Source organism: Clostridium massiliamazoniense, from assembly GCF_001403635.1.
GTDB lineage: Bacteria > Bacillota > Clostridia > Clostridiales > Clostridiaceae > Sarcina > Sarcina massiliamazoniense.
The window spans coordinates 173,015-403,700 of sequence record NZ_LN879467.1; the positions used below are offsets into that span (position 1 = coordinate 173,015).

212 protein-coding genes and 2 pseudogenes (2 of these 214 cut by a window edge) are annotated in these 230,686 nt (G+C 26.3%); 59 read left to right on the forward strand and 155 right to left on the reverse strand.

Going from position 1 to position 230,686, the window contains the following annotated elements:
• Positions 1–907, forward strand: the 3' portion of a protein-coding gene (locus ARA19_RS04780; RefSeq protein ID WP_055069827.1) for a GH3 auxin-responsive promoter family protein. The gene continues 758 nt to the left of window position 1, outside the view; only the last 907 of its 1,665 coding nucleotides appear in the window; its start codon lies beyond the left edge, outside the window; the stop codon is at positions 905–907.
• A 6-nt stretch (positions 908–913) separates the two neighbouring features.
• On the opposite strand, the gene ARA19_RS04785 is transcribed toward ARA19_RS04780, so the two are convergent.
• The 5 genes from ARA19_RS04785 to ARA19_RS04805 form a co-directional block, all read right to left on the reverse strand.
• Complete coding sequence (locus ARA19_RS04785) at positions 914–1,930, reverse strand: ABC transporter substrate-binding protein (protein WP_055069828.1); 1,017 nt, start codon at positions 1,928–1,930, stop codon at positions 914–916.
• Positions 1,931–2,068: 138 nt separating this feature from the next.
• Positions 2,069–2,845: an ABC transporter ATP-binding protein gene (locus ARA19_RS04790; protein WP_084764248.1), complete on the reverse strand. Its 777-nt coding sequence runs from the start codon at positions 2,843–2,845 to the stop codon at positions 2,069–2,071.
• Positions 2,845–3,903, reverse strand: a complete 1,059-nt coding sequence (locus tag ARA19_RS04795; RefSeq protein ID WP_055069829.1) for a FecCD family ABC transporter permease — start codon at positions 3,901–3,903, stop codon at positions 2,845–2,847. The genes ARA19_RS04790 and ARA19_RS04795 overlap by 1 nt, the downstream gene beginning before the upstream one ends.
• A gap of 291 nt (positions 3,904–4,194) precedes the next feature.
• Positions 4,195–4,383, reverse strand: a complete 189-nt coding sequence (locus ARA19_RS04800; RefSeq protein WP_055069830.1) for a hypothetical protein — start codon at positions 4,381–4,383, stop codon at positions 4,195–4,197.
• Between the two features lie 242 nt (positions 4,384–4,625).
• Complete coding sequence (locus ARA19_RS04805; protein WP_055069831.1) at positions 4,626–5,588, reverse strand: alpha/beta hydrolase; 963 nt, start codon at positions 5,586–5,588, stop codon at positions 4,626–4,628.
• A gap of 236 nt (positions 5,589–5,824) precedes the next feature.
• On the opposite strand from ARA19_RS04805, the gene ARA19_RS04810 reads away from it, so the two are divergent.
• The 3 genes from ARA19_RS04810 (at position 5,825) to pnuC (ARA19_RS04820) (ending at position 7,900) form a co-directional block, all read left to right on the forward strand.
• The gene (locus ARA19_RS04810) at positions 5,825–6,154 is read left to right on the forward strand and encodes a hypothetical protein (protein ID WP_055069832.1); all 330 of its coding nucleotides are present in this window, start codon (positions 5,825–5,827) and stop codon (positions 6,152–6,154) included.
• A gap of 241 nt (positions 6,155–6,395) precedes the next feature.
• The gene (locus tag ARA19_RS04815) at positions 6,396–6,770 is read left to right on the forward strand and encodes a hypothetical protein (RefSeq protein WP_055069833.1); all 375 of its coding nucleotides are present in this window, start codon (positions 6,396–6,398) and stop codon (positions 6,768–6,770) included.
• Positions 6,771–7,096: 326 nt separating this feature from the next.
• Positions 7,097–7,900: a nicotinamide riboside transporter PnuC gene (gene pnuC / locus ARA19_RS04820; RefSeq protein ID WP_055069834.1), complete on the forward strand. Its 804-nt coding sequence runs from the start codon at positions 7,097–7,099 to the stop codon at positions 7,898–7,900.
• Positions 7,901–7,990: 90 nt separating this feature from the next.
• On the opposite strand, the gene ARA19_RS04825 is transcribed toward pnuC (ARA19_RS04820), so the two are convergent.
• The 11 genes from ARA19_RS04825 to ARA19_RS04875 form a co-directional block, all read right to left on the reverse strand.
• Positions 7,991–16,063: a hypothetical protein gene (locus tag ARA19_RS04825; protein ID WP_055069835.1), complete on the reverse strand. Its 8,073-nt coding sequence runs from the start codon at positions 16,061–16,063 to the stop codon at positions 7,991–7,993.
• Between the two features lie 895 nt (positions 16,064–16,958).
• Complete coding sequence (locus ARA19_RS04830; RefSeq protein WP_055069836.1) at positions 16,959–19,622, reverse strand: calcium-translocating P-type ATPase, PMCA-type; 2,664 nt, start codon at positions 19,620–19,622, stop codon at positions 16,959–16,961.
• 175 nt (positions 19,623–19,797) lie between these two features.
• Positions 19,798–20,448, reverse strand: a complete 651-nt coding sequence (locus tag ARA19_RS04835) for a TerD family protein (protein WP_055069837.1) — start codon at positions 20,446–20,448, stop codon at positions 19,798–19,800.
• A 14-nt stretch (positions 20,449–20,462) separates the two neighbouring features.
• Positions 20,463–21,035: a TerD family protein gene (locus ARA19_RS04840; RefSeq protein ID WP_055069838.1), complete on the reverse strand. Its 573-nt coding sequence runs from the start codon at positions 21,033–21,035 to the stop codon at positions 20,463–20,465.
• A gap of 93 nt (positions 21,036–21,128) precedes the next feature.
• A complete protein-coding gene (locus ARA19_RS04845) occupies positions 21,129–21,623 on the reverse strand; it encodes a TerD family protein (protein ID WP_242862405.1) in 495 nt (164 codons plus the stop codon).
• A 227-nt stretch (positions 21,624–21,850) separates the two neighbouring features.
• Complete coding sequence (locus ARA19_RS17960) at positions 21,851–23,515, reverse strand: toxic anion resistance protein (RefSeq protein ID WP_055069839.1); 1,665 nt, start codon at positions 23,513–23,515, stop codon at positions 21,851–21,853.
• 19 nt (positions 23,516–23,534) lie between these two features.
• A complete protein-coding gene (locus ARA19_RS04855) occupies positions 23,535–25,073 on the reverse strand; it encodes a YceG family protein (protein ID WP_055069840.1) in 1,539 nt (512 codons plus the stop codon).
• 227 nt (positions 25,074–25,300) lie between these two features.
• The gene (locus tag ARA19_RS04860; protein ID WP_055069841.1) at positions 25,301–26,050 is read right to left on the reverse strand and encodes an HAD family hydrolase; all 750 of its coding nucleotides are present in this window, start codon (positions 26,048–26,050) and stop codon (positions 25,301–25,303) included.
• Complete coding sequence (locus ARA19_RS04865; protein WP_055069842.1) at positions 26,050–27,120, reverse strand: cysteine protease StiP domain-containing protein; 1,071 nt, start codon at positions 27,118–27,120, stop codon at positions 26,050–26,052. The genes ARA19_RS04860 and ARA19_RS04865 overlap by 1 nt, the downstream gene beginning before the upstream one ends.
• A 29-nt stretch (positions 27,121–27,149) precedes the next feature.
• On the reverse strand, positions 27,150–28,358 hold the full coding sequence (locus ARA19_RS04870; RefSeq protein ID WP_055069843.1) for a phosphoribosyltransferase domain-containing protein: 1,209 nt from the start codon (positions 28,356–28,358) through the stop codon (positions 27,150–27,152).
• A gap of 15 nt (positions 28,359–28,373) precedes the next feature.
• Positions 28,374–29,480 carry an HpcH/HpaI aldolase/citrate lyase family protein gene (locus tag ARA19_RS04875; protein WP_055069844.1) on the reverse strand — a complete coding sequence of 369 codons (1,107 nt, stop codon included), beginning with the start codon at positions 29,478–29,480 and terminating at the stop codon, positions 28,374–28,376.
• Between the two features lie 301 nt (positions 29,481–29,781).
• Here ARA19_RS04875 and ARA19_RS04880 point away from each other — a divergent pair, with 301 nt between their 5' ends.
• Together ARA19_RS04880 and ARA19_RS04885 are read left to right on the forward strand one after the other, a co-directional pair.
• Positions 29,782–30,120 (forward strand): hypothetical protein, encoded by a 339-nt coding sequence (locus tag ARA19_RS04880; protein WP_055069845.1) that lies wholly within the window; start codon positions 29,782–29,784, stop codon positions 30,118–30,120.
• A 280-nt stretch (positions 30,121–30,400) separates the two neighbouring features.
• A complete protein-coding gene (locus tag ARA19_RS04885; protein WP_055069846.1) occupies positions 30,401–30,661 on the forward strand; it encodes a hypothetical protein in 261 nt (86 codons plus the stop codon).
• Between the two features lie 208 nt (positions 30,662–30,869).
• Here ARA19_RS04885 and ARA19_RS04890 read toward each other — a convergent pair whose 3' ends face one another.
• From ARA19_RS04890 to ARA19_RS04930, 11 genes are all read right to left on the reverse strand, one after another.
• Positions 30,870–32,012, reverse strand: a complete 1,143-nt coding sequence (locus ARA19_RS04890; RefSeq protein WP_055069847.1) for an ABC transporter permease — start codon at positions 32,010–32,012, stop codon at positions 30,870–30,872.
• 3 nt (positions 32,013–32,015) lie between these two features.
• On the reverse strand, positions 32,016–33,137 hold the full coding sequence (locus tag ARA19_RS04895) for an ABC transporter permease (RefSeq protein ID WP_055069848.1): 1,122 nt from the start codon (positions 33,135–33,137) through the stop codon (positions 32,016–32,018).
• A 10-nt stretch (positions 33,138–33,147) separates the two neighbouring features.
• Complete coding sequence (locus ARA19_RS04900) at positions 33,148–34,080, reverse strand: ABC transporter ATP-binding protein (RefSeq protein ID WP_055069849.1); 933 nt, start codon at positions 34,078–34,080, stop codon at positions 33,148–33,150.
• A 189-nt stretch (positions 34,081–34,269) separates the two neighbouring features.
• A complete protein-coding gene (locus ARA19_RS18290; RefSeq protein ID WP_084764328.1) occupies positions 34,270–34,674 on the reverse strand; it encodes a transposase in 405 nt (134 codons plus the stop codon).
• 830 nt (positions 34,675–35,504) lie between these two features.
• Positions 35,505–35,678, reverse strand: a complete 174-nt coding sequence (locus tag ARA19_RS17465) for a hypothetical protein (RefSeq protein ID WP_197276568.1) — start codon at positions 35,676–35,678, stop codon at positions 35,505–35,507.
• A gap of 138 nt (positions 35,679–35,816) precedes the next feature.
• The gene (locus ARA19_RS17470; RefSeq protein ID WP_157452227.1) at positions 35,817–35,972 is read right to left on the reverse strand and encodes a hypothetical protein; all 156 of its coding nucleotides are present in this window, start codon (positions 35,970–35,972) and stop codon (positions 35,817–35,819) included.
• Positions 35,973–36,064: 92 nt separating this feature from the next.
• Entirely contained in the window at positions 36,065–36,571 is a 507-nt protein-coding gene (locus ARA19_RS04910; protein WP_055069851.1) for a flavin reductase, read from the reverse strand.
• A 20-nt stretch (positions 36,572–36,591) separates the two neighbouring features.
• A complete protein-coding gene (locus tag ARA19_RS04915; protein ID WP_055069852.1) occupies positions 36,592–37,572 on the reverse strand; it encodes a dipeptidase in 981 nt (326 codons plus the stop codon).
• A gap of 172 nt (positions 37,573–37,744) precedes the next feature.
• Entirely contained in the window at positions 37,745–39,241 is a 1,497-nt protein-coding gene (locus tag ARA19_RS04920; protein ID WP_055069853.1) for an alkaline phosphatase, read from the reverse strand.
• Between the two features lie 346 nt (positions 39,242–39,587).
• Positions 39,588–40,163, reverse strand: a complete 576-nt coding sequence (locus tag ARA19_RS04925; RefSeq protein WP_055069854.1) for a hypothetical protein — start codon at positions 40,161–40,163, stop codon at positions 39,588–39,590.
• Between the two features lie 12 nt (positions 40,164–40,175).
• Positions 40,176–41,105, reverse strand: coding sequence for a hypothetical protein (locus tag ARA19_RS04930; protein WP_207643334.1), 930 nt, complete (start codon positions 41,103–41,105; stop codon positions 40,176–40,178).
• Positions 41,106–41,485: 380 nt separating this feature from the next.
• Between ARA19_RS04930 and ARA19_RS17755 the strand changes: the two genes are divergently transcribed.
• Positions 41,486–42,628, forward strand: coding sequence for a DUF6688 domain-containing protein (locus ARA19_RS17755; RefSeq protein ID WP_055069856.1), 1,143 nt, complete (start codon positions 41,486–41,488; stop codon positions 42,626–42,628).
• A 73-nt stretch (positions 42,629–42,701) separates the two neighbouring features.
• Here ARA19_RS17755 and ARA19_RS04940 read toward each other — a convergent pair whose 3' ends face one another.
• The 3 genes from ARA19_RS04940 to ARA19_RS17480 form a co-directional block, all read right to left on the reverse strand.
• A complete protein-coding gene (locus ARA19_RS04940) occupies positions 42,702–43,058 on the reverse strand; it encodes a hypothetical protein (protein ID WP_055069857.1) in 357 nt (118 codons plus the stop codon).
• Between the two features lie 293 nt (positions 43,059–43,351).
• Entirely contained in the window at positions 43,352–44,515 is a 1,164-nt protein-coding gene (locus tag ARA19_RS04945) for a class I SAM-dependent methyltransferase (protein ID WP_055069858.1), read from the reverse strand.
• 524 nt (positions 44,516–45,039) lie between these two features.
• On the reverse strand, positions 45,040–46,347 hold the full coding sequence (locus ARA19_RS17480) for a hypothetical protein (RefSeq protein WP_055069859.1): 1,308 nt from the start codon (positions 46,345–46,347) through the stop codon (positions 45,040–45,042).
• Between the two features lie 541 nt (positions 46,348–46,888).
• On the opposite strand from ARA19_RS17480, the gene ARA19_RS04955 reads away from it, so the two are divergent.
• Positions 46,889–48,016, forward strand: coding sequence for an SLC13 family permease (locus ARA19_RS04955; RefSeq protein ID WP_055069860.1), 1,128 nt, complete (start codon positions 46,889–46,891; stop codon positions 48,014–48,016).
• 159 nt (positions 48,017–48,175) lie between these two features.
• On the opposite strand, the gene ARA19_RS04960 is transcribed toward ARA19_RS04955, so the two are convergent.
• Both ARA19_RS04960 and ARA19_RS04965 read right to left on the reverse strand, forming a co-directional pair.
• On the reverse strand, positions 48,176–48,484 hold the full coding sequence (locus tag ARA19_RS04960; RefSeq protein WP_055069861.1) for a hypothetical protein: 309 nt from the start codon (positions 48,482–48,484) through the stop codon (positions 48,176–48,178).
• A 64-nt stretch (positions 48,485–48,548) separates the two neighbouring features.
• Positions 48,549–49,103: a hypothetical protein gene (locus tag ARA19_RS04965; protein ID WP_055069862.1), complete on the reverse strand. Its 555-nt coding sequence runs from the start codon at positions 49,101–49,103 to the stop codon at positions 48,549–48,551.
• A 364-nt stretch (positions 49,104–49,467) separates the two neighbouring features.
• Between ARA19_RS04965 and ARA19_RS18295 the strand changes: the two genes are divergently transcribed.
• The 8 genes from ARA19_RS18295 to ARA19_RS05005 all read left to right on the forward strand — a co-directional run bounded on the left by ARA19_RS18295 (position 49,468) and on the right by ARA19_RS05005 (position 56,652).
• Positions 49,468–49,974, forward strand: coding sequence for a DUF6512 family protein (locus ARA19_RS18295; protein ID WP_055069863.1), 507 nt, complete (start codon positions 49,468–49,470; stop codon positions 49,972–49,974).
• Positions 49,975–50,308: 334 nt separating this feature from the next.
• Entirely contained in the window at positions 50,309–50,548 is a 240-nt protein-coding gene (locus ARA19_RS04975; protein WP_055069864.1) for a glutaredoxin domain-containing protein, read from the forward strand.
• Between the two features lie 456 nt (positions 50,549–51,004).
• Positions 51,005–51,241 carry a glutaredoxin domain-containing protein gene (locus ARA19_RS04980; protein ID WP_055069865.1) on the forward strand — a complete coding sequence of 79 codons (237 nt, stop codon included), beginning with the start codon at positions 51,005–51,007 and terminating at the stop codon, positions 51,239–51,241.
• A 217-nt stretch (positions 51,242–51,458) separates the two neighbouring features.
• Positions 51,459–51,833 (forward strand): hypothetical protein, encoded by a 375-nt coding sequence (locus ARA19_RS04985; protein ID WP_055069866.1) that lies wholly within the window; start codon positions 51,459–51,461, stop codon positions 51,831–51,833.
• A 284-nt stretch (positions 51,834–52,117) separates the two neighbouring features.
• Positions 52,118–52,792, forward strand: coding sequence for a response regulator transcription factor (locus ARA19_RS04990; RefSeq protein ID WP_055069867.1), 675 nt, complete (start codon positions 52,118–52,120; stop codon positions 52,790–52,792).
• On the forward strand, positions 52,789–53,799 hold the full coding sequence (locus ARA19_RS04995) for a sensor histidine kinase (protein WP_055069868.1): 1,011 nt from the start codon (positions 52,789–52,791) through the stop codon (positions 53,797–53,799). Before ARA19_RS04990 ends, ARA19_RS04995 begins: the two co-directional genes overlap by 4 nt.
• Before the next feature lie 101 nt (positions 53,800–53,900).
• The gene (locus tag ARA19_RS05000) at positions 53,901–54,671 is read left to right on the forward strand and encodes an ABC transporter ATP-binding protein (RefSeq protein WP_055069869.1); all 771 of its coding nucleotides are present in this window, start codon (positions 53,901–53,903) and stop codon (positions 54,669–54,671) included.
• Complete coding sequence (locus tag ARA19_RS05005) at positions 54,661–56,652, forward strand: FtsX-like permease family protein (RefSeq protein WP_055069870.1); 1,992 nt, start codon at positions 54,661–54,663, stop codon at positions 56,650–56,652. The genes ARA19_RS05000 and ARA19_RS05005 overlap by 11 nt, the downstream gene beginning before the upstream one ends.
• A 65-nt stretch (positions 56,653–56,717) precedes the next feature.
• Here the strand turns inward: ARA19_RS05005 and ARA19_RS05010 are convergent, their stop codons facing one another.
• Positions 56,718–57,635, reverse strand: coding sequence for an aldo/keto reductase (locus tag ARA19_RS05010; protein ID WP_055069871.1), 918 nt, complete (start codon positions 57,633–57,635; stop codon positions 56,718–56,720).
• 600 nt (positions 57,636–58,235) lie between these two features.
• Between ARA19_RS05010 and ARA19_RS05015 the strand changes: the two genes are divergently transcribed.
• The 3 genes from ARA19_RS05015 to pnuC (ARA19_RS05025) all read left to right on the forward strand — a co-directional run bounded on the left by ARA19_RS05015 (position 58,236) and on the right by pnuC (ARA19_RS05025) (position 60,752).
• On the forward strand, positions 58,236–58,907 hold the full coding sequence (locus ARA19_RS05015; RefSeq protein WP_341381755.1) for an aquaporin: 672 nt from the start codon (positions 58,236–58,238) through the stop codon (positions 58,905–58,907).
• 275 nt (positions 58,908–59,182) lie between these two features.
• Positions 59,183–59,749, forward strand: coding sequence for a CYTH domain-containing protein (locus ARA19_RS05020; RefSeq protein WP_055069872.1), 567 nt, complete (start codon positions 59,183–59,185; stop codon positions 59,747–59,749).
• Positions 59,750–59,951: 202 nt separating this feature from the next.
• A complete protein-coding gene (gene pnuC, locus ARA19_RS05025) occupies positions 59,952–60,752 on the forward strand; it encodes a nicotinamide riboside transporter PnuC (RefSeq protein WP_055069873.1) in 801 nt (266 codons plus the stop codon).
• 246 nt (positions 60,753–60,998) lie between these two features.
• Here pnuC (ARA19_RS05025) and ARA19_RS05030 read toward each other — a convergent pair whose 3' ends face one another.
• The 5 genes from ARA19_RS05030 to ARA19_RS05050 all read right to left on the reverse strand — a co-directional run bounded on the left by ARA19_RS05030 (position 60,999) and on the right by ARA19_RS05050 (position 65,848).
• Positions 60,999–61,877 (reverse strand): sulfite exporter TauE/SafE family protein, encoded by an 879-nt coding sequence (locus ARA19_RS05030; RefSeq protein WP_055069874.1) that lies wholly within the window; start codon positions 61,875–61,877, stop codon positions 60,999–61,001.
• Positions 61,878–61,991: 114 nt separating this feature from the next.
• Complete coding sequence (gene htpG, locus ARA19_RS05035; RefSeq protein WP_055069875.1) at positions 61,992–63,866, reverse strand: molecular chaperone HtpG; 1,875 nt, start codon at positions 63,864–63,866, stop codon at positions 61,992–61,994.
• A gap of 251 nt (positions 63,867–64,117) precedes the next feature.
• A complete protein-coding gene (locus tag ARA19_RS05040; protein WP_055069876.1) occupies positions 64,118–64,399 on the reverse strand; it encodes a hypothetical protein in 282 nt (93 codons plus the stop codon).
• A 421-nt stretch (positions 64,400–64,820) separates the two neighbouring features.
• Positions 64,821–65,492: a metallophosphoesterase gene (locus ARA19_RS05045; RefSeq protein WP_055069877.1), complete on the reverse strand. Its 672-nt coding sequence runs from the start codon at positions 65,490–65,492 to the stop codon at positions 64,821–64,823.
• Between the two features lie 29 nt (positions 65,493–65,521).
• A complete protein-coding gene (locus ARA19_RS05050) occupies positions 65,522–65,848 on the reverse strand; it encodes a thioredoxin family protein (protein ID WP_055069878.1) in 327 nt (108 codons plus the stop codon).
• Between the two features lie 325 nt (positions 65,849–66,173).
• Between ARA19_RS05050 and ARA19_RS05055 the strand changes: the two genes are divergently transcribed.
• The gene (locus ARA19_RS05055) at positions 66,174–66,308 is read left to right on the forward strand and encodes a zinc ribbon-containing protein (RefSeq protein ID WP_055069879.1); all 135 of its coding nucleotides are present in this window, start codon (positions 66,174–66,176) and stop codon (positions 66,306–66,308) included.
• 59 nt (positions 66,309–66,367) lie between these two features.
• Here ARA19_RS05055 and ARA19_RS05060 read toward each other — a convergent pair whose 3' ends face one another.
• From ARA19_RS05060 to ARA19_RS05140, 17 genes are all read right to left on the reverse strand, one after another.
• A complete protein-coding gene (locus ARA19_RS05060) occupies positions 66,368–67,147 on the reverse strand; it encodes a histidinol-phosphatase (protein ID WP_055069880.1) in 780 nt (259 codons plus the stop codon).
• A 305-nt stretch (positions 67,148–67,452) separates the two neighbouring features.
• Positions 67,453–67,788 carry a DUF6054 family protein gene (locus ARA19_RS05065; protein WP_055069881.1) on the reverse strand — a complete coding sequence of 112 codons (336 nt, stop codon included), beginning with the start codon at positions 67,786–67,788 and terminating at the stop codon, positions 67,453–67,455.
• A 179-nt stretch (positions 67,789–67,967) separates the two neighbouring features.
• The gene (locus ARA19_RS05070; protein ID WP_055069882.1) at positions 67,968–68,216 is read right to left on the reverse strand and encodes a hypothetical protein; all 249 of its coding nucleotides are present in this window, start codon (positions 68,214–68,216) and stop codon (positions 67,968–67,970) included.
• A gap of 14 nt (positions 68,217–68,230) precedes the next feature.
• Entirely contained in the window at positions 68,231–68,650 is a 420-nt protein-coding gene (atpC, locus tag ARA19_RS05075; protein WP_055069883.1) for an ATP synthase F1 subunit epsilon, read from the reverse strand.
• Positions 68,651–68,660: 10 nt separating this feature from the next.
• A complete protein-coding gene (gene atpD / locus ARA19_RS05080) occupies positions 68,661–70,055 on the reverse strand; it encodes a F0F1 ATP synthase subunit beta (protein ID WP_055069884.1) in 1,395 nt (464 codons plus the stop codon).
• Positions 70,056–70,070: 15 nt separating this feature from the next.
• Positions 70,071–70,964 carry an ATP synthase F1 subunit gamma gene (atpG, locus tag ARA19_RS05085; protein ID WP_055069885.1) on the reverse strand — a complete coding sequence of 298 codons (894 nt, stop codon included), beginning with the start codon at positions 70,962–70,964 and terminating at the stop codon, positions 70,071–70,073.
• Positions 70,965–71,047: 83 nt separating this feature from the next.
• A complete protein-coding gene (gene atpA / locus ARA19_RS05090; protein ID WP_055069886.1) occupies positions 71,048–72,562 on the reverse strand; it encodes a F0F1 ATP synthase subunit alpha in 1,515 nt (504 codons plus the stop codon).
• 13 nt (positions 72,563–72,575) lie between these two features.
• The gene (locus tag ARA19_RS05095; protein WP_055069887.1) at positions 72,576–73,115 is read right to left on the reverse strand and encodes a F0F1 ATP synthase subunit delta; all 540 of its coding nucleotides are present in this window, start codon (positions 73,113–73,115) and stop codon (positions 72,576–72,578) included.
• A gap of 2 nt (positions 73,116–73,117) precedes the next feature.
• Positions 73,118–73,597, reverse strand: a complete 480-nt coding sequence (locus ARA19_RS05100; RefSeq protein WP_055069888.1) for a F0F1 ATP synthase subunit B — start codon at positions 73,595–73,597, stop codon at positions 73,118–73,120.
• 40 nt (positions 73,598–73,637) lie between these two features.
• On the reverse strand, positions 73,638–73,856 hold the full coding sequence (gene atpE / locus ARA19_RS05105; RefSeq protein WP_055069889.1) for an ATP synthase F0 subunit C: 219 nt from the start codon (positions 73,854–73,856) through the stop codon (positions 73,638–73,640).
• Positions 73,857–73,934: 78 nt separating this feature from the next.
• Positions 73,935–74,153: an ATP F0F1 synthase subunit C gene (locus ARA19_RS05110; RefSeq protein ID WP_055069890.1), complete on the reverse strand. Its 219-nt coding sequence runs from the start codon at positions 74,151–74,153 to the stop codon at positions 73,935–73,937.
• A gap of 15 nt (positions 74,154–74,168) precedes the next feature.
• Entirely contained in the window at positions 74,169–74,393 is a 225-nt protein-coding gene (gene atpE, locus ARA19_RS05115; RefSeq protein WP_055069891.1) for an ATP synthase F0 subunit C, read from the reverse strand.
• Positions 74,394–74,421: 28 nt separating this feature from the next.
• The gene (locus ARA19_RS05120) at positions 74,422–75,099 is read right to left on the reverse strand and encodes a F0F1 ATP synthase subunit A (protein WP_055069892.1); all 678 of its coding nucleotides are present in this window, start codon (positions 75,097–75,099) and stop codon (positions 74,422–74,424) included.
• Positions 75,100–76,430: 1,331 nt separating this feature from the next.
• Complete coding sequence (locus ARA19_RS05125) at positions 76,431–77,714, reverse strand: permease prefix domain 1-containing protein (RefSeq protein ID WP_055069893.1); 1,284 nt, start codon at positions 77,712–77,714, stop codon at positions 76,431–76,433.
• A complete protein-coding gene (locus ARA19_RS05130) occupies positions 77,705–78,127 on the reverse strand; it encodes a PadR family transcriptional regulator (protein ID WP_055069894.1) in 423 nt (140 codons plus the stop codon). Before ARA19_RS05130 ends, ARA19_RS05125 begins: the two co-directional genes overlap by 10 nt.
• A gap of 11 nt (positions 78,128–78,138) precedes the next feature.
• Positions 78,139–78,654: an RNA polymerase sigma factor gene (locus tag ARA19_RS05135; RefSeq protein ID WP_055069895.1), complete on the reverse strand. Its 516-nt coding sequence runs from the start codon at positions 78,652–78,654 to the stop codon at positions 78,139–78,141.
• Between the two features lie 371 nt (positions 78,655–79,025).
• On the reverse strand, positions 79,026–80,237 hold the full coding sequence (locus tag ARA19_RS05140) for a permease prefix domain 1-containing protein (protein WP_055069896.1): 1,212 nt from the start codon (positions 80,235–80,237) through the stop codon (positions 79,026–79,028).
• Between the two features lie 174 nt (positions 80,238–80,411).
• Between ARA19_RS05140 and ARA19_RS05145 the strand changes: the two genes are divergently transcribed.
• Entirely contained in the window at positions 80,412–81,389 is a 978-nt protein-coding gene (locus ARA19_RS05145) for an HD domain-containing protein (RefSeq protein ID WP_055069897.1), read from the forward strand.
• A gap of 132 nt (positions 81,390–81,521) precedes the next feature.
• On the opposite strand, the gene ARA19_RS05150 is transcribed toward ARA19_RS05145, so the two are convergent.
• The 7 genes from ARA19_RS05150 to ARA19_RS05180 all read right to left on the reverse strand — a co-directional run bounded on the left by ARA19_RS05150 (position 81,522) and on the right by ARA19_RS05180 (position 88,965).
• A complete protein-coding gene (locus ARA19_RS05150; protein ID WP_055069898.1) occupies positions 81,522–83,933 on the reverse strand; it encodes a sialidase family protein in 2,412 nt (803 codons plus the stop codon).
• Between the two features lie 208 nt (positions 83,934–84,141).
• Positions 84,142–84,933, reverse strand: coding sequence for a YhfC family intramembrane metalloprotease (locus ARA19_RS05155; protein WP_055069899.1), 792 nt, complete (start codon positions 84,931–84,933; stop codon positions 84,142–84,144).
• A 364-nt stretch (positions 84,934–85,297) separates the two neighbouring features.
• Positions 85,298–85,663, reverse strand: coding sequence for a hypothetical protein (locus ARA19_RS05160; protein ID WP_055069900.1), 366 nt, complete (start codon positions 85,661–85,663; stop codon positions 85,298–85,300).
• A gap of 217 nt (positions 85,664–85,880) precedes the next feature.
• Entirely contained in the window at positions 85,881–86,273 is a 393-nt protein-coding gene (locus ARA19_RS05165; protein ID WP_055069901.1) for a DUF3887 domain-containing protein, read from the reverse strand.
• A gap of 30 nt (positions 86,274–86,303) precedes the next feature.
• Positions 86,304–87,617 (reverse strand): sensor histidine kinase, encoded by a 1,314-nt coding sequence (locus ARA19_RS05170; protein WP_055069902.1) that lies wholly within the window; start codon positions 87,615–87,617, stop codon positions 86,304–86,306.
• A gap of 17 nt (positions 87,618–87,634) precedes the next feature.
• On the reverse strand, positions 87,635–88,339 hold the full coding sequence (locus ARA19_RS05175; protein WP_055069903.1) for a LytR/AlgR family response regulator transcription factor: 705 nt from the start codon (positions 88,337–88,339) through the stop codon (positions 87,635–87,637).
• A 134-nt stretch (positions 88,340–88,473) separates the two neighbouring features.
• Positions 88,474–88,965 carry a hypothetical protein gene (locus ARA19_RS05180; protein ID WP_055069904.1) on the reverse strand — a complete coding sequence of 164 codons (492 nt, stop codon included), beginning with the start codon at positions 88,963–88,965 and terminating at the stop codon, positions 88,474–88,476.
• Between the two features lie 237 nt (positions 88,966–89,202).
• On the opposite strand from ARA19_RS05180, the gene ARA19_RS05185 reads away from it, so the two are divergent.
• The gene (locus ARA19_RS05185; RefSeq protein ID WP_055069905.1) at positions 89,203–89,538 is read left to right on the forward strand and encodes a DUF1622 domain-containing protein; all 336 of its coding nucleotides are present in this window, start codon (positions 89,203–89,205) and stop codon (positions 89,536–89,538) included.
• A 99-nt stretch (positions 89,539–89,637) separates the two neighbouring features.
• Here ARA19_RS05185 and ARA19_RS05190 read toward each other — a convergent pair whose 3' ends face one another.
• The 10 genes from ARA19_RS05190 to ARA19_RS05230 all read right to left on the reverse strand — a co-directional run bounded on the left by ARA19_RS05190 (position 89,638) and on the right by ARA19_RS05230 (position 98,133).
• On the reverse strand, positions 89,638–90,486 hold the full coding sequence (locus ARA19_RS05190; RefSeq protein ID WP_055069906.1) for a MurR/RpiR family transcriptional regulator: 849 nt from the start codon (positions 90,484–90,486) through the stop codon (positions 89,638–89,640).
• A 113-nt stretch (positions 90,487–90,599) separates the two neighbouring features.
• Positions 90,600–91,481 carry an ROK family protein gene (locus ARA19_RS05195; protein ID WP_055069907.1) on the reverse strand — a complete coding sequence of 294 codons (882 nt, stop codon included), beginning with the start codon at positions 91,479–91,481 and terminating at the stop codon, positions 90,600–90,602.
• Positions 91,482–91,596: 115 nt separating this feature from the next.
• Complete coding sequence (locus ARA19_RS17485) at positions 91,597–91,830, reverse strand: sialate O-acetylesterase (RefSeq protein WP_147574360.1); 234 nt, start codon at positions 91,828–91,830, stop codon at positions 91,597–91,599.
• A gap of 224 nt (positions 91,831–92,054) precedes the next feature.
• The gene (locus ARA19_RS05200) at positions 92,055–92,510 is read right to left on the reverse strand and encodes a NanQ anomerase/TabA/YiaL family protein (RefSeq protein WP_055069908.1); all 456 of its coding nucleotides are present in this window, start codon (positions 92,508–92,510) and stop codon (positions 92,055–92,057) included.
• Positions 92,511–92,590: 80 nt separating this feature from the next.
• Positions 92,591–94,081, reverse strand: a complete 1,491-nt coding sequence (locus ARA19_RS05205; RefSeq protein WP_055069909.1) for a sodium:solute symporter family protein — start codon at positions 94,079–94,081, stop codon at positions 92,591–92,593.
• A gap of 263 nt (positions 94,082–94,344) precedes the next feature.
• On the reverse strand, positions 94,345–95,214 hold the full coding sequence (locus tag ARA19_RS05210; protein ID WP_055069910.1) for an N-acetylneuraminate lyase: 870 nt from the start codon (positions 95,212–95,214) through the stop codon (positions 94,345–94,347).
• Positions 95,215–95,268: 54 nt separating this feature from the next.
• On the reverse strand, positions 95,269–95,940 hold the full coding sequence (locus tag ARA19_RS05215) for an N-acetylmannosamine-6-phosphate 2-epimerase (protein ID WP_055069911.1): 672 nt from the start codon (positions 95,938–95,940) through the stop codon (positions 95,269–95,271).
• 244 nt (positions 95,941–96,184) lie between these two features.
• Positions 96,185–96,397, reverse strand: coding sequence for a DUF6483 family protein (locus ARA19_RS05220; protein WP_055069912.1), 213 nt, complete (start codon positions 96,395–96,397; stop codon positions 96,185–96,187).
• Positions 96,398–96,613: 216 nt separating this feature from the next.
• A complete protein-coding gene (locus tag ARA19_RS05225) occupies positions 96,614–97,210 on the reverse strand; it encodes an FMN-dependent NADH-azoreductase (protein ID WP_055069913.1) in 597 nt (198 codons plus the stop codon).
• A 41-nt stretch (positions 97,211–97,251) separates the two neighbouring features.
• Positions 97,252–98,133: a pirin family protein gene (locus tag ARA19_RS05230; RefSeq protein WP_055069914.1), complete on the reverse strand. Its 882-nt coding sequence runs from the start codon at positions 98,131–98,133 to the stop codon at positions 97,252–97,254.
• Positions 98,134–98,482: 349 nt separating this feature from the next.
• On the opposite strand from ARA19_RS05230, the gene ARA19_RS05235 reads away from it, so the two are divergent.
• Positions 98,483–99,727, forward strand: coding sequence for an HlyC/CorC family transporter (locus tag ARA19_RS05235; RefSeq protein ID WP_055069915.1), 1,245 nt, complete (start codon positions 98,483–98,485; stop codon positions 99,725–99,727).
• 271 nt (positions 99,728–99,998) lie between these two features.
• On the opposite strand, the gene ARA19_RS05240 is transcribed toward ARA19_RS05235, so the two are convergent.
• The 3 genes from ARA19_RS05240 to ARA19_RS05250 all read right to left on the reverse strand — a co-directional run bounded on the left by ARA19_RS05240 (position 99,999) and on the right by ARA19_RS05250 (position 101,124).
• Positions 99,999–100,220 (reverse strand): hypothetical protein, encoded by a 222-nt coding sequence (locus ARA19_RS05240; protein WP_055069916.1) that lies wholly within the window; start codon positions 100,218–100,220, stop codon positions 99,999–100,001.
• Positions 100,221–100,319: 99 nt separating this feature from the next.
• Positions 100,320–100,571 carry a hypothetical protein gene (locus ARA19_RS05245; RefSeq protein ID WP_055069917.1) on the reverse strand — a complete coding sequence of 84 codons (252 nt, stop codon included), beginning with the start codon at positions 100,569–100,571 and terminating at the stop codon, positions 100,320–100,322.
• 40 nt (positions 100,572–100,611) lie between these two features.
• The gene (locus ARA19_RS05250) at positions 100,612–101,124 is read right to left on the reverse strand and encodes a GNAT family N-acetyltransferase (RefSeq protein WP_055069918.1); all 513 of its coding nucleotides are present in this window, start codon (positions 101,122–101,124) and stop codon (positions 100,612–100,614) included.
• Between the two features lie 250 nt (positions 101,125–101,374).
• On the opposite strand from ARA19_RS05250, the gene ARA19_RS05255 reads away from it, so the two are divergent.
• Both ARA19_RS05255 and ARA19_RS05260 read left to right on the forward strand, forming a co-directional pair.
• Entirely contained in the window at positions 101,375–101,836 is a 462-nt protein-coding gene (locus tag ARA19_RS05255) for a GtrA family protein (protein WP_055069919.1), read from the forward strand.
• Between the two features lie 594 nt (positions 101,837–102,430).
• Positions 102,431–103,006 (forward strand): hypothetical protein, encoded by a 576-nt coding sequence (locus ARA19_RS05260; RefSeq protein WP_055069920.1) that lies wholly within the window; start codon positions 102,431–102,433, stop codon positions 103,004–103,006.
• 59 nt (positions 103,007–103,065) lie between these two features.
• Here ARA19_RS05260 and ARA19_RS05265 read toward each other — a convergent pair whose 3' ends face one another.
• From ARA19_RS05265 to ARA19_RS05275, 3 genes are all read right to left on the reverse strand, one after another.
• On the reverse strand, positions 103,066–104,820 hold the full coding sequence (locus ARA19_RS05265; protein WP_055069921.1) for a sensor domain-containing diguanylate cyclase/phosphohydrolase: 1,755 nt from the start codon (positions 104,818–104,820) through the stop codon (positions 103,066–103,068).
• Between the two features lie 575 nt (positions 104,821–105,395).
• Complete coding sequence (locus ARA19_RS05270; protein WP_055069922.1) at positions 105,396–107,171, reverse strand: sensor domain-containing diguanylate cyclase/phosphohydrolase; 1,776 nt, start codon at positions 107,169–107,171, stop codon at positions 105,396–105,398.
• Positions 107,172–107,489: 318 nt separating this feature from the next.
• Positions 107,490–110,009, reverse strand: coding sequence for an SH3 domain-containing protein (locus ARA19_RS05275; protein WP_055069923.1), 2,520 nt, complete (start codon positions 110,007–110,009; stop codon positions 107,490–107,492).
• Positions 110,010–110,607: 598 nt separating this feature from the next.
• Here ARA19_RS05275 and ARA19_RS05280 point away from each other — a divergent pair.
• The 3 genes from ARA19_RS05280 (at position 110,608) to ARA19_RS05290 (ending at position 112,912) form a co-directional block, all read left to right on the forward strand.
• Positions 110,608–111,288, forward strand: a complete 681-nt coding sequence (locus ARA19_RS05280; protein ID WP_055069924.1) for a DUF975 family protein — start codon at positions 110,608–110,610, stop codon at positions 111,286–111,288.
• Positions 111,289–111,401: 113 nt separating this feature from the next.
• Positions 111,402–111,791: a GntR family transcriptional regulator gene (locus tag ARA19_RS05285; RefSeq protein ID WP_242862394.1), complete on the forward strand. Its 390-nt coding sequence runs from the start codon at positions 111,402–111,404 to the stop codon at positions 111,789–111,791.
• Positions 111,792–111,796: 5 nt separating this feature from the next.
• Positions 111,797–112,912: a DUF5808 domain-containing protein gene (locus tag ARA19_RS05290; protein WP_055069925.1), complete on the forward strand. Its 1,116-nt coding sequence runs from the start codon at positions 111,797–111,799 to the stop codon at positions 112,910–112,912.
• A gap of 140 nt (positions 112,913–113,052) precedes the next feature.
• Here the strand turns inward: ARA19_RS05290 and ARA19_RS05295 are convergent, their stop codons facing one another.
• The 5 genes from ARA19_RS05295 to ARA19_RS05315 form a co-directional block, all read right to left on the reverse strand.
• The gene (locus tag ARA19_RS05295) at positions 113,053–114,141 is read right to left on the reverse strand and encodes an acyltransferase family protein (protein WP_055069926.1); all 1,089 of its coding nucleotides are present in this window, start codon (positions 114,139–114,141) and stop codon (positions 113,053–113,055) included.
• 367 nt (positions 114,142–114,508) lie between these two features.
• On the reverse strand, positions 114,509–115,915 hold the full coding sequence (locus ARA19_RS05300; protein WP_055069927.1) for an AAA family ATPase: 1,407 nt from the start codon (positions 115,913–115,915) through the stop codon (positions 114,509–114,511).
• Positions 115,916–116,090: 175 nt separating this feature from the next.
• The gene (locus tag ARA19_RS05305; protein ID WP_055069928.1) at positions 116,091–116,825 is read right to left on the reverse strand and encodes a lysophospholipid acyltransferase family protein; all 735 of its coding nucleotides are present in this window, start codon (positions 116,823–116,825) and stop codon (positions 116,091–116,093) included.
• 280 nt (positions 116,826–117,105) lie between these two features.
• Positions 117,106–118,497, reverse strand: coding sequence for a dihydrolipoyl dehydrogenase family protein (locus tag ARA19_RS05310; protein ID WP_084764264.1), 1,392 nt, complete (start codon positions 118,495–118,497; stop codon positions 117,106–117,108).
• A gap of 229 nt (positions 118,498–118,726) precedes the next feature.
• On the reverse strand, positions 118,727–119,059 hold the full coding sequence (locus ARA19_RS05315; RefSeq protein ID WP_055069929.1) for a winged helix-turn-helix transcriptional regulator: 333 nt from the start codon (positions 119,057–119,059) through the stop codon (positions 118,727–118,729).
• Between the two features lie 225 nt (positions 119,060–119,284).
• On the opposite strand from ARA19_RS05315, the gene ARA19_RS05320 reads away from it, so the two are divergent.
• The gene (locus tag ARA19_RS05320) at positions 119,285–119,749 is read left to right on the forward strand and encodes a GreA/GreB family elongation factor (RefSeq protein WP_055069930.1); all 465 of its coding nucleotides are present in this window, start codon (positions 119,285–119,287) and stop codon (positions 119,747–119,749) included.
• 110 nt (positions 119,750–119,859) lie between these two features.
• Here ARA19_RS05320 and ARA19_RS05325 read toward each other — a convergent pair whose 3' ends face one another.
• From ARA19_RS05325 to ARA19_RS05375, 11 genes are all read right to left on the reverse strand, one after another.
• Complete coding sequence (locus ARA19_RS05325; RefSeq protein WP_055069931.1) at positions 119,860–121,077, reverse strand: cytochrome c biogenesis protein/redoxin; 1,218 nt, start codon at positions 121,075–121,077, stop codon at positions 119,860–119,862.
• A 211-nt stretch (positions 121,078–121,288) separates the two neighbouring features.
• Positions 121,289–122,632: an MATE family efflux transporter gene (locus tag ARA19_RS05330; protein WP_055069932.1), complete on the reverse strand. Its 1,344-nt coding sequence runs from the start codon at positions 122,630–122,632 to the stop codon at positions 121,289–121,291.
• 122 nt (positions 122,633–122,754) lie between these two features.
• Entirely contained in the window at positions 122,755–123,360 is a 606-nt protein-coding gene (locus ARA19_RS05335) for a hypothetical protein (RefSeq protein WP_055069933.1), read from the reverse strand.
• 165 nt (positions 123,361–123,525) lie between these two features.
• A complete protein-coding gene (locus ARA19_RS05340; protein WP_055069934.1) occupies positions 123,526–124,167 on the reverse strand; it encodes a cohesin domain-containing protein in 642 nt (213 codons plus the stop codon).
• Positions 124,148–125,365 carry a YibE/F family protein gene (locus ARA19_RS05345; RefSeq protein WP_055069935.1) on the reverse strand — a complete coding sequence of 406 codons (1,218 nt, stop codon included), beginning with the start codon at positions 125,363–125,365 and terminating at the stop codon, positions 124,148–124,150. Before ARA19_RS05345 ends, ARA19_RS05340 begins: the two co-directional genes overlap by 20 nt.
• Positions 125,366–125,500: 135 nt before the next feature.
• Positions 125,501–127,828: a metallophosphoesterase gene (locus tag ARA19_RS05350; protein WP_055069936.1), complete on the reverse strand. Its 2,328-nt coding sequence runs from the start codon at positions 127,826–127,828 to the stop codon at positions 125,501–125,503.
• Between the two features lie 215 nt (positions 127,829–128,043).
• Complete coding sequence (locus ARA19_RS05355) at positions 128,044–128,508, reverse strand: hypothetical protein (RefSeq protein WP_055069937.1); 465 nt, start codon at positions 128,506–128,508, stop codon at positions 128,044–128,046.
• Between the two features lie 20 nt (positions 128,509–128,528).
• Entirely contained in the window at positions 128,529–129,830 is a 1,302-nt protein-coding gene (locus ARA19_RS05360) for a sensor histidine kinase (protein WP_055069938.1), read from the reverse strand.
• Positions 129,820–130,515 carry a response regulator transcription factor gene (locus ARA19_RS05365; RefSeq protein WP_055069939.1) on the reverse strand — a complete coding sequence of 232 codons (696 nt, stop codon included), beginning with the start codon at positions 130,513–130,515 and terminating at the stop codon, positions 129,820–129,822. The genes ARA19_RS05360 and ARA19_RS05365 overlap by 11 nt, the downstream gene beginning before the upstream one ends.
• A 102-nt stretch (positions 130,516–130,617) precedes the next feature.
• Positions 130,618–132,168 carry a methyl-accepting chemotaxis protein gene (locus ARA19_RS05370; protein ID WP_055069940.1) on the reverse strand — a complete coding sequence of 517 codons (1,551 nt, stop codon included), beginning with the start codon at positions 132,166–132,168 and terminating at the stop codon, positions 130,618–130,620.
• 3 nt (positions 132,169–132,171) lie between these two features.
• A complete protein-coding gene (locus ARA19_RS05375; protein WP_055069941.1) occupies positions 132,172–134,235 on the reverse strand; it encodes an efflux RND transporter permease subunit in 2,064 nt (687 codons plus the stop codon).
• Between the two features lie 488 nt (positions 134,236–134,723).
• On the opposite strand from ARA19_RS05375, the gene ARA19_RS05380 reads away from it, so the two are divergent.
• Positions 134,724–135,734 (forward strand): SH3 domain-containing protein, encoded by a 1,011-nt coding sequence (locus ARA19_RS05380; protein ID WP_055069942.1) that lies wholly within the window; start codon positions 134,724–134,726, stop codon positions 135,732–135,734.
• A 113-nt stretch (positions 135,735–135,847) separates the two neighbouring features.
• On the opposite strand, the gene deoC is transcribed toward ARA19_RS05380, so the two are convergent.
• The gene (gene deoC, locus ARA19_RS05385) at positions 135,848–136,582 is read right to left on the reverse strand and encodes a deoxyribose-phosphate aldolase (protein ID WP_055069943.1); all 735 of its coding nucleotides are present in this window, start codon (positions 136,580–136,582) and stop codon (positions 135,848–135,850) included.
• A gap of 146 nt (positions 136,583–136,728) precedes the next feature.
• Between deoC and ARA19_RS17965 the strand changes: the two genes are divergently transcribed.
• The 6 genes and pseudogenes from ARA19_RS17965 (at position 136,729) to ARA19_RS18355 (ending at position 140,325) form a co-directional block, all read left to right on the forward strand.
• Entirely contained in the window at positions 136,729–136,869 is a 141-nt protein-coding gene (locus ARA19_RS17965; protein ID WP_242862396.1) for a hypothetical protein, read from the forward strand.
• A 543-nt stretch (positions 136,870–137,412) separates the two neighbouring features.
• Positions 137,413–137,601, forward strand: coding sequence for a hypothetical protein (locus ARA19_RS18180; protein ID WP_055069945.1), 189 nt, complete (start codon positions 137,413–137,415; stop codon positions 137,599–137,601).
• A 265-nt stretch (positions 137,602–137,866) separates the two neighbouring features.
• A complete protein-coding gene (locus tag ARA19_RS05400) occupies positions 137,867–138,751 on the forward strand; it encodes a MurR/RpiR family transcriptional regulator (RefSeq protein ID WP_242862397.1) in 885 nt (294 codons plus the stop codon).
• Positions 138,752–139,019: 268 nt separating this feature from the next.
• A pseudogene (locus ARA19_RS18300) lies at positions 139,020–139,157 on the forward strand (transposase); the annotation flags it as partial.
• A 446-nt stretch (positions 139,158–139,603) separates the two neighbouring features.
• Complete coding sequence (locus ARA19_RS05405) at positions 139,604–140,158, forward strand: transposase (RefSeq protein ID WP_341382004.1); 555 nt, start codon at positions 139,604–139,606, stop codon at positions 140,156–140,158.
• 17 nt (positions 140,159–140,175) lie between these two features.
• A complete protein-coding gene (locus tag ARA19_RS18355) occupies positions 140,176–140,325 on the forward strand; it encodes a transposase (RefSeq protein WP_084764269.1) in 150 nt (49 codons plus the stop codon).
• A 436-nt stretch (positions 140,326–140,761) separates the two neighbouring features.
• On the opposite strand, the gene ARA19_RS17860 is transcribed toward ARA19_RS18355, so the two are convergent.
• Positions 140,762–140,938, reverse strand: a complete 177-nt coding sequence (locus tag ARA19_RS17860) for a hypothetical protein (protein ID WP_157452228.1) — start codon at positions 140,936–140,938, stop codon at positions 140,762–140,764.
• Between the two features lie 184 nt (positions 140,939–141,122).
• On the opposite strand from ARA19_RS17860, the gene ARA19_RS05415 reads away from it, so the two are divergent.
• Positions 141,123–142,751, forward strand: coding sequence for a GxGYxYP domain-containing protein (locus ARA19_RS05415; RefSeq protein ID WP_055069949.1), 1,629 nt, complete (start codon positions 141,123–141,125; stop codon positions 142,749–142,751).
• Positions 142,752–143,070: 319 nt separating this feature from the next.
• On the opposite strand, the gene ARA19_RS05420 is transcribed toward ARA19_RS05415, so the two are convergent.
• From ARA19_RS05420 to ARA19_RS05440, 5 genes are all read right to left on the reverse strand, one after another.
• Positions 143,071–143,640, reverse strand: coding sequence for a histidine phosphatase family protein (locus ARA19_RS05420; protein WP_055069950.1), 570 nt, complete (start codon positions 143,638–143,640; stop codon positions 143,071–143,073).
• Between the two features lie 279 nt (positions 143,641–143,919).
• Positions 143,920–144,663: an acyl-[acyl-carrier-protein] thioesterase gene (locus tag ARA19_RS05425; protein WP_055069951.1), complete on the reverse strand. Its 744-nt coding sequence runs from the start codon at positions 144,661–144,663 to the stop codon at positions 143,920–143,922.
• 184 nt (positions 144,664–144,847) lie between these two features.
• Positions 144,848–145,858, reverse strand: coding sequence for an inorganic phosphate transporter (locus ARA19_RS05430; protein ID WP_055069952.1), 1,011 nt, complete (start codon positions 145,856–145,858; stop codon positions 144,848–144,850).
• 426 nt (positions 145,859–146,284) lie between these two features.
• On the reverse strand, positions 146,285–147,154 hold the full coding sequence (locus ARA19_RS05435) for a DMT family transporter (protein ID WP_055069953.1): 870 nt from the start codon (positions 147,152–147,154) through the stop codon (positions 146,285–146,287).
• 86 nt (positions 147,155–147,240) lie between these two features.
• On the reverse strand, positions 147,241–147,912 hold the full coding sequence (locus tag ARA19_RS05440; RefSeq protein WP_055069954.1) for an HD domain-containing protein: 672 nt from the start codon (positions 147,910–147,912) through the stop codon (positions 147,241–147,243).
• 358 nt (positions 147,913–148,270) lie between these two features.
• Between ARA19_RS05440 and ARA19_RS05445 the strand changes: the two genes are divergently transcribed.
• On the forward strand, positions 148,271–149,692 hold the full coding sequence (locus tag ARA19_RS05445) for a restriction endonuclease (RefSeq protein WP_055069955.1): 1,422 nt from the start codon (positions 148,271–148,273) through the stop codon (positions 149,690–149,692).
• 165 nt (positions 149,693–149,857) lie between these two features.
• On the opposite strand, the gene ARA19_RS05450 is transcribed toward ARA19_RS05445, so the two are convergent.
• The 3 genes from ARA19_RS05450 to ARA19_RS05460 form a co-directional block, all read right to left on the reverse strand.
• Positions 149,858–150,274: a flavodoxin gene (locus ARA19_RS05450; RefSeq protein WP_055069956.1), complete on the reverse strand. Its 417-nt coding sequence runs from the start codon at positions 150,272–150,274 to the stop codon at positions 149,858–149,860.
• A 129-nt stretch (positions 150,275–150,403) separates the two neighbouring features.
• A complete protein-coding gene (locus ARA19_RS05455) occupies positions 150,404–151,477 on the reverse strand; it encodes a DUF4179 domain-containing protein (RefSeq protein WP_055069957.1) in 1,074 nt (357 codons plus the stop codon).
• Entirely contained in the window at positions 151,478–152,038 is a 561-nt protein-coding gene (locus ARA19_RS05460) for a sigma-70 family RNA polymerase sigma factor (RefSeq protein ID WP_055069958.1), read from the reverse strand.
• Positions 152,039–152,592: 554 nt separating this feature from the next.
• On the opposite strand from ARA19_RS05460, the gene ARA19_RS05465 reads away from it, so the two are divergent.
• Entirely contained in the window at positions 152,593–153,507 is a 915-nt protein-coding gene (locus tag ARA19_RS05465; protein ID WP_055069959.1) for a hypothetical protein, read from the forward strand.
• A gap of 217 nt (positions 153,508–153,724) precedes the next feature.
• Here the strand turns inward: ARA19_RS05465 and ARA19_RS05470 are convergent, their stop codons facing one another.
• The 3 genes from ARA19_RS05470 to ARA19_RS05480 form a co-directional block, all read right to left on the reverse strand.
• Positions 153,725–159,106, reverse strand: a complete 5,382-nt coding sequence (locus ARA19_RS05470) for an FIVAR domain-containing protein (RefSeq protein WP_055069960.1) — start codon at positions 159,104–159,106, stop codon at positions 153,725–153,727.
• 205 nt (positions 159,107–159,311) lie between these two features.
• Positions 159,312–159,695 (reverse strand): hypothetical protein, encoded by a 384-nt coding sequence (locus ARA19_RS05475; RefSeq protein WP_055069961.1) that lies wholly within the window; start codon positions 159,693–159,695, stop codon positions 159,312–159,314.
• Positions 159,696–160,035: 340 nt separating this feature from the next.
• Positions 160,036–160,530, reverse strand: a complete 495-nt coding sequence (locus ARA19_RS05480; protein ID WP_055069962.1) for a hypothetical protein — start codon at positions 160,528–160,530, stop codon at positions 160,036–160,038.
• A 194-nt stretch (positions 160,531–160,724) separates the two neighbouring features.
• On the opposite strand from ARA19_RS05480, the gene ARA19_RS05485 reads away from it, so the two are divergent.
• Complete coding sequence (locus ARA19_RS05485) at positions 160,725–161,819, forward strand: VanZ family protein (RefSeq protein ID WP_055069963.1); 1,095 nt, start codon at positions 160,725–160,727, stop codon at positions 161,817–161,819.
• Between the two features lie 298 nt (positions 161,820–162,117).
• On the opposite strand, the gene ARA19_RS05495 is transcribed toward ARA19_RS05485, so the two are convergent.
• The gene (locus ARA19_RS05495) at positions 162,118–162,639 is read right to left on the reverse strand and encodes a GNAT family N-acetyltransferase (protein WP_055069965.1); all 522 of its coding nucleotides are present in this window, start codon (positions 162,637–162,639) and stop codon (positions 162,118–162,120) included.
• A gap of 379 nt (positions 162,640–163,018) precedes the next feature.
• On the opposite strand from ARA19_RS05495, the gene ARA19_RS05500 reads away from it, so the two are divergent.
• Positions 163,019–163,396, forward strand: a complete 378-nt coding sequence (locus tag ARA19_RS05500) for a DUF5412 family protein (protein WP_055069966.1) — start codon at positions 163,019–163,021, stop codon at positions 163,394–163,396.
• 202 nt (positions 163,397–163,598) lie between these two features.
• Here the strand turns inward: ARA19_RS05500 and ARA19_RS05505 are convergent, their stop codons facing one another.
• Both ARA19_RS05505 and ARA19_RS17495 read right to left on the reverse strand, forming a co-directional pair.
• On the reverse strand, positions 163,599–165,209 hold the full coding sequence (locus tag ARA19_RS05505) for a MutS-related protein (protein WP_055069967.1): 1,611 nt from the start codon (positions 165,207–165,209) through the stop codon (positions 163,599–163,601).
• Positions 165,210–165,548: 339 nt separating this feature from the next.
• Positions 165,549–165,713: a DUF1648 domain-containing protein gene (locus ARA19_RS17495; protein WP_157452229.1), complete on the reverse strand. Its 165-nt coding sequence runs from the start codon at positions 165,711–165,713 to the stop codon at positions 165,549–165,551.
• A 253-nt stretch (positions 165,714–165,966) separates the two neighbouring features.
• Between ARA19_RS17495 and ARA19_RS05510 the strand changes: the two genes are divergently transcribed.
• From ARA19_RS05510 to ARA19_RS05520, 3 genes are all read left to right on the forward strand, one after another.
• Entirely contained in the window at positions 165,967–166,692 is a 726-nt protein-coding gene (locus ARA19_RS05510; RefSeq protein ID WP_055069968.1) for an ABC transporter ATP-binding protein, read from the forward strand.
• Positions 166,693–167,338: 646 nt separating this feature from the next.
• Positions 167,339–168,193 carry a hypothetical protein gene (locus ARA19_RS17865; protein ID WP_147574363.1) on the forward strand — a complete coding sequence of 285 codons (855 nt, stop codon included), beginning with the start codon at positions 167,339–167,341 and terminating at the stop codon, positions 168,191–168,193.
• A gap of 430 nt (positions 168,194–168,623) precedes the next feature.
• Positions 168,624–168,992 carry a PH domain-containing protein gene (locus ARA19_RS05520; RefSeq protein ID WP_055069970.1) on the forward strand — a complete coding sequence of 123 codons (369 nt, stop codon included), beginning with the start codon at positions 168,624–168,626 and terminating at the stop codon, positions 168,990–168,992.
• Positions 168,993–168,999: 7 nt separating this feature from the next.
• On the opposite strand, the gene ARA19_RS05525 is transcribed toward ARA19_RS05520, so the two are convergent.
• The 3 genes from ARA19_RS05525 to ARA19_RS05530 form a co-directional block, all read right to left on the reverse strand.
• Positions 169,000–169,263 carry a hypothetical protein gene (locus ARA19_RS05525; protein WP_055069971.1) on the reverse strand — a complete coding sequence of 88 codons (264 nt, stop codon included), beginning with the start codon at positions 169,261–169,263 and terminating at the stop codon, positions 169,000–169,002.
• Positions 169,264–169,306: 43 nt separating this feature from the next.
• Complete coding sequence (locus tag ARA19_RS17505; RefSeq protein ID WP_157452230.1) at positions 169,307–169,447, reverse strand: hypothetical protein; 141 nt, start codon at positions 169,445–169,447, stop codon at positions 169,307–169,309.
• 189 nt (positions 169,448–169,636) lie between these two features.
• Positions 169,637–169,978 carry an SdpI family protein gene (locus ARA19_RS05530; protein WP_055069972.1) on the reverse strand — a complete coding sequence of 114 codons (342 nt, stop codon included), beginning with the start codon at positions 169,976–169,978 and terminating at the stop codon, positions 169,637–169,639.
• Between the two features lie 286 nt (positions 169,979–170,264).
• Here ARA19_RS05530 and ARA19_RS05535 point away from each other — a divergent pair, with 286 nt between their 5' ends.
• The 3 genes from ARA19_RS05535 to ARA19_RS05545 all read left to right on the forward strand — a co-directional run bounded on the left by ARA19_RS05535 (position 170,265) and on the right by ARA19_RS05545 (position 173,824).
• The gene (locus ARA19_RS05535) at positions 170,265–170,810 is read left to right on the forward strand and encodes a TetR-like C-terminal domain-containing protein (protein ID WP_055069973.1); all 546 of its coding nucleotides are present in this window, start codon (positions 170,265–170,267) and stop codon (positions 170,808–170,810) included.
• 255 nt (positions 170,811–171,065) lie between these two features.
• The gene (locus ARA19_RS05540) at positions 171,066–172,658 is read left to right on the forward strand and encodes an oleate hydratase (RefSeq protein ID WP_242862398.1); all 1,593 of its coding nucleotides are present in this window, start codon (positions 171,066–171,068) and stop codon (positions 172,656–172,658) included.
• A 296-nt stretch (positions 172,659–172,954) separates the two neighbouring features.
• Positions 172,955–173,824 carry a Cof-type HAD-IIB family hydrolase gene (locus ARA19_RS05545; RefSeq protein ID WP_055069975.1) on the forward strand — a complete coding sequence of 290 codons (870 nt, stop codon included), beginning with the start codon at positions 172,955–172,957 and terminating at the stop codon, positions 173,822–173,824.
• A 93-nt stretch (positions 173,825–173,917) separates the two neighbouring features.
• On the opposite strand, the gene ARA19_RS05550 is transcribed toward ARA19_RS05545, so the two are convergent.
• The 8 genes and pseudogenes from ARA19_RS05550 to ARA19_RS05580 form a co-directional block, all read right to left on the reverse strand.
• Complete coding sequence (locus ARA19_RS05550) at positions 173,918–174,391, reverse strand: glutathione peroxidase (protein ID WP_055069976.1); 474 nt, start codon at positions 174,389–174,391, stop codon at positions 173,918–173,920.
• Between the two features lie 90 nt (positions 174,392–174,481).
• On the reverse strand, positions 174,482–174,913 hold the full coding sequence (locus ARA19_RS05555) for a MarR family winged helix-turn-helix transcriptional regulator (protein ID WP_055069977.1): 432 nt from the start codon (positions 174,911–174,913) through the stop codon (positions 174,482–174,484).
• 318 nt (positions 174,914–175,231) lie between these two features.
• Positions 175,232–175,840 carry a hypothetical protein gene (locus ARA19_RS05560; RefSeq protein ID WP_055069978.1) on the reverse strand — a complete coding sequence of 203 codons (609 nt, stop codon included), beginning with the start codon at positions 175,838–175,840 and terminating at the stop codon, positions 175,232–175,234.
• Between the two features lie 9 nt (positions 175,841–175,849).
• Positions 175,850–176,266, reverse strand: a complete 417-nt coding sequence (locus ARA19_RS05565; protein WP_055069979.1) for a hypothetical protein — start codon at positions 176,264–176,266, stop codon at positions 175,850–175,852.
• 136 nt (positions 176,267–176,402) lie between these two features.
• Positions 176,403–176,630 (reverse strand): annotated as a pseudogene (locus ARA19_RS18185) (hypothetical protein); the annotation flags it as partial.
• A 489-nt stretch (positions 176,631–177,119) separates the two neighbouring features.
• Positions 177,120–177,578, reverse strand: coding sequence for a hypothetical protein (locus ARA19_RS05570; protein ID WP_055069980.1), 459 nt, complete (start codon positions 177,576–177,578; stop codon positions 177,120–177,122).
• Positions 177,579–177,749: 171 nt separating this feature from the next.
• Complete coding sequence (locus tag ARA19_RS05575) at positions 177,750–178,250, reverse strand: SMI1/KNR4 family protein (protein WP_055069981.1); 501 nt, start codon at positions 178,248–178,250, stop codon at positions 177,750–177,752.
• Between the two features lie 473 nt (positions 178,251–178,723).
• Entirely contained in the window at positions 178,724–179,338 is a 615-nt protein-coding gene (locus ARA19_RS05580; protein WP_055069982.1) for a TetR/AcrR family transcriptional regulator, read from the reverse strand.
• A 245-nt stretch (positions 179,339–179,583) separates the two neighbouring features.
• Between ARA19_RS05580 and ARA19_RS05585 the strand changes: the two genes are divergently transcribed.
• The 3 genes from ARA19_RS05585 to ARA19_RS17870 all read left to right on the forward strand — a co-directional run bounded on the left by ARA19_RS05585 (position 179,584) and on the right by ARA19_RS17870 (position 182,468).
• A complete protein-coding gene (locus ARA19_RS05585; protein WP_055069983.1) occupies positions 179,584–180,228 on the forward strand; it encodes a nitroreductase family protein in 645 nt (214 codons plus the stop codon).
• Between the two features lie 123 nt (positions 180,229–180,351).
• Positions 180,352–181,011 (forward strand): nitroreductase family protein, encoded by a 660-nt coding sequence (locus tag ARA19_RS05590; RefSeq protein ID WP_055069984.1) that lies wholly within the window; start codon positions 180,352–180,354, stop codon positions 181,009–181,011.
• Between the two features lie 1,313 nt (positions 181,012–182,324).
• Positions 182,325–182,468 carry a hypothetical protein gene (locus ARA19_RS17870; RefSeq protein ID WP_157452231.1) on the forward strand — a complete coding sequence of 48 codons (144 nt, stop codon included), beginning with the start codon at positions 182,325–182,327 and terminating at the stop codon, positions 182,466–182,468.
• A 338-nt stretch (positions 182,469–182,806) separates the two neighbouring features.
• Here ARA19_RS17870 and ARA19_RS05605 read toward each other — a convergent pair whose 3' ends face one another.
• Entirely contained in the window at positions 182,807–183,799 is a 993-nt protein-coding gene (locus ARA19_RS05605) for an amidohydrolase family protein (protein WP_055069987.1), read from the reverse strand.
• Between the two features lie 186 nt (positions 183,800–183,985).
• Here ARA19_RS05605 and ARA19_RS05610 point away from each other — a divergent pair, with 186 nt between their 5' ends.
• Positions 183,986–184,591, forward strand: coding sequence for a TetR-like C-terminal domain-containing protein (locus tag ARA19_RS05610; RefSeq protein ID WP_055069988.1), 606 nt, complete (start codon positions 183,986–183,988; stop codon positions 184,589–184,591).
• Between the two features lie 392 nt (positions 184,592–184,983).
• Entirely contained in the window at positions 184,984–185,427 is a 444-nt protein-coding gene (locus ARA19_RS05615) for a hypothetical protein (RefSeq protein ID WP_055069989.1), read from the forward strand.
• A gap of 359 nt (positions 185,428–185,786) precedes the next feature.
• On the opposite strand, the gene ARA19_RS05620 is transcribed toward ARA19_RS05615, so the two are convergent.
• The 10 genes from ARA19_RS05620 to ARA19_RS05665 all read right to left on the reverse strand — a co-directional run bounded on the left by ARA19_RS05620 (position 185,787) and on the right by ARA19_RS05665 (position 195,570).
• A complete protein-coding gene (locus tag ARA19_RS05620) occupies positions 185,787–186,659 on the reverse strand; it encodes a hypothetical protein (protein ID WP_055069990.1) in 873 nt (290 codons plus the stop codon).
• Positions 186,660–186,952: 293 nt separating this feature from the next.
• The gene (locus ARA19_RS05625) at positions 186,953–187,519 is read right to left on the reverse strand and encodes a hypothetical protein (RefSeq protein WP_055069991.1); all 567 of its coding nucleotides are present in this window, start codon (positions 187,517–187,519) and stop codon (positions 186,953–186,955) included.
• Positions 187,520–187,674: 155 nt separating this feature from the next.
• Complete coding sequence (locus tag ARA19_RS17515; RefSeq protein ID WP_157452232.1) at positions 187,675–187,815, reverse strand: hypothetical protein; 141 nt, start codon at positions 187,813–187,815, stop codon at positions 187,675–187,677.
• A 1,146-nt stretch (positions 187,816–188,961) separates the two neighbouring features.
• The gene (locus ARA19_RS05635; RefSeq protein WP_055069993.1) at positions 188,962–189,402 is read right to left on the reverse strand and encodes an acyl-CoA thioesterase; all 441 of its coding nucleotides are present in this window, start codon (positions 189,400–189,402) and stop codon (positions 188,962–188,964) included.
• Between the two features lie 330 nt (positions 189,403–189,732).
• Positions 189,733–189,972, reverse strand: a complete 240-nt coding sequence (locus ARA19_RS05640) for a hypothetical protein (RefSeq protein WP_055069994.1) — start codon at positions 189,970–189,972, stop codon at positions 189,733–189,735.
• A 141-nt stretch (positions 189,973–190,113) separates the two neighbouring features.
• Entirely contained in the window at positions 190,114–191,079 is a 966-nt protein-coding gene (locus tag ARA19_RS05645) for an alpha/beta hydrolase (RefSeq protein WP_242862399.1), read from the reverse strand.
• The gene (locus ARA19_RS05650) at positions 191,069–191,662 is read right to left on the reverse strand and encodes a Crp/Fnr family transcriptional regulator (protein ID WP_055069995.1); all 594 of its coding nucleotides are present in this window, start codon (positions 191,660–191,662) and stop codon (positions 191,069–191,071) included. Before ARA19_RS05650 ends, ARA19_RS05645 begins: the two co-directional genes overlap by 11 nt.
• Before the next feature lie 207 nt (positions 191,663–191,869).
• On the reverse strand, positions 191,870–193,240 hold the full coding sequence (locus ARA19_RS05655) for an MATE family efflux transporter (RefSeq protein WP_055069996.1): 1,371 nt from the start codon (positions 193,238–193,240) through the stop codon (positions 191,870–191,872).
• A gap of 319 nt (positions 193,241–193,559) precedes the next feature.
• Complete coding sequence (locus tag ARA19_RS05660) at positions 193,560–194,357, reverse strand: lysozyme inhibitor LprI family protein (RefSeq protein ID WP_055069997.1); 798 nt, start codon at positions 194,355–194,357, stop codon at positions 193,560–193,562.
• A 295-nt stretch (positions 194,358–194,652) separates the two neighbouring features.
• Positions 194,653–195,570, reverse strand: coding sequence for an alpha/beta hydrolase (locus tag ARA19_RS05665; protein ID WP_055069998.1), 918 nt, complete (start codon positions 195,568–195,570; stop codon positions 194,653–194,655).
• Between the two features lie 240 nt (positions 195,571–195,810).
• On the opposite strand from ARA19_RS05665, the gene ARA19_RS05670 reads away from it, so the two are divergent.
• A complete protein-coding gene (locus ARA19_RS05670; protein ID WP_055069999.1) occupies positions 195,811–196,365 on the forward strand; it encodes a TetR/AcrR family transcriptional regulator in 555 nt (184 codons plus the stop codon).
• Between the two features lie 99 nt (positions 196,366–196,464).
• On the opposite strand, the gene ARA19_RS05675 is transcribed toward ARA19_RS05670, so the two are convergent.
• The 4 genes from ARA19_RS05675 to ARA19_RS05690 all read right to left on the reverse strand — a co-directional run bounded on the left by ARA19_RS05675 (position 196,465) and on the right by ARA19_RS05690 (position 202,454).
• Positions 196,465–197,400, reverse strand: coding sequence for a hypothetical protein (locus ARA19_RS05675; RefSeq protein ID WP_055070000.1), 936 nt, complete (start codon positions 197,398–197,400; stop codon positions 196,465–196,467).
• A gap of 218 nt (positions 197,401–197,618) precedes the next feature.
• Entirely contained in the window at positions 197,619–198,647 is a 1,029-nt protein-coding gene (namA, locus tag ARA19_RS05680; protein WP_055070001.1) for an NADPH dehydrogenase NamA, read from the reverse strand.
• 105 nt (positions 198,648–198,752) lie between these two features.
• The gene (locus ARA19_RS05685) at positions 198,753–199,262 is read right to left on the reverse strand and encodes a CarD family transcriptional regulator (RefSeq protein ID WP_055070002.1); all 510 of its coding nucleotides are present in this window, start codon (positions 199,260–199,262) and stop codon (positions 198,753–198,755) included.
• Positions 199,263–199,535: 273 nt separating this feature from the next.
• Positions 199,536–202,454, reverse strand: coding sequence for a DEAD/DEAH box helicase (locus tag ARA19_RS05690; RefSeq protein ID WP_055070003.1), 2,919 nt, complete (start codon positions 202,452–202,454; stop codon positions 199,536–199,538).
• Between the two features lie 524 nt (positions 202,455–202,978).
• On the opposite strand from ARA19_RS05690, the gene ARA19_RS05695 reads away from it, so the two are divergent.
• From ARA19_RS05695 to ARA19_RS05705, 3 genes are all read left to right on the forward strand, one after another.
• On the forward strand, positions 202,979–204,478 hold the full coding sequence (locus ARA19_RS05695) for a catalase (RefSeq protein ID WP_055070004.1): 1,500 nt from the start codon (positions 202,979–202,981) through the stop codon (positions 204,476–204,478).
• Between the two features lie 153 nt (positions 204,479–204,631).
• Positions 204,632–205,219 carry a rubrerythrin gene (gene rbr / locus ARA19_RS05700; protein ID WP_055070005.1) on the forward strand — a complete coding sequence of 196 codons (588 nt, stop codon included), beginning with the start codon at positions 204,632–204,634 and terminating at the stop codon, positions 205,217–205,219.
• 607 nt (positions 205,220–205,826) lie between these two features.
• The gene (locus ARA19_RS05705) at positions 205,827–206,561 is read left to right on the forward strand and encodes an SH3 domain-containing protein (RefSeq protein WP_055070006.1); all 735 of its coding nucleotides are present in this window, start codon (positions 205,827–205,829) and stop codon (positions 206,559–206,561) included.
• A gap of 118 nt (positions 206,562–206,679) precedes the next feature.
• Here the strand turns inward: ARA19_RS05705 and ARA19_RS05710 are convergent, their stop codons facing one another.
• The 4 genes from ARA19_RS05710 to ARA19_RS05725 all read right to left on the reverse strand — a co-directional run bounded on the left by ARA19_RS05710 (position 206,680) and on the right by ARA19_RS05725 (position 210,188).
• Positions 206,680–207,801: a hypothetical protein gene (locus ARA19_RS05710; protein ID WP_055070007.1), complete on the reverse strand. Its 1,122-nt coding sequence runs from the start codon at positions 207,799–207,801 to the stop codon at positions 206,680–206,682.
• Between the two features lie 212 nt (positions 207,802–208,013).
• The gene (locus tag ARA19_RS05715; RefSeq protein ID WP_055070008.1) at positions 208,014–208,685 is read right to left on the reverse strand and encodes a nitroreductase family protein; all 672 of its coding nucleotides are present in this window, start codon (positions 208,683–208,685) and stop codon (positions 208,014–208,016) included.
• Between the two features lie 46 nt (positions 208,686–208,731).
• Positions 208,732–209,115, reverse strand: a complete 384-nt coding sequence (locus tag ARA19_RS05720) for an ArsR/SmtB family transcription factor (RefSeq protein ID WP_055070009.1) — start codon at positions 209,113–209,115, stop codon at positions 208,732–208,734.
• 404 nt (positions 209,116–209,519) lie between these two features.
• Positions 209,520–210,188, reverse strand: coding sequence for a DUF3592 domain-containing protein (locus ARA19_RS05725; RefSeq protein WP_055070010.1), 669 nt, complete (start codon positions 210,186–210,188; stop codon positions 209,520–209,522).
• Positions 210,189–210,377: 189 nt separating this feature from the next.
• On the opposite strand from ARA19_RS05725, the gene ARA19_RS05730 reads away from it, so the two are divergent.
• A complete protein-coding gene (locus tag ARA19_RS05730; protein WP_055070011.1) occupies positions 210,378–210,593 on the forward strand; it encodes a hypothetical protein in 216 nt (71 codons plus the stop codon).
• Positions 210,594–210,946: 353 nt separating this feature from the next.
• Here ARA19_RS05730 and rbr (ARA19_RS05735) read toward each other — a convergent pair whose 3' ends face one another.
• From rbr (ARA19_RS05735) to ARA19_RS05750, 5 genes are all read right to left on the reverse strand, one after another.
• Positions 210,947–211,534 carry a rubrerythrin gene (gene rbr / locus ARA19_RS05735; protein ID WP_055070012.1) on the reverse strand — a complete coding sequence of 196 codons (588 nt, stop codon included), beginning with the start codon at positions 211,532–211,534 and terminating at the stop codon, positions 210,947–210,949.
• 278 nt (positions 211,535–211,812) lie between these two features.
• Complete coding sequence (locus ARA19_RS05740; protein WP_055070013.1) at positions 211,813–212,184, reverse strand: hypothetical protein; 372 nt, start codon at positions 212,182–212,184, stop codon at positions 211,813–211,815.
• A gap of 485 nt (positions 212,185–212,669) precedes the next feature.
• Positions 212,670–214,568 (reverse strand): endonuclease MutS2, encoded by a 1,899-nt coding sequence (locus tag ARA19_RS05745; protein ID WP_055070014.1) that lies wholly within the window; start codon positions 214,566–214,568, stop codon positions 212,670–212,672.
• 803 nt (positions 214,569–215,371) lie between these two features.
• Positions 215,372–215,524, reverse strand: coding sequence for a hypothetical protein (locus ARA19_RS17520; RefSeq protein ID WP_242862400.1), 153 nt, complete (start codon positions 215,522–215,524; stop codon positions 215,372–215,374).
• A gap of 418 nt (positions 215,525–215,942) precedes the next feature.
• Positions 215,943–218,891, reverse strand: a complete 2,949-nt coding sequence (locus tag ARA19_RS05750; RefSeq protein WP_055070015.1) for a DEAD/DEAH box helicase — start codon at positions 218,889–218,891, stop codon at positions 215,943–215,945.
• 446 nt (positions 218,892–219,337) lie between these two features.
• Between ARA19_RS05750 and ARA19_RS05755 the strand changes: the two genes are divergently transcribed.
• Complete coding sequence (locus tag ARA19_RS05755; protein WP_055070016.1) at positions 219,338–219,688, forward strand: DUF6568 family protein; 351 nt, start codon at positions 219,338–219,340, stop codon at positions 219,686–219,688.
• 108 nt (positions 219,689–219,796) lie between these two features.
• Here ARA19_RS05755 and ARA19_RS05760 read toward each other — a convergent pair whose 3' ends face one another.
• Positions 219,797–220,318 (reverse strand): HAD family hydrolase, encoded by a 522-nt coding sequence (locus ARA19_RS05760; protein ID WP_084764281.1) that lies wholly within the window; start codon positions 220,316–220,318, stop codon positions 219,797–219,799.
• 98 nt (positions 220,319–220,416) lie between these two features.
• Positions 220,417–221,310, reverse strand: coding sequence for a hypothetical protein (locus tag ARA19_RS05765; protein ID WP_055070018.1), 894 nt, complete (start codon positions 221,308–221,310; stop codon positions 220,417–220,419).
• A 445-nt stretch (positions 221,311–221,755) separates the two neighbouring features.
• Between ARA19_RS05765 and ARA19_RS05770 the strand changes: the two genes are divergently transcribed.
• Complete coding sequence (locus tag ARA19_RS05770; RefSeq protein ID WP_055070019.1) at positions 221,756–221,965, forward strand: hypothetical protein; 210 nt, start codon at positions 221,756–221,758, stop codon at positions 221,963–221,965.
• Between the two features lie 135 nt (positions 221,966–222,100).
• On the opposite strand, the gene ARA19_RS05775 is transcribed toward ARA19_RS05770, so the two are convergent.
• The 8 genes from ARA19_RS05775 to ARA19_RS05805 form a co-directional block, all read right to left on the reverse strand.
• A complete protein-coding gene (locus ARA19_RS05775; RefSeq protein WP_055070020.1) occupies positions 222,101–223,324 on the reverse strand; it encodes a P-loop NTPase family protein in 1,224 nt (407 codons plus the stop codon).
• Between the two features lie 708 nt (positions 223,325–224,032).
• Positions 224,033–224,227: a hypothetical protein gene (locus ARA19_RS05780; protein ID WP_055070021.1), complete on the reverse strand. Its 195-nt coding sequence runs from the start codon at positions 224,225–224,227 to the stop codon at positions 224,033–224,035.
• Between the two features lie 214 nt (positions 224,228–224,441).
• Positions 224,442–224,582 (reverse strand): hypothetical protein, encoded by a 141-nt coding sequence (locus tag ARA19_RS17875; protein WP_157452233.1) that lies wholly within the window; start codon positions 224,580–224,582, stop codon positions 224,442–224,444.
• Between the two features lie 41 nt (positions 224,583–224,623).
• The gene (locus tag ARA19_RS05785) at positions 224,624–225,676 is read right to left on the reverse strand and encodes an ATP-binding protein (RefSeq protein ID WP_055070022.1); all 1,053 of its coding nucleotides are present in this window, start codon (positions 225,674–225,676) and stop codon (positions 224,624–224,626) included.
• A gap of 13 nt (positions 225,677–225,689) precedes the next feature.
• Positions 225,690–226,268 (reverse strand): metal-dependent hydrolase, encoded by a 579-nt coding sequence (locus ARA19_RS05790; RefSeq protein WP_055070023.1) that lies wholly within the window; start codon positions 226,266–226,268, stop codon positions 225,690–225,692.
• Between the two features lie 235 nt (positions 226,269–226,503).
• Positions 226,504–228,546 (reverse strand): DUF262 domain-containing protein, encoded by a 2,043-nt coding sequence (locus ARA19_RS05795; protein ID WP_055070024.1) that lies wholly within the window; start codon positions 228,544–228,546, stop codon positions 226,504–226,506.
• A 19-nt stretch (positions 228,547–228,565) separates the two neighbouring features.
• The gene (locus tag ARA19_RS05800) at positions 228,566–229,189 is read right to left on the reverse strand and encodes a GreA/GreB family elongation factor (protein ID WP_055070025.1); all 624 of its coding nucleotides are present in this window, start codon (positions 229,187–229,189) and stop codon (positions 228,566–228,568) included.
• 1,097 nt (positions 229,190–230,286) lie between these two features.
• Positions 230,287–230,686, reverse strand: the 3' portion of a protein-coding gene (locus tag ARA19_RS05805) for a ferric reductase-like transmembrane domain-containing protein (protein ID WP_147574366.1). Its footprint extends 302 nt past the window's final position; 400 of the gene's 702 nt are visible here — the last part of the coding sequence; its start codon lies beyond the right edge, outside the window; the stop codon is at positions 230,287–230,289.

The following is a 230,686-nucleotide window of genomic DNA, read 5'->3' on the forward strand; positions in this document are numbered from 1 at the left end:
TTCAAATGAACTAAAAAAAGCTATCATGAAAAAACTAAAACCTAACCCTGAAAGATCTAACTATTTGCAAAAAGAATTTAAAAAAGGATTTAAAAATATAGCAAAACGAATATGGCCTAATCTTAATGTTATTATAACTGTAACTGGTGGTAATTTTTCAATTTATGATAATAAAGTCAAATACTACATCGCTTCAATCCCAATATACTCCAGTGCCTATGGAGCTTCTGAGTCCTCTATAGCTATAAATCCATACCTCAATAAGGTCTCTTACGTTTTGCTACCTGATGCTGCCTTTTTTGAATTTATTAAAGAAAATGATATATTTCTGAAAAATCCTAAAACCTATAACTTAAATGAACTAGAAATAAATCAAAACTATGAAATTGTTGTAACAAGCTTCAATGGATTATATAGATATAGACTAGGTGATGTAATTAAAGTTATAGATTTTTATAATAAAAGTCCTGAACTTATATTTTTATATAGAAAAAATCAACTTCTTAATATGGTATCTGAAAAAATGACTGAAGAGCAAGTTAAGAATGCTTTGAGTTCTCTTGAAAATAAATTATCACTTAAAATAATAGACTATTGTACTAGTCCAAATAATTCAACTACTCCCGGAAATTATCTTTTTTTCATTGAATTAAATAAAGACTTTCCTCATAAAAAGAAACTTGAAGAAATGTTAGATTTAGAACTTTGTAATTCTAATAAAGCCTACCATCGGTTCAGAGAAAAAAATGCTCTTAGTAGGGTTCAAATAATATTATTAGAAAAAGGCTCCTTTGAAAAATTTAAAGAATTTTTAATAAAAAAAGGAGCCTCAAAAAACCAACTTAAAATTCCAAGAGTGATTACATCTAAAGAATTATTAAATATATTTAATTATCATTCTATATAATTATTATTATTTATAGAACATGTTATTCATCGCCTCTATAGCTGATGCATTTCTTATTCCTGGTGAAAGATCTGCTAATCCTATTACATGTATATTATTATTTTTTATAGCAGTTACATCTTTTAGTGCTGGATTATTTTTAAGAAAATCTATTTTCTCCTTAACAGGTTTCCCAGCTAAATAATCAGTTACTATAATTACATCAGGATTTTTCTTAACTATGCTTTCAAAAGATACTGTTTCATATGGTTTACTCAAATCTCCAAAGACATTTTTTCCACCTGCTAAAGTTATTAAGTTATTTGGTAAGCCACCACCTACAACCATAGCATCTTTTTCTCCTGAATCATAAATTAAAACTTTAGCCTTTTCTTCTTCTGTCTTTTTACTAACTTCTTTTTCAACTTGTGCTATTCTATTCTTCATTTCTGTAATTACAGAATTTGCATTATCTTCAACATTAAATATTCTTCCAAGCATTGCAAAATCCTCATATACTGTATCAACTGTAGCATCTGGTCCTGCTGATTTTGCCATAAATGGTGCTATCCCTTCATTTACAAGCTCCTGAGCAGTTCCTGTTGTATCTGCTGATATAGAAGCTTCCCATCCACTTACAAAATCAGGTTTTGTAGCCATAAATGCTTCTTTTGATATTGAATGACCTTCTGCAACCTTTAATACAGGTATTTTATCATAAGCGGCCTTAAATTGTGGTAATATAGGATTATCTAAAAGAGCAGTTCCAACCATTCTATCCCCTAAATTTAAAGCTAATAACATTTCTGTCATGAATTGAGAAAGAGTTACTGCCCTTGTAGGTGCTTTTTTAATTACTACATCAGCTTTTTCCTTTCCATTATCAAAAACATAACTTACTTCTTTGTAACTTTCATCATTTTTTTCTGTTTTTATCTCATTATCCTTAGATCCTTTTTCTACTTTTGCTCCACATCCTACAAAAACTCCTGAAATAACAACTATTGATAATCCCATTAACATTAATTTTATTTTTTTATTCATAACTTAACACTCCCTTACTTATCTGTTGTTTCTTAATAATTAATAAACAATTCTCATTATTTTTTTATATGATAATAATAATGCTTTATCATTTAAATCCTTTACTTTTCATAAAAAATAAATTGCATCAAGTAATAATTAATTATTACTCATATAAAATATATGTTTCTTATTTGTTATTGGATTAACTCCTATATAACAATTCACACCAAATAAATATTTTAACAATTCTTCTGTTATAATCTCTTCACATTTGCCATTAGCTACTACTTCTCCATCCTTCATTGCAATAATATAATCACAATACATAAGAGCTATATTCATATCATGAATAGCTGATAAAGTGGTAATATTAAGAGTTTTAACAATATCCATTACTTGAATTTGATAGCCTATATCTAAATGATTAGTTGGCTCATCCAAAATTAAAAATTCTGCATTTTGAACTAATATTCTTGCAATTAAGGTTCTTTGTTTTTCTCCACCTGAAAGGGTATTAAAATTTCTATACTTATGTTCACTAAGCCCAACTCTTTCTATCATTTTAGAAGTTATATCTAAGTCTTCTTTAGAATAATCCTCAAATATTGATTTATAAGGATATCGCCCCATTTTTACTATATCCTCAACAGTAAAATCAAATTGTGTACTACTTTCCTGAGCTAAGACTCCAATTTCCCTTGCACATTGTTTAGAGGACATTGTAAGAAGCTCTTTATTATCAACATATATTTTCCCACTAGTAGGCTTGTATACCCTATATATATTTTTTAATAATGTTGATTTTCCTGAACCATTAGGACCAATTATTCCAACAAAGCTTCCCCTTGGAATTTCCATAGATATATTATTTAAAATTCTTTTATTTTCTATAAAAAATTCTAAATTCTCAACTTTAATTTTAATATCTTCCATTAGTTTCTCCCTCCAAATGAATATTCATTTTTAGAAATTAACCATAAGAAAAATGGTCCACCTATTAAAGATGTTATAATCCCAATTGGAATTTCTCTAGGTGAAAATGCAGACCTTGCTATAGCATCAGCCCAAATTAAAAATATAGCACCTGTTATTGATGAAAGTATTATTAATTTTCTATGACTACTTCCTGATATATATCTACAAATATGAGGAATAACAAGTCCTATAAAACCAATAGCACCTGTTATAGCTACTAAAGATGCTGTTAGAATTGTAGCTAAAAGTATTATCACAGATTTTACAACCTTTACATTCATTCCTAAAATAATAGCACTATCATCACCAAATAATAATAAATCCATAGATTTCGAAAGAAATATTGATGAAATCATAACAATTAATAAGATAATAATCGGTAGATATAATTTCTCGTATGTTCCTCCACCTAAGCTTCCCATTATCCAAAACATAGCTGATTTAGCTTGATTAGAATTTTTAGCAGAATAAATGATTATATTTGTTATAGCTGAAAAAATTGTTGAAATTGCTAATCCAGATAAAACTAATCTTGTTGTAGATGTACTTCGTCCCCATTGTGTTCCTATAACAAAAACCATTATTCCACATAATACAGCCCCTATAAAAGCTCCAAATGCAACAGATAATCCAGTGCTTACTGCTATTGTTGAACCAAATACTATAATAAATACAGCCCCTGCTGAAGCACCTGATGATATCCCTAAAATATAAGGATCCGCTATTGGATTTCTAGTAACGCATTGCATTAAAACTCCACAGGTAGCTAATCCTGCTCCTGTAACTAAGCCTAAAATTACTCTTGGTACTCTTATTTCCCATATAATTGTTTCTATGCTTTCACTAAAATTATGAGAGCCTGTTAATTTACTGCCTAAAACATTGTATACAACTTTTGGCTCTATATAGGTACTCCCTATTGCAATACATATAATCACTGATATTATAAGTAATGCCAATAAAGCTATTACCCAAAAAGCAAATCTTTTGTTACTCTTTTCTTTAATTTTTTCCATCGTCCCTCCATTCTTTCTACAACAAATTACTTAAAATTAGCTCTCCCACATATTATAAACTAAAAAATATAGATTATTAATAGATTTTAAAGAATATTTTACAATTAAATATCTTTTTTTTTATTTATTTTATTTTTATCTTCTTTTTATAAGTCTTTTTTAAAAATTTCATTAATACAATAAAAGAAATTACAAATATTTATTTATCAACTTATTCCTTCCAAATATCTTTTTAAATAAAAAAAACTATTATTTAATATTTTAAATAATAGTTTTTTCTTTTATATTCAATTATAATTTACTTCCTAAAAACAATAAAACTGATAATATTATTAACATTATAAAAATCAACAAAGTACTTTTATCTTCTTTACTTTGAGCTAATACACAATTATTATTATTTTCTAAGTTTCCATCTTTTAAATTTTTTATTAGATATAGTATAAAGCCAATAATAATTATTATTATTAAAAAATACATCTTTAGCCCTTCTCTCCAAATAACTATATTAGAGTTATAAACACTTAGATATTACACTGCACAATATTTATTTAATAATTAGTAGCTTTTATATTTTTCTTTACTTAATATTCTATATTACATAATATGATAGTTCCTTATATTATGTTTATACATAATTGTATTTTTAGGGATTTATCCCATTTCTCTCGAACTTTTTACCTCAATACCAATAAATCTTACTCTCTGTACTATTATGCCCCTTATTTCTTACTATATGATACTTTTTCTTCATCAGCTATAATTTGAATATCCTTAAACCATTTATAAATAAACTCCATAACTTCATCTTTACTTATCTCATTAAGTAATTCATGTCTACATTCCTTAAATAACTTAATATCTATATTTTCTATTTCAAGATCTTTATATTGTTTATATAGTCTCTTTACAGATTCTCCATTTTTTCCAACAGGATCTTTTTCTCCTGACAAAACTAAAATCGGAAGTTTTTTATTTATATTTTCTAATCTATCAACTTTATATAGCTCATGTATTCCTAAAAATAAATTTCTATAAAAATTTATAGTTGGGACAAAAGCACAAAGCTTATCATTTATGTACTTACTTTGCTCTTCTTCATCTCTTGTTAACCATGCAACTTTTGTTTTAGGGTTGTCTATATTTTTATTAAAGCCGCCAAAAGCAAAATTATCTATAAACTTAGCAGCTTTTCTATCACTTATAAATTTACTTTGCATGGTTGATACAAAAATTCCTGTTTTTACATCTACTCCATCGTTTTTTGCTGATCCAGATAAGATTATTCCATCGATTTCACTTGAATATCGTATAATATACTCTTGTCCAATAAAAGATCCAAAACTATGTGCAAATATATACACAGGAATCTCCTTATATATTTCTTTTATATAGTTTGTTATTATATACTCATCTTCTACAATACTATTAAACCCATCATCACCTAAATATCCTAATTGACCATTTTTAATTGCTGTTTTACCATGCCCTCTATGATCATCAGCAAAAACAATTATATCCCTATTATTTAAAAACTTTGCAAAATTTTCATATCTTCCACTATGTTCAGCCATTCCATGAAATATTTGCACAACTCCTCTTGGATTTATAACATCATCCCATATTCTTAAAAATATTTCTTGTCCATCTTTTCCTTTTATGAATGTTTCCTTACTACTCATCATACTCATCACCCTCATTTTATAATTTAATTAAAAGAAATTTACATAGTTATATTCTAAAATAATTATAACATTTTTTATACTTTTTTCTACCTTCTCTAATTTAACTATCCTCTTAACTTCTAACACTTTCAACTATTCAAAAAAGATTATTATTAAAAATTAAAAATTATTTACAGAAAAATTTTATATAATATGGTAAAATTAAACTAAATAAATTTATTTTAGGAGGATTTTCTATGTCAAAGTACAAAGTTGGAGATGAATTAATAATAGTAAATGATCCAACTAAGGAACAAAAAGAATTAAAAAATATAAGTAAACTAACTATTGAAGATAATCTAGCAACTTTAAGTTTAGGAATAAAAATAATTGATATTCAATATGATGAACCTAATGTAACTTTAACGTACAAAAATGTAAACAATGATGTAAATAAAGTTTTTGCAGTTTGTACTGATATAAAAAATTTCGATCATCAAAAAGTATTGGAAAAAGCATTGTTAAAAGCATTTCAACAAGAAGTAAATCATATAACAGTATTAAAAAACTCTAAACTTAGCAAGTAAAGAAAGAGAATGTATTTTTTGTACATTCTCTTTCGCTTCCTTTTGATAAAACTTTTGAATAAATTTAACTTTTTTTATTATTTTGTAATTATTGTATTTTATAATAAACATATAATTAATTAATTATTTACTAACTAGCATCTATAATACTTCAAGGTTCTATAAACTAAAGATAAACAAACACAAGCCACAGTTTAGTTTTAACAAAAAATATATAATGATCTTTACCTAGGAGAATATAATGAAAAAAGAAATTATTTTTATTGTAATTACATTTTTAATAATAGGATTTATTTTACAAAAGACTAATATTTACGAATTTACATTAAATATAATCGCTAATAAAGAGCTTAAAAATAAAATGAGGAAAAAACCTAGTAAAAAATTATATAGAGGTTTTTACGCTTTTGGAATTTCAATCTTTTTTGTGCATTGGCTTAATAATAAGTACTCATTCCCTTTATTTTTAGAATCTCTTGTAATATTTGCTCCAATAATCTATGCAATTTTTATTATAAGAAAATTAAATAAAGATAGTTCTTTAGAATCTATTATAGATATAATATTTGCTGGAATAATTTCAATTTTATCCACTATTGCTTTAATATTTATATAAAGAGGCATGAATTAAAGAAAATTCTTTAATTCATGTTTTTTATTTATATAAAACTTTAACTCTATTTAAAATTAAAGCTTAATTTATTACTTTTAAAATCCTAATATATAGATTATATTATTTATCATATCAACTACTCTAATTATCTACCTCTCTTTTAAAAACATAAAAACTCAATAAAATATTCAAATATATTTCGTATTTTTTTCTTATTATTAACTTTCACTTGACATTTCAATATATATAATCTAATATTAACATTATAAGAACGAACTTTATGTTTTATATTTATAAAATTATTCGTATAACAAAGGATGTGTAATTAAATGAACTTCTATAAAAGTTTTAGTAAATTCCAAAAAGTATTTTTTATATTCTTCACAGCTGCTAGTATTATAACTTTTCTACTTCCTTTATTCTTAGGAAAAGACTCTCTTTCTAGCGTTTTTTCTCCTTTAGGAATAACAGGTCTAATTTGTACTATTTCTGGAATATTAGTTTCCATCTATACTGCTAAAGCTAATATCTATGGTTATGTTTGGTGGATTATAAATACTATAACGTTATCAATAATTGCTTTAGTAAGCAGCTTATACGGACAATTTATTGAAAACTTCTTTATAGTATTACCACTTATAATCTATGGTTTTATAGCGTGGAAATCTCATATGTCAAAAGAATCAACAAATAAAATTTCAATAAATACACTTACAAAAAAACAATGGTTATACGCTATTATAGTTTCAATAGCTTGTTTTATTGCTTATGCTATATTTTTAGATAAATTACCTTTAATTTTCTATAAATTATTTGACTTTAGAATTTCTGCTGATCCACAAGTATTCTTAGACTCCATAACTGCAACCTTAACAATAATGGCCGTACTTTTAACTGCTAAGAGATATGTAGCTCAATGGAACTTTTGGATTGTATCTAATTCTTTAGGAGTTATAATGTTCCTAATACAAACTATACATGTTGGAGTTGCTAATCCTTCTATTTTTGTAGGTGACTTATCAAATACCTTATCACTTCTTCAATATTTAATCGGTTCAATTTATGGTTATATTATGTGGAGAAGAATGTACAATGAAGGAAAAAAATCTAAACTTCACTTAGTAACTCAATAAAATATAAAAAGATCCTCTATGAAAAAATCTTATCTTCATAGAGGATCTTTTTTATATTATTTATGACAACTTTCACTATTTAGTCATTTACTATTTTTTTCTTCTAAATAAGAATAGTCCACTAATCATTGCCATTATACCTGCAATTACTCCAGCTTCTTTTGCTGTATGCTCAGTACCTTGTATATTTAATCCAGTATGTGGTAATACAGTTTGTACTGTACTGTTATCTTCATTAGGTCCATTTACTAAATTGTTATCAGTATAAGTTGAACCTGTTGAGTCATTAACACTTGAGCTATTAAATGGAGTTTCAGTGCTTCCATTTGTGCTTGTAGTATTATTTGCTGTTCTAGCACTTGATGTGTTTCCAGTTACTATATTTCCTTGTCCATTATTATTAACTACTGGAATATTGTGATTTACATTTGAAGTTGCTGAAGTTTTAACTTCTCCACCATTTGCGCTTGCATGTGCTGTAGCTGAACTATGAGCTTCTCCATTTCCACTTACAGTAGCATGAGTACTTGTTGAAGTATGAGCCTCATTTCCTGTAGTTCCTTTATTATCATTATGATTTACATCAGTTTTCTTATTTGTATCTTTTCCTGTTGATGGTTTAACATCTGGTGTTTTGTCCTTACCAGTATTATCTCCAGTTGAAGGTCTTGCTGTATTATCCTTGTGTTCTGGTGTTACCGGCTTCACAGCTGTTGTTTTGTCTGTATCTTTTCCTGTTGACGGCTTAACATCTGATGTTTTGTCCTTACCATTATTATCTCCAGTTGAAGGTTTTGTTGTATTATCCTTATGTTCTGGTGTTACTGGCTTCACAGGTGTTGTTTTATCCGTATCTTTTCTTGTTGATGGCTTAACATCTGATGTTTTGTCCTTACCAGTATTGTCTCCAGTTGAAGGTTTTGCTGTATTATCCTTGTGTTCTGGTGTTACCGGCTTCACAGGTGTTGTTTTATCTGTATCTTTTCCTGTTGATGGCTTAACATCTGATGTTTTATCCTTTCCAGTATTATCCCCAGTTGAAGGTTTTATTATATTATCTTTATGCTCTGGTGTTACTGGTTTAACTTCTGGTGTCTTATCAGTTGACACCTTAGTTATGTGATACACTATATGAATATCTTTCTTTCCAAATACCTTTGGCAAATCTTTTTCTGAAACTGTATGTCCATTAACAGTTATATTTTTTACCTTATAACCTTTTGGTATTGTTGGTGTATCTTTTGTTATAGGCGTTCCTACATCTCCAATTACTTTAATTATTGGCTCTTTTGCCCCCCCAACAACATTTACTGTTACAGTTGTTTTATCCTTATGTTCTGGTGATACTGGTTTCACAGGTGTTGTTTTGTCTGTATCTTTTCCTGTTGATGGCTTAACATCTGATGTTTTGTCTTTACCAGTATTGTCTCCAGTTGAAGGTTTTGCTGTATTATCCTTGTGTTCTGGTGTTACTGGCTTCACAGATGTTGTTTTATCTCTATCTTTTCCTGTTGATGTTTTGTCCTTTCCAGTATTATCTCCAATTGTAGTTTTTGTTGTACTACTTGATGTAGAGCTTCCAGCTCCTGTAGTATTTGATGTGCTACTTCCACTTGGTGTAATTACTGTTTTATAGTTGTAAATTATAGTAACTCCATTTGGTTCAAATTTTCCATGATAATTCTCAAAGTTTTGTACATCACTTGGAGTAGTTATTGTCTTACCATTTACAGTTATACTTTCTAATTTTAAATACTTATTATGAGGTAAATCATAACTAGCTGTTTTTCCAGGTATACCCTGTAATTCTCCACTTCCATATGGTGCACCATTAATCTTTATTTCATATTTTAATGATCCTTTTTTTTCTACATTTTTTCCTATAACATATTTAACAGTTTGTATCTTATCTGTTATTATGCTTGGTAAATTGTGTATTAAATCTTTGTCTTCTTTTGTTGTTAATGTCTTTCCGTCTACTATAACTTTAACTATATGATATCCTTTTGGAGGTGTATAAGGTTTTAAGTTTGTATCTGCTCCAACTTCACCATTTGCAACTACAGTAGGTTCTTCTATAATTGTACCTTTTGTTGTTACTACTTCTTGTTTTACTTCTCCTGTAGGTATCTTAGTTATGTGATACACTATTTTGCTTGGAATATTTCCATATACCTTAGGTAAATCTTTTTTTGAAATTGTCTGTCCGTTAACAGTTATATTTATTATCTTGTATCCTTTTGGTATTACTGGAGTGTCTCCTGTTATTTTACTTCCCACATTTCCTGTTGTTGTAGTACTTGAGAATATTTTTGTTCCATCTGTAACTGTTACTGTAGCTGATGATTTATCAGGTGATACTACATAAGTAAGTTGACCTTCCTTATCGCTAGGTATTGTATCTGGTAACATATAAATTACCTTACCTCCAGTTACTGTTGATATAACCTTTCCATTATATAATACCTTATCTAAATGATATCCATTTGGAATAGCTGTTTTATCACATGTTACTTCACTACCTTCTGGACCTTTAGCAACTATTGTATCTTTTACTAATGTCTTTCCATCTTCTGTAACTACTTTAGCTTTTATATCATTAGGTTGATTTTCAACTAAATGATAAACTATAGTCTGATCTTTATCACCATAAGTTGTTGGAACTTTATCTACTATTTTACCATCTACAGTTATGTTTCCTATATGATAACCTGCTGGAACATTCGGAGTAGTTATACCATTATCCTCACCAGGCATACCAGGTTTAGTAGTTGTAGTTGATATAGTTTTATTCCCTTCTACAACTTTCACTGTATCCTGTACAGGAACATGTTTTACAGTTATGACAATGTTATTGTCACTTTCTTTATTCGTATCACTATTATAAGTTACTTCATATTTACCATCTTTATTAGGTGTAACTTCTTTACCATTAATTGTTACCTTAACTATTTTATATCCTTCTGGAACATTAGGAGTTATTACATCCTCTTTTGAATCAGGTTTTCCACTTCCTACTTCCTTTGAAGGAACTAATGTAACAACTTTTCCATTGATATCTGTTACTACTTTTGCATAAGTTTTGTCTTTTACATTCTTAGCTATTGTATAAGTAGTTGTATTATCTGTGTTACCAAAAGCTTTTGGTACACCATCCACCCCTTTAGTAGTATTAGTTACGTTAACTATATGATATCCTTCTGGTATTTTGGGTACATTTAATCCAGTTTTACTTCCTGTATTTCCTGTAACTGATACTGAAGGCTCTGCTGGTTTACCATTTTCATATACTACTTTAACTGTATCTGTAGGTTGTTTACCTATTGTATAAACAATTGTTTGATTGTCTTTCCCTTGTGTAGTTGGTACTTCACCTTGTGGTACTTCCTTTCCATTTACAGTTATTTTAGTAACTTGATATCCTTTTGGTAATTCTGGTAATCCTGTATTTACCTTTGCTCCTTGAAGATTTGTTGTTGTCTTACTTGGAACAACATTAGTACCATTTTCATAATGTTCTTCTACTGTAGTAGTTGGATTTTTAGCAATGTTATAAACAATATTTTGATCATTTCCTGTAAATTTACTTGGTACTCCAGTAGTTATTACTTTACCGTTGTCTGTAATATTTACTATATGATAACCTTCTGGTATTTTGGGAGTTTTAAATCCTGTATCTGTTCCTTCAACTCCTGTAGCTGTAGTAGTTTTACCTACTTGAGTTATTACTTCCTTACCATTGCTATCTGTTGAATGTTCCATAACTTTTACAGTATCTGTTGAAACTTTACCAATTGTATAAACAATTGTTTGATTATCTTTGCTTTGCGTTGTTGGTACCTCATTTTGTGGTACTTCTTTTCCATTTACAGTTACTTTAATTACTTTATAACCACTTGGAAGTTCTGGTAATCCTGTGCTTACCTTTGCTCCTTGAAGATTTGTTGTTGTCTTATTTGGAACAACATTTGTACCATTTTCATAATGCTCTTCTACAGTTGTTGTTGGATTTTTAGCAACAATAACTTCTATCTTATCATCTTTCTCTACATTTTTATTATCTGAAAAAGTCTTTGGTAAGTTATATAATCCATTTGCATTTGGAGTTATAACTTGGTTATTAACTGTTACTTTTACTATATGATAATCCTTTGGTATTTCAGGCATATTAACATTAGTATCACTTCCCGGTGCTCCACTTGAAACTACATGACTAGGAGTTAATATATTTCCTGTTGTTGTTTTTACATCAACATATACCTTATCAGTAACATTTTTAGCTATTTTATAAACAGTTGTATTATCACTGTTTCCAAATGTATCAGGTACACCTGTAACTTTATCTCCATTTCCATTAGTTATACTTACTATATGATAACCTTTTGGTATTTCTGGAGTGTTTAATCCTGTTTTATCACCAGTGTTTCCTGTAACTGATTTACTACTTATAACCTTAGGAGTGCTACTTCCTGGAATAAATTCTTCTACTTTAACTGTATCTGTAGGTTGCTTTCCTATAGTATAAACAATTGTTTGATTGTCTTTTCCTTGTATTATTGGTACCTCATTTTGTGGTACTTCTTTTCCATTTACAGTTACTTTAGTAACTTGATATCCCTTTGGTAACTCTGGTAACCCTGTATTTACCTTTGTTCCTTGAAGATTTGCTGTTATCTTACTTGGAACAACATTAGTACCATTTTCATAATGCTCTTCTACTGTAGTAGTTGGAGTTTTAGCAATGTTATAAACAATATTTTGATCATTTCCTGTAAATTTACTTGGTACTCCATTAGTTATTACTTTACCGTTGTCCGTAATATTTACTATATGATAGCCTTCTGGTATTTTTGGAGTATTAAGTCTTGTGTTTGCTCCTTCAACTCCTGTAACTGTAGTTGTTTTACCTACTTGAGTTGTTACTTCCTTACCATTACTATCTGTTGAATGTTCCATAACTTTTACAGTATCTGTTGAAATTTTTGATATTACAAACTTAATATGAGTCAAAGTACTATTATTTAGTATTCCTACAGTATTAAACCACTCTTTAGATACTTTTTGTCCATTAACATAAATACCATCTAACTTATAGCCTAGTTCTTTCATAGCTTCTTTATTAGTTGCTAAATTAATTTTTTCTTGCAATTCTTTTGGTGTTAAATCAGATTTACCATCATTATCTGGACCATGACCTATAAGATTATTTAAGGAAATCTTTTCACCATTATAATTAATAATATTACTTAAAGCACCACTTGATATTGCTTGTCCATTTAAATCAACTACTTTCGAAATCCAATCATATGATAAATTTTCTCCCGGTGGAGTTAAATTAACAATATTACTTGTTGAGCCTAAATTACTATCAGGAGTATAATACTTAAAAGCTGAATTAACTATTTGATAAGTATTTCTATTTATTCCTGTCAAATGAACATTATAATTTATATAAAAATCTTTTCCAGGTTCTATTGTAGGAGCAACAAAATAAGCAACCATCCTTGATAAATTTGTTTTTCCCGGTATATATCTAACCCATCCACTTCCTGGACTTTCAATATATTTAAGTTTTCCCTTTAAATCAAGTGCATTTGTATTATCCAGTATATCTTGATTAACAGAATTTAATGCTGATTTAGGTAATACCCATGTTGGTGCACCACTTGTATCTAATGATAAAAGTTCACTTCCAAGCCCTCCAACGCTTGTTGCTCCTTCATTACCCGGTAAATTATTTGAACCTACTGTTGGGATTTGACCAACAACAAAATATTTTTTAGTTTCATATTTTCCATTATGAATGACATCCGTAAGAGTTACATTACCACTAGAATCTACTCCATTAGAGTAATGCATACATTCATTTGAAGTTTCTCCAGTTAAAACTTGGCTATTAAATAATACTATTTGACTAGTAGCTCCTCCCTCAAGCTCACTTGAATTCGGATTATTATTATAATTATAAACTATTCCTTGATGTCCCATTTTACCTTCTAAGTGAGCTGAAACAGTTATTGTTTGTGGTCCAAATGTAATATAATGAGCTTCAAATTCAACTCTTGGTTGAGGACTCATATTAAATCTTTGAGGAAATCTTATTAATATCCTATTTCCCTCTATTTTATAATCTTCCTTTGGAACTGTTACTCCATTTATAGTCACTGGTGAAGTTAAAACAAAAGGAGCATCCATATTAACATTTAAAACTGTATTTTTAGTATATTGTTCTGTAATTCCTGAGCCATAACCATATATATAAAAATAGAACTTATGGGAATTATCTAACCAACTTACTGGATGATTCTGAACTATATTACCAGCACCTTTAGGACTATCTATGGTAGTAGTGACTTTTTCATAAGCATATGTAATTGCACTTGATATATCATGTGATATGCTACCATATCTACTTTCAGTAGTATAATAAGTACCATTTCCCACTGGTCCTTCTACTGGCTTTTGATCATATATATCTTGGTTAGTAATATTATCAGGTGGACTTAATAAAAATCCAGAAAATTCTCCATTATTTTTAATTATAGTATCACTAGATAAAGCCCCTTTTTCAATAGCATGTCCCATATTTTCTTTTTCTTCTTTACTATAATTTCCTTGCAAAATTCCAAGAGTAAAAACTCTATTAATCATAGGAGTCCATGCACCATGTATAGGTATTTCATGATAATAGCCTACCATATTTAATGGATTCCCATTATACTCTTCAGATTTATAGGTAAAATTTATTTGTGGAAGTTCTTCACCACTTTTATACATTTGAAGTATTTTATCATAGGAAAAAGCTTGGCCAATTCCGCTCATATCTCCATTAACTATCCTTTGAAAAATAGCAGCTTTTTCACTAGGAGTTCCTGTTAAAAGTATATTTTCTGCATTTTTATTTAAGCTAACATAAGTTTGATCTTTAATTGCTATAAGATTCTTTCCATCTATAACTACCATATTTCCATCTGAAAGTAGGGAACCAGAATAAATTTTATATTTCCCAGGAACTCCAGCACTAAGCTTTGAAGAAAAGGTATCATAAATATTATACCAACCACTAGCCTGTGTCCCTTGTGACATAGTAAAACTATCTCCTATAGCATTTTGAGTTAAAGTAGCTGATGCTGAATCATAATTAAATGTTGTTGTTTTATTTAAATCTATATTAGTATTATATTTTTCATTTAGTGGAACAACAGTAATTTCCTTATTAAGAACTCCATTGGTTTTTGTAACCACCTTAAATAATCTATTTACCTGACCTATTAACCTAGAATCAACTGTATAAGTACCATCTGGATTTACAGTAAATCCTGGAACCTTTAAAGGAATTATATCAATATCCTTTGAATCTGGATTATCTATTTTAAAAGTTATAGACTGAGGCTTGTAATTGGCTGGATTATATATGCCAGGATTATTTGGAGCACTATTCCCATTATTTAAGTCAATGTCTAAATAACTTTCATGTTTGTTATTTTCTGAATGTGTTATTTTAAGTCCAGCATATACATTATCAGTATAATGATTTGTAAGTAATATATCAGGAACTTTTATAGGTACTACTTTCTCCTTATTCCCTACCATTGCATGTATTTGAAAATTAGGATTTACTTTTACGTCCCAATCAGCATTTCCTACTCCTACTATAGCTGTTATAACAAAGGTAGAAGTGGTATTTAAATCTTTTAATTCACTTAATTGTACATTAATAGATTTTAATAACTTGGCTGCTGCTTCTTTTTCTTTTGGGTCATTAGAGTTTTTCCCCATGTATTGTGCAAAAGGATTAGCTGTTAAATACAATTTAGGTATCTTATAAAACTTTCCTGTTTTACTACTTAAGGATACTGCTATTTTATAAACTACTTCTGTATTACTAGTAGCTATATTTGTAGTTTTAGGAATATTATTTTCTGGTATATAATTACTATTATTAGTAAATCCAGCAGCTGATTCTTTAGTAATATTAATATTACTAATTTCTATATTTAAGTCATTTGGATTTATATTATTAGTTGAATCCTTAGAAGCAACCTTCTTTGCCATTAATAATTTTTTATTTACTCTATTACTTTGATGTATTGTAGATGTCATTGAAATAACGCCAGCCATAGTAGCCATAGCTACTAGTGACTTTAACTTGTCACTTTTCAACTTCTTTTCCTCCTTAGTTAAATTATTTATTACTTTTATATCTAAAATAATAAATCTCTAATAATTTATTTTACTAAAATAATTCAGCGAAATAAATGACTATTTTCTTACAACTTCATTATTTAAAAATATCCTTGAAAGTTATATGCTCCAATGATATTTTCTTATTTTTATATTATCTTTTTATTATATCTACCCTTAAATATAACATCAAGACTTATTTAACTTATGGTGATTTACAACTATTTTACCCATATATTTTAATTACTTGATAATTAATTCATTCCTTGATTCATTTTTATATTCTTCAATAAACCTTAAATTTAACTTTTCTAACGCTTTTCCATTTTTCAATAGTTTAATTGTAAAACTATTGATACAATACTCTGTATAAATTAAATACTTAAAGCCACTATTACCATTTGTTTTTGACATCAATTTTCTAATTGTAACTATACACCATTGCAGAAAACAAGTATATAAGAATAATATTTAAACTTACCCGTGTATAGTTCCATGTATTATCATAACCATCCCTAACATAGCTATGTCCAATATAATAAACTATTTATAATAAAAACTATTATCTTTGCTTTAATAATATTTTCTCTCACTATAGACCTTATTAATAAATTCTTTAAAATTCCATTGAATATTTCTTATTTCTTCTAAGTATAGCTTACACTCTAACCGTAAATTCAACTAAAAAAGGAGGTTGTTATATAATCATCTGCTCCAAAACCAATGCCTAAAACTTTATCAGAATTAAATCTTAGTTTATTCTTTTTTGCATGTAAAACAAAATCCTTAATAAATTATTTTACTAAAATAACTCAACGAATTCTTTCCAACAAAAAAGACACTCTTACGAGTGCCTCTTTAATCAACTTTTAATTTATGCTACAGTTTTTTCTTGAACTACTTCTTCATGTTCTTTTTTACTTGAAAACATAAGTTTTCTAAGCATATCTACAGGTATTATTGTAGCTGCTAATAATATTATAATTGGCCAGTGTTCTATAGCAATTGGTGTACAATTAAATATTGAACCACCAACATAAGTTAATACTATTTGTACAACTACTATAATAGCCATTACTTTTATGAACTTCATATTCTCTTTGATGTTTTCAAAAATATTTAAGCTTTCACTTCTTACATTGAATCCATTAAATACTGCTGCAAAAACGAATATTGAAAAATACGCTGTCATTTGTTCTCCAGTCATTTTATTAGCTGTACTTCCAAACATATTCATGAAATATGGTGATTTTAAGAATACAAAACTTAATATAGTTACCCAAGCACCTGCAAATAATACTTGTCCCATCATTTTCTTTGAAACAATACTTTGAGTTCTTGACTTTGGTTTTTCTTGCATGTACTTTCTAAGTGCTGGCTCTGAACCTAAAGCTAAAGCTCCTAGACCATCCATTATAAGATTTATCCAAAGTATATGTGTTATGCTAAGAGGTTCTTCTATACCGAAGAAAGGTGCTATGGCAGAAACTGCTACAGCAGCAACATTTATAGTTAATTGGAACTTTATAAACTTAAGAATGTTATTATATATTGTTCTTCCATATAAAATAGCATTTTCTATAGATTTAAAGTTATCATCTAATATAACTATATCTCCAACTTCCTTTGCAACATCAGTACCTGATCCCATTGCAAAACCAACATCGGCTCTCTTTAAAGCTGGTGCATCATTAACTCCATCACCAGTCATACCACAAACAAGATTTAACTCTTGTGATAATTTAACCATTCTTGATTTATCAGTTGGAAGTGCTCTAGCTATAACTCTTAAATTTGGTATTAACTTTTTAACTTCATCATCTGAAAGCTTATTAAGCTCCTCTGATGTAAGAGCTACATCTGTATCTCTCTTTATAAGCCCACAATCCTTGGCAATAGCCACAGCTGTTTCTTTTCTATCTCCTGTTATCATAACAACTTGAATACCAGCATTTTGTACTTCTTCTATAGCCATTTTAGCTTCTGGTCTTACATCATCTCTTATACCAACAAAACCTACGATTACTAAATCATCTGGTAATGTATTCTCTACTAAATTACTTTCACTATAAGCAAAAGCTAAAACTCTCATAGCCTTTACTGCTAAAGCATCTATTTTTGCATTTATTTTTTCTTTATCAATTTCAACGACTTCACCCTTAGTATTTAAATACTTAGTAGCCTTTAATAATAATCTTTCTGGAGCTCCCTTATAGAATGTTTTACCATGCATTTCAGAAGCTGAATATTTATTAGTTGAATTAAATTGTTGGAATTTATCAACCTCAATATGTTTATACTTGTTTACTTGTGCTTCTGTTAAGAAATTAAGAAGTGCTTTATCAGTAGCATTTCCTCCAATAACCTCACCCTTAGCATCAAACATTGCATCTGTATTTTTTCCTATACATAATGAAATTACTTCTTTTATTTCTTCGCTGGTTTTATAAGAATCTTCTATTTCACCATCAAAGAATTCTACAACTTCAAGTTTCCCCTTAGTTATAGTACCTGTCTTATCACTAAATAATATATTTAATGAACCAGCTGTTTCTATACCTATTGGTTTTCTAACTAAAACATTTCTCTTAAGCATTTTAGATGTATTATTCATAAGAACTATAGCTATCATAAGTGGTAATCCTTCTGGAACTGCCATAACAACTATAACTACTGCAAGCATAAGAGCATTTAAAACATCTTTTAGCATTTCAATTCCACCAATAGACATATAAGCTGAAACTCCACCTGCAAGTAATACCTTATGAATCATAAATGATCCGCCAATAACAATAGCTCCAATATATCCAAACTTTGATATTTTATCGGCAAGTTCTGTAAGCTTTAATTTTAGTGGACTTTCAACATTGTCCTCAGCCATATCTTCTGCCATTGAGCCCATAACTGTTTTCATACCAACTTTAGTTACTGTCATAAGACCAGAACCATTAACAACTACTGCCCCTCTAAATAAAGAAGATTTATCCACAAAAATTTCACCTGTTATTGCAACTTCTCTTTCAATATCACCTTCTGAGTAATCTACTACAGGTTGCTTTTTACACTCTTCAGCCTCTCCATTTAAGGCAGAGTTATCAATACTAATCCCTCCATCTACTAAAAAACCATCTGCTGGTATTTTATCACCAGATTGAAGAATCACAAGATCTCCTACTACAATTTCATCCATAAGAATTTCTATTGCTTTACCATCTCGATAGACCTTACACTTATCTTTCTCTGCATTTTCCTTTAGCTTTCTATACTCATTATCTGAAGCTATTTCTGTTTTTGCTGAAATAATAGTAACTAATAATACAGCTATAATTATTCCTACAATTTCTCCTATTTGAGCATAACCAAAAGCAGCCATCACAGCCATAATCATGGCAATTGCAATTAAGAGCTTTATCATAGGATCTCCAAAGGCATCCTTAAATTTATCCCAAAAAGTTTCTGGTGCAGCTTCATGGATTATATTATCCCCATACTTTTTTCTGCTCTTTTCTACTTCCTCTTGATTTAATGACTTAAACATATATCTACCCCTAACTTTATTTAATTTTTCATGCACTATAGAGGGCTAATGAAAATATTAAAAACTAGAGATTATAATAGAAATCAGCCTTTGAGTTTATATAAACTCTTAGCTGATTTCTCAATATATCAATAATTATTAATACTTATTTAGCCCTCAAAGGACTTAAAGCTAATTATTGATATAAAGCTAAAATATCATTTAAATCACCTATTTTACCTTCACCAATAGCTTTAAATTGCCATTCCATTCCCTCTCTATATAATTCAGCAAATATAACTGATGTAGCTGTTGATCCATTTTCTTTCAAGTTAAATCTACATAATTCTTTTTCACCTTGTAATTCATCCATAAGTCTTACATATGAATTGTTTATCATGCCAAAAGTTTGTCTCTTTTCCTTTGCATTATGAATAGTTACTACAAATACTATTTTTTGAATGCTCATGTCAATTTGAGATAAGTCTATATTTATTCTCTCATCATCACCATCTCCAGCACCTGTTCTATTATCTGCTCCAAGTACTATACCTTGGCCTTGCTTATTATTAAAGAAAATAACATTTGATACAGTATTAAATCTATTATTTACATCTAGTAAGAAAGCTGCTATATCAACATCAAAATCAGCTCCTCCTGTTGCAATATCCCAACCTGCTCCAACTACAACCTTTTTAAGTCCTGGATTTCTCTTTGTTAAATCTAATATATCATTTTTTTGAAGATTTAAAGTAATACCACCATTTGAAATATTATTGGTATTATTCCTTGAATTCCCAAGATTACTTCCTAGATTTCCAAAATTCCCACCTAAATTAATCGCCATAAAAAACACTCCTCTTATTTATATCTTTCAAATAAAGTTGATACACTTGCTTTCATTAGCTCTCCAACGGCTTTAAACTTCCAGTCATCATTATCTCTGCTTAATTCTGCAAATACAATAGCTGTATTGTCTCCACCATCATCAGTAAGATTATATCTACATAACTCTGAATTTCTAGAATCCTCATCTAGAAGTCTTACATAAGCATTTTTAACCTTTGAGAAACTTTGTTTTCTTCTATCAGCTTGATAAATAGTAACTGCAAAAACTATTTTTTCACAACTTGAAGGAATTCTATCTAAAGATACAGAAATCTTTTCATCATCTCCATCTCCCTCACCAGTTCTATTATCACCATGAAGGAAAATACCAGTTCCTCTTTGATTACCAAAATAAATTAAGGAATTTTTTCCACTTACTCTTCCATCCTTATCAAGTAACAATGCTACTAAATCTAAATCATAGTCCTCTTGAAAACTAAAAAAACCTTTTTTAACAACATCCCAACCAACTGCAAGAACCACATTTTTAAGTCCTGGATTCTTTTTTGTTAAGTCAAGCACATCATTTTTTTGAAGATTTAACATATAAAACACTCCTCTTTCATTCACCGATATAAAAAATTAAATATATAATGTTGTGAAGAGTTTATCCTCTTCACCTTTAATTATTAATTAATGCTACATATATAATGAAAGTATTCCATTAAGATCAGCTATTCTACCTTCTCCAATAGCTTTAAATTGCCATTCCATTCCGTCTCTATATATTTCAGCAAATATAACTGATGTTGCAGTTGAGCTATTTTCCTTTAAGTTAAATTTACAAACTTCTTTTTCATTATTTTTTGAATCTAATAATCTTATAAATGAATTTTCAACCATTCCAAAAGTTTGTCTTTTACTTTGTGCTTCATGAATTGTAATAACAAATACTATTTTTTGAATATCACTTCTTATTTGTGTTAAATCCATCTTTATTCTTTCGTCATCACCTTCGCCAGCGCCTGTTCTATTATCTCCTAAAAGTTCTATTCCTTGCCCTTTCATATTGTTAAAAAATATTACATCATCTGGAATATGAGCTACCTTGCCATTTTCATTTAACAAAAATGCTGCTATGTCAAGGTCAAAGTCGAATCCATTATTGGCAACATCCCATCCAGCACCAAGTATTACTTCTGTAAGTCCTGGATTTTTTTAGTTAAATTTAAAACATCATTCTTTTTAAGATTTAATGCATTTACATTATTTCCACCTAATCCTGTAATTCCACCTAAATTGATACCCATATTAACTCCTCCTCAGAATATATTTAATTAATTGTTTATATTATAACTCTATTAAAGGTAAAAATAAACTCTTTTTAAGATAATTATAATCATATTTACAAAAATTAATTTTTAAACCCCAGATATATGTTTTTTCATGTCAGCCTTTATAGTTTCAAGTTTATAAGAATTTTCTTTTCTTTGTTGTCTATTTGTTTCTTGAATTGCTTTAGTATCTTCTATTCCTTTCATTATAGTTTCAAAGGATTTTTGTAAAGTTTCTATAGATACTGAGCTTCCTGAAGATAGCTTAGCAATTTCAACTGATTGTCTAGCAGTATTAGCTGCATTTCTCATAATTAATTCATTAGTCTTATCATCAAGTTGCTTCATTGATTTTGCTTGAATTTCTTGTCTCTTTAATATTACAGCTTGTGCTAAGCATTGTTTAAATATAGGTAATGTCACTATAAATGATGAATTTATTTTTCTCATTAAATTGAAGTTTGACATTTGAATTGTTTGAATCATTGGTGCTGCTTGTATAGCAACATTTTCTGCTATTTGTAAGTCATAAACCCTCTGTGCCATCATATCCTTACTTACTTCTAATTTTTGAATAAGCATTTGCTTCTCTTCTTGGTTTAATGAATTATCATATGGTATTTGATTTAAATAATTGTCTATTTCTTCTATAGCCATTTCTCCAGCCACAATATATTTTTCTAATTGTCTATAAAATTCTAAATTTCCATCATATAATCTTTTTAAATGTGAATTGGCTTCTCTTATATCACTCTCATACTTTTTAAGAAGAACATATACTTTTTGAACCTCATAACCCATAGTGTCATATTTTTGGAATAACTTAGCTACAGTATTACCAACACTTTTGAACATCTTTGAAAACATTGAATCAGGTTTTGCATTTTCAAGCTCTTTAACATCAAATTTATCCATTATTTTTGTAAGATTATTAAGCATCTCACTTGCTTCTTCTGCTTTTACTGATTTCATAGAATTTAAAAGCTCATCTGATATTTTAGATATATTATCACTTGCTTGTTGTCCAAAATTTATAATTGAGTTTGTATTTTGTATGTCAACTTCACTAGTTAAAGCTTGAACTTCTTTCATTCCTCTTAATCTTTGTTTATATTCATTTATTTCTGCATCAACAGAAGGCATTGCATTACCCTCTATATTCATAGGAGCTTGACCATTAAAATTCATATTCATCCCTTGAGCCATAGAATTATCCATAGGATTCATATTTTGATATCCCATATTCATTTGTCCATTTCCATAACCTTGGTTCATGTTATTTTGATATTGCATTTGTCCTTGATTTTGATAACCCATTCCTTGGTTTTGATAATTCATATTTTGTTGTCCCATAGGTTGACCTTGTTGAAAATTCATGCCTTGTCCATAATTCCCCATGTTTTGGTTTTGTTGTCCATTATATCCTTGGTTATATGAACCCATATTCATATTTTGCCCTTGATTTCCATAGCCCATATTCATTGATGTATCACCATAACCATTATTCATATGTTGTCCATACTGATTATTCATTTGTTGATCATAGTGCCCATTGATTTGTTGCCCATATGGATTGTTCATATGTTGACCATATTGATTATTCATGTAATTTCCTTGGTTTCCCATTGAGTTATTCATATTAAAACCATTATTCATATTTTGATTTATTTCACTAGTTCTTCCATTTGGATTTTCGCCTTCAAATTCTACATCTATAGCTTTATTCATGTTTAATTCTTCATTATTATTCATAAAAAAGTCCTCCTAAAATTTACTTATTTAGAATCCTTGAAAAGAATCCTTGTTTGGAAATTAATATCTTTTTATAATGTGAGTCATAACTCATGTTTTCTAATCTAACCTTACTTACAATACTAGAATTTAATACATTATCTATATTAAGTAATCCTGATGGATTAAATATAACAATATCAATTCCTATAGTATGAAGATAACCTAATAACATAAGCATTGAATTACTTATTCCTTCTTCATTATTAAGATAAATACTTATCTTAGGTATGGATGAAGTAAAATCAAAATTATCAACTAACCTAACTATTTGTTCATTCATAGAAAGTATTAAAACTAAAAGCTTTAGTTTTTCTTCCTTACTTAACTCTCTAGCAAATATATCTTTTCTAGTAACAGTTTCATTAAATTTATTTAAAAGTAAATTTTGAACCTCTTCACTATACTTAGTAAATCTGTAACTAGGCATTTTTTTAATTTCTTCTATATCAAAACTACCGTCACTAAGCTGACAAAACATAAGTTGATACATATCATCATTTACTCTTCCTTCATCTGAAATAGCTCCTGTATTAAAGAATAAAGTATTTTCTGATTTTGTACATAATAAAACTAATTTTTGATATTCTACTATGTCCTTATATTGTCCATCTATTTTATAAAAAAAGCAAGGTACACTTACTGTATCTCCCTCTACCTTGAATCCTTGTCTAACTTTTGCTGGTTCATTCCAATAACTTTTTATATCTTCAACAATTCCATCTATAAGAATGCTTTTAGTATATCCTGATCTAAATTGCCATGGCATAAACATACCAGTTCCAGTAAATAGTTCTGTTCTTATCTCTCTTTCTATCTGTTTTGTTATACTCTCAACATTCTCTATTACTTTTCCTTGAGCCGTTCTCTCCTTGAAGCTATCTATACTTAGTATCCCCATATACTTTTCACAAATACTAAGCTTATCCTTATCTATATCTTGGAAAAATTCTTCCTTAAGTGGATTTATATAAATAACATCAAATCCCATTTTATAAAGCAATAAAAGAAAATATATGGCATGTTTTTCTATATTCCCATAGTATATACATTTCGGAATGTAATCACTATCATATTTTATACTTTTTAAATAACTATATCCCCACACAATAAGTTTGGTTATAAAATTATTTCTTACACTATCATTAAAGAAATTTTCATTAGCTATAGCTAAATTGACCACATATTCTAATGCACTTAAAAACTTCATATTAGCTTCTTGATTATCTAATATGGTTATATCTTCTTTAGAGAGATTGAATATGTTCATATTTCCTAGTTCATTATAAATGTATTGTATAAGCTCCATTTCACCTTTAAGCTCTAATTCATTATCAAAGACAAGTGAAACTTCCTTATTTTCTAAACATTTATTTTCTAAAGTTTTTAAAACATCATTATAATTATTTGGATTTTTAACTCCTATAAATCTATAAAAATAGGGTTTTATTTCTGAAAAATTATTTTCCCTTTCAAAATTCTTTCTAAACATAGAGTGAGCTATATTTATAAGTTCCAAATCATTCCCTCCCTCTCATTTATTTATCTAATGGCTCCTATAATTTTCTGCAAAGTTAAAATAAGCACAAGCCCCTAGATAAACTTCCACTAAAATTCAATTAAAGTTAAAACTCTATTTGAATTAAGTCTCTATTTTATAAATACTAAGCTAATTAAATCCCTTGTATTCCTTATATTATAACATTTTTAGAGTATATTTTTACTTTAATATTTGTTAAATTCTTTTTAACAGAATTTTCTTAAGTAGCTAATTATATCTTCTGTTGAAAAAATTCCTTCTTTTTCTGTAATATAAGAATTTTCATGTTTAAAGCTACTATGTTTTGGAATTATAGATATTCCCCTCTTAGTAAATTCTCTATCAACCTCACTATCTCCCGCTGTAAAAAGTTTTTTTATGTCATATTTTTCAATAATATAATCCACTGCATTAATTTTATTTATTCTTTCATCTATTATAAATATTTTTACTCCTATATGAATTACTTTGATTTTCCTATGAAATTTATCAACAAGCTTTAAATAATTTGTTTTTGCTTCTTCTTCTGAATCGCATTTTATTGTCACATAAAAGCCCTCTATGTTTCTTATTTCTCCATAAGTTAAATTTAAAGATTCTATATAAACAATTTCTTTTTGCACCTCTTCATTACTTTTTATCTTCCTCATTTCCTCTTCCCAAGAATTATCTAATTCTCCATCTACATATATTTGTGCTCCATTACTACATATAATTATTTTAGGATTATATTCTCTAATAAAATCAACCCTTAGAGTTTGATTTATGTTTCTCATGGTACAAGGAATAAACTTAAAATGTTCAAGTTCTAAAAGATTTAGAAAATCACTATAACTTTTTTCAGTCATATAAGTTATTTCCTTTTCTCCAATACTCTCTACACATTTATACCCTTTATTCTTTGAATGTATTAAAGTTCTATCTAAATCTGTTATGAAATATAATTCCTTTTCCATTACTCCTTCTCCTCTATTATTGCTACTGCCTTATAATCACTAAATTGAAGCTTGTCTATCTTAATGTTTCTTTCCTTAGCTAATATTATTAATTGCTGTAGGTTCTTATCCTCATAATCCTTAATAAGCAATAGCTTTGGTTTTCTTCTTAATAAAACTCTAGATGCTTCACCTATACTTAACTTTATGTTATTTATATTCTTAACTCCATAAAGGTCCTTTACTTTATTAACTACATCCTTAGAATAGTTTTTATCAATTTCTTCCATTTTACCCTTCTCATTTATAGTAATATTTTTAAACTCTTCTACTATGGCATCCACATATATTTGTGAAAAGTCCTCTTTTTCTAAGTAATTAATATTTATAGCACCATGGAAATCCTCTTCCATAATAAACTCTTTATTTAATATAGTTCTACTAATAAGACCACTTACAGTAGAATTTAAAATTGAATTTGGAACAGAGATATCCTTCCTTGTTCCATAAATAGGACATAATTTAGCAGGATCTGCTATAACTGCTAAAGATGAATCTACTTTACTTTTATTTATAATATTAAACTCATTTATAGACTTTTCTAATTCATTTATTATGGAACCTTTTCCAGTCCATCCATCTACAAATTGTATATTTCCATCTTTCTCTCTTTCTAAAATGTACTTTATTGCGTTAAAATCTATTCCCTTTCCTCTTATTATGGAAACACTGTAATGTTTTATATTAATATCATATTTATATTTTAAATACTTGCTTATAAGTATTCCATAAGGTGTTCCAGCTCTAGCAAGTGATACTAAAACTAGGTCATTACCTTTTTTCTTATATATACTTTCTGAAACTCTCCCTATATATCTAGCTATATTTGACTTTTCACTTTCTAAAAGTTTTAAAAATAAAGATTTTAACTCATCACTTGGACTACTTTCCTTTGAAATAAAATTAGAATAACTTATTCCCTTTCCTATAAGCTCTTCCTTTTCCTCTATAGTTATTTCTTTTAATACTCCTGTTAAATCCTTTAAAAGAAAAATACAATCATCTTTATAACTTCCTTTAACTAAGTTCATCTAATCATCTCCCATAAATCATCTCTAAATTATAATTTGAATATGACTAAATTATTTGTAAGCTTTAAATTTATATCATCTTCAGTTAATAAAATTACCCTATCATAATTGCTTTCACAATAACTCTTGTTATAAAAATAATATTTAACACCTTCAAAATCAAAACAATGCTTTTCCCTTATAGGATATCCTTCTATGTCTTTACAATAAATTGGACTTCTTGTAGTAGATTTAAAATAAACATCTCCCTTTAAACAAGCAGCCACTCTTGATGGTATATATATGTTTTCTCCATGCCCTAATACTAAGGTTTTAGATGAAATACCAACTTCTTCTTCAATAGCTCTAGCAATGTCCTTAGCCCTATGTTCTATATTTCTTATTTCCTCATGACTAACTCCAAATCTTCCAGTACTTCTTATATATGACTTAACACCATTTATAATTTTATAATTACAACGCTCTAGCTTATTTAAATTTACTACATCTAAACTCTGTCTAATTGCACAACCATCACTATCCTTAAAAACTTCCTTATTATTACTTTCAATAGTACCAGAAATCAATGATAATACATTTATTTTAATATTTTCTTCTTTCATAAACTTTTCACATAACTCTTTATAGTCAGAATTTCTCCAATCTAATAAACTTAAAATAATATATTCTTTTACATCTGATATAGCTTTTAACTCTCTTATTATATTTAACATTGACTTTCCCGTAGTTATTTCATCATCCACTAAAATAATTCTATTAGCATTTTTAAGCTTATCCAAATCACCTAAAAAGCACTTATGAGTAGTAGCATGAGAATGTTCTTCTTCAAATTTTAAAATTGACTTAAGTTCTGTTATGTCCTCTCTCGTTGTTGTAATATAATAAGAATTTTCTATTGCTGAAGCAACTGCCATCCCTAAGCCTGTTGCTGTTTCTGCAAAGCCAATTACTATATCTTTATTAGAATTTTTATAAATATCATAAAAGTCCTCTTTTATTAAGACATTGTCCCCTTTTATTAAATCTATATACTTTTTAGTACTATTATTTTTTCCATATAACCTTGAAACAAGTAAATACCCTGCTACTCTACATATATCTGGCTTTACCTCTATATGCTTTCCTAAAACTTTACTAACAAAAAGAAAATTCCTCTTTTTATTATTTGCTCTACTTGCCATAACTACTAAGTCTTTAATATCCAATCCATAAACATCGTTCTCTATAGTGATTTTCATAAGTCCTCCCTCTAATTAACTCAAAACTTCCTTAGGTCCAATATTTAATAATTCTTTATTCTCTTCGAAGTTCTCTTTCATCACCCCAAAAACTTCTGCTCTTTCTACAATCTTCTTAGCCCAATTTAGATGTGGTGATATTTCATTCATTTTATTATCTCCATGGCCCTTAAATACTCCCCCTCCAGTTTTACTTTTTAATATATAAATAGCATCCTTATAATCTTCATAACTTACTATATAACTTAAATTAACATAGTCAACCTGATATGGGTGTATTACTGTTTTTCCTATAAAACCATTTTCTATATCCATTTTTACTTCTTTTTTCAATCCTATTACCTCTTTAGAGTTAGGATTGTCAGAAAAATATTCCCATACAGGTCCAGAAAGAACATATCCCTCATGAGCCCTTACAAATATATTTATTATATCTATAAGGCAATCTGATACTACTTTTATGTCATATATAGTTGAATTAACCGACCTTCTTAATCCAAACTTAGAAGAAAAATCTGTTCCACCTACTCTCACATTAAGGACAATATCTTTATATTTATCTAACAACTCCTTAATTTCAAGTAAAACCTTCATTCTACTTTCTTTGTAAATTATATTTTCACTTTCCAATATAGGCATTATATAAAACTTTTCATCTAATCTCTGAGTTGTACTTATTGTTTGCCCTATATATTCTTCTCCATTTTCCACTGTAAATTTAGGAAATACAAAACCTGTTATTAAATTAGCCGTAGCTTTCTTCATTTTTGAAGTAATACTCTTAAATTGATTTACATTTCTAACCCTTATAAAAATTAATGGTATATCCTCATACTTTAACTCTCCACTTTTTAATTGGAGAGAAATCTTATGTAAATTATTTATAAATTCATATTCTGCCTCTAATACATCATCTTCATTTATAGCATCTTCAAAACATACTGTTACTGTTGTGCAATTCCCAAGAAACCCATCTTTTACTTTACTGTAAATATCCATTAATCCATTCATATAAAGATTTGCTCCAACAGCATATTTTAAAAATTTCTTATCACTATATTTATTAAAACTTTTAGGCACTTTAAAAAATAAATCCTTATCTACATTTTTAAAATTTATCAAAGTTAATCATCTCTCCATCCCAAAATAGTAATATTCTAATCACTAATCATCTGCAATAATAGTTTTAAGAAACTCTAATATGACATGATTATTTTTCTAAAACTATATACTTTTTCATAATTTTATTGTAAAAACATTCTTTTCTTTAATCCATTTAAAGATTCTTTTACTCTTTTATTCATTATACACCAATTTTTTACTACAATATTTAATTTTATAATTTATTAAATTCCTATTTATATCTTTATAACAATTAAGTAATATAATTAATTTAATGATTATAATTTTTAGGAGGATTTTAATGAGAAATTTAGATTTTACAATAGCTCTTTTTTCTTTAGTATTATATCTTTTTACCAATAGATCTCATTATATCTGTGCTATGAAAAGTTATGACGATGATGAAAAAAGTCATTTATATAGTAAATTTAGTCTCATTTCAAGAATATACGGTAAAATTTCATTAATATTTTTTGCTTATGGCATGATAGGACTTACATTAAAGCTTAGTGATACCACTATAATTTCTTATATGATAGCAATACTTACAATTCTACTAACTTACTTAGCTGGAACAAAGGCTAATGAAAAATTATTAAACCAAGCTTATGAAAAAATAACAAAAATAAGAGATAATTAAATATTTTAGAGGATGTATCAAATTACAGATACATCCTTTCTTTCTTTTATCTAGCTATCTCGGCAGATGAAAAAATGCATTTTTAATACAGCCTCTTTAAATTTCTTATGAACTTTTCTTTTTAAAAGTTATTTAATTTAATAATATACTTTTCTTATTCTTTTTTAACTTTTACTATAAAATAGGAAAATATATATTTATTTCTATTTAATAAAGGAATTTAAACATTTTCATAGAATATATATATTATAATATTATAAATCTTATGGAGGTGCCTTTTATGGACTTATTATTAAAGGAATTAGACGAAAGATATTACTACGGAGAATGCCTTAACAATGGTTCTCTATGTGCAATAGAAAAAGTAAAAGAATTAATGAATTATAAAAATAATTTAAATGAACTCCTTGAAGCAATAAATATTGAAGAGGAAAAGTTTAGAAACTTAAATACTAACAAAGCTAGTGATATTTATGTAAAAGGATATCTCTTTGAACTTAATTACATTAAAATTAGGATTACTGAACTTAATGTAGCTTAATTTCTTTTTGAACTTTGTGAAAACGATTATATATTAATATATTTTTATTATTAACTAATAAAATGGAGCTTTACAGACATTAGTCATCATATAAAAAAGGAGGATATATCAAATACAGATATATTCTCCTACTTTTATCTAACTATATGACCTTCTTTAAGAATTAAAAACAACTCAACTTTAAAATTTAATTTAATTCTTCCTACTTTTAAATATCTCTAAATGTAATATTTTCTCTTAAAGCAATCACTGCTGCTCCTATAAATAATAAGAATGAACTTATTAATATTAGAATTATATATTTAAAGACACTACTAAAAGGATCTCCCTGTTGTAAATTATAAATATATTGCATTGCCCATCTAGTTGGAAGAAACATAGATATCTCATTTATAGAATTAGGAAATAATTCTATAGGTACAAATAATCCTCCTAGCATTGTTAATAACCAAACTATTATATTACTAAGCATTGCTGAATCATCCTTACTTAATAACATTGAAATTAATTCTAATGATATTGCAAATGCTCCTATTGAAAGTAGCACTATAGCTAAATCTATTATAGATATGCCTAAGTTAATCTTCACACAATATTTTATTACAATAAGGGATATAGCTACTTGAATAGCTAAAACAGTAAGACTGCTTAATATATTTGCAAAGAAATATTGCCACTTACTAACTGGAGCCATAAATACTCTAGAATACACATTGTTCTTTCTTGCATCACCTATTATTTTAGTTCCTCCTATTGCCATAGAGAATATAAAAAATATTAAAATTCCTAAAAATTCTCTTATACCTTCATAATTACTTTTTACATCACTAAGATTATTTTCTTTTATATTTACACCTTTATTGAGATAATTACTAACAGCATCTACATATTTATCATTATTCCCATTTGAAGCCTTTGCCATATAACTTAAATTAATTAATGTATTATTTATTATAGGCTCTATAGATTTATAATCACTGTTATTTCCAATAGTTTTTATTTCTATTCCACTATTCTTATTGTCTAAAAGATTTTGTTGAATATTGTTGGGTATAGTTATTACTAAATCTACAACTTTATCTTTTAAATCTGAATTTACATCACTTGACTTAATTTCAGTTAAACTTATAGAGCTATTTCCCTTTAGGCTATCTAATATAACTTTAGAAGAAATATTATTACTTTCATTGATCACTCCTACTTTTATAAGAGATGATGAACCTGAACTAAAGACATAAGAAAAAATAACTAACATTATAATAGGTGCAAACAGTATTAATGCAAAATATTTTCTTCTTTTTGTTATCATTCTATTTATATTATCTAAATAAAGAACTTTTAATATATTCATATACTATCTCTCCCTTCTCTTGCTAATTATCACTAGCATGAAAATAAATAGTATTATGAAGGCTACATCTAAGCCTGTACTTATTAGCAAGTTTCTATAAGTTCCTTGATAAATATAATCCATTATCCCTTTATTTATCCATCTTAATGGTGATATTTCAGTAAGATAATTAAAAATCTTTGATATTGAGTTCACACCACTATAAATAGGTGTATATGCTCCACCTAAAAATGCTAGTATAGGGAATATAACTGCTTTCAACAATCCTATAGCTTTTCCTGAATTTCTAGCAAATGAACATATGACTTGTCCTAAAAGTATGCTAGCAGTACTTAAAATTAATATTGACCCATAGGTTATAATAGGATTTCCCCAATTCACCTTAAGCACGTACATTGAATATAAATATGCTGGTATTGTCACAACTATACTAACGAAAAAGTAACCTATTGTATTTCCCAATTGATACTCTAACTCTCCTATTCCAGCAAGTTTTATTCTATTTTTTATTCCTTTTCTTTCATCATAGTCTATAGCTGCTAATGGAGTTATTGCCATATATAATACAAATAAAGTTATATCTGTTATTGCATAATAATCAAATGAACTCGGAGCCTTTGCAGCTGGAAGTTTTTCTATTTTTACAGATTGTTTTATATCATTACTTTTTAAATTTTCCATAGTAATCACTGGATTAACTTTCATAGCTTCATCTATTGCATTAAATCTTTTCACTACAAAATTAACTACACCATCTACTATAGCCTTTTCTATAGGTTTCTCTATGCTATTAAATATTTCTATGTCATTTCCATTTATATATATAAATGAATCTTTATTATTTTTAACCATAGCTTTACCTGAATCTAAACTATTTGTAGCTTTAAATTCTATATTAGAATTTCCTTTAAAATTATCTAATACTTTTAAAATCTCTGAGTTTTCCTTTGATGGATTATTAGCATAATAGTAAACAATTGATTTTTTAATATTTTGATTACTAAAATCTCCTTTAAGTATTCCTCCTAAAACAGTCATAAGAATTATTGGGAAAAATATCATAATAATTAAATTTCTCTTATTCCTAATGTAGTTTTTAAAGGCTCTTTTTCCTATGTTTATCATAAAAAACCCTCTAATCTCTAAGCTTTCTTCCTGTTAAATTTAAAAATACAGTTTCTAAATTTACAGTTTCAAAGCTTATATCTAATATATTACTATCTTTTCCAATAATTCTAATAATATTATCTAATTTTTTACTATGTTTTTCTATCTTTATAGATAATAGATTTCCTTCTATTTCTACATCAATTACTTCTTCTATAACTTTTAATTGTTCCATATTAATATTATCATTATTTTCTACTATTATATTTAGAACCTTATAATCTCTTAAACCTTCCTTTAATTCTTTTGGAGAACCTTTTGCTATTATTTCACCATGGTCTATAATAGCTATATTATTACAAAGTGCTTCAACCTCTTCCATATAGTGCGTTGTATAAATAATTGTTGCTCCACCTTCATTTAACTTTTTTACAAATTCTAAAATATGATTTCTAGATTGAGGATCTATCCCTACAGTAGGTTCATCCATAATAATAAGCTTTGGACTATGAGCAATAGCACAGGCAATATTTAACCTTCTCATCATTCCACCAGAAAATTCACCTGCTCTTTTATCTTTAAACTCTAAAAGTCCAGTGAACTCCAATGACCTAGTTATAGCTTCCTCTAATTTTTTTCCTTTAAGTCCATAAAGACTTGCAAAAAATTTAACATTTTCATAAGCACTATAATTCTCATATAAAGCTATGCTTTGAGGAACCAATCCAATTTCTTTACTTATTAACTTTTTATTTTTGTTTAAATCCTTATTGAAAATTTCAACTACTCCAGAAGTAGCCTTTAAAATACCACATATAATACTTATAGTTGTACTTTTCCCAGCTCCATTGGGTCCTAACAGTCCAAAAATATCTCCTTCATTAATTGATAGTGATAAATCCTTAACAGCTAAAAAATTTCCATATTCTTTTCTAAGATTACTTATTTTAATAGCATCCATAAATCTCCCTCCTTTTCTTTTGTTTACTATGTAATGAATTATACAAATTTACTTAACTAAATAATAGTTACTAAAGTAATACTTTTAGTAATATTTTTAAAAATCAAAAAAGTATAATCATTTATACAAAAAGCTCTATATAGAATTGTTTTTACACAAATCTATACAGAAAAGTCTTATCTTCCATAACTAAAGGGCGTGGAACGCCCTATTATTAATTATCACAAGTATTGATTGTCTATTTATAGGAATCATAATTCTTTCTGTAAATGTTTTTTTCAATATTAAGGATATTAAAATTAGTAACTCACCATTGATATTTACATTCAGAAATTTTCTAAGAAATGTATCAAAACTTAATCTCGAAAACCTAATATTTTCAATGGTTTCATTGTGAAGAAATTTTAGTAAAACATAAGCTGCTAGAGCAATAAATATCTGATTATAAACAGCGTTTTCCGTGGTTCCGAATAAATTTGTAACATTTAGATTCTGTTTTATAAATCTGAAAAAACACTCTACATTCCATCTCGTTTTATAGATTTCAGCTATTCTATCTGGGTCAATATTCCTAATGTTAGTACAAACCTGTATTAGCTTACCTTTATAATCAGAGAACGTAACAACTCTAAATCTATTTTCAGTTTTGAAAAATTGAGTGTTTTAATTATAACAATACAAATTAATTGCTTATTATTACATTAAATTACATAGCTATGATAATTGTAGTATTAAACTTCAGTTTTATGATGTATAATATTATATGGAGTAAAATGGAAGGACGAAAGATGAATAATCTAAAAAAAGAATTAGTATAGACTTTGAAAAACACCCATACATCAAATAAAAATGTAATGATATAACAGTTTGTATAACTCACCTTCATATAATTTAAATTTTATTTTTATATTTAATTACTAAAGACAGCAAGGAGAATAACATGAGTAAAAAAATTAACCAACAAAAATTAAAAAAAGTTTTAATACTTGATATAGTGCTATATATAATGGCACACTTTTTTGACAAACCTAAGACGGCTTTTTTAGATTTAATCATATATATACTTTTATTCATAATGGGAATATATTCAATATATTTATGCTTTAGCACCCAAAAAAAATGATGAGTCTTTCATTCAAATATAACTTTTTGACTAAATCTTCTTGTGAAATCAAAGGAGGATTATCCTCTCTTGATTTTCTATCTCCTCTATGTTTGTTAATTCCTTTAATCCTCACCAATTCAACTATACATTTAGCCATCTTTATAGGATTTATAAATATAAATTTAACTCATCTTCTCTATCTTCAATCCATTTTTTATTATATCATTAATATTATTATCTTTAAAAATGTCAATTGAATTTATCTTATTTAAAATATCATTATCTATCAATACTGGAAAGTTAAATATATTTATATCTTTTATTTTTTTCTCTTTCTTATATATATATCGCCTAATATACTATCAATTTTATTTTCATCAATATGAGAAATTATTTTTTTCTTTGAAATCTGAACCATACTATATGAATTTACTCCATCAATACTATTAACATTAACATATTTTAATCCGTTCAATTTTTGTAATTCATCCATTACTTTCTTCTTGATTATAATTAAAATTTCTGTATGCAATTTTTTTCTACACTCTATTGAAAAGTCATATTTATTGCCTTTCTAATTATTCTTCTCTTCTATTGCTATACTCCTATTCATATCATTTTGATGAGTATCCTATTTCTTTTTAATCTTATTATTTTCACTATCATCTATAATAACAAAAGGATATATTCCAACAGCCCTATTCTCTTTCACAGGTATTTGTTTGGTTTCCTTACTATCTATTCCTCCAGAAAAACATGAATCAATTAATAAATCATTTTTAATCAAAAAAGACTGTGTATCTCCTAAGTCTTGAATATATTTTTCATCATATCCAACTTTGGGTTTACACAGTCTATTATAAATACTTATACCTATATTTACTTAACTAAAATCTCTTCTACTTCTGCAATATACATTTCATGATAATCTTTTTCTGGATACCAATGATTACATAAATCAGCATCAACAAAATTCTCTGGTTTTAAATATTGTGAATAAAGCTTTTTGCACACTATTACTATTTTTCCTTCTTCAAAGTAAGGTTTTCCCTTAATATTATTAAGAGTTAAACCACTCTTACTTATTTTATCTTCATCTCTTCCTGATACACTACCTAAATACCCAAGTTCTTTTTTAAAGCTTTTATCAAAAAAGGTTAATGTAAATCTACCTTCATGATCTATAAATTCTTTAGTATAACGTTGTGGTCTAACAACAATATATGCTACGTTTTTTCCCCACATAACACCAAGTCCACCCCAAGAAGCTGTCATTGTATTAACTTGTCCCTCTTTTTCTGCAGTTATAAGCATCCAATCTTTCCCTATTAGTTTAAAAGCACTTTCCTTTAAATCATCAACATTTATTTCTTTGAAATTTTCCATTAGTATCTCCTCCTAAAATTTTAATCTCTAAAACATTCCTTCATTACTCTATAGAAATTTTTATAACTTATTTTTTCTATATATTCCTTAGAATATCCTCTTTTTTCTAGTAGTTCTATTAAGTTTTTAACTTTTGTAGCATTTTCTAATCCTCTAGTATTAGAATTATCTCCAATTTCCATATGATTTCCGATTTCTTCTTCTTCAATAAAATCTAAAAAGTCAAATCCAAATCCTACATGATCTATTCCCATTACTTCTATCATATGATCTAAATGATTAATTAAATGCTCTAAATCTTGCTTGTCCACATTTTCATCAATGAACTCTCTATATGAATTTAATCCAACTAATCCACCTGTTTTAGCAACAGCTCTAAGCTGATCATCTGTTAAGTTTCTTTTTACATCACAAAGTGCTCTACAATTTGAGTGTGAAGCAATAATTGGTTTTGTAACTACTTCACATATATCCCAAAAAGTTTTTTCATTTGAATGAGAAACATCCACTACTATTCCTAGTTCCTCCATTCTTTTAACAACTTTAGCCCCTTCCTCAGTTAAGCCATAATCATTGCTTTGAGGTGCTCCAGCTCCAAGTTTATTTTTTTCATTCCATGTTACTGAAGCATGTCTAACTCCAAAATTATATAAAGCATCAATAAGTTCTATATCATCTTCTATAGGACTTAAACCTTCCATACCTAAAACAATAGCTAATTTTCCATCCTTCTTAGCTTTTTCAAAATCATCAAATTCTCTAATATGTTTTATTATATCTCTATTTTCATTAAATTCATTTGAAACTGTTTTTATAAGTTCCATAATTCTTTTCTTTGGATTATCTGTATATGGAGGATCTACCCACATAACAAAAATACTTCCTGTTATTCCACCCTTGTTGAATTTATCTAAATGTCTTCTTTTTATTATATCCTTCTCACCTTTTAATCTTCTTTGTACTATGTCTGTACATATATCTGAATGTCCATCAAATATCATAGTAAGTTCCTCCAATCTTGTCTATGGTTTATTGAATATATTATATATTAATTTAATTACAACCTAATTACAACTTTTTAACTTATTAAGAATTAGATGTATTAATATTAGTAAAAATCCAATAAACCATAATTTTTCCCAACCTTAATAATTATAATTTTAAAACTCTTTATTATACAAATAATAAATTTACTAACTTCTTAAATATATCCGTATTATCATAATACCCTATAAAATTTTCAGAACCATTTCCCATTGCATAAATCATAACTGGCATTCCTGTATGGTAATATGAAGTCCACCCTAATCCAGCTTTATTATTTAAAATATGCGTAACTGTTACTGAAAATGGATCATAAGAGCCATAAAGTATTTTTTCCTTTTCACTTTTGCTTTTCTTATTACTTTTATCTTTTATACTTTCATTAAATGCTTTTTCAAGCTTATTATACTCATAATCACTTAAAACTAAATCCTTATATTCATTATTATTTGAGCTTGAATCATTCTTTGTTATTAAACCAAAGTTCTCCTTTACAAAAGGCATTACATCATTTATATTTTCCTTTCCTTTATGTAGTTTTTTATATTCTTCTATGTATTGATTTAATACAACTTGTGATACTTTTTGTTTCTCTAATAATTTAAAATTTGTGTTATATTTATTCTTTGCATTACCTATGGATAATCCCCCTGTTTCATGATCTGCTGTAACAAGTATTAAAGTTTCTTTTGGATGTTTATTGTAAAATTCTATAGCTTCATTTACTGCTTTATCTAAAGCAATAACTTCTCCTATGGCTGTCATAGCATCATTAGAGTGGCAAGCCCAATCTATTTTTCCACTCTCCACCATAAGGAAAAATCCCTTATCATTTTCAAGAACATCTATAGCCTTTTTTACAAAATCCTTTAATTCTAAGTCCCCTTTTTTACTATCTATTCTATAAGGCATAGATTTAGAATCTTCAATTGTAGGACTAATTGCATAAACAGGTCCAGAGCTACTATTTAAATTTAAAATATCATTTTTATCTTTTATAATTTTATATCCATTTTTCTCTAAAGAATCAAAAACTTCTTTTTCCTCCATACCATCTTTTAAAGCTAAAGAACCACCTCCAAAATAATCAACCTTACTACTTGCCATTTGCATAGCTATATCATTAACATTTCCTCTTGAGCTACTATGAGCATAAAAAGCAGCTGGTGTTGCATGATTTAATGAAACTGAAGTAACTATGCCAACCTTATAATCATTCTTTTTAAACTTCTCTACAAGATTTTCAGGGTGACTCTTTAAATCTCCTTTTAAACCTATAACACCACTATAGGTTTTATAGCCATTTCCAATTGCTGTAGCAGTAGAGGCTGAATCGGGACAATAGGAAGTTAAATCATGAGTAGTTACATTTCCCACCACTGGAAACTTAGTAAAACCTAATCTTTCTAACTTTATTTCCTTATTACTTTTACTCCCCAAATATACCTGTGTAGTATTAACTTGTACTTGAGACATTCCATCTCCTATAAATAAAAACACATATTTAGGTTTAGCTATAGAAGTGCTTCCATTCTCCCCCTTTGCTATTACACCAAAGTTTGTAAAAAATATAGATATAATTAATATTAAAGATAAAATTGCTGAAACTTTTTTTGTCCTTTTCATAAAATCATCTCCTAGAAGTTTATTTCCCTGATCTCAAGGCTAAGTATTCCCATTTTATCTATATATTATTTAATAAAATTCGAGGGCTCTTCTCTTTATATCCAGCATCTAAAACATTAAAGTGTTACAAGCTCCTAGTCATCAAATAAAATACTCATAATATCATAGTAATTTTATATTTTTTATCTTCTAAAATAACTAATTAAAAATCAAAAGGGACATACATATAATTTTGGTATCCCCCTAATATCTTATAAACTAAAGCATAATTCAGCTAAAGTTAAACTCCACTTTTAAATCTGCCTCCACTTGTCTTTAATTTGTAGAAGATTGGAGTATTACAATACTAGTCCTCAGATAAGTTTAGGCAATAGTTTTTTAATTTGTTAATAGCTCTTAAAAAAGAAATTTCTGTTCCTAATGCTACTAAAGTTACAGTAATAGCAAAGATAAATAGCCATACACTATTATTAACATTAAGAGCTAATGAAACTACTATAATTTGTCCACTCCCCACAATTAAAAATAAGTTTAATATTCTTCTAAACTTTTCATTTAACTCCGAATTGTAATCAGTAACTATATAAGTTACTATCCCTTTTATCAAATTATAATAAATCATAATGTTTATTGATATTGTAACAACAGCAAAAATCAAGTTAAATACTGGATAGTCTTCGGAAAAATCCACGTAATTATTGAGAATTATTATATTAAGAATACATACTATAAGAAAATTCCAAGTTCTACTTTTGGCTTTTGAAAAATACTTCTTTTCATCATCTAAATACTTTAATGAATTTAATCCAACTATAATAAATATGGCACCAATAAAATTGGGCATTATATCTATATTATTCATATTTAAATCTATAACTATAAATAATAATCCAATAAAAATTTTATTAATTGCATTTCTCATACACTTCCTCCTTTACTGTTGTATTTTTTCAATCTCCTTTATATCCTTAAGGGTCAATTTATTAAAATCATTTAAGTCTGTAAATCTACTACTTACAACCCTATCCTTTTTTCCATCATTGATTATTAAATTAATTCTTTGATTTTTTATTCTTTCAAAATTTTTTTCTTTTGATTTTATGCTTATTTCTACACTTTCTTTGTCTTCTACTTTTAATGGGAACTTTACGTCATCTATTTCTTTTCCATTTATATAGACAAAATAATTCTTCCTTAAAACTCCCATAGACTTCATCTCAATAGCTTTTAGTTCTTCTCCCTTTCCTAAATAAAAACTAGAATTCCAACATTCACTATTTAAACCACTCATGGCATATTCATTTATAAACTGCTCTTCACCATCTTTAGTTGCATATACTTCACCTATATCAATAAGTTCTTCTTTCAAATTTCCTGTTCTCTTACTGCTTAAAACAAGCTTAATCTTTGTTATTGGTTTTAACAAGAGTTCATCCTTTATCTTTTCATCTTCTAACGGCATTTCCAAAATGAATTTTGTTCTTTCTATATATTTATTACCTTTTATGAATTCTTTTCCCTCTATACCTCCCCTATACATAAGGGTTTCATCATCAATAAAATTATAATCTCCATCAAATTCACCATAGTCTCCTACTTTTAATCCTAAATTATTGAACTCTGGTAACTCTCCTCTAAGTATTTGATACTCATTATCACTAGAATTTTTTACAGAAATCACTTCAATAGGTTCCATTCTATAAACTAATTTATTTTTTTCCTCACTATTATTCAACACCTCTTCATCTCCAGTATAAGTACCACTCTCTTCATCAAAAGCATTCTTATATAACTTTACTTCTGAATAAGTTTTTAAATATAACGGCTTTTCTAGCTTATTACTAAAATAAAAAATTAAATTCACTAGTAGTATAGTTACTGCCAGTGAATACGCAATAAAAATCCCTTTCTTATTCACCATATTCCCCTTTCTCTAAACCCTATTTATCTTTAATATAAAATATTTTGTAATTATTTTCAATATAAAATAATATTTTCCATATAGTGTTAATATTTAAGATCTTATTATCTCTTCTATATCATCCTTTAAAATCCCTACCTTTTCTAGAAATATAGGCTGTTTCTCTCTTACTTATTGAATATTCCCTTAATATAAATAAAATCTTAACTTTTCTAAAAACAATGTTAATTTATCGTAAAACAATAAAAATAGATTGATTTATTTAAAAATAAATAGTACAATCAAAATAAAATATAACTTTAATATGATTAAGGAGAATAACATTGTATATTATTTTTTACATTTTAATTTTTTTAATCCTTTTTACTACACCTATTTATTGGTTCTATAAATTAATACGCTGTTTTTGCAATAAAAGTGAAGTCAATGGAGTAAGCTTAAAAATAGAATATGTTTTTACAGTAATAACATTTATAATTTGTTTTTCTTTGTTTTCCTTTATAAATTCTATGGTCAAAACTGGACTTCCTTTAACCAAATATGAGTTTGACAGTGCTCCTTTAGATATGTATACCCCTTTATCATTTGACCACAGCTTAACTTTATTAGTCTTTTTTACTTTAGGAGTAATTGCTTATTATCTATTAAAATCAAGTAAAATTGACTTTGCTCCTATTCCTTATGTGATTCTTTGTAGTATAGTAATAATTAATATTATTTTTTCATTGTTAATCTTCACACAATTATTAAGTGTGAAAGACTCTAATGATATTGTCCTTTCTCCTATATTGATTATTATAGGTCTTAATTACTTAGCTTTAAGCTTTATGTATATATCGCTTCTTAAAAGTAAAATGGACAATGTAAGAGTAATAGAAGAACATCTTAATAAAAAATTTAAGAATAAATGGTTTAATAAAATTTATGTTTTTTTTATAAAATATAATAATAAGCCTATACTTTGGATAATTACATTATTTCCTGTTTTTATCATCATTCAATTAATTCTTGTTCTATTTGGTCAACAACCAGATAGTTTCATTAAGGTATTTTTTGATACAAGCAACTACACATATTCACAAGTAATACCACCAGATCCTATAATAATTCCTGGTGATTCTCATTACTTATGCACCGTATCTGCTAGAGGACATAAAAAAATAGTTAAACCTTTAAGAGCTGGAATAAGAGGAAATAAAAGAATCTTAGTTAATAGACAACTTCTAATAGCAAATGCTTTTGAAAATATTTTAGAGCAATATACACCTAAAACTCATAAAATTATTAGATATATTTATGATAAATATGGATATCCACTAAGTAAACATATAAACACTAAATTTTCTGCTGATTTAACTTACTTTCTCATGAAACCTTTAGAATGGATTTTTTTAATTGTGTTATATTCAGTTGATAAAAACCCAGAAAATAGAATTCATATACAATATAGTGAATTAAGAAAATAAAATTTAAAAAGACTCCATAAGAGACTTTCATCTCTATGAAGTCTTTCTATTTAATTTTTATTATGTCTCTATCTTAATCTACAATTTTATCAATACTAAGATCTAGCTTTCCTTCATCACTTATATTATTTATCTTAATCTTAAATCTATCTTGGCAATCTCTACATATAGATTCACTCACTCTATAGATTTTTCCATTAATAATCATCTTTAGTTCATTATCCCTAGCACTTATAGTAGAAATACCTATTTGCTTCGCCTTTCCACCTTTTACAGATTTAATATTAGTAGTAATTCTCCCACTACTATTTTCATAAAAAAATTCAATATCCTTTACTTCTTTTTTGCTATTATTAATTACATTAAGAATAAATATGCTACCTCCAAAAAAACTAAAAGACCGATATATCAATTTCTCCTCTAACAACATAAATATCCCTCGCTTTTATACCTTTATTTATCTTTTATCACTTAAGAAGTTCTATATAATCATATTAAACAATATTTTTTACCATGTAAATATATTCCATAATTTGTTCTATAAATATTATAAACTCCTTAACTTATTTAACATAAATTTTGTAAAATTCATCTTATCACTTTATTTTTATTAATATTTCCTATATTTTTTTCTTCTTCTTCAAATTATTGAATAATATATTAGCTATTTTACACTAGAAATGCAGGTAGAATTTTAAATCTCCACCTGCATTTAATCTTATATTATATTAAATTATCTTCTTGTAATAATTTGAATAAAGTTGGCTCTAAATTAAATTTATTCATCAATGACTTAACTTCATTTAATGCCTTTTCTCTTTTTTCCTTAGACACTTTTCCCTTTGATGCTCTTATAAGTATGTTTTTTGGTGAATGGGCTATATCTATAAATTCTAAAAGTTGAGTTTTATAACCTATGGCTTCCAGAAGATTTGCTCTTACAGCATCTGTCATAAGTGCTGCTACTCTTTCTTGAACTATCCCATATTTAGTTAATATAGATAATTCATCACTTTCTATTTGTTTATTAAATTCATGTTGACAGCAAGGAACAGAGAATATCATGTTTGTATTCCACTTTATTGCATTATATAATGCAAAGTCTGTTGCTGTATCGCAAGCATGAAGTGTTATTACCATATCTACTTTATTATTATATTTAAATCCATTAATATCACCAAGTTCAAAATGTAAGTTTTCATACTTATATCTTTTTGCTATATCATTACATTTTTTAATTACATCAGCTTTTAAATCTAAGCCTATTATTTTAACATCTATGTTTTTAATTTTTGCAAAGTAATAGTACACTACAAATGTTAAATATGATTTACCACAACCAAAATCTAATATTGTAAGCTCTTTAAGGTCTTTATTTTTCACCTCATCATCTATAAGTTCTATAAATCTATTTATTTGTTTGTATTTATCATATTTAGCTTTAACAACTTTTCCTTCCTTAGTGAAAACTCCTAAATCTATAAGAGGTTCTATAATCATTCCTTCTTTAAGTATGTAATTTTTTTCTTTGTTATGTGATTTCTTAACTAAAGCTTTATTATCTGATTTTCTCTTATTTAAAAGAACTTTACCCTTTTTAGATATTTTAACATCAAAAGTATATTCATCAGTCCAAGCGCCTAATTGTTTATAATTATCTTCTATATACTCATTAACCTTTTCTTCTAAATCTTCAAAATCTATATTTTCATGGAAAACTTGCTTATCAGTATATTTTTCAATTTGATAAAACTCTCCATTCTTATTTTCCTTTAATGAAAAAACTATTTTATTAAAATCATAGTCCTTATTTTTCTTATTACTCAATACTATTTTTATAACCTTTGAAGCTGTTATTTCACCTATTATTTTCTTTAATTCTTCCATATTTAATGCACCTTATCTCTCAAAATTTCTTTAATATTTTATCTCATAACTAGTGCCTACACTCTTTTTTTATTGAACAAAAAACTAATGTTAAGCCCTAGATAACTTCCTCTAAAATTCAGATAGATTTAAAACTCTGTCTAAATTAAATCTCAGCTTATATGATACACTAAAAAAACCATCTATATCAACTTAAGTTTATCTATTAACCTTATATAATATTTTTTTAATTATTAATATGAATTACATAATTTTATATTATAATTTCCTTTTAATTTAATTTTTATAATAATTTTGCAACCTTTTAAGTACATTTTTAGTCTATTACTATGAAACGTTTCTAATAAGACAATTAAGGGGAGGTCTTACTTTGATAGATGAACTAGAATTAAAAAAAGCTAAAAAAGAAGATTCTGAAAGCTTTTATTTAAAGAAATTTTAGAATAGCTTTAAGGGGGCTGTCCACAAACAGTCCCCTTATTTTACATCTTTAATTATAAATATAAAAATAATAACTTACTGAACTACCAGCTTAAAGATACTTTATCTTCGCTTACTTCTATTTTATAACCTTTATCTCCTAGTATTTTTATAACTTCATCTAAAGGTGTGAAGTCTAAGATTATAGCTTCGTCTATTTCTACTGCTTTAAGTACTTCTCCAATTTTTTTAAGTTGTTCTATAATTTCTTTCTCTTTTTTAGCTTTCATTTTTCTTATTATATCCTTAGCAGGAATAAGCTCGTCTATAACTTGATGAAGTTCTACACTTTCTTCTAAATCTTCTTTAAGTTCTTTAGCACTTTTTATGCTTTCAACTAATATTTCTAACTTTTCATTAGATTGAGTTGTTTCTTCTTCTTTAACTTCAGCTTCTTCTATTTCAAATCTACTTGCACTGAAATTTGGAAGTTTAGATTTTTCGTCTTTTTTTGTTTTTACTTCTTTTGTTTCCTTTACTTCTTTTGTTTCTTTTTCTTCTTTACTCATATTTTCTTTCTCCTTATCATTTGCTATTATAAGAGATTCAAATTTTTCTATACATTGAGAAAAACTGTAACCATTTTTATTAGTATTTTTAAATTTATCTGAAAAATAATTATAAATATCATCTATAGAATTTATTACATCCATTATTTTAGCTTCATCAACTAAATTTTCATCGTAATAAACTCTGGCCAATTCTCTTAAATCTTGTCCTACTATTTCTCTACACTTCTCATCACCTATAGATCCAAAAAAGATAGAATATTTAGCAAGTTTCTTTTCCACTTCATCTAAACTATCAAAATTATTTGAATCTAAAATAAGTTCTACAGCTGTAGATTTGAATAGTAGTTTTCTTAATTCACTATAATTATTTTCATTTACAATTCCTTTTTGAATTATATTCATATCTAAAAATTCTTCTGTAATTGTCTCATTTTCTATATAATAATCATATAAATCCTTTAATAATAAAGCTATAGGCTCTTCACTATCCTTACCCATCACATCTTTAAATTTCTCTAGATGCTTGTCTATGTTTATATTTTTTTCTGCTAAAGCTAATAACACGTTATTTATTATTAAAACACTTGGAACATTAAAATTATTTGTTATTGGTTCTAATTGATTTAAATCACTATATTTCTTTAAAGCATATGAATATATTAATACTTTAAGAAAATCACTTTCTTCGTTACTATTAAATTCTATATTTTTAATTTCACCATTTTCATTATATAAATCAAAATCTTTCTTTAATTTCCCATCTATATATAACATTTTAATTTCATAATATTTATTTTCTAATTTTTTTATTTCCTTGATGAAACCATTATAAAAAATCATCCTTAATCCCGTCCTTCATAGTTAATTGCCAATTTTACATAAGAAGATTTATTTAACCCTCTATTTTAATTTTTATTACTTAACATATTATCCCCATATATTTCAATTTCAAAATAAGAATTTTTAATATCATCATATACATTAATAGTCTATAAAAACTTCATTTCTATTAATTGTAATTTTATTTGTATATAATATGTTAATTATATTTTAAAATTAATATCTATAATTGTCTACTATATTGTTTAAATATAGTATATTTTTTATAATTACTATATTTAATCCCATATTTATCCTTTTGTTTAGTAGTTCTAATTTGAATTGTGAAATACTTTTTTTAATAATCATTAACTATGTAAATCTTTAAATGAACTTATTTTAAATGTCTTTAATTGTATTTTTGTTAAAATATAGTACATATCATACTTATTTTATTAACATTTTTAATATTTTGTTTTTTTATTTATTGATATATGAATTTAGTTGCGTTAAAATTATATTGTTGGACTTAATTTATATTCTACATTTAGAGGGAGAAACAATGGATTCAAAAAGTTTGAATAAAAAAAAGCTTAAGGAATTTTGTAAAAAGGAAGCAATATTAATAATTGCAGTAATATTAGCTATTATTACCTCTTTTATATCTCCTCCAAAGCTAAGTTATATTAATTTTGAAGTATTAATTTTACTATTTAATCTTATGGTTGTTATTACAGCCTTAAAAGAATTTAAATTCTTAGATTATATTGGGACAAGACTTCTTCATAAAGATAAAAGTTCTAGAAGAATTTATTTTATAATGATAATGCTAACATTTTTTAGTTCTATGCTAATAACTGATGATGTTGCATTAATAACATTTGTTCCTCTTAGCTTAATCTTATCGAAGAAAGCTAATTTTAACCCTGTTAAATTAATAGTTTTCCAAACAATTGCTGCTATATTAGGATGTGCTTTAACACCTATGGGAAGTTCACAAAACTTGTACATTTTCACACATTTCAATCTTACAAATGGACAATTTTTCAGTGCAACTTTACCTATGACTATAATAGCATTCTTATTTTTATTAGTATTAATATTTTTCCAAAAGGACCGTACATTAGATGTTGTTATTGAAGAGGTTCATGTTACTAGTCAAAAATTGATTTTTTCATATCTAGTACTATTTTTAATAGTTGTAGGTTCTGTATTTCATGTGATTAATTTTCAACTAGCTTTTTGTTTAATAATTATAATAACATTTTTTGTTGACAAGAAACTATTTTTAAAAGTAGATTATTCTTTATTAATCACATTTACTGGCTTTTTTATATTTATAGGTAATATCTCAGCAATACCAGCTGTAAAAACTCTTATATCTAGTTTATTAGTTAATAAAGTCCATACTTACTTTATCGCACTTGGACTTAGTCAGGTAATTAGTAATGTACCTACTACTTTACTATTAGCATCATTTACCCATAACTATAAAGCCTTATTACTCGGAGTAAATGCCGGAGGACTTTTTTCATTAATAGGGTCTATGGCTAGTATAATTTCTTATAAATTTGTAATAGCCCAAACAAACACTAGTAGTCTGACCTATGTAAAGACATTTGCTTTATATAGTATATTAGGCCTTATAATATTAATTCCATCTGCTTATGTTTTAATAACTTGTTTTTAGTATTTAGGTATTTATTTAAGATTTTATTATTTATATAATAAAACATATTAATTCTAAAGCAAAAAAATAAAATATTGCAGAACTATTAATATAACTAAAGAACAAAAGGAGTATCTTCAAAGATGGTAAAATTCCACTTTGAGACACTCCAATTTTATTTTAAGTAAATAAAAAATATAAATTCATTAGTATTGCTAAATTCATTAATACTCTAGATACAATATAACATTTCACTTTTATAAAATTTGCCACAACAGCTAAAAGAGCTAAAAATAATATCATTGCCTTTTTTGAATATAATTCCGTTCCTGTCATAGTATAATTTATATAAGTCATAGCAAATACATAACAGGTCATAAAAGCAAATATAAAATTACTTTTCTCAATATCCTCTTCTTTATAAAATAATAAAAATATAGATAATCCCCCTAAAATTAATGTAGCTATTTTCACCACTAAAATTCCCATATATTCCTCCAAAAAATAAGTTGTATCAACTTATATTGATACAACTCTAATATACTTAATTAAATTACATAGCTTCACTTATTCTAATACATCTGTCTAATATTAAATACTTATTATTAAGCGTATCTAAAAGCTTTATTTCTTCCCTAATTAAATCCTCATTATAATTAAAGACATTTAGCATAGCTTCAATAAAATCATCACTTAAACCTAAATTCTCACTTAATGCTAACATATATAATATATAATCATAATATCCTGATTTATTCATTAAATACTTAATAGTCTTATTGCTTGCTTTGCTTCCTACTAATATATTATCTTTAATTAGTTCTTTTCCTACTTCAGACTTAAGCACCTTATAATATATTGATAAAATAGTAATAGCGGAGAAGCTCTCTTTATCAACAGTTAATAGTCTATTTAAAGCCTTTTTAGTTATTATATCATCATCACTATATTCATAAAAATATTTCATAGTTGAATCATAAACTTGAGCAGCTAAAAACTTATTCATATTTTCTATATTTGTACCATCTGAATAATTGCATAAAAACTCATATATTATTAAGTCACTTTCAGTTGTTGCACATTTTTTTATATCTAATATATTCATCATAATTGGCCACTCCTTTTTCTCTCATGTTTTGCAATATATTTCATCTATTAAAAGATTTACTTTATTCCTCTGTTTTCTATGATTTAAATTATACATTGAATATTTTTATAAAGTGTATACAATAAATGAACCTTTTATTAAGTTACAAGAATTTAACCTAAACTTTAAAATTTATCAATATCTATTGATTTTTTTGTAAGTTTTATAAAATAAAATCCTCTTTAATATTAAATCAAAAATGAATAGGTAATTTTAGATATATCTTATTTTGATCCTAAATCACACTTATTTTTACATAATTATATAAAATTTGAATATACTATTTTTACATAAACTATAAAATTAATTTATAAGGAGATTTCAAATGAAATTAAAAAATATTATTGTACCTTTCATATTTTGCCTTTTTGTAGGGACTTTACTTCACTTTTCCTATAACTTATTTGATAATATAAAATTTATAGGTTATTTTTCAGCAGTAAACGAAAGTATTTGGGAACATACAAAATTAGCCTCTTTCTCAATTTTATTTTATAGTTTAATTTTTTATATTAAGAATAAAGGAAATTTAAACAACTTTTTCTTAGGAATCTTTTTAGCTATGTTATTTAGTATTTTAATAGTTCCTATACTTTTTTATCTTTACTATTATTTCACTAAGAAATCTATTTTTATATTAGATATATCTATATTTGTAGCAGCTTGTTTAATTGCTTCTTCTACTTTTATTTATATAGTTAATTTAAAAAATAATTTTACAATTTTAAATGTTATTTCCTTTATTTTTATATTAATTATTATCTTTTATATAGCTAAATGGACTTTTAATCCACCCGACATATTTATTTTTAAAAGTCTACCTACTAACTAGCTTCTGTAAATTTCACCTTTTTATAGAATAGAAATATATAAACACATATGCTTCCTTAAGGATTACTAAAATTAAGATAGAGCTAAAGCTCTATCTTAATTAAGACTTAATTCATTTGTAAGCTTTAAAATATATTAACTTTACAATGAAATTAATTATTTTCATTGTAAAGTTAATTTAAAAAGCTTATTATTTTAACGCTTTTTTATTGATTTCTATTTTTATCTTTTCATATCGCTAACCTATATCTAAAATTGATAATGACTAACTATTGATTATTAATTCTCACTTATATAAAATAAAATCACAAATTAATTTTAAGAGGTGATTGCAAATGATAAAATTATATACAATGAATGATTGTCATTGGTGTACTAAAGAAGAAGAATATTTAAAATCTACCGGAAAAAAATTTGATATTATTAATGTTGAGAAAGATTCAAAAGCTAAAAAAGAAATGATTAATAAAAGCCATCAAAATCAAGTTCCTGTATTAGATGTAGATGGTAAAATAATTGTTGGATTTAATAAAATTGCTATATCTGAAGCTATTTATGGATATACTTGGTCTTAAATAAATAAAATTAAAGTAACTGCATAAAAAACATCATAATCTGTTTATCATTTTTTATGCAGTTACTTTTTATCTAATTACTAGTATCAATAATACTTTAAAGTTTTATAATCCAAATAGAGAAATACAAAGCTCTAAATAACTTTTTCTAAAATATAATATCAGAGTAAAATTTTACGTAAATTAAGTCTTAATCTATAATTTCTTTCATACTAACTCAAAAACTTCCTATTATACTTCTAATTCTATTCTCCTTTAATAAATCATCAAAACTTAATTTTCTCTTATTTTTTTCTATACTATACTAATTATAAATATAAAATCAAATATAATCTATTGATTATTAAAACATAGTTATATACAATTAACTTAGAAGTGTGGCAATATTTATCCCTTATGCTAAAAAGAATAGAACTATCTTGTTGCTACATAATTACAAATACGAGGTGATTACAAATGATAAAATTATATAGAATTGAAGGATGCCATTGGTGTGATAAAACTGAAGAATACTTAAGAGGCACTAATAAGGAACTAGTAGTTATTGATGTGGAGAAAGATCCTGAAGGAAAAAAAGAAATGCTTTCTAAAACTAATGAAAATTCTGTTCCTGTTGTAGATATAGATGGAACTATATTTGTTGGATATAATAGAAGACTTATGTCTGAAGCTATTTATGGTTATTTTTGGTAATATATAAAATTTATTTTTTATTTTTTAAAATTATATTTGTATATATGCATTTTTAGGATATAATTATATATAGATAGAAAAATTTAAAACAAATTATCTAAACAGAGATAATTTGTTTCCCTTATATAGCTAAGTTAATCGTTTGCATTAATTATTGATTTGGACGAGCTTCTTGGTATATATTAAATCTAAAGAAAAAGTAAAGGTGGTCTTCAATATGAACGAAACTATAAAAGAATTAAGAAAAGAAATTGAACATGTAAGAAAAGAATTAGAAGAATTAAATAGTTGTAAAGAATCACTAACAAACACATATAAAAAGTTAGAGCAAATAGAAACATCAATAAAAACAAGAGCTATAATTCTTGATGAATTTCTTGTAAAACTTGATTCTACTGACTTAAGCAAAGGTGTTAATTTAGATGAATTAAAACCTAGTAAAAGTAAAAAAGCCTTAGAAAGTTATTTAGATTATTTAAATACAAACCAACAATTTAAAGAAGAAAACTCTGAAATAGTATTCCAACATTATGTTCAAGACTTAATGAAGGATGAAACTTTTATAAACAAAATGAATGAAGATAAAAAGTAATACTATTATTTTAGAGTATTATGAAAGAAGCCTTAAGGTATTATGGGGAGAAATTTCTTCCCTAATATAACTTTAAGGTTTTTTATTTGTTAATTTCTATCTTTCCATTTTTACTATATAATATAAATTAAATGGATTTTATCTCATGACTTGTGTCTGTACTCCTCTACTGTTCTATAAACTAAAAATAAAGAAACACAAGTTCCTAGATAGCATCCACCTAAACTTAGGTAGAATCAAAATTCTATCTGAATCAACTCTCAAATTATCTTGGAGGTATCTTTATGTCTAAAAATAAAATTTTTATAGTTGAAGATGAAGAAAAAATGGTAAAAGAACTTATTCTAACATTAAATAAATATGGTTATTCAACTTCCTTTAGCTTTGACTTTGAACATATTGTAGATTGCATAATCAATGATAACCCTCATTTAGTTTTATTAGATATTAATTTACCATATTACGATGGGTTTTATATTTGCCGAGAACTTAGAAAATCTAGTAATATCCCAATAATAGTTGTTACTAGCAGAGATAGTGATATGGACGAACTTATGAGTATAAATCTAGGAGCAGATGATTTTATAACCAAACCTTACAATACTCAAATACTCCTTGCTAGAATTGGTGCTCTTTTAAAAAGAACCTATAATGATAATACTATTGAAACATTCAAGCTTAGGGATCTCATCTATAATTTATCCACTAGTGAAGCAATTTTTTCTACTAATAAAGTTGAGTTAACAAAAAATGAAAGTAAAATTCTTTATATTTTATTCCAAAATAAAGGGAAAATAGTATCTAGAGATAAGATAATAAAAGCTCTTTGGCAGGCTGAAGAATTTGTTGATGATAACACTTTAACTGTTAATATAAATAGACTTAGAAAAAAACTTGAAGAAATAGGAGCTAAAGATTATTTACAAACTAAGAGAGGTCAAGGTTATATACTCCTATGAAAACACTAGAATATTTAAAGGATAAAATTATATTTGTAATTATCACTATATTAACCTTAATATTTACTGCTTTTCTTTTAAATTCCTTGGGTATAGGTTATTATGCTATTTTTTTTGTAACATCTATAAATTTTATAGCATCTATATTATTTTATATTGTTGATTTTCTAAAGAAAAAAAAATACTATAATGAAATTTTATTTAACTTAAATGCCCTAGATAAAAAGTTCCTTATTTCTGAAGTAATTGATAAGGGAAATTTTCCAGAAGGAAAATTATTATATGAAATTCTATCCATTACTGATAAATCAATGAATGATGAAGTTTCTAAACTTAAAATATCCTCAAATGAATATAAAGAATATATTGAAACATGGGTTCATGAAATTAAAACTCCTATATCTGTTTCAAAACTTATTATAGAAAACAATGAATCTGAAATCACCAATAGTATTGATGAAGAGCTAGATAAAATCGAAAATTATATAGAACAAGCACTTTTTTATGCTAGAAGCAATAACTTAGAAAAAGATTATATTATAAATAGACTCAATTTAAAATCTACTATTAATAAAGTAATAAAAAGAAATATGAATACTTTAATAGAAAAAAATATAAAAATTAATTTATTTGATTTAGATTATGAAGTTTACTCGGATACTAAATGGCTTGAATTCATTATAAACCAACTCATAATAAACTCAATAAAGTATATGGATAAAAACAATAAAATTCTAAAAATATATGGAACTAAAAATAAAAATTCCATATCATTAAATATTGAAGATAATGGAATTGGTATAAAGAAAAAAGATATAATCAAGGTGTTTGAAAAGGGCTATACTGGTACTAATGGTCGTATTTTTGGAAAATCTACTGGCATAGGACTTTATCTTTGTAAAACTTTATCTGAAAAATTAGGTATATCAATTAATATAAAATCAAAGGAATTTGAAAACACTATAGTAACCCTAAACTTTCCTATTAATGATATGGTAACATTCTAATATAACAAAATTGTAAGGTTTTTGTTATGCTCTTCTATGGTTGAACCTTCCTATAATCATTAAAATTAAACTATAGAAGTTCTTAGGAGGTTATATTTAAAATGAACAAAGAAATTTTAAAAGTCTGTAATATTGAGAAATATTATGGCAAAAAAGGTAATGTAGTCAAAGCTATTAATAATATTAGCTTTTCTGTAGATAAAGGTGAATTTATTGCCATTATGGGCGCTTCTGGAAGCGGGAAAACTACTCTTTTAAATTGCATTTCAACTATAGATAAAGTTAGTAGTGGTTATATCTATTTAAATGAAAAAGAAATAATAAAACTTAGTGAAAAAGCCCTTGCTAGATTCAGAAGAGTTTCTCTTGGTTTCATTTTTCAAGACTTTAATCTTTTAGATACATTAACTAATTATGAAAATATTGCTCTAGCCTTATCTATATTAAAGATAAATCATAAAGAAATTGACGCTAGAGTTCAAGCAATTTCTAAAACACTTAATATATCTGATATATTAAATAAATTTCCTTATGAAGTATCTGGAGGACAAAAACAAAGAATAGCTGCTGCTAGAGCTATTATAACTAATCCATCTTTAATTCTAGCAGATGAACCTACTGGTGCTCTTGATTCTAAATCTGCAAAAGATTTATTAGAATCAATGGAGAAACTTAATAAAGATTTAAATGCCACTATAATGATGGTTACCCATGATGCATTTACTGCTAGCTATGCTAATAGGATATTATTTATAAAAGATGGACAAATATTTAATGAGTTAATTAAAGGAAATGATTCAAGAAAGGAATTCTTTAATAGAATAATTGAAGTTATCGCCTTACTTGGAGGTGATAATAAAAATGTATTTTAATTTATCATTAAAAAATATCAAAAGAAGCTTAAAGGATTATACAATTTACTTTCTAACACTTATTTTTGGAGTTTGTATTTTTTACACCTTTAATTCAATAAACTCACAATCTATAATGATGAAATTAAGCGAGTTACAGAAGGTTCTTTTTCAAAATATAAATATGGTTATGGGAATTGCTTCTGTTTTTGTTTCCTTTATTCTAGGCTTTCTTATTCTTTACGCTAATAGTTACTTAATAAAAAGAAGAAAAAAAGAATTTGGAATATATATGACCTTAGGCATGGAAAGGGGGCATCTTTCAAAAATAATATTTATTGAAACCTTACTTATTGGATTTTTATCTCTATCTATAGGGCTTTTCCTAGGAGTTATACTTTCTCAAGGTTTATCAATATTTACAGCTAAACTTTTTCAAGTGCAATTAACTAATTTTACATTTACATTTTCACCTTCAGCAGCTATGAAAACTATAGGTTGTTTTATAATTATATACTTAATAATTTTAATATTTAATAACTTTTCTCTTAGAAAAATAAAACTTATTGACTTACTTAATGCTAAAAAGAAAAATGAGAAATTATTAATCAAAAATATTTGGATATCTGTTATATTGTTCTTTATAAGTATTTTTATGATTGGAAGTGCTTATTATATGATGCTCAAAAATGGAATAGCCATAATTTCTCCTCAAATTATTTTTCCAGCTGTTTTTCTTGGTTCCTTTGGAACTTTACTTTTATTCTTTTCATTTGCTGGCTTTATACTAAAATTAGTACAAACGAGAAAAAAATATTACTTAAAAGAACTTAATATGTTTATTATAAGACAACTAAATAGTAAAATAAATACAACATTTATTTCAATGACCTTTATTTCATTGATGCTATTTATTTCTATTTGTACACTTTCTGGAGGTCTTGGCATAAATAAAGCTATAAATAGCAACCTTAAAGATCTATCACAATTTGATATGACACTTTGGAATTTTAATGGTAATAATATAAGTAACATCTTAAAGAATAATGGATTAAATCTAAATGATTACACAAAAGATTATTCTGATATTGAGTATTATACAAGCAATATCCATTTCAATAGTCTTTTAACTCCTTCTGAAGAATCAACTTTAAGTAATTATTATCCTATAAAAACTAATGAGGCTGTTCAAGTTATTAAACTATCTCAATTAAATCAAACCTTAGAAATGTTAAATAAAAAGCCTATATCCTTAAAAAACAATCAATACGGAATAGTTACGGATATAGATGATATGGTTAAACCACTTACCAATGTTCTAAGCAAAAATACAACATTAACTATTAATAATAAAACTTTAACCCCTGGGATTCTTACTCCAGTTAATGAAGTATTATACGATAGTACTATGAAAGCTAATATAGCTGTAATAGTTGTTAATGATTCAGTTCTTAATGGTCTTATAGCAGTTAATAGTTATTTAAATATTAATTCAGATAATAATATTTCAATTATAAGTGAAAAAATTAGAACTATTCAAAAAAAATATGCTAAAACTAAGAATCCTATTTACGGTATGACAAAAACAGAAATGATAGAAAATTCTTTAGGTCTTTCTGCTATGGTATCATATCTAGCTATTTATCTAGGACTTATCTTCACCATTGCTTCTGCTGCTTTATTAGCAATTCAACAACTAACTGAATCAACAGATAATGCAGAAAGATATAAACTTCTTCAAAAGGTCGGTGTTGATAATTCAATGATAAATAAATCACTTTTTATTCAAATAGGAATTTATTTTTTAATCCCTCTTGTAGTAGCTTTAATACATTCTATAGTTGGTTTAAAAATAGCCTCAACAGTAGTAGAAGTATTTGGTGCTATTAATATAACTAAGAATATTATAATAACCTTACTTTCAGTATTTCTTATTTATGGTTCTTACTTTTTTGCAACCTACATGGGTGCCAAAAATAATATAAATAGAAATTTAAAATAAAAATAAAAGACCCCAATGGGAAATACTCTGTTTCCATTGAGGTCTTTTTGTATTTTAAACAATGATTAAGGAAGTACTTTTCCTGCTGAGCGATAAATTTCATACCACTCTTCTCTTGTTATTTTAATATCTGAAGCTTTACATATTTCCTTAAGTCTTTCTATATTAGTTGTTCCTGTAACTGGCTGTATTTTAGCAGGATGTCTTAAAAGCCATGCATATGCCATAGTATTATTATTCACTCCATATCTTGCACCAATTTCAGTTAATTTCTCATTGAGCTCTTTAAATTTAGGATTATTTAAAAATGTTCCTTCAAAAAATCCATATTGAACTGGTGACCACGCTTGGATTGTTATATCATTCAGTCTACAGAACTCTAAAACACTATCATCTCTATTTATAGATCCATCTATTTCCATATTAACATTCAATCCACAATCAATCATAGAACTATTAGTTATACTTAATTGAAGTTGATTAACTATAATTTTATCTTCTAAATACTTATTTAAAAGTTGTATTTGCATTGGATTGTGATTGCTAACTCCAAATTTCCTAACTTTACCTGAATTAACCAAAAGTGAAAATGCTTCTGCTACCTCCTCTGGTTCCATTAATGTATCAGGTCTATGAAGTAATAATATATCTAAATAATCTGTATTTAATCTTTTTAGTATATTATCTACAGATTCCATAATATATTCCTTTGAAAAATCAAAAAAACCTGCTCTTATTCCACACTTGCTCTGTATTACAATTTCATCTCTTTTAGATGATTTCAAATCTAAAACCTTTCCAAAATTTATTTCTGATTGTCCTTTTCCATATATATCAGCATGGTCAAATAAAGTAATCCCTTCATCTAAAGCTGTCTTTATTAATTTATCTACAGAATCCTTTTCCATATTAGCTATTCGCATACAACCTAAAGCTATATTTGATGTTTCTACATTACTATTACCTATATTTATACTCTTCATAAAATCCCCCACTTAAATTAATATATATTATTGATAATTGATAAAAACAAGAAAATATTATAATTCAACCCTGTTATATTTTCTCATTTTAATTTGTAATTCTAATTATATCCCTTTTATCCTTTTTCTTCTACTATATTCGTAAATCTTTTTAATTCTTAAAAAACTCATTCTAAAAAATTAATTAATACATATTTTCATCTCTTTCTCACTTTTTATAATATAATTTACTTTTTGAAAACCTTTTTTTCTATTAAAAGTATTTTTTCTAAACTATAGTTGAATTTAAATTTAATTTGTTGTATTATAGGTAATTGTGGAAGAAAAAGCTATAAATTTAGTATTGTACTTACTGTAATACCAAATTAAGCATTTATAAATATTTTATTATAAATATAATGTACTAGCTTTGGATACACTAAACATAGGATAATTTAAGACTTAATTCTAACTTATTAAATTAATATGAACTTATATTCCTAATTCTTTATAAATTGATAATAGATTTTTAGTCTAAATTATCTAGAATTATGTCACTCTTTATTATTATCAAAATATCATAGTGACTAAAATTAAATAAAAACATAGGAGGAAACAAAAATGGCAATGAAAAAAGCTCTTGCAGAATTTATCGGAACATTTGTACTTGTCTTTATAGGTACTGGTGCAGCTGTTCTTGGTGGTGGAATTCACGGCAGTATTGCAATATTAGGAATAGCTATGGCTTTCGGTTTAGCACTTATGATAATGTGCTATAGCATAGGTACTATTTCTGGATGTCACATAAACCCAGCTGTTTCTGTGGCAATGTTTATAAACAAAAGAATAACTTTAACAGAACTTATTTATTATATAATTTCTCAAGTACTTGGTGCTATATTAGGTTCTGCTATACTTTTTGCTATATTAAAATCAGGTCATATGCCTGTATCTAATATGGGACAAAATAGTTTTGGACATTTTGCTACATGGGGAGTATTCTTAACTGAATTTGTACTAACATTCATTTTCGTATTAGTAATTTTAGTTGTAACAGGAAAAAAAGGAAATACAGTTGTCGCTGGAATAGCTATTGGTTTAGCTTTAACTACTGTACACCTTGTTGGAATCCCTATAGATGGAACTTCAGTTAACCCAGCTCGTAGTATAGGGCCTGCTATATTTGCTGGTGGAGTTGCATTATCTCAATTATGGGTATTTATAGTTACACCTATATGTGGAGCTATATTATCTTCAATAGTAAGTATATTTGTACTAGATAGTGAAAAATAATATGTAGCATAGCTATATTAAAGCTTATAATTAATTATTTGCTTTTAATATAGCTTTTTTATTTGCTAACTAATATCCATAATACTCTAATTTTCTATAAATTGAAGGCAAACAAAGATAGTTTCATAGATAATACTCTCTAAAATTCAAATAGAGACTTACTATCTTGATTAAATCTCAATTTCTGTAAGTTCTATTATTATGGTATACTTTTTATGTAATAAAACTTAAATTACTGCTAAATAATATAAATTTTGTTAAGGAGAATCCATACTATGTTAGAAAATGAAATTAAGTTATGTCTAACACAAGAAAATTACCATGAAATCAAAAATATCTTTTTTAATAATAATGATTTTAAAAAAATTCTACAAATCAACTATTACTACGATAATGATAATAATGAATTATATAAAAACAATATAACTCTGCGTATACGTCAAATAAATGATACCCTCACTCTAGAGGCTAAATATCCACTTGAAAACAACGGCATAATAAAAAGAAAAGAAGAGCGCTCTGTAACTTTACATAACTTCACTAATAGCATAGATTTAAATAATTCCTATATAAAAGAATATATAGGGGATGTAAGTCAATATGGACGGGTAAAACTTTTAGGTTCATTAGTCACTGAAAGATATAGTACTCATCCTTATCCTTGGCTTAAGTTAGATTTAGATTATAGCATGTATCTTGGTAAAGTTGATTATGAATTAGAAATAGAAGTATTGTCTGGATATGAAAATGAAGCTAAGGAATTTTATAAGGATTTATTGAGTAAATATCCATTAAGTACTTCTGGTAAAATTAAACGTTTTAGAAAAGCCTTATCCCCATAATAAGGAATCTTAGGTTCCTTATTATAAGGTTTTCTCTTTTAGGATATTGCTTTAATTATTATATATTTCATACTTTTAAACAAAAAACCTTTGACATCTTATTTACTTTTTATTAATATTATTAATGGCTTAAAAGAGAAATTGTTATAAGATGTATTCTATCATCTGTAATAAATATTTTTCACAAAGGATGGACATTAAAATGAAGTTTTATAAAAATTTCACTGCTTTTCAAAAAGCATTTTTCTTATTTTTTACAATAGCAAGTATAATAGTATTCCTATTACCTGCTTTTATTCCAGGTGGGCATATTGAAGAAGTATTTTCAGTGCTTGGAATTATTGGAATCATCTCTACTTTATCAGGAATACTAGTATCTATTTATACTGCAAAAGCAAGTATTTCTGGCTACATATGGTGGTGGATTAATACTGGTACCTTTGCAATTATAGCTTTAGCTGGTAATCTATATGGACAATTTATAAAGAACTTTTTAATTCTATTACCATTACAAATTTATGGATTCATAGCTTGGAGAAGAAATATGAATGGAAATAACTCTGAAGAGATTGCCATAAGAAAATTCACAACCAAAAATTGGATATGTGCTATTATAGGAGTTATTATTTGTTGGGGACTATATGCTATATTCTTAACTGAATTGCCAAATATACTTAATTCACTATTTAGCATAAAAATATCTAAAGATCCACAAGTTATATTAGATTCCTTTACTTCTATATTAACAATAACTGCAGTTTTCTTAACAGGAAAAAGATTTATTGAACAATGGTATTTTTGGCTTGTGTCAAATACTTTAGGAGTAATAATGTTTATTATACAAACTGCACATGCTGGTATATCAAATCCATCTATGTTTGTTGGTGATTTATCTAATACCATATCAATTCTTCAATATGGAGCTGGTGCTGTATATGGCTTTATATTATGGAGAATAATGTACAAAGAAAGAATGATTAATAACTCAGTACTAAAAAAATAAAAAAGAGATATGCATTTATAAGAATAAATTAAAAGAGAGGTTCATTTGATAGAACTTCTCTTTTAATTTATTTTATTAATATTATTCACAATGCTAAAGTTTTATCTGATAGCTAGAGGCTATAATACTCCTATCTTCTATAAGTAGGAAATAAGCAGCCTCACTGTTCTAGATAAGGATCATTAAGCATTCAGATAGAATCAAAACTCCACCTGAATTAAGTCTACATTCATGTACTATTAAACCTTATTTGTTATTTAAGTATGATTTAAACATTGAAAAAGATGTATAAAAAACAACTCCAATGACTAGCCATATTAATATGTATAATGGTAAACTTTTAACCACTAATCCAGCTATAAGTACTCCTATGGAACCAAAAAAAGCAATTATTAAAGATGCTTTTTTGTCATAGGCCTCTTCTTTTATAAATTTAATTGATGCTACTGGCATTAAAAATGCACAAGACCCCATCATTATAGGAAATGCTACCCTTGGACTCATTCCTAAAGCAAATATAAGTGCCATACATGGTGCATATAAACCTATTCCAACCATCATTAATGCTCCTAATATAAAGTTAACAATAATAGCTATAATTAATTTATATCCTACTAATCCTACTGAATCTCCGCCAACTGGGAATAATCCTATTTGTGATAAAAGCATGATTATTGCAACTATAAACAAGGCAATACCCATAATTATTTGGATTCTTCTTTCATTAAATTTAGAAACAAATGTAGCTCCTATAGTAGCTCCTAATATTGCTGCTATAATCATAGAAACTAATGTAATTGGCGATACTTTAACAGACTTTACAAAAATAAAAGCCTCAAAAATTGTAGGTATTGTACAAGCAACATTTAAGGTTCCTGGCAAAACCCTATCATTAGTAAGCTTAAAAGTTTTTATAAATGCCGTTAATGTAGCAAAAGAACCAATTCCTAAGGCATCAAAGAAATTAGAAATAAATCCTGATACAGCTGTTACACTATTTTTCTTTTCCCTTAATTTGATACTTTTTATCTCTCTAGATGAATCCTTTAAGAGCACAAATAAAAAATAAAATCCAGCTAATGCAAGTAAAATTAATATTATTTTAGTTAAAAAGTCCCGTTCCATTATTCCTCCTAAGTTTATCTTTTGTTTTCTTATTTTTTTATAAGATTATACCATTTATTATAACTAAAAAAAATAAGAATGTACCAAAATTTTTAGTACATTCTTATATGTTTTTTATTTCATTAATTTACAAATGTTATTTGTAAATTCAACAGGGTCCTCTATACTAAGCCCTTCTACTAATAGTGCTTGATTGTATAAAATATTAGCATATAAGTTAAATTTATCTTTATCATTTTCAAATACTGATTTTAATGAATTAAACACTTCATGATTAGTATTTATTTCAAGGATTTTCTCTGATTCAATTTCTTGATTATTAGGCATTGTTTTTAATATTTTTTCCATTTCTATTGAAATGTCACCACCACTTGCTAAGCAAACTGGTGAATTCTTTAATCTATTTGAAGCTTTTACATCTTTAACTTTGCCAGATAAAGCTTCTTTTAAACTTGCAAATAAATCTTTATTTTCTTCAGTTACTTTTTCTTCCTCTTTTTTATCTGACTCTATTCCTAAATCTCCGCTAGATACTGATTTAAATTCTTTTTCTTTATAATTCATAAGTATTTTTATAGCGAATTCATCTATATCTTCTGTGAAGTATAATATCTCATAACCTTTATCAAGAACCATTTCAGTTTGAGGCATTTTTTCAATTCTTTCTCTTGTTTCACCAGAAGCATAATAAATATACTTTTGATCCTCTGCCATTCTTGAAACATATTCATCTAAAGTTACCATTTTCTTTTCTTTTGATGAATAGAACATTACAAGATCCTTTAATTCATCTTTATGAGCACCGAAGTCATCATAAATTCCATATTTTAATTGTCTTCCAAATGAATCAAAGAATTTCTCATATTTTTCTCTATCATTTTTTAACATTGATTCAAGCTCATTTTTAATTTTAGTTTTTATGTTCTTAGCTATACGATTCAACTGTCTATCATGTTGTAATAATTCTCTTGAAATATTTAATGATAAATCTTGTGAATCAACTATCCCTTTAACAAATCCAAAATAATCTGGTAAAAGAGCTTCACATTTTTCCATTATTAATACACCATTTGAATATAGTTCTAAACCTTTTTTATATTCTTTACTATAATAATCATATGGTATATTCTCTGGAATATATAATATAGAATTATAACTTATCATACCATCAACACTTATATGCATATGTTTTAGCGGTTTGTCAAAGCCAAATCTTTTTTCAAAGTAGAAATTATTATAATCCTCTTCTGTTAACTCTTGCTTATTTTTTCTCCATATTGGAACCATACTATTTAATGTATCTTCCTCTATATATTCCTCACGTTCTGAATCACTATTTTCTTTTAATTTATATTTAGTAACATCCATTTTTATTGGGTATCTAATAAAATCTGAATATTTCTTTATTAATGCTTTTAATTTATGTTCTTCTAAATAATCATCGAAGTTTTCATCTTCATTATTTTCTTGTAACTCTAATATTATCTCTGTTCCGAAATCATCTTTAGATGCTTCACTTACAGTATAGCCGTCAACCCCTTCAGACTCCCATTTATAAGCCTTATCACTTCCAAAAGCCTTAGTTATAACAGTTACTTTCTTTGCAACTAGAAAAGCTGAATAGAATCCAACTCCAAATTGCCCTATTATATCATAACCTTCCTTTGCTTCATTTTCAGTTTTAAATTGAAGAGAACCACTTTTTGCAATAACACCAAGGTTTTCATTAAGTTCTTCTTCAGTCATACCAATACCTTTATCTACTATAGTTAAAGTTCTATTCTCTTTATTTGGTATTAACTTTATAAAATAATCACCTTTATTAAATGTTAATGAACTATCTGATAAAGTTTTATAATAAACCTTATCTATAGCATCACTAGCATTAGAAATCAATTCTCTTAAAAAAATCTCCTTATTTGTGTAAATTGAATTAATAACAATATCTAATAGTCTTTTAGACTCAGCTTTAAATTGCTTTTTTTCCAATTTAATCCTCTCCTCTCAAAGCAAAACCTTCTTATTAGCACTTATCCTTGCCGAGTGCTAATTCCTAATTCTGTTATATCACTCTTTCAAATCCATGTCAATATTTTCTACAATTAGTTTACATTTAAACTTAAATTAATAATTAAAAATATAATAAAAGATGTATCAAAAATCACTTTTTTATTTGATACATCCATATTTTAAATGTTTATTTTAATGAAGTCATTTCACCCCAAATAACTTTTATTAACTCAGAATTTTGTTCTATTTTCCATTGACCTTCTTTTTTTAATTAAGCTTATTTTGCCCTCTCTCTCATCTATCTCCATTTTTTCCATAGCTTCAACTAACATCTTATTTATCATTTCCTCAGTTTTCTCTATTGTTATTTCTTCTCCACTAAATACACCCTTAAGCCCCTCTTCTAAAGCTTTAGATATATAACTTTCTAAAACTTTCATCATATTAGGTCCTTTTACTTTTACATCTACAGTTGCCTTATCCCCCTCAATTTTTCCTCTCCTGTTGTCCAAGTAATTTTCTTAAAATTATCTACAATTATTTTTTGTGCTTTCTTAATATTTTCATCTGAACCTTCCACAAGCCCTTGATTGAAATCTACAGGAGCCTCTGATAAAAGTTCTGTTACCTTTTTATCATCACCTTTTGAAATCCCCTTAAAATAATCATTAACAGCAGTCTTAGGAGAAGATGTTTCACCAGCACAACCATATAATATTACTCCTGCTGTAAGTACTGCTACTGAAACAGCAATTACCTTCTTAACACACTTATTAATTATTTTTTTCCCCTTTAAAAATTAAATCAATATAATGTTAACATGTAAATATGGAAGAATTCCTCTCATAAGGTTAAATTTTAATTAACCTTATAGCTTTAGTTTTATTTAAGTTTTTAAGTAATTTTACTAAGATAACTAATTCTCACTTTATTTTATATATAATACTCCATCTCATTATCTAAATCTAAGCATCCTAAATAGCCACCATATTCTCTAAAAGAACAACCACAATCTATATAAATATAAGATTTTCGCCTCAGTATTTTCCCATCTTCCTCTATACTTATAGTAGGTGTATGTCCACATATTATTTTATATTTACAATGGTATTTCTCATTACCTATATGATTTCTATACCATAATAAGTTTTCACTTGGATTATAATCTAATATTTCCTTTAGTGTTGATTTTTCATCTGGTATAGTCAAGCCTCCATGAACTAATATAAAGTTATTAACAGCCTTATAAACCGGTAATTCTTTTAAATATTCATATAAATTCTTCTGATATTCGATTCCTTTAAAAATCAATTTAGCTCTTATATCATCTATTCCATATTTAAGTTCTATACCATTTAAATCCTTAATAGACTTAAAGCCTTCTTCTTTAAAATAATTCTCTACTAATTGTTCATGATTTCCCTTTATGAGATGTATATTTTCATTAGCAACTATATGCTCATAAATTTCTAAAGCCTTACTACCTCTGTCAAATATATCTCCTAATATATACAATTCATCTTCCTTTGAAAACTCAATTAAATTGAGCATTTCAATATAGTCATCATAACACCCATGCAAATCAGACATTACATATCTAGACAAAGCTAATCACCCACCTACACCATTTAAATTTAAAGTTCCATCATATCATAATATCTATCTAAAACTTCCATAAATTCTAAAACACTAAAATTTCTCCCTACTCTAAAGCTTTCCTTTCCATCAACATATAAAATAAGTAATGGTAATGAAAAAACACTGTAATCAGCAGCTAATTTTACTTGTTCTTCTCCATTAATAACACCCATTTTAACCTTTGGATATTCTTTTATTATTTCACTAAGCTTTCCCTTAATAACATCACATGCCATACAGGTGTTTCCAGTAAAATAAATTAATGAAATGGATTCATTATTTATTAAATTTTCTATTTCTTTATTTGTTTTTATTTTATTCATCCTTCTTTATTCCTTCTTTTACTTTTTATAATTTTTTCTCTGATCTTAGTCTATAAGCTAAATATAAGCAGATATAACCCACTAAATATAGAGTTAAAACTCTACCTAAATTAAGTCTACGTTTATAAACTTATGTTTTTATTCTCTATATTAATTCTTAGTCTATACTTAATAATATACCTCAATAAATATCTGCAATTCTTCCTATTCCAATAACTCTTCAACATAAATTTCTCAATAATGCTAATAATATAATTATATAATATAGAATTAATTTACTTTAATTTTGTATTATATAAATAAATTTATTGAAAGGACGATTTATATGAGTAAAACAGGTACTGAACCAGGTGTAGGCACTTACATATGTACAAATTGTGGACAAAAAGTACATTTAGATGATGCTACAGATAATCTTCCTCCATGTCCTAAGTGTAGCGGAACTTCATTTAGACCTTAACATACAAAAAGGTGTTATTTTAAAGAAGGAAAAATCTATCTTTAAATAACACCTTAAAATTAAAATTCTAATTTATCAATTACTTCTATATGGAGTTCTTTAGCAAAATTAAGTCCCTTTTCTAAGTCTTTTAAGTGTTTTGGATCATGAGCATCAACACCTAAAATTCTAGTAACATTATATTCCTTTGATAGTTCCCAAAAATCCTTTATAGGATATTGATACCTTGTCCCATTATTATATTTAATAGTACCTCTATTAAATCCATTTATATTTATTTCAATTGGTAAATTCATTTCTTCTGCTGTTTCTAATATTCTTCTAGCTTGTTTTATAGCTTCCTCATCCCAATCTCTATAGGACACTCCAAAAAGGTCTGGGTGAGCAATATACTTAAACAATCCAGATTTCATTGATTTTACAACATGGTCAACATAAGCTTCTAGCATTTCTTTATCTAAAGAAACACCACCTACATAAAGCCATTGCCCTTTATATGGGAAAAAGTGAACTCCTAATAATAAATAATCAACTTCATATTTTTCTTTCAACTCATTATAAAGCCACTGAAAATCTTCAAAATACTCACATTCTATTGCTTTTCTTATAGATATTTTATGTCCATACTTTTCTTTTACTTTATCAATTTCCTTGAAATATTCAGGTAATTCTTCATATTTCATTCTAAAAGCATTATCTATATCCTTCCCTGGGTGAGGTAAATGGTCTGAAAGCCCTATTTCATCATAATTTTCTTCTATTGCTGCTATTACATAATCCTCTATAACTCCAATTGCATGATTACATCTTTGATTATGTGTATGATAATTAGTTTTCATATATTCTTCCCCCGTTTCTTTCTACATTAATCTTTAGATTTATCTAATTATTAGCATCTACAACACTTCAATATTCTATAAACTGAAGATAAACAAACACAGTTCCTTAGATAAGACTACTGTCATTTAGTTAGAGTCAAAGCTCTATCTAAGTGCTCTCTTAAATTTCTATTATTACTTTAAAAAACTAAGCAATATTCCCGCATCTATATAATAAAACTTTATATTATAATTAGCACTTCCTTAAAAATTATATCACATTTATACATATATAATTAACAACTCTTTCACTACCAAATTATAGCTTACTTAATAATGTACTTTTTTAAAGCAATTCTAACTGAATCTGCAAAACTTTCTGAAGCGCCCCAATCAAATTTAAATAAGCCTTCTCCACCACCACTTCCAAAAGAATAAACTCTAACTACTCCTTCAAAATTATCTATAGTAACAGTTAAGGATACATGATTAGCTGCTCTCCAATAATGCTTTACAAAAATTAGATTCACAACTTTTTTTCCATCACTCTCTATTATTCTTTCATTTACAAGATCTCCTGTAAGACTTCTTCTAACAAGCTCCTTTTTTAAAAAGGAAACTGTTTCTTCTAAGCTTAAACTTACCTTAAATTCATTTTTCACTATAATTCCCCCTAAAACCAATTCTTCTTGTTCCTTTTCTTTCTTTAATATATTCTATTTTAAAATTAAAAACCCTTTTACTATATATAATTATTAACTTAATACCTCCTTTAATTTATCTAATAAAAATAGGACAACATTATATTTAACAATGTTGTCCTATTTTTATTATTCTTTTATTAATTATTATTAATACTCTTTTCTACTTCTACTGGTACTGTAACAATACTATTAAATATTTTTCTGAACATAGCCATACTAAATGGTGGTAAAACTGCCATAAATACTATTGAACAATATAAAACTATACTAGTTACCTCTCTTCTTACAACTAGATAGGTCATATATATAATTATTAAAGCTGAAATTATTGTTAAAATAGTAATAAATTTTGATACTACTTTACTTTCAAAATTTTTATTATTCATAATTGCTCTCCTCTTTATAAGTTTTTATTATTATAAAAATCTATTCTAGCAATAGCTCTTTGTAATGCTAAATTTATTCTTAATTCTTCTATTACATCATCTTTCTCATTACTCTTAGATAACCTATCTTCAGCTCTTTCTTTTGCTAGTTCAGCCCTTTTTATGTCTATTTCTTCTCTAGTTTCAGCAGAATCAACACATAAGGTAACTACATTATTACTTACTTCTATCATACCACCTGAAACAAAGTATGATATTTTATTATCTTTATCATCAGTTATAATCAGTTCACTAGAAACAGTTGTTGATAGAAAATGTTGATAGTCCACATTTATAGAAAATTCACCTTCTGAGTTTTTACATATAATGTTTTTTACTTCTCCATCATATTTTTTAACATAGGGAGTAATAAGTAATAACTTAAAAGTTTTCATATTAACCCTCCTATTTATTCATTTGTTTTGCTTTTTCAACTGCTTCATCTATAGTTCCAACAAATAAAAATGCTGATTCTGGTAAATCATCATGTTTGCCTTCAATTATTTCTTTAAATCCTCTTATAGTCTCTTTTACTGGAACATATCTACCTTGCATGCCTGTAAATTGTTCTGCAACAGTAAATGGTTGAGATAAAAATCTTTGAACTTTTCTTCCCCTAGAAACTATTAATTTATCTTCATCTGAAAGTTCATCAACACCTAATATAGCTATTATATCTTGAAGTTCTTTATATCTTTCTAATATATTTTTAACACTAGTTGCTACATTATAATGTTCTTCACCAACTATTCTAGGGTCTAATATTCTAGATGAAGAATCTAATGGGTCAACTGCTGGATATATACCAAGTTCAACTACGCTTCTTGATAATACTGTTGTTGCATCTAGATGTGTAAATGTTGTAGCTGGTGCTGGGTCTGTTAAGTCATCAGCTGGAACATAAACTGCTTGTACAGATGTTATTGAACCACTTTTTGTTGATGTTATTCTTTCTTGTAAGTCACCCATTTCTGTAGCAAGAGTTGGCTGATATCCAACTGCTGATGGAATTCTTCCAAGTAATGCTGATACTTCTGATCCAGCTTGTGAAAATCTGAATATATTATCTATAAATAAAAGCATATCTTGACCTTGGTCTCTGAAATATTCTGCCATTGTTAATCCAGTTAAAGCAACTCTCATTCTAGCACCTGGTGGTTCATTCATTTGTCCAAAGACCAATGCTGTTTTATTTATAACACCAGACTCTGTCATTTCACCTAAAAGGTCATTTCCTTCTCTTGATCTTTCACCAACTCCTGTAAATACAGAAAGACCACCATGTTCTTTAGCTATATTACTTATAAGTTCTTGTATTAAAACTGTTTTTCCAACTCCAGCACCACCAAATAGTCCTATTTTACCACCTCTTTGGTAAGGTGCTATTAAATCTATTACCTTGATTCCTGTTTCAAACATCTCTGGAACAACTGATAAATCTTCAAATACAGGAGCTTGTCTATGAATAGGATATTTAGTTTTATACTCAACATCCCCCTTGTTATCAATTGTATTTCCAAGAACATTAAATAATCTTCCTAATACTCCTTCTCCAACTGGAACAGAAATTGGCTTACCAGTATCTATTGCATCTACTCCTCTTTTTAATCCCTCTGTTTCTTCCATTGCAATTGTTCTTACTATGTCATCGCCAACATGTTGCTCAACTTCACAAACCAATATTCTCTTCTCTAGTTTTATATGAATAGCATTATATATATTGGGTAGATTTCCATTTTCGAACTTTATGTCTACTACTGGACCTATTACTTGTACTACTTTTCCTACATTATTATCCATTACTATACCTCCTTATTATTTTTGCGCTTCTGCTCCTCCAACTATTTCTGATATTTCTTGAGTTATTGCACCTTGTCTTATTCTATTGTATTTACTTTGAAGTTTTTCAAGAATATCATCTGCATTCTTTGTTGCTCCATCCATAGCTTGCATTCTAAAATTTTCTTCACAAGCTCTTGAATGTACCATTGCATTTATTAGTTTTCCTTCTAAATATCTATATAGAAAAACTGATACAAGCTCTTCATCCGGTACTTCTGATTCAAATATTTCTCTTTCATTTTCTCCATTTATTACATTCTCATCATTATCAACCAAATTATTTGTATTATCCTTTGTAAAAGGGAGTATTATACATTCATTAACTTCTTGATCAATAGATGATTTAAAAACTGTACTTATTAAACTTATTTGACCAAATTCATTATTTAAGTAAGCATCGAGAATTTTACTACTTATAGTTCTAGCATCTTTTAAATCTAAATTTTCCTTGAAATCAAAAAATTTATCATAAATTGTAAAACCAAATTTTTTTAAATAAGCTTCTCCTCTTCTACCAATAAGAAATACACTAACATTATTTTTATTATCACTATAAGTATTATTTAAATAAGTTGTTACATTAGCATTAAATCCACCACATAGCCCAGAATTTGATGCGAATAAAACAATCAACTTTTTCTCACTACTATTTTCATTTACAAAAGGACTTTCACAACCGACCTCTATAGCACTAAATATTTTATCTCTAATTCTATCTAAACTATTAAAATACTCATCATTTACTACAAGTAAATTTTTAGTTTTTCTTAATTTTGCTGTTGCTACTAAACCCATAGCTTTTGTTATTTTTTTAGTACTTTTAACACTTTTTATTCTTCTTTTTATATCTAACAATCCAGCTGCCATTAACTCACTCCTCCCTTCTGTAAATAAGGGATTTATACCTAAATCATAATATTTAAAAATCTAGGTATATCCCCTATAAATTTCTACATTTTTTCTTTAAATATATTTTTAAATTCTTGAATTACATTTTCCATTTTTTCTTTAAATTCATCAGTTAATTTCTTTTCTTTTTGAATAATACTTATTAAATCTGTAGCATTATCATGTATATACTCTAAAAATTCTATTTCGAACTTTCTTACATCAGTAACTGCAATGTCAGATAAATAATCATTTACAGCAACATAAATTATAAAGATTTGATCTTCCACAGACATAGGCTTATATTGGTCTTGTTTTAATATTTCCACTATTCGTTTTCCTTTTGCCAGTCTTCTTTGAGTATCCCTATCTAAATCTGATCCAAATTGAGCAAAGGAAACTAATTCCGTATACTGTGCAAGCTCTAATCTTAAAGTACCTGAAACTTCTTTCATTGCTTTTATTTGAGCATTACCACCAACCCTTGATACTGATATCCCTGCATTAACTGCTGGTCTTTGTCCTGATAGGAATAACTCTCCTTCTAGGAATATCTGACCATCTGTAATTGATATTACGTTAGTAGGAATATATGCTGAAACATCTCCTGCTTGAGTTTCAATTATTGGTAAAGCTGTCATTGAACCACTACCCAGTTCCTTTGAAAGCTTAGCTGCTCTTTCTAGAAGTCTTGAATGTATATAGAATACATCACCTGGATAAGCTTCTCTACCTGGTGGTCTCCTTAATAATAACGCCATTGTTCTATAAGCAACTGCATGTTTAGACAAGTCATCATAAATTATAAGAACATCTTTACCACCATACATGAAATGTTCTCCTATAGCACATCCTGAATAAGGTGCTATATATTGAAGAGGTGCTGAATCTGAAGCTGTTGCGGCAACTATTATTGTATAATCAATTGCACCCTCTTCTGTTAATGTGTTTACTATATTTGCAACTGTAGATTGTTTTTGTCCAATTGCAACATATATACAAATTACATCTTTTCCTTTTTGATTAATTATAGTATCTACAGCAATAGCAGTTTTACCTGTTTGTCTATCTCCAATTATAAGTTCCCTTTGTCCTTTACCAATTGGAACCATTGAATCTATAGCCTTTATTCCTGTTTGTAATGGTTCATTAACTGAACTTCTATCTATAATGCTTGCTGCTGGAACCTCTATTGATCTATGACTTTCTGCTTCTATAGGTCCCTTCCCATCTATAGGTTCACCTAATGAATTTACAACTCTTCCTAATAAGTTTTTTCCTACAGGAACCTCCACTATTTTTCCGGTTCTAGTTACTATATCGCCTTCTCTTATACCTTCTTCTTCGCCAAGCAATACACATCCAACATTATCTTGCTCTAAATTCAGAGCCATTCCATATACATTATTAGGGAATTTTAATAATTCTCCTTCTACACAATCATCTAGTCCGTGAACCCTTGCAACACCGTCACCGATTTGAATAATTGTACCAGAATCTACTTTTTCTAATTTTTTTTCATACTTTTCAACTTCTTTTTTTATTATAGAAGTTATTTCTTCTGGCTTTATATTCATATGTTCACCACCTTTATCTTTTATTTACCATTGAATTTTTTATTTCATCATATTGATAAGCCAAGGTTCCATCTATAACCTTATTACCTATCTTTAAATAAACACCTCCAATAATACTTGTATCTATAACTTCTTCAAGCATTATCTTTTTGTTGTATTGTTTCTCTAATTTCTCTATAAGTTTTGTACACTGTTCTTTTGAAAGTTTAACACAGGTTTTAACAGTAGCTTTAACTGTATTATTTTCCTCTAACATAATAGCTTCAAGTTGATCAAACTTTGATCTTAAATTTGCTATTCTATCCTTTTCAATTAAAAGATTTATAAAATTTAATAAATCTTCATCAATGTTTCCTTTAAATATTTTATTGATAAAATCCTTTTTCTCTACACTACTTATTTGAGGATGTTCTAATACTTCTTTTAACTGTTCGTTCCCCTCAATAATTTCACAAACTTCCTTTAGTTCTGAAATCACTTGAGAAACTTTATTTTTTTCTTTGGCTATTTTATAAAGAGCAACAGCATATCTTCGGTCTAAATATTCATACATATCTAAACACCTACCTGTTCAATAAACTTGTCTATTATTTCTTTATGCTTTTTCTCATCTATAATTTCACCAACAGCTTTTTTAGATATATCAATAGCTATATCAACAGCTTCTTGTTTAAGTTCATATCTCATTTTTTCACTTTCTCTTTGAATATCAACTTCTGCTCTTGTTCTAATAGAATCTGCTTTTACCTTTGCATCATTTACTATTTCATCAAACTTTTTCATTGCTTGTTGCTTTTTCATCTCAGCAATCTTTTGAGCTTCTAAATTAGCATTCTTTAATATTTCCTTATTTTTTAGCTTTAACTCCTCTGATTCCTTAAGATTCTTTTCAGTTGTAGCAACTTTATCTACAATGAGTCTCTCTCTTTCTTCTATCACTGCTTTGAGTTTGCCCCAGAAAACATATTTTAATATAATAAGTAATATTATAAAGTTAATTATTGTCGCTAGCACTTGTTCCCAACTAATTGCCATATTATTTTAACCTCCTTCCAAAGGTTATCTTTAAATATTGTTATTTAACAAATAATAATATTATCGCAATAACCAATCCATATATTGCAGTAGCTTCTGCTAATCCAGCTCCCAATATAAATGTACTTTGAATCTTTCCCATCATTTCAGGACGTCTACCAATACCTTCACAGGCACCTTCTGCAGCTATACCTATTCCAATACCTGCTCCTATACTTGTAACAGCAGCTAAACCTGCTCCTAATATTCCTATATCCATAACTTAACCTCCTTTAACTAGATTTTTAAAATATTACTTAAGATATTAACTTATTATGCTACTTGTAGAAGTTTAAACCTATTTAACAAATAGTATTATTATGGCTATTATTAATCCATAAATAGCAGTTGCACCACAAAGACCTGATGCCATAATAAAAATAGCTTGTATTTTACTTGCCATATTAGGTTGCTTAACTGTTGCTCTAATAGCCCCTGCTGTTGCTATTCCAGTTCCAATTCCTCCGCCAATCCCTGCTAATGCAGCGATACCAGCAGCTAAAAGACTTATATCCATAGCTTGTACCTCCTTCTACTTAACAAATATTATTATTATGGCTACAACTAACCCGTAAATAGCGGTTGCACCAGCAAGTCCTGTACCCATTATAAATAAACTTTGAATCTTTCCTGCTAATTTAGGTTCCTTGGTCATTGATTTAATAGCCTCTGATGTTGCTATTCCAGTTCCAATACCACCACCTATACCAGTCATAACTGCAATCCCTGCTGCAACCATTCCTATACCAGTCAACATAAAACTACCTCCTTATAAAATTTTAATTCTAATGCTCAACCTCCAATTTAATGTTAATAACAACTAACATTACAAATATTACTGTTTGAAGTGCTCCATCAAATAAATCAAAGAATGAATGTGGCATTATTGGAAATCCTATTTGAGCTACCCAAGTTATACTATATAACCACTTATATACTAGTGACATAACTATAGCGGCTGCTAGCATATTCCCCCAAAGACGTAAACAAAGAGATAAAGGGAATACAATAGCTTCCATTATGTTAAGTGGTAACATAGCTGCATAAGGATGGATAAAACCTTTGAAATATCTTCCGATTCCTTTTCTTTTAATTGCAGTTCCATGAATAATCAATATTGCAATGATAGTAAAGCCAATTACTACACTTAAGTTTCTTGTTGGCGGTCCAAATCCAATTAATCCAAGACAATCCAACATGAATAAAAATAAAAATAATGTACCTACAAAAGGAACATATCCATGGAAATCTAATCCCATGTTGCTATCAACTAAATCTGAAATATATTCATAAATCATTTCTAGAATACACTGTAATTTCCCTGGATTTTCTACTTTAAATGTTGTGGCCAAACCTCCTAAAACAACTATTAAAAATAGCATTACAAACCATTGAATTACTATATCAGCATTTATAGCTAGAGGTCCTATATGCCAAATGAACAAGGGTCCAAAAACATTCATCTTCTCACCTCCTAATATAAAAATTATAAAATTGATACTTTAGTACCTAAAAGGTTCTCTAATTTAATAATTATCAATTTTATTTCGCATTAATAAACATTTGCAATATTTTTATTGCAAAGTTTCATTTTATTTAATACAAGTACTTAATACCTGTATTATTTTGTACTTAAAAGGATTAAAATGAATAAATTTACATATTTTTAATTATTTCATTCCTATTTTTCTTGTATTTTTATCCTTTTTTTAATACAAAACGCCTTAGATTTTCCTTTAATTTCTAAGTGCACTTCATGTTTTTTATTATAGAACTATATTTCTTCTTTTTTAAATCTTAAATTTAACAGTATTAAATTAAATATAAATCTAAATTCTCGTTAAAGTAAATTATATTTATTTTTCTCTATTTTTCTTTGTATTTCTTATATTTTAATATAAATATTCTATTTTTGAATTTATTAAATAATATAATTCATTTTTCAGAATATTCAATATATTTTTATGACAATTCTGGTTTTTAAAATATTTTAATGCTAATCGTATACATTTATTTTTTTCATTTTATTTACTTATTAAAAATAATTATCAATAAATTTTTAATAAATATCTCTAACTTAAAATTAAATTTATTTTTTAATTTAAATAAATACTTTTGAACATCATCTTTTCTTTTCATTCACAAAATTTACATTTAATTTAATAAAAATACATAAAAATCTATTTTTTCACTTTTATATCCATTGAAACCATCTATTTTATCTTATTTATAATTATTTAAATATAGCCTTTAAACTCTACTCTTCTTATATCCTTAAATACTAAAAGTAATTTAATTAATATGCATATTAATTAAATAATTATAAAAATGCTTTATATTTTTACAAATTATTTATGATTTATATAATTCTAAAATAAGTGTAGCAGAAATAAGCAGTGAATATGGCATGCAAAATCAACTATAAATAGATAGCTAAAGAATAATAAAAAAGTTAGTTATAAGAAATTTATGGCAATTAAATAAATTGCTAAAGAAAGATAAAATCCCTAAAATTAAAGAAACAAACTCATTCATCAAGCCTTATAATGTAATTCATATTCCTCAGATTAAGACTGTGTCTTCAATTTCCTTCAGATTCCATCTCATACTAGATACACTTGTTATTGAGTATTGATTCCCTATAACAAGTCCACAATTGACTTTCACCGTCAAGTTATATACATACCAGGCACGAAAAAAATAACCACTCATAAACTAAGTGATTATTAAATACTAGAATATTATATTTAATTAGGAAACCAAAAATCCATCTAACATTTTATTAAAGAATTAATTAGTCAGTTATGGTTTTCCCCTTATATATATTTATTAATAAACCTATTAAAAATAAATTTAATACAATACTTTGTCCACCAGTATTTACAATACTAGTTGCTGCTGAAGTAAAAGGAAGTATATTAAGATTCATAAATATGCTCCATATTACTTCAACTGATATTATAGTTGCTATTACAAATCCTAAAGACTTTCCATAATTACTTTTTGAAACATAAGCAATTCTTATTATTCTCCATAAAAAATACAATAAACTTAAAATTATGATTATCCCCACTAACCATCCATAATTATAGATAACATTTGTTATTGGATACCCTTGTCCTAGCATAAATTTGCTATTTCCTCCTGCTCCTATTAATTTTGAATTAGTGAGAACAGTTCTTACCCCTTGAAAGTTCCATGAATTTTCATAAATCATATTTATTGTTATACCTAAAGTTGTTATGAAAAAAAGTGTAATATTTATAATCGATACTATTATTGTATATTTTTTATTTTTACTATTTATATAAGTGATAATAGAGTAACTTATTGCATAATACGCAAACATAATAGCAGAATTAGTTGTATACCTCATAAGTATTAAAGGAAATATACCTATAAATCCAGCTATCCATAAGTTTCTATGACTATTCCAATCTATTTTTTTATAGAATCCTGAAATAGCAAATAAAAATAAAATTGCTACTATTGGTAACATATATAAATTTATTGGTCCACACACAAACATCGGATCTGGATGCGCCATTCCTTTTTGATTAAAATATACAAGTATACATAATATTATAGATAATATATACATTCCTATTGAAAGTCTTCTTATTTTTCTAAAATCAAAGAATATTCCACCTATTAAAAATAGTATTCCTAATCCTATAAAAAATAAGTCCCTAACTACAATTTCACCACTTGGAAGCTCTATTCCATGCCAAACTAAACTTATTGTGCCCCAAGTCCCAGGTTGAAAACTATTTTCAAAACTATAAGCACTTAAAACACCAAAAATAAGGAGTATAAAAGAACATACTATTAGTTTAAAATCAATTTTAGCCTTATGCACTTTATTAAGTTTTTTTCCTATGTCTGTGGGATTCCCCATCTCTTTTAAGGCTAATTCCATAGCCTTATCTCCTTCTATCCCCTTTCTTTTATATTGATTTTCTAAATCCTCTATATGAGATTTCATTTCTAATTTTATTTCTTCATGTACTCTTTTATTTTTTATCAAAGAACAAACTCTATTTAAATACATGTTGACCTTATCTTCCTTTAACTCCATATAAACGCCTCCCTATTTATTAATTTTCTATCACTTTTTATATCTTCAACAACTTCTTCTTTTTCCTTTAAATAAGCATGTCCTTTTCTTGTCACCTTATAATACTTTCTTTCTGTATCCTCTTCTTTAATCCAATAGGAACTTATAAATCCTTTATTTTCTAAAGAATGTAGAGTTGGATATATACTTCCTTCTTTATTATTTAGTCTTTTACTAGCAATTATATTAACCTCTTTTACTAAACCATTTCCATAATTATCAGAGCGTTTTATTAAAAGTAATAATAAAATTGGTAAGTTATTTTTAATCCATTCATTACTTTCCTCTTCTCTTATTGTCCCTAATATATTACTTAATATTTCATCTTTACTAGCTATATTCTTATTAATAGATTTTTTTAATAAAGCCTTCAAAATAATCACCTCTATATATTAAATTTATCTTTCAATTCTTTTATTTTTCTATATAATCTATTTTTTACAGTAGATTCACTCACAGAAAGTACCTTTGCAATTTCCTTTATCTTCATATCCTCTTTAAAATAAAAAATAAATATTTTCAAAGTTAATAGATTTCCACCTTCTAAAAAACTCCATATTTCATCACAAAGAATATTATCTTCATAATTCTCTGTTATTTTTAATGCATCATCTATTACATACTCCTGAATATCATTTCCTAAAGAAAATATAGGTATATGGTTCTTTGCTAATGCTACTATTCCGTAAGTTTTATAAATTTCATTTCTAGCAATAGTTATAATGTATTTTTTAGGTTCTTTTATTTCTTTCTTTTTCATAGCTTTGTAAAAATTCAAATAAGTATTTTGAATCAAGTCCTGAACATCATCTATATTTTCACATTTTGATACTATATATCTGAAAACATCCTTATATGTTTCTTCATATATCTGAACTAATTTTTCTTCTAAATTTTCCAATTAGTAACACATCCTTTGTTAAGCGCTTAATTAGCATGTACACCTATAATGATATATAATTTTCCTATTTAGTTTCAAAATTTTTAATATTTTTATTAATATTACCTAAAAAGTAAGATGAGGATGTATCAAATTACAGATACATCCTCGCTGCCTTTTATCTAGCTATATAGGTTCATCATTTGTGACCACTCACTTACGTAAAGAAGCTCTAATATTTTTTCTACAACAGTTTCTAAAATAAAGAACTTCTAATACTAGTATTTTGTATCTATATAGCTATCTCAGCAGATAAAAAAATACATTTATAAAAGTAATATAAATTAAGGTACTAATTTGATATACTCCCACCTTTGATTAAATATATTATTTTATTGTGTAAGAGTTCTTCCCTTATAAATGTTTATTAATAGACCTATTAAAAATAAATTTAATATCATTTCAACACCTGAGTAAGTTATAAATATTGTTGATAATTGCACAAATGGAACTATATTTAAATTCATTAATATACTCCATATTATTTGAACAGAAATTATTATAGAAATTGAAGCACTTATTGATTTTCCATAGATACTTTTAACTAAATAAGGTATTCTAATTATTCTCCAAGTGAAATACAATAAACTCAATATTGTAACTACACCAAAAAGCCAGCCGTAATTATATATAATATTTACTAAAGGATAATGTAATCCCAATACTAAATCCCCAACCTTTGTACCTGTTCCTATAATCTTAGCCTTATCAAATATATTATTTAATTCAAAGTAACCTGTAATAATAATTTTCTTTCTCACTAAATTAGTTCCTAAAAATATTATTATCTCCATTATTCCTGTTATAAATATTATAATTTTGTTTTTACTATTAAAATATATTAAAGTCATTAATACTATGCTATAACATACGTACATAGGCAGAGATTCTATATCTAATCTCATTGCTTCTAATGGAATTAATCCTAAAATAATAGCTATAGCTACATTTATTTTTTTGTTCCAATTTATTTTTATATATAATCCTGAGAGAGCAAATAAAGTCATATAGGGCACCAAAAGCATAAAAGGTGATGATGCCATTCTTCCAGTTGGTATGTTTATTCTTATATAAGACCATATTTCTATTATTAAAGCAATACAATACAAGAAAATTGAATATTTTTTTATTTTTCTAAAATCCCACAAAAGTCCTATTATAAAAAATATAATACCTATAATTATATAAACAATATTATTCATAAGATATGTATTTCCCATAATGCTACTTTGTCCCTTATCAAAAGTGGCTACCCCTAAGAAACCAAAAATAACTAGAAAACATGCAGTTATTATTAATTTAAAGTCTATTTTAGCACTGTGAATTTTATTAAGATTCTTACCTATTTCTTTAGGATTTCCTAAGCTTTTTAATGCTAAATCAGTAGCTTCCTCTTCCCTCTTTCCATCTCTTTCGTAGCCTCTCTCTAATTCTTCTAAATGAGCTTTAATTTCTGATTTTACTTCTTCATGTACTCTTTTGTTTTTTATTAATGAACAAATATTATCTAAATATCCATTAACTTTATCTTCCTTTAATGACATATTAAATCCTCCCTATAAAAGCTATAACAAATCTTATTAAGCGCTTAATTAGCATGTACACCTATAATGATATATAATTTTTCTATTTAGTTTCAAAATTTTTAATATTTTTATTAATATTAACTTATAATACAATTTACATGATATTATATTTTTAAAAGGAGGGAATTACTTATGATTATAAAGGATTGTATTTATGGAGAATTTGAAATTGATGATATCTTATCTCAAATTATTGAAACACCTGAAATTCAAAGATTAAAAAATATATATCAAGGAGGTTCAAGTGTTTTAGTTAATAAATATTGGGATGTTACTAGATATGAACATTCTATTGGTACTATGCTTTTAATAAAAATGTTAAATGGTAGTGTAGAAGAACAAATTGCTGGGCTAATACATGATATTTCACATACAGCTTTTTCTCATGTTGTTGATCGTGCCCTTGATTATAAAAATGAAGATTATCATGAATACTTATTTGAAAATATAGTTAAAAATTCTGATATTCCAAAAATTTTAAAAGCTAATGGTTTTAATATTGAAAGGATATTAAATGAAAGCAATTGGTCTATTCTCGAAAAGAAAGCTCCAAAGCTATGCGCAGACAGAATTGATTATACTTTAAGGGATTTATATCATTATAAAAAAATAAACAAGAAAGAAATAGAAACTTTTTTAAATTCTTTAATTTTTAAAAATAATGAAATTATGATTAATTCCGTAGAAAGTAGCATTTGGTTTGTTAATACCTATTATAAAGAAGTCATAGGCTATCTTATGAATCCTCTAAATTTATATGCTTCTCATAATCTTTCTGAAGCAATAAAAATTGCTCTTAAGTTAAAAATTTTAGATAAATCTGATTTGCTTAAAACTGATAGTGAAGTACTCAATATTTTAAAAAATTCAAATAACCAATCTATATTAAATTTAATAAATGAATTAGATACTAACTTAATTGTTATTGAAGATAAAACTAATTATTCTATATACCAAAAAATAAAAATGAGAATTGTTGATCCTACTATTTATATTAATAATAAGCCTTATTTGTCCTCAGAAAAATCCAATATAATAAAAGAAATTAACACTAAAATGATAGAAAAACTTACAAATGGAATTTGCATTAGAAAAATTTCTATTAAATAAAAAAAGTTCCTTGAAATTAATTAATAGTAAAGACTGTGTATTCACTGAATATTGTACTACCAAAATTTAGTTTTACACAGTCTATTATACATACTTTATAAAAAATTTATTCTTTCATCTAGAAAATCCACCCTAACTTTCTATTCTTATTGATAATCCTGTATCTAATCCTTTAGATAAATCTATAACTTTTCCAGCAATATTTGTAATCTCTAAATTATTGTTAGAATTTAAGTCTAATTTATAATCACCCTTAGAAGTATTTTCAGGAATAATCCCTTCTAAAATTACTTCTGTAGCTTGTTTATTTTCTTTTACATCGAATTTAATTTCATTATTATTTAATGTAGCAGTAAAATTAGTATTTCCAAATAAACTTACAGCTTGATCAAATTTTAGTTTAAGAGTAATTTTATCTAAGGACTTATAGCTGTCTTTATTATCCATAAGTTCAGCAAAAGATAACTTAGCTGGTTGAATATTTTCAGTGAAATCTGATTTTATATAATCTAAATTCATTTGAACAAATTCTAAAGAAAAATTTGTATCACCTTCATAAAACAATCCAATATTCCCATTTGATAATTGACTTATAGATGAATATGCAAATTTTCCTGGAACAATAACTTGATTATATTTCCAATCTATTTCATATTTTTTTCTTCCATTACTATAAACTCCACTTTCATTTAATAAACCTATTCTTACTGTTCCATTTGTTCTATTTGATGAATTTGGATTTGAAAATATAATAGCTTTTTTCTCATCAATTAATCCATTATAATTAATTACACTTAATTGACAATAAGGTTCCCTTAAATTTTTATCTTCATAAACATCACTATCCCACGTTTCTCCTCCATCAAAACTAGTTGCAATCCTAACATAATTTCCTGTATTTCGCATAAACATTTTTAGTTGACCATCAGGCATTTCAACAACTTGAGCCTCTGTTAATTGATTTCCACTACTTATAGTGTCTGAATTTTCACTTTGTCCATCTCTTGAATCATTAGGAGACTCCCCTAACTCCCAAGTATCACCATGATCATCACTATACATTATAGCACTGGATTGAAAACCTTTAGAATTCGTATAATATAAAGGAAATACAAGTCTTCCTGATTTTTCCCCATTTTTTATTTGTATCCCTACTCCAGGGCCAGCTCCGATAAATCGCATCCACTCTTTTTTTACCATTCCAGATATTATTTTAGGTTCGCTCCAAGTTTCACCTTCATCAGAACTTTCTATTATACTTAAATAAGCTGTACCTAGTGCCTTTAAAGGTGACTCTGCTAAAAATGTATTTGATATTTTTACACCGTTCTTATATAAATTATTATTACAATCTACTGTATACTCTGTTTTTTCTCCATTATTCTTATATATATTGCCATCTGGCTTAATGTAATATTTATTTCCTTCCCCCCTTTGACCTAATGTTCCAGCTCCATCATATAAAAGCATACATTGTTCACCTTCAAACATTTCAAATCCTGTAACTGTTTTATCGCATTGAGGGAATCCATAATTTTCAGGAAATGCAGTTATAAATAAAAATACTTTTCCTGTTTCTTCATCCTCAACCATGCTTGAATCTATTACAGATGCATTACCTGGATAATCAATAACTCGCTTTGCTTCTTCCCAGTTTTTTCCCCCATCCTTACTTATTCTTATCCCTGCATCAATATTTGCTGGTGAGTCTCCTGCATGATTATTTCTAATATCTGCTGCCGCAATAGTGGTTCCTGATTTAGTTGTTAATAATGATGGAATTCTAAAATTTTTTGAATTTAAGTCTCCAGTATTAAATATCTTCTTTGTATCTGATATAAAAACATTTTCAGGAAGTGGTGCTTTATTAGTATGAGTTTCTAAAGTCTTCTGAATTATATCTTCATCATTTATTAATGTTGAATAAAAATTTAAAAAATCAATATTACCATTCATCAAATATTTATTAGCTGTTCCAGCTCTTTCTGTTTTACCAATATTAATACTATTTAAATTATTTATGTTTTTTAAAAATTTTGTAGCACTTGAAGCATCAAACTTTATTTTTTCACCATTTAAAAATAATGAATACCCAATATTTTTTTCTACTTTAAAAGCAAGAGTATTTATCCCTTTATTTAAATTACTCCCTATAGATCCCTTAGTATTTCCAGATTCATTTCTTATTTCATAGCCAATCTGAGTCCCATCTGTCCATATATGAAAATGTTGATTTTCTTCATTCTTATTACTTACACTAATTAAAGATTGAATTTTTCCAACATTATCTAATTTAAATCTTGTTATAATGGTGCCTTCTTCTAAACTTTCTACTTGACTTAAGTATTTATTTAAATTCATCCCATCACCATTTGTTATTTTAATATTATTAACTGAAAATATCTCTTCTTCTGCCATAATCTCTTTACTCTTATTAATTCCTGTTGTGGAATTTAAATTTGTCATAGCAAATGTAGTACTAGAAATTATATTATTAATAATTATAGCTGTAAGTATTACTTGTACTATTTTTCTTTTATTCAAATTACACACCCCTTTTACACTTTTTACATTATATTCTATTACACTACATCAATTTATAGTAATATTTTTTTAAATTTTAAATTAAAAAGTTTTTTCATCCTCACTATCAAAACTATTTTAAATATTCTTGCACAACATCCACTCTTCTTTATAATATAAAAACTAGAATTTCAATATTATTAAAACTCTAGTTTCTTCTTTAATTATATTAATTTATATTTATATAATAATTATCTAATTTTTCAAATACTTTTTTTGATTTTATAATCATAACCAACATTGCTAATGCTACTATGAAGAATCCTATTTCTACAATTAAGTTACTAACTCCATTACTCACTAAAGATACTGCTATAAAATTTACTAAACCATGTAACATTATTGATACTAATAAATATACTTTTTTCCTTTCTTTTATAGCATATAAAATTATTATAGTTAAGAATACATGAAGTATCATTGCACTAATTCTTTCTACTCCACCTAAAACTACATCTAAATTAGTAATATTCTTAAATATATCTATTATTTCACTTTCAGATATACCAAATTTTGAACTATTAAAGGTTCCATTATTTATTGCATTAACTATGGACATATTACTTATATTAGTAAGTCCAACTATAAGCATGGCTTCTATTCCTCCATGACCTAACCCAAAAGCTATACCATCCTGCCATGTCCTATTCTTTTTCAAACCCTTAAATCCTATAAATCTACCTATTTCCTCAAAAATTCCTGCTGTAAATGATAAAAATATAATATATACTACAGGATAAAATATTTGCATATTTTCGTACCAAGGAAATTTAGGTAAAACCACTTGAATTATAGGTAATCTCAAAATTACTTGAGATACTACAAAAACAAGTACTCCCATAAAATATGGTTTAATATACCTTTTCTTTTTTAAAAGAATATAAATTAAAGAACATAATGGAATACCAACACTTATAAATATAGACAATATAAAACTCCAATTTCCTATTGAAATTTTCATAAAAACACCCCTTATAGCTATTTTCACTCTATTTATATTTTTACTCCCCTAGGTTAATTCCATTATATGTTTGTAAATTATTCACTACAATCCCATTTACATTACTTACAGTTTTTTATACCTAATATACAGTCTTTCCTGAATCCTAAACTTTTTCCTAATTATATTATTACTATAAACATAGACTTAATTCAGGTGGAGTTTTGACTCCATCTCAACGCTTAGTCCTAGTTATCTAGAAACGCGAGGCTATTTATCTCCTACTCTTATACAAGATAAGAGTATTACAACCTCTAGCTATGAGATAAAAAACTCTAACAAAGACATATAAATAGTCCTTTGTTAGAGTTTTACTTTCTAATTCTTATTTTTTTAATGTTATATTTTCATCATCTTTTTTTACAATTTTATAATTTCTTAGTTGATCCAATACTTTAACAGACCCTGCTGATGCTGCTATCTTCACAGCTGCTGTTGATGTTGATGCTCCAAGAATTCCAATAGCTGTAGGTACAGTAAATAAATTAGCAACATTAGAAAGTCCACCTGATGCTGGAGTTGCTAAAAGCGCTGCCACTGAAGTTCCTATGGCTGCAATGGCAATTGTCCAAGCCATTTTTTTAGTTGCCTTTATTCTTATGACTTTATTTTTTAAATCTCCTTCTATTATTATTTCATCCACATTATTTTTTATAGCATTTCCTAAGTCCTTTTCATTATTTACTCTCATAACTCCACCTTCTTTAGTAAATCTTATTCTATTTAAATACAGTTTCAATTTATATTATTATTCTAACCACTATTAATAAAATTACCACCTCTACTTTTCTAAAAATAATAAAAGAGAATATATTAAATTTATAGATATATTCTCTTCGCCCTTTAGCTAGCTATATAATCTTTGTAAAGGTAAAATTAATATATTTATTCTATGTAGCTTTTTATAGTTACTTCATAAAAATCCCTGCTAATTTATTTTCCTTATTAAATGTTGTTGTTAATTGTACTTTTCCCTTTTCAAATTTTAAAACACTTATAACTATTGCAAGGTCATCCTTTTCTTGAAAGACCATCTTTTCTATTTTCTCATACTTTCCAAGATTTTTAGTTACCTTTTCCCATGTCTCCTTAATTGCATTAACATTTTTTTCACCCTTTACCTCCTCAATTCCATCTACAACTATTTCTTCATATTTTTGATTATTTAATTCATCAACTATGTTCTCTACAGCTTCTCTTAATGTTCCTTCATTAAAATTATCACTTAATTCTTCCACTCCACAACTAACTAATATTGTTCCTAATAACATTACAACTAAAACCTTGCAAATATTTTTCATTATTTTTTCCCCCTAAAAAATATGATAAATTTACTTAAAATCAATTGGAATCACTATATTAACTTTAAAACAATTCTCTTCAGAACTAACCTTCATATTTCCACTATACTTTTCTATAGTAACCCTTACATTTTGTAATCCTAAACCACTATGATTTTTCTTTGTAGTTTTAAATTCATTTCCATCCTTTAAAGGCTTACTCTTTAATGAATTATGAGTATTTATTACAAGAAAGTCATTAAACTTATCTACTTTCAAATATATTGCCTTATTTTCATCAAAGCCTTTAATCTCATCTATAGCATTATCTAATAAGTTAGTAAATATTGTTGTTAGATCTATATCCTTTATAAAACCTAAATCAACATCACCTATTTTACAATCTAATTTTATCCCAAGCTTTTCAGCACACTCTGTTTTATCATTAATAATAATATTTAAAACTTTATTATAAGTATAATATTTCTGTTCAAGCTTATTAAATATTTCATATAAATCTTTAGTATAGGTAGTTGCTGCTATTTCTTCCCTATCTTTATATAAATTTTCAATAGTTTGAAGATGATTTTTTATATCATGAATTATTTTTCTAGAATTTTTATACTTATTCTCTAGAGAGTTATAGTATTCATAATTAAGATTAGCTTGTTGTTCGTATAATAACAATTCACTTTTCATTTCATTATTTTTTGATATAGATTCAAATACTTTAGTAATAAATATATTTAAAAAAATAATTGAAACTACATTAAAAAGCAAAAATAATGAATCCTCAAGAGAAAAATAAACTTGAATATACATAGTAAGTGTAGTTACATAGATAATACTAAACATAGGCAATATTAAGAAACTAAAAAATTGAACCTTATTTAATTTTTTAATCTTCTTCTTTTTATAGAAGGTTATAAATAATCTTGATACAACTAATTTTGAGATTTGCAATATAATTGTAGATGCTAAGAAGAAAATTTCACTACTGTAAAAATTAATAGCTCCTCCCCAAAAAAACACGCTAATTACATAATTAACTATAATCTCCCATACAAGTAATAAAACAAAAAACAAACTATAATATAAAATATATATTTTATTATTATTATAAAGAAAATAACCTGCAATAACTGTAGAAACCAAGGTTATTATTATATGAATTATTCCATTATTAAAAACAATAGAACTAATTATTAACCCTAAAGTAAATACCAAATAACTTATAACATAAACATACTTTTTCTTATATATGGTTCTTCCAAACTTGCTCATAAAATCAAAGACTATATAAGTAGAAAGAAATGCGCAAAAATAGCTTAAAATTATAAGTATTACTTGAAATGAACCATTCATAAATAGCTCTTCCCCCTCTATGCCATAATACGTTTTTCTAAAAACATATTAAATTCATCCCTAAATTCTGTAGACTTTTTTTGTGATAATGGAATTATAGCTCCATCCATCATAAAAATATCATAACCTTTTATAGACTTTACATTAAATAAATTAACAGTAAAGCTTTTATGAGGCATACAAAAACCATATTCTTTCATTCTATTTGCTATATTTCCAATAGTCTCTTTTATAATATAACTTTCTGTTAGGGTCTTTAACTTAACACGTCTATTTATATATTCAAAATAACATATATCAGTTAAAGCTATTCTAACTACACCCTCTACAGTTATGAATTCTATAATTTCTTCTATCTCTTCACTTAAGTAAGCAAGAACTTCATCTAATTGATTATGAATATCCTCTTTTTTTATAGGCTTATTTAAATAGCCAAAAGCATGTACACTAAAAGCTAAATTCATATAATCTGTATAACTAGTAACATAAATTATTTTTACATCCTTATCATATTTTCTTATAGCCTTAGCAGTTTCAATACCATTCATATTATTCATTTCTATATCTAAAAAAATAACATCAAATTGTTCTCCCGCACTTAAAAGTTCTTCCCCACTATTGTAAGTATTAATGCTAAATTTAACATCCTTGTACTCCTCTATAGCTTTCCTTATTTCATAAATAATCTTTTCATCATCATCACAAATTGCAATCTTAAACATATACAAATATCTCCACAAATTAAAAGTTAATTTAGGAGAAAGTTTAAACTTTTTTTAAATTTTATCCTAAATTTCCAAAATATTCATGTAAATATCATACTATATAATGGTATAAATTACAAATAATCATATCATTATGAACACTTTTTAATTTTGAATTTAAACATGCAAACAGTAATCATTGCTATTGAACCTAATATTAAGCTAATCATTCCATTGATACTATTATTTCCATTTAAAACTGCTCTTGTAACCATAAATTGCATTGAACTAAAAATTATAACTAATTCTAAAGCCAAAACCTTCATAAATATTAATTTTATTTTTTGCTCTTTTTCTAATAACTCAACAACCCTCTTTGATTTTTTAGTAACATGAGCGAAGAAATTGCAAATAATTAAAGCAACAATACTAATAATTGAGTAAGTAAAAATAAAAAACTTATTTGAAACATATCCCCCCAATATTCCATCAAGTTCAAAGTGAGTTGGTACACTATTAGGAATGTTCCCTAAACTTAAGAAAGTATCTGTTGCTATGGCAACAACAATTACTATTGATATAAAATCTATTACTCTATGATAACCCTTTCTTTCCTTATTAATTTTTAAATCACAAATTTCCATTTTAATTCCCCCTCAATTCCTTTTGATTTTACTCTGTTCCCTAGGTTGATTTTATTATATATTTTTAGGAAAAATAGTACAATATTACTTGCACAACATACAGTTTTTAATACCTAAAGTACATAAACATAGACTTAATTTAGGTAGAGTTTTATAAATTACTATGATTTTGTACACACTATAAGCAAAAGTTTAGATTGCTTATTAATACACTAACCATTTTAAGGATGTGATTCTTTGGATATTAAATATATTTTAAAAATTGTAATTTATATATTATTTGCTTTAGCAATACTCATTGCTCTTTTTGGTGTTTTATTAACTGTACTAGATTTTATAAAATCTGAATTAAAACCTAAATCATATATAGATGTTGTTAAAAAAAATACTATTTTAAAGAACAAACTTGCATCTTACATACTTCTCTCATTAGAAATCCTTGTAGCTGGTGATATTATAAACTCTACAGTAAGACCAACTTTTGATGATCTTATTACTTTAGTAACATTAGTTTTTATAAGAACTCTAATTTCCTACTTTTTAAATAGGGAAATTAACTCCTCCGAACTTTAGAATTTTATATAAATATCTACTAACATTCAGATAAAATAATAAGCTGTACTAGATTAATTACTTTATCATTCCAGTACAGCCTTCTTATATATTTATTTTTTAAATTTTTTTAAATTCTTCTAATGCATTTGTTGTGGCAACTTTCTTTTCTATTGCTTCATCATAATTTTCTTTAATTATTTCTGCATAAATCAACTCTAATATAAACATTTGAACAAACTTTGACATTATAGATCCAGTTTCAAAAATAGTTTCCATACTTACATAACTTAAGTTTATATCTGAAAGTCCCTTAAGAGTATTTTCTCTACTTTCTGTCAATGAAATAACCTTTGCCTTTCTTGACTTTGCTAATTCTACAGCTTTTAAAATTTCTCTTGTTTCTCCAGTATGAGATATAGCAAATATTACATCTCCTCTTTCCATTATGGAAGATAACATCAGCATAGTGTGGCTATCACTTATTGCAACACTATTTATGCCAATTCTCATAAACTTATAATTTCCATCCTGTGCTACTATTCCTGAATTCCCCATGCCAAAAAAGTAAATTTTTTTCCCATTTAATATGGTTTCTCTAGCCCGTATTACATCCTTATAATTGAGTTTTTTCAATGTTTCCTCAATAATATTACTATGACTTACAAATAGCTTCTGAGCTGTTTCTTCAACTGGCTCATCTATACTTACCACTGTGTTGATAAAACTTTTTCTACTACTTTTGGTAAGTTGTTTTGCTAAAGCTAACTTGAAGTCTTGATATCCAGAAAACCCTATTTTTCTTGTAAATCTAGTTATTGTTGCCTCTCCTAAAGATACTGCATTTGCTAATTCTGATATTGACATATAAACACAATCCTGTGCATTTTCATTTATATATTCAATAAGAACTTTATCACCTTTACTTGCTCTAAATTTTGTATGACAAATACTTTCTATTATCCCCATAACTCTCTCCAAAATAATATTATAATCAAATATATGTCTTATATGGTTATATACATATTTTCAAATGATAATAACTATAAAAAGTCATATATAATTATATTATATATTAAAACTTATTTTTCAGTAAGCTTTATAAATTTATAAAGAGCTCCTATCAATCCTGCCTTATTACCAAGCTTAGCAAATCTTATTTTTGTATTACTAATAAACTTTTCTGGCAATATCCTTTTTATTTCTTCCTCAAATAAAGGTTTTAAATATTCTTCTTGCTCCATTATTCCGCCACCAAGTATTATTACCTCTGGATTAACTATATAAACTATATTTTCAATAGCCTTAGAAATTGATTTAACAAGATTACCTATTTCTTCAATTGAATCCTTATCCCCCTCCTTTGCTAAATCAAAAATAATTCTTCCATTAATATTTTCTTTTCCTTTTCTTTCAGCTACAGCTTTAACTAAAGCTTTAGTTGATGCTACAGATTGTATATCTTTCCCTAATATTTTCATATATCCAATTTCTCCAGCTGAATCAGAAGCTCCTCTTATAAGCTTATTATCTATAATTAAAGCTCCCCCAAGTCCTGTACCAACAGTTAAACAAAATCCACTATTGAAACCTTCTCCAGCACCTTTCCAAAATTCTCCTAACGCTGCACTATTAACATCATTCTCCACTGTACAGGGAAGATTGTACTTTTCATTTACTAACTTTTTAAAATTAGTTCCCTTATAATTAGGAATAGTTGGTCCTGCATGAACTATTTCTGAAGTCTTTGAAGAGACAACTCCAGCAGTTGATATAGCTACTCCTGAAACTTGAAAGTCACTTATTAACTTACCTATTAAACTGTCTACATCTTCTAAAATAAAATTTTCAGTAACTGTTACCCTAGTTTTTATTTCACCAGTTCTTACTATAGTAGAATCTAAACTTAAGACTCCATACTTAATATTTGTCCCACCTATATCTATTGCTATTATATTTGACATTGTAACTCCCCCTAATAAACTATTACCTTTTCTAAATTCTTAAAAATTTCTCTTGCTTCTCTTATACTCAAGTTACTAAAATTATTATGAATTTCCTCTTTTTGATGGTATTTAGTTATTCTTTTCCCTCTTCCTTTAATTTATCACCTAATTTTATCAAATTCCTTTTATAATAAACAGGATCTGTTCCATACTTTCCATCACTTTCTCCTTGAATCCAAATAGCATACTTCTTATTTATATTATAAATTTTCCTAAGCTTTTCTAATGCTCTTTTGTATTTTCTCATGGCATCAACTAAATAATTGTATCTATCATACCTCCAATTCTTTATTAAAGACCCCTCTATAGTACTTTATATAAAGCAGATTTTTTCTCCTACTTCTTTACTCCACTTAACTGAAAAACTCTGAGCTATAGTTCCATTACCTCTAGATAATTCTAAAAATTCCCCCCTATGAATCAAAGACTATATCAAATTAAACCCTTTAAATAAATGTTATAAATATCTTTAAAACATCATATTTAAACTAAAGTTATTTGATATAGTCTAATTTGACCTTATATTATAAATTAATTATTCAACTTAACCTTGAAAATTACCTTTTCTACTTTTTCTGGCTCATCAACTATTAATCCAGTCATATGAATATCCTCTGGATAAAATATAGCGAAATCACCCTTTTCTAAGATTAAACTCTGCTTACTTCTTCCTTCAAAGGAAGCAAAGTCTCCTTCTTTATCATAATTTAATCCTTTAAGATTATTACTAAGATTATAATTTATTCTTTCCTTGCCATCTAATATAACATGAATATCTATATAATCTCTATGCCCTTCCCAGAATCCCTTAGAGTCTTCCTTTGTCCCATAAGAAACCCTATTAAAAAACATATCCTTTCCATCAATATCATGTGTTCCCTTTTTGTAATCAATTAAATTATTTGAAATAGCATAATCTAAAGCTCTCAATATATTTTTATCTAGTTCATTAATTACAGATATATTATTTAAATTATTAAATATCATAAACAAACTCCTTTATTTCATAGCTTTCACTAAAATTCACCTATAGTTAAAACTTTACCTAAATTAAGTTCTATCCTATACTACTCCTCTACCTCTGATATTAATTCACTTTCTGAATCATTTGCTGGTTGAGTTAAGTTACTTACAATAATTCCAACTATAACAGAAGTAGCTATTGTAATAATTGAATAACACCATGCTGATACATCTGATACTCCATACTTTAATATAACTACTAATACAGCTGATGTAATAAATCCTGCATATGCACCTTGTTTTGTTGCCTTTTTATAGAATACTCCAAGTACAAATATTCCTGCTAAAACACCTAAAACTAATCCCATGAATCCATTAAACCACTCATAGGCAGATTTAATGTTTCCATTTGCTAATACTATTGAAACTCCTATAGCAACTATACCAACACCTAATGATATATATTGAGCTATTTTTGTACATTTCTTATCATCCATATCTTTACTTATATATTTTTGTACATCTAATGTCCAGCTTGTTGCAACTGAATTTAATCCTGTTGATAAAGTTGATTGTGCTGCAGCATAGATAGCTGCAAGTAATAGTCCACTGATTCCAACTGGTAAATGATTAGCTATAAATGAAGCAAATATTTGATCCTGTTGAGCTGTTTGTAAAAATTGTGGGTTTTGATTATAATATACAGATAACCCTGTTCCTATTAAGTAAAATATTGTTGCTATAGTTAGAGATAATACTAAATTTCCATAAGTCATCTTTTTAAGTTGTTTCATATCTGTTGTTGTAGTAAATCTTTGAACAATATCTTGGCTTGACACATATGAAGAAAAAGTATTAAGTCCAGCACCAACTATTATTAAGAATACACTTGACTTTAATATATTTGGATTAAATAAAATATCTTCACTGCCTAAAAATTTTCCACCAGTTGTTAATGAAGACATTATTGAACTAAAGCCACCATCTATTGAACCAATTAAGAAGAATAAAGCAAATATAACACCTATGAATAAGACTGCACCTTGTACAAAATCTGTCCATAATACTGATTTAAGCCCACCTGTATAAGAATAAATTATTGCTATAACACCCATTACAATTATTAATACATTTATATTGATTCCTGTTAAATTTGCTAAAACCATTGATGGAAGATACATTATAATAGACATTCTTCCAATTTGATAAATTATAAACATTAAAGCTCCTAATATTCTAAGTCCTTTATCTTTATATCTTATTTCTAAATAATGATATGCTGTATCTATATCATATTTACTATAAACAGGCAAGAAAAACCTTATAGTTAAAGGAACTGCTATAAGCATTCCTAACTGAGCAAACCATAATAACCAAGTTCCACTATAAGAATTTCCTGCTAAAGATAAGAAAGAAATTGGACTCAACAATGTAGCAAATATAGATACTGAAGTAACCCACCAAGGAATCTTACCATCACCTTTAAAGAATTCCTTTCCTTTCATTTCCTTTTTAGAAAAAGCAAGACCAACAAAAAGAACTGCTATAAGATAACCTACTAATATAATAAAATCTATAGTAGTAAACCCCTTCATAAATTCCACTCCTTAAATTTAATTTTATTTGATAAATAGTGTCTATAACACTCCAATCTTCTCCAAAACAAAGTTAAATAGACATGCACATCTAAATACCCTCTACTAGAACCTAAATTCTATATTGATTAAATCTCATACTATAAAACCTTTACATAGAATAGCAAAATAATAAATCTTAAATGGGGACTTTATGAAAATTATACTTAAAATTCCCTGTTTCCAAATCTCATGTCCCCATATCTTTAATTACATATTATATATTATTGAAAATATTTTTCATTTATTTCTTTAATTCTTTTACTCATAGCCTCTGTAGGTGCTTTCATAGGTTGTCTACAATATCCAGCATCAACACCTTGCTCTTGAAGTAATCCTTTAAGTGTTTGATATAATCCATTTTCTAAAACATCTGTTATAAAGTCATTAGTTATATGCTGAATCTCTCTCGCCTTTTCTATATTTCCAGACTTAGCTGCTTCAAAAATTTCTTTAGCTCTTCTTCCATTAACGTTAAATGTTGAACCTATTGCTCCATCTACCCCAAGTACTGTTGCTGGCAACATCATTTCATCAAAACCAGCATAGATTAATTTATCTGGAAAAGTTTTTCTCATTCTTTCTAATAAATAAAAATCAGCTGCTGTAAATTTAACTCCAATTATTTTATCATTTTCAAATAACTCTCCAAATTGATCTAAAGACATATTTACTCCTGTTAAAAATGGGATTGAATAAATTATCATTTTATTATCAACAGAATTTATTATTGTTTCATAGTAATGTTTTATTTCACTAAAATCGAATTTATAATAAAATGGTGTTACAGCTGATAAGGAATCATAACCTAAGTCTGTAGCAAATTTTGCTAATTCAACTGCTTCCTTTAAGTTTACAGAACCAACTTGAGCTATAAGTTTAACTTGTCCCTTAGCTTCATCCATAGCAATTTCAAAAATTCTTTTCTTTTCTTCAGTAGAAAGCATGAAGTTTTCACCAGTACTTCCTCCAACATAAAGACCATCTACTTTACATTTATCAATATTGTGTCTTACTATTTCTCTAAGTCCTTTCTCATTTAAATTTCCTTCCTTATCAAATGACACTAATAATGCTGTATATATTCCTTTCATTATTAAAATCCCCCTTTTTTATATTAATAAAATTATTTTAAATTTAATTATTTTCTAAATTATTATCTCTTCTATAAATCTTTCTGTTATTTCCTTAGGTCTTGTAATTGCTCCTCCTACTACTGCTGAATAAGCACCACATTCATAAGCTCTTTTTAAATCACTTGGTGAATGTATCCTTCCTTCTGCTATAACTGGTATTTTAAGATCATTACTTAAACGCTTTACTAAATCTAAGTCAGGACTCTTCTCTTGCCTTGAATAGCTTGTGTATCCTGAAAGAGTTGTAGATACACAATCAACTCCTAAATTCTCTGCATCTATTCCTTCTTCATAAGTTGATATATCTGCCATTACTAAAATATTATTGTCATGTATATACTTTATTAAATCCTTTACATTTTCACCATTAGGTCTTTTTCTATGAGTTAAATCTAAAGCTATCATTTCACAGCATTTACTATCCACTAATGCTTTAACTTCCTTCATTGTAGCTGTTATATATATATCAGAATCACTATAAGATTTTTTTATTAAACCTATAATAGGCATATTAGTAACTTTTTTTATTTCTATAATATCATCAATTCCCTGAGCTCTTATAGCCTTAGCTCCCCCTTCCTTAGCTGCCAATGCCATACGCCCCATTATAAAGGAACTAAATAAGGGTTCATCCTCCAAGGCTTGACAAGATACTATAAGACCTCCTTTTATAAGATCTAACAACTTATATCCCCCTTTCATTTTTACCATTTATTACCTGTATTAATTAGATTATATAACATTAATTTTCATAAATCAATATAAATTTTATATTTTTAGAAAATTATTTTCATTTTTATTTATATTTATTACTTTTTAGCACTTTGAAATGAAAATTAACTTTATATATATTTTATATTACCAAAATTTTAAAAATAGAATACTTTAAAGAAATTTTTTTTCATTTTTTATTCTCAATAATTTTAAATTAATCTTTTAAATTCTTAAAGCTTTTAATGAAATCTTTAAGGCCCTGCTCTACTTCGTCTCTACTAAATGAACCTTTTTCTAAAGCTTCACCACTTTTAAGTGATAATTCATTATAAAACCACTCTTCAACTTCTTTTACTTCATTAAAAAGTGTTTTTCCTAGGTTTTTCCCAAAGGTTTCTACCAAATCTAACATATAATCATTTTTCATAATTTCTATCCTCTCTTTAATCACTCTTTCTATTATCATTTTAAAAATTCACTAAATAGTCTATTTCATACTATTTATATTTTCACCACGACATTTCCCATTTATCACCAATAATAACATATATATTGACCTTAATAAATAACCTTCTACCTAAAAAAAGTTGATTCCTGTTAATACAGAAATCAACTTTTATCTAATTCAATATATTATTTGTTATTAAAATCTTTTTGCAGCATTTGTTGCTTTTTCTATTCCTTCTTTAACTTTTCCTTCAACATCTGCTCCCATAATATCTAAGTTTTCTATTGCTATAGTATCTATATCTTGAATTCCAAAGAAAGCTAATATTGTTCTTAAATATTTATCTCCCATTTCATAAGGTGCATCACCATATTCTCCACCTCTAGCTACTATATGAACAGCTTTTTTTCCATTTAAAAGTCCAACTGGACCTTCAGCCGTATATTTAAATGTTATACCACTAACACTTACATAATCAATATATGCTTTTAATATAGCTGGAATACTTAAATTCCACATAGGTGCTGCAATTACATATTTATCAGCTTCTGCAAATTCATATGCATATTTTAAAATTGGATTATTTTTGCTATTTTCGTCCTTTGGCCCGAATAATTTTCCTAAATCTTCTGGTCTTAAGAAGTCTATATTTTCTTTGTATAGATCTAATGTTACTATTTCATCATTTGGATTATTCTTTTTATATTCCTCGATAAACGCATCTGCTACCTTAAAACTTCTTGATTCACCTTCTGCTTTTATGTTTGCTTTGATATATAAAACTTTACTCATCTTCAGTTCTCCTATTCCTATAATTTATTTAAATTCTTTTATTAAAAATTCATTGTGCCAAATTTACCATTTTCAAAATCATTATAAGCTTCATATATTTCATCTACTGTATTCATTACGAATGGGCCGTATGATACAACATTTTCTTTAATTGGCTTACCACTTAATACAAGAATTAATGAATCTTCTGAAATTCCTTCTACTGAAATTTCACCTTCCACATTATCAAATAAAATGAAATCATCTTCTACATAATTCTTTTCATCATTGATTTTAACTTTTCCTCTTAATACAAGTATTGCTGTATTAAAATCACTTGGCTCATTTAATGTTATCTTTCCCACATTTTTTAATTTTATGTTATAAAGATTTACATCAGTGAAAGTACTTGCAGGTCCTTTTACTCCATTAACTTCACCTGAAACAATGCTAAGTTCAACTTTATCATCATCAAGATTTAAAGTTCCCATATTTTCTTTAAGTAATGTTTGATATTTAGGTTCACTCATTTTTTGGTCTTTAGGTAAGTTAACCCATAATTGAACCATATGAAGAACTCCACCATTTTTACTAAATTCTTCTTCATGATATTCTTTATGCATTACTCCTGATGCTGCTGTCATCCATTGAACATCTCCAGGTCCTATAACTCCATGATTTCCTTTATTATCATGATGTTCAACTTTTCCTTCATAAGCAAGTGTTACTGTTTCAAATCCTCTATGTGGATGAGCACCAACTCCTCTTCTTACTGCCGATGGTTCATAATAATGTGGTGCATGATAATCTAATAATAAGAATGGAGATAAACGTTCTGCTGTTTCTCTTCCTGGTGAAATATATTGAGATACTCTAAATCCATCCCCTACCATATGAAATCCTGATCCTTTAAACGCTTTTTCTATAGTTCTAAATTTTTTCATTAGTATTCTTCCTTTCTTACAAATTTTAAATATCTAAATTTAACACTAATTAGTGACAATTACTTAAAATTTTTATTTTATGTCAATTTACTTTATTTATTTTTATTTGTTGTTTATTTTCCTTACTCATAATATATCACTAACTAGTGATAAAGTCAACACTATTTTTTTATTATAATAAATAATTCATAAAATAAAGAACCTCTCCCTAATATTATAAATCTTATAGCACTATATACACCTGTTAATTTATATATTATTTAGTCATTATCTAAAGAATTTCAACGTATATTAAAATAAATAAACTATATTTTAAATAAAATTTTTTAATTTAGGAGTGAACTAATTAATGGATGACAGTACTATTACCCTGATTATTTCAATTGCTATTCTTATTTTATTTTCTGCATTTTTCTCAGCAACTGAAACAGCTTTCTCTAGCTTAAGCAAAATCAGGCTTAAAAATTTAGCTAATAACCATAATAAAAGAGCAAATGAAACCTTAAAATTAACAAATGATTTTGATAAAATTTTATCTACAATATTAATAGGAAATAATGTAGTAAATATCCTTTCTGCTTCTTTGGCAACTATAATTTTTACTAAATATTATGGAGATTTCGGTGTTAGCTTATCTAGTATAATTATGACTATTATAGTTCTTATTTTTGGAGAAGTATCTCCTAAAAGTATAGCAAAGGAATCTCCTGAAACGTTTGCTATGTTTGCTACACCTTTTCTTAAAGTCCTTATGTTAATATTAGGACCTATAAATTATTTTTTTGTACTTTTAAAAAAATTATTATCTATAGTGATAAAGGTAGAAAAAAATGCTGCTATTACAGAAGATGAACTCCTTACTATTATAGAAGAAGCTGAAAATGATGGTGGAATTGGTTCTAATGAATGTAAGTTAATAAAATCAGCTATAGAATTCAATGACTTAGATGCTGGAGAAATAATAACATCTAGAGTTAATATAGTTGGAGTTCCTAAGGAAAGTACTATTAAAGAAGCAAAAGAACTTTTCCGTGAATCAGGCTATTCTAGACTTCCAGTTTATATAGATACTATTGATAAAATAACAGGTGTAATACATCAAAAGGATATCTATAATGAATCTTTTGATAATGATTCAAATATAGAAACTCTAGTAAAGCCTATAATTTGTACTACCCCAAACACTAAAATTTCTGAACTTTTAAGAAACTTCCAATATTCCAAAAATCATATGGCTGTTATTGTTGATGAATTTGGAGGAACTGAAGGAATTGTCACTCTAGAAGACATATTAGAAGAACTAGTTGGTGAGATTTGGGATGAACATGATGATATTATAGAATATTTCAAAAAAATAAATGATAATGAATATTTGGTATTATGTACAGCTAGTTTATCTGATTTTTTTGAGACCTTCAATTTAAATGTAGATGAAGAAAAATATGAATCTCAAACTATAAATGGTTGGGTTATCGAAGAGTTTGGTTATTTACCAAAAAAAGATCAGTCTTTTAAATATGAAAATCTACAAATTACAGTAGCAAAGATTGGTTATAGAAAAGTTGAAGAAATTATTGTTCGCTTAATACAATAATTTTTATCTATCGATTACTCTCTTTATTCCAATCTTTTATAAGTTAGAAATAAAGAAATACATGTCCTTATGTAGCTTTCATTAAAATTCAACTAGAGTCAAAACTCTTTCTAAATTAAATCTCAATTTATATAGTCATCAAATAAAAAAGCCTTGAGAGGTACCGGCGAAGGACAACCTCTCAAGGCATATAGTGTTTTGCACTATGTCTCGTAAAAATTATATTATAATTTCTGATAAAAATCAACACTTTTTTTCATATTTATATTTTTTAATTTTTACAAATAAACTCTAATTCATTATCATCCTTAATATTATATGTTATCATTCTTAATTCATCATCTTCATAAGCAAATATTTTAACTTCCCTATCATGAATTTCAACATCAATATCCTCTTTACACTCTGCATCTGCCTCTATGTTTATTAAATTATACTTTTTCTTAAGTTTTAGTAAATCTTTAATTAATTCATTGTTAGCATAATTATCCATACATCCTCTTACTCCTTTTATAAAATTCAACAATTATATTTTACCTTTTTCTCTTATATATAAAATATATAAAATGGAAATATTGTATTAATAAATCGTTTAAATATCTAAAAGCAGTTCTGTATAATTTTCAATAACATCATCAACCATCATTTTAATAATACTTGGTTTAAAATCTAATTTTTCTGGTTTTATAACTATCCTTCTTATAAAGTTTATATATCCTTCATCATCCTTCTTAACCCCTGAAAAATATATTGCTTCAATTAAAATTGGCTCCTTAAGATAATAACAGTTATCTATTATAGTGTTTTTTATACCTTCTATAGTTTTAAATCTTTTTTCTCCCATTTTTAAGACTCTCCTTGCACCAATTTAAAATTTGTATTAATTAAACTATATTTCTATTATATCTTGCCATTATGAATTCATCATCATATTTACCATTTCTAATTGCAGCATACTTCTTTATTCCTTCTTCAACAAACCCTAAAGACTTATATAAATTTATGGCTCTCTCATTATCACAAAAAACTGATAATTCTAATCTAACAAGCATAAGCCAATTATCTGCTAAATCTATTACTTTTTCCAAAAGCATTCTCCCAATTCCTTTTTTTTGATAATTTTTATTAACCATAATTCCAATTACTCCACAATGTTTTAATCTAGGATTTTGAGAAATAGATAGTCCACAAATTCCAACTACTTTACTTTTACCATTTTCAAAAATTTCTGCTACATAAGTATGATCATTATTCCCTAGAGATTCTATAAATTCTTCTGATTTAGAAATTCTCTCACTAGTTATAGATAAAATATTTTCCTTAACCCCATCCATAACTCTCATTTCATTAATATCTTTAGCATCTTTAATATGAATTGCTCTAATAATTACTTCCATACTTATTCCTCCATTTAATTACAAATATTATTATAAATTATAACACTTTCATAAATTTAATTATATAACTAATTCTATAACTACTATTTTTTTCAAGATTACAAAATTGTAATTTAAAAGTAATGTTTTTCAATATCTAATAAAGAATACTCATCTTATAATTAACATATAAATTCTATCTCTTTGTCTTAGACTTATAGAAAATTAGAATATTACTGATGATAAAACACTTACAAAGGGGGACATAATAGTGAATAGCACTCTTAAAGAAAATATCTCAGATATAAGAGTTACACATAATACTAAAAATTCTATAAAAGAAATTACTGCATTTATCTTTGTAGGAACAAGTAACACTTTACTAGAAATAGGAACTATGAATTTATTGTGGTGGCTTACAGGTATTTATAGCGGAAATATAAATTACTTATTTAAAACTATAACATTTTTAATTTGTTCAACTGTTGGTTATTTTTTAAATCAAAAGGTAACATTTAAGTCTAAAAGTGGACTTAAAGATTACCTTAAATATGCTGCTGTATTAGGTTGTTTATCTCTTATTGAAGCTGTGATAATATCAGAATTCACCAAAATATCAGTTTCATTTGTTTCCATTGAAGCTTGGGCAAATATTGTTAGCATTATTGCATCCTTTCTAACAGGTATACTAAATTTCTTTATTTCTAAATTTATAATTTTTAATAAAAAATAGTCACTTAAAAATACATCATTAGAACTTGATATATCTATTTTTATAAACGTAGACTTAATTCAGGTGGAGTTTTAACTCCATCTGAATACTTAGTCAAACTTATCTAGAAGCGTGAGTTTGTTTATCTCCTACTTATAGAAGATAGGAGTATTACATCCTCTAAGATAAATATATTTTTTTCATCTACCGAGATAGCTATATAGTTGCAAAATGCTGTGACTATTGAACTAGCACTAGAAGCTCTTTATTTTTGAACAATAGTTTCGTAAGTGAGTAGTCACAAATGATGAACTTATATAGCTAGATAAAAGGCAGAGAGGATGTATCTGTAATTTGATACATTCTCTTTTTAATTACAATAATTAATATGTACTCTTCTAAAAATTAACATTTTTTTTATCTTAGTTTTATACTTTTTACATATTATTTCTATAAAATAATATTTAACTAATATTGATTAATTAATTTATTTTTGTAATATTATTCAAATTAATTAATATAAAAATAAATTAAGACTTAGTTTTAGATAGAGTTTTAATTCTATCTAAATTTTAGTCAAGACTTTATTGTAATTTTTAATGGAGGGGTTCTATTTTGAAAAAAATATATATTTTATCTACCTATACAGGCACCATGTTATCATATTTAATAAAGAAAAAAACAAAAGTACCGTACCCCCATGTTTCAATTGCTTTAGATAAAAATTTAGATGAAGTTTATTCTTTTGGAAGATTACATGTTAGTAATCCTATTTTCGCTGGATTTGTTAGAGAATATATTGATGACGGTTTATATAAAAAGAAATTTAATACCCTATGTAGAGTTTACTCTATTAATTTAAGTAATGAACAATATAAAACTTTAATAAAGAAATTAACTTACTTCAAAGAAAATGGACGTAAATTTAAATATGACGCCAAAGCATTACTTAAATTTCTATATAATGAACCGAAAGAAAATGATAAAAAATATGTTTGTTCACAATTTGTAGCTTATTTGTTAGAAGAAGCTGATGTAGATATTTTTTATAAACCTTATTACTTGATTACTCCTTTAGATTTTTATGAACTAGATAATCTAACAATTGAATATGAAGGTTTATTAAGTGAATATAGAACTAGTCTAAATAAAAGTACCCTTGAAAAAGACTATATTTCTATACTTGTATAAACTAAAACTAAGACTCTATATAGGGTGATTCTTCATCAACCTATATAGAGTCACTTTATCTATTCTAGCAATATACTAATAAATATATCTACTATTTTAGGATCAAATTGTGTTCCAGAACACCTTTTAAGTTCTTTTATTGCATCCTCTTTACTTTTAGCCTTTTTATTATATACCCTTATATTAGTCATCACATCATAAGAATCACAAACATTTATTATTCTAGCTAACAAAGGAATTTCTTCGCCTTTAAGCCCTATTGGATAACCTTTTCCATCCCATCTTTCATGATGATAAAGAACACTCTCAGCAATGTTTTTTAATTCACTTGATGCCATAACTATTCTATATCCCTTTTCTGAATGAGTTTTCATAATCTCATATTCTTCTTCTGTTAAAGCTCCTGGTTTAAGTAATATTCTCTCACTCACTCCTATTTTCCCTATATCATGTAATTCAGCTGCAATTGTTAACTCATCTATTACTGATCTTTCAAGTCCTAACTTTTCTCCAACTCGTATAGCATTAATCATTACTCTCTCTGTATGTTGTTCTGTCTCAACACTTCTTATTCCTAAGCCTATTTTTAAGGAATTTAAAACAGAACTTTTTATACTTCTATTTTGCAATAATTTTTTCCTATATACTTTATCTTCAGCTTCTTTTACTACTTGATATATATCCTTCTTATTGTTATATTTCACAGCTGTTCCTAAAGCTATACTTATATTGAATAAGTCATTATTATGTTCTTTACATCTCTCATATATCTTATATTCCAATTCTTCACAATATTTTAGTGAAGTATTTTTTATTGTTATTATAAATTCATCTCCACCAAACCTAAAGACTTTTCCACTTTCACCACAAACTTCTCTTAATACTTTTGCCACAGCTTTTAAGAGCTTATCCCCTTCATTATGCCCTAAAGTATCATTCACTAATTTTAATCCATTTACATCCCCCATTATTACTCCTAGTGGAAAATTTTCTTTATTATTAAATTCTCTTTCACACTCTTCAAAAAATGTTCTATTTTTAGTCCCCGTCAAAATATCTGTATAACTCAAATATTCTAATCGGCTTTGTATCCGCTTACTTTCACTAATATCAAGAGCTCTTCCTATTATTCCTTTCACATTACCATTAATATCTAAGAGAGACATTTTTACAACTTCTTTTACATTCTCCTTATCTTCCTCATCTAATACTATCTCTCTACATATAGTTTCTTTTGATAAAACTACTCTTTTATCATCTTCTAAAAACTCCTCAATTTGTTTTTTATCAATATTTAGCTCATAATCATTCTTTCCAATTATATTATCAAATCCTCGTTTTTGATAAAAATCTCTATATTCCTTATTTGCATAAATATATTTGCTATTTTTATCTTTACAAAAAACCATGCCTGGAAGTATATCCATTATTTGCCTTGTTATATTTTTTTGAAATTCTATTTCTTTCTCTTTTTCCTTAATTTCACCTACATCTGTTATTATTCCATATATAGCTATAATTTCTTTCTCCTTATTTTTTAAAGGTATCACTATACCCTTTTTATAGCCTTTATCTATGTATAACTCTTCTATTTTAATTTCACCACTCTCTAAAACTGCAGCTGAACACTTAGTCAAAACCTTACTAATTTCTGGCTCATAAATTTCTTCATTTGTATAACCAATTATATCTTCAACTTTTTTATCAGTTAAATCAGCATAACTTTTATTAGCAAAAATAAATCTTAAATTTGTATCTTTTATCCACATTGGAAAAACCATATTTTCTGCTAATAATTTATATATATCTTCCATTTATTTCCCCACCCTACTCATCATAAGTAAAAATTTTTTTATATTTTATAATATTTTTATACACTTATATCAAAAAAATATAAAATTATTCCAGTAAAGAGATATAATATCTCTCTTTTATAATAATAAATATTCGTAACTGTGTAAAATTCTATATGAATTACATTTTCTACTTTATATTAAATTAAGCCTAATAAATAAAGTACAACTTTATTTTCAAATAAAATTATAATAGATATTAAAAATTTTTAAAACTAGTTTTTTATCATTCATTATATTTTTCTACAATAATTCCTATAGATACTTTAATTCTAAAATTTATCTTACAGTAATTTATCTAATAACTAGAGGCTATCACTCCCATCTTCTATAAATAGGAGATAACAGCTTCATGCTTCTAGATAACTGTAACTAAATATTTAGATTGAGTCAAAGCTCCACCTAGATTAAATCTATATTTATTTATTGATGACTAATATCTGTATATTCAACTCTTCTATAAATAGAAAGGAGCCTATCATCAAAGAATGGATTTTAAATCCACATTTGAAATGCTCCTTATAATAAAACTCTTTTTAATTCTCCGCTTCCTCATTTAACAATTCTATAAATATATCAACAATTTTAGGATCAAATTGTGTTCCTGCACACCTTTGTAATTCTTTAATTCCTTCCTCTTTGTTCATTGCTTTCTTGTAGGATCTCTCATTAATCATAACATCATAAGAATCACAAACATTTATTATTCTAGCCAATAAAGGTATCTCTTCTCCCTTTAATCCCATAGGATATCCTTTACCATCCCATCTTTCATGATGATACAATACACTTTCACCTACATCTTTTAATTCACTTGAAGCCATAACTATTCTATATCCCTTTTCGGAATGGGTTTTCATAACCTCATATTCTTCATCAGTTAATGCTGTTGGCTTTATAAGTATACTTTCACATATTCCTATTTTCCCTATATCATGTAATTCTGCTGCTATGGTAAGCTCATCAATAGTAGATCTCTCAAGACCTAGTTTTTCTCCAACCTTGGCGGCACTACTCATAACTCTTTCTGTATGTTGCTCTGTCTCTACACTTCTAACTCCTAAACCAACTTTTAATGAATTCAATATTGAACTTTTGACACTCTTATTTTGTAAAAGCTTTTTCATATATAATTTATCTTCAGCTTCTTTAATAACTTCATAAATATCTTTATTTGAATCTTCCTTAACTGCTGCCCCTAAAGATATACTTATATTAAATAAATCACTCTTATAAGCTCTACATCCTTCTATTATAACTTCAATTAATTTTTCACATTCTTTAATTGAACTATTAGGAACTAATATTACAAATTCATCTCCACCAACTCTAAAAACTTCTCCTTTTCCATCACAAGAATCTTTTAAAACCTGAGCTACGGCTCTTAATAAATTATCTCCTTCTCGATGACCAAAAGTATCATTTAGTATTTTAAGTCCATTAACATCTCCCATAATAAGACCTAAGGGTAAATTTTCTTTCTTACTAAATTCCTCTTCTCTTTCTTCAAAAGATGTTCTATTATTAACACCTGTTAATATATCTGTATAACTTAAATATTCTAATCTTTTTTGTATCATTTTATTTGCTGTAATATCTAAAGCTCGTCCTATTATTCCTTTTACTTCACCATTTTTTCCTATAAGAGGTATTCTTACAACTTCTTTTATTAACTCATTTCCGTCTTTTTCTTTAAAAACCATCTCATTATGTATTGTTTTTTTAGATTCTATTACTTCTTTATCTTCTTCAAAAAAGCTAATAGCGTTTTCTATATATCCTTCTCTATTTATTTCTAAATCAGTTTTTCCTATTATATTATTCACACCTATATTACGCTCATAAAAATCACGACATTCCTTATTTGCATAAACATATCTACTTTCTCTATCCTTAAAGAACACAATTCCAGGAAGCAAATCCATCATTTGTTTAGTTAATCTTTTCTGAAATTCTATCTCTTCCTCTTTTTCCTTTATATCTCCTATATCAAGGAAAATTCCATATATAGCAATAACATTGTCATGCTCGTCTTTAAGAGGAACTATAGTTCCATATTTATAGCCTTTATTAGTATACATCTCACCAGCTACAACCTCTCCACTTTCTAAAGCAGCTTTAGAACATGCAGTAAATATCTCACAAGTGGCTGGTTCGAAAATATCCTCATTTTTATATCCTATAATCTCATCAACAGTTCTATCATTTAAATCTGCATAACTTTTATTAGCGAAAATATATTTCAACTCTGAATCCTTTATCCACATTGGAAAAATCATATTTTCAGCTAATAATTTAAATATATCATTCATTTATTTCCCACCTTGTTTTCTTTAGTAATATCTCATTAATTCATAGTAGTAAATAGAGTTCATAATATTTTTCAATTATATACAACATTTTTAAATATATTATAATAAAATTATAATATACATTTGATAAAAATAAAACAATTTATTTTTATTATCAAACTATTTTACTAACAAATTAATTTTCTTCATCTTTTCTTTTCATTTGGAAATATTATCTATAGATATATTTTATAACTCAGCTTTTAAAACCTGTTCCTTGAAAAATTTAGAATAAAAAAATGACCTTATCTATTGATAAGATCACTTTTTTCTATGCTATTAAATAGCATTTACATAATTTCCATCTACCCACCCTATATTACCATTATAATTTACTTTATACCATCCATTTGAACTTCCAAGAACTGTAGCTACACCATTATTGGGAATTGCTAATATAATTCTATTATTTGTTCCTGCTCCAGTTCTAAGATTTAATCCTATTGGTGAATTAACTCTAATTTTAGATACACTATTATTAGTAGTATTGTTAGATGTATTATTATTTGTCATATTTGTTGTATATTGTGCAAATATCCAGCCTACACTTCCATTATAACTTACTTTATACCATCCATTTGAACTTTCAATTACATTTACCACTACATTATTAGGTAATACTGTAATTACTGCACTATTTGTTGTTGCTCCTGCTCTTAAATTTAATCCTATTGGAGAATTAACTTTAACTTTCATAGCTTGATTTTGTTCAGGCTTACTTTCTGGAGTATTATTTTCAGGTTTTCCAGTGGAACTTATTACTTTTGTATATGCACCATAAATCCATCCTGTAGTTCCATTATAATTTACCTTATACCACCCATTTGAACTTTCTATTACACTAACAACTACATTATTTGGTATAGCAGTTATTACATTTCCTGATGTACTTGGAGAAGTTCTTACATTTAACCCTATAGGAGATGTTATTTGAACTTTTGTTACTGAAGTTGATCCCTCTGGTTTCACTTCTGGTTTTACTTGGGGCTTCTCTTCTGGTTTTACTGTATTTCCGCCATTACTTGGATTGCTTACAACTGTTGTGTATTGTGCAAATATCCATCCTGTATTACCATTGTAATTTACCTTGTACCATCCATTTGAACTTTCAATTACATTTACTACTGCATTATTAGGTAATACTGTAATTACAGCACTATTTGTTGTTGCTCCTGCTCTTAAATTTAATCCTATTGGAGAATTAACTTTAACCTTCATTGTTTGACCTTGTTCTGGTTTTGTTTCTGGTTTTACTTCAGGTTTTGTTTCCGGCTTTTCCTCTGGTTTTACTTCAGGTTTATTTTGTGCTTCAACCTGAACGTAATCAGCACTCACATAAGCTATTCTTCCATTATAATTTATTTCATACCAGTTTCCTTCTTTTTTAATTATTCCAACCTTATCACCTTTTTTCAATGAACCAATAATTGCTGAATTAGTTGATGCACCTGCTCTTACATTTAATTCATTTGCAGTTACAACTCCACTTTCCTTTGCTTCTGGTGCTGGTGTACTATTATCTGGTTTATTGGTAGAATTATCTGGATTTATATTTTCACCAGTTACAATTTTTTTAGGACTTATGTTTATACCATAAACATAACCTGTACCATTTTTATATTGTATCTTATACCAATTTCCTACTTGATCTATTATTTTGACCTCTGTATTATAACTTAATGTTCCTAGAATTTCTCCTTTATCAGATGCAGAAGCTCTTACATTTAAAGTTCCTGAAGTAACATTTCCAAGCATTACTGTATTCTTACTTGGAAAATTAACTTTGTTACCTGAATATCTATAAAAACAAGTAGTAGGATATTGATGTTGATCTTCATTTTCTGGATTTTGCCCATTTATATTTCTTTCATGATAATGTGAATTTCCATAAGCAGCAGCTTGGTTATCAACAATATAAGCTAATCCTTTTTCTTTATCCTTCCATCCCATGAATACATAAACGTGATATGGTCCTGCAAAACATATGTCACCCTTTTGTATATCATCTAAGTTAGTACTTCTTACCCAACCTCTAGATAGAAGATTACCTTCTAATATTGTTGTATATGCAGTAGATGTAGGAATATCTACCCCTATATTTCTAAGAGCTGTAGCTAAGAAATATACACATGTATCACTAGCATTTCCACCATGTAAATTAACAGCTTCTTTCATAACAGCCTCTTGATTTGCTGTTGATGATAAGTAATTGTATAATTTTTGTTGAAGCTCTGGAACTTGTTCTTCAGCATATCCACTACCTGATTTGATTGGAGTTCCTATATAAGCAACTTCAACCTCTCCACCATCAATTCCTTTATTAGAATTTTCTCCATTATTACTAACATTTTTAACTTTTACTGAATTATTTTTTACTCCATTACTTGATTCCTTTGATGCTTGTCCACTTTGATTTCCTTGTTGTTCTACTTTTGTAGAATTGCTTTTGCTTTCACTAGTACTCTCTTTTAAATTCTTACTATCATTTTTTGCTGAAGTTGAAGTTTTGCTATTTTCTTTAGTTATATTTGATGATGAATCTTTGCTAACTGCTTTTGAGTTAGCACTAGCACTTTCTTCAATATTACTCTCTACATTTGTTTGTGAATTGTTATTCTCTTCATTATTACTTTTATTATTTCCATTATTAGAAACTAAAAGAGTAATATTTTCACTTTTATTAAGGCTTTGACTAACTGCTGAAGTATTGTTAGCTGTAGTCTTTAAGCTCATAGCTCCTGGTATCATCACTGGTAATGCTGCTGCACATATTATTGTTAGTAACTTTGCTCTGTTCATTAAAAAAAATCCCTCCATAAATGTAAAACTCTTGTTGTCTCTAGAAACATGTTCTTTTTTCTCAATAATAATACTCTTAACAATTACTTTCAACTTCCGTATTAACCTTTTATTATAATTAAAGTAAAATAATATATTTTTTGTATAAGTAAATTTGAATATTTGTAAATAAATAGATAATAACTTATATAGTTAATAAATACAGGAAATATTTATTAATTTTTAAAATATTATAAAAGAAAATAATAAAATAATTGTTTATTCTACTTATATATTAATAAATAAATTTACTAATATGTTATAAAAATTTATTTTTTTAGGATTTTTTGTTCATATAATAAATAATTAATAACTATTTATGAACAAAAGTTAACATTTAGGTTCTTTTACATATTTTATCTCATAGATAACTCCTGTAATACTCCTCTCTTCTATAAGTACCTTCCCCTTCTAAATAACTATCACTACACGTTTAGACAAAATCATAACTTTATCTAAATTAACTTTCAATTTATAAAATTAATTATAAATTAACAATAAATTCATATTAAACCCCCCTTTATATAGTAATATATACTATATAAAGGGGGGTTTTTTTATGACTAGAATAGAAATCAAAGACAAAGCTAAATCAGCTTTAGAAGGAAAAAGAGGTAATGCAGCACTATTTTTATTTATAGCTACCATTATTTTCATTCCACTCAATATCTTATTATCTCTTATACCTTTTGTTGGTGCCTTACTAAGAATAGTTCTTAGTGCTATTTTCATCTTATCCATAACATTATTTATTACAACCCTTTGTAATAGTAATGAAAAATTATCCTTTAAAGAAGGAATTCCTAATTCAAATTTAATTACAAAATCTATAATAGTAACCTTTTTATTTTCTTTAATTATATTTTTAGTTATGCTTCCTACTATATTTTTTATGGTAATGTCTTTTTTCTTTAACTCTGTAGGATTATTAGCTATAACTTCAATATTATTATTTTTGTTTGCTCTATTTATCCAAGTTCCTATGATATTTCTTAATTACATAATAATAGATAATCCTAATGCTTCTATTGGTTTTATCATTACAGAAGCTTTTAAAATTTCTTTTAAAAATTTAAAAAGAATAGTTGTTATGTCATTGAGTTTAATTCTTTGGGATTTATTAATTGTAGTAACTTTTGGATTAGCTTATTTTTATGTTAGACCTTATATTGTATCAATATACTACTTTATGTATAAGGATATTATAGGAGAAAATAAAGCTTTGAATTTAGAAAAATAAATACATATTAGAAAGAGTGTCTATACAAAAAAATCCATTTCTAGTAATAGATACTCTTTTTTTATTGACTTTAAGCTCTATCTGTTCTATATTATATATAACAGATAGAAAGGGTGATAACTATATTAATTAAAATTGATTTTGAAAGCAACGTTCCCATTTACTTCCAACTAAGAAATGAAATAATAAAGGCTATAGCTAGAGGAGAATTGCTAGAAAATACCTCTCTTCCATCTGTTAGAACTCTTGCTAATGAATTAGATATAAATATGCATACAGTTAATAAAGCATATAATATCTTAAAGGAAGAAGGCTATGTAAAAATTGATAGAAGAAAGGGGGCATTAATAAGCTATGCTTTTAAAAATTTTAATGAAGAATTCAAAAATACTTTAGATGAAGAATTAGAAATATTTATAGCTCAATCTGTAGCTAGGGGTATAGAAAAAGATTTAGTCATAAATAAAATTAATAATATTTTTTCTAAATATATGAAGGAGTAATTTTTATGGAAAAGACAACTTTAATACTAAACTTAATTGTTAATATGATTATACTTTTATCTATTTTTATGGCTTGCTACTATGTTAATGACTTAAAAGGTCAAGGAAGACTTTTATTTGGAATAAGGCTCCCTAAAGATTACAGTAATGATTCTAAAATACTTGCTTTGAAAAACAAATATAAAATAAACTTTTCACTAGCCTCCATATCTTTATTTATTCTAAGTTGTATTTTTCTAGGAAATATTAACTTAGAATTAGCAATGGTTACATCCACAGTTGGAATTGCAGTTATTTCAATAATCTTTTATTACATTGGTTATAAGAAATTATTAAATATAAAAAATAGTGAAAATTGGAGTAAACTTTCTTCTAAAAAAGTTTATGTCTCCATTGAATCACCAGAAAATTCTCAATATATTAACCTTTATTGGTTTGTTATTCCACTTATTATGGGAATAATATCATTAATTTTAACTCTTTTATTAATTAACAAGCTTCCAAATGAAGTACCCCTTCATTTTGGTTTTAATGGTGCAGATGAATTTGCTATGGGCTCTAAGTTAAGCACTAAATTACAAGTTCTTATACTTCCTCTTGTAAATTTATTTGTTACTTTCATGACATTTGCTAGTGTTAAAAACCACATAAAAAAACCTGAAAAACTAAATGGAGGTAGTATTTCTGAAGCAAAAAATTATATATTAAAAGAGAAAAAAAACACATCCATCTTTACTCTTTTAACTAATTTTATAGTATCATCTATATTGCTATATACAAACTTAGCTGTAATAGGATTAACTAAAATGAATTTTTATAGTTTAATCCTTATAGTTTTACTACCAATCCTTGTTATTTTAATATCAATCCCTTTATTTGTTCATAATAATCACACAAGCACAAATAAAATTAATGGGGATGAAGAAGATATTTATATAGATGATGATTCTTCTTATAAATTTGGTGGTCTTTTTTACTATAATAAAAATAATCCATCAACTTTTGTTCCAAAAAGAATGGGTATTGGTTATACAATTAACTGTGCATCTACTGGGGGTAAATTATTTTGGATAGTTTTTGCCTTATTCATCATTGCTGTTATATTTTTAGGACATAATTAAAAAACATAGTGGGGCTATATCAAACTTATAGATATAACCCCTTTAACATTTAAAATACCTTAACCCATAAAAGTAATTCATTTATAGAAATTACTTTATTCATCTTATGGCATTTTAATTTCTCTCTTTATTTTTTTATATTAAGTCAAAATTTTTTCTCTTTCTTTATTTCTAATAAAAATTTTATTCATTGGCACAGTAATAAGCTTATTGTAATATTCCTTTAACTTCAGTGATATAATGCAAGTTAATAAAAATAATAAAACTATATAGATATTATAATTTATATAAAAACTAGAAATATACAAAATAACATTTGCAATTCCTATAGCTATGGGATGACTTATATATAACTCTAAATTAAATTTAAAATACTTTTCCTCTAAAAAACTAATCTTATTATATTTATATTCTACAAATAACCATAAAGAAAAAAATCCTATTATATTGTAAATAAAATTTATTTTAGAATTTGGTGCCCCTATTAAATAATTAACAGCTCCACCCTTCCAATGATTATTTAAAATAATGGAATTATAAAAAATAAAATATCCACCTGTAAAGATATATATTATATTTCTAAATTTAATTAACATCATAGCTGTCCAATCTGCTTTTTCTGAAATAACTCCCCCTAATATAAAATAATATAACCATATAATTAAACTTCTATCTCTATACTTATAATACAAACTTGGTAATACACTCTCTAAATTATGTATTTGGCTTATAATTATAAAATGTATTATTCCTAATAAAATCAATATTACTATCCACTGTTTATTCTTGCATATAAATTTAACTAACCAAAGGAATAATGGAAACAATAAATAAAATCTTATAAGAGTGTTAAGATACCACAAATGCGAAAAAGAGGACCCAAATAAAATATCATTTATAAATAGAGAAATAGAGTATTTCCCTGTAAATATTTTAGTTGGTGAAAAGATAACCACAGATGATATGTACACTATAAGTATCTTTGTAAGTTTATTCTTATAAAAATCTTTTATAGATAAATTTTTATAATTCATCATCATAAGAAATCCACTAATAATCATAAAACTAGGAACTGCTATTCTAGTAAAATTAAATATAGTTCCAAATACTAAAGTTGTAAATCCATTAGCTTTATCTGATTCTAATAACCATCCTACTGTATGTTGATATATAACCCCTACTGCTAATATAAGCTTCATAATATTAAAACTCTTTGTAAAACTCTGCATACAATCCCCCTATAAACATAGACTTAATTCAGGTAGAGTTAGGGCTCCATCTGAATACTTAGTCCAAAATTATCTAGAAGCGTGAGACTGTTTATCTCCTACTTATAGAAGATAGGAATATTACAACCTTTAGCTATCAGATAAATCATCACAAACAATTATACTTCATTACTTTCCATCTAAACCATTATAAGGATAAAATTAACAATAAGTTAATTTGTATTTAGTTTAATTAACCTCAATTATATCTATAGATGAACCTATATAGCTAGATAAAAGGTAGAGAGGATGTATCTGTAATTTGATATACTGTAAAAGAAGCAGAATTCCAAATAATGAAATTCTGCTTCTAAACATATGTAAATTACTATCCTATTAACTTATTTATATCATCTAACGTTATCATTTGCATTTCTTCTACATTTTCAAAATCCATTGTTTTGTTTTCCATTAATCTATTTGCTTGGATTTTAATCATATCTTCAAATAGATTTCTAACAAATCTTCCATTAGAGAAGTTTTCTGTCTTATTTTCTACAGTTTCTTCAAAGAATTGCTTCATCTTTTCTGCAGCTTCTTCTGATAACTTAAATTGATTTTTATCACAAAGTCCTTCAAATATTTCATTTAATTCCTCTGCATTGTAATCTTCAAACTTTATAAATTCTTTAAATCTTGATTTTAATCCTGGATTAGAATTTAAGAACTTTCTCATTTCATTTTCATATCCAGCAACTATTACGACAAGATCTTCTCTATTATCTTCCATTAATTTAAGAAGAGTTTCTATAGCTTCTTGACCAAAATCATTAGCTGTATCTTTATATAAAGTATATGCCTCATCTATAAATAAAACTCCACCAATAGCTTCATTTACTTTTTCTGTTACCTTTTTACTAGTTTGTCCTACATACTCAGCAACTAAATCAGTTCTGTCCACTTCTATAAAATGTCCACTCTTTAATAAGCCCATACTTTTATATATTTTAGCTATAAGTCTTGCTATTGTTGTTTTACCTGTTCCTGGATTTCCTGTAAATACAAGATGTGATGTCATAGGTATTACTTTAAGACCAGCCTTTGATCTTATTTTTTGCATATTAATTAAATTTATTAAGGTATTTACATTTTCCTTCACACTATGTAATCCAACATAAGAATTTAATTCTTCTAATAATTCTTCTAAGCTCTCACTCTTGTCGTTACTTTCATCATCTTCTTCATAATCAATCTCTATTACTTCCCCATTAGTTCTATACTCTTTTCCACTAACTAAATTCCCATTAAGAAAGAATCCTTCTTGTCTATCACCATTGCTGAAATAATATGTAGCTTCTCCTGTAGGGATTCCATCAACAAATTCACCTTCATATCTTTCCTCATCATCTAATAGGCTTAATATACCATAACCATGCATTTTATTATCAGAAAACTCTCCTTCATAATAAATTTGTCCTGCTGAGTTTTTTATTGTCCCTTGACCATTTAACTTCCCATCTTTGAAAATACCTTCAAATTCATCCCCATTTTCTGTCCTAAGAACTCCAGGTCCTTCCATATCTCCATTTACAAAGCTTCCTTCATAGATTACTTCTCCATTAAAACTTCTATAAATTCCTTCGCCATGCATAAAATCATTTACCCAGTCCCCGTAGGCAACTGCACCATTATTCATAACAAATTTTCCCTTACCTTCTCTTACACCATTAACAACTTCACCCGTATAAGTTCCATTCTCATACTCAATAACCTGAATCTCTTTTTTTTCACTCATCATTAGCTACTCCTAACCTTTGTTGTCACTATCCATTATAAATTATATTATTAAAATTAGCCAAAATTTTTACTAAAATCTGAATAATTTACTCATATATTATTTTATATCTAAAGTCAAATATATTAAAGATATAATATTAACTTTTCAACTAAAGTAATTTATAAATCCTTACCTAATTATTAACTACAACTTTTTCTGTAGGTAAATTCTTAATTACTATATCTCTTACTCTCTCTGTAAGAGCTGCTTCCTCTTCTTTTGATAAATTCTTTGTTTCTATTGGCTCTCCATAAACAATTCTTATATGTGTTGGAACAAAATCCTTTGTGTCTTCATAAGCTCTTGAAGCTCTTTCTATACTTACAGGTACTATAGGAACCTTTGCCTTTGTAGCAAGTTTAAAGCTTCCCTTTTTAAATTCTCCAACTTCTCCAGTTTTACTTCTTGTTCCTTCTGGGAAAATTGTCATAGAATATCCATTTTTAATATTTTTAACTCCATCATTTATAGACTTAATGGCATTTCTAGGATTTTCTCTATCTATAAATATACTTCCAGTCTTCTTTATCCAGTAACCTAATATAGGCGTTTTTTCAAGTTCTTTCTTTGCAATAAACCCTACATTCCTATCAACTGTATGAAATATTAAAGGTATATCTAATATACTTGTGTGATTTCCTATAAATACACAAGGTTCCTCTGGTATATTTTCGATACCTTCTACTTCTAAAGTTATCCCTATAATATCTAAAGTAAATTTACTCCAATCCTGTGCTGCAACTTTAACATATTCTCTAGCTGCCTCTTCCCCCTTATGTTTAAGTAAGTAGTTACACTTAATCCCCTTTGCTCCTGTTCCTAACATATATGCTAAATACTTAACTTTCTTTAATTGGTTAACTAACATAGTAACTTTTATCCCCCTTATGCTTAATAGTTTCTACATTAAAATATATTCTAAAAAAACACTTTATATCCTCTCTGATTTTTAATTATTATATCAAATATTTATGAAAAAATTGAAAAAGTTTACTATTATTAAAAAATTATTAAAATAGAATTCTTAATTTAATTCTACTTTTAATAGCTTTCTTAAATTCACTTCCTAAATTTTAAATAAATGTAATTTAAAAGCAAAAATTAAAGGATAGTTCAAAATCACATTTCTTTTGAACTATCCTTTATTCTTATATTTCTTTTATCATTGCTGGTGATAAAGCTTCATTAAGTGCTTCTGTCATTGTTGGATGTGCATATATTCTATCTCTTAAATAAGTATATTTGACACCTAAATCCATAGCAAGTTGAATTAAATGTATTATCTCACTAGATTCCTCACAAATCATAGTAGCTCCTAATATTTTTTCACTTTTCTTGTCTATTATTATTTTTATAAATCCATCTGTTTTTCCTAACTGCTTTGCTCTAGGTATAGCTTCCGTTGGCATTTTAGCTACTAATATATCATAATCTCTTGCCTTTGCTTCCTTTATATTTAGCCCAACTCTAGAAAATGCAGGATCTAAAAACATAGCGATTGGTACATTTTTCCTATCAGTAATTTTTCTAGTTTTATCTCCATATAAATTATTTATAACAATTCTATAGTCGTCTAAAGATATATAGGTAAACTGTGGACCTCCATTTATATCTCCTAATGCCCAAATATTTTTAATATTAGTTTCTAATTTCTCATTTACTTTTACAAAGCCTCTATTATCTAACTCAATAGCTGCCTTTTCTAAGTTTAACCCCTCTGTATTAGCCTTTCTTCCTGTAGCAACTAAAATTATATCACTGTATAGTTCTACATCCTCTCCATTTTTTCTATATAATAATTTAGCTACCCCATCTTCATCCTTAACTTCTTTTATTTCAACATTATTTATTATTTTTACATTTCTTTTTTCTAGTATTTTTATTATTTCTTCTGAATCCTCTTCATCTTCTCTAGGTAATATTCCTTGATGATTATTTAAAATAGTTACCTCACTTCCAAAAGAACTATATATTCCTGCAAATTCAAGACCAATAAATCCAGCACCTATTATTGTTAATTTCTTAGGTAGCTCTTTTAAATTCATTAAGCTCTCATTATCATAAATTCTTTTATTATTTTCAATACCTTTTATGTTAGGTATAAATGGCTTTGAACCTGTATTTATAAATATTTTTTCACCTTCTAATAATAAAATCTCATCATTCATAGTTTTTACTTCTATTTTCTTATTATCTACAAAGGATCCAATTCCTTTAAATATAGTTATATTTATATTATTATTTAATTTATTATAATTAGCTGTTCTCAACTTTTTAATTAAAGTGTCTTTATCCTCTATTGCTTTTATATATTTAATTTGTTTTTGTGAAAAATCATTAAAATTATTTCTTCTTATAATACTTGCTTCATTTTCTAACTTCTTAGTTGGAATACAAGCTTTATTTATACAAGTTCCTCCATACATTTCATCTGACTTTTCTATTAATGCTACTTTTTCTCCTCTATTTGCTAAATCTACAGCAAGGGTTTTTCCTCCCTTTCCAAAGCCTATTATTATTGAATCAAATTTATTTATCATACTATTGCCCCCTTATTAGTTATATATAAGTTTCTTTGTTCTAAGAATATTTTTATCTCATAACTAGTACCTGTATCCACAATTTAAATATAAACAAATACATATCCCTAAATAACTTTTTCTAAAATTCAGATAAAATTAAAAATCTCAGTTTATTTTCTTATCTTACATACAATATAACAGCACATATAAAACTTCTCAATTAGGCACTTTTTTGTAACCAGTATTCTTAATTGTCACAAATAAGATTTTTATCACTCCAAAATATCATTTTTTCCATAATAGGAAGTAAAGTTAATCCTGATTCACTCAAATAATATGTTGATTCAACCACATTGTTCATTAACCTTTTATCATTTATAATAATCCCTTGTTCTATTAATAAATCTAATTGTTGAGTAAGCATTTTTTTACTACATCCTTCTATTGCTCTTTTCAGTTCTCCAAATCTCATTTTTTTATCTTTTATTTCCCATATTATCGCAGCAACCCACTTCTTTCCTAATATACCTGATAAAGCTTCAACTGGACATTCATATATGATTTTCTCTACACTATACACATTATTCCCTCCACTTATACTTTTTAAAATTAATATATCATCAACATCTATTAATAACCATGTATTTTTTTTACTTATTATTTAATGCTCAAATGAGATTAATATATTTACTTAATAAACTTATACTATATATTAATTTAAATTTACTTTATCTTAAATAATTACTAGGAATTATCATAGGAATATAATATAATCATAATATATTTGTGAGGAGGTTAATTTTCTATGAACAACACGCTAACTGAGGAAAATATAAAAAAATTACAAGAAGAATTAGATTATAGAATGACTGTAAAAAGGGCTGAAATAGCAAAGGAAAAACTTATTGCTGCTGCCCATGGAGATAGATCTGAAAATGCTGAATATAAAGAAGCTTGCAGAAATTATAGAGAAAATGATAATAGAATCCAATATTTAATGACTATGATTTCAACTGCAACAGTAATTGATAGTGAAAATGTAGATAAAACAGTACTTGGAATTAACAGTAAAGCAAAAATTAAATTTGTTGAAGATAATGATGAAGATGTTATAACACTTGTTACAACACTAGATATGGACCCTGAAAATATGTGCATAAGCGTAGAATCAGACCTAGGCAAAGCTTTATACGGTAAAAAAGCTGGTGATGTAGTAGAAGTTATTGCCCCTGGAGATAAATATACTGTTGAAATATTAGAAATTCTGTAAATTTCAATTAAAATGCTGTATCTAAGTAACTGGTTATATCACTCTACTTTTGAAAAGTTATAGTATATAATAATTATCTTTGATACAGCTTCTATTAATAAATTATTCTTTTATTTAGCACTTTCTATGAGCTTTTCCATAGTTTCTTTATTCATACCACCAGGGACATATTGTGTTATGTATCCCTCTTTATCAATTATAAATGTTGATGGGAATGCATAAACTCCATACTGAAACATCATGGAAGCTCCTTCATCAAAAACTACAGGAAAAGTATAACCATTTTTCTTAAGAAAGTTTTTAATATATTCTTCATTCCCTTCTTCACCTATATTAGGAGATGCAACTCCCAATATAACCACATCATCCTTATTGTAGTTATATTCTTTATATAATTGTTCTATATATGGCATTTCTTTTCTACATGGAGGACACCATGTTGCCCAGAAATTTAAAAAAACTACTTTTCCTTTATAATCACTTAATTTATGTTCCTTTCCATATTGATCATATAAGGTAAAATCTATGGCTTTTATTTTTTCACTATTTTTCTGACTATTTATCGCCGAGTCACTTCTCTCTTGATTATTTATTTCTTTATTTCTCTCTATTTGATTAATAGTTTTATTCTTTATGTTAATCTGTTCTATTGCTCCACTATAAGCATTTACAACTATAACTCCCCCAGAAATCACAAGGATTACTCCACCTATGATTTTTATTTTATTCATATATTTTTTTACTTTATCTAAAGTGCCAAATAATTTATTATAAAATAAAGAAACTAATATAAAGGGCACTATAAACCCAAGAGTATAAACTAATATCAATCCATTTGAAGACCAAAAATTACTTGAACTTGATGCCATAATAAGAACTGAGGCAAGTATTGGTCCTATACAAGGAGTCCATCCAAAACTAAATGTAAAACCTAAAATAAATGCACTTAAAGGATTCATTTTCTTTATTTTTGTACTAAATCTCTTTTCTCTATTTAAAAATCCCCATTTTATTATGCCCATATAGAATAATCCCATAATTATAATGATTATTCCTCCTATTAGCATTATTATATCTTTATTATTCTTAAAAAATAAACTTAAAGCTTTTACTGATGACCCTAAAATAAAGAAAGTTGTTGAAATTCCTAAAACAAAAAATAAAGTATTTTTGAATAAAGAACTTCTAATAAATCTTTGACTTTTTAAATTTTCTACAGAACTATTAGATAATATACTTAAATAAATAGGTATTATTGGTAGTACACATGGCGAAAAAAAAGAAAATATTCCTTCTAAAAATAATACTAAAACTTTCAACATTTCCATAACTTATATTATCCCCCAACTTCACTCTTACTTAATGACTAATTTCTCGCATTTTTCTGTCTTCTATAACAAAAAGATAAATAGCTTTCTCTTTAAATAACTACCACTAACCATTCAGATGAGGTCAAAACTACATCTAAATTAAATCTAGGTTTATATAAACTATACTAACACTTCCATAATTTATCAATTAGTTACTTTTTAGTAACTATCATTCTATTTCTACCTCTTTATAAATTCTTTTTTTATATTTATTTAAAAATATTATTCCTATAGTATCAGCTAATGCCCAACCTATAGGCACCGAAAACCATATTCCTTTTTCCATTAAAAATGTTTCAGCTAAAATATATGCTAAAACAACCCTTGTCCCTAATGATACTATAGTTAGCAATATAGAAGTTTTTAGCTCTCCAAGCCCTCTAAATAAACCATAAAACATAAATAAAAATCCTATTAAAAAATAAAATATAGAAACTATAGAAATATATTCAACTCCAATTCTTATAACTTCACTCTCACCTTTATTTACAAAAAGCAACATCAAATTCTTTGAAAATATTAAAATTAAAGAAGTTGTTATTATAGAAAATATTATTATAACTTTTCCAGCTGATTTTATTCCATCAATTATTCTCTCCTCAAGATTTGCTCCTTTATTTTGGGCAACATAAGTTGAAAAAGCATTTCCAAAATCCTGTACTGGCATATATGCAAAGGAATCTATCTTCACTGCGGCTGCAAAAGCTGCCATTACTATAACTCCAAAACTATTAACTAAACCTTGAACTATTAATATTCCTAAGTTCATTATAGATTGTTGAATTGAAGTTAATACTGAATATCTTATTACTAATAAAAAACTTTCTTTTTTTAATTTTATATCTCTAATTGTAAATTTTATAAAAGTAATTTTTTTTAAAATATATATAACAACTAAAATTGCAGATATTCCTTGAGCAATAATAGTTGCTAATGCAACTCCCTTTACTCCTAAATTTAAGTTAATTACAAATATTAAATCTAAAAAAACATTTATTATTGATGATATAATTAAAAAATATAATGGTCTTTTAGAATCTCCAATTGCTCTTAACAAAGCTGTTCCTAAATTATATACATAAGTAAATACTAATCCTACTAAAATAATAATTAAATATGACTTAGAATCTTCTATTAACTGTTGTGGCATATTAAATAAAGTCAAAATATTGTCTATAAACATTAAAGAAACTATCATTAATATAATTGTAACAAAACCAATAACTATAGTTGCTGTTATAGTGGTTTCCTTCATTTTTTCCAATTCCTTCGCTCCATAAAATTGTGATAATAAAACAGAAACTCCCATAGACAATCCTATTATTATGGATGTTATAAATACAATTATAGCAAAAGAAGAACCTACAGCTGCTAAAGCATTAGAACCTATAAATTTTCCAACTACAATAGTATCTACTAGATTATACACTTGCTGAAATATATTGCCTAAAATCATAGGAAAAGCAAAATACAATATTAATTTACTTGGTTTTCCTTTAGTCATATCAATCATATTAATTCCTTATCCCCTTTATTTTTAGATATTAATATAAAATGTGCTTCAATTTAGAAATAATTTTTAATCATTTACTAAATTAAAACACACTTTATATATCTAATTTTTAATCATTATATTTAGAACTTTCCACAATTATTTATATATTCATACATCTCTTTATCATTTTTTTCTAACAATACTTTATCTAAATTATATTCATCAATAATCCTTACCCTATTTTCTTCTAGGATTTTTTTTACATAAATAAAAGATTCTCTAATATTCCCAGTCAATATTCTAATAACTTCACCATTTATCAATGTTATTTCTATGCTAAGTCTTCCATCATTTCTAAATCTTATTTCTTCTTCTTTCCCTTCATAATCATACCTTGGGTATATTCCCATTGCTTTAGTTTCATAGCTATTACCTATACTTAGCTTAACATTATTTATTTCTTCAAAAGGAATTTCCCTTGAAGGTTTTAACACAGCATTAGTTATTAAATTCCTCCCAAATAATTGAAAACTATTATTAGTTAACTTACAAGAATAACTTGCTTCACTATAATACTTACTTTCATTCATTTTTTCATCAATAAAAAGAATTGCCCTTACTGGTTTATTTGACTTAGAATCCTCATAAATTTTCATAAAATCCTCCTTAAATTTCCTTTTCTTATAATTCTCTAACCCTTTATTAAACTTCTCTTCCTCTTTATTTTTCTCACCCTTTATTTTCATATAAGTCTCCTTATTGTATGTAGCTACATCTTTAGTATATATTCCAATATAAACCATTTCAATATAATCAAACCAAGTTGTCCAAAGTTCTTTCTAAGATGCCAAATAACAAAAAAATAAGATGCTGTATGAAACAAACACCTTAAACTTCTATTGCTATATAAATTAAACTACTTTTATAACTGTATTTTTTACTTTCAAATCTCCATACCCCTTTTTAGTTGACAATGTACTTTTATCTTTATCTCCTGTTTCTGTTGCAAATACAGCTTCATTTAATTCTATCTTTATATTATCCTTTGGATTAGCTGAACTCTTTAATTTAAATATTAATTTAAAAGGCATATCCTTTTCATCTTTTTTGAATCCATCTTTATTGTATGCATTTTTTCCTACTGTTGTATCCAAATACATTGCTTTTATTTCTCCTTCTTCATTAGCAAGTTTTGCATTATAGGTCCAATTTGGCACTTTAAAAGTAGCTTTACTCTCTCCTTTTTTATCATAATCATTATAAGTTTCCATTGTTCCTGATGCTAAACTTACAAATTCTAATTTATTACTATCAAATTTTATAGAAACACTTGCAGCTGGATAAATCCCTTCTGGTAACTTACTTAAAGTTACTGGAACTACTATTTCATCCTTTGAATTTGCCTTTACTTCTTCCTTTGGTCCTTTTAACATCAAAGTTGGGACTAATGCTTTTGTCACTAAATATGATAAAGTAACCCCTACTATAACCAATAGAAAAATTATAGCTTTTATCTTCTTCTTTTTTAAATTCTCAATTAAAATTCCCTTCATCACTGCTCACTCCCCTATTTATAGCAAATATTTTTTCACAAACTTTCTTTTTATTTTTTCCTCCTACTAACCTAGATGCCAATATGGCTGTTATTGGTATGGATAATATTACTGCTATCCCTCCAGATAGACCTTGTACAACTTCAATTACTATTAAATCTATATTAATTAGTTGTACATAAGGGAATTTATACATGAAATACATTATTAAAATATTTACACTACTTCCTGTAAAGGCTAAAATTAAAGTATTTGTCATGGTTCCCATAATATCTTTACCTATATTCATTCCAGATTTAAAAAGTTCATCTTTAGTCAGCTTATTATTTATACTTACTATTTCAAAAATTGACGATGTTATAGACATTGTAGTATCCATAATGGCACCTAAAGAAGATATTAAAATACCAGAAAAAAGAAGATTTTTCACATTAAGGGCCGTATTAGCTGCAATAAATAATAAATCTTCAGCCTCTGCTGTATTATAAGTAGAAATATTAGTAATTTTTCCAAAAACTAAAGCTATAATCCCTGAAATTATAGTACATAATATACAACTAAAAATTGCTACTGCAGTCTTTCTTGTTAATCCATTTAATACAATCATAGTAATGGCTGTTGATAATATAACAGTAATGGTTGATGCCATTATTGGATTAATCCCCTTAATAACTAAAGGTATAAATAAAAATATAACTAAAATCATAGTAAATATTAGTGAAAATAATGACTTAAAACCCTTCGATTTTCCAAATAAAAGAACTAAAAATACAAATATTCCTAATAAAATATAAATTGCATCCTCTCTATTATAATTAACTATTATAGATGTCTTGAAATTATCATAGCTAGAAACTACTATTTTACTCCCAACCTTAACTGGTCTATTATCAACCCTTCCAACAAAATTAATAAGTTCAATAACCTTATTTTTGTTATTTCCAGTTGTTATTCTAGCTTTCACATACTGCTTTCCTATATTTATATACTTAAATACTGGATCTGGCTCTAATATCTCCTTGGAAATACCTATAATAACAGCTTTTTCGTATTTATTTCCTATTTCCGCATCCTCAGGAATCTTATAAGTTAGCTTACTATTTAACTTATATAAAAACAAAGAAAAAATTAGAGTAAAAATAGTCCATAAAATAATAGTCTTTCTTTTTTTAACAATTTCTATAAAAAAATTCCTCATCTAGAATTCCTCTCACCTTATAACTTTTAATATAATAGAAGGGATATATTAAATCTATAATTTCATAAGTAGAAATTTACTTTATACATCCCTTCTAAAAAAATAAATACCCTTAACTTAGTTCTGTCTAAGTCTTTACTTGCTTAAAATACCAAATTCTTTTCCTGATACAAAATTATCTACAATATTTATAGCATCCCTTGTATTCACTCTTCCATCTCCACTTACATTTATGGTAACCATATCTTTTTCATTTACATCAATTTTCCTTAACCATGCACTAACTGTACCCAAAGCATCTTGTGCATCTATTCCATCATTATTTTTATCTCCAAAAATTAAATTATTGCTCTTAGTATTTCCTTCTGATAAGGTATAATTTTTTATATTTGATAGTTTTTCTAAGCTCTCATTTTTATTAACTAATGCTACATAGGTTACTTTACCTGTTTTCTCAGTAAATTCAGGGCTATAATAAAATTCTACATCTCTATATTTAACAGATTTATCATTTGGAGTTAAAGTGAATTCTATTGCTACTGCTTTTTTATCCTTTGGGAGCAAGTCATTTTCTTCTGCACTATATAACTCTCTTGCAACTACAGTTCCTTCTTCCTTTTGAACAAATGTTATTTTACTTTTTGCCTTACTAGTATCATAATCTATATCAATATTGTCTTCACACCTTAAGGTTAATTGGGACATACTTACCAAAGTACTTTCATCTTTATTTTTATCTTCTTTCAAAGCTACTGTTAAAGTAACTACATTTTTATCTCCATCAATATTATTCACAAATATAGGTTCATCCTCTAAATTAGCAAGAGCTATACGGAGTTTATTTTCTGAAACATTATGATCCCAATTACTCGCCTTTATTACTTTATTATTTAACTGAACATCTTTTACCTCTAAATCTTCTGGTATATCCAAAACCATTTCTGAACTTCTTATTACAGAATCTGTTGGGAATTTATTTAGTGATACAGGTATTTTAAACTCAACTCCTGCTTTTCCTTCAACATTATTAATATTAGACATTTTAGCCATATACCCATCCTTATTTCTAACCATAGTCATTGAATCATATAAGTATTTGTTTGTTGTTATTTCATCTTTTTCAGTATCATATTTAAACATATAAGTGTTTAGCGTTACTTCTTCCTTCGATACTTCCATTTCTACAATAACTTGTTCCTTTTTAATATCACTACCTGTATCTGTAGAGTTTACATCTAAAAAACTATAGCCTGGAGCTAAAATATCCCCTGTCCCAACTGTATAGTTCTTTTTTGAATACCACTTTAATCCCCCAGCATGACCTCCAACCATATATAAAGGTGCATTTAAAGGATTTATCACATTATTATTTTCATCTTTAGATGGATTAGCATTATAACCATCTTCATTTATAAAACCTCTTGAATAAACATGGTCATGCCCTTGCATAACTACATCAACATCTAATTCTGAAAATACAGGAGCCCAGTATTTTCTTGCTTCAATAATGTCTGAATCCACAATATGCGAAGCCCCAGTATATATAGACTTATGAAAGCCCACAAAAGTCCATTGATTTCTTGCTTTAGCCTCATTTACAGTTTCTATTAAATGTTGTTTTTGCTTTTCTCTAGCCTCAGCACTATATCTAGCTTCTTCAAGATTCAACATTATAAAAGTTGCTGGTCCATAATCATAGGAGTATACTATATTTCCTGCCTCTGCTGGTGCATTTATATGTCTCGTTAAACTATTATTATCATGATTTCCTTGTACTACTGAAATTAAGTAATTTCCAAACATATCTTGTCCACCAGTTGGAAAAGCTCCCTCATTATTAAATAATTGTTCCCATTGTGTTTCTGTTGTAGCTTTATCAGTTATATCTCCAGCTAAATATACAAATGATAAGTCCTCACTTTTATTTATCTCTGCTAAGGTTGCACCCAATGCCTTTGCATTACTTTCATTAGATACCTGTGTATCTGCTATATAAGCAAATTTAAAGCTATCTTTACTTCCTTTTGCTGGAGCTGTTTTAAATTTACCTTTAAAAATATTGTCTCCTGTTCCCACTATATATTCATAATTTGTATTAGCCTCTAAATTACTAACTCCTATTTTATGAAAATACTTATTAGCATTTCCTACAGAATTTTCTCCCTTAACAATTACTTTTTCACTACTTCCAACTTTATTTAAGGTAACAATAGTTTCAAGATTCCCCTCTACAGTGGTATAAGTAATATTAACCTCACTTGATGGATTATCTCCCATATGAACATTTACTTGCTTTGGAACTTTACTATCTTCAACTTTAACCTCTAACTCTTTACTCTCTTCAGCCACTACTGCTACTCTAGAATCTTCTGCATAAGTTATCCTTCCATCCCCTAAAGAAATAACTGTTGAAAATGTTGCTAAAGCTAATAATAAACTAATTTTTCTATTCCTCTTAATCATTGCAAATTACCCCCAATAAATTTATTTGAAATACTTAAAATCTTAACTCTAAATATTTCCTTTTCTCTACATTTACAATGTTACTAAAGGAAATTTATCCCTATATTATATTAATGTTGTTTTTTGTTAATTAATTGTTATAAAAACTTCAAAAACTCTATGTAAAAATACCTTTAGATAAATTTACATAGAGTTTCATAGAATTCTATTAATTTTTAAAGCCCTAAGTGTAATATACTATAATTATCTTTACAAGCTACATCACATAGGTTTATTAAATCATCAAAACATTTTATTACTGTTCTTTTTTCTAATTTAATTTTTTCATATTTTCCCTCTCCATCTTCTCCAGTAAAAGTATATAACCCTGTTAAAATAATTTCATTAGCCCCTTCATTAAATATAATTTTCCAACCTTTGAATATTTCCTTTATCTTTTTGACTTCCTTATTTTCTATTACACTATAGCCACAATAAGCTAATTCATTTTTAATTTCACCATTTGGCCATTTGAATTTTATAAAATTTAAAGTATCTAAAATATATAAAATAACATTATCATCTACATTAACATAGTTATATAAATTTAAACTATCCGAATTAAAAAAGTCGCTTATTAAGTTACTTATTTCATCTTCTTTTAAATCTCTATTCATTAACACAAATTGATGTTTCTCCATTATATTACCTCTTAATTATCTTACCTTTTTTCTCTAATAGTAAAAAATATAGAAAGTCCATACTCCTTATTATTTTCTGCCCATATTTCCCCTGAATGAGATTCAACTATATTTTTACAAATTGATAGCCCTAATCCAGCTACCTTCCTACTTTTATCAGAAGTATATAAAGTTTCAAAAATTTTCTCTATATTTTCTTCTGAAACTCCTGTTCCATTATCACTAATCTGAAATAAAATATAGTCATTTACTTTTTTAGCCTTAATTTTTATATTTAAATCATCTTCTCTTTTATATTTTATACTATTATTAATTATATTTCCAAAAACTCTTCTTATTTTAGCTATATCTATATTCAATCTACTATTTCTATTTTCACATTCCATGAAAAATCCAACTCCAGCCTCAGTTAATTCATCACAATATTCATCTCTTATAATGTCACAAAATCTCCCAAGTTCTATTTCATCCATATTAATATCTCGTTGAAGATTATAATCTAAATATTCATCAAATTCATTTATTATGTCTTTTATATGTTCTGACTTAGAATATATGATTTTTAAATATTTTTTTCTTCTCTCTTCCTCAATTTTTCCGCTTTGCAATCTTTCAGCAAATCCCATAACTGATGTAAGAGGTGTTTTAATATCATGTGATATGGATGCTATTATCCCATTTTGTTTAGCTCTCTCCCTATCTATATCCTCAGCTAAGTCAACAAAACAATTGTGTAACCATCCAATTTCATCATGTCTTTCTATACGCTTTGGTTTTAACCCTAGTTTATACTTCCCCATACTCCTACTAAGTTTTTCTATAGGTTTAACTAAATTAAAATATATCATAAGAGCAAGAAGCATCAATATACCACTTAATATTACTAACTCAGCTTTTAATAATGTTTTTATAGGTTCTATAACTAATAATGTTTTAATATCTACTGGTTTTATAATCTTCACTAACATGTTCTTATTATCTTTATTAAAGATTGCTGTAACTTGCTGATTTAGTATATCTTCATTACTCCTATTTTTCTTATAGAGTTCACTTTCATATAAACTACTCTTATTTTCATCATTAAAGAAAAATATAAGATTACTATGATTTTTCTCAAAATCCTTTGCTATTTCCTCAATGTTTTTTCCCATTTCTATTTCTCTAACAACTTCATTGATTTTATTATCTAACATTAACTGCTCATCTTTAAAATTTTGAATCATTTCCTTAGATACATTTATTTCAAAAAAACCTATAATAAATATTATATTTCCTATAAATGCTAATAATATGGATAAAATCAACTTTTTTCTAATACTCATTATAACACTCTACAGGCTTAACAAACTTATAGCCAACTCCCCAAACAGTTTTTATATATTTTGACTCCTTATCTATTTTATCTCTTAAGTTTTTTATATTTACTGTAACAGTACCTATATCTCCATAATCAAATCCCCAAATATGATCAAAAATTTGCTCTCTTGATAAAACTCTTCCAGCATTTTCACAAAGATAAGTCAATAATTGAAATTCCCTTGAAGATAGCTCCACCATTTTTTTATCAACAAAAACCTCGTAGCTTTCTTTATTAATTTCTATGTTTCCAATATTAATAATTTTCTCTTCAATTGTCTCTCCTCTTTTTTCTCTTCTCAAATGCGCTTTAACCCTAGCAACTAGTTCTGCTACAACAAAGGGCTTTGTTATATAATCATCTCCACCCATTTCTAATCCAAGCAATGTATCTAAAGTATTTTTCTTAGCAGTTAAAAATATTATTGGACAACTAACTTTATCTCTAACTTTTCTACAAAATTCCAATCCATCCATCTTGGGCATCATAATATCAAGTATAATTAATCCAAGCTTTTTTTCCTTTTTAACAATAGAAATTGCTTCCTCTCCATTATGTGCCTTAACAACTTCTAAACCTTCATCCATTAAACTATCTGAAATTAATTCTGTAATTTCTATATCATCATCTACTATTAATATTTTTCCCAAAGTAACCACCTCAACACTAATTAACTTTAAATTATATATTTATTTATATGTAGATAGGATGTATCTCCCTTAATTATTTTGATACATCCTTAAACATTTTTATTATTTTTTAAATATAGCCTTTATTCTATCAATGAATGTTTCACTTTTTTCTTCTTCCTTATTCTCTTGAACAGTTTCTTTTTTTTCTATAGCATTAGTTCTTATAACAAATTGTACCGCCCCTACATTGGTGTTTTTTTCAGAGACAAAGGATTTAGGTTTAAAATCACTATTAGAATACTTTTCCATCATTTCATCTATTTTTTTATTAACTTCATCTGGTATATCTCCAGTTTTACTAGCCAATTCTCCAGTTCCAGATTTTATAGCTTTAGCCCCATCATTTATATCCTTTATTCCATTTGAAAGAGCATTAGCTCCACTCTTAAATGCTCCTGTTGCATCATTTAATGCACCTGTTCCTGCTGAAAGCCCACTTACTCCACTTTGTAATTCATCCATAGATTTATTTAAGGTACTTGCACCTGCACTAATATTTCCAATGCCATTATTTATTTGATTATAAGCTGCTGATAAGTCATTTGCTCCCTTTATAACAGATTTTATTTGGTTCATCTGCTCTGCTGGTATAACTGAACTAAATGAATTTGCTACACCTTCTAATTTGTTTAATGTAGCTGCATAATTATCTAATTGTGTCTTAAAATTATTAGAACCATCAGCAAGATTGCTTACTCCATTGCTTAAGTCATTTACTCCATTTTTAATAGCTCCTATTCCTGTTTCTAATTCTTTAGCTCCATTATTTAAATCACTAACACCTTTTGTAAGTTCACCTGTCTTTTTAGATAATTCATCAACACCTTTTTTATATTGAGCAGTTCCATTTTCTAAGGATTTTGCCCCCTTATCTAAATCATTTATTCCCCCTGAAAGCTTATCCATTTTATCTATAATCTCATCCTTACCATCAATTTCTACATCCATTCCCATAGTTATTCCATTTATTGATATAGGATCCATCTCAAAATTTGTTACATCAGCTGTAATCTTATAAGTCTTTTCTTCCCTTGGAAACTTTATATAGGTTATGCTTTTTGTTGCGCCTACATTTGCTAAAGTTCCCCCATCTGCCACTATATTTTTACAAAGTTCCGTATCTAGTGCCATTGATATTTGAAGGGCATAATTATTAAAAAATATTTCATCAACATTAGGATTTTTCTTCACATCTAGTTCTATTTCTAGTTTTCCACTTTTTCCACCTAAATCTTCAGGAGCTATTTCCTTTCCATCTAGCTTATACTTTAAATTTATATTCCATGGAATATTCTTGTCCTTTAGACTTCCTTCATAATAAAATTTTCCCTTTTGTAAACTTGCATTAATTTCACCATTATTATATTTCACTTCATCTGTAGTTGATATATTTTTCACTTCTACATATTCTCCATAGTCTACTAAATCTCCTCCTTTTTCTAGATTAAAACTATTAACAACATAGGCACCTTCAGTATCTCCCTTATTATCTAAAGTTATATAAACTATTTCATCTTTTTTATAATTATTTCCTTCTGCTAAAGCTGTAATATTTCCTAACATAGCTGCTGTAATAGTCATTGGTATTATAAATTTAATAGTTTTTTCCATTTTCTATTCCCCCTTATAAAATGAAGTTTTTAAAGTTGTTTTTTCGATTATTTTATCGCATATTACAAGTAACATAGGTAAAAAGAATAAGACTAATATAGCTGATAAAACAGCTCCTCTCCCTAGTAACATTCCAATTTCTGCGATTACTCCATTAGTTGAAATTTTTCCTAAAATAAATCCAGCACTTGTCAATATAGAAGCTGATGTTAATATAGATCCTGTAGTATCCATAATTGTCTGCTTAGCTGCATTAATTTTGCTTAAACTCTCTCTGTTCTCTATATATCTATTGGCTAGTAGTATTCCATAATCTACTGTAGCTCCTAATTGAACAGAACTTATGACCATAAAACCTATATAAGCTATGCTAACCCCTTCAATATAAGGGAATGATAAATTTATCCATATAGAAGATTCTATAGTTAAAAGTAATAAAATTGGTAAAGATAAAGACTTATAGGTTAATAAAATTATTAAACCTATAGCTAAAATTGATGCTATATTGATTATCTTATTATCTGATATAACGACATTTTTCATATCATAAACACTAGAACTTGCTCCTGCTAAATATGCGTCTTTACCATAATATTTTTCTCCTAACGCCCTAATTTTTTCAACAATTTCAAAGGCAATATCACTTTCTTCTTCCATATTTAAGTCTAAAAGAATTCTACTATAGCCTTTAGAAACAAGAAGCTTTAAAGTGCTCTCTGGTACAAACTCCTCTGGTATTTCAGTTCCTACAGTCTCGGCATAAGCTGTTATTGAAGAAACCTTATCTAAAGATTTTAATTCTTCTACAAGTTCTTTTTCCTTCGCTGGATCATTAGATGGTATAAGCAATACCAATTGATTTGACTTTCCGAATAGTTTATTTATTTTAGCTTCTTCTCTACCAGCTTCTGTATCTTCTCCACTGGTCATAGATGACGCTCCATAGGTAAATTTATTGTTTCCTTGTGCCATATAGGTAGGTATTATTATAATAGCAATTATAATTAACACTGGTTTCCCAACTTTAAGTATTACTTTACTTAATCCACTAAAGGATGGTAAAAATGATCTATGCTTAGTTTTATCAATAATTTTATAGGTATATACAGTGAGAACTGGCAATAAGCACATTACTGATAATAAACTAAATATAATCCCCTTAGACAATACTAGTCCCATATCAGGACCTATTTTAAATCTCATAAGCATAAGAGCTAAAAATCCTAACATAGTAGTAAGTCCACTAGCAAATATTGAACTAAATGATTTTTTCATAGCTTCTAACATCGCCTCTTTTACATCAAGCCCTTCTTCTCTAAACTCAGAGAACCTGTGAAGTAAAAATATTGAATAATCCATAGAAACTGCTAATTGTAAAACCGCTGCTGTAGCCTTAGTTACAAAGGATATTTCCCCTAAAAATATATTTGTTCCAGAATTTATTAATATTGATATTCCTATAGTAAGCATAAATAATATTGGTTCAAAATAAGAGCTTGTACTTATAATAAGTATTAAAAATATTATAGGGATTACTATAGCCATTACCTTTGCAATTTCCTTAAGAGTAGTTGATTGAGCATATTCTATAGTTGCTGCTGATCCAGACATAGAACCTTTATCTCCTATAATATCCCTTATAGTATTTAGAGGCGTTGATAAATCACCTTCATCCACAAGAACAGTAAATAAGGCATTTCCATCCTTATACCATCCTTCAATATCACTCTTATTGATAAACTTCTCTGGTTGCTTTATATCAACACTATCATCAAGCCAAGTTACCTCTTTTACACCTTTTACCTTTTCTATTTTTTCTTTATAAGAAAGAGCTTCAGGAATAGATACATTTTCAACAAGAACCCTTACATTGGGTGGTTTCTTATCAAAAGCTTCATCCATTATATTTATAGCCTTAGTAGAACTCGAATCCTCTGGTAAATAATCCAAAATGTTATAATTAATATTTACAGCTGACATCGAAAAGATACTAATTATAGATAATCCTAAAAAAATTGTTAAAATAATTTTTTTATACTTTAATATTTTCTCTGCAAACCAATTCATAATTTCCCCCATTAAAACTAATATGAAAAGTTAATAACTTAATTTAAACATACCATTATAGTAAAAACTTTTTCTTAACTTCAAAATAAGTATAAAACTTAAAAATTAAAATTTAACAGGTTAAATATTAAAAATTATTAAGAAGAAATCTACAAAAAATTATTCTATAAACTTTATTATTATTTTGCAATTATGTTATTATTTTTCTATTGCAAATATAATTTTTTAAAGTTAATTATAAAAATAATAATATCGATATAATAAAAGATTTTTTATTAAATTTTGATTTTCATAAAAATTTTTAATATCTATTTTTTTCTAATTAATTAATAATATATTCACATCATTTACAGTATATCTTTAATATTCTTCAATATATTACCATAAAAATTTTCAAATAAATCAGCTGCATATATTTTGCAAATTGATTATGTTATGCTAATATTCATCTTGTTAAATAAAATACAATCACTAAGGAGATTAATATCATGAAAAAAATTCAACTATCAAGTCTAATATTAGGGCTAGGATTAATAGGAAGCATGGGATTAGGAGTAGTTCATACACAAACATCTTCAACTGCTACTAATGTAAAAAATGTAAGATTATTAGTTAATTCTAGACATGCTTGCGTAATTAATGGAAATGGAGATTTATCTTTAACTAACGCAAATGGACAAGTAATTGGATATGTTTCAGTGGGAGAAATGTTAACTTTAGGACAAAGCTCTAATGAAAAAACATTTGTTACAGTTCAAGAAACAGGTGAAACAGGATACTTAGCAAATTCCAATATAAAAAATATTACAAGTGCTGTAGGAGAAAACCTTGTAAAAACAAATAGAAAAGGATCTGTAATTAATGTTTCAACAATTCTCCATGTTAGAGCTAATGCAACTATGGATTCTCAAGTTTTAACTAATTTAACTAACAACACTAATCTAACTATTACAGGGAAAATAGGAAACTGGTATCAAGTAAATGTTAATGGTGTTAAAGGTTATATATTTGATGAATATATTGCAGAAAGTTCAATTAATCAAAATAATACTATAACAAATTCTAATAAAATAAAAGAAACATCAACATCTAAAGAAAATAAAACAGTTTCAAACAATACAGATATTTTAAATAATAATAATAATAATAATAATAATAATTCAACTATACAAAAATCTAATTCTTCTCACAAGAAGACAACACAATCTAATACAATAAAAGCACAACATAAAAGTGTAACTGACACTTCTAAAAAAGCTTCTAGCAACACCAATAATAATTCAAATACTATAGAGGGTAATGGTATTGTAAAAAAATTAGGAACTGGCTACTATCATGCTAAACTTCATAGTGCTCCATCATCATCTTCTAGTGGATATGACCTTACACCTGGAACACAAGTTCAAATTCTAGGAGAAGTTAATGAATTTTATCATGTAAGATTAACTAATGGAGACCTTGGTTACATCTACGCACCTTATGTAGAACGTACTAATTAATAAACGTAGAACCGTACTATAAATAAGTGCGATTTTTACTAAAATTGGATAATTAAATATTATATAAAGTTCCTCAACGCAATAAAAAATTTAATGTTGAGGAATCTTTATTATTAGTAAGTATCTTTATTAGTTAATTCTTTATTTGAGATACCTAAAACTATTGGAGTTGATTTATATCCAATTCCCATACGGTCAATTCCCATGTCAATTAATTTTAAAAAGTGTTCTTGTGTTCTTATTGCACCAGACCCCTTTACCTTACAACGTCCTTTAGCAGTATCCATCATTATCTGAATTATTTCTGGTGTTGCTCCTTTTCCTTCGAAACCAGTTAGGAAGCCAGTTGATGTTTTAATGAAGTCAGCGCCTGCTGAAATTGCTGCTTCAGTAGCATTTTTTACTTGCTCAACATTTAATGCATCTGTTTCAAAAATAACTTTAACGATAACATTATATCTATGACATACATCTACAACTGCTTTAATGTCTTCTTTAACTTTATCCCAAAGTCCACTTCTAATCCACCCATAATTAGCAACTATATCTAATTCTTCAATACCATAAGAGCAACATTCTTCAGCTTGAATAACTTTGGATTTTGTAGTTGATGTACCAAATGGGAAATCACAAACTACACATATACCTGTTTTTGTACCTTTTGTTAACTCTTTTGCTATTTCAATTGATGATGGGTTTATACAAACAGTTTTGCATTTGTAGTCTATACCCTCTTGAATATATTTTTTTATTTCTTCTTGGGTAAATTCAGGTTTTAAAACCGATTGGTCAATATAAGAACCTAATTCTTCTAGTGTCATTTCAATAGCTTTTTTTGTTGGTTTCATATTTCATTATAGTGTTTAATTTTAAATTTAGTATTTATAAAATTAAAAAAAATACTATTTAAACACCCTCCTTTGATTTAAATTCTATTGTAGTTTTACTACTTTGTCAATAATTATTTGTAGAAAAACTATTTAAGGAGGATTTTATGTTAAGAAATATTCTTGTAAGGCAATCAGCTGGACTAACTAATGTAATTAATGCTAGTCTATATGGAATCATTAAAGAAAGTAAAAGAAATTCGGAAAAGTTTAATAAATTATACGGAATGGTAAATAGGATAGAGTGATTTTTAAAAGATAATATTATTGATTTTGAAAAATACATACCAGAAATTGAATATTTAAAAATGACTCCTGCTGCTTTTCTTGGGTCTTGTAGATATAAATTACTGGATAATTTTAATGATAATATATATATAAAATTATTTTCAAAATTAAAAAAAATGAATATAAAATATGTACTGTACATAGGTGGAAATGATTCTATGGATACAGTACATAAATTATTTCAATATTCAATACTTAATTGGTGAACGTATTTCTTTTATTGGTACTCCAAAAACGATAGATAATGATTTAGTAATCACAGACCATACACCAGAATTTAGAAGAGAGCAAAATATGTTGCTACATCTGTAAGAGAGATTTCATTAGATTCTGAAGTTTATAATACTCAATCTGTAATTATTATAGAAATTATAGGAATGTATACTGGATGGCTTACAGCTAGCACTGTACGTTCAAGAAAATATAAATCTGATAATCCAAAGTTGATTTATTTTATATAAATACCCTTTAATGTTAAAAATATAGCATAATTGGAAGAAAAGTTGAAAGAAGATAAAAATATAGTTGTTTGTGTTTCAGAAAATATAAGAGATAATAATGGGAAATTTATTTGTGAATATAATGGTAGTTTAAATAAAGATATATTTAGTCATAAAAATTTGACTGTATATGCTAAATACTTAGAAACTATAATAAAAGATAGATTAAAAATAAAAACTCGTTCTAGTTGATGTGAAGTGTGTTTGTAATCATAAAAAGCTATTTCCAAAAGATTGGATAACGATAAATGGTACCGATATACATAGTGATTTTCTTAAATATATAAATCCTTTAATTGAAGGAGAACTAGATAAAAAATGAAAAATGGACTACCGATATTTTGTTATAGAAAATAAATTATTTTATATTTATATAAAAAATAATACCAACCATAATTTTTGTAGTTTTACTATTGAATAATGAGATATAATTAATAAAACTATTAAAATTAAGGATGTGTATAATTTGGAAAATAATGAATCATATGAACAAAAAATAAAGAATGTATATAATATTTTAAGTCCTTCAGAGAAAAAAGTTGCAGATTTTGTTTTGTCAAATGGTTATTCTATATCAACGATGTCATTAAATAAATTATCTATAGAGATAAGATTAAGTGAACCGACTATTATTCGATTTGTAAAAAAAATAGGATTTACTGGATATAGTGAATTTAAAATGAATTTAATGAAAGAATGGGGTAAAGAATCTGTATCAGAAAAAGGTGAACGTAATGTGTTAGTAGACTTGCATATTGATAAAAATGAAAAATTAGAAGATATACCACAAAAGATGATAGGAATTACAATAAAAGCATTAGAGGATACCTTAAAATTGATTAACTTTAAAAAATATAGAGAAGCAATTGAGTTAATATCTAATGCTAATATCATAGATGTATATGGAGTGGGGAATTCGGGAAGTATAGCAAGTGATATAATGAATAAATTAATTCGTATAGGATTAAATTGCAGGTCATATCCAGATAATCATGTACAACAAATTTATGCAAGTCACTTAACTGAGAAAGATGTTGCAATTGCAATATCTCATTCTGGAAATACCATAGATACAGTCAATGTATTAAAAATTGCAAAAGAATCTGGTGCCAAGACAATTGCACTAACAAATTTTAGGGCTGCGGCTATTTCTAAATATGCAGATATTATTTTTTATACTGGAGATACAGAAACAACATTTTATAGTGAAACAATGGTTTCACGTATATCACAATTAGCGATTGTAGATATGCTTTATATGGGAATATTATTAAATAATTTTGATTCATCTATAAAGCGACTTGAAAAAGTAAATACATTGGTAAAAGAAAAAAATTATTAAATTATAGTTAAAATATCCAATTATTGATTATAAAAAGTAAATATAGTTATCTATAATAAAAAAGAAATGTATATTATAAATTTGAAGACAATCCCCTTTTTGCGTTTAACCGACTTTTTATAGATTTTGTTTAAAATATAATTATGCAAAAAACAAACAAAACCTATGATATAAATTTAACCATAAATACAGAAAATATTCTAGATAAAAATTGTATGGTGAGAACGCTAAATTGCTCTATTAATAATTCAAAAATAAGAAATTAAGTAATATCTACAAAAAAGGGAGAAATCCAGCGGTAGAACCACTTACTATGCTAAAAATAATAGTTTATGCTTACATGAAAGGAATATATTCTAGTAGAAAAATAGAAGATGCGTGTAAACGAAATTTAGATTTTATTTAGTTATTAAAAAATTTAAAACCACTTACACGAAATACAATATGCAGATTTATAAAAAAGATTTCTCTACTTATAAAGAAAATACTTAGTAAGTTTATTAATTTCTTTCATCTATTGATTAAATTAACTTTAAAAATATCTTCATTGATGACACTAAAATAGAAGTATATGCTAATAAATATTCCTTTGTATGGAGAAAAACGATAGAGAAATCTAAGGAAAAATTACAAGAAAAGATAAAAAATTATTTTTTACTTTATGGAGTTTCGGTTAACGATGATTATTTATATTGCCTATCAATTTTTGAAAAATATTTAAAATAAAAGATAAGTAATGAAGCTATAAAATTTGTTTATGGCAAGGGAAAAAGAAAATCACCGGTTCAACGAGAATATGAAATAATAACTGAATATATAGAAAAACTTGAAAGGTATTGCACTTATGAAAAAATCTTAGGAAAAAGAAATAGTTTTTCTAAAACAGATACTGAAGCCACATTTATGAGAATGAAAGAAAATCACATGTTAAATGGGCAATTAAAACCGGCTTACAATATACAAATAGGAATTGCTTCTAGATATATAGTAAATTTTATGGCTTCTCAAGAAAGAACAGATGTTAATACGTTAATTCCATCTTTAGAAGATACATCTAAATATCATAAATATAAAAATATAGTTGCCAATGCAGGTTATGAAAGTTTAAAAAATTATAGATATCTAAATAAAAATGGCTATAAGTCATATATTAAACCTAGTAATTATGAAATAAGGAAAAAAAATTATAAAACTAAAATAGGCAATATTGATAATATGACTTATAGCTCTAAAGGTAATAAATACATATGTCCTAATAATGTAACTTTAAATTATAAATATACGGGGAACCGCAAGAATAAAAGTGTTTTTGAATATCCTGTAGATGTTTATGAAGCAGAAGATTGTAGCAATTGTGAATTTAAATCATTATGTAAAAAACTAATAGAAATAAAACTATTCAAGTAAATAAAGAATTTCAATTAATGAGAAAAGTATCAAATGAAGACATAAAATCTGAATATGGTATTAAACTTAGGACAAACAGATCAATCCAAGTTGAGTGTGTATTTGAATTAATAAAAGAAAGTAGAAAGTTTAGAAGATTTTCATATAGAGGATTAAAAAACGTTTAAACGCAATTTTTATTAATTTCATTAGCACATAATATACTCAATTATATTAGCAAAAGAGAAACAGGTAGATTAAAAAAGCACTTATTTTAATACTCTTCTATATTTATCCAAAGGTATCTTTGATACCTTTATTTGTCGTGCATAAAAATCAGCTGAAGTAAAAGAACCGCCTCACAATACTAAATTATGGCATTGTAAGACATCCCCTTCTTCTTCTATGTTAAGAAATGTTGGATTGAAGATATTGAATTTAGATATTATATAGAGATAGGCTTATCATTTATAACTACTCACCTACGTAAAGAAGTTCTTTAAATAATAAAAGCACTTGAAAAATAAGGTGCTATATTATTTTTCGTTGTAGTGCCTATTTGTGAATGATATAATACGAATATAGAAAGGTAAAATTTTGAATTAACGGAGGTTATACAAATGTTTAAAAATAAAAAATTTTGCGGGGTATTATATTAGCTGTATTGTTAATTTGTACAGTATTTATAGTGTATTCTATTGTAACAAATCCCTTAGGTAAACATAATAGTATCTTTTCACTGGCTGTTGCAGCAGGTTTTATTGTACTTGATGCTGATAATGAAAAAAAGAATAACATCATTAATTCATTAAAGTAAATCTGAGTTTTACAATTTCATCCTCACATTTTCAAAGCAGTTAGTCATTTCGATTGGTATACTGAAATTCTCTACATTAAGACATGAGATACGTATAGAAAATTTGAATATAAATACTTAACATAGCTAATCCTATTTATTAATTATATTTATAGGATGTGTGTACAAATGAAAAAATATATTAAACTCTCTATTATTATTTTCTTAATACCAATACTTTTTTTCTTATTTAAGGAATATTCTTTTGCTGATAGTTCATGTAATTTTGAAAATAATCTGCAAAGCTCTAGTTCTTATATTAAAAATTCCTTAATTCCCAAAAAACTATATGTTATTTCAGACAGCAATATGACCAAAGCAGAACAATCAATGATTGCTACTCTTCAGGGCATAGTAGCTAGTAAATCCCATGACCAAATTTATATTCTTAGTGATTCAGAACCAGATTATAAAATATGGCTTGAAGATTTAAAATATAATTACAATGTAAAATATAAAGTAATAAAAGACCCTTGGAAATTATTAAAGAAATTCAATTCTTATGTAGATGGATATGTATTATACTCTACCTTTAATCCCCCATCTATAAATAACGCTTGTACCCTTGCTTCTTTAAAAAATTCTTTAGCTATAGATGAAGCTATAGAGTATAAAGTAAAAGAATGTGGAATAAAAACCTTAATTGAGGATTGTAGAAGTACAGATAAATATTGGGCTTTTAAAAATCTTTGGAACTCAGGATTAAATCACTCAACAGTTATAGAAATTTCTCCTGATAAATTCATGGCTCTAAGAGATTATGCTATAACATCTAAATCTTTAGTTTTTTATGAAGATGAAGTAAATAATCCCTCTTTAAGAGAATCAATTTTTAAATCTATGGATGAAAATGGACATTGTCTAGGCTGGGGACCTGATGAACATACCAATGTAACAATAGCTTCCACTTATGGTGTTGATATGGTTGCTGCTGATTGGTCTTATAATCTTTCTGTATTAAGCTCTTTTCCTTCTTTACCACAACAACAAAAAAGAAATAATGACTATAAAGGTGAAAATGGAGTCCATTATGTTACATTTATTATGTCTGATGGTGATAATCAACAATGGATGCTCGGTAGTAATTACAATTCTAAAAACTACTTCGGTTCTCCTTACAGAAGTACTTTTAACTTAGGTTGGTCCATAAATCAAGCTATTTATTACTTAGCTCCAACAGTATTTAATAGATATTATCAAAGTGCTAGTTCCTCTAAATATTTTGATAACTTTGTCACTGCTCCTTCTGGAAATGGATATATGTATCCTAGTAAATTTCCTTTAAATAAATTAAATAGTTATACTTCTATACTAAATGATTATATGAAAAAAGTTGATCAAAATTATGTTCTTATATTAGATGATGAAGCTCTAGATAATATAAATCTTTGGGATAAATATACTTGTCATAATAATATAAAAGGCTTACTTTATCTTAATTACGAAAAAAACAATAGCTATAAAGGAAAAATAGTTTGGTCTAATAATAAGCCTGTGGTATCTTGTCGTGATTTACTTTGGTGGGGATTAGAAAGTGAAAATGACCTTATTCAGAATATTAATGAAAGAATTAAACTAGGCTATACAGATATAAAAGACCCTAATTCCTATAGTTTTGTTTATGTTCATGTTTGGAGCAATACTATGGATAATGTTAATGATGCCATAAGAAAGCTAAATGAAAATCCTCAAGTTAGAATTGTAACTCCAGACACCTTCATGGAATTGATTAATGATAATGTATCTCACAATAATTAAAAAGATAATATATCAAAGCATTCTTTAAAATTATATTATTAGTATCTTTATATGCCTCACGCCTCTAGATAACTTTGACTAAACATTCAGATGGAGTCAGAACTCTACCTGAATTAAGTGCATTTACAAAAATACAAACTCTAAATAGATTCTCCTCTATATGATTTAGTAAAGCAAAATGGGATGTATCTATAAATTTCATACATCCCATTTCTTTAAATAATATTTCTCTCAATTAATTTTCTACTATTCCCTTTGTTATTTAATGGATTTTCCCATTATACAAGCTTCTTCCATAGCTTTTGTACCACAAATTTCACTAAAATTCAAGTCTAATGACCTCAACTAATTTAAAACTTTTATCCATATACTCATATTTAAAAATAGAACAATTTCCAAAACCCTTTTCAAGTTCTTCTCTTGGATCTTGCCATGCTCTTAAGAAATGATAACAAGCTCCTCCATGAGATACTGCAAGTACAATATTATGATCTTCTTTATCCATTATTTCAGTACATGTTTTTACCATTCTATCTCTAACTTCATCTATAGATTCCCCTCCATGAGGTACAAAAAATGTTTCATAATCCTCTGGTCTTTTTGGATTTAAATCTTCACTTTCCCCTTCATAAGCACCAAAGTTCATTTCTTTAAGCCCTTTTAATCTTATATAAGGCTTATTTTCTGTGATTAATTCCAATGTATCACAACATCTCTCAGATGTGGAAGAATAAAAATGATCTAAATCAATATTTTTAAAATATTCTCCTACCCTTTGAGCTTGTTTTATACCATCCTCAGTTAATGGTGAATCACAAAAACCTTGTATTTTCCTCATTTTATTGAATAAAGTTTGACCATGTCTCATTAAATATAATGTTTTTTTCATAAATCCCCCTCACCCCTCTAAATTCTTTCTTCATATAAATTCTACTACTTCGAGTCAACTCTAAGTGAAGAGGTTTTATAAATTTTATAATTTATATTTTCTAGCCTTGCTTCTTTAATCAAATTTTTCACTTATAACTTATGAATCTTTCTATATCTAAAATACTAATAATGATTTAACAGATTAAAATCTTAACTTATCATAATTATACGGACTGCTCGTTCCTACTACATCAAACTTAGCAGTTATTTTCTTTAAGCTTATTTCTATAAAATATAGCTATGCTCTCCATCCAAATTCTACTTTAGTTAATAATTTATCATTATTACCAATCATTGAATGTATACTTCTTATAAGACCATTTTCCTCTTCTTTTAATTCACTTGAAACTTTTATTGTATCGCCAAAAGTTGTTTCCTTTTTAAATACTATTTTTATTTCACTAAGTTCATGGTTATTTAAAAATTCAAATGGTAATGTATCCATAGCCATTTCCATATACTTTAAGTTATTAACATGTTTATTTGAATCTATATCACTAAATCTTACAACATAATCTCTTGAATACTCTATATTCTCAACTTCTTTTATATTATCAAGTTCTATATCCTCTTCTAAATCTCCTGTTATGCCATATAGTTCATATTGCTCAGGTAATAATCTCATAGGTCTTCTTTTTTCCATATTTACTAAAAGTGCAATAGCCCTTCCTTCAGCTAAAACTTTTCCTTCTGAATTTCTTATAATATAATCTCTTACACCATAGAATTTTTTTACACCAACAACTCTATTTTCAACATTTATTACATCTTTATATTTTGGATATTCATGTATTTTTATATCGTATTTTAATAATATCCAAGCACATTGATTTATTAAACCATTTTTAGTCTCTCCTAGTGCTTCTGTTTGAGACATAACAACATCCCATAAATAATTCACTATAGTTGAAAACTTACACTTTAAATCTGAATTGACATCATAAATATTTATTTCATAATCTTTACTATATACATTGTTCATTAAAAACACACCCTTCTTAATTAATCTATATTAAACTTAACATATTTTTCATTATTTATACACTATTTAATTATTAACCACTTCTAAGAAATTTATAATTATTTATTTTACCTCATAAAATTTTTCTAATAAAAAAACCACAGAAACAATGTAAAACATTACTTCTATGGTCACGAAAACTATATTAAATTAAAAACATAAAACCTCTTACTATTTCAACAAATATATAACATAAGATTGCTGCTGCTGGAATTGTTATAATCCAAGCTAAAACTATATTTTTTGCAACACTCCAATTAACTCTCTTTATTCCATTTTGAGAACCTGCACCCATTATTGAACTTGTCATAACTTGAGTAGTACTAACTGGTGCATGCATGCTAGTTGCAATTGCTAAAACTATTGCTGAGCCTATTTGTGATACAAATCCACCCATAGGATCTATCTTTGTTACTTTATTTCCTAAAGTATGAATTATTCTCTTACCACCTACTGATGTTCCTAATCCCATAGCTGTGGCACATAGAGCTATAACCCATATCGGTACATTAAATGATGATAAAAATCCACCACTTACTAAAGACATGGTTATTATCCCCATAGACTTTTGAGCATCATTTGCTCCATGATTAAGAGCTATTAATGCTCCTGAAAGTATTTGTATTCTTCTAAAGAATAAATTTGTTTTTCTTGGTTTCACATTTTTTAAAACTACCTTTAAGATAGCTATAAATATGTATCCTAATACAAAACCAATTACTGGAGAAATAAATATCCATAAGATAAATTTATTGAATAGTACAGACCAACCTACATCTTTTAGATTATTAGACATAGCTATTCCGCCACCTACTAATGCTCCTATTATTGCACAAGTTGAACTACTAGGTACACCAAAATACCAAGTAAATAAATCCCACAATATAGCAGCTAATAATACACAAATTATTATCCATAATGGCATTTTACTACTATTAACAATTCCATGTCCAACTGTTTTTGCGACAGAAGTACTTGTAAAAGCACCAATAAAATTAAATATGGCACAAATTAAAATAGCTTTTTTAGGTGATAAAGCTCTTGTTGTTATAGAAGTTGCAACAACTGTTGCTGTATCATGAAATCCATTTGTAAAATCGAATATAAGTGCTAAAATAACTATAGCAATCATAAGTATTATTGTGCTATTCCCCATGTTTAAATACCACTCCTCTTTGAATATCTACAACCCTTTTACCGGAGTATACTGTACTTTCTAGAACATTAAACGAGATTTTCTTTTTGTTTTCATTAAACATATTTTTTGCTCAGCTCCTAAAATTTAATATATATTTTTAATATATTTTGAGTTGTATAAACTCTAATATACTACTTTTTTGCTGAATTAACTTTATTTTTATGAACTAATTTTATTATAATTATAAATTGTTACAATTTTATGTCTATTATTAATAAAATATTAACATTTTTAATTAATTAAATAATTTATTTAACTTTTTTATTAACAAAACCTCTTAACTTCAAATAGTAGTTACTTCATTATATGAAGTTAAAATTAAAAAAGCTATCTCAAAATACTAAATTATTAGTATCATGAAATAGCTCTTCTAAAAATTAAATCTTAATGTACAGCTTGTTTTCTATAAATACTTCTATCATAGAAATAAACAATAATTCCACCTATTATTATTAGGGCATAACCTATATATTGTATCTTTTGAGGTAATGCGCCAAAAACAAATAAAGAAATTATAGCTGAAAATATAACCTCAGTATATCCAAATACAGATATTTCTTTACCAGGCGCACATTTATAAGCCATAGTTGCACTTACTTCTGCACCAGCAATAGAACATCCTGATCCAAATAAAAGAAGTGCTTGGTGTAAATCAACATGCACATAATGTACCATCATTGCTGGCACTGTAAAAAATAAAGAAACCAAAGCTAAATAAAATACTATAGTTTCAGATTTTTCCTTAGCTCTAATACCACGAATTATTGTATAAGCACCACCTGATAAAGCAGCTGATACTATTGCCACTATAGTAGGTATTAAAGGCATGTCACTTCCTGGATGAACTATGAAAAATATCCCACAAAATGCTACTACTATAGCTAATATTTGTATAATATTTACTTTTTCTCTTAAGAATATAAATGAGAATATTATTATAAAGAAAATATTTAAATCTGCAAATATTGTTTCTGTTGGCAATATCATATGTTGAAGTGCATAGAATCCTGCTAAAATTCCAAGGGTACCAAAGGCTCCTCTTCCTATTAAAGCAATTCTACTTCCTTTACTTCCCCATAGTGAAGACTTGTTTTTATAAATCATAATTAAAGATACAACAAAAAGCATTATATTTCTATAAAAAACCTTTTCTCCTAAGGGAATTCCCTTTACTCCTTTCATAAATCCATTCATTGCTGCAAAGCAAAGCGCGGAGATAATAATTAATATAATTCCTTTAAATTTACTATTCAAATATCTCACTCCATTTTTTAACTATTTATCCCCCCCTGTAAATTTTAACACTAAAAGTTTACATTTTAGAAACAAATAGTTAATAATTATCGATATTCTTCAATTATTTTTTCAAATACATCTATAGTTTCATTTAAATTTACGTTATATTTTTCTTCTAATTGTTTTACTATATTTATACTTTCTTTAGCTATTTCCTTTATTTCTTTTTCACCACGCTCACCTTTTCCCATTTTGTCTGCAAAAAATAATAAAGCTATATCATGCAATTCAACATTCTTTACCATCTTTTCAAAATCACCAAAAGGCAAATTTCTAGTCATATATAATCCATGCATATGATATCCTACTAAATTTTCTACTTTATTTTTAAATTCATTATTTAAAAACTCATAGCTATCTAATAACTTAGTAACTTCACTTCTTCCATATATATCATGCTTATAAGCTACGATTCTATTTTTAATTCTTTTTGTTGCCCTCTTTTTTCCTATATCATGTAAAAATGCTGCCCACATTAAAGCCCTTTTATCCTTTGCATAATCTCTTACTATAGCAGCCCCATCAACCACTAATAAAGTATGGTTTAAAACATTACCTTCAGGATGATAAACAGGATTTTGTTCTACCTTCTCTAAATCTACAATTATCTCCAAATTACTTCCTTTAAGTTTATGAAGAATACTTTTGATATACTCTGAAGGTTTCCTATCTTCTAATAAATGTTTTTCTACGTCTTTAAATAAATTACTTTCCATAAAAAATCCCCTTGTCTTACTCTTACAAATTAATGTTCTAAATAAACTAAGACTTAACTCAGATAGAATTTTAACTCTATCTGGATTTTAGTGGTCGTTATTTAGAAACCTATGTCTGTCTACCTCTAGCTTATAAAATAATAAATTATTACATTCTCTAGACATTAAATAAATCTAATATTAAGCAAAACCTCTTAACATTAAATTTCAATTTAATTATATAATATTTTTTCCTATTCTGATTGATTTATTCTATAAATTATAAACTTTCACTAATCATCATATAAAACAAATTTTTGATTAGACCTAAACTATTACAGTATAATAGTCTTGTTAACAAAAGCTAAAGGAGACTTACATGGTTAAGTGTTATGATAAAAACATAAAAAATAAAACTTCAAAAAAAGAAGAGACAGAACTATCTCTTAATAAGAAAAAAACAAATAATGCTCTTAGTGAAATAGAAAAATATAAAAACATATTGTCAAGTTCTCTAAAAGAAAAAACTAAGTTTAATTTAAGTTCTCTAATGAGAGATTTCGAATTTGAAAGCTTTCATTTCAATCCACCTTTAAACTTAAAAGAAGAACGCCATGAGTTAAAAAAAGAAATTAAGGAATTATCTAATTCTAAAGGCTTGGACAAACTATTAGATTCTTTAAATATAAAGCATAAAAATAAACTTAATATAGCTAATAAAAAACTAGACTTAGTTGAAAATAAGATAAAAAAAGAGAAAGAAAAACAGCTTAAAACCTATAAAGTTAATAAGGCCTTAGCAAAAGAAAAAATAGATAAGCATAATAACAAGATAAATAATTTAAAATTAGGTTATGAAAGTTATAATAAAAATTCTATAAAAAGGTACTTTTCTCTTGCTCTAAAGGAACATAACTATAGCTTTAAATATAAAAAAAATTTTAAGGTTGACTTTGATAATAATAAAAAAATATTATTTATTGACTTTAAAATCTTAACTATAGATGAAATTCCCTCAATTATTGAGTATAAATATATAAAATCAAAAAAAGAAACTATACCTAAGAAGATGAATAAAAATACTTTAAAAACCTTTTATAATAATATTAAAGCTCAAATAGTTCTTGAACTTCTAAATTACATCTTCAGTTGTGATTATAAAAACACTATTTCACATATAAACCTAACACTCTTTACAAGTAGTGATGATTCAGAAAAAATAGTTGATGAAGTACTTATATCTAAAAATGAATTAAAAAAAATAAACTTAAATAAATTAACTGACAAAGATTTAGTTTCTATAGTAAATAATCTAAAGAAAAAGTCTAAAAATAAAACAATTAATAAAAAAAATTCACCAAAGAAACTTAAGAATAAATCTAAAGTGACAGATAGGAAAATAAATCTAGCTACATTAGAATGGGGAGCTTTTGAAGATTTGATTGGAAAACTATTCTCTAAAGAATTTTCTGATGAAAATTCTAAGGTTGAAGTTACTAAAAGAAGTAGAGATGGAGGCGCTGATGTTATAATAACTAGTACAGATCCCATAAGAGGTGGCAAATATATTGTACAAGTAAAAAGATATAATAAAACAGTATCTCCTACAGCTGTAAGAGATTTATATGGAACTATACAACATGAAGGAGCTCTAAAAGGAATACTAGTTACTACCAGTGATTTTGGAAAATCCTCCTTTGAATTTATAGAAAATAAACCCATCACCTTAATAAATGGCTCTATGTTACTAAACCTTTTAAAAAACTATGGTTATAATAACTATAAAATAGAACTAAGCTAAAAAATAAGACTATATCAAAACTGGAATTAATTCCATATTGATATAGTCTTATCTTCTGTGTTGTTTAATTTAGTACATAGTGAGAAGTCCTATACTTACTATGATTTATTTGTTAAAAATTTGAATATTTTAGATCTTAATAATATCCTAAAGGGGAGGGATATTCTAAGCTAATTTACTTATTTTTACTCCATAATTTATAATTTCCTCTTTATCATCAGGAGCATAATTAATCATTAATGGCTCTAATGCAACAGTAGCTCCTGTAGCTTCAGTTTCTTCTGCCCAATCTCTTATCCATTTTCCATCGCCCCATCCGTAAGATCCAAATAAAATAACTTTTTTTCCATTTAATTTAGATTTATTTTCATCAAAGAATACTCTGAATTCTCCTTCTTCTAACTCCTCATCTCCCATAGCAGGACATCCTAGAGCTATTATTGAATCACTATCTGTTATTTCTACTTTATCTGATGATATATTAAAAAGTTCTGCCTTTATATTTTCTTTACTTAGTCCTTCTGCAATTAAATTTGCAATTTCCTCTGTATTTCCTGTGCTTGTCCAATATACTATTTTCATTTCATTTACCCTCCTTATTGAAAATGATTTTCATTTTCTTTTCTATATTTATATGATAATCATTTTCAATAGATTTGTCAACTATAAAATAATATTTTTTCCTTAATTTGAAACTTTTTAAATTAAACCTTATATTAAATTAACTTCAATTGTTTTTAAAACCTCTTCCTTTCTTTCAACTAATTCAAAAGTTTCCCCTACAAAGTTCCTCTCTTCTTTCTTATTTACCTCTCTAAGTTTTTTATATGTTACAATTGGTGTTATATATAGTTTTTTACTTTCTTCTTTCACAGCACTTATAGTTTTTCTATAAGTCTTATTTAATTTATCATCACCTTCTACTCCATTATCAAGAATAATATAACTATTTCCTAAATCATCCCTTACTTCAATTTCAACCTCTATATCACTCCAATAATCCCTAGCACCTCTAGAAACTATCTGATTGTAACTTAAAAACATTGATGTTTTAGTAATCTCTAATTTACCAAAATTAATCATAATATCATCATTATTATAACTTTCAACATCTACTAATTTTCTTTCCTTAAAGTTTTTTAATTTCAATTTGAAATTCCACTTTCCTCTTATCACATCCTTGTTTAACTCTATATCAGTTACTCCCTTTATGTTTAAATCAACATCAATACTTTCTTCTTCCCCTGTGAAATTAAATAAGGAATAATTAATATGACCAACATAAGTGTTTTCATCAACTTTTTTAATTTCTGTTTGTCCTGTTCCCCCTGACTTTTCATAACCTTTCACCTTTAATTTATCTAATAAACTTATATTTTCTCCTAAATCTTTATTACTTTTAATAGTGAATGTTAAATCTATATTATGTCCATCAAAAACACCTTCATTTATGGTTATCGCTGTCCACTTATCTTCTACAGTAACTCCAATTTTGGTAGAATTATTTTTATATTGATCATAAAAGCCTTCATTCTCTTTGCTAAATACTTTAAAAATATCATCAACTATAGGAATATCCTCAGCATAACTAGATAACCCTCCTAAAAAAATCATTGAAATAATTGATGCTGCTACGGCAACACTTTTCTTTTTATTCCTTCTTTTATTTATTGTACTCTTTAGTTTCTTCTTGACTCTTCTTCTTTCTAACTCATCAACTTCTACTTCTATTAATTCATCATCATCTATATTAATTTCATTAAATACTTCATATATATCCCTCATTTAAATAACCTCCATTTTTTCCTTATAAAATTCTCTTAATTTCTTTTTTGCTCTATATATTCTGTTATCAACAGATGCTTTGGTTAATCCTAATCTCTTTCCTATATCCTCTGACTTAATCCCCAAATAAAATTTTAATATAATTATTTCTCTATCTGGTTCATCTAAATTATCTATAAGCTTTAAAATCTCCTTCCTATATTCATTTAATAAAAATTTATGTTCAATATCACTTGAATCTTTTTTATCTACTAATTCTTCTAAAACCAATTCCCTATTTCTATTTAACTTCCTATAATAATCAATTGCTTTAAATTTAGCTATAGTTCCAATCCATTTTTTAAATTCTAAATCATTCCCTATAAATTTATTCGAATTATTCCAAACAGCTATAAATACATCATTTATACATTCTTCAATATCTCCTTCATTACCTACATTAAAAAGTACTTTATATGTAATCCCTTTAACTAAAGGTACATATTTATCAACAATGAATTCTAATGCATCTTCCTTTCCTTTTTTTAGTCTCTTTATATAATTATCTTCCCTTGTCCACATACATTACTCCTTAAATTTTAATAATTAAAAACTCTTACAATATATAAAACGATATAATTTCAAATTATTCTCAAAATAATAAAAGTTTAGAATAGATAATATAATTCTTTTCTAAACTTTAAAAATATCAATATAAAAAAATTATTACGTATTAGTTACATATATATTTACCTTAATTTGCTTTACATTAAATTATTACATTTTCATTTCTTTAAACAATTAAGATTATTAGTAACCTAAGACTTCTTTTCTTAAATTTTTTTAAGACGGAATTATTACAATAAAATTTTGTATTCATACTATACACCTTATATACAATAAAAAAAAGTAATATTTGTAACTCAATTGTAAAATATTTGGTAATTTTTCTTCAAAATGATTATTAATTTTAAATTTACTTTTTTATTTCTTTTATTTTTTTAACTTATAATAACATTTTTATATTTTTTTAATTCTTTAATTATTATTTTTACATTTTTATTTCTTTGTCTCAATAAAAACTAGAAAATATAATAAAAGCAACAACTTACTAAAAACAAAGGAGATTCAAATTCATGAAAGCAAAAATAATCGGAGGGGTTTCTCTAGCAGTTGCTTTAGCTGCTACAGCTAGTGGAGCTATGATATTACATAAACCTAAAATTGTTAATTCAACTGTTTATGTAAATAGTAAAAATAATATAAAAAAGGAAAATGCTACCAATCCTGCAAAAGTAACAAAAAAAATTAAGGTAACCTTATATGTACTTAAGACTACACCTCCTGCAAATCTTACTAAAAATATTAATAAAAAAAATCCAAATTATATAGTAACTACAGCTAATGATAACTCTTCATATGCCCAATCAAATACCTTTATTCCCTTAGGTCAAGGAACTATTAAAGATATTACAACACCAGTTAATTTAGCTCCTGAAAATAGCTATTTTAAACATAATATTTTCATAAAAAAAGTTGTAGAAATTCCTGTTGGAACAAAGTTCAATATTCTTTCTGATCCTTCAAGATATTATTCAAAGGATAAAATACCTCAAGGTCTAGCTGATACAGTTGCAATTGATTACAATGGAATTAAGACATATATTCCTAAAGCTTATTTAAATATAGGCACTCTTAAAAGCAAAACAGAATTATTACAAAGTGCTTCTAAGGAAGAATTACCAAAAGTTCATTATATTGGAACTGCCAAAGTTCAAAACTTTGCTCCAGCTGGAGAAGGTATTGTTTTCAAACCTTCTATTAGTAGACAATTTAACATGGGTAGTTATTCATTAAATCTAAAACCTGGTACTACAGTTAATGTGATAAAAAAAGGTGGGGAGATTCACATAAATGAACATACTATTATTCATGGACAAAAGATTAATGGCTTCTACTATTCAACATTTGCCATTGTAGAGTATGATGGTATAATCGGTTCTATGCAATATCAAACTCTAGGACCTATTCAACCTTTACAAAATAAATAAAATATCAAGTAAAAATTCCTATTTCTACATTAATTCAACAATCTACTTTTATTAAAATTAATTAGTATAAAATATTAAAATTATATACCAAAAAGAAAAGACTACGCAAGTTATAAATAGTTAATGCTAAATTTACATTTCCTATTTATTTGCGTAGTCTATTTTATAATTAACAAAATAAGTTTATTTTAATTAATTCAAATTAATCTTTAATCACTTATTTTTTCTTTCTAAAGATAAATAATGCACTTAAAAGAGCTGCCATAGTTCCGAATATTCCTAAAGTACCACTATCAACTTTTAAACTATCACTTAGACCTGTATGAGGTAGTTGATTTATTGCTTTTTGAATGTTTTCTTGAGCATTATGAACTTCTGATGGAGTTGAATTAGGATTATTTAAGATATTCTCTCCTTCACTCACTGCTTTTTCAACATTTTTGATTGAACTCTCACTATACTTTTTATTACGTATTTCTGATTTAGCCTTAGCTATATCATTCTTTAATCCAGTTTTATTTACCTTTAATCCATTAATAGCTTTATTTATAGAATTAATTACATTATTAATCTCTGCTTTTGTTCCATTAGAATTATCTAATAGCTTTTTACCAGCATTTATTTCATTTTGTAATGACTTCACTGAATCTGGTGTATAAATTCCACTATTTATATCATTTTCACCTTGTTCTATTAACTTCTTAATCTCTGATTTATTTACTGATACTTTCTTTGTACTTGGATTATCATTATTAATAATCTTTTTAGGTTGTACTACTTTAACTGGATTCTTTTTGTTGTCTTCATTATTTACATTACTTACTTTTTTATCATTATTTACTTTATTATTTTCTTTATTTCCTGTATTTGTATCTGACTCTTTTTTATCCTTACTTACAGTATTACTTTCTTTTACTTTATTATCTTTTAATCCATTTATAGCATTGTTTATAGCTTCTACTTCTTTATTAACCTCATTTTGAGTAATATTTTTATTACTTAATAACTCTTTAGCAGAATTTATTACATTCTCTAAGTTTTCTATTGAATTAGGTGTATATTTATTATTATTTATATAACTTTCTCCTAATTTTATAGCGTTCTTAAGTTTTGAAGTATCTACATTGCTTGTCGGATTTTGCACTGGACTAACCTTAGTTTTTTCACCATTAGGTTCTGAACTTGTTGGTTTTACCTGTAATCCATTTATAGCATTTTCTAAAGCACTTGTTTCATTATTGATTTCATTTTGTGTTGCATTTAAATTTTCTAATAAAACTTTTGCTCTACTTACTTCATTTACTAAAGATTGAACAGATTGTTTTGTATACTTTCCACTATTTATAGCTTTTTCAGCAACTCCTACAAGTTTTTTAAGTTCTGAAGCATTAGCTCTATCTACTAAAGATTTAAGAGAATTATTTATTCTATTTTCAGCATTATGAACTTCTTCAGGTGTTACATTAGAATTACTTAAAACTTGTCTTCCATTTTCTAATGCTTGTTGAACAATCTTAACTGAATCAGGTGTATATTTTTCACTTCCTATTTGAGCTTCAGCTTTCGCTATATCACCTTTTAATCCTGTTTCATTTGTCTTTAAAGCACCAATTGCTGTATTAATAGCTTTAATATCATTATTAACTTCACTTTCACTTAAGTTTGGGTTAGTTAAATCACTCTTTCCAGCATTTATAGCATTCTCTAAAACATTTACAGAATTTGGTGTATAATCTCCACTATTTATAGCACTTTGTCCTTTTGCTATATCATTCTTAAGCTCTGATTCATTAACTTTTTCTACCTTCTTAGCAGGTTTATTTTCTTTTAATCCTTTAATAGCATTATTTATAACATCCACTTGATTATTTACTTCTTCTTGTGTTGCATTTGGATTATTTAATAAAGTTTTTCCTTCTTCAATTGCTTTTTCTAAAGATTCTACTGATTGAGTTGTGTACTTTTTACTATTTACATCAGTTGTTCCTTCTTTAATTGCTTTTTCTAAAGCTTCTGTATTAGCTTTCTTTACTAATCCTTCTATTGCTTTATTTATAGCATTTGCATCATTATTTACTTCACTTTGAGTAGCTTTCGGATTACTTAATAAAGCTTTTCCGTCTTTTATATCATTCTCTAAAGCTTTTACTGAATCTGGTGTATAATCTCCACTATTTATAACACTTTGTCCTTTTGCTATGTCCTTCTTAAGCTCTGATTCATTTATTTCATTTTCTTTTGGCTTAATTAAAGATAATCCATCTTTAGTTATATAAATAGTTGTTGGCTTTTTAATATCATATTGACTTATACCCTGTGGTGTCATAATTTTATTAATTGATAATTGTGATGATGCTTTATATTCTATTATGAACTTATCACCAACTTTAAAATCAACATTATTAAATGTATTAGTTAAATCACTTCCTATATATACTCCACCATTAGCGGTAAATGATTTTATAACCTGTCCATCTTTATTTTCTAAGATTAACTTAAATGCTTCTCCTGATAAATAAGGATTAACTTCACTCCATCCACCTTGTACTTGAATTTTATAATTTTCATAATTAAACTTAATAGCACCTAAAGGTTGTTTCCAAACATTATTTATAGTTAAAGTAGAATTAACTCCATATATTTGTGTAGTTTCATTAATTAAAGTTCTTGAACCTATACTATCTTTATAAATAACCTTTTCTCCAACTTGAAGATTTTCAGGCAATTTCATACTTACCTTACCATCTGCACCAACATTCTCTTTATAAGTTTTATTACCAATTGTAAGTTCAACTTGAGAACCTGATATAGCATTTAAATCAAGGGTCTTTGTGTTTGTTGTTATATCTAAAGTAGGTTTTTGCACATATTCTAACCCATATTTAGTAACAACAATATTCCATTCTTGAAGATCATCTGCAATTGTTGGTTTTAAGTTACCTTTATTCTTATTCATCTCACTATAATTCACTGCTATTTCAGTATTAGATGTAGGTGCATCAAATGTAATTATAGTACCTATTGGGAGCTTCTTTTGTTGTAGAAATTCTTTTGCCTCATTAAAATTACTATGTTGATATATATCCTCTTTAAATATTACTTTACCTTCAGGATTACTTACTTTCATATTCATGAAGTATTGATTTCCTTTAGCTTCCCAATCTGGATTTCCACCAGTTGATACAAAATTTATTGTTCCTTCTGGAGTCATACTTAATACAGCTAAAGTTCCCCCAGCACCGTTATTAGATACTACACTAAAGGATTTATTATTTTCAATGAAAGCTTTACTAAGAGATAATACTGATACATAACCTTTTGTTTTTTCAGGTGTCTCTGCATATATTTTAGCTATACTACTCTCACCTTTAGGGAATGATATAGTAAATTTACCTGCACTATTACAAGTTGTTGTATAATCTTTTCCATCATATTGAACTATAACCTTTGAATTTGGATTAACTAGCCCTTTAATAATATAACTATTATTCACCAATTGAGGAGTAAGTATTGTTACAGGCACACTCATATTTCTGTACTTATTAAAATAATCCTCTTTAGGAACTAAATTAGTCGTATTTGTTGAATTATCAATAACATATTTTATTAAGTTTTGATTTTCTATCTTATATCCCCACATTTCTAATGATGGAATTATATTTGTATGATATATTTTTGCCATAGCATAAGCTAAAAAATCTATTCCTTTATAAGGCAATGTATTGTTATACCATTCTGATCTATATAAATCATCTGTTTTAGCCATATAATCAGGAAAATATTGTTTTAATAATGTAAAATAATATAATCCTTCACTAAACTGTTGTAGATAATTAGTTGGAAAATCACCGTTAAGATATCCTTCAAATATTGGGCCTATATTTTTATCAACATCTTTTGGATTTAACCCATTATAAAGCCAACTTGTTTTTCCCTGAATTCTTAACTGAGTTTCTTGAGTATACATATTTGAATATACTTCACAATGCAAGTAACTATCAGCCCAAATTGGATCAAAAATATGTCCTACTTCATGGAACATTATCCAACCTGGAGTAGTAAGGCCTATCTTAAACATACCTGGAATAGCGCTTGTTCCTCCACTGCCAGTCCACCAACCATCTCCATTATCAGAAGTGTAAGTAGTTACATAAAAGAAGTTTGTATGAAACTTATCTAATTGACTAGTAGCATTTTGAGATAATCCATTTAACTCATTATCACTTATGAAAGCTTCATTATACCAATTTACTGTATTTTGAGCATTAAATGTAGTTGGTAATGACTCTCCTACATTAGGAATATATATTCTAACATGATCTCCTATTATAATTGCTCCATGGTCTATATTAGAAGGACTGAATATTTCTTTATTAAAGGTTGCCTCATTACTAGTTGCTTCTGAATCTATTTTGACGAATCCTCTATTATCAAAAACAGGAATAGATCTATAATATCCACTTTGAACTTTTACATTTACTTTAAAGTTAAATTTGCTAGCTTGATTTCCATCATAATCAACATTTCCAGTATCTACTATTAAGGCCCCACTTTCAGGAACATTAACAACTGTTGGCGTATTAACATTTACAGTAGTTAAGTACTGTCTTTTAACTCCATTATTAAAATAAATTGCAGCCTTTTCTTTTATATCACCTTTTATATCTATTAATACCTTTGCCTTCCCTGAAAATTGCAGTGGAATTGGTTCATAAGATGTTAATGTCATATCATCACCTTTTAAGGCTACTTTACTTGATGGTGAAAAACTCGCATACCTAAACATATTATAAGAAAATTCTTTAAGAGAATTAGAATATGCACTATATACTGTAACTGGTAGTGTCTTCATATTTCCTTTTATAACCGTTACAGTTATAGGTGTCCCTACAGTTATATCACTAGGTACTTTAAATATAAATTGCCCCTTTGAATTAGTCTTATAATCATAATCCTTACCATTTATTTTTATAGTTACTCTAGCATTAGCATATGAATTAATAGTCAATTTATTTCCTGACACACTAATACTTGGTTGATTAACCTCAAGAAGTCCATCCTTTGTTATTTTTAATACTATAGTTTTGTTTATTTCATAATTTTTCTGATTATTGAAATTGGATATACTTATCTTTGAAGAACTATTGTATTTTATTTTTATATAGTCCCCATAAGAATATTTTAAATTATTTAAGGTGTTATATAAATTTTGCTCTGGATATTCATCTCCATTTACTTGTATACTCTTTATTAATTCAGCATTGTTTTTATATAAGCTAATAGAAAAAGCATCCTTATTTTTTGCTAAATATGGATTAACCATAGTCCATCCTTTTATAAATTCTATTTCTGATGTTATTGGATTAAATTTTAAAGCACCAATATTTTCATTCCAAACGTTATTTATAGTTATAACATTATTTAAAATTTTATATACATTTGGATTTGGTGTTACCTCTATACTCTCACTTACTTCATTATGTGGAGCTACTACTATATTAGTTCCTGGCATAATTGAAGATGGTAAAGTTACCTTAAAAGCACCACTACTTCCAGATATAGTACTATAAGATTTATTTCCTACCCATAATGTAACCAAAGTATTAGGAGTGGTCTCCCCTGTTACTACTGTATTATTTCCATTATAATAAGCTCCAAGGTTACTTACACTATCATTATTTAACTTCTTAAGACCATTTCTTGTAATTATATAATTTATCTCTTTTCTACTTTCAACTCCATCAACCTCTAAATGTGCATTACTTCTACTTATTATATTAATTATATCACCATAATTAAACTTTTTATTTCCTAATTGCTTGATTTACTTCTTCATATGGATAAGACCCACCAGCAAAGTTTTGATTATATATAATTTTCCCATTAGAATTAGTTATATTAACTGTTAATGAATTATTTCCAGTATAATAAGGATTTAAGTAATTTCCACCATTTGAAATTTCAAAAGTATTATCCTTATTAAACCCTATATTAAAAACTGGATAATTCCATACATTAGTAATTTTTATTTGTTCAGTATAAAGATTATTATTTTCTGTAGATTCTGATATATTCTTTGTTGAGTTAGTTAATAATATATTATTTTGTCCAATATGAGTAACTGGTGAAATCATAGATGCCATAGTAGTAACTGTTACCAAAGTTAATGTTTTTTTTCTTTTATTCATTAAAGCCTCCATCTTTAGTTGTTATTTGATTTGTACCTTATTAATTATTAATAAGGTAGAATTATTATCATATTATTCAGATTTAAAGATTTTTATATTTTCTTTATCTAAATTTTTAATTTTGTTAATTTTACGTTAATTTTATGTTAATTTTTTATTTTTTTCTTATTATAATATATCTTTTTCATAAGTTATTTAAAAAAGTATTACAAAGCAATCTATAAAGTACCTGATAAAAAGAAAAAAAGAGTATCTCTAAAGAAAATAAAAATTTCTTTAGGACACTCCATATTTAATATTTAATTGCTGGTCTTTAATTAAATTCTACCTGAATTAAGTCTTAGTTTATTTCATCTAAAATTTCTACTATCATAGATGGGTCTGGTGATAATTTAAATCCTGATATTTCTGTAGCCACTGAAATTGCTGTACTATAATTATTGTTTCCTATATTAAATTTTATATTTGTTCCATTATTATTGAAAATAAGTTTTTTATTTTCTAAATCACAACTTAAATTTTGACCCTTTCTATAAATTATAATTGGATTTAAACTTTTTGTAGCTTTATAAAGATTTATTATTGGATATTCTCTCTTAAGTTCTAAACTATAAACAAGTTCTTCTACTGATTTATATGCAAAATTTATATTTCCACCATCAAATTCATAATCAAGGTTTCTTATATCCCCTGTTTCTAAAGCACTTAATATTGTATTTCTTAACTTTTCATCTGAACTATCTCTGTTTACTATATCTATTAAATCAAATTTTTCTCCTGCCTTAAGAGCAGTTATTACTTTTTCAAACTTGCTTATTCTCACTTTATCTTCCATTTTAAAATCTCCTTAGTATTTATGTAATTCTTATATCAATATACTATCTTTTAATAACATATGCAAACTCCCCTTCTCTACACCTTTTTTAATATAGTTACAAATATGTAATTTTTTATATATAGCACCTTTTAAATTCATATTATGTTAAAATATAGTATCTGTGTAAAAATATCAATATTATTGGAGGTTTTATGATTATTAATTATGCAATTATTTTTTCTATATTACTTATAGTATTTTATTTAATAACTACTATATTCTCTTATTTTAAAAGCAAAAAATCAGGAAAAATCTTTAACTTTCCTAGAAAAATTGTAGAATTCTTTTTCTTACTTTATTTTATAGCAATTATTTATTTCACTATGGGAAACACCTATGGCTATTCAGTACTTACTCCCATTCATTTTGGTGAAAATTTTTATATTAATCTAATTCCTCTAAAAGAAACTATTTTAATGTTTCAACAGGACTTAGGAACTGCACTTTATAACGTTTTGGGAAATACTATAATGTTTATCCCCCTAGGTATTTTTATTCCATTTTTATATAGAAAAAAATTAAATATTTTACATATAACCCTTTATGGATCTTTCTGTTCTCTTTTAATAGAACTAAGCCAAATCTTTACTGGATTACGTTCCTTTGATATAGATGATATCATAATTAATACTATTGGTTCTGTTATTGGTTTTTTAATTTATAGAACTATTATTTCCTTTAATAGTAACTCTAAATTAAAGGATTTATTATTTAATATTTCTAGTAATAAATCTATATTAAGAGAAATAGTTCTTATTACTGTTCCTATGTTACTTTTAATAAATACCTCAATTTATTTTTCTAGATATAGCTTTTTTAAATCAAGAGCTGTAGATAAAAATAATATAGTTCAAGTGTTTAAAGAAAAGGGAAATTCCATAGTTAAAAGTAATCAAATAGGTGATGCTCATTATTATCTTTCTAAAAATAATGATAATAACTTTATCCTTTCACAATATGAATATCAGTTAGACTACTTTATAGAAAATTATGAAAATCTTATTTTAGATGATAACCTCACTTTAAATGATAATAAAGGTAATAAATTAATCTTAGAATCTATTGAATTTGCTTCTAATAAAGTTAAAACTATGCTTATTTATGGTGAATTACTTAGTGATAAAATCTTAAAAATAAAACATAATGGAAAAGAACAATCTGTAGCCTTAAAAGCTGGTTATTATTTAGATACTATAGATGTATCAGCTCTTCATATTGATGATGAATTTGAAAGCTACTTTGAATAGGAATTGATCTGTATCAAATCAGCACCTTAATTTTATATTATTTCTTCATCTGCCGAAATAGCTATATAGGTACAAAATGCTGTGACCATTGAACTAGTACTAGAAGCTCTTTATTTTTGAACAATAGTTTCGTAAAAAAATTTCCATTGTTTGAACAAAGTGAGTTTGGAAATTTTAGAAACTGTTGTAGAAAAAATATTAGAGCTTCTTTACGTAGGTGAGTGGTCACAAATGGTGAACCTATATAGCTAGATAAAAGGCAGAGAGGATGTACCTGCAATTTGATACATCCTCTCTTCTATTCAAAAAATTCTTTTGCATATATTATGATTCCTGAAACTTCATCTAATGAGTTTTCTTTTAACTGAAGCACCATAAGAGCTTCTTCTGGTACTTCAAAAGGTGCTTTTACTCCATATTTACTTGACCTTTCAAAACCAAATTTCGGATAATAGTGGTGGTGTCCAAGCACTACAATTGATTCATAACCTAAATTTTTTGCCTTCTTAATTCCTTCATTAACAAGTTCACTACCTATACCTTTCCTTTGATATTCTGGTAATACTGATAAAGGAGCTAAAACTAAGGTTCTAAATTCTTTATCTTCATTCTTTATTTTCCCTTCAGTAAAAAGACAATGTCCTACTATTTCCCCCTCTAATTCTGCCACTATAGATAACTCTTTAATAAAACTTTCACTACCTCTTAACTTATTTACTAATATATGTTCTGTTTTATCACTAAATTCTGCCTCTTCAAAAGCTTTTTTAACTATTACTTCTACCTTTTCATAGTCCTTCTCTAATTCTACTCTTATCATTTATTATTCCCCTTAAATATGTACTATAAAATTCTATTAATTAAACATATAATATCACAGTTTATATACTCTTTTTTAATTTAATAGATTAATTAATAATTTATACATACTTTTTAAAGATTACTTCCTATAATTTTAAATATAATTAATAAATTTTTCTTACTTTTCTTATATTAACTTAAAAATACACTATTTTACTCTATGTTATTGTTAATTATGAACAAATTTACTTTTTAAATTTTAATTATCTTTTACATTTGTTAATAATTCTTTTGTAATAAATAATTTAAAAAAAGTCTACGGCTTTCTTCTCCTCATGATGTTAAAATTAACTTATATTAATACCAGAAGAAAAATAAAGAAATTAACTGGGGGTAACATGAAGAAGAAAAAGAAAATACTTTTATATTCAGCTCCAATTGCACTTATTTTAATTACAATGGCAATATACTTTACAGTAACTACATATATTAATAACCTACACTTATTACCAGAAGGAAAATTTTTAACAGAATCAGTCTCCCCTGATGGTAAATATACAGTTAAAGCCTATTTGTGCACTGGAAATGTAGATACTGATGTGTCTATTAGAGGTGAATTGATTAACAACAATAATAAGAAGAAAAGAAACATCTATTGGGACCATAAAATTTATGATGCAAATATAATTTGGAATACTGACAATAGTGTACTTATAAATGCTCATAAAATAAATTTACAAAATGGAAAATACAATTGGAGAGTAGATAAATATTAAGACAATAGTAATTATTACTTTTATAAAAATTCTAAATAAAAGGAGTATCTCTAAAGATTTAAACAACCTTAAGATACTCCTTTATCTGTTAACTAATACTTATAATACTTTAATCTTCTATAAATAATTACTTGTCCCTAAATAACTTCCATTAAAATTCAGCTATAATCAAAACTCTAGCTAAATTAAATCTGAGTTTACTTTATTCATACTCTTTTACTCTTAATTCTGCCATATCTGTTATTTCCTTTGGATATCCAACATATTTAAGTAACTTTATAGCATTTCCTTTCTTTAAGATACCTCTTTTTAATTTATAATCAAAACTTAGCCCTGTTTTTTCACTGACATTTTCACTAAAATAATAAAAATCATGACTTTCCTCTAAAAGATTTGTTAGCTCTCTATCATGAGTCGCAACCAATGATATGGAATTTCTTCTTTGAATATATCTCAAGATTTCCTCTGATGCAGCTATTCTCTCTACAGGATTTGTTCCTCTAAAAATCTCATCAATTAAGCAAAATACTGGTCTTTCTTTCTCTAATTCTTTTATTATTCTAAGTAATGCTTCTGCTTCTGCTAGATAATAACTTTTTCCATTGCTTACGTCATCTTCTGGACTTATTGAACTTACCAAATTGAAAAAAGGTGCTTCATATTCTTTTGCTATGGCAAAATTAAAACTTTGTGCGAAAATAATATTAATTCCAAGCATTCTTAAAAATGTAGATTTACCCGACATATTAGTTCCAGTTATAACAATACCTTTTTTATCTATGTTTATTGAATTTCCTACTGCTTTTTCAACTAAAGGATGTATTCCTTCTACTATTTTAAAAGAAGTTTCATCTATGAATTTAGGTATAGTAACTTCCTCTTCTATACTATCTAAATAGGATGCTATAGCAATTAAAGCATCTACTTCTCCAAGTTTTTCATACAATATTTTTATAGGTTCTTGATAATCTTTATATCTTCTAGCTACTTTATAATAAGCTATTTCAACATCAAAGGTTGTTTGTCCAAAAGCTTCTTTAAAAGCATCTCTAGCTAAATTAAGAAGATTTAATGCATCAATTCCCTCATTTCTACTTACAGATCTAAAGCTTCTTTGTTCTTTTTTTAATATATCTATTGACTTTTCTATATCATCTCTATATTCATCTAAAATTCTACAATCTAATTTTAATATTTTTTTTCCAGCCTTAATCATATGACCTACATAAGCTATTGCTTCCATAGGTTGCTTTTCAATTAATCGCTTTCTTTCCATACTAGAAATAACACCATTTATAACTAAATTTACTACAAAAAATATAATGAAGGCAATATTAAAAAATGAAAGTAAAATAAATATAATAGGTAAAACTCTTCCAAGAAAAGTGAATAAAATTCTCTTATGCTCTTCAACTTCTAAATCATTAGAGATAAAACTTATTACTTGTGCATTTCTATCTTTACTTAAGTCAAATAACTGTCCTTGAATTTTAATTCTGTTTGCTTCATCATTTTTTATACTCTTTATAAGATTTAATCTCTTATTTAATTCTTCTTTATTTGCTAAAGGAGTTCTAAGCATATTGTAAAGCATAGATTCTCCTGCTGAGCTATAAGTTCTATCAATAAGTTTATAAACTTCATCCATTGATAAATCATCCCAGCTTTGATCATCAACTACATATTCCTTATTACTAGAAAATACATCATAATATTTTCTTATATATTTAAACTCTCTCTTTTTACCCGGTCCATCTGGCCATGCTGTTCTCACATAATGTTCAAAATCCTTTGTTTTATTTATTATTCCCATAAAAAATTCCCCCCTAAAGAAATTTAAAGTGTTTTATATGATTTGAACTCATTTATTTTTAACAGAATTTCTCTAATAATATAATAAAGTAAGAAATGTCATTACAACTAAAATTAACATACCCTTTGAACAGTTTTTGACCATTATAATACAATAATTCATATAGGTGAATATTAATAATACTTCAATACTTAAAGCTTTCATCATTATGGTTGCTGAAAAATATTGCTTTTCCCTATTCTCTTCTGTTATTTCAACTGGATAATTATATAATTTAGGATATTTTGATAAAAGTAAGATCCCTCCCTCTAATATAATTCCAATACATACAGGAAAAAATTAAAAATTCTTTGTCATATAATCTTCAATTCTTCCCATAGAATCAATATGATTAGGAATTTCACTAGGTAATTTACTCCAAGCAATAACAGTTCCACTTATTAATAAAATAAGAAATCCTATTATAATTACATCTAAAACTATACTTATTTTTTTATTCTCCATAATCTATCTCCCTTATGATTATTAATGTACACAAGCACTTATTTTATAGTCCCCCATATATAGATTATCTTTGGAACAAAACATCTTAGATTTTTTCATATTATAATACTTTGCAATCTAAAGAAAAAAATGTTTGCTAACCTCCTTATAGTATATTTTAACATTTTTAAAAGTTATTTACTACTTGTTTTTTTAATGGTATTATTATATATAAGTTATACTAAACTATATTAAAGGAGTGTTTAAAACGTATATGATTATTTTCAATAACTTATCAAAAGCATATTATGGAAAAAACTATGTAGTCACTAATTTAAATCTCAAAATAAATTCTGGTGAAATTATAGGACTGATTGGACATAATGGAGCTGGTAAAACAACAACCTTAAAAATGTTAAGTGGTATTTTAAAACCAAGTAAAGGAGAGATTAATGTATTTTCAAAAACTTTATCTAATGATAATATTACTGTAAAAAAAATGATTAACTATGTTCCAGATAAACCAATTATTCTTTTGGAATTAACAGGCTTAGAATATTTAGAATTTATATCAAATATTTATGAAGTTCCTTTAGAAGAAAGAAATACTAATATAGCACTTCTTACTAAAAAATTTAAAGTGGAAAATGTTTTAAATGATAAACTTAAAAATTATTCTCAAGGTATGAGAAAAAAACTAATGTTAATTGCTTCTTTTATTAGCAATGCTAAAATACTAGTTCTAGATGAACCATTAACAGGTTTAGATCCTGAAGCTATATTCATACTTAAAGAACTTTTAAAGGACTATGTTAAAAAAGGTAATATTGTTATTTTCTCTACACACCTTTTAGATATAGCAGAATCATTTTGCACTAGATTCTTTATATTAAATAAAGGTAATATAATATTCGATGGGGATATTTACAAATTAAAAGATAAATATGGTGAAGATGCTTCTTTAGAAGATGTATTTATGGAGGTTATAAAAAATGAATAATTCAAAGTATTTTTTGAAACTCCAATTATCTAATACTATAAAAAGCCTTTTTAATAAAGATACTATGGGAAAAAAGAAAATAAACACCTTAATACTGACAAACTTAATTTTCTTTTTACCTACCTTAGCACTTTTATTAATAAAAAAAGATTTCTTAGTAGCTAATTTCAAAATAAATCATATTATCTCATTTTACTTTATGTTTCATATAGGATATCTTTTATTAGTTTTTTTCAAAAAGATAATTGCAAATATTTTTCTAGCTGGAGACTATGAAATTTTTTTATCTTTACCAATAAAAATTAAAGATATTCTTTTAAGTAAAATTATCACTGTCAACATTTTAATCCTAGCTGAGTCTCTTTTTATTTTATTCTCCTTCCTAGGAATTCTTTCTATATATAAAGTGAAATTTTATGCCTATATACTTTGCATTCTTAGTTATCTTATAACTAATTTCTTATTTACTTTATACACTTATATAATTTCTATAATTTACTTAAAGTTAAATAAGATTAATAAAAAAATAAAATATGGACTATTTTTGGGATTAATTATACTTTCAGTTTCTTCTTTCAGTTTCAGAAATATCTTTGCTCTCATAAAAAAAGTCTTCTTAATCAACCTAATAGTCAACTCTTCAAATATGGAATTAAACATCCTTTTATATATTCTTCTTGGATTATTAATCCCCTTATTTGGATTTTCATTATTCTTTAAAGCATATAAAAATATTATATTTAATTTGAATTTATCTCAAACTCTTCATTATGCTGAAAAAAATAATAATACTAAAGTTAAAACGACAATTCATGCTCTTATTTATAAAGACTTAAAGAAAATTTTTGGTAATTCAAATTTTAAACAAAACTTTATAATCGGCAACCTAATATTCATTATATTTTTTATTATAAGTTATTCTATATTAATCCCTAAACTTACAGACATAAAGATAACGATTATGTTCTTTATAGCCTTAACCAATATATTTCCATCTGCATCTATAGTATCTATTTGCTTAACTCAAAATTTAATATCAATGGATGGCCAAGACCTAGAATTAATACAGTCTTTGCCTGTAGATGTTTATAACATAATGAAGTCTAAAATTATAGTTGCAGTAATTATAAATTTACCACTTATTTTAGTTTCCTTAATACTTAATACAATTTTTTATAGGAATTCTCCTTTGTTAATGTTTCTTTCATTAGGTGCAACACTATTAACTTATGGAACCTTTATGATTTATTCTATATATATTGATGCTAAAGCCCCTAACTTTACATGGTTTAATAGCAAAGACTTATTAGATGATTTTTTTAAAACATTTAAAATCCTTGGATTTTCAGCTGTAATTTATGTTCCTCTATATTTATTAAATGTTATATTCAAAGGAAACTATTTTCTAATCCTACTACCCACTTTATTTAACTTATATCTTTTAATAACTACTTACAATAAGTTTAAAATTACAATAATCAACACATTCTCTTTTAAATAAATATATTAAAATAATTCAGATAGAGTTTTTAACTTTATCTGACTTTCACTAAAAGCACACTATAAATTTTCCTTTATTTAGACCTCCCTTAGAATTACTTACCATTATATAAACTTAATCACATTTAAAATCTTGCTTATTTTAAATCATTCTTCTATTCAAGCTTTTTCAAACCCATATTTTCACAAAATAAATATGATATTTACAATTCTATTTTATATATGCTAAACTATTAGTATCCAATTTAAGATGTCTCCTTTTGTTTATAAAGTTAGTTGCTAAACCTAATTTTATTCTAACAAAAGGAGTTTTTTCATACCTACTACTAAAGCTACTATGAACATCACTGCACAGCAGGTAATATTCTTTAAATATACTAATTGCTACTAAATTAAGTGTATACTTAATTAAATACTAAGGAGGAATTTCAATGAAAATTATTTATTGGAGCGGTAAGATAAATCACTTTGGATTACCATTAAGTTTTACTACTTATGAAGTATCTGATGATTATTTAACAATAAGAGAGGGATTACTTAATTTAAAAGAATCTCAAACTAAGTTATTTAAAATTACTGATATAAATTTAAAAATGAGCTTAATTGATAGACTTTTTGGACAAGGAAGTCTTGAGTTATTTACAACAGAAAATAATGATCCTGTTGTAGTATTAAAGAACATTAAAAATCCTAGAGATGTAAGAGATTTATTAAATGGATGTATTAAAACTTCCTTAGCTACTAATAAAGTTACTCAAACTCAAGTTTATTCAAATGACTTAGATGATACCTTACATTAATAGTTGTTTAATAAAATATTGTATTAAAAAAATAAAGCCTTGGAACATAAAAATTCCTTGGCTTTATTTCATGAAAATGTCTTATTTCTATATTATCAATATTTATATCCTTATTATTAAGGTCTTCACTGAAAAGAGAAGCTACTTTATTTAACTTACTTTGCAATTTATATCTCAAAGATTTATTATAAGTTAAAATAAGCACTCTCCAATTCGGCTTTTCTTTTATTAAATGAATTGCTCTAGCAAATAAATATAATCTTCTGACCAATCCTTAACTTCCAATATTGCTATTCCTCTTTTAATATCAACTACTATAAAGTCAACTCTTTTACTAGAAATAGATTGTTGACCATGTACATATACCTCATGCTTTCCCCCTGCATATAATCTAATACTTTTACTTCTCCTTTTGTAAGCTCAAAAGCTTTATTTATCGAAACTTTTAATCCCATATATCCCCCTATTATAGTTTTCTCTATATAAGTATATTTTTCTAAATATATTTATATTAAATTTATTTTCATTTAATATCTTTTTTTATTATTACATAAGATAAACTATTCTTCTATGAATAAAAATTATTTAAGTGAAGTTATTAATTATTTCAAAGTAAAATAAAAGATGCTAAAATACAGCATCTTTTATTCTTTATCTAAAAAACTTAATTTTCTTTCTATAATTATTGATGATATTATAGTTACTATAATAACTGCTATGTTAAGATATGAAATCATATTTCTAGTATGGTTCTTGTAAACTACAGTAAAAATTAAAGCTAATGCTAAAGTTAGTCCCCCCATAAGTACCCAAACTATTCCTATAAACTTTTGAGCATACTCCCAATTTCTATCGCTAATTCTAGATCTTCTAGTTCTATATCCCATATTAGCTTCTCTATGTTTAGAAAATACTACTATTTCTAAAATCCCTAGAACAATAAATATTAAAGGTAATATTGTGTTTTGCAATATCATTAAATCCATACCACCCACCTCCTTAACTATGATTATATTTAAGGAGAACTTAAACACAAATTATATCTTTTAATAATAATTTAGTTGAAAACATCATCCTCATTGAAATTCATAGTTTTCTTAAATAAATAAAATGATTTATTTAATTTAAGATTTAATTTTATAAATCTCTTTCAAAAATAAACTAAAACTTTGTTTATAAATACTAGTTATAAGATAAATAACTTATATGGTAAAATTATCATATGATTAAATATCGTTTAAATTTACTCAGCATTAAGGAGGATAAGGTAAAATGTCTACAATAACAAAAAAAGCACTTGCAACATCATTAAAAAAATTAATGAATAGTACCCCATTAGATAAAATAACTGTTAAAAGCATTGTTTCTGATTGTGGTGTTAATAGACAAACCTTCTATTATCATTTTCAAGATGTCTATGACCTGTTAGGTTATATATACAAAACAGAGGTTATTGCCAATATTTCAGACTGTAAAAGTTATGACACTTGGGAATCTGGTTTTCTAAAGGTATTTCATTATGTCAAAGAAAATAAAAAGCTTTGTATGAATACTCTTAATTCACTTGGTCGAGACCATTTAGAAACTTTTCTCCATAATGAAGTCTTTAAACTTCTTATTGATGTAGTAGATGAAGTTGCTCAAGGACATAATGTATCTGATTTAAACAAAAAATTTATAGCTGATTTTTATACCTTTGCTTTTATAGGAACCTTAATATCTTGGATGAAAAATGATATGAAGGAAAGTCCAGAAAGTATAATTCATAATATAGATACACTAATAAAGGGGAATATAAAAAAGGCTTTCATGAATTAAATAAAAATTTTAGACAAATAAGGCTAATTGTATAAAACTTATACAGTTAGCCTTATCTGTCTATGTAATTAAAGCTTTTTTAGGATTATTATATGGTTATAGGGGTTATTTACTAAATAACTTTTGATTAAAATTCTAAAACTTAATATTTAACCCTTAAGCTTTAGAGGTTTAATTTAAAAGAAACTCCTTTTTATTTTTAGTAAATAAAAAAACATAAAATTAGCATAATTAAAATATATGGAGGGGATTTTTATGAACGAAAAATTTAAAAACAAACATGCTTACTTTGTTGGTGGAGGTCTTGGCTCATTAGCTGGAGCTGTTTATTTAATAAGAGATTGCAATTTTCCTGGTGAAAATATTCACATATTAGAAAGCATGAATATCTTAGGTGGAAGTAATGATGGAGCTGGTAATGCTCCTGATGGATATATAATTCGTGGTGGTAGAATGCTTAATGAGGAGACTTATGAAAATCTTTGGGATCTACTTGGATCTATTCCATCACTAGAAAAAGAAGATATGTCAGTTTGTGATGAAATATTCGAATTTGACCATGCTCATCCAACTCACGCTAATGCTAGATTAATAAATAAAGATGGTGAAGTTTTAGATGTTATGTCCATGGGCTTTGATAATAATGACCGTATGGCTCTAGGAAAATTAATGATAACTCCAGAAGAAAAATTAGACAACTTAAGAATTTGTGACTGGTTTGCTGGTACACCACATTTCTTTGAAACAAACTTCTGGTATATGTGGCAAACAACCTTTGCATTCCAAAAATGGTCTAGTCTTTTTGAATTCAAACGTTATATGGACAGAATGATTTTTGAATTCTCACGTATACAAACTTTAGAGGGTGTAACTAGAACAACTTATAATCAATATGAATCTATTATTTTACCAATTAAGAACTACTTAAATAATCATAATGTTGATTTCACCTTAAACTATACAGTTACAGATTTAAAATTCAAAGATGATGATTCAATCACAGTAACTGATATTATCTATAATAATAATGGAGTAGAAGGCTCTTTACATTTAAATGATGGAGATCTTTGTATTGTTACTAATGGTTGTATGACTGATAATGCTACCTTAGGTTCATTAGATTCAGCTCCTGAGATGATTACTGAAAATCCTGTTTCTGCAACTCTATGGAGAAATATAGCTAAGAAAAAACCTAACTTAGGTAATCCTGAGCCATTTTTCAATAATCCTCAAGAAACAAATTGGGAATCCTTTACTGTAACATGCAAAGGAAATAAACTTTTAAAAAGAATAGAAAAATTCTCTAGAAATGTTCCTGGAAGTGGTGCATTAATGACCTTTAAAGACTCAAGTTGGCTTATGTCAATTGTTGTAGCTGCACAACCACATTTCAAAAACCAACCTGAAGATGTCACAGTATTTTGGGGTTATGGACTTTACACAGATAAAGTTGGAGATTATGTGAAGAAGCCAATGAATCAATGTACTGGTGAAGAAATACTAACTGAACTTTTATACCACCTACACTTTGAAGATGAATTAGATGAACTTCTTGGTACTGCTATAAATGTTATTCCTTGTATGATGCCTTATATAGTTTCTCAATTCCAACCAAGAGCAATGAAAGATAGACCTGAAGTTGTTCCAGAAGGTTCAACAAACTTTGCCATGGTTTCACAATATGTTGAAATACCAGAAGATATGGTATTTACAGAAGAATACTCTGTTCGTGGAGCTAGAATGGCAATCTACAAACTTTTTGGACTTGAAAAAAAAGTAGCTCCTGTAACTGCTCATAAATATGATATAAGAACATTATTAAGAGCACTAAATACCTCTTTTAGATAATAACAATAAATATCCTATAGTACTATTTAATTTAGTATTATGGGATATTCTTATTTTTTAAAATTTATTTTATTGTTGTTAAAAATTCCAATCTCTCCTCATCCTCTGTTTATTTGTAAAAGTAATATTATGGTATAATATAATAAACCAAGACTTAATTTAGATAGAGTTTTAACTTTAGCTAAATTTTAGTTATTGTTATCTAAAGACCTGTGTCTATTCATCTCTAGCTTAGAGAACATTGGGATATACAGACATTAGTCACCAGAAAAAGATGAACTAAGGGGGATATATAAATGAGCAATATAAAAGTAATTGTTATGGATGTAGATGGAACATTAACTAATAGTCAGAAATTAATTAGTCCAAACACTATGGATGCATTACTTAAAGCACAAGAAGCTGGAGCTATTTTAATTTTGGCATCTGGAAGACCAACCTCTGGATTAATAGATTTGGCTAAAGCTTTAAAGATAGACAAGTATAATGGTCTTTTAGTTTCATTTAATGGTTCTAAAGTAATCCATTGTGAAACAGAAGAGGTTTTATTTAATGAAACAATGACTGTCGAACAAGGACAAGCTGTCCTTGAGCATATGAAAAAATTTAATGTTATTCCCATGATTGATAAAGATAATTACATGTATGTTAATAATGTTTTCAATAATGAATTACACCATAAAGGTAAAGCTATTAATATAATTAAATATGAATCTCGTGGTGGTAAATTTAAATTATGTGAAATTGATGATTTAGCAATCTTTGCTGATTTTCCATTAAATAAAATTTTAACAGCTGGAGAACCTGAATATTTGCAAAAGCACTATAAAGAAATGATAGAACCATTTAAAAACTCCTTGAGCTGCATGTTCACAGCAGATTTTTACTTTGAATTTACAGCTAAGGGAATTGACAAAGCTAAGGCTCTAGATACTGTATTAACTCCTAAAGGTTATAAAAGAGAAGAAATAATTGCCTTTGGTGATGGACATAATGATATTTCAATGATTAACTATGCTGGAATCGGTGTTGCAATGGCTAATGCTGTAAATGAATTAAAATCTGTAGCTGATGAAGTAACTTTATCTAATGATGAAGATGGCATAGCCCATACTCTAAGCAAATACTTTAAAAATATTAAAGTATATTCTTTAACTTATGTATAAGTATAATCAAGGAGTAAAAAACAATTAATTTAAAATTAATATAACTATCTCAAATAAAAAATCTTACTTGAGATAGTTATGTTTTATTAAATCTTATAGTAATTTTTCAATATCAGATTTTATTTTTTCCGGTTTTATCATTGAACCATATCTCTTTATAACATTCCCCTTTGAATCAACTAAAAATTTAGTAAAATTCCACTTAATCTTTTCTCCCATTACACCTTTAGCTTCTTTCTTTAAATATTTATATATAGGGTGAGTATTTTCTCCATTAACATCTATTTTCTCAAACATACTAAAAGACACACCATAATTAAGCAAACAAAATTCACTTATTTCTTTGTTAGTTCCTGGATCTTGATTAGCAAATTGATTACAAGGGAATCCTAAAACTTCAAATCCTCTATCTTTGTATTCCTTATAAAGTTCTTCTAACCCTGCCAATTGTGGAGTAAAACCACACTTACTTGCTGTATTAACTATTAAAAGTACTTTTCCCTTATATTCTTCCATACTTACATTTTGTCCATTCATTTTTACTGCACTTAAATCATAAAATCCCATTCTTAAAACATCCTTCCTTAGTTAATTTTACACAATTTAATTGAACTCAATTAAATTTACCAAAAAATATTTAAGGATAAACTTAAATATTTATTCAAATCTCTTTAAAAATTTATCTAACATTGCTTTTAATTCACTAACTTCATCCATGTCTATAACACTTTTACAAAGCATTTCTTTTGGAACCTCAAGTATGTCATCCTTTAAAGCCTTTCCCTTTTCAGTTATTTCTACCATTACCACTCTATCATCTTCTTTAGTTCTATACTTTATTATTAACTCCATAGCCTCTAGCTTTTTCAATACTGGAGTAAGAGTACCTGAATCTAAATGAAGTTTTTTTCCTAAATCTTTAAATGTAATTTTTTCTTTTTCCCACATTACTAACATTGCTATATATTGAGTATAGGTTAAATTATATTTATCAAGAATAGGTTTATATAATTTAATTATTTCTCTAGATAATGCATAAAGTGGAAAACATAATTGATTTTCTAATTTAATACTATCATATTTATCCATAAGCACCTCATAAATAATTTTATAAAATTTAATTGAACTCAATTGACATTTTAAATTATATTCTAACAACCTACTTCTGTCAATATATTTACTTATTTCTTCATTAGAATAATAAATATCAATAACAAAAAAAGAGGAAATATACTTCCCACCTTTGAACCTTAATTTTAGACATCGCTTATTATAAAAATAATACAGTATTAACACTTTTGATATTAATACTGTTAATTTCTGATACTACTAGTCTATATCTTACATAAAAAAACAAACTCAAGTTACCTATATAAAAACTATATTACTTCATCCTTAGATATTTTATTAGTCTTTAAAATGCTCTTTTTTTGTACTTTTGTAATTATCATCTAATGCATATAGTAATCTTATTACTTCATTTCTTATATTAACTGGTAGTATGAATTTATTTACATCAATTTCATTAAGATAATATTCCTCCATATCCAGTTCAATTAAATTATCAGGAATATAATTCTTATAATAACGATCTTCCAAAGAAAGCTCTTCGTATTCTTCATCCTCTTTTGCATTCATCACAAAATTATTTTTTTCATAATAACATAAAATTATATCAATACAACATAAAATAAATGATTTTAATGACATTTCCCAAGTATATAAGTCCGAAAAAGCTGGTCTTGTCCATTTATATCTTTCTGCAAACCCACAAACTACTATTATTTCATTATTTTTTCTAGTTATTAAAATAGTCCCAATAGGGCTATCCAAAATCTCTTTTTCCATTTCAAAACTATCACTATCTCTATCTCTTTTTTCTAAAATTCCTGCTATCAAAGAGTTTAAAACCAGTTTTGTTCCCTCACTTTTTAAACAAAAGAATAAAAATTCTATCTTTTTTTCATTTAAACCGTACTTACTAATTATATCTCTAAAAATCTCTTTATTTTCCATAATCATACCTCACAATAAATTATCTATGTTTTCTCTAATACATGTCAATAACTCACAATCTTTCCTCAAATCTTCTGTTATTAATTGATAATGGCATATATACTCTTCTGTAAGAACATATTTTCTTAACAAACATAGAAGTTCTTTATCCGAAAATTCAATATTACAAAACTTTATAATATTTTCTTTTAAATTTGTCTTTTCATCACTAATATTAAATCCTATTTCATCATCATCTAAAAGATCCGAATAGTAATCTTCCAATATAACGCTAATATATACTTTTTGTTGTGAAAATAAAAATTCATACTTTCTAGTTCGAATTAATATATCATAATTGGTCTTATTACTTTTATATAAAGCAATTAATATTTTCATAATTTCATATTCATTTAATATTATATCTTCTAAATTTAAAGATTCCATTTTATCCTCCTAGAATTTTTTAATAATAAAGAATAGCATATAATCAAATTATATACTATTCTTATAACTTTTCATATTTCTTGTTCTTCTTCAGGCTTTAATGGTTCTCAATCTGGTTCATTATCTTCTTCACTCTCTACATATTTAATTCTCTTAATACCTTGTATTTAGCTGCTTCTATCTCCTCTTTATTTAAAGGATATGCTGTTCGAATTTTTCCTGTTGCTTTAACTATAATAATTCTCATTGTTACACCTAAAATTTCAACATTTTTAATTATAAATTTAGGATTTTCTTTTGTAAATGCTTCTTCTCCTTCTTCAGCACCTTTTACTATAATATTAATGAGTTTTTGTGGATTCCACTCTTCAGGAAACTAGGTTTGAGTAATTTTTCCAGTCGTATACTTATTATCAGATATAATTCTTTTGACCATAGATTTCCCATCAAACTTTTTAACAAATCCTTGATACGCATTTGAACTTGAAGAAATAAATTCTTTAGTTGTAGGACTTACTAATATTTTAGGATTGAATTTAGCAAAATCTGCATGTCCACCAACATAAATAATTTTTTTTGAAGTGTTTCTCTTAGTTTACCTTCAAAAATACGTTCTAATCCATCCTCTGTAAATTTTTCTGAGTTTTTATATATACTATATCACGAGTGTTGATTATGTAAAATTCGGATGTTAAAAATATAAAAAACAAGGTCATTCTGTGGTAATATTAAATAGCAAAAAAACAATACTACTAAGGAGAATAACCTCATGAAAAATAATATCACTAGAATTCTTAAATTAGATAAAGATATTATAGCTATTGATTCTACAACTATAAGTGTAAGAAAAGAATTAACAAAGCCAATTTACTGATATAGAAACTATTCTATTTTCTGATTCGAAAATTATAGCTGAAGAATCGAATGCTTTTTCTAATAAAATTTCTTCATAAAAATTATCTCTACATACTTGTTTATTTACATAAGTATATATATTATATTTATTTTCATTACAAAATATTTTTATTCTATAAAAAAGTTGCTTAACAATTGTTATATTTCCAATCCAAGTTAAAAGTAAATCATATAATTTCCCTTTATATTCTAATTCCTCTAAATTACTTCCCATTTCTTTAAATATAAATTTACTCCTAAATTGATCATTTTTAAACTTTTCAAATAAATTTCTATCTACATTATAATTATATTCAATAAGAGTTTCTCCACCGAAATGAATTATTTCAAAATAAAACTCTATTCCACTTCGTTCTAAATCTGCTACTAACACTTCAAAAAATTGTATCCCATTCATATAAATTACCTCATATTCATCTCTACTTTCTCCATCTTTAGGTATTTTAACTTTTAATATTATTTAAATAATATAACTAAGTAATCTCAATTTACCAAAAATAATTTTATACATTCATAAAAATCTTCTTATAATAGCTATGTAAGTACTTTTTTTAAAATTTATTTTTAATTATACATTTTGTTTTTCATATTGTTTTTCAAATTCTATTTCTTCTTCAATTTGTTTATATAAAAATTCACCAAAATTATCTGCAATAACCTCCCTAATTTGTTCATTATCATCATATCCTAGAATGTAAGCTATAACCTTTCCATATTCATTATTAGAACTTAAATCTAAGCAATATAATTCTCCAATCCCAAAATCTGCTATTATTAATAACTCATTTGGGAAATTATATCTTAGTCTTTCATCTAATGTATACCAAATACCATCAGGTACACTACTCTTATCAATTAATTTATTATTTACTATTCCATATACTTGTAAAGCTTCAAAATTTAAATATCCAAAATCTTTTAAAAACTGTTTATATACTTCTGGAAACTTAACTCCTAATTTCTTTTCTGCTAATTGTATAACTTCTAATTCTGCTCCTTTAGTTTTTACTAATAACCCTTCATTTTCTTTTATTAATTTTAAAGCCTTTTTATAATATTCATAACTCATAATATTTCTCCTTTTATTTAAAGTCTTTTGTTCTATTTATCCAATAAGCTCTATCTCCATCAATTTTACTTACTATATGTATTGTATTTTTACTATTATTTATTCTATAGCCAGGTGAATTCCTATTATTTTAAGCTTTGATATAAAAATTTTTTTATAATGTTAAATTATATTAGGTTATATTTCACTTAAATCTTCTATAAATAAATTTATATTTGTATCTAATTCTCATTTATTAAAATTAAGTACAAACATAAAAAAATTCATTCAATAATTTTATTTTGAATACTAATTATCTCTAAACTCTAAAACAACTTCAATATCACTGTTTATACTAATATCACTATCTTATTACTATCCAAATAAATTATAGATATATCACATCCTCCAATTTATAAATAGTAGTGATAAAAAGATAGTCTTAAAACATATATTTTCAAAAACTAATATCTGTAAAACTTGATTTTATATTTTTATATGTCTTTACGCATACCTACTGCCCTTAGTGGACCAATTAACGACATTCTAGCAAGTGTCAGTGCCATTTCATTAGGGGATTCTTTCATATTTTTTTCAAGCCAATGTTTAATTACACCTAAGTCTGCTGAAAGTATATATTGTATAAAATATTCTTCTGAAATTACTGCCTCATCTATATTAAAACTCTTAAGTTTTTGCTTCTCAAACAAATTAGTTTCAATAAATTTTTTTATTTTTCTTTCAAAAGTAAGATCACCTTTAGGACCTAAAATAGCTTTAATAATTACTGAATTTTCTCTAAAATATTCAAAAAGTTTTACCATAAATGGAAGAGGTTCATTTATAGCATCTATATTCATCATGTTGACTGAATTAAGATTCTTAGTCTTTTCTTCAATTTCCTGTATGATTTCATTTTCAATCTTCTCTAACAAGTCATACTTGTCAATATAGTGTAGATAAAATGTTCCTCTGTTTATATCCGCCCTTTGTGTTAAGTCAGTAACTGAGATATTATTAAATCCTTTTTCCTCTATTAACTCTGCTAAGGCAGACCTAATCATCTTTTTAGTACGTATTACTCTTCTATCAATAGATACTTTTTTCATAAATTATGTCCTCATTCTATATAAATTTTTAACTTTTATTAACATATTTCTAGTAAATGTTTATTATTTAACAATTTAAATATTATTGTTTATTGTATAAAGCAATATAAATATTATAATATACATATAGATTATTAATCAACAATATGTTCATTAAAAATACACTTTTTCACATGTTCTGGAAAACATATAATTGATGTAAATTTAATAATTTTGGTAAATAAATTGATTAATGGAGGATAAAAATGAATAATTTAGATAAAAACAATGTTAATGAAGTTTTGGACATGCTATTAAGAAGTCGAAGATCCGTAAGAAGTTTTACAAAAGAAGTGCCTTCAAAAGAACTAATTGAAGAAATAATTGAGGCTGGGAGACTTGCACCTTATCCAATACTTGCAGTAGCAAAGCAAACAGATTTCCGACATTTCTTTGTTATTTCAAATAACAGTTTACAAATGGATAAAATAAAAACTATTCTTGTTGATGTTATTAAAACTCAAATATCAGCCTGCGAGAAAGAGGTAGAGAATAACAGCACTTTACAATCCTTTATCACCTCCTTAAAGATGCAAGTTGAAAAAGGAGTTCTTGGTGTAGGTACAGCCCCTTATCTTATTATTATAGGAGAACGTCGTGGAATACCAGCCATAGAACAAAAGGCATTATCTCATGTGATGCAGAATATGTGGCTTAAAGCAACTGCTTTAGAATTAGGTGTTGAACTTGTTAGTGTAATAGGAAGATTAAGTAATAATAAAGATTTTTGCGATATTTTAGGAGTACCAACAGGAGAATATGGATTTGATGCTTGTGCAATTGGTTTCCCTACAACACCTGTAACTAAAGAAGGCAGAGCTGTTCCTTACCCATCTATAAAATGGATATAATAAAAATTCTAATGTGTTTTTGTTCTAGTATCATGTAAAGACAGTAAATAGAAATTAATGATATAAACTGATATATAAACTTATAAGTATGTCTTATAGATTTATAATAAGGAGGATGAAATTATGTTTGAAAATATTAGTAAAACTCAAAGTGATGCTCTAGAAGACATTCTAAAAGCTCGTCGTTCAGTAAGATTGTTTAGTACCATTCCACCAGATAAAAAGGATATTGAACAAATAATTCAAGCTGGATTAATTGCTCCCTTTGCTTCTGTTCCCGCTAAGGGAAAGAGAGATTTTCGAAAAATAATTATAATTCCTACTGACTCTAATGCAATGACAAAGATTGAAAGTATAATTAAGGTTGTATCTCTAAAGCACTTTGGCGAAATGAAGGAAAAGAATGCCATGGCATCTTCTGTTATGAAAAAACTTGAATCAGGTGATGTTACAGATTTATTTGGTAATGCACCTTACTTAATAATTGCAGCAGAACGTAAGGGAAAAGGATTTCCTTTCACTTATGAAACTGAACAGTCAATAAGTTTAAGTTATTGCATGTATAATATGTGGTTGAAAGCAACTTCACTTAAAATTGGCTTCAAGCTAGTATCAATTTTTGTACATTTAAAATTGGGGAATAATAAAGAATTTTGTGAGTTATTAGGAATTCAATGTGGCGAATACGCTATTGATGCCTGTGCTATTGGATATCCAGATGATAAATATAAACTACCTCAAGTAAATTATCCAAACTACGAATCGAACACTACATGGTTATAAATTTACAATATAGAAGTTATTATAATCATAAGCTCAATATTTAACTAGAAAAGTAACAATTTTGAAAAATCACACTAGTGTTGCATTGATGTAAGTTTTACATATTTACAAATCAAGCCATATATAATGTATAACTTATAAAAAACTGCAATACTTTAGTTTTAACTTTTTTATTGTTTACCTTCTCTTCAACGAATATTACTATCTTCTATATCAATTAAATACTGCTTTGCTTCTTGAAATATAAAAAACAGTATTAACATCCTTATTGATGTTAATACTGCTGAATTATGATATTTTATACCTCATAATAAAAATTCTATTTCTTTAACTTTACTTAGTTCCATCAAGAACTTTTTTAAACTTGCACTTATATTCTCAAAATCTTCTAGATATTTTTACTCTAATTCATTTACCTTATAAACAACTGCAGAAAAAGATGTTTGTACTGATTGTTTTTCTTTAAGTTCCTCAATAGAATTAATATAATCAATTTGCTTCTCCTTAGTTTCTCCAATTAAAGAGTAATAATATTTTTCGGATTTCTATTCTGCTTTTTGTTCTATATTGTTAGATTTCTGTTCTACCTTTTATTTATAATATAAAATTTAATTTTAATTCATAAAAAAATATAAATAATAGATTTATTTTCTATAAATTAATTCTAAAGTTTTAAGTTTTGATATTTATATTATATTTAAATTTTTTTATTCCAAATATAGTATCATACATATAAAAATGAAAAAACCAACAATATAAAAAATAATATATCCTCCCCAAGAAATATATATTTGCATAATACTATTTTATATTTTGTATATTTTAATAAATAAAATATACATATCATCATCAAAATTCCTAAAGTTATTGGAATAAAAACTCCTATCATTGCTAAATAATTTTCTGTAAAAAACACATCTGAAAAATATAATAAGTGAAATACTATTGAACCAATAAAGGTTTTAGTAAAAATATTTTTTATCTCCATACAATTTACATCACCTTCCACCCAATATTGTTATTTAATTTAATAGTAGTATAATAATATTATTATTTTAAAACCTTTTTTTTAATAAACTGTATATTTTTAGTTCTTAACTATATATGTAAAAAAATACAGAAACTAAATTCTGTATTGTTTTAAAATTATTCCTATTAATTTATCTATGCTATCAATTAATTAACTATAAGTAGTTTGAATTTAACTATATTGTATTTCAAAGGAGATTATTTCATTATGAAAAAATTTTTTAATAGTGACTATTCCCCTTAGTTCTATAGACCTTATTGGCTGTAATTATAGCAAATTTGAAATGTCAGATACTGATAAAATACAAAAATATGAAACAGAACAAAAAAATAAAAATATTAAATCAATCAAAAAATTTGAAGATAAAGTTGGATTAGAAAATGTCACTAAATTATCTGCCAACGATTTATTCACCTGCTCTCCTTAATAATAAACGCTCTAAAATTAATACTAATATATTAACAAAAGATATAATTTAACAAGTAATTGAAAGAGCTAAATATATAATAGATACTAACTCTGTAATTTTATCAGAAATAGAAGACAAGCCACTATATGAATTTAATCTTATGAATAACTTAAATGACCTTGATAGACTTGGTCTTGTTATATCTAAAGATTTAGCTTTAGATTTATATTACAAGTTTTTATAAAAAAATTAACAGTACCAACACTAATAGTATCAATACTGTTAACTTTTAATCTTTATATTTTATTTCTACAAATCTTAATTATCCATCACTGTATTTAATAAACATAAATTTCTTATTTCTTAAAACGTGGGAAAAGTTCTAAGGCATTATTATATAAAATATCCTCAATTAACTTATCATCAAATTTTTGATAATTTGAAATTCTTTCTGTCATTTCTTTGGACCAATCTTCTGGTGCATAATGTGCATCACTTCCAAATAAAATATGAGATGAACTTGTTGTATCTTTCAAAGCTTCAAAGGTTGCTGGTTGAGTAGAAATAGCTGTTTCAAAATAAAAATTACTCATATATTCTTCAGGCTCTTTTTTTAAAGTACTCCATCTCTCTGCTACTAATGAATCTTTCATCCAGACCTTCCCAGCTCTATAAGATTGTCCAATTCTCCATTTTAAATATGGAAGTGTTCCTCCTGCATGTGCAAGAATAAATTTAATATTTGGACAACGCTCAATTGTTCCACTTAGAACAAGATTTGCTGCTGCACGAGTTGTATTAAATGTAAATTCAGCCATAAAATCAGCTGTTAAAAATTTAGGACGTGGATTTGATGCTGGTGGAGCACTAGGGTGAATAAATACAACTGCATTTCTTTTATTTAATTCATCCATTAAATCATCAAAAATAGGATCACCTAAAAAATGTTCATTATAATTAGAAAGTAGCCCTACCCCATCTAATTTAAGTTCATCTAATGCATATTTTAATTCTTCTATGGCATTATTTACATGTGGTAATGGTAAAAATGCAAAACCACCGAATCTTTTAGGGTATTTTGAAATCATATCTGCTTGGAATTCATTTATATCACGTGCAAGTTTTTTTGCTACTTCTGGATTTAAAATAGGAATTACACCTGGTTCAGAAATAGATCCAATTGCAACTTCTATTCCTAAACGATCCATCATATCTAAACTTGTTTCAGGGGTCCATTTTTTAATAGGCATTCCACCTGATTCACCTACTCCAAAGTATTCAAGAGTTGAACGGTATTGTTCTGGAATAATGTGATGATGTACATCTATAAATTTATTTGCTTTATTCATAAAAATCTTCCTTTCATTTTCAATTATATATTTTAGACATCTTGTCAATTAATATACACTTTGTATATAATAATTATATCAAGTTGTAAACTTAGGTCAATGTATAAAAAAACACTAAATGTCTCTTAAAAGACATTTTAATAAATATTGTTTAAAAAAAATAAATTATAGATATGGAGAAATGATATGTCTAAAAGAAAAAAAATTGATCCACGTGTAAAAAGAACTACTAAATATTTAAGAGATGCATTTATCGATCTTCTAGAAGAAAAAGATTTAGATATGATTAGTATTCAAAATATTACAGATAGAGCTGAGCTCACTCGAGGAACCTTTTATTTACATTACGAAGATAAGTATGATTTTATTTCAAAAATTATAAATGAAACTTTAGAAGACTTAATTGAGCAAGTAAAAACTGATCAGACAAGTAAAGATAATCCTCAAATTTCATTTATTAACCTTTTTGAATATATAGCTAAAAATCATAATTTCTTTAGGGTTATGTTAAGTGATAGGGGACCAAAAGAATTTCGACATAGTATATTTGAAATTGTTCAAGAAAAAATATATGGAAATTTACTTTCAACTATTGTAAATTCAACTGAAGACTTAATAATACCTAAAGATATTTTTATTAGTTATGTTATTTCTGCACATATAGGTGTTATAAGTTCTTGGTTAGAAAATGGTATGAAGTATAGTCCTACTTTTATGGCTACAACTTTAACTAAGTTAACATTCGAAGGACCATTACAGGTTATTGGTTTACAAGATAAAATTAAATTTTAGATATCGTCATTAACTAAAATTTAAAATTTTTTCTGTTTATATATTCCAAAATAAGAAAATAGTATGGCAATATTAGGAAGTATCTAAATTAATTTATGAAAAAATGAGTATAATTATTTTTTTATATTAATTATTTTCTAATCAGAATCACCCGTTTAACGGGTGGTTTATTTTATATATATAATTAATTTATTACTACAACTACTATTAGTTCTTTAAAATGCTATTACTTATCTGATATATATTTATAAACTTTTTGTAAGTACTAATTTAAGGAATAATATTTCGATAAAAAGTCATATATTGTTTACATTCAATATATAGCTTTTTCTATTGTTAATAATTACTATTATATATGAAAAATTTAAATCTTATATAATGGAGAGAAATAAATGAAAAAAATATCAGTAAAAAACAGATTTAAAATACTTATACCTTATTCACTCATTTTATTTATTAGTTTTAGTGTTTATGACATATTAAGAATAACAGAATTTATGGAGAAACAATTTCTTATTACGTCTATAGCTATTTTAATACTTGTTTTTCTTTTTACAAGTACTATTTGGGATGTTACAGCTTTTTACTTATTATTCGGAATCACTATGTTGTTTTTATCACAACAAAGATATTTTGTAGAGGATGTACTATTAGACATGTCAATTCCAGGGAGTATACCTTTACTTTTTAAGGCACTAGCATTTGAATCCTATAGAAATAATGTTCTTATTGATTTTAAATTATTAGCTACAAAGTCATCTATATATATTATAATTTTATATAGTCTAAATTTATTTATCTTATTATTATCTAAATTTATTCATCGTAAAAAATAAAATATTTCTAAATATATTTAAAGTGATCCATAGAATAAAAACTGAATATTTTATAAATTATAAATATAGAAAAGAAATATAGAGTCAAAACTTAAAACAATAAGATATTCACTAATTGCAGTTGTTTTAGCATTTTTCAATATTTTTATTTGTACTTTTAATTATACTACGTCTTTATTAACTTTTTTTATTACTATTATTTATTAATTATTTTCTAATAAATAAAAAAGGGGCTGTCTCATAATAGAACTATTTTCCATATCCAAACAAGAGATAGAGAATTTTAAATGATATCATGCTGTTTAAAGAAAAAGGGATTGTCTCTAAGTAGGAATTTTATTCCACTTTGAGACAGTCCCTTATAACACTTTATGAAAGCCAATTACTTGATTAGAGTGAACACCAATTACAAGTATTACTTTTTCTCCATTTTTAAAAATACGATTTTTAGAATTAAAAGTTATTTCTTTATTATTACCTTCTAGAATTTTAATAGTATGATATCCTCCAGTTCCCCTTCCACTTTGTCCATAATTAATACAAGTTCCTTGACATTTAATAAATGAATTAAATTTACAATCTAAAATTTGTTGAAATGGCTCTTGTGAAATAAAAAATATACTACACGCTATTATAAATAGCATACTTGTAATTATATTAAAATTCAAAATATTAAAATATATTAGCGGTGCACTTAAAGGTACCAATATAAAAGTAAAATATAAAATTGTTGTTATTAAAGAACTTATAAAACCTTCCCATTTATTATATCTTTTTAATTCATTTTCACCTATTATTTTTACCTCTTTATGCTTCCATAAATAACGTAAATTATTGTATGAATAAGAAAAGTTAAAAATTCCAATAAAGAATACCTCACTTGCTATTATCATTATAGGTATTGAAATATAAAAAAATTGTTTTTTAAATAAATACATTCCTATAATTATACTATAAATAACTAATATACTAGTAAAGTACTCCTCCCTTAATATATTAATATTAATTTTCCTTTTAATGATATTTCTCTTTATTTTTTTTATTTCTCTTAAACAGAAGAAAAATAATATTGTTGGTATCATATAAATATTAAAGATAATTATTTTATCAATAAAAGATAAATCATTATCAAATGCATATGATGATGGAATTATTAAAAATGCAATATTAGCTAATAAAAAACTTGCAATATAAATAAGCTGACGAAAAGTAATATAAATTTTGTTATACACTTTCATTCCTCCTAAAAAAGGTGGTATTAACATACGAAGACTAATCTTATTAAAATTTGAGCATATCAATAGAATTGTGTAAAGTTTAAATAATTTGTATAATCACCCATCTTTATGTATTGGATAGAATCCCCTTATTTTATATTATAGTAATTTGCTTTTCCTTCACCACTCACTTATAATTTACCATTTGCATTTGATTTGTATCTTTTAAATCTGCATTTTGAATAATAAAATTAAAATAGTATTAACATTATTGTTATCAATACTAAAACTTATAAAATTTAATAAATTTATTTTTTATTATTTTTTAAAAATACTGTGATATCTAAAATTCCTATAACTTCTAAAATCAATAATATTACTGCGAACAATATAACTATTATTTTTAGAATTGGATGGTTTTTATAAAGAACAAAAGCTAAAATATATCCAATTATAAGTGTAAAAATTAATGCACCACATCCTTGTTTTCTTTCACTTTTTTTTAATCTAATAATTGTGTCTTCTTGTTCTAAATATTCCACAAATTTTTGTAATTTTATAATTTGCTCTTGCGTTATACCAATATTTTCATTTTCCTTTCTTTCTTTTACTACTAAACTATAAAAATCTCTATTTGCAGTTGTTACAACTTTAACTGAAAATTTTCCTGAAGTAAGATTTTTAATATCCTCTCTATACATTCCCCTTCCTATAAACCTATTAAGTGATTCTGCATAATAAGTTAACTCTATATCCAATTTTTTATCACTTAAATTACTATTAATTATTTCATTATATTTTGACTCATATTTATCTATAGCTTCTTGTATATTGCAATTACATCTTGGAGTTTGAGGCCCTCTTGCTGCTCCCATTATTTTCCCTCCTTTTATTCTATACTAATTAGAATAACACATATTTATTGCATAAAGTATACAAAAAGGCATCTAAAATTTTCTTTAGATACCCTTTCAACTAAATTAACAACATGCCAAATGCACATAAAAGTTCTGTCTCTGTTTCTATTAAATCACCTAGGGTAATTTACTGCAATTTCAAATAATCCTTCTAATCCTTCAAAACTATCAATAAATACTTTTCCTAATTCAGTTATCACTATTGCAATTCCATTCTCTATTTGTATAGCTTTTGAACTTAATATTTCTATCAATAGTAATATCATTACCTTTAAGTTTTAATCATACTAAAAAGTTAAAAAATGCTCCATTATTCTTTTTGAAAAAACTGCATGTATTACTGTTATTCTATCGCCAAATTTATAGGTTTTTATTGGCGCTGATATAGTGATAGTTCTTTCATTCCTATAATCAGTTACAACTTAACCAGTATATCTACTTTTAGGATCAGTTATTTTATCTGTACAGCCCCCTTCTATTTTAGTATATTGATTTAGAAAAAGATCTAATATATATCCTCTATTTAGATATATAAAAATTATTAAACATCCTATAATATTTTATAATACCCCCTAGCTCCTCCTTGTCCACTTTGTCCATAGTTAATACAAATCCCTTGACATTTAATAAATGTAACGATTACAAAAAACAAAGCTAGTAGATTTTAATAAGGTTTATTCTACACTATCTATTCTAAACAAAAAAGTAGGTTAAACTTTAAAATTCAAGTTTATTTATAATTAATCTCTATATCTATTACTAATACCTAATGTAATTTTTGTAACTTTTAAACAAAACAGTTATAATATAATTATTTTATGAAGATTAGGAGACATTTATGAAACGATATTATAGAATCTATATGCCTATTATATATATTATTTTAAATATATATTTATTGTGCTATAATCTTAAATTTACCTCATTCAAAAATATAAATATTATAAATAAGAAAAATATTATAATAGCATTAATAATATTTTTCTTATTTATGTTTTTAATTTACTTTATAATATTAAAAAGTATTTCTTATATTAGCTATTATTTATTTAAAGCTCAAACAGCATTAATAGTTAATATTATAATTTTATTTTTTATTTACTTTTTTACACTTAAAAACCTTGGTTTATTATTTAGTTTTATTTATGCTTTTTTTACAAGTATTTATATATCTTTTTTATTAAAATCAAATGTTAAAATGCCAATATTAAAATTATCTTTATTTTATAGTTTTACTTTATCAATATTAACACTAATATTAACAATTTTTTAAGGATCACAAATAAATAACAAATTTAATAATAATTTAGAAAATATTTTATCTGATAGCTAGAGACTGTAATACTCCTATCTTCTATAAGCAGGAGACAAACAGCCTCATGCTTCTAGACAACTACGACTTAATTATTAACTAGAGTTTTACGTAATAAAATTGCTTTTTCTCTTATTTCTTTTTCTTCCTCATCTTTAGGCTCGTCTAAAGAAATATTATGTTCTATTTTCTTTCCTGTTTCTTCATTTACTGTTACAAAAGTTAAGAAACCATCTATTACTATATCTCCTGTCATGGAATCCTCAACTGATACATAAACCATCAGGCTTGTTTTGCCACAATATGCAACTCTACTTGTAAGCTTTATAAGTGAACCATTCTTAACAGTTTTTTTGAATGACATTCCATGTAAATTACGACAAACAATATTAGATGGACTTTTATATTCAGATGCTGCTGCAATAAATGCTGTTTCTACAAACCATGATGCTGCACGAGCTGCAAATAACGTTCCATGATGATTTAAATCTTCTCCTTTTACTAAATGAATAGTTTGATATTTTTCCATATAAATTCCTCCTATGTTAACTAATAAAAAACTCTTAATAATTTTATACAACTTGTCTTATTGTAAGTATCTATAACTAAACCGTTCTTTACATAAGTAACTATCTAAATCTTGATTTAGTTATAGGAACTTACTCAGCGAGCAATGCGAGTCTAGTTTCCTTATAAAAAAGCAAATTTTATATCTATTTTAACATAAGATTTTTCTTTTTAGTTAATTCTCTGAAATTTCACCTAATAACTAGTGTCTATAATACCCTATTCCTCTCTAACCTAGAAATAAAGAAACACTAGTCCTTAGATAACTTACAAAGTACTTAAAACTTTAGTTCTATAGCTCAGCTAAATCCTTTAAGAGTCTTATATTCTTTACCTTGTCTTCCTTTGAAGAATTAAGTTGCATATTTTCATCGTAATTATTATTGTAATAATTATATTCTTCTGTGAACATATTTCTACCGAAAGATGTAAATTCAGAACTTTGTGGATTTTTAACCTCAACTTCTATGTACCTTATATCCTCATTTTTAATTGCATCATCAAATATATGTAAAAATTCTGTTTTTTTCATAACGCCAAATCCTTTCTTTGATTTTAAAAATATATAACTTGTTTACTGAATAATAATTATACTTTCTATTAGTTTCTCTTCCTAACTTAATACTATTCATTAATATAAAAAAACAACTAGGTTTCTCCTAGTTGTTTCTTGTTAATTTTCTATAACTTTATTAATGAACTCAACAATTGCTTCATACATTTGATCTAAAGCAGGTTGTTCTACAGGATAATGTCCACCATTTTTAAGTTTTGTTATTTTCACATCTACCTTTTTTATTCTGTTTAGAAATGGTGTGCTTAAATGTAGTGGTGTCCAACGATCCTTATCTGGTTGTGTTAAAAGTATTGGACATACATCAAAGTCTTCAGGCTCCATATAAACCTTAGGATAGCAATAGGATTCTAAAAACTTCATTGTAGCACTATTACCAGCTGATGTTTTATCTCTCATAAATATTTTCATAGCCTCTGGATCATTACATAAAGCACTCATTTTAGAAGCAACACTCATTTTAAGTTTAAATCTACTTAATCCTATGTTAGAACATAGCTTTGTCATTGGAACACCCACAGCACTCATAAATTTATTATTTGTAGTTTCATTACGAACTTGTTGAGAATTCTGATCTAGAAAAGTCATTCCAACTATGCCTTTTACCTTTTTATTTTTGCATGCAACATGATAGGTTTCCATACCACCTGCACTTAAACCATATAAAACAATGGGTCTTTTATCTAATCCTAATTCATAATTAATATAATCACTAGCTAAATCTACCCAATCATCATAAGTCACTAAAGCTCCCTTTTTAACTTTAGTCATTCCGTAAGTTGGCATATCAATAGCAATTGTTTCAAAGCCTGCCTTTGCTAATGGTCCTCCTATAATCATTGATAATTGTCTTCCATTTGTACCAACACCATGTAATAAAATCACCTTGGCTTTTGCATTTTTATTTCTAAAACAATCTAAATGTACTTTATGCCCTTTCCAATCCCACCATTCTTCTGTTGGTTTATAATCATTTGTAAAATGAAATTTTTTTGATAAAATTTCTTGTAGTTCTTTCCATTCCTTTTGTTCCCTATAACTCATAATATCATTCCTAATACTCATCTCTAATAGCCCTCCTTATTCTGCTAAGTGATACTGGAGATATTCCTAAATAAGAAGCTATATAAGCTTGGTTCACTCGTTCTTCTATATCTGGATGATTTCTTTTAAATTCTAAATAACGCTCAGTTGCACTTTTTATTTGGAATGCATTTTCTCTATTCATTTTATAAATAAGAGTTTCCTCAAGTTTTTTTATGTATATATCAATAAGTACTTTTTCACTAAAAAAATACTCTTTTAACTCTCTTGCATCAAATTCTAATGCAACTATATCTTCTAAAGCTTCAAATCCCTCTTCACTTCTACTATTTGTAAAAAGACTTTCTCCAATACAAAAATCATATTCTTTAGTAAAAGTTTTAGTTACATCATTCCCTTGCATATCTAAATAATAACTACGTGCAATTCCTTTAAGTATAAAATATGTCTTTCTCATAGGATCACCAATTCTAAGAATTAATTCTCCCTTTTTAAAAACTTTCTCTTTTCCTAAAGCTTTTATATTATTTAATATATTATTTAATATATTATCATTTATATCTTCATCAAATTTATTTTTAACTATATTTATAAATTCCTTCATGGTCTCACTCCTTATTTCTATACCTATTGTACTTATATTTTTAATATAATTCATTAACATATGTTAATAACTTTTTATTTTTAATAGTTTAATCTCTTTCTACTTATTTCTGATTTTCCCCAAATATATTTTTTCTACTATAAATAAACATGAAAAAAAGTGACAAATAAACTTCGTCACTTTTTAAAATTTAAATATTAATATTTTTTAATCTAATGTAAGTAAATCACCTTTTTTAATTTTTATCTCTTTAATATATGGATTTTTATAAAATGAATAAGCAAGCTGAATGCACATAAATACCCAAATAATAGGTTCACAAATAATGACTCCAAAGTATTTAAGAGCTGGAATAAACATTATTACAAAAACTATCTTGCCAAAGAACTCAATGACACTAGAAACAAGAGGCAATAACTTTTCTCCCATTCCTTGAAGTGCATTTCTTAAATTTAATAGTATACCAAGAACAGCATAAAAAGGTGCATTGAATATTAAATATCTACTTCCATTGTAAATAAGTTCTCTTTCACTAGATCCTGATAATAGCTTCATTAACATAGAAGAACTAAATACTAATATTATAGTAATAACAATGCTCCACACCACTGACATTCCATTTGCAAAAAATACAGCTTTTCTTATTCTCTCACCTTGATTTGCCCCTTTATTTTGTGAAACAAAGGTTGAAAGACTCATGGATATTGCTCCTATTGGTATCATTGCAAAGCTTCCTATTTTACGTGCTGCTGTGTGTCCAGCTATAATTAAATGGCCAAAACCATTAATACTTGTCTGTAATATTACTGTCCCTGTAGAAACAATTAAAAGCATAACTCCCATTGATAATCCTTGTCCCAATAAATCCTTATACAATTCCTTATCTAAAGTAAAATGTTCTTTTTTAGGAATTAAAATAGGACACTTCATAATAATATAAATAATACATAAAACTCCTGAAATACCTTGTGATATAACTGTTGCAAAGGCTGCTCCCTTAATTCCCATATTAAATTGAGTTATAAACAATATATCTAATCCAATATTAATAATAGATGATATTATAAGAAACACTAAAGGCATAACACTATTTCCTATAGCTCTTAGAAATCCTGAACATAAATTATATAAAAACATAACTCCAACAAACATAGATACTATAAAAACATAAGAATATGATTCCTCTATAATATTAGCTGGAGTATTTACAATTTCTAATAATGGATATAAAAATAAAGCTGAAATCCCCATTATTCCAATTGTTATTCCTAATCCAATAACTAATGATCCTGCTACAGATTTTTTTACTAATCCCTCATCATCTGATCCGTATCCCCTTGATGTAACAATACTAAGACCATTTCCAACACCTAAAGCAAATCCAACTAACATTTCATATACAGCTGCACATGCTCCTATGGCTGCTAAAGATTTATCTCCTAAATAATTTCCTACAATCATTATATCTACTGTATTGTATAATTGCTGAAACAAACTAGATATGAAAATTGGAATTGCAAATATAATAAGAGATTTTAATATTTTCCCCTTTAATAAGTCTACATTTGTGCTAAACATTTAATTTTATCCCCTTCCCAATTGAAACATTTAAACAATCTATTAAAGTATATATTTATATGTTAATATTTACAAGCAAAATATAAAATTCCTATAATATAAACGTAGACTTAATTCAGGTGAAGTTTTGACTCCATCTTAGTGCATAGTGGTGGTTATTTAAAAGGGTAAGGCTGTTTATCTTCTACTTATAGAACATAGGAATATTACATCCTCTAGCTATCAGATAAATTTTGATAATACAAAAGACTCCATATAGAATTACTTTTACACAATTCTATACAGAGCCTCATTATAATTTTTAAATAAAATTTCTATATTACGTTAAATACTTCTTAGCTAAACTTATAGCCCTTTTATAAGTTGCTTCAGCCTGTGCATACTGAGTTCTAGTTTCTGCTGATAAGGGAGAAATAGCATCTTCCTTTATATTCTCTTTCTCTTTTATCCATTGGTTTTGTTCTTTAGTTAAGGCTTTCATTTCATTTTCTGATAAAATAGTTTTCAATCCACTCCAAAGGTCATTTAAAGTTTTATCACTCATAGTATAAAACTGTTCAACAGTCTTTTCATCTCCACCACCTTCTTCTCCAGAAAATATTAATTGACCATAATGTCTAAAATGGCTTCCAAATTTAGAATACATAGCACCTACATTTTTACAATACTTATCATAAACCTTTTCTATATCTGCCTTAGTAATCCCAGCCTTATATATGCTATTTTCTTCTTTATTTATATTAACAGTAGTATTACTTTCTGATTTATTATTATTTTGAGTTTCTGTTTTTTCATTAGTTGTGTTTCCACTATTAGTAGTTACACTTTCTTTTTTTGCATTATCTTTACTTATATTCTCATTTTTTGTATTACTTTCACCTGTGCTTTTTATATCTGTAGATTCACTTGTGATTTCATTATTTATATTATTTTCCTCAACTGTACTATTTTCTTTATCATTTGCTACATCAGTTGTAGCTGGTGTTTCTTTTTTTGCACTATCACTGGCTGTTCTTTCAACAGCAGTCTTATTATATGTCTTAGTAACCGTAACTCCTGCCCCTAATCCTAAAGTAGCTATCATAGCACCAATTAATGTTATATGTGTTTTTTTCATGTGTATTTCCCCCTTTATCTCTTTACAAGTTCCCTCTGTATTTCATTATATCTCCTTCCAATGTTAACTTTGCTAACTTCCCATAAATAAACTTTAAACTTTTATTAGTTCTACATCCTATCTCTTACTATAACTATGGTTAGCTCTATTTTTCATATAAACTAAGACTTAATTTTATTATTTTTACTATAAAAAAGACCCCATGTTATTTTCAAAGTATATTAATACTTCTTCTTTAACATAGAGTCTTTTTATTTTTTTAAGTTTCTTTTAAATTAGATTTTTTAATTTAATCTTAAAGATTTTCTTTGTAGAATACTTCTAATTTCTCAATAGCTTTTCCAACTGCATCTTCCTTATCATATAAATCGTAGTGACTTGCACCTTCAATTACAAATAAGTCTTTTTTCTTTGAAGCCGCTTTATTATAAAGCTCATGTCCATCTCTATATGATCCAAAAGCTCCTTGTACATCACCAACAATAATTTGTAAAGGTTGAGTTAATAAAACATCTGCTAAGTGGAAAGCATCAAAAGCCATCATTAATTCTATACTAGCAAAATTTAATTTATTTGGTGAGTTAGGACTTTGTCCTCTTGAAGTTGTGTAATAATCAACAGCTTCTACAATATCTATATCATTAATACCAGCTTGTTCTCTTTCCTCTTGATTTCTAGGAATCCAGTTTACAATCATAGATTCAGCCCCACGAGCTTCAGCAGTACGTTGTTTTCCAATTGCTTCTAATGTTGAAATAGAATCTCCACTTTCACGTTGTACACGACCAATATTAGCACCAGCAACTGTACCAACAGCTTTTATTCTTTTTTCTGTCATAGCTGCATTTGCTGCATAACCACCACCTGCACAAACTCCTAATACACCTATACGATTTTCATCTACAAAATCAAGTGTTGTTAAGTAATCTACTGCTGAACGAATATCTTCAACTCTTGCACTTGGATCTTCTATATATCTTGGTTCTCCTTCACTTTCTCCTTGATATGATGCATCAAATACAATAGTTACATATCCTAATTCAGCAAGCTTTCCTGCATAGATACCTGCAGTTTGTTCTTTACAGCTACTTCCTGGATGAACACAAACAATTGCAGGGTTTTGTTTTTCTTCAGCATTTTCAGGAACATTTAAAATAGCTGCTACTTGTAAACCACGTGCATTAAATTTTATATTTTTTTTATTTATTTTCATATTTATTACCACCTTTTAAAATTTTTTTATATACTTGCGAGTTTTAATTCCCTCGTGTATATTTATATTAAAACATAAAAGGAATTACTTCAATTACCACATCTACACTATCGTGAATTAATACACATTTTTTTAAATTTGTATATTAAATCTTTGTATATGTTAGTTTATTTGATGATAATTCTAATATTATTGATTTATTTAAGATGTTTTTTAGTTTAATCAAAAAGGAGTTTTTATATGAATACTAAAATAGATAGGAGAATCTTAAAATCACAAAAAGTAATTCAATCAGCTTTTCTAACAATGCTAATTAAAGATGGCTTTGATGAAATTACTGTAAAAAAAATCACTGAAGAGGCTGATATAAGTAGAAAAACATTTTACTTACACTATTTAGATAAATACGATTTATTAGATACCTTAGTTAATAAAAAATTAGAAGAACTAGAAGAAATATGTGAAAGCAAAAAAGAAAAAGGTTATGTAGAAGGGACTATTATTTGGTTTAAGTACTTTGAAGAAAACAAAGCTTTCTTTTCAGCCTTATTCTCAAGCAAAAGTACTGTATCTTTTAGACAACGTCTTTTAGATTTTATGATGGATCAAATTAATCAAAAAATAGCTGTAGTAAAACCTAAAAGAGATTCAGAAATACTTCCAAGATTTTTAGGTATGGCTGTTTTAGGTATTGTAGAATCTTTTGTACTTAATGAACTAAATTCTAGTGCAGAAGAAATAGCAACAGAAGTAGGGGAGTTACTAATACTTAACCTTGCTCCAGCTTCAAATTAATTCAATATAATACAATAAAACTATCTCAAGAAAAAAACTTTTATTTCCTTGAGATAGTTCTTACTTTTACTATATTTTTATTGTGCTTATATAGTTTCTTTATTGTTTAGGGGCTACTACAAATCTACCTTCATAATGTCCATATATAGCTCCATTCTTTGTATTTACAAAATAGCAAACAGCACTTTGAGTTGGCTCTGTAATAGATACTCCATAATATTTACTATCTGTCCCCTCATCATAATATCTTTCAGATATACCACTTACAATTTGGTCATCCCTTAAAATACCATCTAAATTTTTATTAACATAATCAAAAAACTCTTTCTGTTTATCATCTAAACAAGGCTTTGATTCATCCTTGTTTTCTATGGCATTAATCATACTTCTTTCTTCAAAATATGATGCTGCTTTAAGTTCTCCATTAACTTCTTTAAACTCAACTGTCTTTATATTTTTATCAATTACAGGATAGCCATAAAGAAAACTAACATTAAATCTCACCTTTAAACTATTATTTCCTGTAACTTCACGTGATTTAACACTATGAAACTCGTAAGGCATATGATCTTCATAATACCAATTTTTCAAATAAGTTTTCCCATCTTTATCTATGTACTCTTCTTCATATACTCCAGGAGCGTAATATTTATTTATAAGCTCTTGTCTCTTTTTTATACTTTCTTTTCCTCTTACAAGCTCATTATAACATGCCTCTTTATCATCAAAATATTCTAACTTTCCACGGTCACACTCTATTCCACTTTTAAGTACTTCTGTTCCTTCATTTAAAAAGTTCACCAAAAATTCATCTGAATATTTACTAAAATCTACTTTTTCTTCTTTATTTTCTACATTATTTTTAAGATTCTCTACCTGTTCTTTATCCTTATTTTCTTGTCCATCTTGGCTTTCAACCTTTCCTACTGACTCTATCTTTTTAGATACAGTTTTTTCATTTCCACAAGATACGAATAAAGTACTCATACCAATCAAAGTAGCTGTACATATTAACACTAACTTTTTACTTTTCATCATCCACCTCTTAAATTTATTATACTCAGGTAAAATTATACATAAAAGATATTGACTTATTATGAATTTGGAATTAAATTTCAGCTATAAAAAAAAGAAAATGTATCTTGCAATTTTGATACATTTCCTCTAAATATAAACCTAGACTTAATTCAGGTGGAGTTTTGACTCCATCTGAATGCTTAGTCAAAGTTATCTCATAGCTTTTCACTCTATAATTATATTCCTCTTTCGTAAGCTGAAGGTAAGTAATCTAATTTTATATTTCTTTTCTTAGCTTCATTTAAAACCCAATAAGGATCTCTTAATAAAACTCTTCCTAAGAATATTAAATCTGCTCTATTATTTTCTATTATTTCAGTGCCTTGATCTCCTGTTGTAATTAATCCTCCTGCTATAACTGGAATATTACAATTTTCTTTTATATATTCAGCTTCTGGAACTTGATATCCAGGATAAGCATTTATAATGACATCTGAAACAACTGCTCCAGTACTTACATTAACTAAATCTATACCTTCTTTTTTAACTATATCTATTATTTTAGCCATTTCTACCTTAGTATTTCCACCTTCTACGTAATCCTTTGCTGAAACCCTAAGTGCAAGTGCTTTATCCTCCGGCCAAACTTTTTTAACTTCTTTTATTACTTCAACAATAAACCTAGTTCTATTTTCAAGACTTCCACCATACTCATCTTCCCTTTTATTAGATAAAGGTGATAAGAACTCTGAAAGTAAATATCCATGTGCACCATGGATTTCTATAAAATCAAAACCAGCTTCTAAAGCTCTTCTTGCCCCTTCTCTAAATGCTACTTTAACTTCTTCCATTTCATTCTTAGTCATTTCTACAGGTTCTTTATATTCATCACTAAAAGCTATAGCTGATGGTCCTATTATAGTTTCATTTTCTATAGAACATTTTCTTCCAGCATGCCCTAATTGGATACCTACATATGCTCCATACTTTTTAATACCTTCTACTACCTTTTTTAATCCTTCAATATGCTTTTCATCCCAAATTCCTAAATCTTTATCAGTAATTCTTCCTCTTGGTTCAACAGCAGTCGCTTCAAGAATTATAGCAGAAACACCACCTATAACTCTATTCATATAATGAACATAATGAAAATCATTAACCATTCCATCATTTTCAGCCATATACATACACATAGGCGCCATAATTACTCTATTTTTTAAATTTAAGTTTTTTAAAGAAAACTCCTTGAAAATACCTTTTGTCATAAGTTAATCACTCCTTTTAAGTGTAAATAATCCAAACACTTGAATTTTACTTTTACACTTAATATTATATCATTTCTCCTTTCTTTATTTAATATTTATTATTATTTAATTATGATTATACTTTGCTCTATCTATTATTAGCTGTTCAACTTGCTCTTTAGATTTATTAAGAGAAATTGAAAATTCACCAAGTAAAAGCTCCTTTGCCGCTTTTAAATATCTATTATCCATACTTGAAAGTTTCTTTCCATCTTCTAATTGTTTTTCTTTTATTAAATGTAAGCCCCTACACACTTTCATTAATTCTTTGCAATCATGTGTATGTATAGCAGCTTTACACTCTTCCTCCCTACTTCTATTATCATCAAAGAATGTACTTTCTATTATATTAATATGATCTATTAATTCATTTGTTTCTTGCTCTGATATTACCTTTCTCATCATAATTTTATGATTATCAATTGGTGTATATATAATACTTTTTCCTTCATATATCTGCTTTAATTTATAATATTGCTTTTCTTTATCTCCACTTTTTAATGGCGAAGGACATATATCTACTATTTTACATACTCCACTTCCTCCATAAATTATATAATCATCTACCTTAAACATAATTTGCACTTCCCTTACATAGATTTTAAAAATTAATATTTACAATTTTGATAACGTTTACATACATTGTTCTAAAAAATTTAAATATTACTTTTATTTATTTTTTAATAAAAAAATGTGTAGCTTTGACAACTGGATTTACGTTATCAAAAACTACACGGCTTACATCTATTATACACCCATTAGCAGAAAATTTGCAAATTCATTTACAAAAATACTTTTATCTCATGACTAGTGTCTGTAATACTAAAGTCTCCATAAGCTATAGATAAACTACTTTAATTCATTATATATTTTCATTGGCACTTTATTTCTTAATTTAAGATGCACAGTTATAGGCTTTTCTCCTTCATAATAAACTGTATCCCCCATACCCATATATATATAAGGTTCTACTACTCCATCAATTTCTCTATATTTCCTTACAAATAGATGCATGTTAATATTTTCTTTCACATTATTTATAAGCTTTTGTCCAGCTTCTGACTCTATTGTTGTTGTATTTCTACTTTGCCATACAAAAACATCTCTTCCTATAAACTCATTTTCATGATTTATACTTTCTTTTATATCCTTCTCCTTTTCCATTCCAACAAACATATACCAGTCATTACCGTTAGTTTTAAGTCCTCCCATTCCATAGCCACCAAATTTCTTTGTAGCATTGGACATTCTTACAACATCATCTCTTGTATATTGACTATAAAGTTTAAGAAAAGGCATTCCATAATTCTCTGTTCCAAATTCTCTTTCATAAGTTAATAAGCCATAATTTATACAATCATCTATATATAATTTGAATTTTTCTTCTTCAATAACTTCTTTAAGCTCTGGAGCAAGAATTATTTTTTCCCCAAGGTCCTCTATAAAATTAAAATTACTTTCCTTTTTACTGTGGTAATCTCCTCTTAAACACTCTATGGTATAAGAAAAAGTTTCCTCATCTATAAAGTCTATATATTTTTCTATATCATTTTTAAGTTCATCCCTTGTAGCTATCCCATTTTTTATAAGATATCTAATTATAATAAATTCAAAAGGTCTTTTTAAAGGTAATTTTGCACTTATATCCTTTAAAACTAATTTAAATTTTTCATTCTTTAATAGCTTTAAATCATCAAAATTCCCTTCAACTTTTTCTAAAAACCCAAGATAACTTTTACTAGGAATAGCTCCTATGAATTTAAGTGGATTTGGAGCTCCTTCAAAAGTAAAGTAATCAGTTAATAAGTTTACCACTCTTCCTCCATTAATTTTCTTAAATTCATTATACTCTTCCTTTAAATACTTCATTGTATTAAAGTTTTCTCTATCTATTTGCTCCAATATTCTTTCTTTAGCTATTTCATCCATTTGAATGTTTGTACATCCAGGTATATTAGAAAAATCTGTTTTTATTGAAACTTTTAAACTTTCCTTGTCGTAATATTTTGCACCATTTAGGGCTATAGCAATTTGAAAAGCTTTATTATAGTTTCCTATAAAATCTAGCACTGTTAAAAACTCTTTCTCCTTATATTTTCTAAGTCCTCTTCCTAGTTGTTGTATAAAAATAATAGAAGACTGAGTTGGTCTAAGCATTAAAACTAAATTTATAGATGGTATATCTATTCCTTCATTAAATAAATCTACAGTGAAAATTACTTCTAAATCATCCTTATCATCTTCTAATTTAGCTATTTCGCTTTGTCTTTTACTAATTGAAGAACTTCCTGTTAAAGCAGTACTTTTTATTCCTCTTTTATTAAACTCTCTAGCCATGTATTCTGCATGTTCTACACTAGCACAAAATCCAACAGCTTTTCTTTTATAGCCATCAAAACCATAAAAATTCATCTTTTCTATTATGAAATCTACTCTTTCATTAATTTCTAGAAGCTTTGAAACTTTTCCAATATCATTAATATCTATACCACTATAGTCCACTAAATCTATATCAGTTATTCCAAAGTAATGAAATGGCACTACTAAACTTTTTTCTAAAGCTTCATTTAATCTTACTTCCAAAGCAACATTATTATGAAAAATAGAAAATATGTCTGTTCCTTCTGTTCTTTCAGGTGTTGCTGTCATACCAAGTAAAAATTTAGGTTTAAAATAATCTATAACAGCTTTATAGCTTTCTGAGGCACTATGATGAGCTTCATCTATAACTATATAATCAAAATCATCTTCTTTAAATTCTTCATAGTGAGTTGATATACTTTGAATAGTACCAAAAATATAATCTTTCTCACTTTCCTTTATATTTCCTGTAAATAATCCAAAAGTTTTTTCTGGCATTATCTTTGCATAATCTGTCATAGCCTTTCTAAGAATATCTTCCCTATGTACAATAAAAAGCATCCTTTTAGGATTAAATTCCTTAACATCAAAGGCTGACATATAAGTTTTTCCAGTACCAGTAGCTGCAATAACAAGACTCCTTTTTCCACCATGGCTTCTTAATCTATGTAAGTTTTCTAATGCTCTACTTTGCATAACATTAGGTCTTATTTTTTCATACTTCAATAAAAAGCTTCTGCTCTGCTCTATTGGTTTTCCCTTTTTTATTTCTTTTAAGAAACTTTCATAATCATTTATAAAATGTTCATCAACCTTATGACACTCCTGAAGAAGCTTACTATAAGCATCCATAATTTCCTTAGTGAAAGTTTGTTCCCTTTTGCTCATTACTCTTACATTCCACTCTTCATTGCTCTTTAAAGCACTTTGAGTTAGATTAGAAGAACCAATGTATATTTTATAAAAATCCTCATATTCAAATATATAAACCTTGGTGTGAAAGCCCCTTAATTTTTCATCAGTTATAAATATTCTTAAATCTATATTATCAAAACTACTTAATTTCCTTAGGGCAGTTGACTGAGTAAAATTCAAATATGTTGAAGTTATTACGGTTCCCTTAATACCTCTATTCTCCATTTCCTTTAATTGATCCAAAATTAACTGTAATCCTGAAAAATTTATAAAAGCAACACTAAAATAAAAACTCTTACAACCATTAAAGGCTTCTTTAAGCTCCAATAAGAAATTACCATCTTCCCCATTAGTAATTAATTTATGTTCTATAAAATCATTCTTACGTTCTAATATACTATCTATAATATTACTACTTTTATTTTCTTCATGGCTACTTTTATCACCTACAGAATCAAAAAGTCCTAAATCTAATTGAGTTTGTACATACATAAAATATTCCTTTCTATTTAGTTAATAAAACTAAATTATCTAACTTATCATATGTTAATGAGATTATTCTATCTTAATTATTTAAATCTTAACTTAATAAAAACTTTTTAATGTTTTCCTTACCTATCATAACATATTTTAAATTTAATTTATCAACATCTGTAAAAACCTTAACTAAAAAAATTCTAAAAGTAAGTAAAAACTTATTTAAATTTTAATAATAAATAAATTTTATCTCAAAAAAACAACTAAAGCATATTATAAATCGAAACTAATATAAAAATTAAAATGAAACATTAATTTTATAAGATTATTTTAAACATTTTCTTAACTATCTTATCTTTTATACAAAATATTTCTAATAAATTTATTTCTTTTTAATAAAATCGTTTATCTAAAACGTTTGCAAAATTTAATTAATCAATATATTATTTTTATTAATTAATAATTATTATTAATTAACTCTTGTATTTGTTTAACTAAAAATAATCTACAAAATAATTTAATGAAAAGGAGAAATTAAAATGGGAAAAGAAAAATTAACAACAGCTACAGGTATGCCAATTTCAGATGATAATCACTCAATATCTACTCCAGAAGGTTATGGATTAATTCAAGATAATCACTTAATTGAAAAATTAGCACATTTCACAAGAGAAAGAATTCCAGAAAGAGTTGTTCATGCTAAAGGAGCTGGAGCTCATGGTTATTTTGAAGTTACAAATGATTTATCAAAATATACAAAAGCTAAATTTTTAAGTGAAGTTGGAAAGAAAACAGAGGTATTTGCAAGATTATCAACAGTAGGTGGAGAATCAGGTTCCCCTGATTCAGCAAGAGACCCAAGAGGATTTGCATTGAAATTTTATACAGAAGATGGTAATTATGATATGGTTGGTAATAATACTCCAGTATTCTTTATAAGAGATGCTATAAAATTCCCTGACTTTGTTCATACACAAAAAAGAAATCCAAGAACCCACTTGAAAGATCCTAATATGTTCTGGGACTTTTTATCATTAACACCAGAATCAATTCACCAAGTAACATGGTTATTTAGTGATTCAGGTACACCTAGAACTTTAAGGCATATGCACGGATTCTCAAGTCATACTTACATGTGGTACAACGAAAAAAATGAATATGTATGGGTTAAATATCATTTTAAATCAGATTTAGGAAGAAAAAACTTTACAGCTAAAGAAGCTCAAGAAATGGCAGCTAAAAATCCCGATCACGCTATAGAAGATTTATATAATAGCATAGAAAAAGGCGACTTCCCAAGCTGGACACTATATGTTCAAATCATGACAAACGAGGAAGCTAAAAATTATGAATTTGATCCATTTGATATTACAAAAGTGTGGTATACAAAAGATTTTCCATTAATACCCGTTGGAAAACTTGTATTAAACAAAAATCCTGAAAATTATTTTGAAGAAGTTGAACAAGTTGGTTTTGCACCAAGTACTTTTGTGCCAGGTATAGGACCTTCACCTGATAAGTTATTACAAGGTAGATTATTTGCTTATGAAGATGCTCATAGATATAGACTTGGAGTTAATCATGAACAATTACCAATAAATGCACCTAAATGCCCATTCCATACAAAACAAAGAGATGGATATGCTACTTTTAATAACGGTGGATCATCATTAAATTACTATCCAAATAGTTTTGAAAAGGTAAAACCAGATGAAATATTTACTCCTCCAGCAATAGAAGTCAATGGTATTATTGCTAGGCATAAGGTTCAAACAGAAGATGTAGATTTTGTACAAGCTGGTGTATTTTATAGAAAAACATTAACAGATCAAGAAAGAGCTAATTTAATTTCAAACATTGTTAATAATCTAGGTGGTGCTTTAGAAAAAATACAATATAGACAAACTGCCTTATTCTATAAAGTAGATTCTGATTACGGCACAAGAGTAGCAAAGGGCCTTGGATTAGATATTGAAAGAGTTAAAACCCTTTCAAAAATGTCTCAAGAAGAAAGAGTTAAAGCTACTACACTTAAATAACTTAAATTAATATTATTTCTAAATCTAGGAGAATTATATTTTCTACAAATTGAGTTTCTCCTAGATTGAAAGAAAATAATAATTATAAATATTATAAACATTAATGACCAGATAACCCAATAAAAAATAAATTACAAAAATATGGAGGTAATTATGAAAAGTTTAAAAAATACAAAAACTGCTGAAAATTTAATGAAATCATTCGCAGGAGAGAGCCAAGCTAGAACTAGATATACTTACTATGCAAGTATAGCAAAAAAACAAGGCTATATTCAAATTTCAAACATATTTATGGAAACTGCTGAACAAGAAAAAGAACATGCTAAAAGATTTTATAAATTTCTAAAGGAAGATTTCAAAGATGAAACTATAGAAATAACAGCATCATATCCTGTGTCATTTCATGAAGATACATTATTAAATTTAAAAGCTGCTGCTGCTGGTGAAAATGAAGAATGGACAGAGTTGTATCCTACCTTTGCGCAAATTGCTAGAGAAGAAGGCTTTCCTCAGATAGCTTTTATTTTTGAAGAAATTTCTAAAGTTGAAAAAAGACATGAGATTAGATATTCTAAACTAGCCAAAAATATCGAAGAAAATTCAGTATTTAAAAAAGAAAAATCTGTATTATGGAAATGCTTAAATTGTGGCTATATTTATGAAGGTGAAGAAGCCCCTATTAGTTGTCCAGCTTGTGCACATCCTCAAGGGTATTTTGAACTATTTGTTGAAACCTACTAGAAACAAGTCCATTAAATATTTACATATTTAATGTATAAATTATAATTTAATCAAAATAATATTCTATGATTTATTAAAGGATGTATCAAATTGCAGATACATCCTTTCTACCTTTTCGCCTAGCTATATGGGTTCATCATTTTGTATCTATATAGCTATCTCGGCAGATAAAAAAATACATTTATAAAAGTAATATAAATTAAGGTGCTGATTTAATACAGTCCTTTTTTAATTATAATAATTATACTTTTATTTTCCCTTAATTAACCATTAAGCAATTTATTCATTCCTAATAATTCCAAAAATAAAGTTTGAAAATATATTATTTAGCAAATAAATACATAATTCTTTCAGAAGTATTAAAAAAAATACTTTTTTTTGTTTTTTATTTGATTCTTTTTAAATAAATTGTTAATTTTTTATATAATTTAACAATTTATGATCATTTTATTCACTTTTCGTTAATATTATTAACAGATTTTCTACTGTATTTTTATTATTTCCCACTTATAATTAAGCTATAAGGTGAAACGAAAGAAGCACAAAACATACTAATAACTACAAAAAAATAAAATAAAAAACTAAAAGAAAAATGGGGGATGTTAATATGAAAAGAAAAAATATTTTAACTCTTTTAGGAACAACAACATTATTATCAAGCATGGCTTTTGTAGCTACTCCAAATGTTTCAGCAGTAGCTTCACCAGCTCAACAAAATATTAGACTATTATCTAATGCATCACAAACAAAAATAGTTACTGCTAAGGGCTTAAATGTTAGAGCCAAAGCATCTATGAATGGTGCTAAGTTAGGAGTTTTACCAAAAGGGGCTAAAGTTAATGTTATAGGACAAGAAGGTAACTGGAGTAAAATTATGTTCAATGGCAAAACTGCCTTTGTTTCATCAAATTACTTAGCTAACTCAAATTCTTCTGCTCCTAAAGCAAAAGTAACAACTAAAATGGTTACTGCTAAAGGCTTAAATGTTAGAGCCAAAGCATCTATGAATGGTGCTAAGTTAGGAGTTCTACCAAAAGGGACTAAAGTTAATGTTATAGGACAAGAAGGTAACTGGAGTAAAATTATGTTCAATGGCAAAACTGCCTTTGTTTCATCAAATTACTTAGCTAACTCAAATTCTTCTGCTCCTAAAGCAAAAGTAACAACTAAAATGGTTACTGCTAAAGGCTTAAATGTTAGAGCCAAAGCATCTATGAATGGTGCTAAGTTAGGAGTTCTACCAAAAGGGGCTAAGGTTAACGTTATAGGACAAGAAGGTAATTGGAGTAAAATTATGTTCAATGGTAAAACTGCCTTTGTTAGTTCACAATATTTAAAATAAGTTATTATAAATTCTAGTTACAACTTAAAATCTAATCATTGAAATTATCTTTCGACAATTAAATTATAAAAATAACAGCTCCTAAGTAAAACTTAGGGGCTGTTAGCTGCTTTCTTATTTAATAAGTAAGATCATAAGAAAAATTGTACAATAAATTATAATTTCTAAGTTCTGTTAATCTTATAGTTTCTCTTTGTTGTGCTACTTCTTTATTAACGCCTGTAAGACCTTGCCCAGCAATCTCTATTTGCCTATTTTTAAAACTTATCCATTGTTCTTCATAATTAGTTAGAAGAGTTGGACCTACTATATTATCAATATTCTCTTTTATATATCCATAATTTTCATTTAAACTATTATTTAAGATATTATAAATATTGTTATATGAATTATTTACACTATTATAATTATTACTATTCATATTGCTTAAAACTTCTTCAGCTTGACTTTTAGCATTACAAAAATTATTCATAAGATTACTTGGAACAATACCTTGTCCATCTAATTCATAAATTCTTTTCACTGAGTTTGTCAAAGTAGGATTATATCCATAATTGGTATAACTACTTATAAGATAAGCTGCAAAATTTTGATAGGCTGCTCTTATATCAATTTCATAAACAATTTTATCATTTGAAACTGTTGCCTTTCTTCCATCAACAAAAAATTTTGTTGAACTTTGATTAAAATTCTCAAAATTCTCTACAGTTTCATTAAATTTAGTTAAATTTTCACCTGATAACTTAGCTCTAATCATTGGAATAATAGTATCGTTAACATAATTTATCATATCTCTAGTTGATTTAAACTCTACATCATGAGTTACACCCTCTGGATATAAAGCATTATCTATTCCCTTTATTAAGAAATCAACATTTTCCTGTGAAAGAACTCCTGTTGAATTAATTAAATTCCAATTGATGCTATTGCTTTTTTCTGTCCCATTATTGCTTCCATTCTTGCCCTCACTACCATTGCTATTTTCTAATTTATTACTACTACTTAAACTATTGCTAGTATTTAAGCTATGCTCATCTTGAGATTTATTATTATTACTTAAGGTTGTGTTATTAACCACATTTTTTGAATTCGCTGTTGTTGCATTTACTCCCTTAGAAACTTCTTTATTACTAGTAGATTTTAATGAAATATTAGAGTTCATTGTCTTTTTGTAAGAGAAGATTCCTGCTCCTATTCCTAAAACTACTATAATTAATCCTCCAATTAATAGCCTTTTCATAAGTTGTTCTCCTTTTAGTGTTTTCTCCATAATTTTTAGTTGTTAACATTTTTTACATATTTAATATTAATACAAAGTTTTAATAAAGAAGTTTACAAACTACAACAAACTTATTATTTTAATGTGTCAATATTATTAAAAACACTATTATAAGAAATCACTAAAAAAGATAGCTCAATTAAAAAGCTATCTTAATCCTTTAATTAATCTTTTTATTCTATATCCCACTTCCATCCTGAACTACCAGCTGCTATTTCAAAATGATATTTAACAATTCCAAGGTCTAGTTTAGTATAAAATCCGCTTAATGCCTTTGCACCTACTAAGTTTCCATTTAGAGTAATTAAAAATTTCTGCTGATTCATAGCTGTTGGTGCAAGTTGTGCAGCCTCCATTCCTCTCTTAAACCATTGAGGCATTTCACCATGTACATTACAAAGTTCTTCTATTGATTTTGTCTTACGACTAACTCCTGATGTTTCGCCATACCCTATAGCTATTACACAACATAGCTTCTCCCCTTTATCAATATAACAAAGAGTTTTTGATTTACTATAAGTAAGTGCAACCCAACATGTGTTAAGTCCTAACTGAACTGCTTTTAATAAAACCTTCTCACCATAATATCCACACTTTTCTTCTAAGTCTTTCCCCTTTTTTCCGATGATTGCAATATAATTTTTTACATTTTTAAATTTACCATAACTAGCCATAAGCCCACCAAATGCCTTTGGTTCATCAGTACACAATTGAATATGCATATTTCCTTCAACATTGCACTCATCAATTACCTTTTGCAATTCACTTTTTGTATCTTCATCAATTTTTTTATCAGTATAACTACGAACTGAATGACGTATATTCATAGCTTCTAAAATATCCATAGATTTTCCTCCATTCCCCTTCTAAACAATAAATTTTATTTTTTCTTTATTTAATATTATATATTTCATCTTCACTTTTTGAGCAACGTTCATTAGAAACTTCTTGAATAATACTATAGATATTTCCCATGAACTCTAAAAGTTGTTTCCATACAGTTTCACTTGAATTTACATAATAATAGTTCTTAGTTCCTTCACGATACATACTAATAATTCCTGCATTTTTAAGAATCTGCAAATGATGAGAAACTGCTGGTCTAGATAAGTGAGTTCTTTTTGTAATCTCACCAACTCTTATTCCATGAACATCGCTTTCAAGTAAGGCTATTATAATATGCTGTCTTGTCTCATCACCTAAAGCTACAAAAGCCTTTTGACAATCTTTAAATTCTTTTGCTAATTGTAATCTTCTCTCATGACATTTTTCCATTATTCAGATTCCTTTCATCTATTGTTATAAACTAAGACTTAATTCAGATAATAAAACATGAATTTTAATACTCTTCTTCACATCAGTCCCTCCTTAGAGCAATAGTCTATTGGTTCATTGGTTTATTTTTTTAAACAATTATAGCATATATTTTTTCCAATAGTTCAATGGTAAAGAAAATGCATACCATTGATTTCTTCCTTTTCTTAATATTTAATAAATAAATCCTCCTTAGAAAAAATTTTATTTCTAAAAAGGATTTTTTCAATTCAATCTTAAAATAAAAATAACTCTCTATGTTAAATTAATCTTTCATAGAGAGTTTTCTTGCTTCTTATATTATCTTTCAATATAATTTTATACTATTCTTTTTAATGATCTATAACTTTAAAATTTAATAATCTCTACCTATTTCTTGACTTTCCTAAAATTGATATTAAAGTTTTTACTAACACAACTAAATAAATTGCTATTACTGTCATTGAAAGAACAAGATAAGCTGCATTATTTTCTGTTTTCGAAAACCTATATTGAAATATCCATAATGCTGCTGTTATAGTTGGTACAGCTCCTAATAACAATGCATAAATTTTATTTTTTACTGGAACTTCTGTTGTTAAAAAACCAACACCACCATATCCTTTTATGGACATTAAGGATAAAAGACTCGTTGGTAATACAACGATAGATACATAAATTAATATTTTTATTAGCTTGTCAATATATGCTGAGAAAATGTTATCTACCATTATTTTTTGTGGATTATTTTTATCATAATATATTACAACATCATCACCAATATTATTAAATTGCTTCTTACTATCATTAAAATTCGCAATAGCTGATACTTCATTACCAAAATTCTTAAAACTTACAATTGGAGAATAAGTATAATAAATACCTCCCTTAGTTGCATTTTCAGTCATACCGTAAGAAGTTATGATTCCTGTTGTCTTTTCACCTGTAATTCTTAAATAAGCTGCATTTACTATCCCTCCCAATGGATTAATTACAGCCATTATAAGAAAAACTCCTACCATTATATTAAAACCTTTTGTATTATTCTCTCTCATAACGCACTTTTAACATCCCTTACTTTTAATTATATTTGCTATGTACTTTAATAAACTAAGTTATATCCTAGTAATTCATTATTCTGTTATAGAACTATAATCTTTTACTTTTTTTATAATATTTTTATTTTCTTATTGCAATATGAATATAATATTCTATATGAATATATAATTATTGGAGGTAATAATATGAAAAAATTTAATAACTATATTAATTTTGGCTTGTTATTCAATGGCATTTTCTTATTAGGAAATTGTACTAACCTTCTTCCTGAATTCATGAAAGGTCTTTTTTGCGCATTAGGTATTACATTAATATTTATAGGATTCTATTCTGAAAACCATCATATATCTAAATTTAAAAATCATAAAAAAAATCTTCTTAAGAAAATTTCATTAAAATAATTTATTAAATAAAAATAATACAATAATAAAAGGCTACATTCTTTATAAATTATAAAACTCTTAATAAGTCTTATAAATTAGCTAAAATTGTAGCCTTTTAAAATTTAATCATACTCTTATATTATCATCTTTCTATGTATATAACTTATATATTTTCTTAATATTATTTAAATTATCTGTCATTAATAAATTACGTATTAAGTTTACTTATTACTGATAAGTAAAAAATTTTAATAGTATTCTGCTTTAAATCCATAAGAAAGCTTTGTTAGAATACTCAGCATTACATTTTTTAATTTTTTATAATATAAAAGGATAAGCACTTATATAATGCCTATCCCACAATTTTCATTTTAGTATGTTTCAACAAAGATTTCAAAATATCCCTGAGGATGAGCACAAGCTGGACATCTAACAGGAGCTTCCTCTCCTTCATATATATAACCACAATTTAAACATTTCCATAATGTGCATTTATTCTTTTTAAATACTAAATCTTTTTCTATATTTTCAGCTAATTTAGAGTATCTAATTTCATGTCTTTTTTCAACTTCAGAAATTTTTTCAAATACAAAAGCAATTGCTCCAAACCCCTCATCCTTTGCTACTTTTGCAAATTTAGGATATAATTCTGTCCATTCCTCATTTTCACCAGCTGCTGCAGCCTTTAAATTTAACAATGTATCCTCATGAAATGATACAGGATAAGATGCCGTAATTTCTATAGTTTCATCCTTGAAATCTTCCTTTAAAAATTTATAAAATCTTTTAGCATGTTCTTTTTCTTGTTCTGCGGTTTCCAAAAATATATTTGAAACTTGAACATAACCTTGTTCTTTGGCTATAGCTGCATAGTAAGTATACCTTGTTCTTGCTTGGCATTCTCCAGCAAATGATTTCATTAAATTTTCTGCTGTTCTTGTCCCCTTTAGACTTTTCATGATTTCCTCCATGATATTAGATTTCTTCTCTCCTTCTGAGTATATTGCTAGATATATTTATCTATGCATAAAATTTCTTTTATATTTTAGGCTAAACTTATTACTATTTAAGTATATTTTTTCTTTTTTATTATAAAGTTCCCTATACATTTTAAACTTAGTTTGCAAAATCGCAAATAAATTAGTAAATAATATTATAAATAGAAATACATACTTATTTGTAAACATAAATATATATAAATATATTTTCTTTATAAATTATTCTAATATTACTTAAATTACCACAAGGAAATTTTTATTACTTTCCATTTTGGCATAAATAAATTTCCTTCTTTGATCATATATACTCCTATTGGTCTTTGATTTACTTTCACACCATATACATATATATCTTTTGCACCTTCATTATCAGATTCTGCTTCAAAATTTAATTTTTTCCCTTTCAATGAAAGTAAAAAACTATAAGTTTCATCATCACTATAAAGTTCATTACTCCCAGAGATTGATTTGATATATTCATTTGATTTGGTATTTATAATATTAATAACTTCAGGTTCTACAAACCTAGATGCAGATATCATGTATTCATAAAAAGAAAATATCATAATAACTATTATACATATTGAAACACCTAATAATATTTTTTTCATTTACATTCCTCTTCTTCTTTCCACTAAATTAATTACATTAACTATTCATTATTTTTCATAGTTGCTTCTAAATATAACATTAAATTTAAAATTAATAAAATAACTTAAAAATCATAATAAAAATTTATATATCTAAGAAAACTAAGTTTCTATTAAGATTTAAGTAAAAGTATCAATTCTGATATAAAGTTAAACTTATTTTAATGATTGTATAAAATATATTAAAGAAAAATTTCCTTATTTAATTATAAATTCACTCCATAAAATAAATATTAATTTTCCACTTTATGTTTAAAAAGAAATTAATTTGTACATAATTTTAATATCCTTTAGTCCCCATACTTCTTTCATATAAATTCATATATAAGAAAATCAGCATAGTTTTTAGCTATGCTGATTTTTATTTAAAATTTAATTTACTTGTCAAAGCTACGTTAGAAATATTTCATATAAATAAATCTACTTACTTTAAAGTTCTAATAATTTTATTTAGAAATAGTAGCTTTTCTCTCTTTTTTTAACTTTTTCAATACCTTTTTAGAACCTCTTTCTATATCGTGATCTAATTTTCTTTCTTTATAACTAACAAATAATTGATTTAAATCATAATCCTTTGGATAAAGTTCTGTTGCTTTTAAATCAAGCTTAATTCTTTTTGAATTAATTTCCCTAAACTCACCATTATAAAAGATTATTAAATTATTAAGATTGTCTTTTTCTTTATAAACAATAGCTTTTTCCTTAGTTTCTAAGATAATTACCCTATCTCCAACAGAATAATCATACTGTTTTTCATTAATTACTGTATTTTTATCTTTTTTTACTTTACTATCTTTAATTAAAGTGTAATTATAATCTTTCTTTTCTAAATAACTCTTAGTTCTTTCAATAATTTTATCTGGTATTCCCATTTTTCTTGAAATATACAAAGCATTACTTGCTCCACTTTTTCCTATTGATAATTTATAAAGAGGCTCTAAGGTATCTTTTTTAAATTCCATAGCAGCATTTTCAAAATGAGGATGTTTTTTAGAAAAATCTTTTATTTCTCCATAATGTGTAGAAGCTATAATTATAGCACCTTTGTGATACAATTCCTCCAAAATTGATATTGCTAAGGCTGCTCCCTCATTAGGTTCTGTTCCACTTCCTATTTCATCAAATAATAACAATGATGAATTGTTACTTTCCTTTATTATCTCTCCTAAATTTTTAACATGTGATGAAAATGTACTTAGGGAATTTTCTATGCTTTGATTATCACCTATATCAACAAATATATTTTCAAATATTGATATTTCACTTCCTTCATCTGCCCCAATATGAAATCCAGATTGTACTGCTAAAGTCAATATTCCAACTGTTTTTAAAACTACTGTTTTTCCTCCTGCATTAGGACCTGTTATAATTAACCCTCTATATAAATTTCCTATTTCAAAATTTAATGGTATAGAATTTTTTATCATAGGATATTTACCATTAACTATTTTTATATACCCTTTATTATTTAACTTTGGACTTATTCCCTCAATATCATAACTATACTTAGCCTTTGCAAATATCATATCATACTCAGAAATTACTTCTATATTAAGTCTTATTTCTCTTAATTTCTCAAATACTTTCTCTGACAAAATTGATAGTATCCTATATACTTCTATAGTTTCTTCAACTTTTAATCCTTCAAGCTCTGAAGTGTATTTAGCAATAGTAACAGGTTCTATAAATGCAGTAGTTCCTTTAGATGATACCTCTATAATGTTACCCTCAACCTGATTTTTATAATTTGCCTTAATAGGTATTGTGTATCTCCCATTCCTTTTGCTAATAAAAAACTCCTGTATATAATCTTTATTATTACTTGATTTCAAAAACTTATCTAATTTTTCTCTTATCTTTCCTTCACATATATCAATATGTCTTCTTATTTTTCTAAGTTCCTTACTTGCGTTGGAATCAACCATTGCTCCCTTAATAGCACTATTTATTTCCTCTTCTATATAATATAAATCAGTTATACTTTGAGAATAGCTACTTAAAAGTTCCGCATAAGCACTTTTATCACTCATAAACCTTTTAATTCTTCTACATCCTCTAAAAAAATCAGATAACATTATTAAATCAGATGGTTCTAAAACTAAACCTTTTTCTACTTTATCAATCAAAGGTATTATATTAAATATTCCATCTAATGGTATATGATAAGATAAATCTAAAAGCCTTCTGCCCTCTGTGGTTTCATTCAAACGCTTTTTAACAGTATTTATATGAGAACTCGGTTTAAGATCTTCTATAAGCTTCTTTCCAAGTCCACTTACGCAATATCCCTTAACTATTTCCTTTAATTCATTATAATTCAATTTTTCAAATGTAATATTATTCACTAATTATGCCTCCTAAATTAAACAAGGCACAAAACCTAAAGATAGATTTCGAAATTTCTATTCACTTTATAATAAAAAAAGTCCTGGATAGACCAAGACTATAAAACTCAAATTCAATATAGATAGACTATACCTTAAAAATTAGTTTTGTGCCATGTATCTCCTTTAATAATTTAATTAATTCCATAACAAATAAAGGTCCTAAAACCCCATTTTTTTTAGAAATTAATATTAAATTTATTATTGTTCGATACTAGACACTCATAAAAAACCTCTCTTTTAATAAAATCTATCTTTTACTAAATATTACATTAATAAGTCATTAATGTCAATATATTATGATTATAATATGATAGCAAAAGTCTTTTAAACCTTCTACCATCATGCTATAAATCAATTTATATTCCACATAGTTAATATAAAACATCCATCCTTACTCTCTATTCTAGAAATTTTAGTTTGATTTACATTCCTCATAGTTAATATAAAACGGGGAGCACTTGATAGTGTAAATCTTAATGATTCATATTTACATTCCTCATAGTTAATATAAAACCCCGAAAAAAAGATAATTTTTCTTACAATTTAAAGCCATTTATAAGCACTTTTTTTCTTAATATTCATGTTATTTTGCAGTAGACCATCAGTTGTGTTTTCTCTTTTTCTTAAAAACCCTTTTCAAAATCAGTATTTATGCTAATTTTAGAGTTTTTATAAAAAAATCGATTTACTGCAAATTATATTTCATATCATTAATTTCTTTATAAACAACCCCATATATTACCATTAATATATATTATAACTTATTCTACTATTCCTGCATATACTCTATTTAAATCAATCTCTAGACCTTCAAAGACAACTGATTTATAAGTCTCATTATGATTATATACTTTCGCAACTCTGTAATAATCATTATGAAGGGTATATTGCTCTATTTTCCTATCTTGATACACTAAACAATACTCCTTAATTCCATAAATAGAATAAAGATTCATTTTTTCTATAGTATCTAACTTTTAAATCATAATCTTAATATTTGATTTTAATATATTTTAATTTTTAACATGTTAATTTTCTCTATTCTGTATCCAACATATTATTTTAAATATAAGAATACAATTTATTCTCTATTATTAACTTAATTATAGCATTAAAATAAAATATCTTTAATATTCTACTTATACTTTATTAAAATTACACTAGAATTATAAAATTTACTTTAATATTAGACACGTAGAAGAATATTTATCCCATATCTACTGTCTATAATACTCCAATCTTCCTCATAGTAAAAATAAACAGATACCTATCCCTAAATAACTTCCACCAAAATTCAAATGAAGCTTTATGCTATCTAAATTTAGTTTTAGTTTATGAAATTAAATAATCATATATATCCTCTCTAACAGGAGTTGTTATTTCATATTCTATTTCAATTGCTGTTTTATTAGTGTTTTTCATTACAAATTCATGTGGTTTTCCAACAGCTTTAATATTTCCTAAGAAGTAAAATTCTTTTGAAGTTTTATCATCTTTATTTTTTCTTACAAACAAGTACATTTCTACTCCATCTCTTTCAGCATTATATGCTTGCATAACATCTTCAGACTGTACTGTTCTTCCTGACTTTGATATAGCTACTAATTTAGATTCTGATATAAATCTATCTTCATAATTTATTGTATCTATTATATCCTCTGCTTTATCATAATTTATAAATACTGGATAAGTTTTAGTTCCTTTATCAAATTTATATCCTCCAATATTTAAAGCTACTTCACCTTTTTCCCATTCTAATAATCTACATACATCTTCATAAGTATATTTTTCATATAACTGAAAATTTGTATTCTTATATCTATCACTAAAGTTCTTTTCATACCTATTTAAACCAAAATTAATTAACTCTTCCACCATACTTTTGAAATAATTATTCTTTAATAAGTCCTTAAAGTCTCTAGAAACCACAATCTCATCATTTTCTCTTTCTATAAAGATACATTGCTCATAGGTTTTCTTTCCTGTACCAGTAGGAAATTCATTAGTTAAAATGTTAATTAAGTTTTTCTCTGTTGAACTAGTAAAATCTATATTATATCTTTCTTTTAGTTCATTTTTTAAATTACTCATAATATTCTTCTTATGTTCTATTAAAAGCTTAATTAAAATTAACTCATGAGGTCTTTTTCCCCCTGCCAATTTCTTTGATATAAATTCTATAAATAATGCTTCTTTTTCTTTCAACTTAATACTATAGTCCTTTTCATATTTCCTAAGAAAATTATAATAGGAACCAGACTTATCAAAAATCTTTAAAATATCTATAGATTGATATTTATCAAAATCCATAATGGTTGGTATTCTTCCTAGTTTCATTTTTAAATTACTGTAATTTTCTTTTAATAGTCTTATATCATTGAAATTAGCACTATCTATGGCACTAAAAATTCTCTTTTTAGATATTTCATCAAAATTAATAGTTGAACATCCTGGAATAATTCTTGTTCCTTCCATAACATACTTTCTTATGGTGTCTTTATTGAAAGTTCTATCTCCTGATAAGGCAATAGGAATCAAAAAGTTATTATTATAATTCCCTACAAAATCTATAACTACAACATATTCTTTATCTTTATATTTTCTGAGTCCTCTACCAAGTTGTTGCACAAATATTATGGCAGACTTAGTTTCTCTTAACATGATTACTTGATTAACAGCAGGAATATCAACTCCTTCATTGAATATATCTACTGTAAAAATATAATCTAGTTGTTCTCCTAAATCCTCTTCTAACTTTCTTATAGCATCTTCTCTTTCTTTTTGTGAATTTTCACCAGTTAATGCTACAGTCCTATAGCCCCTTTCATTAAACTTTTTTGAAAGTTCCTTTGCTTCATCTTTATTACTACAAAAAACTAATCCTTTAACTCTATTTCCATCATAACCATAAAAATTTATCTTTTCTATAATATGATTTACTCTCTCATCAGCAACTAAATGTTTAAACTTAATTTCTTCACCATTATTTATAATTAAATCAGATATTCCAAAGTAATGAAATGGACAAAGCAAATCCTCTTCTAAAGCTTGTTGAAGTCTTATTTCATAGGCAATATTGTAATCAAATATTTTAAATATATCAAACTCATCACTTCTCTCTGGTGTAGCTGTCATCCCTAACAAAAATTGAGGATTAAAATAAGAAAGTATCTTTTGATAAGTATTAGCTCCAGCCTTATGAACCTCATCTATTATAATGTAATCAAAATAATCTTTTTTAAATGACTGCAAAACATTATCCTTAGATAAGGTTTGTATAGTACTAAAAATAAAATCATTTTCTAGCTCTTTTTTTCCTCCGGATAAAATCCCCATAGTTCTAATGTCACCAAAAACATTTCTAAAACTTTCTAAAGCTTGCTTAGCAATTTGTTCCCTATGAACTATAAATAAAGCCTTTTTAGGATTAAAATTTCTAACATCAAAAGCTGATAAGTAAGTCTTTCCAGTTCCAGTAGCTGAAATTAATAAAGCCTTATTCTTACCTTCCTTTCTTAAATTTTCTAAGGAATTTATAGCAGTAACCTGCATTCTATTAGGTTTTAATGTATATTGCGAAATTCTAGGTACTTTACTCTTTCTAGTAAACTCACGTTGCTGTTTATAAATATCTTCATAGATTTCTATCCAATCTAAGGTTAAAGGTTCAGCCTTCTTCCATAAATCATTGAATTCAGAAAAAATACTATAGGTCAATGCACCTTCTTCTAAAGATGAAACCTTCAAATTCCATTCCTTATTCTTAGTTAAGGCTGTTTGTGTTAAATTTGAACTTCCCACAATGACCTTATAATGATTTGAATGTCTAAAAATATATCCTTTAGTATGAAAATTTTCCTCACAAAAAACTTTAACTTCTATATTATTAAACTCTAAAATTCTCTTAAGAGCCTTTGGTTCACTGAAAGTAAGGTAGTTAGTAGTAAGAATTTTTCCTTTAACACCTTTTTCCTCTAACTTTCTAAAGGTTTCTAATAAAGGTGTAATTCCACTACTTGTTATAAAAGCAACAGATAAGAAGAACTCCTCACAATTATTAAGCTCATAGATTATATCACTTAATACTTTACGTCCTTTAATATGATCATTAACTAATAATTTAGGTATTAAAGATTTATTAGCTTCTATACTTCCATTAAGAAATCCCGCTTTATTAGCCAATAAAAGCTCTTCTTTGATGCTCTCTTCTCTAACTATAGGTTTAAAATCATATTGAAAGGAACTCTCCCTTACTTCCTCATTTGATAATTTAATCCCCATTTTATCATCCCTTCTAACTTGTCACTATATTAAAGTCTTCATTTAACTATAAAACTTAAATTTTAAATACCTTTTATATATATAAAGAACTCTTATTATTTTTAAGTTGTTCTTACAATGTTATTAGAAACTATACTCATATTAATTATAAAATTTCTAATATTTTCATTTAAATTATCTCATATATAGGATATAATATCCATTTTATTTTCCCTTTATTTTCTAGAGTATTAAATTATTAATTCTTCTAAAAATAATATAGTGTTGTTATATCATAAACTACTTTATCTAATGACTAATTTCTGTAATATGCAGTCTCCTATGTTCTAAAGATAAATAAATATAGGTTTCTAGATAATTAAATTACATAGAAATTTTTTTAATTTGAAGTAGTAATATAGTTTTGATATAATGTCTTTAAAATACTAACATTAGGAGGAAATAGCATGTTTGGAAATGATACATATGAAGAAGATATAAAAGAATTTAAGAAAGTGCTTTCTACAGGAGCAGATGAGTTATTATCTAATAAAGATTTAGCTGTTGTTTATATTGGTAGAGCAACTTGTCCATTCTGTCGTAAATTTGCTAAAAAGTTAAGTGGATTAGCTAAAGAAATTGATACAACTATTTACTATGTAGATAGTGAGAATTTTTCAGACGATGGAATTAACTCATTTAGAGAAAAATATGACATTGTAACTGTACCAGGATTTATTGTTGGTAAAAAAGGAGAAATTGAAGTTCGTTGCGATTCTTCAACTCCAGAAGATGAAATATTAAGTATGATAAAATAAATAACAAATGGGGAATCATAGATTCCCCAAATTTAAAATTCATTTATATTAAAACTATACTTACCTAAAAAGTTATTTTTTATTTATATTTTTTTGAAAAACCTTGTCTTACCCTATTTTTAATAATTTTAAAATATCTATAGGCTCTTTCAAATAATAATCTGCTTCAATTTTTGAAGCATTTGCTCCACTCCATTGAACTAAGGCAAAATCCATATTAGCTGCCTTTGATGCTCTTGAATCAAAAATAGTATCACCAATGTATATTGAATCCTCTGGTTTTATATCTAAAATTTCTATTGCTTTTAATATAGGATCTGGATGTGGCTTATGCCTTTTTGTATCTTCTGCTAAAACAACACTTTTCATATATTCTTGTAAACCTGTCTTAAAAAAATCTATCTCATATTGTTTTTTAGTTTTTGAACTTGCTATAGCACATATAATTCCCTTTTCATTTAGAATTTTAATAACTTCACTAAAACCATCATATAACTTGGCGCCCTTTTCATATTCATTTACATATTGCACCCATTTAATATAAGATTTCTTAACATCAATAAAACCTAATTCCTCTAAAGCCCTTTCTCCTGCATAGACTCTATACTTTAATAGATTATCATACTTAATATCCTATTCTGCACTTAGTTCTATTAAAGCTATAGATAATACTATAATCTTAAAACATAGTATCTTCACTATATGTTACTCTTAACTTTAAACTTATATCAAATTTTTGATTTAATAAAATCATGAATTTTACTATTGGGATTTTTAATAGCATCGGATAAATATTCCTCTTTCCCACTCCAATTGTCCATAATATCTTGAATTTGCCATGGATATAAGTATTCAATTAAAGTTTCTATATCATAATAAGCTTCCTTTTTTGATTTAGGCAAATATTTTATTTCTATTATTGGTGGCTCTATATTTAAATTACTATATGCCAATAATTTATGGTGTCCATCTATAATAAAATCTCCTGAATCTAAATCCTTCTTAGCTAACTCACAATTAAATATAATTATGGCTGGTCTACTTCCATTTTTAATTTCATTCTCAAAATAATGAACTCTTTCTTCATTTATACTTTCTTTAGATTGAGTAGCAATTAAGGCTGTACTAGTACCTAAATAAAAACTTCCAGTAGTATAATATAATATACTTCCATAAATCCCCTTATTATTTTTGTCTATATTATACTTATTTATAACTTCTTCTAATTTATTTATATCAGTAATTTTATTAAAAGCAACCCACCAATCCCCCTTGTAACCTTCATCATTACCTGAAATCCAATATGGAAAAAAACTATTTTGCTTACCATCATAATAATTTAATGAATACTCTCCATTTTTAAATAACTTAAATAGAGGCTTTAATATTTCATATAATTCTTCTATATTATTTGTGTAATCATTATCTAGATTACTAATTATTCTATCTCTAACCTCTTTTCTATAACTTTCACTGTAGGGTAAAAGTGTTGAATATTTCGAAACAGAACCATCATAAAGGTCCCACTCTACAGATACAGGCTTATGAAAACTATAATAGCTACCTATTTCACTTACACCTATTGAAGCTATATCTAATCCATCAGTTATTTTAAAATTCATAACTTACTTTCCTCCTCTTTTGTAAATATATTATATGCATGCATTTAAATCTTAATATTAATTCTTTTCTTTCTAGTCTAGAGACAGTTATATATTATTTGATATTTGTATAAAAAATAGTTCTGAAAATAAAAAGGGAGTACTTATTATATTTTTCTATATTACCTATAAAACTTCTAATATGTTATAATAAGGATAAAATAAAAAAGGGATTGAGATAAAGGGGTACATGATCATAAAAAGAATAATCAAATTAATATTACAGTTGTTATTAATGTTATATGTCTTAATATTTATTTTTATAATTCCACCTGAAATAAGTACATGGGATTTAATAAAAATTCATTTAATATTATTTTTAATATGTATAATCATAATAAAAGCCATAAAAACATTAATATCAATAGTGAAGTCAAATATATTTTAAAATTAGAGGTATTTAAATATGAATAAAGAAATATTAAAATCACAAAAAGTTTTAACTATAGTACAATTCTTCTTACTTTTATTTGTATTTTTAGTAAATAAAAATGGTTTACATAATGTATTTATAAAAGGTATTTTATTATTTATTGTATTACCTATAACACTATATAACCTTATAAATACGAGCAAAAGCTTTGTTAATACAATAAAAAAAGTAGCTAGGAAATAAAAAATTTCTGGAAAATTATCAATGGAGAATTTAAACAATGGATAGTACCTATTATTTTGCTTGAAGGATTAGTAATTTTTATAATATTGTAGGAGATAATATTATTTAGAATTCCTCTTTCAATCTTACATAAATTTATGTAAATGGAATAAAAAATTTATTATTTCCTTTTTCTCCTGCTGATCTCATAAATTCGCTAAATTTAATTAATACTTTTTTTATATCCAATTCTCCAGTTGACAATAAATAATCTTGTTTAATAGTATATTTACCAAATCCTTCTGTACTAATTTTAGAAGTTATATAATCTAAAATTAACTCTGAAAAAATTAAATTGCTTATTTTAATATAATTTTCTTTATCTCTAGAAAAATATCCAAACATAATCCCTAAATTAATACTGGGGTTATAAGGATTATATATCACCCTTGAATCTCCTAATATCACTTGTTTTATGGTGTTATATAACTCTTCATTGTTCTCTAAATTCTTTATCAAATCATCAAATAAAGTATTTGTTTCAATTAAAATTGTTTTAACAGCTTTTTGTACATCAGTAACTTCCCATTCTCTCTTAGCTATTCCAATTAAATCTTCATCAATAATTTGACATAATCTACTTACTAAAAAGGGATAACCAGATGTAAACTTATATATCTCCTTACTTATTTTTAATATGTTCATATTTAGATTATTATCATTGCTATATTCCTTTAGCATAGTTCCTATTTCTTCAATATTAAAACTCATATCCGCATTGAAATTAACTGCTATATTCCAAGGTGAATTATATTTTGTATCAGTATTATCTCTAAACTTTATTTTTAAATTTTTTATATCATGAACTCCTGCCAATATTACAGATTTAAAAGTTGTGTTAATCCCTTTATTTCTTGATAAATACAAGGATCTTAACATACCTAAAAAATTTAGAAACAACTTATTATTAGAAGCTTTATCTACTTCATCAATTATTAAAATTATTTCTTCATTAAGTGTAATATCACTAATAACCCTAGATAACTTTGATAAAGAATCTACCTTCTGTAATTTAATCCCTAGACTAATTGACATAAACTCTATTAAACTTTCACAAAACCTACTCTCATTTTCAAAATCAGTATCCAATAATTCAAAATCTAAACTAATAACCTTATACCTAGACTTCAATATTCGCTCAAGCTCACTAAGAGTTGTAGTTTTTCCATATTGTCTTAGTCTATTAATAACAAAATAACTATCATTTTGAATTAACTTTATTATTTCTTTTAACTTTAAATTTATATTAACCATATAGTGCTTCTCTGGTACACAGACACCAGTTGTATTAAATCTTTTTGAAAACTCTATATCCTCCATCAAAATTAACCATGATTTACTCACTCCCCTTCTTTAATATATTTATCAATACTACGAACTACTTGAATTTAATTTATTATCTCTAATTATAACTTAATTCCATTGTTTAAGTCATTACATAATCTTATTATTCTCTATTACTATTATTTTCCTATTTTTATCTAAATATAACTTGAAATCACCTTATAAATTTATACCTACACTTTCTAACAAATTCTCAATATACTATAATTTTCTTTACTACATTACATCTAAATCTATGGTTATAGTTCCTAGTAAATTCTCGCTATGCTATAATAGGAACTGTAAAACCCCTTGAAATTTCTCGATTTCAAAGGGTTTTGCTTCTAAAAAAACATTTAATTGTGATGAAGTTATAGTCTTTTCATTTATTTTGGTGACCCTACTAAAAATTTTATTTCTTCATAAAATTTTTAGATAAAATATAAGTCTAATTTTTCATAACGATTTATGATCACAATACAATAATACCATAAAAGAGCTATATTGCAGTCTTAATATCACTCAATCATTTATCAAAAAAGGTCGTTCTTACACTAATACATGTATAAAATCATTCTTCGTAATAATAAAAAGGAAATTTATAGAAATACCTATGACCGTTCTAAGGAGCTAAAATAACTATTTTTAAATACATTAAAAGTTGGTATAATAAAATTTAGTTTCCAAGCTATCTATAATATATACTTATTTAAAATAATCTTCTGCTTCATGATTTATAATTAAATTTTCATAACTTGTATTAAACTCTAACTCTTCTATCTTTTCTTCTATTAACTTTATAAAACTCTTATTTAGAACATATTCTTTTATCTCAGTAAGAGTAATATCTAAAATAAAATACTTTTCATCCTCTCCTTCTTTATGATAATAAAATTTCACCTATTTTACTAAATTTTATTAAAACATCTATTTCATTAATAGAATTTCTAACCTTTCTACCCCATTCAAATCTGGCTGTTTTATCAACTATAAATTTAATATTTCATATCAATATCAAATTTTCTCTTAATTGCTCTTTGGTATATATATTGACCCTTTAAAATTTCTTAAAAATTCACCTATATTTTTTATATCTTCTGTATTGTAAGTTCCATTATTTTATATTTCTTTTAGAACACTCGATAACTGTTCTAACAACATTTAATAGTGGCAATGCATAAGATTTGTTACTTCCTATTTCTAAACAAGCTTTATAATCATCTATAAATAATCTATTTATGAAGAAAGATTGCATTAAATACTAAACCAATCTTCTTCTAATCATGTTAAACTTTATTAAGATTTTTTCCATAAACCATACTTAAATATTTCTTTGACCACATCTTTTGCATAAATATATGAACTTCCAGATTCACTTTCTAATATTTCTTTTCCTCTAAAAAATTCTTCCTTTGTTATATCGAACTGAACTGATATTTTTTCCTTCGAAAAATAATCTCTTGTTTCTTCAACCATATTATAAAATTCTGATAATATCATTTGTATATTTCTATTATTAAAATCTATTTTGTCATTCGATGGAGTTATCCCTAATTCTTTAATATTTCTCGAATATATAAAAACTTCCGAATAAAAATCAATATAGGTTTTTCCTTTTTTTATGATTCTTTTCTTCCATTCTAAATAATTATTTTTCACTCTACTCATGACTAATCTATCATTAACTATAAAATCTACTCCATTATATTCTTTCTTTATACCATTATATATTTTTATTGAAAACTCGTAATCGTCATAAATAAAATCCTTACTTGCTAGCAAATCCTTATCTATCATTCTTGCCTCTATCTTTTGTTCATTTATATAAATATTTAAACCTTTATTTAATAAATATCTATATTTAAATCCTATATACTTATCTAAGTCCTTTAATTCTTTCATAAAATTCACATATAAATTTTGAAATTTAACGCTAAAAACTATTTCTTTCTTAAACACTTCTATAAATTTTAATTTTTCCTTATCATCTCCCAGTATATCTTCAATTTTTATTTTATGAGACATTATAGCTATATTACCGTCAAATGAATTTACTCTCATAGTTTCTCCAATTTTCATTAAAGCTATTTTTAAGCCTTTTCCTAATCCATTTTCAAATGTTCTATCCTCCATTATAAAAATAGTTTCTTCATCCTTTTCATCTAACCCTTTACAATTATCTTCAATGATAAATTCGTTATTGTTATAACAAATTTTTATATTAGTATCTCTTATATTTTTATTTAAACTCATCATTGCATCTATAGAGTTATCTATTAATAATCCAACAGCATCTAACTCTGAAATATCTTTAGTAAAAGCAGACTTAATACAATCTTTTCCTAACAAAGCATTCTCCTATTTATATTACTATCAATTTATATTTATAATCCTTAAATAATAAATATGTTAACAGCTTAAATATTCCACCAATTAAAAATAAAATAGTTATAGTAAATGCTATACAAATAACTCTCATTTCAATTTCATCATAAAGTGTTCTAAATTTTCTTAATCCAAATTTTTTGTTATAAAAAGGATAAAACAATTTAACTCCTGATTTAGTTAATGAATCCATTAATAAATGACTTAAATAACCGAAAGAAAGTCCTATAACCAAATATATACTATTTATTCTAAAACTCTCTAATAAGATATTAGCACCTATTATCATTACTATATTTAATATCATCCAAAAAATTAATGAATGTGTCATTCCCCTATGTGTGAAAATATTATTAGTTAAAGTAGAAAATGGTTTCGTTTTATTGCTTATATAACTACCTTGAGAATCTAAATCTGGTAATAAACTTCCTATATAAGCTCCAAGTAATATTAGTAAGAAATTTATATAATTTACATTACCAATATTATAGATAATAAAAATTATTATAATAGCTATAGAAATTCCTGCTATTTCATGTGTTTTATAATTACTCAATTATCTCTTCCTAAATATAATTCTTTACATTAAATTATATTTAGTTAATTGAATTTTATGCATTCTAAAAAGAAGACAATTTCATAAATCATTGATTGAAAAGTCTTCTTTTTATAATAATTATGATTTATTTTACTAATTCATAGATAATTATCCCACATTAAGTCTTTAAAAAAAAGACTTAACCTTTTCCATAAGTTTCTTTAAAAATTTTCCTCCACCTGCGTGATTTAGATTATTCTAAATTAAATAATAGTTCATTATAATCTATATTATATTCGTCAAATATATTTCTTAAAAATTCTAATTTTGATTCTGTACTTAAATTTAATTCTAAATAAATATTATCAGCAATTTTAAATGCAGTTCTAATTCCCTCTTCTTTATAAGATATTTTCCCAAGATTTTTTTTAGCTAATTTTAACAAGGGCTTTGGATCTATGTCATACAATATTACTGTAATATTTCTATACATATCAGCCCAATTTTTAACTTTTATTTCATCCCCTAGAAATATATATTTTTTCACTTTTGTATTTGTAAAATCATCTCTATTGCCCAAACTAAATAAATTATCACTCTTTGCTTTTTCTTTTAATGTTACTTCTGGATATTTCCATATATTTAATGCTATTTCATACAATTTTTCAGCTCTCTCTATAATATTTTCTTCATTCCAACAATCTATAGTCCCTAAATATTTATTTAGTCTTAATCTACTTTCTTTAAATCCATTCTCCATATTTCTTTTTTCGATAAAACTTTTATTACTATATTTTGAGTTATATCCTGTCAACGTTAAATTCCCTATTGTGTTGATATATTTATTGTATACTTCATTATAATTTTTTCCTAAGGATGATTTCCAACTTGGTGTAAGAGTTCTAGGCATAATATGTTCTATAGATAATTCATTATTACTTACTAAAGTTTCTACATCAACAATTTCTCTGTTATTAAAATTTTCTAGTCTTTCTAAAAGGTACAACTTATTTTTACTATTCATATTATAAAAATCATTTTCTAAGAAAAACCTTTTAAATTCATCATCATTAGGTAGCCTTTGAGATAATTTTTTTGTAGTTAATACATATTTTAAAGCTTCAACGTAATTATCTTTATATCCATCTACCCCTTTTATTTCTTTATGCAAATTCATAAAAACTTTATTCAATGCATTAGTCTGTATTTTACAAACTATTCTTCTAAACACATAAGTCTCTATTAACTTTAAAACTTCTTCTAATTCATTTTCATTTATTATATTATTATAATAATCATCAAATAAACTTAAGAAAAATGGATAAACTACAGTTACCTCTAGTTTATTTATTCTTTTTAATCTAACATCTATATCTTTAATTCCTATATTACTATTGATAATGCTACTATAGTATTTTGAAAACTTAAGCATATCTTCTAAACAACTTTCTATATTGATATTTTTCAAATTTATATAATTTTTAAAAGAGAAATATACCTTGCTTATATTTGTTATTTTATTTTCTTTCATAGTCATATAATCTCTAATAAATTGAGTTACTTTATAGCTTGTATTTTTCTCTACCTTATTCCAATAATCATTATATAAAATTTCTTGTTTCTCCGAACTTTGTCCCATTAATATAAAATTTCTAACCTTATCAGCATCTGTTAAATCTAAACCAGTTGAATTTAGGCTTTCAAAAATTAACTGTAGATCATCCTCTCCACTTTTAAGCTCTATTTCAACAATAATAAGTCTTTCAATAGCCGAATATAAGTCATCTATACTTACTTCTTCATCCATAATTCTCTTATAAAAATATTCATAATTTAAAGTGAAATTTGATTCCTTAATAAATTCTTCACCTTTAAATAATCTTTCAAATGCAATACTATCTACCTTTATAGGTTTAAGCTTTATTTTACTTTCTTCACTAGCATACTGATTTATTAAATATTGATTTAATATCTTTTCCTTTATTATATTGCAAGATGTCATATCACCTTTTTTGATTATGTTGTATATAGCTAATAACAATATAGAAATAGTAGTAGTCCTTTGTTGACCATCTATAATTAAATATTCTCTTATTCTTCCACTATCATTATATATTGAAACTACTGTTCCAAAAAAATGATTCTTATATTCATTTTTAATCATAGCCACTAAATCATCATAAAGTTGTTTACACTGTTCCTTTTTCCAATTATAATTTCTTTGATAAACTGGAATAACAAAATTAGTATCAGATGCTTCTAAAAATCTTATTAATTCCTTCTCATTTGCCTTCATATTCTATCCCCCCAAATTTTTAACTAATTCCAATAATCTTATATTTCAAATTAACATTATTTCTCTCTAAACTTATAATATCATTTTTTCCTTCTAAAATTGCTCTGGCTAGTGGTGAATTAATTGAAAATTTATCATTTAACTCATCTTTATCCTTTTCCTTAACAAAAATTACTTTAAAAGTTTCATTTGTTTGTAAATCTCTTAATAAATACTTCTTCCCTATTAATTGATTTAAATTATTCTTGACATATATCTTGGGAGTAGCTTGTAAAAACTCCTTTTCTTTTTTATTTTTTGGACTAATATCTTTTCCATATTCAATATGTATATAACTTTTCTTTTTACCAACTATATCTGCACAATTATTATTTTTACAACAACTTAATAAATATAAAGCACTTTTATCATTAAAACATTTTAAATTTCTATAGTGTAAACATTCAAAGTAACTAATTTCTCTAAGCTCTCGCTCTTCATAAGCACCACATATGAATCGTACTACACATTTACATCCATATCCATTAACTTTGCGATTTGAACACATCCCATTATTATAGTAGCAATTTTTTCTATACTTCTTCCCCTTTGGCCCTATGTACTCTAAATAAGCTGGAGTACCTTGCATTGTATTTATCCCCATATAATGTCCCCCTCTATGTTCCCTTTTACAGAAACCCTTTATTAATTAATCATAAGAAAATTAGATGGAGAACTCTCCATCTAATTAAAATATTATACTTTACTCAGTAAATTCATCTTAGCTTCTTTTCCTTTAGAATCTATTACAGAAACTCCTTGGAGCTTAGCATAGTTTACTTTTACTCCATCATCTAAATCTATATTTATTTTTTTATTTGCTAAATGAGGTACTACTAGGTCATATTCTCTTATTTCTTCTAATTGTTTCTTAATTTTCTCAACTTGTTTTTTAGCCTTAGCTCTTTCCTTAGTTGAGTAATTATCTAAATCTGATACTTTTCCTAATCTATCTATTTCCCCTTGATATTTCTTTTGTATTTAATGCAGATAATTCATTCTTACTTTAACCACTATATTTTCATTATATCTATACATATATATTAATGATTTAAATCCATTATTTTTACCTTATTCAAAGAACCAATATATAAGTCTTTTTTAATATATCTTTAAATGTTCTTTATAGAAATCTTTCAAGAAGTATCTTCTTATAGCTTCTCTTATTGTTTCAGTAGACTTTTTACCTATTGATTCAGCAATAAACTCAAGGTTCTCTTCTAAAGTTTCTTCTCCGTAAACTATTTTTATAAAATCTATAAATCTTGAAACTATATCTTCCTCAAAATATTGCTCATCACTTACTAAAAGTACATTATCCCTACTAGGTAAAAATCTAGTACCTATCCAACTGTCAGAAATAATATTGAAGATTTATACACTAATAATTCAACTCCCACTCTATACTCTCTAACAAGATTAATCTTATGTAACATAATTTTCTATTTTTTCCTCTTAAAATTAGTATATCATAATAAAAAAAACCTTTTTTTATTAAACAATTAAGTTTCTGTAAATTAGTTCTTTATCTATTTCCTAAAATCATTATGAAATATTTATTTAAAGCATAAATTGTTATTAATCACTAAAAATATTTCTAAATAACAAAAGACCATGTAAAAACTAAAATTGAATATACTTTTATCCAAAATTAGTTTTACACAGTCTATTTATTTTCGCTCTTATTTATTATTAGGATTTTTATGTATTTAAAATTTTTCCTTCTTCTATTCCATTGATTTTATTAATTTTTAGTGCTATATAAGCAGCAAAAATCAATGTATAGATAGAGACTCTCATCCAGTCTACATTTTTAGAATTTAAAAGAACTATTAAAATATGTACATATACAAGTCCAAAGAAAAGATAAGACCATCTTTGTATAGATTTCCATTTAACATAATTAACCTTCTTTCTTATTGCTTTGAAAGATGTAATGAATAACGGTATCATTATTAAAAATCCTACAATTCCTAAGATTAAATATATTATATTAAGTGCAGTTGGCTCTTTGCCATTAAAAAGCTTTATTATAAATCTAACTAAATACATTATTCCATGAGGTATTATTAATATAGAACCGAGTATAGCCATTTCTCCT

What these genes read in the sequence shown, in the direction of transcription:
- ARA19_RS05265 (WP_055069921.1), bottom strand. Translation starts at nt 104,820, where the DNA reads ATGGAAGATATATATAAATTATTAGCAGAAAATATGGTTTTTCCAATG.
- ARA19_RS05175 (WP_055069903.1), bottom strand. Translation starts at nt 88,339, where the DNA reads ATGTTTAAGATTGCAATTTGTGATGATGATGAAAAGATTATTTATGAA.
- ARA19_RS04800 (WP_055069830.1), bottom strand. Translation starts at nt 4,383, where the DNA reads ATGTATTTTTTAATAATAATAATTATTATTGGCTTTATACTATATCTA.
- ARA19_RS05580 (WP_055069982.1), bottom strand. Translation starts at nt 179,338, where the DNA reads ATGAAAAAAGTATCTATTGATAGAAGAGTAATACGTACTAAAAAGATG.
- ARA19_RS05795 (WP_055070024.1), bottom strand. Translation starts at nt 228,546, where the DNA reads ATGAAGGCAAATGAGAAGGAATTAATAAGATTTTTAGAAGCATCTGAT.
- ARA19_RS04925 (WP_055069854.1), bottom strand. Translation starts at nt 40,163, where the DNA reads ATGAGAAATGCAATTAATAAAATTTTTATTGGATTATTATTTATAGTT.
- ARA19_RS05480 (WP_055069962.1), bottom strand. Translation starts at nt 160,530, where the DNA reads ATGGAAGATAAAGTGAGAATAAGCAAGTTTGAAAAAGTAATAACTGCT.
- ARA19_RS05505 (WP_055069967.1), bottom strand. Translation starts at nt 165,209, where the DNA reads ATGGGAATAATAAATAAAACAAAGGATTTTGAACATTATGTGAGAACA.
- ARA19_RS05145 (WP_055069897.1), top strand. Translation starts at nt 80,412, where the DNA reads ATGATTATAAAGGATTGTATTTATGGAGAATTTGAAATTGATGATATC.
- ARA19_RS04975 (WP_055069864.1), top strand. Translation starts at nt 50,309, where the DNA reads ATGATAAAATTATATACAATGAATGATTGTCATTGGTGTACTAAAGAA.
- ARA19_RS05685 (WP_055070002.1), bottom strand. Translation starts at nt 199,262, where the DNA reads ATGTTTAAGGTAGATGATTATATAATTTATGGAGGAAGTGGAGTATGT.
- ARA19_RS05370 (WP_055069940.1), bottom strand. Translation starts at nt 132,168, where the DNA reads ATGGAAAAAACTATTAAATTTATAATACCAATGACTATTACAGCAGCT.
- ARA19_RS05225 (WP_055069913.1), bottom strand. Translation starts at nt 97,210, where the DNA reads ATGAGTAAAGTTTTATATATCAAAGCAAACATAAAAGCAGAAGGTGAA.
- ARA19_RS04860 (WP_055069841.1), bottom strand. Translation starts at nt 26,050, where the DNA reads ATGGAAAAGGAATTATATTTCATAACAGATTTAGATAGAACTTTAATA.
- ARA19_RS05485 (WP_055069963.1), top strand. Translation starts at nt 160,725, where the DNA reads ATGATTATTAATTATGCAATTATTTTTTCTATATTACTTATAGTATTT.
- ARA19_RS05710 (WP_055070007.1), bottom strand. Translation starts at nt 207,801, where the DNA reads ATGAAAAGGCTATTAATTGGAGGATTAATTATAGTAGTTTTAGGAATA.
- ARA19_RS05325 (WP_055069931.1), bottom strand. Translation starts at nt 121,077, where the DNA reads ATGGAAATGTTGAAAGTTTTAGTATTATTTTTAGAAGGAATATTTTCT.
- ARA19_RS05475 (WP_055069961.1), bottom strand. Translation starts at nt 159,695, where the DNA reads ATGAATAAAAGAAAAAAAACATTAACTTTGGTAACAGTTACTACTATG.
- ARA19_RS04940 (WP_055069857.1), bottom strand. Translation starts at nt 43,058, where the DNA reads ATGTTGTTAGAGGAGAAATTGATATATCGGTCTTTTAGTTTTTTTGGA.
- ARA19_RS04955 (WP_055069860.1), top strand. Translation starts at nt 46,889, where the DNA reads ATGGATTCAAAAAGTTTGAATAAAAAAAAGCTTAAGGAATTTTGTAAA.
- ARA19_RS04900 (WP_055069849.1), bottom strand. Translation starts at nt 34,080, where the DNA reads ATGGATGCTATTAAAATAAGTAATCTTAGAAAAGAATATGGAAATTTT.
- ARA19_RS05440 (WP_055069954.1), bottom strand. Translation starts at nt 147,912, where the DNA reads ATGGAAAGTAATTTATTTAAAGACGTAGAAAAACATTTATTAGAAGAT.
- ARA19_RS05695 (WP_055070004.1), top strand. Translation starts at nt 202,979, where the DNA reads ATGGGAAAAGAAAAATTAACAACAGCTACAGGTATGCCAATTTCAGAT.
- ARA19_RS05445 (WP_055069955.1), top strand. Translation starts at nt 148,271, where the DNA reads ATGGTTAAGTGTTATGATAAAAACATAAAAAATAAAACTTCAAAAAAA.
- ARA19_RS05500 (WP_055069966.1), top strand. Translation starts at nt 163,019, where the DNA reads ATGAAGAAGAAAAAGAAAATACTTTTATATTCAGCTCCAATTGCACTT.
- ARA19_RS05415 (WP_055069949.1), top strand. Translation starts at nt 141,123, where the DNA reads ATGAAAAAATATATTAAACTCTCTATTATTATTTTCTTAATACCAATA.
- atpE (WP_055069889.1), bottom strand. Translation starts at nt 73,856, where the DNA reads ATGGATATAGGAATATTAGGAGCAGGTTTAGCTGCTGTTACAAGTATA.
- ARA19_RS05560 (WP_055069978.1), bottom strand. Translation starts at nt 175,840, where the DNA reads ATGGAAAATAAAGAGATTTTTAGAGATATAATTAGTAAGTACGGTTTA.
- ARA19_RS05330 (WP_055069932.1), bottom strand. Translation starts at nt 122,632, where the DNA reads ATGATTGATATGACTAAAGGAAAACCAAGTAAATTAATATTGTATTTT.
- ARA19_RS05360 (WP_055069938.1), bottom strand. Translation starts at nt 129,830, where the DNA reads ATGAGTATTAGAAAAAAGTTGATTTTATCCATATTATTAGCATTTATA.
- ARA19_RS05020 (WP_055069872.1), top strand. Translation starts at nt 59,183, where the DNA reads ATGTTAGAAAATGAAATTAAGTTATGTCTAACACAAGAAAATTACCAT.
- ARA19_RS17480 (WP_055069859.1), bottom strand. Translation starts at nt 46,347, where the DNA reads ATGATTTTTTATAATGGTTTCATCAAGGAAATAAAAAAATTAGAAAAT.
- ARA19_RS05565 (WP_055069979.1), bottom strand. Translation starts at nt 176,266, where the DNA reads ATGGAATCTTTAAATTTAGAAGATATAATATTAAATGAATATGAAATT.
- ARA19_RS04895 (WP_055069848.1), bottom strand. Translation starts at nt 33,137, where the DNA reads ATGATAAACATAGGAAAAAGAGCCTTTAAAAACTACATTAGGAATAAG.
- ARA19_RS05005 (WP_055069870.1), top strand. Translation starts at nt 54,661, where the DNA reads ATGTATTTTAATTTATCATTAAAAAATATCAAAAGAAGCTTAAAGGAT.
- ARA19_RS04920 (WP_055069853.1), bottom strand. Translation starts at nt 39,241, where the DNA reads ATGAAAAGGACAAAAAAAGTTTCAGCAATTTTATCTTTAATATTAATT.
- ARA19_RS05770 (WP_055070019.1), top strand. Translation starts at nt 221,756, where the DNA reads ATGAATAAAGAAATATTAAAATCACAAAAAGTTTTAACTATAGTACAA.
- ARA19_RS05705 (WP_055070006.1), top strand. Translation starts at nt 205,827, where the DNA reads ATGAAAAGAAAAAATATTTTAACTCTTTTAGGAACAACAACATTATTA.
- ARA19_RS05610 (WP_055069988.1), top strand. Translation starts at nt 183,986, where the DNA reads ATGTCTAAAAGAAAAAAAATTGATCCACGTGTAAAAAGAACTACTAAA.
- ARA19_RS05120 (WP_055069892.1), bottom strand. Translation starts at nt 75,099, where the DNA reads ATGAATGTTTTTGGACCCTTGTTCATTTGGCATATAGGACCTCTAGCT.
- ARA19_RS05055 (WP_055069879.1), top strand. Translation starts at nt 66,174, where the DNA reads ATGAGTAAAACAGGTACTGAACCAGGTGTAGGCACTTACATATGTACA.
- ARA19_RS05800 (WP_055070025.1), bottom strand. Translation starts at nt 229,189, where the DNA reads ATGGGGATAAATACAATGCAAGGTACTCCAGCTTATTTAGAGTACATA.
- ARA19_RS04960 (WP_055069861.1), bottom strand. Translation starts at nt 48,484, where the DNA reads ATGGGAATTTTAGTGGTGAAAATAGCTACATTAATTTTAGGGGGATTA.
- ARA19_RS05775 (WP_055070020.1), bottom strand. Translation starts at nt 223,324, where the DNA reads ATGGAGGATATAGAGTTTTCAAAAAGATTTAATACAACTGGTGTCTGT.
- ARA19_RS05615 (WP_055069989.1), top strand. Translation starts at nt 184,984, where the DNA reads ATGAAAAAAATATCAGTAAAAAACAGATTTAAAATACTTATACCTTAT.
- ARA19_RS05725 (WP_055070010.1), bottom strand. Translation starts at nt 210,188, where the DNA reads ATGAGAGAGAATAATACAAAAGGTTTTAATATAATGGTAGGAGTTTTT.
- ARA19_RS05635 (WP_055069993.1), bottom strand. Translation starts at nt 189,402, where the DNA reads ATGGAAAAATATCAAACTATTCATTTAGTAAAAGGAGAAGATTTAAAT.
- ARA19_RS05755 (WP_055070016.1), top strand. Translation starts at nt 219,338, where the DNA reads ATGTTTGGAAATGATACATATGAAGAAGATATAAAAGAATTTAAGAAA.
- ARA19_RS05355 (WP_055069937.1), bottom strand. Translation starts at nt 128,508, where the DNA reads ATGGAGAAACATCAATTTGTGTTAATGAATAGAGATTTAAAAGAAGAT.
- ARA19_RS05540 (WP_242862398.1), top strand. Translation starts at nt 171,066, where the DNA reads ATGAACGAAAAATTTAAAAACAAACATGCTTACTTTGTTGGTGGAGGT.
- atpE (WP_055069891.1), bottom strand. Translation starts at nt 74,393, where the DNA reads ATGTTGACTGGTATAGGAATGGTTGCAGCAGGGATTGCAGTTATGACT.
- ARA19_RS05125 (WP_055069893.1), bottom strand. Translation starts at nt 77,714, where the DNA reads ATGGAGTTAAAGGAAGATAAGGTCAACATGTATTTAAATAGAGTTTGT.
- ARA19_RS05100 (WP_055069888.1), bottom strand. Translation starts at nt 73,597, where the DNA reads ATGGCAATTAGTTGGGAACAAGTGCTAGCGACAATAATTAACTTTATA.
- ARA19_RS05430 (WP_055069952.1), bottom strand. Translation starts at nt 145,858, where the DNA reads ATGGGGAATAGCACAATAATACTTATGATTGCTATAGTTATTTTAGCA.
- rbr (WP_055070005.1), top strand. Translation starts at nt 204,632, where the DNA reads ATGAAAAGTTTAAAAAATACAAAAACTGCTGAAAATTTAATGAAATCA.
- ARA19_RS05295 (WP_055069926.1), bottom strand. Translation starts at nt 114,141, where the DNA reads ATGCAGAGTTTTACAAAGAGTTTTAATATTATGAAGCTTATATTAGCA.
- ARA19_RS05190 (WP_055069906.1), bottom strand. Translation starts at nt 90,486, where the DNA reads ATGGGGATAATAGAAAGTATTTGTCATACAAAATTTAGAGCAAGTAAA.
- ARA19_RS05070 (WP_055069882.1), bottom strand. Translation starts at nt 68,216, where the DNA reads ATGAATAATAAAAATTTTGAAAGTAAAGTAGTATCAAAATTTATTACT.
- ARA19_RS05230 (WP_055069914.1), bottom strand. Translation starts at nt 98,133, where the DNA reads ATGAAAAAATTTAGAACTATAGAAAAAGCGTTTAAAGGATCAGGATTT.
- ARA19_RS17870 (WP_157452231.1), top strand. Translation starts at nt 182,325, where the DNA reads ATGTCAGATACTGATAAAATACAAAAATATGAAACAGAACAAAAAAAT.
- ARA19_RS05250 (WP_055069918.1), bottom strand. Translation starts at nt 101,124, where the DNA reads ATGGAAGTAATTATTAGAGCAATTCATATTAAAGATGCTAAAGATATT.
- ARA19_RS05015 (WP_341381755.1), top strand. Translation starts at nt 58,236, where the DNA reads ATGGCAATGAAAAAAGCTCTTGCAGAATTTATCGGAACATTTGTACTT.
- ARA19_RS05290 (WP_055069925.1), top strand. Translation starts at nt 111,797, where the DNA reads ATGGAAAAGACAACTTTAATACTAAACTTAATTGTTAATATGATTATA.
- ARA19_RS04795 (WP_055069829.1), bottom strand. Translation starts at nt 3,903, where the DNA reads ATGGAAAAAATTAAAGAAAAGAGTAACAAAAGATTTGCTTTTTGGGTA.
- ARA19_RS05765 (WP_055070018.1), bottom strand. Translation starts at nt 221,310, where the DNA reads ATGAATTTTAAAATAACTGATGGATTAGATATAGCTTCAATAGGTGTA.
- ARA19_RS05165 (WP_055069901.1), bottom strand. Translation starts at nt 86,273, where the DNA reads ATGAAAAATATTTGCAAGGTTTTAGTTGTAATGTTATTAGGAACAATA.
- ARA19_RS04785 (WP_055069828.1), bottom strand. Translation starts at nt 1,930, where the DNA reads ATGAATAAAAAAATAAAATTAATGTTAATGGGATTATCAATAGTTGTT.
- ARA19_RS17860 (WP_157452228.1), bottom strand. Translation starts at nt 140,938, where the DNA reads ATGATGTTATTCTTTTTTTCATTATCAGCATCAAGTACAATAAAACCT.
- ARA19_RS05300 (WP_055069927.1), bottom strand. Translation starts at nt 115,915, where the DNA reads ATGAGTGAAAAAAAAGAGATTCAGGTTATTGAGTATGAGAATGGAACT.
- ARA19_RS18295 (WP_055069863.1), top strand. Translation starts at nt 49,468, where the DNA reads ATGAAATTAAAAAATATTATTGTACCTTTCATATTTTGCCTTTTTGTA.
- ARA19_RS04915 (WP_055069852.1), bottom strand. Translation starts at nt 37,572, where the DNA reads ATGATATTTGATGGACATTCAGATATATGTACAGACATAGTACAAAGA.
- ARA19_RS05310 (WP_084764264.1), bottom strand. Translation starts at nt 118,497, where the DNA reads ATGATAAATAAATTTGATTCAATAATAATAGGCTTTGGAAAGGGAGGA.
- ARA19_RS05665 (WP_055069998.1), bottom strand. Translation starts at nt 195,570, where the DNA reads ATGAAAATAAATAAAAAAAATATAAAATTTAATGCACGTGGTTTACAA.
- ARA19_RS05200 (WP_055069908.1), bottom strand. Translation starts at nt 92,510, where the DNA reads ATGATATTTAATAATTTAAATAATATATCTGTAATTAATGAACTAGAT.
- ARA19_RS05750 (WP_055070015.1), bottom strand. Translation starts at nt 218,891, where the DNA reads ATGGGGATTAAATTATCAAATGAGGAAGTAAGGGAGAGTTCCTTTCAA.
- ARA19_RS05575 (WP_055069981.1), bottom strand. Translation starts at nt 178,250, where the DNA reads ATGAGTTATGAATATTATAAAAAGGCTTTAAAATTAATAAAAGAAAAT.
- pnuC (WP_055069873.1), top strand. Translation starts at nt 59,952, where the DNA reads ATGAAGTTTTATAAAAATTTCACTGCTTTTCAAAAAGCATTTTTCTTA.
- ARA19_RS05550 (WP_055069976.1), bottom strand. Translation starts at nt 174,391, where the DNA reads ATGGGATTTTATGATTTAAGTGCAGTAAAAATGAATGGACAAAATGTA.
- ARA19_RS05010 (WP_055069871.1), bottom strand. Translation starts at nt 57,635, where the DNA reads ATGAAGAGTATAAATATAGGTAATAGTAATGTAGAAACATCAAATATA.
- ARA19_RS05660 (WP_055069997.1), bottom strand. Translation starts at nt 194,357, where the DNA reads ATGAAAAAAACACATATAACATTAATTGGTGCTATGATAGCTACTTTA.
- ARA19_RS05210 (WP_055069910.1), bottom strand. Translation starts at nt 95,214, where the DNA reads ATGAAAGGAATATATACAGCATTATTAGTGTCATTTGATAAGGAAGGA.
- ARA19_RS04890 (WP_055069847.1), bottom strand. Translation starts at nt 32,012, where the DNA reads ATGAATATATTAAAAGTTCTTTATTTAGATAATATAAATAGAATGATA.
- ARA19_RS04980 (WP_055069865.1), top strand. Translation starts at nt 51,005, where the DNA reads ATGATAAAATTATATAGAATTGAAGGATGCCATTGGTGTGATAAAACT.
- ARA19_RS05520 (WP_055069970.1), top strand. Translation starts at nt 168,624, where the DNA reads ATGAAAATTATTTATTGGAGCGGTAAGATAAATCACTTTGGATTACCA.
- atpA (WP_055069886.1), bottom strand. Translation starts at nt 72,562, where the DNA reads ATGAATATAAAGCCAGAAGAAATAACTTCTATAATAAAAAAAGAAGTT.
- ARA19_RS05670 (WP_055069999.1), top strand. Translation starts at nt 195,811, where the DNA reads ATGAATACTAAAATAGATAGGAGAATCTTAAAATCACAAAAAGTAATT.
- ARA19_RS05110 (WP_055069890.1), bottom strand. Translation starts at nt 74,153, where the DNA reads ATGGATATAAGTCTTTTAGCTGCTGGTATCGCTGCATTAGCAGGGATT.
- ARA19_RS05455 (WP_055069957.1), bottom strand. Translation starts at nt 151,477, where the DNA reads ATGAGGGATATATATGAAGTATTTAATGAAATTAATATAGATGATGAT.
- ARA19_RS04790 (WP_084764248.1), bottom strand. Translation starts at nt 2,845, where the DNA reads ATGGAAGATATTAAAATTAAAGTTGAGAATTTAGAATTTTTTATAGAA.
- ARA19_RS05345 (WP_055069935.1), bottom strand. Translation starts at nt 125,365, where the DNA reads ATGAGGAATTTTTTTATAGAAATTGTTAAAAAAAGAAAGACTATTATT.
- ARA19_RS05535 (WP_055069973.1), top strand. Translation starts at nt 170,265, where the DNA reads ATGTCTACAATAACAAAAAAAGCACTTGCAACATCATTAAAAAAATTA.
- ARA19_RS05030 (WP_055069874.1), bottom strand. Translation starts at nt 61,877, where the DNA reads ATGGAACGGGACTTTTTAACTAAAATAATATTAATTTTACTTGCATTA.
- ARA19_RS05180 (WP_055069904.1), bottom strand. Translation starts at nt 88,965, where the DNA reads ATGGAAATTTGTGATTTAAAAATTAATAAGGAAAGAAAGGGTTATCAT.
- ARA19_RS05530 (WP_055069972.1), bottom strand. Translation starts at nt 169,978, where the DNA reads ATGGATTTAATGATATTGCAAAACACAATATTACCTTTAATATTTATT.
- ARA19_RS04990 (WP_055069867.1), top strand. Translation starts at nt 52,118, where the DNA reads ATGTCTAAAAATAAAATTTTTATAGTTGAAGATGAAGAAAAAATGGTA.
- ARA19_RS17465 (WP_197276568.1), bottom strand. Translation starts at nt 35,678, where the DNA reads ATGGATGAATTACAAAAATTGAACGGATTAAAATATGTTAATGTTAAT.
- ARA19_RS05160 (WP_055069900.1), bottom strand. Translation starts at nt 85,663, where the DNA reads ATGAGAGTAAATAATGAAAAGGACTTAGGAAATGCTATAAAAAATAAT.
- ARA19_RS17875 (WP_157452233.1), bottom strand. Translation starts at nt 224,582, where the DNA reads ATGCAATCTTTCTTCATAAATAGATTATTTATAGATGATTATAAAGCT.
- ARA19_RS05205 (WP_055069909.1), bottom strand. Translation starts at nt 94,081, where the DNA reads ATGAAGGGGTTTACTACTATAGATTTTATTATATTAGTAGGTTATCTT.
- ARA19_RS05275 (WP_055069923.1), bottom strand. Translation starts at nt 110,009, where the DNA reads ATGAACAGAGCAAAGTTACTAACAATAATATGTGCAGCAGCATTACCA.
- ARA19_RS17505 (WP_157452230.1), bottom strand. Translation starts at nt 169,447, where the DNA reads ATGGGATTAAAAGTTTCGATAAATAAAGCTTTTGAGCTTACAAAAGGA.
- ARA19_RS05625 (WP_055069991.1), bottom strand. Translation starts at nt 187,519, where the DNA reads ATGGGAGCAGCAAGAGGGCCTCAAACTCCAAGATGTAATTGCAATATA.
- ARA19_RS04865 (WP_055069842.1), bottom strand. Translation starts at nt 27,120, where the DNA reads ATGAACTTAGTTAAAGGAAGTTATAAAGATGATTGTATTTTTCTTTTA.
- ARA19_RS05170 (WP_055069902.1), bottom strand. Translation starts at nt 87,617, where the DNA reads ATGAATGGTTCATTTCAAGTAATACTTATAATTTTAAGCTATTTTTGC.
- ARA19_RS05000 (WP_055069869.1), top strand. Translation starts at nt 53,901, where the DNA reads ATGAACAAAGAAATTTTAAAAGTCTGTAATATTGAGAAATATTATGGC.
- ARA19_RS05420 (WP_055069950.1), bottom strand. Translation starts at nt 143,640, where the DNA reads ATGAAAAAAACATTATATTTAATGAGACATGGTCAAACTTTATTCAAT.
- ARA19_RS05245 (WP_055069917.1), bottom strand. Translation starts at nt 100,571, where the DNA reads ATGGGAGAAAAAAGATTTAAAACTATAGAAGGTATAAAAAACACTATA.
- pnuC (WP_055069834.1), top strand. Translation starts at nt 7,097, where the DNA reads ATGAACTTCTATAAAAGTTTTAGTAAATTCCAAAAAGTATTTTTTATA.
- ARA19_RS17960 (WP_055069839.1), bottom strand. Translation starts at nt 23,515, where the DNA reads ATGAATAATAATGAAGAATTAAACATGAATAAAGCTATAGATGTAGAA.
- namA (WP_055070001.1), bottom strand. Translation starts at nt 198,647, where the DNA reads ATGACAAAAGGTATTTTCAAGGAGTTTTCTTTAAAAAACTTAAATTTA.
- ARA19_RS05155 (WP_055069899.1), bottom strand. Translation starts at nt 84,933, where the DNA reads ATGAAAATTTCAATAGGAAATTGGAGTTTTATATTGTCTATATTTATA.
- ARA19_RS05320 (WP_055069930.1), top strand. Translation starts at nt 119,285, where the DNA reads ATGAACAACACGCTAACTGAGGAAAATATAAAAAAATTACAAGAAGAA.
- ARA19_RS04835 (WP_055069837.1), bottom strand. Translation starts at nt 20,448, where the DNA reads ATGGCGATTAATTTAGGTGGGAATTTTGGAAATCTAGGAAGTAATCTT.
- ARA19_RS05060 (WP_055069880.1), bottom strand. Translation starts at nt 67,147, where the DNA reads ATGAAAACTAATTATCATACACATAATCAAAGATGTAATCATGCAATT.
- ARA19_RS04910 (WP_055069851.1), bottom strand. Translation starts at nt 36,571, where the DNA reads ATGGAAAATTTCAAAGAAATAAATGTTGATGATTTAAAGGAAAGTGCT.
- ARA19_RS04880 (WP_055069845.1), top strand. Translation starts at nt 29,782, where the DNA reads ATGAGAAATTTAGATTTTACAATAGCTCTTTTTTCTTTAGTATTATAT.
- ARA19_RS05235 (WP_055069915.1), top strand. Translation starts at nt 98,483, where the DNA reads ATGGATGACAGTACTATTACCCTGATTATTTCAATTGCTATTCTTATT.
- ARA19_RS05675 (WP_055070000.1), bottom strand. Translation starts at nt 197,400, where the DNA reads ATGAAAAGTAAAAAGTTAGTGTTAATATGTACAGCTACTTTGATTGGT.
- ARA19_RS05730 (WP_055070011.1), top strand. Translation starts at nt 210,378, where the DNA reads ATGAAAAAATTTAATAACTATATTAATTTTGGCTTGTTATTCAATGGC.
- ARA19_RS05280 (WP_055069924.1), top strand. Translation starts at nt 110,608, where the DNA reads ATGACTAGAATAGAAATCAAAGACAAAGCTAAATCAGCTTTAGAAGGA.
- ARA19_RS05690 (WP_055070003.1), bottom strand. Translation starts at nt 202,454, where the DNA reads ATGTATGTACAAACTCAATTAGATTTAGGACTTTTTGATTCTGTAGGT.
- ARA19_RS05495 (WP_055069965.1), bottom strand. Translation starts at nt 162,639, where the DNA reads ATGATAAGAGTAGAATTAGAGAAGGACTATGAAAAGGTAGAAGTAATA.
- ARA19_RS05350 (WP_055069936.1), bottom strand. Translation starts at nt 127,828, where the DNA reads ATGATTAAGAGGAATAGAAAAATTAGTTTATTATTAGCTTTAGCAACA.
- ARA19_RS05605 (WP_055069987.1), bottom strand. Translation starts at nt 183,799, where the DNA reads ATGAATAAAGCAAATAAATTTATAGATGTACATCATCACATTATTCCA.
- ARA19_RS04995 (WP_055069868.1), top strand. Translation starts at nt 52,789, where the DNA reads ATGAAAACACTAGAATATTTAAAGGATAAAATTATATTTGTAATTATC.
- ARA19_RS05640 (WP_055069994.1), bottom strand. Translation starts at nt 189,972, where the DNA reads ATGAAAAAAACAGAATTTTTACATATATTTGATGATGCAATTAAAAAT.
- ARA19_RS04985 (WP_055069866.1), top strand. Translation starts at nt 51,459, where the DNA reads ATGAACGAAACTATAAAAGAATTAAGAAAAGAAATTGAACATGTAAGA.
- ARA19_RS05050 (WP_055069878.1), bottom strand. Translation starts at nt 65,848, where the DNA reads ATGAATAAAATAAAAACAAATAAAGAAATAGAAAATTTAATAAATAAT.
- ARA19_RS05305 (WP_055069928.1), bottom strand. Translation starts at nt 116,825, where the DNA reads ATGTTAGTTAACCAATTAAAGAAAGTTAAGTATTTAGCATATATGTTA.
- ARA19_RS04870 (WP_055069843.1), bottom strand. Translation starts at nt 28,358, where the DNA reads ATGAAAATCACTATAGAGAACGATGTTTATGGATTGGATATTAAAGAC.
- ARA19_RS05570 (WP_055069980.1), bottom strand. Translation starts at nt 177,578, where the DNA reads ATGAATGGGATACAATTTTTTGAAGTGTTAGTAGCAGATTTAGAACGA.
- ARA19_RS05655 (WP_055069996.1), bottom strand. Translation starts at nt 193,240, where the DNA reads ATGTTTAGCACAAATGTAGACTTATTAAAGGGGAAAATATTAAAATCT.
- ARA19_RS17865 (WP_147574363.1), top strand. Translation starts at nt 167,339, where the DNA reads ATGGAATTAAACATCCTTTTATATATTCTTCTTGGATTATTAATCCCC.
- ARA19_RS04805 (WP_055069831.1), bottom strand. Translation starts at nt 5,588, where the DNA reads ATGATGAGTAGTAAGGAAACATTCATAAAAGGAAAAGATGGACAAGAA.
- ARA19_RS05545 (WP_055069975.1), top strand. Translation starts at nt 172,955, where the DNA reads ATGAGCAATATAAAAGTAATTGTTATGGATGTAGATGGAACATTAACT.
- ARA19_RS05380 (WP_055069942.1), top strand. Translation starts at nt 134,724, where the DNA reads ATGAAAAAAATTCAACTATCAAGTCTAATATTAGGGCTAGGATTAATA.
- rbr (WP_055070012.1), bottom strand. Translation starts at nt 211,534, where the DNA reads ATGAAAAGTCTAAAGGGGACAAGAACAGCAGAAAATTTAATGAAATCA.
- ARA19_RS05645 (WP_242862399.1), bottom strand. Translation starts at nt 191,079, where the DNA reads ATGAGTATTAGGAATGATATTATGAGTTATAGGGAACAAAAGGAATGG.
- ARA19_RS05510 (WP_055069968.1), top strand. Translation starts at nt 165,967, where the DNA reads ATGATTATTTTCAATAACTTATCAAAAGCATATTATGGAAAAAACTAT.
- ARA19_RS05720 (WP_055070009.1), bottom strand. Translation starts at nt 209,115, where the DNA reads ATGGAAAAATGTCATGAGAGAAGATTACAATTAGCAAAAGAATTTAAA.
- ARA19_RS05220 (WP_055069912.1), bottom strand. Translation starts at nt 96,397, where the DNA reads ATGAAAAATGATTATATGTTAGATTTGGTAGAAACCTTTGGGAAAAAC.
- ARA19_RS04885 (WP_055069846.1), top strand. Translation starts at nt 30,401, where the DNA reads ATGGACTTATTATTAAAGGAATTAGACGAAAGATATTACTACGGAGAA.
- ARA19_RS17495 (WP_157452229.1), bottom strand. Translation starts at nt 165,713, where the DNA reads ATGGAGAATAAAAAAATAAGTATAGTTTTAGATGTAATTATAATAGGA.
- atpC (WP_055069883.1), bottom strand. Translation starts at nt 68,650, where the DNA reads ATGAAAACTTTTAAGTTATTACTTATTACTCCCTATGTTAAAAAATAT.
- ARA19_RS04840 (WP_055069838.1), bottom strand. Translation starts at nt 21,035, where the DNA reads ATGTTAAATCTTCAAAAAAATGATGTGCTTGACTTAACAAAAAAGAAT.
- ARA19_RS05270 (WP_055069922.1), bottom strand. Translation starts at nt 107,171, where the DNA reads ATGAATGATATATTTAAATTATTAGCTGAAAATATGATTTTTCCAATG.
- ARA19_RS04945 (WP_055069858.1), bottom strand. Translation starts at nt 44,515, where the DNA reads ATGGAAGAATTAAAGAAAATAATAGGTGAAATAACAGCTTCAAAGGTT.
- ARA19_RS05140 (WP_055069896.1), bottom strand. Translation starts at nt 80,237, where the DNA reads ATGTCATTAAAGGAAGATAAAGTTAATGGATATTTAGATAATATTTGT.
- ARA19_RS05450 (WP_055069956.1), bottom strand. Translation starts at nt 150,274, where the DNA reads ATGAAAATAGTATATTGGACAAGCACAGGAAATACAGAGGAAATTGCA.
- ARA19_RS04830 (WP_055069836.1), bottom strand. Translation starts at nt 19,622, where the DNA reads ATGTTTAAGTCATTAAATCAAGAGGAAGTAGAAAAGAGCAGAAAAAAG.
- atpG (WP_055069885.1), bottom strand. Translation starts at nt 70,964, where the DNA reads ATGGCAGCTGGATTGTTAGATATAAAAAGAAGAATAAAAAGTGTTAAA.
- ARA19_RS05095 (WP_055069887.1), bottom strand. Translation starts at nt 73,115, where the DNA reads ATGTATGAATATTTAGACCGAAGATATGCTGTTGCTCTTTATAAAATA.
- ARA19_RS05590 (WP_055069984.1), top strand. Translation starts at nt 180,352, where the DNA reads ATGTTTGAAAATATTAGTAAAACTCAAAGTGATGCTCTAGAAGACATT.
- deoC (WP_055069943.1), bottom strand. Translation starts at nt 136,582, where the DNA reads ATGAAACCAACAAAAAAAGCTATTGAAATGACACTAGAAGAATTAGGT.
- ARA19_RS18355 (WP_084764269.1), top strand. Translation starts at nt 140,176, where the DNA reads ATGAGAAAAGTATCAAATGAAGACATAAAATCTGAATATGGTATTAAA.
- ARA19_RS05465 (WP_055069959.1), top strand. Translation starts at nt 152,593, where the DNA reads ATGAAAGCAAAAATAATCGGAGGGGTTTCTCTAGCAGTTGCTTTAGCT.
- ARA19_RS05585 (WP_055069983.1), top strand. Translation starts at nt 179,584, where the DNA reads ATGAATAATTTAGATAAAAACAATGTTAATGAAGTTTTGGACATGCTA.
- ARA19_RS05425 (WP_055069951.1), bottom strand. Translation starts at nt 144,663, where the DNA reads ATGAACAATGTATATAGTAAAGATTATGAAATAAATATTTATGATGTC.
- ARA19_RS04815 (WP_055069833.1), top strand. Translation starts at nt 6,396, where the DNA reads ATGAAAAAAGAAATTATTTTTATTGTAATTACATTTTTAATAATAGGA.
- ARA19_RS05240 (WP_055069916.1), bottom strand. Translation starts at nt 100,220, where the DNA reads ATGGATAATTATGCTAACAATGAATTAATTAAAGATTTACTAAAACTT.
- ARA19_RS04965 (WP_055069862.1), bottom strand. Translation starts at nt 49,103, where the DNA reads ATGATGAATATATTAGATATAAAAAAATGTGCAACAACTGAAAGTGAC.
- ARA19_RS05340 (WP_055069934.1), bottom strand. Translation starts at nt 124,167, where the DNA reads ATGAAGGGAATTTTAATTGAGAATTTAAAAAAGAAGAAGATAAAAGCT.
- ARA19_RS05555 (WP_055069977.1), bottom strand. Translation starts at nt 174,913, where the DNA reads ATGGATAAATATGATAGTATTAAATTAGAAAATCAATTATGTTTTCCA.
- ARA19_RS05195 (WP_055069907.1), bottom strand. Translation starts at nt 91,481, where the DNA reads ATGTCAAATATAATAGCAATAGATATAGGTGGGACAAATATTAAGTAT.
- ARA19_RS05650 (WP_055069995.1), bottom strand. Translation starts at nt 191,662, where the DNA reads ATGAAGGAATTTATAAATATAGTTAAAAATAAATTTGATGAAGATATA.
- ARA19_RS04810 (WP_055069832.1), top strand. Translation starts at nt 5,825, where the DNA reads ATGTCAAAGTACAAAGTTGGAGATGAATTAATAATAGTAAATGATCCA.
- ARA19_RS05375 (WP_055069941.1), bottom strand. Translation starts at nt 134,235, where the DNA reads ATGAATTGGTTTGCAGAGAAAATATTAAAGTATAAAAAAATTATTTTA.
- ARA19_RS05335 (WP_055069933.1), bottom strand. Translation starts at nt 123,360, where the DNA reads ATGAAAATAAAGGGTGAGAAAAATAAAGAGGAAGAGAAGTTTAATAAA.
- ARA19_RS05460 (WP_055069958.1), bottom strand. Translation starts at nt 152,038, where the DNA reads ATGTGGACAAGGGAAGATAATTATATAAAGAGACTAAAAAAAGGAAAG.
- atpD (WP_055069884.1), bottom strand. Translation starts at nt 70,055, where the DNA reads ATGGATAATAATGTAGGAAAAGTAGTACAAGTAATAGGTCCAGTAGTA.
- ARA19_RS05715 (WP_055070008.1), bottom strand. Translation starts at nt 208,685, where the DNA reads ATGGATATTTTAGAAGCTATGAATATACGTCATTCAGTTCGTAGTTAT.
- ARA19_RS05740 (WP_055070013.1), bottom strand. Translation starts at nt 212,184, where the DNA reads ATGAAAAAAATATTATTAGGTGTTTCAATATGTATAATAGTTATTATG.
- ARA19_RS17965 (WP_242862396.1), top strand. Translation starts at nt 136,729, where the DNA reads ATGTTAAGAAATATTCTTGTAAGGCAATCAGCTGGACTAACTAATGTA.